A 222,200-nucleotide genomic window follows, 5' to 3' on the forward strand; every position below is an offset into this window, starting at 1 on the left:
TCGGACGGCGTTAAGACAAAGCAGGCGGCGGGTTTGGCCATGTGGGTTATTAATCAGTGGCTTTGGAGTCGCGCCAGTATATCGATATGTTGTTAAATAAACGAACTACCCGCTCGGGACACTAGCCGGCGCGGTGCAAGCCCTGTTCAAGCCGTCGAGGGTGCCGAGCTGGCATTCGTCGTTGTTGTATGCCTGCCGTCCACGCTCGATATCCAGCGCGAAGTCATGGTCCTGATGCGGGGTCAGGGCCAGGCGGGCGCCGATGTTCTGGTTGCGACCGTCGACGGGCGAGGGACCGCGCTTGCTGACATCAATGCCATTGCCGTAACTCAGATCCGACTCCTGGCGATCGAACAGGCTGCCGCGAACCTGCAGGCCGAGCAGACCGTCGATCAGCGGACCACTGGCGTAGACACTGGTGTTGCGGGTGTCGCCGAAGTCGCGATCTTGCTGATAGGTGTAATCCTGTGTCACCGAGCCGGTCCACTCCTTGCCGACCTTGCGGGTGATGATGTTGATTACCCCGCCCATGGCGTCGGAGCCGTAGAGCGTCGACATCGGGCCACGGATCACTTCGATGCGCTCGATGGCCGACAGCGGCGGCATGAAGCTGGTGGAGGTTTCGTTGAAGCCGTTTGGCGTGACATTGCCTGCGGCGTTCTGTCGACGGCCGTCGATGAGGATCAGGGTGTACTGGCTGGGCATGCCGCGAATGCTGATGTTGAGCCCGCCGGTCTTGCCGGTGCCCTGGCCGATATCGATGCCTTCCACGTCGCCCAGTGCCTGCGCCAGGTTGTTGTAGCGCTTCTGCTGCAGGTCTTCACGGCTGATGACGCTGATGCTGGCCGGTGCTTCGGTGATCTTCTGTTCGAAGCCGGAGGCGCTGACGACCGTGTCGTTGAGCGTGACAGGCGCGTTCTGGGCGAGAGCCGTCCAGCTGCAGCCGATCATGGCGCAGAACAGGGCGGTACGTGCGAAGGGGATAGACATGCGGGCTCCTTGTAGCCGTCTCGTTGGCGCTCGCATGATAATCATTCGTAAACGAGAATTTAGAATTTACTGCATTAGTTTCTCATCTGGGTCGTCAAATCGGTTGCCAGCCCTTGCACAGCGCGGGCTGGGTATTTGTAAGCGAATATTTAGAAGTGGTCCGAACGGTCAGTTTCGGTCACGGCATCTGAACTTCGATGACGCCGTCGGCGTTGATCGTGACCTGGCGAGTGCCCGCTTCGATTTCGGGGATGGGTGCCGATTCCATCATGTCCATCTTCATCGCGCTGCTGCGCATGACAGGTTGAAATCCGCCGCCGTTGAGGTTGAGGCTCACCAGCTTGTAACCGCTGCCGCCGAGCGCCTCGGTCGCGAGTTGGGCGCGCGCCTGGAACGCGGCGACCGCCTCCTTGAGCAGGGCATCCTCGTTCTGCTTGCGGATCGGGTCGGAGACACTGAAGTGCATGCTGCTCATCTTCAGGCTCTTCATCAGCTCGGCGGTCAGCTTCGACAGGCTGGCAAAGTTGCCGCTCTCCAGGCGCAGTTCGGCATGCTCCCGCCAACCGGAGATCTGCTGGCCCTTGTCGTCATAGACTGGATAGCTGTTGCGGCTGCCCTGGCTGACGATCACATCCTTGCTCTGCCGAGCGGTCTGCAGCGCCTGGTTCAGCGCGCGGGTGGTCTCTGCCGCGAGCTGGGCGGGATCGTTGTGTTGTGCTTCGCTGTAGAGCGTGACGTGCATGCGGTCATGGGCCACTTCGCTGCTGACCTCGGCGCGCAGGGCGACCTGGTTGTAGCGTGGTTCCTCGGCCATGGCGGGCAGGCTGACGAGGCTGGTGATCAGCGCCATGAGGGCTGCGCTGCGGAAGAGAGTTGGCTGCATAACGGATCCTTGGCATGTGCACCGGCCGGTGCGATAGCGCAAGACTCTACCTGCGCCGGTGAATGTATGCAGCTGTCCGTGCGTCGAGTTGCCGCATTTCGGTTTGGCCGCCAGACGGCTTGGTTATACTCCGCCGAATTCTTGGAGACTCCATGTACACATCCGTCCCGCTGCTATCTGCCAGCCGGCAGAACCTTCGGCTTCTGACCCTTATTCGCATCGTGGTGCTGGCTGCACAGTCCGGCGCCGTGGGCGTGGCTTACGCGACGCAGATGCTGACGCTGCCTTGGCTGGCGCTGGGCATCACGCTGGCCGTGTCGGCGGTGCTCTGTCTGGGTACGGCACTGCGTTTGCGCGGCCCGTGGCCCGTCACCGAGCTGGAATACGCCGTGCATCTGGGCTGCGACCTGATGATCCACAGCGCGCTGCTGTACTACTCCGGCGGCTCGACCAATCCGTTCGTGTCCTACTACCTGGTGCCGCTGACCATCGCTGCGGCAACCCTGCCGTGGCTTTATTCCATCGTGCTTTCCGGTCTGGCGCTGCTGGGTTACACGCTGATGCTGGTCTGGTACGACCCGCTCACCCTGCCACCCTTCGAGCGGGCGACGCTGCAGGTTTACGGCATGTGGCTGAGTTTCGCGCTGGCGGCCGCGCTGATCACTTTCTTCGTCGCGCGCATGGCCGAACAGCTGCGCCGACAGGAACAGCAGCAGGCCCAGCGCCGCGAGGAGAGCATGCGTGACCAGCAACTGCTCGCCGTGGCCACCCAGGCCGCTGGCGCCGCTCATGAACTGGGCACGCCGCTGGCAACCATGAGCGTGCTGCTCAAGGAGTTGCGCCAGGAATACAAGGACCCGCAGCTGAGCGAGGATCTCGGCCTGCTGCAGTCGCAAGTCCAGCTCTGCAAGGAGAGCCTGCGTCAGCTGGTCCGCGCCGCCGAGGCAGACCGGCGCCAGGCGGTCGTCGAGCAGACCGCACGCGAATGGGTCGACTCGGTCCTGCAGCGCTGGCACCTGATGCGTCCAGAGGCAACATTCCGCTTCCAGTGCGTCGGCCTTGGCAGTGCGCCGAAGCTGATGCCGCCGGCTGACCTCAGCCAGTCGCTGCTCAATCTGTTGAACAACGCCACCGATGCCAGTCCCGAGGATCTGGAAATACGCCTGGACTGGGATCCGCAGTGGATCAAGCTGACCATCCGTGACCACGGCGCCGGTGTTCCGCTGGCCATCGCCGAGCAGATCGGCAGACCCTTCATCACGACCAAGGGCAAGGGTTTCGGCCTTGGTCTGTTTCTCAGTCAGGCCAGCGTCACCCGCGCCGGCGGCACGGTGAAGCTCTACAATCACGAAGAAGGTGGCACACTGACCGAACTGCGCCTACCGCATGGTTCGGTACGCGCCTGATCCTGATCGTGACCAATGCGAGGAATGCACAGATGACCGACGAGTTGCAGCAAGAGGGTGAAGAACAACCTCACCTGCTGTTGGTGGATGACGATCCGACGTTCACCCGGGTGATGGCGCGCGCCATGAGTCGCCGGGGCCTGCAGGTCAGCATTGCTGGTTCTGCTGAGGAGGGCCTGGCCCTGGCCAAGCAGGATATTCCTGACTACGCAGTGCTCGACCTTAAGATGGAAGGCGATTCGGGCCTGGTGCTGCTGCCCAAGTTGCTCGAGCTGGACCCCGAAATGCGGGTGTTGATCCTGACCGGTTACTCGAGCATCGCCACAGCGGTGGAAGCGATCAAGCGCGGCGCCTGCAATTACCTGTGCAAGCCTGCCGATGCCGACGACGTGCTCGCGGCATTGTTGTCGCAGCATGCCGATCTCGACAGCCTGGTGCCGGAAAATCCCATGTCGGTCGATCGCCTGCAGTGGGAGCATATCCAGCGGGTGCTCAGTGAGCACGACGGCAACATCTCCGCTACCGCCCGTGCCCTGGGCATGCATCGACGGACCTTGCAGCGCAAGCTACAGAAACGTCCGGTGCGACGCTAACCGGCGTCATCGTCTCGCGGGGGCGGCGTTGTCATCACACGACGCCCGAGCCCTCGCGTAACGCATGCTTTATGCTTGCGAGCTTTGTAGTTGCAGGCGTCTTCCATGCTCCCCCTCGTACTGCAAACCCTGAGCGTCACTGCGCCGGTGTTTGCCATGTTGTTTCTCGGTGTCGCGCTCAAGCGCCTCGGCTGGATCGACGCTGCGTTCGTGTATACGGCTTCGGCGCTGGTGTTCAGGGGCACCATGCCGACGCTGCTGTTCATCTCCATCATCAAGGCCGATCTGACAGCGGCGCTGCAGCCGGCACTGCTGCTCTATTTCGTGCTTGCCACAATTGCGACATTCATCGTGGCCTGGGTCTGGGCCTTGTGGCGTTGCCCAGCATCCGATCGCGGCGTATACGTGCAGGGCGCTTTTCGTGGCAACAACGGCATCGTCGGTCTGGCGCTGGCCAGCAGCCTCTACGGTGACTACGGCCTGTCGGTTGGCGGTGTGCTCGCCGGGGTGGTGATTCTGGTCTACAACAGCCTCTCGGCGATGGTGCTCGCCATCTACAGCCCGGATGGACAGGTCGGCCCGAAGGAAATTTTGCTTAGCATCCTGCGTAATCCACTGATCATTGGTGTGGTCGCGGCCGTTCCCTTCGCCTATTGGCAGATTGACTTGCCGGGCTGGCTGATGACCTCGGGCCAGTACTTTGCGCAGATGACCTTGCCACTGGCGCTCATCTGCATCGGCGCCACGCTGTCATTGGATGCGTTGCGCAAGAGCAGCGGCAGTGCGCTCAGTTCGAGCCTGATGAAGATGGTCTGGCTGCCTGCCCTCGCGACCCTGGGTGCTTGGGCCTACGGCTTTCGCGATGCGGAGCTGGGTATCCTGTTTCTCTACTTTGCCAGCCCAACGGCGGCGGCGAGTTTCGTCATGGCGCGCGCGGTCAATTCCAATCACCAGCTGGCCGCGACCATCATTGTCATCACGACGCTGATGGCAGCGCTGAGCATCAACGCCGGGCTGTTTCTGCTGGGCTGGCTGGGCTGGATCTAGTCGAGACCTTGGCTGCGATTCGCCGCGCCGTTCGTCGCCAATGCGGCTCTCAGCTTAAGAATCGCGTCGCGATGGTCGTAATCGGTCATCAGGCCTCAGAAAAAAAAGTGCATTTGCGTCAAATTGCCCTGGACGTTCAACGGCTTGCCTGGCGAGGCAGCCGCTCCGTGTTCTAGGGAATCTCTCATGGCATTTTTCACACCTTCGAGCCGCTCGCTGACGCGTGACGACATACGCGTGGTGAACCTGCGGCGCCTTGCGGTTCCGGGTTTTGCGCTGTTGCTGGTGCTGAGTCTGGGAAGCTTTGCCGGCGGTGTCTGGCTTGGCAGCGATCTGCGCAAGCCGCACCTGGCCACGCATCAGAGTGATGTACCCGTCGAGGATGAGGACCGCTTTGCCATCGCCCGGGTCGGCGAGGTGGTCGGCCGGTTGAAAACTCTCGAATCCGATCTGCTCGCCCTGCAGCAGATGATGGATCAACAGCGTGTTCTGCATGGCCAGCTGTCGGCGCTGGACCCGACGCTGTTGCCCGTGCTGGTGCCGGCACGCACGGACGGCGCAGGGCAGGGCGGCGCGCTGTTGCCGCCTCGGGGTTGTTCGGGGGAGCTGCTGGTCGATGCCGAGCGGCTGAGCCTTGCCGACCTGCAGCACAGCGAGACCTCTGCGCGCTGCATGCGGGTGACGCTGGACGGGCTGATGCAACAAGTGGCCGAGCGCAACGCGGCGCTCATGGCGATTCCGTCACGGCGACCGGTAGGCGAGGCACGGCTGGGCTCGGCATTCGGCAATCGCGTCGACCCCTTCCGCAAGAAACTGGCGTTCCATTCCGGGGTGGACTTCGCGTTGCGCAGCGGCTCCGACGTGGTCGCTGCGGCGGGAGGCCGGGTGCGCTTCGCCGGCTACCGAGGTGCCTACGGCAAACTGGTGGAGATCGACCATGGCAATCGCCTGGTCACGCGCTATGCCCACCTGTCGCGACTGGATGTTCGTCAGGGTGAGGTCGTCACGCCGGCACAGCGTATCGGTGCGGTGGGTTCGACAGGCCGATCCACTGGTCCTCATCTGCATTTCGAGGTGTTGCACAAGGGGCGCTTCGTCGACCCGCAGCGGTTCCTGGCCCTGGGTGATCTGGAGCGTGACAGCGATGGCCTGGCTGAGGACTAAACGCCCTTCCACGCGCGAGTTGCTACGCGCCGAGCACCGACTGCAAGCCGCGCGCAGCGCGCGCAGCGGACGTTGGCTGATCTTTGGACTGCTCTGTGTGATCGGCGCGCTGCTGTACCTGCGCAACCACGAGCAGGTGGCTCATGCACGGCAGGTCGAGGCGCTGACGCAGGACAGCCAGGCACTCAGGGCCGCGCTTGGGCAGAGCCGGTTGAAGCGCCAGGAAATCCGGGCCACCGAAGAGCAATTGCTAAGGCGTATAGCCACTCTCTCAGCGCAGGTCGAGCGGCTGCAGACCGATTTGGCCTTCTTCCGTCAGCAGAAGACGGCCCGTTAACTTTTTTTGGAGTAGATGATGTTTAACAAGAAGAAGCCGGTACCTCGCGTCACCATCGATCAGTTTTCCAGCCTGATCTCCGGCAACCTGTCCCTGATCGGGGATGTGACCTTCGAGGAAGGATTGAAGGTTAGCGGTGAAGTGCGCGGCGATGTCTGCCACAAGCCGGGCACGCACAGCCTGTTGGCGCTGAGTGCCGAGGGAAGAATCGAGGGCAACGTGAGCAGTTACGATGCGTTGATCGACGGCACCATCGTCGGCGATCTGGTGGTCGAGCATCTGCTCGAACTACATTCCAACGCGCGCGTGCGCGGGAACATCCGCTATCGCCAGTTGAGCATGGAGAACGGCGCGGTGGTCGACGGGACCCTCAACCGCATGGGTGACGAAGAGGAGAGTGCCCAGGTGTTCGAGTTGCCGCGGCCTCAGGTGCGTGAGGGCTGAGTGAAGGCGGGCCAGCCAGGCCCGCCGGTGGTTTGTCCTGTTGTCAGCGCTGGGTTTTCCAGGCGCGGCCGGCGATGACCAGCAGCGTGATCGCGGTCAGCGGCAGTGCATAGCCCAGCATGGCGTCGCCAAAGGTTTCCGCGAACGGGCGGCCGGTACTGGTCAGCACCAGGTACAGGGTGTAAGCCACGTAATAGGCGACGAACAGGGCGCCTTCCCAGCGCTTGATGCAGTAGCCGGCGAAGAAGATCGGCAGGCAGGCTACCGCTACCGCGATCATCACCGGGAAATCAAAGGCTAGCGCGTTCGAAGACACGCCGATCGCCTGCGGCGACACCAGCGAGGCCAGGCCGAGTACGCAGAGCAGATTGAAGATGTTGCTGCCAACGATGTTGCCGACGGCGATATCGCGCTCGCCGCGAAAGGCCGCCATGATCGAGGTGGCCAGTTCTGGCAGTGAGGTGCCGATGGCGATCACGGTCAGGCCAATGACCAACTCCGATAGGCCGAGCGCCCGGGCCAGGGCCACGGCGCCCTCGACGAGGAAATTGGAGCCCACCACCAGCAACACCAGGCCTGCGATCACCAGGCCAGCGTTGATCAGCCCAGCATGCGGCTTGGCCGGCTCATCCAGCCCGAACTCCTTGGCAAACTCGTCGTCGACTTCCGCAGCTTTTTCGCGGCGACTGCTTATGATCAGGAACAGCGTGTAGACCACTACCGCGGTGAACAGCAGTGCACCGTCGATACGGCTGAGTTCTCCGTCCCACGCCAGGCCGAAGGTCACCAGGCTGGCGCCGATCATGATCGGCACGTCCAGACGGATCAGTTGACGCGATACCACCAGTGGTGCGACCAGTGCGGTCATGCCGAGAATCAGCAGTACGTTGGCGATGTTGCTGCCCACGACGTTACCGATCGCGATGTCACCGCTGCCATTGAGTGCGGCCTGCACGCTGACGGCCGTCTCCGGCGCGCTGGTGCCGAAGGCGACCACGGTGAGGCCAATGACCAGTGGGGAGATGCCGAACTGGGCGGCGAGTTTGGCTGCACCTCGCACCAGGACCTCCGCGCCGGCAACGAGCAGCACCAGGCCGGCTATGAGGTAGACAAAGGTCATCAGGGTCACGATGGGGCGCTCCGCAAAAAATCCAGAAAGTGGGTGTTTCAGCGCTGGTGTTGCCAGGCGCGCAGGAAGATCACCAAAAGCGTGACGGCCGTCAAGGGGAACGCGAACCAGAGCATCGCGTCGCGCAGCAGCTCGATGGCACCCAGGCCGGTGGCGAACATCACCAGATACAGGGTGTAGGCCAGGTAATAGGCGAAAAACATCAGCCCTTCCCAGCGCCGGATGCAATACCCGGAAAAGAAAATCGGCAGGCAGGCGACGAACACGGCCAGCATTACCGGGAAGTCGAAGGACTGCGCATTGGGGGAAATGGACAGGCCTTCCGCGGCCACCGCGGCGCCGGCGCCGAGTACCAGCAGCAGGTTGAAGATGCAGCTGCCCACCACATTGCCGACAGCAATGTCGCGCTCCCCCTTGATGACCGCCAGCACCGAGGTCGCCAGCTCCGGCATCGAGGTGCCGACCGCAACCACCGTCAGGCCGATGACCAGCTCGGAAAGACCGAGCGCGCGCGCAAGGCCAACGGCACCTTCGATCAGCAGATTCGAGCCTCCCACCAGCAGCCCCAGGCCGAGCAGGATCAGCAGCAGCTGGAGCACCCAGGCATAAGGCTTGTCGCCAGCGTCCGGGCCGAACTCGGTGTCGAATTCATCGACGCCTGGTCCCGGCTTGTCCCGCTTGCTGGCGAGGACCAGAAACAGCGTGTAACCAATCAGGGCAACGAGCAGCAGGATACCGTCCAGTCGGCTGATGCTGCCGTTCCAGGCCAGTCCATAGCAGAGCAGGCCGGCGCCGATCATCACTGGCACATCGAGGCGGATCAGTTGCCGGGATACCACCAGCGGTGCGATCAGTGCGGAAATGCCGAGAATCAGCAGGATGTTCGCGATGTTGCTGCCGATCACGTTGCCTACTGCGATGTCACCGCTGCCATTAAGCGACGCCTGCACGCTGACGGCTGTTTCCGGGGCGCTGGTGCCGAAGGCCACCACCGTCAATCCGATGATCAGGGGCGGAATGCCGAAGCGGCTGGCCAGTTTGGCCGCGCCGCGTACCAGCGCTTCGGCACCGACGACGAGCAGTACCAGGCCGCTGATGAGGTAGCCAAAGGTAATCAGCGACATGCGGGCGCTCCCTTGGCTGGGGTAGCGCAGTCTGTGCTCTGTGACATCACTGCAGGTGCCTGTTCCTTCATGGGAGGGTTTCGATACGCACGCGGATCACGCCGGTCTTGAGCATGTCCAGTTGTGCCGCCGCGGCGCGGGAAAGGTCGATGATGCGGCCGCGGCTAAATGGTCCGCGGTCGTTGATACGTACCACCACCTGCTTGCCGTTCTGCTCGTTGGTGACCCGCACCCGCGTGCCGAAAGGCAGGCTGCGATGAGCGGCCACCAGCGCGTTCTGATCATGGGTTTCGCCGTTGGCGGTGCGCTGGCCGTGATGCATCCGCGCGTAATAGGAGGCCTTGCCGCTCTGGCTGAAGCGCTCTTGCGTGGTCGGTGGTGCCTTGGCGGGTTGAGCCGGCTGGCGATCTGCGCAGCCGCTGACCAGCAAGGCCAGCAACAATAGGGCGGTGAAGCGTGTCAGGCGCATGAACAATCCTTCCGTTGGGTCGATCGCTGAGTCGGCGATGGCCCGCGGCAGGTGTCATGACGTTGTGGCGATGCCGGGAGCGGTGATGCAGCGATGTCCGCGGTTGCAGCAGGGGCAACCGCGGAGGGCCATCGCTCAGCTTAGCCTTCGAGTTTTTTCTTCAGCAGTTGGTTCACCTGGCCAGGGTTGGCCTTGCCCTTGGAAGCCTTCATCGCCTGGCCGACGAAGAAGCCGAACATCTTGCCACGCTTGGCTTCGTCGCTGGCGCGGTACTGTTCGACCTGCTCGGCATTCGCTGCCAGCACTTCGTCCAGCATCGACTCGATGGCGCCGGAATCAGTGACCTGCTTGAGGCCCTTCTTCTCGATGATCTCGTCAGCCGAACCTTCGCCGGCCGCCATCGCCTCGAAGACCATCTTGGCGATCTTGCCGCTGATGGTGTTGTCCTTGATGCGCAGGATCATGCCGCCCAGCTGCTCGGCGCTAACCGGTGACTGCTCGATCTCCAGGGCTTCCTTGTTGAGCAGGCTGGACAGCTCGCCCATCACCCAGTTGGCGGCCAGCTTGGCGTCGCCGCAGGTGCTGTTGACCTGTTCGAAGTAGTTGGCCAGTTCGCGGCTGGCAGAGAGTACGCTGGCGTCGTAGGCGGACAGGCCGAACTCGCGCTCGAAGCGCTCGCGCTTCTGCACCGGCAGTTCCGGCAGGCTGGCGCGGACTTCGTCGAGGAAGCTCTGCTCGATCACCACCGGTAGCAGGTCGGGGCAGGGGAAGTAGCGGTAGTCGTTGGCTTCTTCCTTGCTGCGCATGGAGCGCGTCTCGTCCTTGTTCGGGTCGTACAGGCGGGTTTCCTGCACCACCTTGCCGCCGTCCTCGATCAGCTCGATCTGCCGCTGCACTTCGTGGTTGATGGCTTTTTCGATAAAGCGGAACGAGTTGACGTTCTTGATTTCGGCGCGGGTGCCGAACTCGGCCTGGCCCTTGGGACGTACCGAAACGTTGCAGTCGCAGCGCAGCGAACCTTCGGCCATGTTGCCGTCGCAGATGCCCAGGTAGCGCACCAGGGCGTGGATCGCCTTGACATAGGCCACGGCTTCCTTGGCCGAGCGGATGTCCGGCTCGGAGACGATTTCCAGCAGCGGCGTGCCGGCGCGGTTCAGGTCGATGCCGCTCATGCCGTGGAAGTCTTCGTGCAGGCTCTTGCCGGCGTCCTCTTCCAGGTGCGCGCGGGTGATGCCGATGCGCTTGGTCGTGCCGTCTTCCAGGGTGATGTCGAGGAAGCCCTTGCCGACGATGGGATGGTCCATCTGGCTGGTCTGGTAGCCCTTGGGCAGGTCGGGGTAGAAGTAGTTCTTGCGCGCGAAGACGTTCTTCGGCGCGATCTCGGCATCGATCGCCAGGCCGAACTTGCAGGCCATGCGCACGGCTTCGGCATTGAGCACCGGCAGGGTGCCGGGCATGCCGAGGTCGACCAGGCTGGCCTGGGTGTTGGGCTCGGCGCCGAAGGTGGTGGCGCTGCCGGAAAAGATCTTCGACTGGGTCGCGAGCTGTGCGTGGATCTCCAGCCCGATCACGGTTTCCCATTGCATCTTCAATCTCCTCAGAATCCGGCCGGGGCGCGCATGTGCCAATCGGTGACTTGTTGATACTGGTGCGCCACATTGAGCAGGCGCGCTTCCTGGAAGTACGGCGCCAGCAGTTGCACACCTACCGGCAAGCCATCAATGAAGCCGGCCGGCATCGACAGGCCCGGAATGCCCGCCAGGTTGGCGGTGATGGTGTAGATGTCTTCCAGATAGGCCGAAACCGGATCGGCGTTCTTCTCGCCCAGCTTCCAGGCCAGGTTCGGCGTGGTCGGGCCGAGGATCACGTCGACCTGCTCGAAGGCAGCGACGAAGTCCTGCTTGATCAGACGGCGGATTTTCTGCGCCTTGAGGTAGTAAGCATCGTAGTAACCGGCGGACAGCGCGTAGGTGCCGACCATGATGCGCCGCTTGACCTCGTCGCCGAAGCCTTCGGCGCGCGAGCGCTTGTAGAGGTCGGTGAGGTCGACCGGGTTTTCGCAGCGATAGCCGAAGCGTACGCCATCGAAACGCGAGAGGTTGGAAGAGGCCTCGGCTGGCGCGATCACGTAGTAGGAAGGAATCGCATGCTGCATGTTCGGCAGGCTGATTTCCTTGACCGTGGCGCCGAGCTTCTTCAGTTCCTCGACGGATGCCATGACGGCGTCAGCGATCTTCGGATCGAGGCCGGCGCCGAAGTACTCCTTCGGCAGGCCGATGCGCAGACCGGCGAGCGGCTGGCTCAGCGCGGCGAGGTAATCGTCCAGCGGCTGGTCGACGCTGGTGGAGTCCTTGGCGTCGAAACCGGCCATTGCCGACAGCAGCAGCGCGCAGTCTTCGGCCGTGCGTGCCATCGGGCCGCCCTGATCGAGACTCGATGCGTAGGCGACCATGCCCCAGCGCGATACCCGGCCGTAGGTCGGCTTGAGGCCGGTGAGGTTGGTCAGCGCAGCCGGCTGGCGGATCGAACCGCCGGTGTCGGTGCCGGTCGCGGCAGGCAACAGTCGTGCGGCGATGGCCGCGGCGGAACCGCCGGAGGAGCCGCCGGGTACCCGGGTCAGGTCCCAGGGGTTCTTCACCGCGCCGTAATAGCTCGACTCGTTGGCAGAGCCCATGGCGAATTCGTCCATGTTCAGCTTGCCGAGGGTAACCGTGCCGGCAGCTGCGAGCCGTTCCACCACGGTGGCATCGTAGGGCGCATTGAAGTTGTCGAGAATCTTCGAGCCGCAGCTGGTGCGGATGCCCTGGGTGCAGAACAGGTCCTTGTGGCCGATCGGTGCGCCGAGCAGGGCGCCGTTCTCGCCGGCGGCGCGACGCGCGTCGGCGGCCTTGGCCTGTGCGAGGGCAAGCTCGTCGGTCACGCTGATAAACGCGTTGAGCTGCGGGTCGAGCTGCTCGATGCGGGCCAGCAGGGTGCGCGTCAGTTCCTCGGCGGAGAAGTGCTTCTCGGCGAGGTTGCGGGCGATCTCGGCAAGCGTCAGGTTGTGCATGTCGGAATCCTTCATCATCACTCGATCACTCGCGGAACCAGATAGAGGCCTTCTTCCACGGCGGGTGCGATGGCCTGGTAGGCATCACGCTGGTTGCTCTCGGTGACTGCATCGGCACGCAGGCGCTGGGTGGTTTCCAGCGGGTGGGCCAGCGGCTCGATACCAGTGGTGTCGACCGCCTGCATGCGGTCGATCAGGCCGAGGATATTGTTGAGGGTCTCGGTGGTGCGGGGCAGGTCGGCTTCAGACAGGCCCAGGCGGGCCAGATGAGCGATCTTCTCCACCTCGGTGCGTTCAAGCGCCATCGGGTATCTCCAGCGGAAAGCGAATCGGGACTGCACCTTCCGTCGACTGGACGGGGTGCATGGCAGCACGGGACGAGCCGCGGCAATGGGCTTTCTGGCCCGGAAAAGCCGTCAATCTTACATGCCCGAGGCGGTTATCGGTAGCGTGGACGCGGTGCGCGGCCTTAGGATGAGTGGCGACCACCGTCATGCGACCTGGCACGCAATGCCTCATTTCTGGCGCCACGCGGGCGGACTCTCGCCTTGCCCTAACTTCGCACCATTGTTAGAGTTTGCGGCACTTTTTTCCCCACGCGTTTGCCCCAGGGCCCTTTTCCCATGTTCAAGAAACTGCGTGGCATGTTTTCCAGTGATCTGTCGATCGACCTGGGCACTGCCAATACCCTTATTTATGTGCGCGATCGCGGCATTGTTCTCGACGAACCCTCTGTAGTCGCCATTCGTAGCCACGGCAACCAGAAGAGCGTTGTCGCCGTCGGCACCGAGGCCAAGCGCATGCTGGGCCGTACCCCGGGCAACATCAACGCGATCCGTCCGATGAAGGACGGTGTGATCGCCGACTTCAGCGTCTGCGAGAAGATGCTGCAGTACTTCATCAACAAGGTGCACGAGAACAGCTTCCTGCAGCCCAGCCCGCGCGTGCTGATCTGCGTGCCCTGCAAGTCGACCCAGGTCGAGCGTCGTGCCATTCGTGAGTCCGCACTCGGCGCCGGTGCTCGCGAAGTGTTCCTGATCGAGGAACCGATGGCCGCTGCGATCGGTGCCGGTCTGCCGGTGGACGAGGCCCGCGGCTCCATGGTCGTGGACATCGGTGGAGGTACCACCGAGATCGCGCTGATCTCCCTCAACGGCGTGGTCTACGCCGAATCCGTGCGAGTCGGCGGTGATCGTTTCGACGAATCCATCGTGACCTACGTGCGTCGCAACTACGGCAGCCTGATCGGCGAATCCACTGCCGAGCGCATCAAGCAGGAAATCGGTACCGCCTTCCCGGGCGGCGAGGTCCGCGAAGTGGACGTCCGTGGCCGCAACCTGGCCGAAGGCGTGCCGCGCAGCTTCACCCTGAATTCCAACGAAGTGCTCGAAGCCCTGCAGGAATCGCTGGCGACCATCGTTCAAGCGGTCAAGAGCGCGCTGGAGCAATCTCCGCCGGAGCTGGCCTCCGACATCGCCGAGCGCGGCTTGGTACTGACTGGCGGCGGCGCGCTGCTGCGTGATCTGGACAAGCTGCTCGCCCAGGAGACCGGTCTGCCGGTGATCGTCGCCGAGGAGCCGCTGACCTGCGTCGCCCGTGGCGGTGGTCGCGCGCTGGAGATGATGGATCGTCACGCCATGGACCTGCTGTCCACGGAGTGAGCCTGCGCCGCTGTGCTCATGACAAGCCGAAAGATCCGGTCGCACCGGCTTTCGGCTTGTCGCGTTTAGTCTCAAGCTTTTACTCGTGAGGTAGTTGCAATCAAGCCGCTATTTGCCAAGGGACCTTTGCTCGGTGTGCGCCTGCTGGTGTTCGTCGTGCTTTGTGTCGTGCTGATGGTGGTGGATGCACGCTTCGACGCGCTGAAGACGGTACGCAGCCAGATGGGGCTGGTACTGACGCCGTTCTACTGGGTCGCCGACATGCCGGTGCGGATCTGGAGAGGTGCGACCGAGCAGATCGCCAGTAGCAGCAGCCTGATGGCCGAGAACGAGAAGCTCAAGGCCGAGGCGCTGCTGATGCAGCGGCGCCTGCAGAAGCTGGCGATGCTCACCGAGCAGAACGTGCGCCTGCGCGAGTTGCTCAACTCGGCGGCGCTGGTGGATGACAAGGTCATCGTCGCCGAGCTGATCGGGCTCGACCCGAACCCGTTCACCCATCGCATCCTGATCGACAAGGGCGAGAAGGACGGCGTCTTCATGGGGCAGCCGGTGCTCGATGCCAGTGGCCTGATGGGGCAGGTCGTCGAGGTGCTGCCGTATGCCGCGCGCGTGCTGCTGCTGACCGATGTCACCCATAGCATTCCGGTGCAGGTCAACCGCAACGGACTGCGTGCGATCGCCGTGGGCACCGGCAATCCCGACTATCTCGAGCTGCGCCATGTGGCCGAAACGGCTGATGTCAAAGCAGGAGATTTGCTGGTCAGTTCCGGGCTCGGTCAGCGATTCCCTAGCGGCTATCCGGTGGCGCAGGTGACCGAGGTGGTGCACGGCTCCGGCCAGCCGTTCGCCATCGTACGTGCGGTGCCGACCGCCATGCTCAATCGCAGCCGCTATCTGATGCTGGTCTTCAGCGATTCGCGGACGCCGGAAGAGCGGGCCGCCGACGCTGCCGAGGCCCAGGCCGATGCCGATCAGAAAGCCGCTGCCGAAGGCGCGCAGGCAGCCGCACCTGCACCCGCTGCTGAGGCGGGGGCTGAAACGAGCGATTCCGAGCAGGCGCCCGCCGCTTCGTCGTCGACAACGGTATCGGAGGAGGCGCAATGATCAGCGGGCGGCCAAATAATGGATGGGTCATCTGGTTCAGCCTGACGATCGCGCTGCTGCTCAGCGTCGCGCCCATGCCCGGCAGCGCGGAGATCGCACGGCCGCTATGGCTGGGGTTGGTCATCGCCTTCTGGTCGTTGGTTCTGCCGCATCGCGGTGGGCTGGGCGCCGCGTTCTGTTTCGGGCTCGCGCAGGACGTGCTGGCCGGCACGCTGTTCGGCCAGAGCGCCTTGCCGCTGATCCTGATCGCTTTTCTGGTGCTGAGCCTGCAACAACGCCTGCGCATGTTTCCGCTATGGCAGCAGAGCATGGTGCTGCTGGTTGTGCTCGGCCTCGCCCAGTTGGTGCAGCTCTGGCTGAACACGCTGACCGGTAATCGGCCGCCGACGCTGTTGTTCCTCGTGCCTGTGCCGGTCAGCGCATTGCTCTGGCCTTGGGTTTATGTCGCGTTGCAGGGGCTGCGTCAGCGATTTGCGGTGTATTGATCAACGCCGGTCAATTTCTTCGCCGTACTCTGAGCTGAAAGATCAGACGTTTTATATGGGTTTGTGCCGCCGGGCACGGCTTACGCCTTGCTGCTCCAAAGCAATTCTGAAATCATGCTGCCGCTATGGCGTTCCGCCATTACTGGTTTCTGCTTCAGAAGACGATAAGCACAACAGCACGGGCGATGAGTATGGAAGCTGGCAGTTCGATTTTTTCCAGGCCGCAAGGCTCTCGTGGCGCCCGTGCGGTGCTGGCTGCCGGCGCGGTAGGGTCGCTGCTGATGACGCTGGTCATGAGCACTGGTTACTCTCAGGCCGATAGCGCCCCGCAGGCCCCTCAGTTGGCCAAGCTGTCGGCCCCAGATACGCTCTCCACCGTTGCCGCTTCCTCTGAGTCCGCTGCCGATTCGCCTCGCGCCGAGCAGCTGGCCGGCAAGATTGCAGAGCTCGACGCCATCCTCCTTGAAAAGCAGAAGCTTGAAGATGCGCTGCGGGCCGAGAAGAGCGAGCTCGCTGCCGTGCAATTGCAGCTGGCCAACAGCAAGAAGCTGATTCGCCTGGAGGTCGACGACTTCCTCGGTCAGAGCGCCGAGCGCAAGCGTCTCGATGAGCTGCTGGACGAGCACAAACGTAGTGCCGAGGCCGAGAAAGCCATTGGCGAACGCGTCGAAGCTCTGGAGAAGGATCTCGGCAGCCAGCACCTGAAGTTCTCGCTTGCCGCGCGTGACGTCGATCGTCTCAAGACCCAGCTGGCGGCCGAGGTTCGCGAGCGCAACAGCAAGAAGATTCAGGCCATTGCCCGCAAGCTGGACAAGACCATTCGCTTCGAGCAGTCGGTTTCGTTCCGCTGTTCCGCCAGCAAGAGCCTCGCGGCCTGCCTGGCCGAGCACCGCAACGATGGTCAGATGTCGCAATGGGTGCTGGAAAACTACCAGCGTGTGCTGGCCGAGGATATCCGCGAGCAGGTTGCCGATGTCGAACTGGATACCGCCTGGTACCGCTACCGCACACGTACCGACTTCGCCCAGGCAAGCATGAGCCTGGACGGCACCGTCAATGCGCAGATGAACGTCGAGGCGACCATCACGGCGAAGAAGATGATGCCGTGCGCGATTCTCGATGTGCCCTACGAGCAATGCGACAGCAAGACCCACTCGCTGATCGTACGCAGCAACAAGTACGACGATCGGGTCCGCATCAACGACCAGGAGCATGGCGCCACGCCGGTTTCGCTGGTGCTTGACAGCGGTGTCTATGACATTCAGGTCACCTCCGGTGGCATTACCCAGAAGCGCACGCTGTCGCTCAAGGGTGATCAGGTGGTCAACTTCAAGTTCTGATCCATGCCCGGCGTAGTCCTTACGCCGGTCCTCTGCGCCTTCCTCGACGTACCCCGGATATGCGACGCTGTCGCTTTACCGTCTGAGGAACTGCCATGGGCGCTCTGTTTCTTGCCTCGGCATCACCCCGCCGCCGCGAATTGCTCGCGCAGATCGGCGTGCCGTTTTCTCTCGTCGGCGTGTCCGTCGATGAAACGCCCTCGCCAACCGAGTCGCCCGAGGCGTATGTCGAGCGCGTTGCGCGCGACAAGGCGCTCGCCGGGCTCGTCAGTCTGGGGGATCGCGACGGCTGCGTGCTGGGTGCCGACACCAGCGTGGTGCTCGATCAGCATATTCTCGGCAAGCCTGCCGACCGTGCCGACGGGCTCGCCATGCTGGCGGCGTTATCCGGGCGTACGCACCGGGTCATGACCGCCGTCGCGCTGGCCAGTCGAAGTGCCTGCGAGGTGCGTGTGGTCATCAGCGAGGTGACCTTCCGTACCATCTACGAAGCCGAAGCCGAACGCTATTGGGATAGCGCAGAGCCGGCGGACAAGGCGGGCGGTTACGCCATCCAGGGCTGGGGCGCGGTGTTCGTCAGCCAGTTGCACGGCAGCTATTCGGCGGTGGTTGGCCTGCCGTTATGTGAAACGGCGCAGCTGATCGACGCCTTCGGACTTCCACGTTGGACCAAAGGCTCAAGCTAGAGCCCGTGGCTTCGGCGCGCAGGCCGGTTAGAATCGACTCAACCACCAGCTAGCGCTGCACATCAAGCCACCGCCGAGAACAACAATGAGCGAAGAAATCCTGATGAACATCACCCCCATGGAGTCGCGGGTGGCGGTGGTGGAGAACGGTGTCCTGCAGGAGGTGCATGTCGAGCGCACCCAGCGCCGCGGCATCGTCGGCAACATCTACAAAGGCAAGGTGGTGCGCGTCCTGCCGGGGATGCAGGCGGCGTTCGTCGACATAGGGCTGGATCGCGCCGCGTTCATCCACGCTTCCGAGATTTCCGCCCGCGAGGGAAATGCGGTCGAGCCGATCAACGCCCTGGTTCACGAAGGCCAGAGTCTGGTGGTGCAGGTCACCAAGGACCCCATTGGCACCAAGGGCGCGCGCCTGACCACACAGCTGTCGATCCCATCGCGCTACCTGGTGTACATGCCGCGCACCAGCCATGTCGGCATTTCCCTGCGTATCGAAGATGAAGCCGAGCGCGAGCGGCTCAAGCAGGTCGTTGCCCAATGCGTTGAGGCAGAGGGCATCCAGGAAGCCGGTGGCTTCATCCTGCGTACCGCGGCTGAAGGGGCCGGCAGCGACGAGATACTCATGGATATCCGCTATCTGCGCCGTCTGTGGGAGCAGATCGCCAGTCAGATCAAGACCGTCGAAGCGCCCACGGTAATCTACGAAGACCTCTCTCTGGCCATGCGGACCCTGCGTGATCTGGTCAATCCGCGGATCGAGAAGATCCGTATCGATTCGCGGGAGAATTTCCAGAAGGTCACCCAGTTCGTCGGCGAGCTGATGCCCGAGCTGGGCGACCGCCTCGAACACTATCCGGGCGAGCGGCCGATCTTCGATCTCTATGGCGTCGAGGACGAGATCCAGAAGGCGCTGGAGCGCAAGGTCATGCTCAAGTCCGGCGGTTACCTGATCATCGATCCGGCCGAGGCGATGACCACCATCGACGTCAACACCGGTGCATTCGTCGGTCATCGCACGCTGGAAGAAACCATTTTCAAGACCAATCTCGAGTCGGCCACTGCCATTGCCCGCCAGCTCAGGCTGCGCAATCTGGGCGGCATCATCATCATCGACTTCATCGACATGGAGGACGAGGAGCATCGTCGCCAGGTCCTGCGCACGCTGGAGAAGCAGCTCGAGCGCGATCACGCCAAGACCAACATCATCGGCATCACCGAACTCGGCCTGGTGCAGATGACCCGCAAGCGCACCCGCGAAAGCCTCGAACAGGTGCTGTGCGAACCCTGCATGTGCTGTCAGGGGCGCGGCAAGCTGAAGACGCCGGAGACCGTCTGCTACGAGATATTCCGCGAGATCCTGCGTGAGGCGCGGGCCTACCAGGCGGAAGGCTATCGGGTGCTGGCCAATCAGAAGGTGATCGATCGTCTGCTCGACGAGGAGTCGGGCAATGTCGCCGACCTGGAGGCCTTTATCGGTCGCTCGATCAAGTTCCAGGTGGAAAGCATGTACTCCCAGGAACAGTACGACGTGGTGTTGCTCTGAACAATGGTAGACCCGGCCGCAAGGGCCAGGATGACCGGAGCGCATCCAGATGAACCGCCTCGCTGCCTTCCTCGTGACACTGTCGCGCCAGCTGTTCTGGGTAATCGCGTTCGGGCTGATTCTGGCCGCGCTCTACGTGAGCCTGGGGCGGCAGCTGGTGCCTGTAATCGCCGAGTACCGGGCCGAGGTGCAGGAGAAGGCGCAGGCGGCGCTGGGCATGCCAATCGCGCTGGGCAGGCTCGAAGGCCGCTGGGAGGGCTTCGCTCCCCGTTTGCTGGCGCATGATGTACTGCTCGGCGAGGGTGACAGCGCGATGCGCCTGGACCGTATTGCCATCGTCCCAGACCTGGCGGCCAGCCTCTGGGCGCGAGCGTGGCGGCTGAGCCGGTTGGAGTTTAGCGGCGTGCAGCTGTCTGTCGCTGAAGATGCCGAGGGCAAGTGGCGAGTGGAGGGCTTGCCGGCCCGTACCGAGCAGAAACCGCCCGAACCGCAGAAGATTCTCGAGTCGTTGCAGCGGGTGCGTGGGCTGGCGGTGCGCAACAGCCAGATCACGCTGGAGCCATTCGGAGAACCGCCGCTGACCCTGAGCTACACCGATCTGGGCCTGCTCGTCGACGGTGTGCGGCTCCGCTTGGACGGGCGCAGCATCCTGCCGGATGGCCAGCCCCTGGCCTTGAGCATTGAGGGGCGGGTGCAGCCGCAGCGCTGGCAGCACGCCGAGGCGCAGGTTTATCTCAGCCTGCCACAAAGCGACTGGGCCGCCTGGTTGCCGCGCCGACTGACTGCCGACTGGCATCTGCAGACGTTGAAGATGGGAGGTGAGCTGTGGGCAACCTGGCGCGAAAAGGCGCTGGAGCGTGCTGTTCTACGGATTAACGCGCCGCAACTGATCACGTCCTTTGCCGATCGTGAGCCTGTTCAGCTCGAGGACCTTGGGGGTGAGGCTTATATCGATCGCAACGAGCAGGGCTACCGGCTACTGCTGGACCGGCTGGCGTTCGATCTCGAAGGCGAGCGCTGGGGCGATGCGCGAATCCAGGTTCAGCAGGATCAGACTCAGCAGCATTGGCAGCTGCAGGCTGATCGGTTGGGTATCGCGCCGATCGCCACACTCGTCCGTGCACTGGCGCCGCTACCACCGGCCGCAGCCGAGACGCTGACGGCGCTGCAGCCCAATGGAACATTGCGCAACCTGCAGCTCGACTACCGCCCCCAGATGGAGTCGCCGCAGCGGCTGCAATTCGCTGCCAATCTGGACCGTATCAGTTTCGCCGCACACAACTGGATACCTGCGGTGGGCAACGCGAGTGGCAGCATTCGCGGTGATATGGGCGGCGGAGAACTGCGCCTGGACAGCGACGACTTCAGCCTGCAACTTGCGCCGCTGTACCCCGAGCCCTGGCGCTACCGACACGCCGGCGGGCGTCTGACCTGGACGCTGGACGAGCAGGCCTTCACGCTGGCTGCGCCCTATCTGCGTATCGACGGCGAGGAAGGCAAGATCGCCGGTGACTTCCTGATCCGCCTGGCCAGGGATCCCGCGGCAGAGGATTACATGGACCTGCGGGTTGGCTTGAGCGAAGGCGACGCGCGCTTTACCGAAAAGTACTTGCCGGCACGCTCACCGGCGTTAAGCCCGGCGCTGGTCAGCTGGCTCAAGGAAGCGATTCGCAGCGGTACGGTCGAGCAAGGTTATTTCCAGTACCAGGGCGCATTGAGCAAGGGAGCTTCCGACAGCGCGCGCAGCCTGAGCCTGTACTTCAAGGTGCGCGATGCCGAGCTGGCGTTTCAGCCCGGCTGGCCCGTGCTGCAGCAGGGCCGTGGCGAGGTGCTGATCGAAGACAGCGGGGTTCGCGTCCGGCTCGCGGAAGGGCGGATTCTCGACAGTCACGTGCGTGATGTGACAGCGGACATTCCTCGCCTCGGCGACGGCAACGTGCCGCAGTTGGCCGTGAAGGGGCAGGTCGCCAGCAGCCTGGCGGACGCCTTGAAGCTGCTTCAGGAGGCACCGATCGGAACCGGTGAGATCTTCGCTGGCTGGCAGGGGCAGGGTGCGCTCAGCGGCGCGCTCGATCTGCAGATCCCGCTGGGCAAGGGCACGCCGCGGGTCATCGTGGATTTCGCCAGCGACGATGCGAAACTGAAGATTCCCGAGCCGGAGCTTGCCTTCGAGCAACTCAGTGGCAGTTTCCGCTACGACACCGCGCGAGGCTTGAGTGCAGAGGCCATCCAGGCGCGTCTGTTCGGCGCTCCGGTCAAGGGCAAGGCGGTAGCGACAGGAGCGCCTGGCAAGCCTGCCTCTCGCGTGGAGGCACAGGGCGCCGTGGGGTTGAAGCGTCTGGCTGAGTGGCTCGCTATCGGGCAGCCGCTGCCCGCCAGCGGTGAGTTGCCCTATCAGTTGCGACTGGATCTGGCAGGTGAGGACAGTCAGTTGCAGATCGACTCTTCGCTACAGGGGCTGCGCATCGATCTGCCAGCGCCGTTCGGCAAGCCTGCACGCCAGCGCCGTGACACCTCGTTGCGGATGTCCCTGCAAGGGGCCGAGCGTCGCTACGGTGTCCGGCACGGGTCACTCGCCGCGCTGACGTTCGCTGCGCCGCCGGGTTCTTGGGCGCACGGCCGCGGCGAGCTGCGTCTCGGGCCTGGGGCGGCCAACCTTCCGGCCAGTGCCGGGCTTTATGTCAGGGGGCGCCTGCCGCAGCTCGACTTGAAAGCCTGGCAGGCGGTGCTCGAACAGCACGGCAAGGCACAAGCGCAGCAGACGACCGGCTCGCTGCTGCGCCGGGCGCAGGTCGATATCGATCGTTTCGAAGGTTTTGGCACCCGGATCGACAATCTTGGGCTGGACCTGCGGCGAATGAGGGAAGCCTGGGACCTTGGCCTTCGCAGTTCGATCATCAGCGGCTCGGTTCGCCTGCCAGATGCCGAGGGCGGCATCATCGTTGCCGATCTCCAGCGCCTGCGTCTGCCGGCTGCCGCGCAATCCAACGAGGCGGTCAAGGAACGACCCGATCCGCTGGCTGATGTCGACCCGCAAAGCCTGCCGGCAATGGATGTCGCGATCGAACGGGTTTCCCTGGGCGACGATGTGCTCGGCGCCTGGGCGTTGAAGCTGCGCCCGGTCAGCGGCGGGGCCGAGTTCCGCGATATCGCTCTCGACCTCAAGGGCCTGAAGATTACCGGGAACGGCGGCTGGGGCAGTGCGCAGACCTGGTACAAGGGCCGCCTCGAAGGGCGCAATCTCGCTGACGTATTGCTCGCGTGGGGCTTTGCGCCTTCGGTGACCAGTGACAGTTTTCGCCTGGATGTGGATGGGCAGTGGCCTGGTTCGCCGGCTTGGTTCGCCATGGCGCGCTATTCCGGCAGCATGCGACCTCGGCTGCGCAAGGGGCAGTTTGTCGAGATCGACGGCAGCGCCCAGGCGCTGCGCGTGTTCGGCGTGCTCAACTTCAATTCGATAGGGCGCCGCCTGCGGCTGGACTTCTCCGATCTGTTCAGCAAGGGGCTCAGTTACGACCGGCTGGATGGGCGGTTGCTGGCCAAGGAGGGTGTGTTCAATACCCGCGAGCCCATCACTGTCAGCGGTCCGTCGACCAACCTCGAGCTGGATGGCAGGCTGGATATGGCGCGTGACGAGATCGACGCCAAGTTGCTGGTTACCTTGCCGATCAGCAACAACCTGCCGCTGGCGGCGCTGATTGTCGGCGCACCGGCGATCGGCGGGGCGCTGTTCGTGGTGGACAAGCTGCTCGGCGACCGCGTGGCGCGTTTCGCCAGCGTACAGTACGACGTCAAGGGGCCTTGGCAGGCGCCTAAGATCAGCTTCGACAAACCATTCGAAAAGCCCAACTGATCCGCATCGAGCCGGGTCTTTCAGCATCGGGGATAGCATGTCCTTAGCCGTGATTCAGATGGCCAGCCAGGCGGATGTAACGCTCAATCTGGCCCGCGCGCGCGAGCTGCTCGAGCAGGCGGCCGAAGCGGGCGCGCGGCTGGCGGTGCTACCGGAGAACTTCGCCGCAATGGGCCGCAGCGATCTGCCGCAACTGGGTCGCGCCGAAGCCGCTGGCGACGGGTCGATCCTGCCCTGGTTGAAACAGGTCGCCCGTGACCTCAGGTTGTGGATCGTAGCCGGCACCTTGCCGTTACCGCCCGACGACGACCCGCAGGGCAAGCCGAATGCCTGCTCTCTGCTGTTCGATGATCAGGGGCAGCGGGTGGCGCGCTACGACAAGCTGCATCTGTTCGATGCGGAGGTCGCTGACAACCGTGGTCACTACCGTGAATCGGACGACTATGCGGCGGGGCAACGGCTGGTGATCGCCGACACACCGGTTGGACGCTTGGGGCTGAGCGTGTGTTATGACCTGCGTTTCGCCGAGCTGTATGGTGCGCTGAGGGCGGCAGGTGCCGAGTTGATCAGCGTGCCGTCGGCGTTCACCACGGTGACCGGTGAAGCGCACTGGGCGACGTTGATTCGTGCCCGTGCCATCGAGACTCAGTGCTATATCCTGGCTGCCGCACAGGGTGGAGAGCATCCTGGTGGTCGCCTCACCCATGGGCATTCGTCTATCGTGGACCCATGGGGCCGTCTGCTGTGCGAGCAGGCGACTGGCGAGGCGGCTTTGGTTGCCGCTCGGGATGCGTCCGAACAGGCTGCCATCCGCCAGCGAATGCCGCTGCAGCGCCACCGCCGATTTTCCGTACCGTGCCTGGCCACGGACCGTTTGGAGTGAATATGAGTGAACTGCTGTTACCTGTCACCGAGCGACTGCTGACACCTGGCGGCCTGGGTATCGATGACCTGCCAGGCTTGCTCGGTGAACTCGCCGGGCCCGGCGTGGATGCGGCGGACCTGTACTTTCAGGATCAGGTTTCCGAGTCCTGGGTGCTCGAGGATGGCATCGTCAAGGAGGGCGGCTTCCATCTGGAGCAGGGCGTCGGCGTGCGCGCACTGTCCGGCGAGAAAACCGGTTTCGCCTACAGCAACGCGATCACTGCCGATGCATTGCGTCAGGCGGCTCAGGCTGCACGCTCCATCGCGCGCAGCGGCCAGCAAGGCCAGGTCAAGGTGCTGTCCAGGGCGGCATTCGCGCCGTTGTACGCGCAGGACAATCCGCTCGACGGGCTCGGCCGTGCCGAGAAGGTCGAGCTGCTCAAGCGCATCGACGTCGCGACCAGGGCGCTGGACCCTCGCATCAAGCAGGTGACTGTAAGCCTGGCGGGCGTCTGGGAGCATATCCTGGTGGCCGGAATGGACGGTGGTATGGCGGCCGACATCCGCCCTCTGGTGCGTTTCAACGTCAGCGTGATCGTCGAGCAGAACGGCCGCCGCGAGCGCGGTGGCCAGGGTGGCGGCGGGCGTACCGGCTACCAGTACTTCCTCAGCGAGGATCGCGCCATGGGCTACGCCCGCGAGGCACTGCGTCAGGCGCTGGTCAACCTCGAAGCGGTGCCGGCACCGGCCGGTTCCTTGCCGGTTGTGCTTGGGCCTGGCTGGTCCGGCGTGCTGTTGCACGAGGCCGTCGGCCATGGCCTGGAGGGTGATTTCAATCGCAAGGGCAGCTCGGCCTACAGTGGCCGGATCGGGCAGAAGGTGGCGTCGAGCCTGTGCACCATCGTCGATGACGGTACCCTGGCGGATCGCCGAGGTTCGCTCAGCGTCGATGACGAAGGCACGCCGACCCAATGCACCACGCTGATCGAGAACGGCATTCTCAAGGGTTATATCCAGGACAAGTTAAACGCCCGCCTTATGGGCGTCGCGCCGACCGGTAACGGCCGCCGCGAGTCATACGCGCATCTACCGATGCCGCGCATGACCAACACCTACATGCTGGCCGGCGAAAGCGATCCGCAAGAAATCATTTGCTCAGTGAAGAAGGGCATCTACTGCGCCAGCCTCGGCGGCGGTCAGGTCGACATCACCAGCGGCAAGTTCGTCTTCTCCACCAGTGAGGCCTATCTGATCGAGGACGGCAAGATCACCGCGCCGGTGAAGGGCGCGACGCTTATAGGCAATGGCCCCGAGGTGATGAACCGGGTATCGATGGTCGGTAACGACCTGGCGCTCGACAGTGGTGTCGGCACCTGTGGCAAGGATGGGCAGTCGGTGCCGGTGGGCGTCGGCCAGCCGACCCTGAAGATCGACGAGATAACCGTAGGCGGAACGGGTGCGTGAAGCCGCGGCGAGTGCCAGCCGCGAGCTTCAAGGGTAGAGGTTGAGGTGCGGGTTGAGATTGCCGTCAGCGCAAGCCGCGTTTGGCTTCGTCCAGTTCGCGGATGTACTTGAATATCTTGCGGCTGGCGGCCGGCGGCTTGTCGCGCGCCGCCTCGTGCTGGGCGTGGCGGATCAGCCCGCGCAGATGCTGGCGATCGGTCTCGGGGTACTCGGATACGAACGCTTCCAGGGTGGCGTCGTCACCGCCGATCAGACGGTCGCGCCAGCGCTCCAGCGCATGGAAGCGCTCGTTGTATTGGCGCGTCGAGGCGTCCAGTTGATCGACCAGCGCGAGAATGGCATCGACATCCTGGTCGCGCATCAGCTTACCGATGTACTGGATGTGCCGTTTGCGCGCGATATGCGCCTTGTGTTTCGGCGCGTCGGCCAGCGCCTTCTGCAACGCGTCGCTCAGCGGCAGGCGAGCGATGAGGTCGGGCTTGAGGGTAGTTAGCCGCTCGCCTAGCTCCTGCAGGGCAAGCAGCTCGCGTTTGACCTGGGACTTGCTTTTTTCGTCGAAATCGTCGGCGTCGGAGTGTTCAGACATGGGGATGGTCCACTAGGAAATGCCGCCATGATAACAGCAGCCCTGGCAGCAGGCTTCAGAGGAGCGGCGCCAGGTTGCAACTTGATTCGATTGCAGTGGTTTGGGAGTGCTTATGAGTGAAGTAGAGGGCATCGGCCCGCACGCGCTGCCCGGTTTGCGCGAGAAGGTCGAGCGCATCATCGAGGAAGCGCGTCGGCAGGGCGCCAGCGCCAGCGAGGTTTCGGTCTCCATGGAGCAGGGGCTGTCGACCACAGTGCGTCAGCGCGAGGTGGAGACGGTCGAGTTCAATCGCGACCAGGGCTTCGGCATCACGCTCTATGTCGGCCAGAGCAAAGGCACTGCGAGCACCACCGGCAGTGGTGACGACGCCATCCGTGAAACCGTAGCCGCCGCGCTGGCCATCGCCAGGCATGCCTCGGAGGACGAATTTGCTGGCCTCGCTGACGCTACGCTGATGGCTCGCGAGCTTCCCGATCTCGATCTTTACCATCCGTGGGCGGTCACCCCCGAACAAGCCATCGAGCAGGCGCTCAGTTGTGAAGACGCCGCGTTCGCCTTCGATCAGCGTATCCGCAACGCAGACGGCACTACGCTAAATACCCATCAGGGCTGCCGCGCCTATGGCAACAGCAACGGCTTCATCGGGGGCTATTGCAGCAGCCGTCACAGCCTGAGTTGCGTGATGATCGCCGAGAGCGAAGGGCAGATGCAGCGTGACTATTTCTACGACGTCAATCGCATCGGCGAGGCGCTGCTCGACCCGCAGACCATCGGCCGGCGCGCAGCCGAGCGTGCCGTGCGACGTCTGGGCGCGCGCCCGGTTCCTACCTGCGAAGTGCCGGTACTTTTCGCCCCCGAGCTGGCGACCGGTCTGTTTGGCCACTTCATTGCAGCGATTTCCGGCGGAAATCTCTACCGCAAGGCGTCCTATCTCGAGGATGCCCTGGGGCAGACGCTGTTTCCCGAGTGGCTGAGCCTCGATGAGCGTCCGCACATTCCCCGTGCCCTCGGTAGTGCCAGCTACGATGGCGATGGCCTGGCAACCTATGCCAAGCCGTTCGTGGAAAACGGTCGCTTGCTCTCCTATGTGCTTTCGACCTATTCCGGACGCAAGCTCGGTATGCCCAGTACGGCCAACGCCGGGGGTGTGCACAACCTGTTCGTCAGCCATGGGGAAGAGGATCAGGCGGCGTTGATCCGGCGCATGGGCCGAGGCCTGCTGGTGACGGAGCTGATGGGACAGGGCCTGAATCTGGTGACCGGCGACTATTCTCGTGGCGCCGGCGGCTACTGGGTCGAGAATGGCGAGATCCAGTTCCCGGTACAGGAAGTAACGATTGCCGGAAATCTGCGCGACATGTTCCGCCAGATCGTGGCGGTCGGTTGCGATGTGGAAACGCGCGGCAACGTGCGGACCGGCTCGGTGCTGGTCGAGCGAATGATGGTCGCTGGCAAGTAAGGTAGGCGCGGCGCGGTCGGCAACGATTCGCGCCGCTGTGGCAAGGTGTCTACTCGCCTTCTTCGAAATAGTCGTCGATCAGCGCGGTCAGCGCGTTCAGTGCGTCCTCTTCCTGTTCACCTTCGGTGTCCAGGTGCACGGTGGTGCCTTTGCTGGCGGCGAGCATCATGACCGCCATGATGCTCTTTCCGTCGACCAGCGTGGCCGGACAGCGGCCAACGCGAATCTTGCAGGGGTAGCGATTGGCAACGGCGACGAACTTGGCGGCAGCGCGCGCGTGCAGGCCGAGTTTGTTGATGATGGTGACTTCGCGGGCGGGCATGGTGCAGGTATTCCTAGGCGAGGTCCCGATGACGGACCTGCAGGTTCTTCAGCGGTTCTCTCAACGCCTGGCCTAGCCGTTCGGCCAGGTAGACCGAGCGATGATGGCCGCCGGTGCAGCCGATGGCGATGGTGACATATGCGCGGTTGCTGGCTGCAAAGCGCGGCAGCCATTTGCTCAGATAGCCGTGGATATCCTGGAACATTTCTTCCACGTCGGCCTGGGCGCTGAGGTAGTCGATCACCGGCTGGTCTAGCCCGGAAAAGTCGCGAAGCTCGGCTTTCCAGTAAGGGTTGGGCAGGCAACGTACGTCGAACACGAGATCGGCATCGACCGGCATCCCGCGCTTGAAACCGAATGACTCGACCAGAAAAGCAGTGCCCGGCTCAGGCTTGTTGAGCAAGCGCAACTTGAGCACGTCGCGCAGCTGATAGAGATTGAGATGGGTGGTGTCGATCTTCAGGTCGGCGTGATCGATGATCGCTGCGAGCAGCAACTCCTCATCATGGATCGCTTCGGCCAGAGAGCGATTTTCGTTGGTCAGTGGATGGCGGCGGCGGGTTTCCGAGAAGCGCTTGAGCAGGGTCTCATCGTCGGCATCCAGATAGAGCACATCGCACTGGATGTGCCTGGCGCGGACTTCTTCGAGTAGCTCGGGGAAGCGCTTGAGCTGGCTGGGCAGGTTGCGCGCGTCGATCGACACGGCGACCTGCGGATGCAGCAGCTCAGTGTGCAGTAGGGCTCGCTCGGCAAGCTCAGGCAACAGTCCGGCAGGCAGGTTGTCGATGCAATAGAAACCGTTGTCCTCGAGCACATTCAGTGCAGTGCTCTTGCCCGAACCCGAGCGTCCACTGACGATGATCAGCCGCATCTATGCCCCGTTCTGCACGTCGACCACTACTTGGTAGAGGCTTTCGTTGCTCGGCGCCTGGCGCAGTCGTTGGCGTACGTCTTCGCGGTCGAGCATGCTGGCGATCTGGCGCAGCAGTTCGAGATGCTCGTCGGTGGCGGCCTCCGGTACCAGCAGGACGAACAGCAGGTCCACCGGCGCGCCGTCGATGGCGTCGAAATCCACTGGCGTCTGCAGGCGCAGAACGGCGCTCAGCGGCGCATTGCAGCCAACCATGCGGCAGTGCGGGATGGCGATGCCGTTGCCGAAGCCGGTCGAGCCGAGCTTCTCGCGCGCGATCAGGCTTTCGAAGATAGTTTGGGAATCGAGATCGATAAGGTCCTGGGCGATCACCTTGGCGATCTGTTCCAGGACGCGCTTCTTGCTACCGCCCGGGACGTTCACCAAGGAACGCCCGGGGGTGAGGATGTTTTCGAGTCGGATCATATTGGAGTCAGCGGGTGACAGCGCCCTGTGTGTGGTCGAGCTGCTTCTCCTTGTGCTTGATCAACTGGCGATCGAGCTTGTCGACCAACAGGTCGACGGCAGCGTACATGTCTTCGTGATCGGCGATGGCCACGACTTCGCGGCCTGCGACGTGCAAGGTTGCTTCGGCTTTCTGCTTGAGTTTCTCGACCTGGAGGATCACCTGAACGCTGATGATGCGGTCGAAGTGGCGAGCAAGCCGATCGAATTTCTCCTCGATGTAGTCACGCAGGGCATCGGTTACTTCCAGATGAACACCGCTGATGTTGACTTGCATACTGCTATCTCCTTTGCCTTGTACGAAGAGCAGGTTGGTAGGCCTGCCGCCGGGACAGTTCGACCAGGGGCCGATCACAGTAGACGTTTGCGCTCGCTGGATGGTGCGATACCGAGCGACTCGCGGTACTTCGCAACTGTGCGGCGGGCCACCTGGATGCCCTGCGCTTCCAGTAAACCAGCGATCTTGCTGTCGCTCAACGGCTTTTTCTGGTTTTCCGCGGCGACCAGTTTCTTGATGATCGCGCGGATCGCGGTGGACGAACATTCGCCGCCTTCCGCCGTGCTGACGTGGCTGGAGAAGAAGTATTTGAGTTCGTAGATGCCGCGTGGCGTGTGCATGTATTTCTGCGTGGTCACGCGGGAGATGGTCGACTCATGCATGCCCACCGCCTCGGCGATGTCGTGCAGTACCAGAGGCTTCATCGCCTCGTCACCATGCTCGAGGAAGGCGCGCTGGTGTTCGACGATCTGAGTCGCCACCTTCATCAGGGTCTCGTTGCGGCTGAGCAGGCTCTTGATGAACCAGCGCGCTTCCTGCAGCTGGTTGCGCATGAAGGTGTTGTCCGCGCTGGAGTCGGCGCGTTTGACGAAACCGGCGTATTGCGCGTTGACGCGAAGGCGCGGCATGGCTTCCTGATTCAGCTCGACCAGCCAGCGATCATTGTGCTTGCGCACGATCACGTCGGGCACCACGTATTCCGGTTCGCTCGCCTCGATCTGCGACCCCGGGCGCGGGTTCAGGCTCTGGGTCAGTTCGATGACCTGGCGCAGATCGTCTTCCTTGATCTTCATTCGCCGCATCAGCAGGCTGTAATCCCGGCTGCCGAGGATATCCAGATAGTCGCTGACCAGACGCTTCGCTTCGCTCAGCCATGGTGTGCGGTCGGGCAGTTGGCGCAGCTGCAACAGCAGGCACTCACGCAGATCACGTGCGCCGATGCCGGCCGGTTCGAATTGCTGGATACGACGCAGAACGACCTCGACCTCGTCGAGTTCGATTTCCAGCTCGGGATCGAACGAGTCGACGATTTCCTGCAGCGTCTCTTCGAGATAACCCTGTTCATTGATGCAGTCGATGAGGGTGGTCGCGATCAGCCGGTCGGTGTCGCTCATTGGCGCGAGGTTGAGCTGCCACAGCAGATGGCTCTGCAGGCTTATGCCGCTCGATGTCCGGCTGGTGAAATCCCACTCGTCGTCATCGTTGCTGGGCAGGCTGCTGGCGCTGGTCTGGTAGATGTCTTCCCATGCGGTGTCGACCGGAAGCTCGCTGGGAATCCGCTCGCCCCAGTCGCCGTCGCTGTCGTCCAGGCTGTCACTGCTATGAGAGGGCTCCTCGTAGGTGCTTTCCTGGCTGCTGCTCTTCTCGGTGACGGTGTCGCCTGGCCGTTCAGCGGCCTCGGCCATAGGGTCGGAGCTGTCGAAGTCGTCTCCGTCTTCTTCGCGCTCGAGCATGGGATTGGAGTCCAGCGCCTCCTGGATCTCCTGTTGCAGATCGAGGGTGGATAGCTGGAGGAGCCTTATGGCCTGTTGCAGCTGCGGTGTCATCGTCAGCTGCTGGCCCATCTTCAGGACTAGCGATGGTTTCATGGCAGAGGACTTCGAACCTTTTATGCCGGCGCAACCGCGCCCATTCCGACATGCCGTGCGCGGGGCGCCGGCAGAAAGCAAATTATATGCCTGCCGATGAAGCCTTTGCCTAGAGCCGATTTGCCGAGCCGAGCAAAAAATCCGCCTTACAGGCGGAATTCGTGGCCCAGATAGACTTCCTTGACCAGCTGATTGCTCAGGATGGTCTGCGCATCGCCCTCGGCGATCAGTTGCCCGTCGTTGACGATGTAGGCCGTCTCGCAGATATCCAGGGTCTCGCGGACGTTGTGATCGGTGATCAGCACGCCGATGCCCTTGGCCTTGAGGTGATGGATGATCTGCTTGATATCGCCCACCGAAATCGGGTCCACACCGGCAAAGGGTTCATCAAGCAGGATGAACTTCGGTGCGGTGGCCAGTGCGCGGGCAATCTCCACGCGGCGTCTTTCACCACCAGAGAGGCTCATGCCGAGGCTGTCGCGGATATGGTTTAAATGGAATTCCTGCAGTAGGCCTTCCAACGCCTGCTGACGGCCGTTGCGGTCCAGATCCTTGCGGGTCTCGAGAATGGCCATGATGTTGTCGGCGACCGAGAGCTTGCGAAAGATCGAGGCCTCCTGTGGCAGGTAGCCAATGCCGGCCCGCGCGCGGCCGTGCATCGGCAGGTGGGTGACGTCGTCCTGATCGATCAGCACGCGGCCCTGGTCGGCATTCACCAGGCCGACGATCATGTAAAAGCAGGTGGTCTTGCCTGCGCCGTTGGGGCCGAGCAGGCCGACGATCTGCCCGCTTTCAATGGACAGGCTGACATCGCGCACGACCTGCCGGCTCTTGTAGCTCTTGGCCAGATGCTGGGCTTTGAGAACGGCCATTACTCGGGCTGCTCCGCAGCCTGACCGTTCTTGCGCGGCTGGATCACCATGTCCACGCGCGGGCGCGGCGTGGTGACATCGGCATTGGTGGCGCGACCGGCGTTGACGATCTGCCGACGGGTGTCATAGACGATCTTCTCGCCTTCGAAGGTGTTGCCTTCCTGAACGACCTTGGCCTGATCGATGAGCACGATCCGCTCGTTGGCGGCGAAATACTGGATGGTCAGGCCGTAGGCTTTGACGATCTCCTTGTCCACCGCAGGCTTCTGCTCGTAGTAGGCCGGCTTGCCGATGGAGGTGAATACTTCGACGTCGCCGTTGTCATCCTGGGTAATGGTCACCGTGTCGCCGGTGATCTTCATCGTGCCCTGGGTGATGACCACGTCGCCGCGGTAGACCGCCACGCCCTGTCGGTCGTCCAGTTCGGCGGTGTCGGCTTGAACGCGGATTGGCTGTTCACGATCCTCGGGAAGCGCCCAGGCGCTGGCGCCAAGCCAGAATGCGCTCAAACCGAGCAGGAGGGGGAGAGTCTTAACGCAGCTCATGCTGGCCTCTTACGTTGGACAGCAGGATCATCCTGCCGTCATCCATGTACGCTTTCATGCCGGTTGCCGTGGTCACGCCATTGGCGGCCTCGATTCTAACGGCTTGGTTTGTCTCGGCATAATCCTTCTCCGGCCACACCGTCAGGCGGCTGGTGGTGAGGATCGTCGGGCGCCCCTTGGCGTCGGTGCGCTCGACCTTGACCTGATCGATCAGCAGCACCTCGTCGCCTTCGGCCGATACTTCGCCGCGCTCACTACGCACGTGCCACGGCAGTTCGGTGCCGCGATAGGACAGCAGATCCGGTTTGGTCAGCAGGCTGATGTCGCTCGCCTTGATGTGCTCGAGCTTGTCTGCAGTCAGTTCGTAGTTGCGCTTGCCGTCGGGCTGATATTGCACCGTGCGGGAATTGATCACATAGAAGTCGACATCAGGCGTTGCGCCACTGGCGACGGACGGCTCCTGCATGAAGCTTTCCGGCCGGATGTTCCAGTAGCCGACCGCCACCAGCAGGGCGGCGATCAGCGTCAGCAGGACAGCGAAGCGCATTTTGCGAAGCATGCAGACCCCTACAGATATGCGTTTTGCGCGGCGGCCAGGGTGCCCTGCGCGCGCATGATCAGTTCGCAGAACTCGCGTGCCGCACCCTCGCCACCGCGGGCCAGGGTAACGCCATGGGCATGTTCACGAACGAAGGTGTCGGCGCTGGCCACGGCCATGCCGAGGCCTACGCGGCGTATCACCGGCAGATCAGGCAGGTCGTCACCGAGATAGGCTACTTCAGAGTAGCTCAGGCCAAGTTCGGTCAGCAGTTCGTCGAGCACGACCAGCTTGTCCTCGCGCCCCTGATAAAGGTGCTGGATGCCGAGGTTCTGTGCTCGACGCTCTACCACGGGCGTCTTGCGCCCGCTGATGATCGCGGTGCGCACGCCGGAGTTGATCAGCATCTTGATGCCGTGGCCGTCCAGTGTGTTGAACGTCTTGAACTCGCTGCCGTCGGTCAGGAAATAAAGGCGGCCATCGGTGAGCACACCGTCGACGTCGAAGATCGCCAGGCGAATGTCGCGGGCGCGTTGCAGCAGGTGTTCGTGCATTACATCACCCCCGCGCGCAGGAGGTCGTGCATGTTCAGCGCGCCAATCGGCAACTCCTGGTCATCGACGACTACCAGCGAACTGATCTTGTGGTCTTCCATGATCTTCAGAGCCTCGGCGGCGAGCATCTCGGCATGGGCGGTCTTGCCGTGCACGGTCATGATCTCGTCGATGCGCGTCTGGCGAACGTCGACTCCCTTGTCCAGCGCACGGCGCAGGTCGCCGTCGGTGAAGATGCCGGCGAGTCGTCCGTCCGCTTCGACGATGACGGTCATGCCCAGGCCCTTTTGCGTCATTTCCAGCAGGGCGTCGCGCAGCGATGTGCCGCGCGGAACCCTCGGCAGGCGCTCGCCGGTATGCATGACGTGCTCGACTTTCAACAGCAGCCGGCGGCCCAGCGCGCCGCCCGGGTGAGAGAAGGCGAAATCTTCAGCAGTGAACCCACGAGCCTCGAGCAGCGCGATAGCCAGGGCATCGCCGAGCACCAGGCTGGCAGTGGTGGAGGAGGTCGGCGCGAGATTCAGCGGGCAGGCTTCGATGGCGACGCTGGCGTCCAGATTCACCGCAGCGGCCTTGGCCAGCACCGAATTCGGGTTGCCGGTCATGCTGATCAGGGTGATGCCGAGCCGCTTGATCAGCGGTAACAGGGTGACGATCTCGCTGGTGGTGCCGGAGTTGGAGAGGGCGAGGACCACGTCGTCCTGAGTGATCATGCCCATGTCGCCATGGCTGGCCTCGGCGGGGTGCACGAAGAAGGCGGCGGTGCCGGTGCTGGCCAATGTGGCGGCGATCTTGCGGCCGACGTGCCCGGACTTGCCCATGCCAACCACGACCACTCGGCCCTTGCAGCCAAGGATCAGCTCGCAAGCCTGCACGAAATCGGCATCGATACGTGCGTTCAACTGCTCAACCGCTTCTATTTCCAGGCGGATGGTGCGTTGCGCGGTTTCGATCAATTGGCTGCTCTGGCTCATGGCTGGCGAGGTCGTCCGATTAAAAGGCGGCGATTATAGCGAGAATCCGTTGCGGGCTCATGGAAAATGTCGGCACATCACTGTGGGCCGGCACAATCAATTTGATCAGCCTGAGCTGAACCGAAGCTGAACGGGGCGTCGCTCGTCATCTGCCGAAACGCTCATCGGTTGGGCGGCCTCTGGCGCGATGCTATAGTGCGCCGCCGAAAACGGTCAGGGCAGAAAGTATCCCAGCGTCATCGGGAGCCGTCTGTTTCTCAGACTGCATGCAAGGAGACCAGATGAGCGCCTGCAATGACTTCGCCGTCGAGCTGAAGGGAGTGACCTTCAAGCGAGGCGAGCGCAGTATTTTCAACGATGTCGATATCGCCATACCGCGAGGGAAGGTTACGGCCATCATGGGGCCGTCCGGTTGTGGCAAGACGACGCTGCTGCGCCTGATCGCTGCGCAGCTGATGCCGTCGCGTGGTGAAGTCTGGGTGGCGGGCAACAATCTGCCGAGCCTCTCGCGCAGCGAGCTGTTCGACATGCGCAAGCAGATGGGTGTGCTGTTCCAGAGCGGGGCACTGTTCACCGATCTCGACGTGTTCGAGAACGTTGCGTTTCCGCTGCGGGTGCATACCAAGCTCCCAGACGAGATGATCCGCGACATCGTGCTGATGAAGCTCGAAGCGGTAGGGCTACGTGGCGCCATCGAGCTGATGCCCGACGAGCTGTCCGGTGGTATGAAGCGGCGTGTCGCGCTGGCGCGGGCGATTGCTCTGGATCCGCAGATTCTGATGTATGACGAACCCTTTGCCGGACAGGATCCGATAGCGATGGGCGTCCTCGTGCGGCTGATTCGTCTGCTCAACGACGCGCTGGGCATCACCAGTATTGTCGTCTCGCACGATCTGGCCGAAACCGCGTCCATTGCCGACTACATCTACGTGGTTGGCGATGCCCAGGTGCTTGGCCAGGGCACGCCGGCGGAGCTGATGGAGTCGAACAATCCGCGCATCAGGCAATTCATGACGGGCGCAGCCGACGGGCCGGTGCCATTCCATTTTCCTGCGCCGGCCTATGCCGACGATCTACTGAGAGGCACCGATGCGTAAGCGTTCGTTGTTGGATCGGATTGCCCTGCTCGGTCGCGCCGGACTGGATGTGCTGGCAGCCCTGGGGCGCTCGACGATATTTCTCGTGCATGCGCTGTTCGGGCGAAGCGGGCTGCGTAACGGTTTTTCGCTGCTGGTCAAGCAGCTCTATTCGGTTGGTGTGCTGTCACTGGCCATTGTAGTTGTCTCCGGCATCTTCATCGGCATGGTGCTGGCGCTGCAGGGCTACAACATTCTCAGCAGCTACGGCTCCGAGCAGGCGGTTGGGCAGATGGTCGCACTGACCCTGTTGCGCGAGCTCGGTCCGGTGGTTACTGCGCTGCTGTTCGCCGGGCGTGCCGGCTCGGCTCTGGCGGCCGAGATCGGCAACATGAAGTCGACCGAGCAGCTCTCGAGCCTGGAAATGATCGGAGTCGATCCGCTCAAGTACATCATCGCGCCGCGCCTCTGGGCCGGTTTCATCTCGCTGCCGCTGCTGACGCTGATCTTCAACGTGGTCGGTATCTGGGGCGGAGCGATGGTGGCGGTGGAGTGGCTCGGTGTCTACGAAGGCTCGTTTTGGGCCAACATGCAGAACAGTGTCGACTTCAGTTCCGATGTGCTCAACGGCGTTATCAAGAGCGTCGTCTTTGCGCTGGTAGTGACCTGGATCGCCGTGTTCCAGGGCTACGATTGCGACCCGACCTCCGAAGGTATCAGCCGTGCCACCACCCGGACTGTGGTTTACGCCTCGCTGGCGGTGCTCGGCCTCGATTTCATTTTGACCGCGTTGATGTTTGGAGATTTCTGATGCGTATCCGCACACTGGAAATGGGTGTCGGGCTGTTCCTGCTTGCCGGGCTGCTGGCCTTGCTACTGCTGTCACTGCGTGTCAGCGGGCTGAGCGTTACTGATGCCGACACTTACAAGCTGTATGCCTATTTCGACAATATTGCCGGATTGACTGTCCGATCCAAGGTGACCATGGCTGGCGTGACCATCGGCAAGGTCACCGCGATCGACCTGGATCGTGACAGCTACACCGGACGAGTCACGCTGGAAATCCAGCAGGATGTCGACATCCTGCCGGCCGACTCGACGGCTTCGATCCTTACCGCAGGGCTGCTGGGTGAGAAGTACATCGGCATCAGCGTCGGCGGTGAGGAGGAGTTGCTCGCCGATGGCGACACCATTCAGGACACCCAGTCCTCGCTGGTGCTCGAGGATCTGATCGGCAAATTCCTGCTCAACTCGGTTAACAAAGATTGAAGGAGATGCACATGATGACTGCCTTGCGCCGCGGCCTGCTGATTCTGTTGGCCGTTCTGCCCATGTTCTCCCACGCTGCGCTGACAGCCCACCAGGTCATTCAGCAGACCACTGATGAGTTGCTGGCCGATCTGAAGGCCAACAAGGAGCAGTACCGCAACGATCCGGCGGCTTTCTATGACTCGCTGAACGAGATTCTCGGCCCGGTCGTCGATGCCGAAGGCATCTCGCGCAGCATCATGACCGTCAAATATTCGCGCAACGCCTCGCCTGAGCAGATGACGCGCTTTCAGGAGAATTTCAAGCGCAGCCTGATGCAGTTCTATGGCAACGCCCTGCTGGAATACAACAACCAGCAGATCCGCGTGCTGCCGTCGAGCGGCAAGTCGGATGACAAGCGCACCAGCGTCGGCATGGAGGTGGTAGGGCGCCAGGGCGAGATCTATCCGGTGTCCTACACCATGGTCAACGCCGGCGAGTGGCGGGTGCGCAATGTGATCATCAATGGCATTAACATTGGCAAGCTGTTCCGCGATCAGTTCGCCGATTCCATGCAGCGTAACGGCGGCGATCTGGACAAGACCATCGATGGTTGGGCCGAGGTAGTGGCGCGAACCAAGGACACCGAGGCCGGTCAGCAGGCCGCAGGCGATGAGTGAGGCGCGTATCGAGCGTGGTGCCGAAGGCGAACTGCGCATGATCGGCGTGCTCGACTATAGCAGCGGGCCCGCGCTGCGCGAGGCCGGGCGAGCGCTGATCGCGGACAGCCGCTCGGCACTGATGCTGGATTGCTCGGCGATCGAGCGGTCCAGCAGTGTCGGGCTTTCTCTTCTGCTGGCGTTCATGCGCGATGCCAAGGCCGCCGGCGTCGAACTGCGCGTCACTGCGTTACCTGACGATATGGAAAAGATTGCCAAGGTGTCCGGCTTGCTGGATATCCTGCCGCTGGAAGCATCCCGGGTCTGAAAGGAATAGCCGTATGAAACTGCGCTGGGCGGAAGAGCTGCGCGATAGCGTGCATGAGCTGGCCGAATCGCTGGGCAATCTGCTGGTCGAGACGTTCCACTACCTGGCGCTGTTTGCGATCGGCGCGGTGACGGCCTGGGCGGCGGTCATGGCCTTTCTTGGCATGGTCGAGAAGGGCCATATCACGGTCGATGACATCCTGCTGCTGTTCATCTACCTGGAGCTGGGTGCGATGGTCGGGATCTATTTCAAGACCAACCACATGCCGGTGCGATTCCTGATCTACGTGGCGATTACCGCGCTGACCCGCCTGTTGATCTCCGATGTTTCCCACCACCATCGTCCTGACATGGGCGTGGTCTACGTATCCGGTGCGATCCTGCTTCTGGCGTTGGCGATTCTGGTGGTGCGCTTCGCCTCCTCACGCTTTCCCGCCGTGCAAAGCGATAGCGCTCGGTCACGCCATTCGCGTAGCCGTGACCAGGGCGCCGAGACGCTCGATTGAGACATCTCCGTTGGTTCGGCGAGGTTCGGGGTTCGCAGCCTTCGGGCTTTTTTGTATGATGAGCGGCCCGTGCGCGTCCTGCGCCGATCGAGGTTGAACATGCAGGCCCAAGAAGTGAAGAATTTCCTGGAAGAGAAGATTCCAGGTGCCCAGGTAGAAGTGGAAGGCGAAGGCTGCAACTTCCAGCTCAACGTGATCAGTGACGAGCTGGCCGGTCTGAGCCCGGTCAAACGCCAGCAGCAGATCTACGCCCACCTCAACCCCTGGATCGCCGACGGCAGCATTCACGCCGTCACCATGAAGTTCTTCAGTCGCGTCGACTGGGCCGGGCGCGCCTGATCGCTGGCGGCCAGCACCTCCACTCATTCCAGGCAGAGCGCGTCGAATTGACTGCGCCGCCCCCTTCGGCAGTGCTTACAGCCTGCGGCTTACGGGAATACTCATGGACAAACTGATCATTACCGGCGGTATTCGCCTTGATGGCGAGATTCGCATTTCCGGTGCGAAGAACTCCGCCCTGCCGATTCTGGCCGCCACTTTGCTGGCCGACACCCCTGTCACGGTATGCAACCTGCCGCACCTGCACGACATCACCACGATGATCGAGCTGTTCGGTCGCATGGGCGTGCAGCCGGTCATTGACGAGAAGCTCAGTGTCGAAGTGGACGCCAGCAGCATCAAGACGCTGGTTGCGCCCTATGAGCTGGTGAAGACCATGCGCGCCTCGATTCTGGTGCTCGGCCCGATGGTCGCGCGTTTTGGTGAGGCCGAAGTTGCCTTGCCCGGCGGTTGCGCCATTGGCTCGCGGCCGGTCGATCTGCACATCCGTGGTCTCGAAGCCATGGGCGCGCACATTGACGTCGAAGGTGGCTACATCAAGGCCAAGGCGCCTGCCGGTGGATTGCGTGGTGCGCATTTCTTCTTCGATACGGTAAGTGTGACCGGTACCGAAAACATCATGATGGCCGCCGCGCTGGCCAACGGCCGCAGCGTGCTGGAAAACGCCGCGCGTGAGCCCGAGGTGGTTGACCTGGCCAACTTCCTCAACTCCATGGGTGCTAAGGTTTCCGGTGCCGGCACCGACACCATCACCATCGATGGGGTCAAACGTCTTGGTGGTGGTCGTTACAGCGTGATGCCCGACCGTATTGAAACCGGGACCTATCTGGTCGCGGCGGCTGCCACTGGTGGCCGTGTTCGCTTGAAGGATACCGACGCAACGCTGCTCGAAGCTGTGCTGCACAAGCTGGTTGAGGCTGGCGCGCATATCGACACCGGTAGCGACTGGATCGAGTTGGACATGAAGGGCAAGCGGCCAAAGGCAGTCAACGTGCGGACTGCGCCATACCCCGCGTTTCCGACCGACATGCAGGCGCAGTTCATTGCGCTGAACGCCATTGCCGAAGGCACCGGCACGGTGATCGAGACCGTTTTCGAGAATCGCTTCATGCACGTCTACGAGATGAACCGCATGGGCTCGCAGATTCTGGTCGAAGGCAATACCGCCATTGTCACCGGCGTCGAGCGTCTCAAAGGTGCGCCGGTCATGGCGACCGATCTGCGCGCGTCGGCAAGCCTGGTCATCGCCGGCCTGGTTGCCGAGGGCGATACGCTGATCGATCGCATCTACCACATTGATCGTGGCTACGAGTGCATCGAAGAGAAGCTGCAGCTGCTGGGCGCGAAGATTCGCCGCGTGCCGGGCTAGGTTTTCGCGAGACGGATGGCTAGCGGGCCCTGGACTATCAAGGGCCCACCCGAGGTTCCAAAGGAAATGTGCTCCATGCTTACCATCGCCCTGTCCAAAGGCCGCATCCTCGACGATACCCTGCCGCTGCTCGCCGCAGCCGGCATCGTGCCCACCGAGAACCCGGACAAGAGCCGCAAGCTGATCATCCCGACCACTCAGGATGATGTGCGTCTGCTGATCGTCCGCGCTACCGACGTGCCCACCTACGTCGAGCATGGTGCGGCCGATCTCGGCGTCGCCGGCAAGGATGTGCTGATGGAGTACGGCGGCCAGGGGCTGTACGAGCCACTCGATCTGCGCATCGCCAACTGCAAGTTGATGACCGCCGGCAAGGTCGGTGCGCCGGAGCCCAAGGGCCGTCTGCGCGTGGCGACCAAGTTCGTCAATGTCGCCAAGCGCTACTACGCCGAGCAGGGCCGCCAGGTCGACATCATCAAGCTGTACGGCTCGATGGAGCTGGCGCCGCTGGTGGGGCTGGCGGATAAGATCATCGACGTCGTCGACACCGGCAACACCCTGCGTGCCAATGGCCTGGAACCCCAGGAATTGATCGCACACATCAGTTCGCGGCTGGTGGTGAACAAGGCTTCGATGAAGATGCAGCACGCGCGCATCCAAGCGCTGATCGATACCCTGCATACGGCGGTTCAGCAGCATCAGCATTGATGCGTTTCGCGGTCGCCACCGCGCCTGCCTATCCGTGCCATAGCTGAAATTCTCAGGTGCCCGCACGGTGGGCTTGATATTCTAGCGGCGCCTGAGAGCCCGGCCTGCGCTTCGTGCCATTGCAATGAAGCCGGCCGCTTCCGATGCCTAGCCAACCATGAGGCCCGCTATGACCGCTCCCTCCGCCATTCGCCGACTCAACGCTGCCGATGCCGATTTCGCACGTCATCTGGATCATCTGTTGAGCTGGGAAAGCGTTTCCGACGATGGCGTAAACGAGCGAGTGCTGGAGATCATCAAGGCTGTGCGCGAGCGCGGCGATGCGGCGCTGGTCGAGCTGACCCAGCGCTTCGATGGACTACAGGTCGCCTCCATGGCTGATCTGATCCTCCCACGCGCACGTCTGGAGCAGGCCCTCGAGCGGATTACCCCGGCACAGCGCGAGGCCCTCGAAATTGCTGCCGAGCGGGTGCGCAGCTATCACGAGCGGCAGAAACAGGACTCATGGACCTATACCGAAGCCGACGGCACGGTGCTGGGGCAGAAAGTCACCCCGCTGGACCGCGCCGGCCTCTACGTGCCCGGCGGCAAGGCATCCTATCCATCGTCGGTGCTGATGAACGCCATTCCGGCCAAGGTTGCTGGTGTGCCGGAAGTGGTCATGGTCGTGCCTACCCCGCGTGGCGAGCTCAATGAGTTGGTGCTCGCGGCGGCCTGCATTGCCGGCGTCGATCGGGTCTTCACCATCGGTGGCGCTCAGGCAGTCGCGGCGCTGGCCTACGGCACCGAGAGCGTGCCTCCAGTGGACAAGATCGTCGGCCCCGGAAACATCTATGTGGCTACCGCCAAACGCCATGTGTTCGGCAAGGTCGGCATCGACATGATCGCCGGCCCGTCGGAAATCCTGGTGGTCTGCGACGGCCAGACCGACCCCGACTGGATCGCCATGGACCTGTTCTCCCAGGCCGAGCATGACGAGGATGCCCAGTCGATTCTGGTCAGCCCGGATGCCGCCTTCCTTGATCGCGTCGCCGAAAGCATCGCCCGTCTGCTGCCGACGCTGGAGCGTGCGGATATCGCCCGTACCTCCATCGAAGGCCGTGGTGCGCTGATTCAGGTGGCCGACATGCAGCAGGCGATCGATGTCGCCAACCGCATCGCGCCTGAGCACCTGGAGCTTTCGGTCGCCGAGCCGGAGCAATGGCTGCCGCAGATTCGGCATGCCGGCGCGATCTTCATGGGGCGTTACACCGCCGAGGCGCTGGGCGATTACTGCGCTGGCCCGAACCACGTGCTGCCGACCTCGGGCACGGCGCGCTTCTCCTCGCCGCTGGGTGTGTATGACTTCCAGAAGCGCTCGTCGATCATCAATTGCTCGGCCGAAGGTGCCTCGACGTTGGGCAAGGTGGCGTCGGTGCTGGCTCGAGGCGAATCGCTGACGGCGCATGCGCGCAGCGCCGAGTACCGCATCAAGAGCTGACGCTGGGCGGCCGGCACGGACTGGCTCATGCCCGTTCGCCGTCGCCACTCGGCAAGGCGTTTTGAACTATCGCCTCACGACCAACCGATCAATTTCGAGGAGAGAAGGGCAGATGAGCAAATTCTGGAGCCCCTTCGTCAAGGACCTGGTTCCCTATGTGCCGGGTGAGCAGCCCAAGCTGAGCAAGCTGGTCAAGCTCAACACCAACGAGAACCCCTATGGCCCATCGCCACGTGCGATCGCCGCGATGCAGGCCGAGCTCAACGACGGTCTGCGGCTGTATCCGGACCCGAACGGCGAGCGGCTGAAGCACGCCGTGGCCGAATATTACGGCGTGTGCCCAGCTCAGGTCTTCGTCGGCAATGGCTCGGACGAAGTGCTAGCCCATGCCTTTCATGGTTTGTTCCAGCATGACCGCCCGCTGCTGTTCCCTGATATCAGCTACAGCTTCTACCCGGTGTATTGTGGGCTGTATGGCATCGCCTACGAAACCGTCGCGCTCGATGAACAGTTCCAGATCGATGTGGCCGATTACAACCGGCCGAACGGCGGCATCATCTTCCCCAACCCGAATGCGCCGACTGGCTGCCTGCTTCCACTTCAGGCGATCGAGCAGCTATTGCAGGCGAACACTGAATCCGTGGTGCTGGTCGATGAGGCCTATGTGGATTTCGGCGGTGAGTCTGCCATCGCATTGGTGGACCGTTATCCGAATCTGCTGGTGACGCAGACGCTGTCCAAGTCGCGTTCGCTGGCCGGTCTTCGTGTGGGGCTGGCGGTCGGCCATCCGGATCTGATCGAGGCGCTGGAGCGGATCAAGAACAGCTTCAATTCCTACCCGCTGGACCGTATCGCCATCGCCGGCGCCGCGGCGGCGTTCGAGGATCGCGCCCATTTCCAGCAGACCTGTCAGCAGGTCATCGACAGTCGCGAGGCGGTAGTCACGGCGATGCAAAGGCTGGGGTTCGAGGTTCTGCCATCGGCGGCGAACTTCATTTTCGCACGTCATCCGCAGCGCGATGCGGCCGAGGTGGCCGCGAGCCTGCGCGAGCAGGGCGTGATCGTGCGGCACTTCAAGCAGCCACGTATCGAGCAGTTCTTGCGTATCACCATCGGTACGCCGGAGCAGAATCACGCGCTGTTGGCTGCGCTCGGCTGACGCTGAGTCTGGTTTGGGCAGGCTTACTGCCTGCCCTTGCCGACCAGGTGGTGGAGGGGGCGCAGCATGTTGCTGCATTTCCCTCGTTTGGCAGGAGCGTCATCGCTATTTCGGCGCCGCGTTCACCGGTGGGCGCATGCCAACTTCGGCGGTAAGGGTCAGTGGCTTGCCATTGCGCAGGATGTCGATGTCGATGTTCTCGCCTGGGCGCGCGCGGGCGACCTGATTCATCGAGCTGCGTCCGTCGGCCGACTGCACCCCGTCGATGCTCAGGATCAGGTCGCCTGGCTGAAGCCCGGCACGTGCCGCCGGGCCGTCGCGGTAGACACCCGCCACCACGATTCCCGGTCGTCCTTCCTGACCGAAGGACTCCGCGAGCTCTTGGGTCAGCGACTGCACCTCCACGCCCAGCCAGCCACGGATCACCTGGCCGTGCTCGATGATCGACTTCATCACTTCCAGTGCCAGCTTCACCGGTATCGCGAAGCCGATGCCCTGCGAACCGCCGGATTCGGAAATGATGGCGGTATTGATGCCGATCAGGTTGCCGCCGGCATCCACCAGCGCGCCGCCCGAGTTGCCTCGGTTGATCGCCGCATCGGTCTGGATGAAATCCTCGTAGGTGTTCAGGCCCAGCTGATTGCGGCCGGTGGCGCTGATGATGCCCATGGTGACGGTCTGGCCGACGCCGAAGGGGTTGCCGATCGCCAGGGTGACGTCGCCGACGCGTATGCGATCGGAATGGCCGAGCGTGATGGCCGGCAGGTCTGCCAGGTCGATCTTCAGCACGGCAAGGTCGGTCTCCGGATCGCTGCCAATCACCCGGGCCAGCGTTTCCCGGCCATCCTTGAGGGCCACGACGATCTGCTCGGCGTTGGCGGTCACATGGTTGTTGGTGAGCAAGTAGCCTTCGGAACTCATGATTACCGCAGAACCGAGGCTCGACTCCATGCGCCGTTGCCTCGGCAGGTTGTCACTGAAGAAGCGTTGAAACAGTGGGTCCTTGGACAGCGGTTGCTGCTCGGTCTTCTCGATGACCTTGGTGGTGTAGAGGTTGGCAACTGCTGGCGCAGCGGCCGCCACCGCGTTGGCGTACGAATAAGGGCCCTGCTGCGGTGCGCTGGCAACCAGCGGTGCCTGCTGTAGACCGATGTCGTGCTCCTTTATACCCACCAGCTGCGGGTAACGCTGGATGATCAGCAGTGCTACGAGCAGGCCGACCAGCAACGGCCAGCCGAGAAAACGTAGGGCATTGAACATCGCGCAGAGGTCCGGACAGAGTTGCGGGCGCGGGGAGCGCCCCTTAAGGTGGCGGCATTATACGAAGCTCCAACTGAAATGCAGCTTCATGTGTGCATGATTTGCCGTGAGGGTTCGACTAGAAATCTATCGAGCCATATCGCATTTACCAAGAGGTTGCCATGACTGTTGCGCTCATCGCTCTGGTTCAGGAAGCAGATCGATATCTGGATGCCGCGAGGATTGCCGATTACTGCCCCAATGGTCTGCAGGTCGAAGGGCGTCCTCAGGTGGCGCGGATCGTCAGCGGTGTGACGGCCAGCCAGGCATTACTGGATGCGGCAGTCGAGGCGGGCGCCGATGTGGTCCTGGTCCACCATGGGTATTTCTGGAAAAACGAAGATGCCCGCGTCGTCGGCATGAAGCAGCGCCGCCTGAAAACCTTGCTGAGCAACGATATCAGCCTGCTGGCGTACCACCTGCCACTCGATGTCCACCCCGAGGTCGGCAACAACGCCCGATTGGGCGTACTGCTCGGTCTTCGCTCCGACGGTCCGCTGGAGCCGGGCAATCCGCGCTCGGTGGGGCTGGTGGGCTCCCTTGAGAAACCGCTGGCGCCGGCTGAGTTCATGCGTCGGATCCATGACGTGCTTGGTCGGGAGCCGCTGATGGTCGCCGGCGACCGCCCGATTCGGCGTGTCGCCTGGTGTACCGGTGGTGCCCAAGGCTATATCGATCAGGCTGTGGCGGCCGGAGTAGACGCCTATATCACCGGTGAAATCTCCGAACCCACGGCACATATCGCACGTGAAAATGGCCTGAGCTTCTTCGCTGCCGGCCATCACGCGACAGAGCGCTATGGGGTCCGTGCGCTGGGTGAGTACCTGGCAAGCCGCTTCGGCATCGAGCACCAATTCATTGATTGCCCAAACCCCGCGTAAAGCTTGCTCTACGGGCGCAGTGAGTCGTGGAGCCCCCATTTCACGGTCCCGTGGCACGGCGGAGAGTCGATATAAATCTATAGCTTTTAGGTCTAAAAGGCGGCCTGATTAGAATTGAAGGTCGTGTTAGAGTTGCGCCCATTCCACGGCCGGCCGGCCGTCCATCTGCCAAATCGTGAGTAGCCATGGTCGACAAACTGACGCATCTGAAACAGCTGGAGGCGGAAAGCATCCATATCATTCGTGAGGTCGCTGCAGAGTTCGGCAACCCGGTGATGCTGTATTCCATCGGCAAAGATTCGGCCGTAATGCTGCACCTGGCGCGCAAGGCCTTCTTCCCTGGCAAGCTGCCGTTCCCGGTGCTGCATGTCGACACCCGCTGGAAGTTCCAGGAGATGTACAGCTTCCGCACCAAGATGGTCGAGGAGATGGGCCTTGAGCTGATCACCCATATCAACCCCGACGGTGTGGCGCAGGACATGAATCCCTTCACGTATGGCAGTGCCAAGCACACCGACGTCATGAAGACCGAAGGCCTCAAGCAGGCGCTGGACAAGTACGGCTTCGACGCTGCCTTCGGTGGTGCCCGTCGCGACGAGGAAAAATCCCGCGCCAAGGAGCGTGTCTACTCCTTCCGTGACAGCAAGCACCGCTGGGATCCGAAGAACCAGCGCCCCGAGCTTTGGAATCTCTACAACGGCAAGGTCAAGAAGGGCGAGTCGATCCGCGTGTTCCCGCTCTCCAACTGGACTGAGTTGGACATCTGGCAATACATCTACCTCGAGCAGATCCCGATCGTGCCGCTGTACTTCGCTGCCGAGCGGGAAGTCATCGAGAAGAACGGCACGCTGATCATGATCGACGATGAGCGGATTCTCGAGCACCTCACCGATGAGGAAAAAGGGCGCATCGAAAAACGCATGGTCCGCTTCCGCACCCTCGGCTGCTACCCGCTCACCGGTGCGGTCGAGTCGACCGCGACCAGCCTGCCGGAAATCATCCAGGAGATGCTCCTGACCCGCACTTCCGAGCGCCAGGGGCGCGTCATCGACCATGACGCCACCGGCTCGATGGAAGAAAAGAAACGCCAGGGTTATTTCTAAGGAAACGCATCATGAGTCATCAATCCGAACTGATCAGCGAGGACATCCTCGCCTACCTGGCGCAACACGAGCGCAAGGAACTCCTGCGTTTCCTGACCTGCGGCAACGTCGATGACGGCAAGAGCACCCTGATCGGCCGCCTGCTGCACGATTCGAAGATGATCTACGAGGACCATCTCGAAGCGATCACCCGCGACTCCAAGAAGGTCGGTACCACTGGCGAAGACGTCGATCTGGCGCTGCTGGTCGATGGGCTGCAGGCCGAGCGCGAGCAGGGCATCACCATCGACGTTGCCTACCGTTATTTCAGTACCGCCAAGCGCAAGTTCATCATTGCCGATACCCCCGGCCATGAGCAGTACACGCGCAACATGGCCACCGGCGCGTCCACCTGCGACCTCGCGATCATCCTGGTAGATGCCCGCTACGGGGTGCAGACCCAGACCAAGCGCCACAGCTTCATCACCTCGTTGCTGGGCATCAAGCATATCGTCGTCGCCATCAACAAGATGGACCTGATGAACTTCGATCAGGACGTGTTCGAGAAGATCAAAGCCGACTACCTGGCATTTGCCGATCGCATCGAACTCAAGCCGTCGTCTCTGCACTTCGTGCCGATGTCGGCGCTGAAGGGCGACAACGTGGTCAATCGCAGCGAACGTGCGCCTTGGTATGAGGGGCAGTCGCTGATGGAGATTCTCGAAGGCGTCGAGATCGCCGGCGACCGTAACTTCGATGACCTGCGCTTCCCGGTGCAGTACGTCAACCGCCCGAATCTGAACTTCCGTGGCTTCGCCGGCACCCTGGCCAGCGGTATCGTGCGCAAGGGTGACGAAATTGCTGTGCTACCGTCCGGCAAGACCAGCCGGGTGAAGTCTATCGTCACCTTCGATGGCGAGCTCGAGCAGGCGACGCCGGGTGAAGCCGTCACCCTGACGCTGGAAGACGAAATCGATGTCTCGCGCGGCGACATGCTGGTACATGCGGACAGTCGCCCACGTATCGCCGACAGCTTCGAGGCCATGCTGGTGTGGATGGGCGAAGAGCCGATGCTGCCGGGCAAAAAGTACGACATCAAGCGTGCCACCAGCTACGTGCCGGGCTCGATTGCCAGCATCGCCCACAAGATTGATGTGAACACCTTGGAGCAGGGTGCCGCGAGCAGCCTGCAGCTCAACGAGATCGGCAAGGTCAAAATCAGCCTGGATGCGCCTATCGCGCTCGATGGTTACGCGCAGAACCGTACGACCGGCGCTTTCATCGTCATTGATCGTCTCACCAATGGCACCGTCGGCGCCGGCATGATCATCGCCGAACCGGTTGCCCATGGATCGGGCGGTCATCACGGTGCGCTGGCCCACGTGTCTACCGAAGAACGCGCCACTCGCTTCGGCCAACAACCGGCGACCGTGCTGTTTACCGGCCTTTCCGGCGCCGGCAAGAGCACCCTGGCTTATGCGGTGGAGCGCAAGCTGTTCGATATGGGCCGCGCAGTTTACGTGCTCGATGGCCAGAACCTGCGCCACGACCTGAACAAAGGCCTACCGCAGGACCGCGCCGGCCGTACCGAGAACTGGCGCCGTGCGGCTCATGTGGCGCGCCAGTTCAACGAGGCGGGGCTGATCACCCTCGCAGCCTTTGTCGCTCCTGATGCCGAAGGCCGCGAGCAGGCCAAGGCGCTGATCGGCAGCGATCGCGTCGTGACCGTCTACGTCCAGGCGTCGCCACGGACCTGCCAGCAGCGCGACCCGCAGGGTTTATACGTAGCCGGTGGCGATAATATCCCAGGCGAGTCCTTCCCCTATGACGTGCCGGGCAATGCCGATCTGGTAATCGATACCGAATCGCTGACGGTGGAAGAGGGCGCAAAGCAGGTCATAGACATGCTGCGCAAGCGTGGAGTTCTTTGACAGCTGCATCAAATTAGCTAGACGGAATCTACGACCGCTGGCCCTCGATGATAAGTCGAGGGTTAGATAATGGTACCCAGTGTCTTTTCTTGCGCAGGCTTTCTTCGCCAGCGTCGAATGGGTCGCTCGATCAGGTGATGGCTGAAAACCGCGAACACGAACGCTATGCTGGTTCCAGCCAATAGGACTAACCACCACGGTTGCTGTAGCTTCAGATACTCCATGACAGGGTAGTGAAACAGATATAGGCCGTAGGAAAGCTGGCCGACATACACAAGGGGAGGGCTGGTGAGAGTTTTGCTCAGTAATCCCTGCGGGCGGCAGTGCAGCCAAAGCAGGATGTATAGCACCGTTATCTCGACCAGCGGCAGGCCAAAGCTTAGCCTCCCTTTGTCATCGGTTGGGTACAGCACGACCGCTAGCAATACCAGCCAGGCCAGCATCAGCCAGTGCCGTCGCAATAGGTGCGCCGGTACCGGCAGGCCACTGCCGATCCACATACCCAGGCAGGCGCCGAGTAACAGCCCACTGATGCGCATGTCGAAACGGTAATAAGCCTCGCCGCTACTCACATCCCAAAACTGCAAAGCCGCCATTCGCCACAGTCCCGCCAGCAGAACGCTTGTGAGCAGCACTGTCAGCGCAATACGCAGATTTTTCAGAGCCAGCAGACCAAGCAAGGCCAGCGGCCAGAGCAGGTAGAATCGCTCTTCGATGGCCAGTGACCAGGCATGGAGCATCTTTAACGGTCCCATACCAAACACCAGTGCGAGGTCGGCCTGGTAGATCAGCACCACAACCCAGTCGCGGACATGAAAGTAGTAGTCCGGCCACAGCAATGGAGCCAATAGCGCATAGAGCAGGAGTAACAGAAGTAATGGTGGCGTAAGGCGCAGCAAGCGCTGACGATAGAAGCGCCGCAGATCGAGAGAACCTTCAGCCTGATGTTCCGCAAGCAGGATGCGGGTGATCAGGTAGCCGCTGAGTACGAAGAATACATCCACCCCGACATTGGCTCCCGGCAAGCCCGGCATGCGGCCATGAAACAGCAGCACCAGCAGGATGGCGATAGCGCGAAGGCCGTCGAGTGCGGGTGAATAGGGCATGCGACCGCTCCTGATTCAGACGGTGCTGACAATATTGTCGAACAGCTCCTCCAGGGAGTTCTGTGGATGAGCGTTGAGCAGAGTGCCGCCAGCGTCGGTAATGGCGGCCAGCGCTGCCGGCACCTGGGTGCGTTCGCAGATGCCCTTCCATATCATGCCAGCATCCTCGGTAAAGCCTGGCAGCGCCTTGGTGCCGTAGTAGCGCACCACCAGGGTATTCTGGCTGGCCAGCATATCGGCAATGCTCTGCTGGGCACGGATGCGGCCCTTGTGGATCATCACGAAACGGTCGGCCAGACGCTCCACGTCGTGGAGGATATGGGTGGAAAAAAACAACGTGCCGCCGACCTGTCGATATTCCTGCATCAGGTCTGCGACCTGGCGACGACCCACCGGATCGAGCCCTGACATTGGTTCATCCAGCACGAGCAATTTCGGTTCGATTGCGAAAGCATGGGCCAGTGCAGTGCGCTGGGTCATGCCCTTGGACAGGTTGCGAATACGCTTGTCTGCCGCATAGGCGATCCCCAGGCGTTCCAGCCAGTGCTCTGTACGCCGATGGTTTTCCTGACCCTTGATGCCGTGCAAGCGCAGGCCGCCGCTCACCACTTCGCGCGGCGTCAACTGGTCGTAGAGATAGGGGTTTTCCGGGACATAGCCAACACCCTGGCGTGAAAGCGGATCATCCGCAGCACGCCCCATCAGCAGTGCCTGACCGGCATCTGCGCGCAGCGCGCCGAACAGAATCTTGATACTGGTGCTCTTGCCAGCGCCGTTCTGCCCGATAAAGCCTACCGACTGGCCGCTTTCAACGAAAAAGCTCACAGCGTCCAGGGCCTTGATGGCCTTGCCCTTAGTCTTGAATGACTTGTGCAGGTCTTGCACTTCGATCGGTTTCATTGCGAGTCCTGTTGCTTCACATGGTCGGCCAGCCGCGGCTGGCCCCCGTCGGACAATAGATAACCCAGCTTTAGCGGATCTTCAGGCAGGGCTCTAAGCCCGGCATGGCCGACCAGATCAATCAGCTGTGATGGCGCACGGTTGTGCTGCTGCCGATATTCGTGGGCTGCTGCGCGCAGCGCCTGCAAGCCTTGCAGTCGCACGATGCGCGCGGCGAGCAGGGCGCGGAAGTTCTCGTCCGCACTCTGATCTTGCATGGCGATCAGAATGTCCAGTGCAGTCTCGGGGTCGTCGCCGCGCTCGTACCACTTGGCCGCCATGTCGCGCAGGGCTGGCGCATTGATTGGGTGACGTTGGGCTGCGACTTCGGCCCAGTGTCCGGCCCTGTTCATATCGCCTTCAAAGTACATGGCATTGAAGGCGTAATAGAACGCCGGCCACATATCCCACTCCCGGCTCTGCGCCGCTTTGAGCAGTACATCCTGCGCCGCCGGCACCTGCCCGTTCCAAGGCAGGATGGCCGCGCCGACGTAATAGTTGTCTTCATGGCGAGGATTGAAGAAGGCCGCATCGCCCTGCAACTGCCCCTGGATGCGATAGGTCTCCTGTTCAGTAACGGAGGCGGCCACCATCAGGCTGCGAAACACGTTGAGGTTGGCTGCCAGGAAGGGGTCGCCTGCAGAATAGGTCAGCTGCACCGGGATCGGCAAACGCACCCGCAACACCTCTGCGCGAGCTTCCGGGCGGGCATGGTCGCGCAACAGCAAGCCGGTGCCGGCAAAGCCCGCCCAGGCGAGCAGCATGATCACCAGGGCAATCAGTGTTCTCATGTGAAATTGCGCCGCTGGAAAATCACGATGGCCAGCGCCGTCAAGGTAGCGATATAGGCCAGGGCATTGAGTGCAGCCAGTGCCATGGCCAGTGGCTCGGGAGGCAGGTCGTAGAGCGACAGTACGCGCCAGTCCAGACGGGACAGGTCGGGCAGCCAGACGTAGGAATGCTCCAGCAGCGGGCTGAAGATTTGCTCATGGAACGGGTCGGAACGTTCACCGCGCAGGTAATCGATGGTCGGTCCCATGCCCCTTGCGGCAAGGGCGAAGGCCAGCCCGAGCAGGAAGGGCAGAAAGGGGGTGGTCGAGAGGGTTGCCAGCAGCAGTGCGAAGGCCGCGACCACCAGCAGGTCCAGCCACATGCCCAGCAGTACCAGCCAATAGCTCCAGTCAAGCGCTGGTGGGCGCATCTGTGCGTAGCTGGAGCCAAAGAAATATAGAAGCAACCAGAAAGCTACACCGATGAATAATAGACTCATTCCGCCCAGCGTAGCGACGGCGAAAAAGCGCGACAATAGAAACTGCCAGCGAGCTATAGGGTAAGCCAGTACGAAGTATACAGACTTGCGTTCAATATCACGGACCACCAAGTCCTGCATCCAGACTAGCACCATTGCCAGCAGGGTTATACGCATGCCGCTAAAAGCTACGTCTAGGGTCACCGTCAGTTGCTGGCGTCCGGAAAAGTTCCCAGCCAGAAAGGCCATGCCCAGCAACGTCAAGGTGGTCAGTAGAAGGACGCGGAAGCCCAGGCCGCGCAAGCCCATGCGTACACCGAGTCGTGCCAGTTCAAGCATATCTTTCTCCACAAACAAGCAAGCCCCCTGGCGGGAGGGGGCTTGCTTTGCAACACTGAAAGCAATCAGAACGGGCGGTTACAGCCGTTTGCTTTGGTCAGATCGGTGCTGCCTACAACTACGAACTTTGCTGCCAGGTTTTCGTCAGTGCCTTTGATGGCTGGTTTCCCACATTGAGAAACGCTACCGCCAACCGAGGAGCCAGTAAATACAACATAGCCCTTGTTAGAGCCAGCTACTACGCCCATGCGGTTATTTGTCGCATCGTCAATCAATCCGGCAACAACGTTGGCTGAGAGAGTACCCTCGAAGTCATTTTTTATAAAACCAGCGCGGCCAGGAATAGCTGTAAAAGCAAACTGGCGTGCCAAGTTGATTTGCTCTGCGACATCACCGACCTTAGTGTAGCCATTTAAGATGGTTATCGGGGTTGGGCCTGTTGTGCCGGTAGCGTGGGCTCCGACAGAAATGAGGGAGGCGGAAAGGAGTGTTGCAGCAATAATCTTTTTCATCGCATAAATTCCTTTTAGCTTAGTTGGAGTTGGCGATGCCGCCGGTCATGATATTGCGCGCATCGGACTGAGCCGACTTGTCATACCCCTTAGCCTGGTAATCCTGAAACTGCGGAATGGCAACGGCAGCTAGGATGCCGATGATCGCGACTACGATCATCAGTTCGATCAGCGTGAAACCCTTTTGCTTCTTGATGGACTTCATTGACAAAGCTCCTTGTGTTGGAAAGGTCGTTGGACCTGAGGGGGATATAAGCGGATTCCATGCCAACTCACTGTGAGTGGAGTGATAAACGTATGTGGGGAATCGATTTATAGCCCTTTTCTGTGACCTTATGCTGGTTTTTGCAGGTTGTCGACCGCGTGGAGCGCTTGCCGTGACGGGCTGTAATGCGAAGCGGGCGGCTGTTTTAGATAAACGAATCAGTCATGAAGGATCTTTTTTTGTCCTCATGTGACAAAAAAGGTCATCTAGGAAGTGCGGGTTTGGCACGCCGAGTTAACTGCGATATAAGGCGGCGATATTTCCTTTTTTGGTTTCTGTTCATGAACGATAATGCGCCCCTCGGTGGTTTGGCTCGCCAGCTTGTTGCGGCTGGGCAGCTTGAGGAAAACATTGCTTACCAGGCTCAGCAGCAGGCCTTGCGCAACCAAGTGCCGCTGGTGACCTGGCTGGTGCAGAACAAGCTGGTAAAGGCGTGCGCGTTGGTCAGCATCGCTGGCGAGCAATTCGGCTTGCCATTCTTCGACCTCTCCACTCTGGATAAAGAAACTCAGCCTAAGGAGTTGGTGAGCGAAAAGCTGGTGCGTCAGCATCGCGCGCTTCCTCTTCAGCGTCGCGGTAATCGGCTTTACGTGGCGGTGTCTGACCCGACTAATCATCAGGCTATAAGTGATATTCAGTTTAACACTGGCCTATCTGTCGAGGCGGTGCTCGTCGAGGACGGCAAGTTAAGCGAGGCTATAGAGAAATACTATGAGTCCTCTACTTCCTCTTTGGATGGCATGAGTGATTCCGATCTTGACGATCTAGTTGTCGGGAGTAGTCCTGATGGCGATGAGAGCGCAGCTGATCACAATGACGCCGATGATGCACCCGTCGTTCGCTTCGTAAATAAAATGCTGCTTGATGCGATTAGAGGCGGCTCTTCCGACTTGCACTTCGAGCCATATGAAAAAAGCTACCGCGTTCGGTTTCGTACCGACGGCATGCTGCATGAGGTCGCCAGACCACCAGTGCAGTTGGTCAGCAGAATCTCGGCGCGTCTGAAAGTGATGGCCAGTCTCGATATCGCCGAGCGGCGAAAGCCCCAAGATGGGCGAATCAAGATGAAAGTGTCCAAAACGAAGTCCATCGATTTCCGCGTCAACACGCTACCCACGCTCTGGGGTGAGAAGATTGTGATGCGGATTTTGGACTCTGCCAGCGCGAAAATGGGTATTGACGCCCTAGGCTACGAAGAAGATCAGAAAGAACTCTATCTGACGGCGTTGAAGCAACCGCAGGGTATGATACTGGTTACTGGGCCTACGGGTTCGGGTAAGACCGTTTCGTTGTATACCGGTCTTAATATTCTGAATACCGTTGATGTAAATATTTCTACGGCAGAAGATCCTGTGGAGATAAATCTGGAGGGAATCAACCAAGTCAACGTGAATCCCAGGCAGGGGATGGACTTCGCCCAAGCTCTGCGCGCGTTCTTGCGGCAGGATCCAGATGTCATCATGGTGGGGGAAATCCGGGATTTGGAAACTGCTGAAATTGCCATCAAGGCGGCTCAGACTGGTCACATGGTGATGTCCACATTGCACACCAATAGTGCTGCGGAGACGCTGACGCGACTTCGCAATATGGGCGTGCCCGCCTTCAATATCGCTACTTCTGTGAACTTGATCATTGCCCAGCGGCTGGCTCGCAAGCTATGTCCATCTTGTAGGTCCGAGGTGGAGGTGCCGCGTGATGTGCTGTTGAGGGAAGGGTTTCCTGAGGCAGGGATCGGAACGTTCAAGATATACGCTCCGGTTGGATGCGATAGCTGTAAGGCTGGCTACAAGGGTCGTGTCGGTATTTATGAAGTAGTTAAAATCACACCGGCCCTGCAACGGCTTATCATGGAGGAAGGAAATTCCATCGATATCGCCTTGCAGGCGCGCAGAGATGGCTTTAACGACCTGCGTACTTCGGGGCTGGTCAAGGTCATGAATGGCGTTACCAGCCTGGAAGAAGTCAACCGCGTGACCAAGGATTAAACATGGCGGAAAAAGCGTTCAAAACCAGCGTGTTCATCTGGGAAGGCACTGACCGAAAAGGTGGGAAGGTCAAGGGGGAGCTGTCGGGCCAAAGCCCGTCTCTGATTCGAGCGCAACTCCGTAAGCAAGGAATTACTCCTGGTAAGGTTCGCAAAAAATCCATCCCGCTTTTTGGCGGTGGCAAAAAGATCACGCCTATGGATATTGCCTTGTTCACCCGGCAAATGGCGACGATGATGAAGGCTGGTGTACCGCTGTTGCAGTCGTTCGACATCATCGGCGAAGGCTTCGAAAACCAGAATATGCGCAAATTGGTTGATGAAATTAAGCAGGAAGTGGCGGCTGGCAATAGCTACGCTGCTTCCTTGCGCAAAAAGCCGCGTTATTTCGATGATCTATATTGCAACTTGGTAGATTCTGGGGAGCAATCTGGATCGTTGGAGACTTTGTTGGATCGAATAGCAACCTATAAGGAAAAGACCGAAGCGTTGAAGGCCAAGATCAAAAAGGCGATGACTTATCCTATCGCAGTGATCCTTGTGGCTATTATTGTTTCTGCAATTTTGTTGATAAAGGTGGTTCCGCAGTTTGAAAGCGTTTTTCATGGGTTTGGCGCAGAGTTGCCTGCGTTTACTATGATGGTGGTCGGGCTGTCTCGTTGGCTGCAAGAGTGGTGGTATGTGACGTTTGCGGCAATGTTTGCTATTGCGTTCTTGTTTAAACATGTCCATCAACATTCCGAAAGGCTCCGGGATAGCTTGGATCGAGCGCTTCTTAAAATGCCTATTGTAGGAGGCATTCTTTATAAATCAGCATTGGCTAGATATGCGCGCACGCTCTCGACAACATTTGCTGCAGGCGTGCCTTTAGTGGATGCCCTCGGTTCGGTCGCCGGGGCGGCGGGCAATGTTGTGTTTCGTAATGCGGTCATGAAGATCCGCGACGAGGTGTCTTCAGGTGTGCAGTTGAATTTCTCAATGCGCGGCACTGGAGTATTCCCAGCGATGGCTGTCCAGATGGCTGCTATCGGTGAGGAGTCTGGAGCGCTAGATGAAATGCTAGATAAGCTTGCAAGCTTCTACGAGGCGGAAGTCGACAATATGGTCGACAACCTTACAACGCTAATGGAGCCTCTGATCATGGCCGTGCTCGGTGTGCTGGTAGGTGGTTTGATTATTGCTATGTACTTGCCCATCTTCCAGCTAGGCGGAGTTATCGGGTAATCGTTATGTCTACATTCTTGGCCAGCCACGTGCTGGCCTTTGTTTTGTCCGCTGCTTTGCTGGGCTTGTTGATCGGCAGCTTCCTCAACGTCGTGATTTATCGCCTGCCGATCATGATGCAGCGTGAGTGGCGCGCGCAGGCGCTTGAGTATCTCGAGTGCCCGCCGGAGGCGATCAGTGGGCGCTTCAATCTGCTGCTGCCAAGCTCGCGGTGCCCGCGCTGCGACCATCAGATTCGCTCTTGGGAGAATATTCCCTTGGTCAGCTGGCTGGCCTTGCGTGGCAAGTGCTCGTCCTGCCGGGCGCCGATCAGTAGTCGCTACCCCCTTGTGGAGTTGGCGTGCGGCCTGCTTTCTGGCTATGTCGCTTGGCATTTCGGTTTCACCTGGCAGGCTGGAGCAATGCTGTTGCTGACCTGGGGATTGGTGGCGATGAGCATGATCGATATCGATCATCAGTTGCTGCCCGATTCGCTGGTTCTGCCGTTGTTGTGGCTTGGTCTCATCCTGAACAGCTTCGGCTTGTTCGTATCGCTTGAAAGTGCACTGTGGGGAGCGGTAGCGGGATATCTGAGCCTGTGGTCGGTTTATTGGCTGTTCAAGCTGGTCACCGGCAAAGAAGGTATGGGCTATGGCGATTTCAAACTGCTTGCGATGTTAGGAGCTTGGGGTGGCTGGCAGGTGTTACCACTTACCATCCTACTGTCGTCGGTGGTTGGGGCTGTTCTTGGCACAATCCTGTTGCGGGTGCAGCGCGCCGAGAGCAGCACGCCCATCCCTTTCGGTCCCTACTTGGCGATCGCCGGCTGGATCGCGTTGCTTTGGGGTGACTGGATTACCGAGAGCTATCTCCAGTTCGCGCGCTTCTAAGTCGGACACTATTGCTGAGTCGAAAGCCGTTCCGCCGACTTGTACTCTTAACGAAAGACGTTCTGGGCTTGCGCTTCGCAGGCTGAGTAGTTACTACTGCGCGTCCTGTTTTTAGTCTGGGTGTGGTTGCAATGAAACCCTGGATTCTCGGGTTGACTGGCGGCATTGGTAGTGGCAAGACCGCGGTGCTGGATCGCTTCGCCAGTCTGGGCGTACATGTCGTCGATGCCGATCAGGCGGCGCGCTGGGTGGTCGAGCCGGGGCGGCCAGCGTTGCTGCAGATTGCCGAGCGCTTCGGCTCAGGCATCTTGCTCACGGACGGCTCTCTGGATCGAAAAGGGCTGCGTGAGCGTATATTCGATAACCCGGCCGACAGGCAGTGGTTGGAACAGCTGCTGCATCCTCTGATTCGAGCTGAGATCGCCAGGCATCTCGCCTTGGCTGAGTCGCCTTACGCCATCATGGCTTCTCCGCTCCTGATCGAGTCAGGGCAGTACCGTCAGGTCAATCGTGTGCTGGTTGTGGACGTCCCTGTGTCACTCCAGGTTGCGCGCACGATGGCACGTGATCAAGTCAGTGAGGAGCAGGTGCGGGCGATTCTCAAGGCGCAGGCCAGTCGTGAAGCGCGCCTGCAACATGCCGATGATGTGCTGGTAAATGATCGAGATCTGTCGTGGCTAGGGTCGGAGGTCGAGCGATTGCACCGCTTTTATTTGACGTTACGAGGAGGGCAGGTATGACCGCTGCGATAGTTGAGTGTCCGACGTGTAGAGCGCCGGTAGAGTGGGGGCCACAAAGCCCAAGCCGGCCGTTCTGTTCCGATCGTTGCAAGCTTATCGATCTTGGTGCCTGGGCGTCGGAAGCGCACGCGATTCCAGGCGATGAGCTCGAGGATGATCTGTTCTCCGGTGACATGCCTCCGCGCGAGCACTAGCGCTTTGACGCTACTTGTCTTCTTTCCATGGCGCCTGCAGATAGCGGCTTTGATTGAAACTTTCCATCCAGTCCGGGTAGAAAACCACCAGGGCAGTAATGGCTGTGCCGTTGATGAAGGCTTCGGGGAACATGACCAGCCATAGGTAGCCGGCAAAATCCGCCAGCCAAGGCGGCATCGGGTAGCGACCATCTAGTAGCAGTACGCCGAGCGATGCCAGGATGCACGCCAATGCTGCGAGCGCCGCTGGAAAGAATCCAGCGAAGAAAATAAAGACGAACAGATTGCGGGGTTGGGCGCGTTCGACGAGCCGCGCGCATACAACCGTGACCAGCACTGGGATCAAGACCAGCAGGATGCCGTTCATGCCCAGGGCTGCAACTTGTTGATGGCCTGTCAGTGTCAGGCCGACCTGGGCGATGAGGGCGGCGATGATTGCCAGTGGCCAGTCCAACAACAAGGTGACGGCTGTCAGCCCAATGAAGTGGAATGAAAGGCCCGAATCGAAGTCCCTTCGCACCAGCCAGAGCAGAAAGATCGAAAGCATTGCGCCGAACAGCAAGTGCTGACGGCGAGTATCACTGAAGAGCTCGACCCAGGGAGCTCGCCAGGCCGCCCATAACAGCGCGATCACATAGATTATCCAGCCTGCCAGCAGGCTGGATGGAGCAAGCAGGTGGGCGGCGATCATACTAGTGATTCCTTTGTACCCGTTGTTGCCGGCGCGCAGCCGTCGGTGCTTCTCGAAGGGGCTTAGGGGGCTGGATTCGGCTGTTCTGTGTGGATCGCTTCAATTGCGGCTAGCACTTCACTTGAGAGCGTAATTTCGGCGCTACGGATATTCGACTCAAGTTGCTCTAGTGATGTCGCGCCGATGATATTGCTGGTGACGAAGGGTCGCGCTGTGACATAGGCAAGCGCCATCTGTGCTGGATCCAGCCCATGCTCGCGAGCCAGTTTAATGTACCGAGAGCATGCGGCTTTGGCCTGGGGGTTGTTATAACGTGCGAAGCGTTCAAAGAGCGTGAGGCGCGCGCTGGCAGGGCGAGCACCGTTTTCGTATTTGCCGCTGAGCATGCCGAATGCCAGTGGCGAGTACGCGAGTAAGCCGCATTGTTCACGGATGCTGATTTCCGCCAGGCCAACCTCGAAACTGCGATTGAGCAGGTTATAAGGGTTCTGTATCGAAACCGAACGCGGCAAGCCGCGAGCTTCGGCTAATTGCAGGTATTTCATCGCGCCCCAAGGCGTTTCGTTGGACAGTCCGATGTGGCGGATTCTGCCCGCTTTGACTTCGGCATCGAGCGCTTCGAGAGTTTCTTCCAGTGGAGTGAAGTCGCCTTCTTGATGTCGGTAGCCCAGCTGCCCGAAAAAGTTGGTGCTGCGTTCCGGCCAATGCAGCTGGTACAGGTCGATCCAGTCGGTTTGCAGACGCCGAAGGCTGTTATCGAGCGCGGTGCGGATCTGTTCGCGATTGAATTTGGGTTGACCGCCGCGAATGTGTGTAATGCCGTTTCCGGGTCCCGCGATCTTCGTGGCTATGATCCAGTCGGCTCTGTCGCCCCGGCTCTGGAAGTAATTTCCTATGTATTGCTCAGTGGTTGCGTAGGTTTCCGGGCGCGGCGGCACCGGATACATCTCGGCCGTATCTATGAAGTTGATGCCGGCAGTCTTCGCGCGGTCGATCTGGGCGAATGCCTGGGCCTGGTCGTTCTGTTCTCCCCATGTCATGGTGCCGAGGCACAGTGAACTGACTTTCAGATTTGTGCGGCCGAGTGAGCGATATTCCATGCAATACCTCGCGTGATCTGAGACTGAGTGCCGAAGAGCTTAACGAAGACGGGACGGCTTGTGCTCATGAGAGTGTTCGACGTATCCGAAGTGCCCTGGATGTCACGCTGGCAGATATCTGGAGTGAGGCTCGCTATTTGGTGGGCTGTGCCTGCTTGAGGGTGGGTGTAGCGGAATTCGATAACTATAAATGTCGGTTGCTATTTTGCTGGTAATCAGGATAATTCCGCAGCCTGTCGCCGGGGATGCCTAGCCTGTCGACGCAACCTAAAGGTAGGAGATGCCTAGCCTACCGAACCACTGCCGTGGCGGACGCGCTGACCCGAGCCCCCGATAGCGTCTGTTTCCGGCTGTCCTGGCCTTGCCAGGGCGAGCACCATTCAGTAAGATTCGCCGTCTTATTTTCAGGGCGGCCCCTGAGGCTATAACGAATGAAGACATTTACTGCTAAACCGGAAACCGTCAAGCGCGACTGGTTCGTCGTCGACGCTGCCGGCCAGACCCTGGGTCGTCTGGCAACCGAAATCGCTAGCCGCCTGCGTGGCAAGCACAAGCCGGAATACACCCCTCACGTGGATACTGGCGATTACATCGTCGTGATCAACGCTGAGCAAGTGCGTGTGACTGGTGCCAAGACTACAGACAAGGTGTACTACTCTCACTCCGGTTTCCCGGGTGGCATCAAGTCGATCAGCTTCGAGAAGCTGATCGCCAAGGCGCCCGAGCGTGTGATCGAGACCGCGGTCAAAGGCATGCTGCCGAAGAACCCGCTGGGTCGCGACATGTATCGTAAGCTGAAGGTGTACAAGGGTGCCAGCCACCCGCACACCGCTCAGCAGCCCCAAGAACTGAAGATTTAACGGAATAGTTCATTATGTCGGCGACTCAAAATTACGGCACTGGCCGTCGCAAGACTGCAACCGCGCGCGTCTTTCTGCGCCCGGGCACTGGCAAGATCTCCATCAACAACCGTGAGCTGGATAACTTCTTCGGTCGCGAAACTGCCCGCATGGTCGTTCGTCAGCCGCTGGAGCTGACTGAGACTGTCGAGAAGTTCGACATCTACGTCACCGTTCTCGGTGGTGGTGTCAGTGGTCAAGCCGGTGCCATTCGTCACGGTATCACTCGTGCTCTGATCTCGTATGACGAAACCCTGCGCAGTCCGCTGCGTAAGGCTGGCTTCGTCACTCGCGACGCTCGTGAAGTGGAGCGTAAGAAGGTCGGTCTGCGCAAAGCGCGCAAGCGTCCGCAGTACTCCAAGCGCTAATCGCGCTTTCAAAAGAAACGCCCAGTTTCGTTCGGAGCTGGGCGTTTTTTTTTGGGTGCGTTTTTATATGGCGGTGCGACAGTGTGTCGCGCGCTGGAAAGCCTGAAGGCCGGGCATTTGGACTTATGTGACAGGCTATTACCTTGTCAGAGGAAGGCCTTTTCTTTACCATTTGGCGAATTTTTCGCGGCCCAATTTTACGTGGTACATGCCTGCGTCAAGCAGGCCATAAGAAGCTGATGGGAGACGACTGAATGAGCAATGACGGCGTGAATGCAGGCCGGCGTCGCTTCCTTGTGGCCGCCACTTCGGTGGTGGGCGCTGCAGGAGCGGTGGGTGCTGCGGTCCCGTTTGTGGGATCGTGGTTCCCGAGTGCCAAGGCCAAGGCTGCCGGTGCGCCGGTAAGGGTAAATATCGGCAAGATCGAGCCGGGACAGCAGATGGTCGCCGAGTGGCGCGGTCAGCCGGTATTTATCGTGCGTCGGACCGACGAGGTCCTCGGAAATCTGGAGAAGGTTGCCGGCCAGGTAGCCGATCCCGAGTCCAAGGCTTCCGAGCAGCCTGCTTATGTCGATCCGAAGAACCGGTCGATCAAGCCCGAGTTGCTCGTGGTGGTCGGTCTGTGTACTCACCTCGGCTGTGCGCCGTCCTTCCGTCCTGAGGTGGCTGCGGCCGATCTCGGTGCCGATTGGCTTGGTGGGTATTTCTGTCCTTGCCATGGTTCCAAATACGATATGGCCGGTCGCGTCTATAAGTCGCAGCCAGCTCCCTTGAACCTGCCGGTGCCCCCGCACTCGTACGAGACCGATAATGTAATCATCATCGGTGTGGACCAGGAGAACGCCTGATGAGCAAGTTCATGGAATGGGTCGACGCCCGCTTCCCCGCGACCAAGATGTGGGAAGACCATCTTTCGAAGTACTACGCCCCCAAGAACTTCAATGTCCTGTATTTCTTCGGTTCGCTGGCGCTGCTCGTACTGGTCAATCAGATTCTTACCGGTATCTGGCTGACCATGAGCTTCGAGCCTTCGGCTGAGGGCGCGTTCGCCTCCGTCGAATACATCATGCGCGACGTTGAGTACGGCTGGATCATCCGTTACCTGCACTCCACGGGCGCGTCTGCGTTCTTCGTGGTGGTCTATCTGCATATGTTTCGTGGGATCCTGTACGGCTCCTATCAGAAGCCGCGCGAGCTGGTGTGGATCTTCGGCATGATGATCTATCTGGCGCTCATGGCTGAGGCCTTCATGGGCTATCTGCTGCCTTGGGGGCAGATGTCCTACTGGGGTGCCCAGGTAATCATCTCGCTGTTTGGTGCCATTCCGGTCATCGGTGGTGACCTGACCCAGTGGATTCGCGGTGACTACCTCATCTCAGGCATCACGCTGAACCGCTTCTTCGCGCTGCACGTGATCGCGCTGCCAATCGTCATTCTTGGCCTGGTCGTTCTGCACATCCTGGCGCTGCACGAGGTTGGCTCGAACAACCCGATGGGTGTCGATATCAAGAAGACCAAGGATGAGAATGGCGTGCCGCTCGATGGCATCCCGTTCCACCCTTACTACACCGTTAAAGACATTGTCGGTGTCGTAGTATTCCTCTTCGTCTTCTGTGCGGTCGTGTTCTTCTTCCCTGAGATGGGCGGCTATTTCCTTGAGAAGCCGAACTTCGAAGTGGCGAACGCGTTCAAGACTCCGGCACACATTGCTCCAGTCTGGTACTTCACTCCGTTCTACGCGATTCTGCGCGCGGTGCCGGATAAGCTGCTTGGCGTTATTGCCATGGGGGCGGCGATCGCAGTGCTCTTCGTGTTGCCCTGGCTGGATCGAAGCCCGGTCAAATCCATGAAGTACAAGGGTTGGATGAGCAAAGTAACGCTGTTGGCGTTCTGTGTATCCTTCATCATTCTCGGCGTGCTTGGCGTACTTGCACCGACTCCAGAGCGCACTCTGCTCGCGCGGATATGTACTGCTATCTACTTCGGCTACTTCATCCTGATGCCGTTCTATACCAAGCTCGAGAAGACCAAAGTGGTTCCGCAAAGGGTGGCTGGCTGATGAAAAAGCAATTTGCTGCATTGATTCTTGCAATCCTGCCGGTCTTTGCCTCCGCTGCAGGGACCGAGGTGCACTTGGATAAGGTCGATATCGACCTGACTGACAAAGCGGCCATGCAGGACGGTCTGAAGACTTTCGCCAACTACTGCATGGGTTGTCATAGCGCGCAGTACCAGCGTTATGAGCGTGTTGCCACTGACCTCGGTATTCCCGAAGAGGTCATGATGGACAACGTCGTCTTTGCTGATGCCAAGTTTGGCGATCACATGAAGATCGGCATGAAGCCTGATGACGCCAAGGTCTGGTTCGGTGCTGCTCCGCCGGACCTGACCCTGGTTGCTCGCGTTCGCGGCAACGACTGGCTGTACACCTACATGCGCAGTTTCTACGAAGATCCGGCCCGCCCTTATGGCGTCAACAATACGGTCTTCCCGAACGTCGGTATGCCGCACGTCTTGGCTCCGCTTCAGGGGCGTCGCGTCATGGGCTGCAAGCAGGTGCAGGTGGTCGAAGACGGTCGCAAGCAGTTTGATCCTCTGACCGGCACGCCGATCACTAAAGAGGCATGCGATCAGATGGTCATCGAGCCTGGTACCGGCACGCTCTCCGAGGCCGAGTATGACGAGAAGATCAAGAACCTGGTGACCTTCCTTGCCTATTCGGCAAACCCGGTCAAGCTGGAGAGTCAGCGCATCGGTACCTATGTGCTGCTGTTCCTGGCGGTGTTCTTCGTGTTCGCTTACCTGCTCAAGCGTGAGTACTGGAAAGACGTTCACTAAGCTGCACGTTCCAACTGCTGTACCCTGCGCGCGCCCTCTGGGCGCGCGTGTTTTTTCTGCTTCAAGATAAAAGAGTGAGGAAGGACCTATGGCTGCAACCAATCGGTTGGGCTGCTACTCCGATCCCGCCGACCACTATTCCCATCGCGTTCGTCTCGTGCTCGCAGAGAAAGGCGTCAGTGTGGACATACTTGACGTCGAGGCGGGGCAGTGTCCGGTCAAGCTGGCCGAGGTGAACCCGTATGCCAGTGTTCCGACGCTGGTGGATCGCGATCTGGCACTGTATGAGTCGAGTGTGATTCTGGAGTACTTGGAAGAGCGTTACCCCCATCCCCCCTTATTGCCGGTGTATCCGGTTGCGCGGGCGAATACTCGCCTGCTGGTTCATCGCATTCAGCGAGATTGGTGTTCGCTGGCCGACCGTATCCTTGACCAGCGTACCGCTGAGCCGGAGCGCGCGCAGGCGCGCAAAGAGCTTCGTGAAAGCTTGACCGGCGTGTCGCCGATATTCGCGGAAAAGCCGTATTTCATGAGTGACGAGATCAGTCTCGTCGACTGCTGCCTGTTGCCTATCCTCTGGCGTTTGCCCAGACTCGGTATCGAGTTGCCTCGAGCTGCCAAGCCGTTGCTTGACTATATGGAGCGCAGTTTCGCTCGCGAGGCCTTTCAGGCCAGTCTTTCCGCCGTCGAGCGCAACATGCGCTGAGAGAGGGTTCCCATGAATTCAAGTCGCCCCTATCTAGTCAGGGCGCTCTACGAGTGGATCGTGGACAATGATTGCACGCCGCACTTGCTGGTCAACGTCGATTATCCCGGCGTGCAGGTCCCTGCCGGGTTCGCCAGTGACGGGCAGATCGTGCTGAACGTTGCGCCAAGCGCCATACGCCACCTGCACATGGATAATGAGGCGATCAGCTTCGAGGGGCGTTTCGGTGGCGTTGCTCACTCGTTGAACGTACCGTCCGCTGCTGTGATGGCCATCTATGCCAGGGAAAATGGGCAGGGCATGGTGTTCGAGATCGAGCCGACGCCGCCGGACGACGATGCGCCAAGCGAGAGCGGTGGTGACGACGCGCCGCGGCCGGGCGGACGTCCGAGTTTGAAGGTGGTCAAGTAGGCGAGCGCGGCGCCCGGGCCTATCGGGCGCCAAAGTCGGTCAGTCGATGTATTCGAACAGTTTGACGATACGCTGCACGCCACTGACGCTCTGAACGAGGTTGGTTGCGCGGTTGCCTTCCTGGCGGGTAACCAGGCCCAGCAGATAGACAATGCCGTTTTCGGTGATCACCTTGATCCGCGAGCCCGGCACGCTGTTATCTGCGAGCATCTGGGTCTTGATCTTGGTGGTCAGCCAAGAGTCGTTGCTGCGTGCCAGTGCAGAGGAGGGCTGCAGGATCTGCAGTTCATTGTGGACGCGCTTGACGCGCTGCACGCTGCCTGCAGCTCGTTCGGCCGTTTCCTTGAGTTCTGCGCGCGGAGTCTGTCCGGCCAGCAGTACGACGCCGTTGTAGCTCGCTACGACTATGTGCGAGCCCTGATCAAGGTCGGGGTGGGCCTTGGCGATATTGACCGCAGCCTTTGTCTCGATCAGCGAGTCGTCGATCTTGCTGCCGATGGTGCGGGTGCCGCGGTTATCGGCAATTGGATCGTCGCGGGTTGCGGTCAGTACCGAACTACAGCCGCTGACGGCCAGACACAGGCCTAGGGCGATAACAGGCAGGCGGGGCACGTTCATTCCTCACTTCCGAACAATTGGTTGTCGATCAGGTCGCACAAGCAGTGGATAGCCAGCAGGTGCACCTCCTGGATGCGGGCGGTTACCTTGGCTGGTACGCGGATTTCGACGTCTTCTGGCAGCAGCAGAGACGCCATGCCGCCGCCGTCCCGTCCAGTCAGTGCCACTACCAGCATCTCCCGGTCATGAGCTGCCTGGATGGCCTGGATCACGTTGGCGGAATTGCCGCTTGTAGAGATCGCAAGCAATACGTCGCCTGGCTGACCCAGGGCGCGGATCTGCTTGGAGAATACTTCGTTGTAGCTGTAATCGTTGGCGATCGAGGTGATCGTCGAGCTGTCGGTGGTCAGAGCGATGGCGGGAAGGCTCGGCCGCTCACGCTCAAAGCGGTTGAGCAGTTCGGAGGAGAAATGCTGCGCGTCGCCGGCGGAGCCGCCGTTGCCACAGGTAAGAATCTTGCCTTCGCTAAGAAGGGCATTGACCATCGCCTGGCCGGCCTGCTCGATGCTCGGGGCTAGGATTTCCATGGCCTGCTGCTTGGTTTCGATGCTGGCCTGGAACAGTTGGCGGATTCGGGTTTGCATGTCCATTGTGTTCGACCTTAAAGGTTGCAAGCGCCTCCGGCTATCGCGCCGGTATGCGCTTGCGGTTCGCTAGGGCTGGGCGGCATCGTGCAGCAGTCGCTGCGTAATGAATCGTTCAGCTATCAAATGCGTTGCGGATCCAGTTCAGATTCTCGGTCTGCCCGGCTGATGTGATCGCAACGACGTCGAAGCGACAAGGGCTCCGGGCCCATCGGCTTTCCTTCTGCAGGAAGAGCTGGGCAGCCTTGATCAGCTTCTGCTGCTTGCGCGCATCGATGCTTTCAAGGGCGCCACCCCAGGCGGCGTAGCGCCTGTAGCGGACCTCGACGAATACTACTGTATCGCCGTCGAGCATGACCAGATCAAGCTCGCCGCTGCGACAGGACCAGTTGCGCGTCAGCAGGCGCAGGCCCTGATCGCACAGGTGACGCAACGCGAGTGCTTCGGCAGAGCGTCCGCTGCTCTGGCTGTCGCTCATTACTGCATGTTGTCCAGGCGCTGGATCTCGCCGTCGCGGAACTCGGCCCATGGAAGCTGACGCTCGATGCGCTGCTGCGGGTTCAGGCTGAGCGTGCCGGAGAGGCCGTCGAGTTGAGTATCCGGAAGTGCCAGCAGTTGATTCAGCCGCGGCGCGAGAAGGTAGGCGTCCGCACCCATTGCGTACAGTCGACCCAAACTGCCGCCCGCCTGCGGCCATTTCTGCTCGACTTCCTGGCGCAATGGAAGTTGGTCGTTCAATAGCCAAGGGGTTTCTGCGAAACGAATGCCTTCGAGGTCGAGGTATTGGGTGCGATCGTGGCTGGCCGCATGCAGGTGAGAGGTGGCGTATACCGGAAGGTCGCCCGCATATTGGAAGATCAGGGTGGGTCGGACTTGCTGGGCCTGCTGCGGAGTGGCTGCCAGGAACAGGAAGTCGACGTCCTGCCGGCGAGTGGGCTGGTTGCTCGTCGAGGCGTCAGTGATGCTGCTGACCCGTCCGCCACGACTCTCGCTATTGCGCAGTTGCAGCAGATCGGCGATCTGGTTGGCGAGTTGCACGGGCTCGGCCAATGGCTCGGCTGCAACCAGTGTTCCGCCGGCTTCTTCCCAGCTCTGGCGGAAGGCATCCAGAATCCGCCCGCCCCAGTCTCCGCGAGGAGCCAGTGCGATGGCGCGGCGATGGCCGTCCGCCCATGCGCGGCGGGCGACCTCGCGGGCTTCGTCCTCGGCAGCCAGGCCGAACTGGAACAGCTGGGGCGGGGTGCTCTGGCCGGCGTCACTGTAGTTCAGGGCGAGTGTCGTGATCGGCAGCTGATCCCTCTCGGCCAGTTGGCGCACCAGATCCTTTTCCAGCGGGCCCACGACCAGCTGTACGCCGGCAGCCTGGGCCTGTCTGTAGAACTCGTCGATGGAGGTCATGCGGGTGCTGTCATAAAGCTCGATGCGCAGCGCCTGGCCGGATTGCTGCGCGTGCAGGTGTGCCGCAAGGAAGCCGTCACGCAGGGCGCGAGCGACGCTTGCCAGCTGGCCGTCCATGGGGAGCAGCAGTGCGATGTTGTTCAGGGGCTGATCGGCCAGCTCACGAAGTTTCTGTAGTGGCTCAGGGAGCTGTTCTGCGGCAGGGTGCTGGGGGTTTTGTGCAATCCAGTCGTCAATGGCGCGCTGTTGCTGGGCAACGGTGCCGGCGCGTTTCAGTGACAGCGCCAGCGACTGCCAGCCGGCGAGATCGTCATCTGCCGCGCCTTGCAGTTGCTGCTCGGGAAGTGCGGATATGAGTTTCCAGATGGCTTCGTGGTTGGTTCTGGCTTGCTCGCCACTCAGGAGTGGAGCAGTGAAAACCCGTTCGCGCGCAGCAGCGAGGGGCTTGCCGGTCGCCTCCAGCGCTTCCGCCCGCGCCAGCTGGCTACGAACCTGCTGCGCCACTGGTAGCTCGCCCAGGCGTTCGAACGCAGGGTGCTGCAGAGCTTGCTCGGCTTGTTCAGGTTTGCCATCGGCTAGTGCGATTTCGGCCTGCAGTGTCAATGCGAAGATCTGCTGCGCTGGTTTCAGTGTATCCAGCTGAACCTTTTCCAGAATGCTGCGAGCCTGGGCATGGTTGCCCTGTTGGATGCTCTGGTCGGCGGCGGCCAGGCGCAGCTGCACGGCTTGTTCGGGGTCGCTTTGGTCGGCTTTCTCCAGCAGTTGCTGGGTGGAAGCCTGTGGTGTGCGAGGCAGTTCGCCCAATGTCGAAGAGGGAGAGCTGGCGCAAGCTGCGAGCATGATTGCGACGCACAGGAGTAGAAGGGGGCGTAAGCAAGCCATTGTTTGATCGTTCCTGAAAGCACTGGCGAGTGTTGGCGGATTGTACCCAAGCGCTGAAGTGGCGGCGATGTTGCGGCGGTGAATCGGGCTACAATGCGCATTTCCGTGACAGAGGTAAGCCCTTGTGACTGCCAGCGGTGGTGCGAATTCCGGAATGGGGACGCTTTATGTCGTCGCAACGCCGATCGGCAATCTGGAGGACATCAGTGCCCGAGCGCTGCGGGTGCTGCGAGAGGTGTCGCTGATAGCCGCGGAGGATACCCGTCACTCGTCTCGGTTGCTCGCGCACTTCGGTATTCAGACGCCGCTGGCAGCTTGCCACGAGCATAACGAGCGTGAAGAGGGGGGGCGATTCATCGGGCGGTTGCAAGGTGGAGAGGATGTCGCGCTGATCTCCGATGCGGGTACGCCGTTGATTTCCGATCCGGGATATCACCTGGTGCGCCAGGCGCGTGCTGCTGGGGTTGCAGTGGTGCCGGTGCCGGGTGCTTGTGCGCTGATCGCCGCACTGTCGGCGGCTGGGTTGCCCTCGGATCGATTCATCTTCGAAGGCTTTCTGCCTGCCAAGGCAGCTGCACGATGTGCACGGCTCGAAGCACTGAAAGAAGAGCCGCGTACGCTGATCTTCTACGAAGCTCCGCACCGCATACTGGAATCGCTTGGTGACTTTCGAGATGTGTTCGGTGGCGATCGAATTGCCGTGCTCGGCCGAGAGCTGACCAAGACGTTCGAAACGCTGAAAGGGCTGCCGCTGAGCGAGTTGCACGCGTGGGTCGAGGCCGACAGCAATCAGCAGCGCGGCGAGTGCGTGGTGCTTGTAGAGGGTTGGCATGCTCCGCTAGACGAGAGCGCGGTGAGCGCAGAGGCGCTCCGGGTGCTCGATCTGCTGTTGGCAGAAATGCCGCTCAAGCGGGCGGCCGCAATCGCAGCCGATATTACCAGTGTGCGCAAGAATCTGTTGTACCAGGCGGCGCTGGAACGCAAATAGGAGGTGGGCCTGGGCCTCGTGCCGCCTGGTGAGCTTGCAGGCAGAGCGTTGCGGCGATACTCTGGCGCCTGGAGAGTCGATCGGACAGTCGCTGTCTCTTTTTGTTCCGCAAAAAGGGAGGGAGGAAAGTCCGGGCTCCATAGGGCGAAGTGCCAGGTAACGCCTGGGAGGCGCGAGCCTACGGAAAGTGCCACAGAAAATAACCGCCTAAGCACTTCGGTGCCGGTAAGGGTGAAAAGGTGCGGTAAGAGCGCACCGCGCGGCTGGCAACAGTCCGTGGCTAGGTAAACCCCACTTGGAGCAAGACCAAATAGGGATCCATCGGCGTGGCCCGCGCTGGATCCGGGTAGGTTGCTAGAGGCAGTCAGCGATGGCTGTCGTAGAGGAATGGCTGTCCTCGACAGAACCCGGCTTACAGATCGACTCTCCTCTTTTCTTCCTTAGCAATACCCCATTTTTAATTCCGAAACATTCTTGCTCTTAACAAAGTACTTTAACTTTGTTGAGCAACTCGCTGTTGTCTCTGAAGATGCTTCCAGTCCTCTTCGCATTCTCCGCTCGAATTACCTCTCAACGTCGCTAAATTGCCGCTCCGTAAGGCTTTTTCCCGTCTGGCTCGCCTTGACGGTGGGGCGGCTGCGTTTCTATAGTGCGCACAAGTGGTAGGAAGTGGCAGAAAGTGGGTAAATATGGGCATGGATAGCTAATTCAGGGGAAGCGCAGCCGTGTTTCGCGGAGCTAACGCCATCAGTCTCGACGCCAAAGGCCGGCTAGCCATGCCCAGCCGGTATCGCGACGAGCTGAATTCCCGTGGCGATGGCCAGCTGATCATCACGATCGACGCCGTGGACCGTTGTTTGTGCATTTACCCCTTGCCCGAGTGGGAGCTGATCGAAGCCAAGCTCCGCGAATTGCCCTCCTTGCGTGAAGAGGCCCGTCGCCTGCAACGCCTGCTGATTGGTAATGCTGTCGATCTGGAGATGGATGGCAGTGGGCGCGTCGTGGTGCCACCGCGTCTTCGTGAGTACGCCCGGCTGGACAAGCGCGCGATGTTGGTAGGGCAACTGAACAAGTTTCAACTATGGAACGAGGACGACTGGAACGCGGTTTCTGACGCGGACCTGGCGGCCATCAAGCAACCCGGCGGTCTGCCGGAAGAACTACGTGACCTAATCCTGTGAACCAGATCAGCAGCTTGCGACATATCACCGTGTTGCTCGACGAAGCCGTCGCGGCGCTGAACGTGCGCCCGGACGGACGCTATCTGGATGGCACCTTTGGGCGGGGTGGTCACAGCCGGCTACTGCTTCAGCAGCTTGGGCCTGATGGCCTATTGCTAGGATTCGACAAGGATCCGTTAGCCATCGCTACGGGGCAAGCACTGGCGGCCGAGGACGGCCGCTTTGTCGTTGTGCAGAGAAGTTTTGCCGAACTTGGCGAAGAGGTGGCGCAGCGCGGCTGGAGCGGAACCGTCAGTGGCGTTTTGCTGGATCTGGGCGTTTCGTCACCGCAGCTGGACGACCCCGAGCGCGGCTTCAGTTTTCTTAACGACGGTCCTCTGGACATGCGCATGGATCCTAGCCGAGGCGTCAGTGCGGCCGATTGGATAGCGCACGCCGACGAAGATGAGATCGCCCGGGTGTTCAAGGATTATGGCGAAGAGCGCTTCGCCAAGCGCATGGCTCGTGCGGTGGTGCAGCGCCGCGAAGCGGCGCCTTTCGAGCGTACCGCCGACCTCGCCAAGGTCCTGACTGAGGCCAACCCCGCTTGGGAGAAGGGCAAGAATCCGGCGACTCGTGCGTTTCAGGGACTGCGCATCTACATCAACAATGAGCTTGGCGACCTGGAGCATGGCCTTGATGCAGCCCTGGAGGCACTGGAAGTGGGCGGCCGGCTGGTGGTCATCAGCTTTCATTCGCTGGAAGACCGCATCGTCAAGCAGTTCATGCGCCGCCACGCCAAGGGCGAGGCGGACAAGCTGCCACGCGACCTGCCCATCATTCCGAAGGCATTCGAGCCGCGCCTCAAGCTGCTCGGCAAGCCGCAGTACGCTTCCGATGCCGAGGTCAAGGGCAACCCGCGTTCGCGCAGTGCGGTAATGCGCGTGGCGGAGAAGCTGCGGTGACCAAGGTAATGCGCTCCATGCCCAGCGGCAGCCTGTTGATGCTGGTGCTCTTCGTCAGTGTCCTGCTGTCGGCGATCGCAGTTGCCTACTCGGCGCATTGGAATCGTCAGTTGCTCAACGAGCTCTACGGTGAGCTTAGCGTGCGTGACAAGGCCCAGGCCGAGTGGGGGCGGTTGATCCTCGAACAGAGCACCTGGACTGCGCACAGCCGCATCGAGACGTTGGCGACCGAGCAATTGCACATGCACATCCCCGAAGCGGCAGACGTCAGGCTGGTGAAGCCATGACCCTTCAAGGTGCGCTGTATCCGTGGCGGTTTCGTATCGTGCTCACGCTGCTGGCGCTGCTGGTCGGTGCGATTGTCTGGCGTATCGTCGATCTGCAGGTGATGGATCAGGGCTTCCTCAAGGGGCAGGGGGATGCGCGCAGCGTTCGGCATATCCCGATTCCTGCGCATCGTGGTCTGATCACCGATCGCAACGGTGAACCGCTCGCGGTGAGCACGCCGGTTACCACGTTGTGGGGCAATCCCAAAGAGCTGCAGACAGCAAAATCGCGTTGGCCGGACTTGGCCAAGGCGCTGGGTCAGGATGCTGCCACGCTGAGCGAGCGTCTCAGGTCGCAGGCGTCGCGCGAGTTCATCTATCTGGTGCGCGGACTTACCCCGGAGCAGGGGCAGGAAGTCCTCGACCTGAAGATCCCCGGCGTTTATGCGCAAGAAGAATTCCGTCGGTTCTATCCGGCTGGCGAAGTGGCTGCCCATGTGGTCGGCTTCACCGATATCGATGATCGTGGCCGTGAGGGCATGGAACTCGCGTATGACGAGTGGCTGGCTGGTGTGCCAGGCAAGCGTCAGGTGCTCAAGGATCGTCGCGGGCGGTTGATCAAGGACGTTCAGGTCGTAAAGAACGCTAAGGCCGGCAAGGCGATGGCATTGTCGATCGATCTGCGCCTGCAGTACCTCGCGCACAGCGAGCTGCGCAACGTCGTGCAGGAGTACGGTGCCAAAGCCGCCAGCCTGGTGATGGTCGACGTCAAGACCGGCGAGATCCTCGCCATGGCCAACCAGCCTACCTATAACCCGAACAATCGGCGCAATCTGCAGCCCGCTGCAATGCGCAATCGCGCCATGATCGACGTCTTCGAGCCCGGTTCCACCGTCAAACCTTTCAGCATCGCGGCGGCACTGGGTACCGGCAAATATCAGCCGGATTCGGTCGTCAATACCTTGCCCGGATGGATGCGTATCGGCCGCTACACGATTCGTGATGTCTCCCGTGGTGGCATGCTGACGCTGACCGGGATTCTGATGAAGTCGAGCAACGTCGGCATCAGCAAGATCGCCCTGGATATCGGCGCCGAGCCGGTATACGCGGTGATGCAAAAGGCCGGTTTCGGCCAGGATACCGGGCTGGGTTTCCCCGGCGAGCGCGTCGGCAATCTGCCCAATCATCGCAAGTGGCGAGACGCTGAGACGGCTTCGCTTGCCTACGGCTATGGCCTGTCGGTGACTGCCGTTCAGTTGGCGCATGCGTATGCCGTGCTGGGTAACCAGGGCAGCAATGTGCCGCTCTCTCTGTTGCGTCTGGATCGCACCCAGGACGGCGTGCAGGTCATTGACAAAGAGATTTCCGGCATTGTTCTGCAGATGCTGCGTGCGGTCGTGGAAGACGAGGGTGGCGGCGGCGCTCGTGCCAAGGTGCCGGGCTATCACGTAGGCGGCAAGAGCGGTACCGCGAAGAAGATTTCCGGCACCGGCGGCTACACCAAAGATGCCTATCGCTCGTTCTTCGCCGGGGTTGCGCCGCTTTCCAATCCGCGCATCGCTGCGGTGATCGTCGTGGACGAGCCGAGCAAAGGACAGTACTACGGCGGACTGGTCGCGGCACCGGTGTTTGGCAAGGTCATGGCGCGCGCCCTGCGGCTGATGAACGTCGCGCCGGACAATCTGCCGCCGCCTGCCGAGCTGCAGACCGCCGAAGCGGCAAAGGGCAAGGGAGGGCGTATCTGATGCCGATGCCATTGAATCACCTGCTGCCTCAGGCCGGCAGCGACGTGCTGATCCGTGAGCTGACACTCGACAGTCGCAAAGTTCGCGGCGGAGACCTGTTCCTCGCTGTACCGGGTCTGCAGTTCGATGGTCGCGATCACATACAGGATGCCGTCGTCCGTGGCGCGGCCGCGGTCGCTTATGAGGCAGAAGGCCTCGACCAGTCACTGACCGGCAACGCAGTCATGGTTCCGGTGCTGCATCTGGCAGAACAGCTGTCGGCGATTGCCGGCCGCTTCTACGGCGAGCCCAGCCGCAGCCTGCGTGTGGTCGGTGTGACCGGAACCAACGGCAAGACCAGTGTCAGCCAGCTGATTGCCCAGGCGCTCGATCGGCTCGGCGAGCCCTGCGGAATCATCGGCACGCTTGGCACCGGATTCCACGGACAGCTGGAACTGGGACGCCACACCACGCCGGACGCCATCGGCGTGCAGGCGACACTGGCGAACCTCAAACAAGAGGGTGCTCGCGCGGTAGCGATGGAAGTGTCCTCGCATGGTCTCGATCAGGGGCGCGTCGCGGCCCTGGATTTCGATGTCGCCGTGTTCACCAATCTGTCGCGTGACCACCTCGATTACCACGGCAGCATGGATGCTTACGGTGCTGCCAAGGCGCGCCTGTTCGAGGTGCCCGGGCTGAGCTGTCGGGTAATCAACCTCGACGATGCCTTTGGCCGCGTGCTGGCCGGCGAGGAGCGCGAGTCGCGCCTGATCACTTACAGCCTGGAAGACCCTACGGCCTACCTGTTCTGCGCTGAAGCGCGTCTCGACGACGACGGCATTCATGCTCGGCTGATCACGCCGCAGGGCGAGCGCTCGTTGCGCAGTCCGCTGCTCGGGCGTTTCAACGTCAGCAATGTATTGGCCGCCGTCGGCGCTCTGCTTGGCATGGACTATCCGCTGGACGAAATTCTGGCCGTGCTGCCTGAACTGCAAGGCCCCGCCGGCCGCATGCAGCGGCTGGGTGGCGGCGACCATCCGCTGATCGTGGTCGACTACGCACATACCCCCGATGCGCTGGAGAAAGTCCTCACCGCGCTGCGTCCACACGCGCGCGGCAGGCTGCTTTGTCTGTTCGGTTGCGGCGGTGATCGTGATACCGGCAAGCGCCCGCTGATGGCTGAAGTCGCGGAGCGGCTGGCCGACGGCGTCGTGGTCACTGATGACAATCCGCGCAATGAGGCGCCGGAACAGATTCTCGAGGGTATCCGTTCGGGGTTCAGCAATCCTGCGGCGGTCACTTTCAGTCATGGCCGCGCGCAGGCAATCGCCAGTCTGATCGCTGCCGCGCGAGCGGAAGATGTGGTCGTGCTGGCCGGCAAAGGTCACGAGGACTATCAGGAGGTTCGCGGCGAACGCTTGCCGTTCTCCGATCTCGAGGAAGCCTGCAGGGCGCTGTCCGTCTGGGAGAAGGCCGATGCTTGAGTCGATGCGCCTGAGCGAATTGCAGCTACCGCTGTCTGGCCGCCTGGTCGGAGCGAGTGCCAGCTTCACTGCCGTCAGCACAGACAGCCGGGCCATCGAACCTGGCCAGCTGTTCATCGCGCTGACCGGGCCACGCTTCGATGGTCATGCCTATCTGGCGGACGTCGCCGCCAAAGGCGCCGTTGCAGCACTGGTCGAGCGTGAAGTTGCAGATGCAGGCCTGCCGCAGCTGGTCGTTGCCGATACCCGGTTGGCGCTTGGGCAGCTCGGTGCGCTCAATCGCGCCGCATTCAACGGTCCGGTCGCAGCGATCACCGGCTCCAGCGGCAAGACCAGCGTGAAGGAAATGCTCGCCAGCATTCTACGCAGCGCCCATGGCCAGGACGCCGTACTGGCCACTCGCGGCAACCTCAACAATGACTTGGGTGCGCCACTGACGCTGTTGGAGTTGAGCACCAGTCATCGCAGCGCCGTCATCGAACTCGGCGCTTCGCGGCCCGGCGATATTGCCTACACCGTCGATCTGGTGCGCCCGGATGTCAGCGTAATTACCAATGCGGGCACCGCCCACGTCGGCGAGTTCGGTGGCCCGGACAGGATCGTCGAGGCCAAGGGCGAGATTCTCGATGGCCTGAACGCATCCGGCACCGCGGTGCTCAACCGTGACGACAAGGCCTATTCGATCTGGGCCGAGCGCGCTGCGGGCAAACGCATCGTATCGTTCGGCCTGGACGACCCCCTCGTGGATTTCTCCGCCGGGTCGATCGCCTACGACCAGCGTGGCTGCCCGAATTTCGTGCTGACTGGCCCGCTGGGCAATCTTCGCACCCAGCTCAATCTGCTGGGCCGGCATAACGTGGCCAACGCCTTGGCGGCAGCCGCGGCAGCCTATGCGCTGGGTATCGAGGCCGAGGCCGTGGTGGAGGGGCTGGAAAGCCTGCAACCGGTCGAAGGCCGAGCCGTGGCGCAAATGCTGGCCAACGGCGTGCGCCTGATCGACGACAGCTACAACGCCAATCCGGCATCGATCTGCGCCGCCATCGACGTGCTGGCCAGCTTTGCCGGTCGCACCATCCTTGTACTTGGCGATATGGGCGAGCTGGGCGAGTGGGCCGAGCAGGGCCATCGCGACGTCGGCGCCTATGCCGCTGGCAAGATCGACACGCTTTATGCCGTCGGGCCTCTGATGGCCCATGCAATTCAGGCATTCGGTCCAGGCGCTCGGCACTTCGCCGACCAGGCCAGTCTTATCGACAGCCTGCGAGCCGAACAGGGCAGCGGTACCACCATTCTGATCAAGGGCTCGCGCAGCGCGGCGATGGACAAAGTCGTCGATGTGCTTGCTGGGCCATCCATGGAGAAACACTGATGCTGCTGCTGCTCGCCGAGTATCTGCAACAGTTCCACAAAGGCTTCGCGGTCTTTCAGTACCTGTCGCTGCGTGGAATTCTCGGCGTCCTCACCGCGCTGGTGCTGTCGCTGTGGATGGGCCCTTGGCTGATCCGTACGTTGCAGATGCGCCAGATTGGCCAGTCCGTGCGTACCGACGGTCCGCAGTCGCACCTGTCCAAATCCGGCACGCCGACCATGGGTGGTGCGCTGATCCTCAGCGCCATCAGCATCAGCACCTTGCTCTGGGCCGATCTGTCCAATCGCTACGTCTGGGTGGTGCTTGCGGTGACCTTGCTGTTCGGCGCGATCGGCTGGGTCGATGACTATCGCAAGGTGATCGAGAAGAACTCCCGTGGCTTGCCGAGCCGTTGGAAGTATTTCTGGCAATCGGTCTTTGGCCTCGGCGCCGCGGTCTTCCTTTATATGACTGCGCAGACACCGGTCGAAACCACGCTTATTCTGCCGCTCCTGAAGCACATCGAGATTCCACTCGGGATTGGTTTTGTCGTGTTGAGCTACTTCGTCATCGTCGGCTCGAGCAACGCGGTCAACCTGACCGACGGCCTCGACGGCCTGGCGATCATGCCAACGGTCATGGTCGGCGGCGGTCTGGGCATCTTCTGCTACCTCTCCGGTAACGTGAATTTTGCCGAGTACCTGCTCATTCCTTACGTGCCGGGTGCGGGCGAGCTGATCGTCTTCTGCGGCGCGCTGATCGGTGCCGGCCTCGGCTTTCTCTGGTTCAACACCTATCCGGCTCAGGTCTTCATGGGCGATGTCGGCGCGCTGGCGCTCGGCGCGGCGCTGGGCACCATCGCCGTGATCGTTCGCCAGGAAGTGGTGCTGTTCATCATGGGCGGCGTGTTCGTGATGGAAACCCTCTCGGTGATGATCCAGGTGGCGAGCTTCAAGCTGACTGGCAAGCGCGTGTTTCGCATGGCGCCGATCCATCACCATTTCGAACTCAAGGGCTGGCCCGAACCCCGGGTGATCGTGCGCTTCTGGATCATCACTGTGATCCTGGTGCTCGTCGGCCTTGCCACCCTGAAACTGAGGTAATCAAGAGTGCTCATCGCTTCCGACCAGTTCCGCATCGTTGTCGGCCTCGGCAAGAGCGGCATGTCCCTGGTTCGCCATCTGGCGCGCCGGGGGCTGCCGTTTGCCGTCGCTGATACCCGTGTGAACCCGCCGGAGTTGGCGACGCTCAAGGCCGAGTATCCAGACGTGCAAGTGCGCTATGGCGAGCTGGACGTCGAGTTTCTCTGCACCGCCAGCGAGCTGCTGGTAAGCCCGGGTCTGGCGATCAGTACGCCGGCGCTGCAGGAAGCGGCGGCGCGTGGGGTCAAGCTGTCCGGTGATATCGAGCTGTTCGCCCGCGAAGCCAAGGCGCCGATCATTGCGATCACCGGCTCCAACGCCAAGAGCACCGTGACCACGCTGGTCGGCGAGATGGCCGTGGCGGCAGGGCGCACCGTGGCGGTTGGTGGCAACCTGGGCACGCCGGCGCTCGATCTGCTGGCAGACGACGTCGAGCTTTATGTGCTGGAGCTGTCCAGCTTTCAGCTGGAGACCACCGAGCAGCTCAATGCCGAAGTGGCGACCTGCCTGAACATCAGCGAAGACCATATGGACCGCTACAGCGGCCTGCCAGCCTATCATCAGGCCAAACACCGAATTTTCCGCGGCGCGCGTCAGGTGGTGGTCAATCGCGATGACCGGCTCAGCCGTCCGCTGGTCGCGGATGACCTGCCGACCTGGACCTTTGGCCTCGGCAAGCCGGACTTCAAGGGCTTTGGGCTGTTCGAGGAAAAAGGCGAGAAGTACCTGGCGTTCCAGTTCGATGCGCTGATGCCGGTTCGCGAGCTGAAGATGCGTGGTGCGCACAATCAGTCCAATGCTCTGGCAGCGCTGGCGCTGGGGCACGCGGTGGGTCTGCCGTTCGAGCCGATGCTGGAGACGTTGCGCCAGTTCGCCGGTTTGCCGCATCGCTGCCAGTGGGTTGGCCAGCGTGGCGACGTCAGCTATTACGACGATTCCAAGGCCACCAATGTCGGTGCCGCGCTGGCTGCGATCGAAGGACTGGGTGCGGATATCGACGGCAAGCTGGTCCTGATCGCCGGTGGCGATGGCAAGGGCGCAGACTTCTCCGCGCTGCGCGCGCCGATTGCACGCTATTGCCGTGCCGTGGTGCTGCTCGGTCGTGATGCGCAACGTCTTGCGGACGCGCTGGCCGATGCCACCACCCTGGTTCATGTCGCAACACTGGGCGAAGCGGTGCAGCGCGCCGCCGAGTGTGCCGAAGCGGGCGATGCGGTATTGCTGTCGCCGGCCTGTGCCAGCCTGGACATGTTCAAGAATTTCGAAGAGCGCGGTCGCCTGTTCGCCGCTGCGGTGGAGGCGCTCGACTGATGCTCGCCTTCCTGCGCCATGCTCCTTCGCCCTTGTTCGGCCGCCGCGGTCTGGATCTTGACTTCCCCATGCTCGCCGGCTGTCTGGCTTTGCTTGGCCTGGGTCTCGTGATGATCACTTCGGCATCGTCCGAAGTCGCGGCGGTCAATGCCGGCAATCCGCTGTATCACATGAGTCGCCATCTGGTTTATGTGGCGCTGGGCCTCGGCGCGGGAATTGCAATGCTGCTGGTACCGCTGTCGGTCTGGCAACGTCTGGACTGGATGCTGCTGCTGGCGGCGTTCGGCCTGCTGATCCTGGTCCTGCTGCCGGGAATCGGCCGGGAAGTGAACGGTTCGATGCGCTGGATCGGTTTCGGCGCCTTCAACGTGCAGCCGTCCGAGCTGGCGAAAGTCTTCGTGGTGATCTACCTGGCCGGCTATCTGGTGCGCCGGCAAGAGGAAGTTCGCGAAAGCATGTGGGGCTTTGCCAAACCCTTCCTGGTCCTGCTGCCCATGGCGTTCCTGCTGCTGCTGGAGCCCGATTTCGGTGCGACCGTGGTCATGATGGGCGCCGCAGTGGCGATGTTGTTCCTCGGTGGTGTTGGCATGATCCGCTTCAGTCTGCTGGTGATCGCCGCGGTGGGTGCCGTGGTGGTGTTGGTGCAGACCCAGGAATACCGTCTGCAGCGCCTGATCACTTTCACCGACCCCTGGGCCGATCAGTACGGCGCCGGCTACCAGCTGACCCAGGCGCTGATCGCCTTCGGCCGCGGGGAGTGGTTCGGCGTCGGCCTGGGTAATAGCGTGCAAAAGCAGTTCTACCTGCCCGAAGCGCATACCGACTTCGTATTCTCCGTACTGGCCGAAGAGCTAGGCATGGTCGGCGCACTGGCGACCATCGCGCTGTTCGCCTTCGTCGGCGTTCGCGCACTGTATATCGGTCTGTGGGCAGAGAAGGCCCGGCAGTTCTTCGCGGCGTATGTGGCCTGGGGGATGGCGTTCCTCTGGCTGGGACAGTTCCTGATCAACGTGGGAGTAAACGTAGGTCTGCTGCCAACCAAGGGCCTGACGTTGCCGTTCCTCAGTTATGGCGGTAGCTCGCTGGTGGTGACCTGCGCAAGCATGGCGCTGCTGCTGCGCATCGAATGGGAAAGCCGCACCGTGCTGGGCAGCGAGGACACCGAGTTCGACGAGGCCGATTTCGCCGAGCCGCCGGCCAAGGAGGTCGCCCATGGCCGCTAATGTACTGATCATGGCCGGCGGCACCGGTGGCCACGTTTTCCCGGCGCTCGCCTGTGCTCGTGAGTTCCAGGCCCGCGGCTACTCCGTGCACTGGCTCGGCACGCCGCGCGGCATCGAGAACGAACTGGTACCCGCCGCTGGCCTGCCGCTGCATCTGATCCAGGTCAGCGGATTGCGCGGCAAGGGCATCGTTTCGCTGATCAAGGCACCGCTGCAGTTGATTCGCTCGCTGTTCCAGGCGCGTCGCATCGTGCGCGAGCTGCAACCGGTCTGCGTGCTGGGGATGGGCGGCTACGTTACCGGTCCGGGCGGACTGGCTGCCAAGCTGGCCGGGGTACCTCTGGTGATTCACGAACAGAACGCCGTCGCTGGGACCGCCAATCGTAGCCTCGCGCCGCTTTCCAGCCGCGTCTGCGAAGCCTTCCCGGAAACCTTCAAGGCCAGCGTCAAGCGTCGCACCACCGGCAATCCGGTGCGTGAGGAGCTGTTCCTCGAGACGCCCCGCGATGCCCTTGCGCATCGTCGCCCGCGCCTCCTGGTACTAGGCGGCAGTCTCGGTGCCGAACCGCTGAACAAACTGCTGCCCGCCGCGCTCGCCCAGGTACCGGCGGATGTGCGGCCGCAGGTGTTTCATCAGGCCGGCAAGCAGCACGCCGATATCACCACGCAGCGTTATGCCGAGGTCGGCGTCGAGGCGGAAGTCGCGCCCTTCATCAAGGACATGGCGCGGGCCTACGCCTGGGCCGATCTGGTCATCTGTCGTGCCGGAGCGCTCACCGTTTGCGAGCTGGCCGCCGCTGGGTTGCCATCCTTTCTGGTGCCGCTGCCCCATGCGATCGACGACCACCAGACACGCAATGCCGAATATCTGGCGAAGGAGGGCGCTGCCGTCCTTCTGCCGCAAGCCAAGACTGATGCGGCCGTGCTTGCCGCTCAGCTGAGCGAGGTAATGATGCAGCCGGAAAAACTCAAGGCCATGGGCGCCATCGCGCGCCGTCTGGCCCGGCCCGACGCCACCCGCAGCGTGGTCGATATCTGTCTGGAGGTGGCCCGTGGCTAAATCTCCCGCCGCGGTAAAAGCCGAAGTCCGCCGTATGCGGCGCATTCGTCGCATTCACTTCGTCGGTATCGGCGGGGTCGGCATGTGCGGCATCGCCGAGGTGCTGCTCAATCTCGGCTACGAGGTGTCGGGCTCGGACCTCAAGGAATCCGCCAGTACCGATCGGCTGCAGAGCTTCGGTGCGCAGATTTTCATCGGTCATCAGGCCGGCAATGTTGCCGGCGCCGACGTGCTGGTGGTGTCCAGCGCGGTCAATTCGGCCAACCCGGAAGTCGCCCTGGCGCTCGAACAGCGTATTCCAGTGGTTCCACGTGCCGAGATGCTTGCCGAGCTGATGCGCTACCGGCACGGTATTGCTGTCGCCGGCACCCATGGCAAGACCACTACTACCAGTCTGCTGGCTTCGGTTTTTGCCGCCGGCGGGCTCGATCCGACTTTCGTCATCGGTGGCCGACTCACTGCGGCCGGTACCAACGCGCAGCTCGGCAGCAGCCGTTATCTGATCGCCGAGGCCGACGAAAGCGATGCCAGCTTCCTGCACCTGCAGCCGATGGTCGCGGTGGTCACCAATATCGATGCCGACCACATGAGCACCTATGGCGGCGACTTCGGCAAGCTGAAGAAAACCTTCGTCGAGTTCCTGCACAACTTGCCGTTCTACGGCCTGGCAGTGCTCTGCGTCGACGACCCGTTCGTTCGCGAGATCATTCCGCAGATCGGCCGGCCGATCACGACCTACGGTTTCAGCGAAGACGCCGACGTGCGCGCCACCAATGTCCGTCAGGAAGGCATGCGTACCTTCTTCACGGTGCTGCGCGATGGCTGTGAGCCGCTGGATGTGTCAGTGAACATGCCGGGCAACCACAACGTGCTGAACGCCCTGGCCACCATCGCCATTGCTACCGATGAAGGTATCGACGACGAAGCCATCGTCCAGGGCCTCGCGGAGTTCGCAGGCGTCGGCCGCCGCTTTCAGGTCTATGGCGATCTACCGGTCGACTACGGCAGCGTGATGCTGGTCGACGACTACGGCCATCACCCGCGCGAAGTCGCCGCAGTGATCAAGGCAGTCCGCGGTGGCTGGCCGGAGCGGCGCCTGGTCATGGTCTATCAGCCCCATCGCTACAGCCGCACCCGCGACCTCTACGACGACTTCGTGCAGGTGCTCGGCGAATCCAACGTGTTGCTGCTGATGGAAGTCTATCCGGCCGGCGAAGAGCCGATACCCGGCGCCGACAGCCGCCAGTTGTGCCACAGCATCCGCCAGCGCGGCCAGCTGGACCCGATCTACGTCGAGCGTGGCGTCGACCTCGCTCCCTTGGTCAAGCCGCTGCTGCGTGCCGGCGACATTCTGCTTTGCCAAGGAGCCGGTGACATCGGTGGCCTGGCGCCGCAACTGCTCAAGAGTCCGCTGTTCGGTGGCGATGGCGCCGCGAGGAAATCCAAATGACGACCCTGCATTCGACTCGCGACCCCAAGGCGTTTGGTCGGGTCGCCGTGCTCTTCGGTGGCAAGAGTGCCGAACGCGAAGTGTCCCTGAAATCCGGCGCGGCGGTACTCGCCGCGTTGCAGGAGGCCGGTGTGGATGCGTTCGGCATCGATGCCGGCGATGACCTGCTGCAACGCCTGAGCAACGAGCGCATCGATCGTGCCTTCATCGTCCTGCATGGTCGTGGTGGCGAAGACGGCAGCATGCAGGGACTATTGGAATGCGCCGGTATCCCCTACACCGGCAGCGGCATTCTGGCTTCGGCCCTGGCCATGGACAAACTGCGCACCAAGCAGGTGTGGCAGAGCCTTGGCTTGCCGACGCCGCAGCATGCCGTGCTGGCTACGGAGGCCGATTGCAAGGCTGCAGCGGAAACCCTGGGTTTTCCGCTGATCGTCAAACCGGCCCACGAAGGCTCTAGCATCGGCATGGCCAAGGTCGGCGGGCTCACCGAGCTGATCGAAGCCTGGCGTGCCGCCAGCAGCTACGACTCGCAAGTACTCGTCGAGCAGTGGATACAAGGCCCGGAATTCACCGTGGCGGTGCTGCACGGCCAGGTACTGCCACCGATTGGCCTGGGCACGCCGCACACCTTCTACGACTACGACGCCAAGTACCTGGCTTCCGATACCCAGTACCGCATTCCCTGTGGCCTCGACGCGGTGCGCGAACAGGAACTGAAGACGCTGTCGGCACGTGCCTGCGAAGCGGTGGGTATCCGCGGCTGGGCCCGGGTTGACGTGATGCAGGACGGTAACGGCGATTTCTGGCTGCTTGAAGTGAACACCGTGCCGGGAATGACCGATCACAGCCTGGTGCCCATGGCGGCGCGTGCTGCCGGTCTGGATTTCCAGCAACTGGTCCTGAGCATTCTCGATGACAGCCTCGAGGCGGGGAGCTAGCCATGATCGCCACGCTGCGCCATTCGCAACCCGGAAGCGGCCGCGCCTCGCGCAAGCCCGCGCAACGGGGTGCGAGCCGCCTGGTGCAACCGCAGCCGCTGTCGCAGCGCCTGCCGAAGCCGAGCCTCGTCGGGCTGAAGCGTTTCGTCTGGCCGGTGCTACTGATCGGGTTGGCGGTCGGGCTTTACGAGCTGGGCGAGCGGCTGCTGCCCTATGCCGATCGGCCGATCGCCAAGGTCAGTGTGCAGGGCGAACTGGGCTATGTGAGTCGCGAGGCGGTCCAGCAGCGCATAGCGCCTTTCGTCGAGCAGAGCTTCTTCAAGGTTGATCTGAACGGCATGCGCCACCAACTGGAACAGATGCCGTGGATCGCCCATGTCGAAGTCCGCCGCGTCTGGCCGGACCAGGTGATGGTGCGGCTGGATGAGCAATTGCCGATTGCCCGCTGGGGGGGCGAAGCATTGCTTAACAATAAAGGGCAGGCTTTCTCGCCGGATGACCTGACCCGATATGAACACTTGCCACATTTATATGGTCCGAAGCGGGCCCAACAGCGTGTCATGCAGCAATACCAGATGCTCAGCCAGATGCTGCGCCCGCTGGGATTCTCCATTTCCCGTCTGGAGCTGCGCGAGCGTGGAAGCTGGTTCCTGACCACCAACCAGGGCGTCGAGTTGCTGCTGGGGCGGGACCAGGTTGTAGAAAAAATGCGTCGCTTCACCGCCATCTATCAAAAGGCGCTGGAGCAGGAAAGCGAGAAGATCGCACGGATCGATCTGCGCTATGCGAACGGCCTGGCCGTCGCCTGGCATGAGCCGGTCCCGACTGTGACGGATACGACCGTCGCTGCGAAGAATTGAGGAATGAAACACATGTCGAGCGTGCAAAGCGGCAAGATGATCGTCGGCCTGGACATCGGCACCTCCAAGGTGGTGGCGCTGGTAGGTGAGGTGACCGCCGATGGTGAGCTGGAAATCGTGGGAATCGGTACCCATCCTTCGCGCGGGTTGAAGAAGGGCGTGGTGGTCAATATCGAATCCACCGTGCAGTCGGTTCAGCGCGCTATCGAAGAAGCTCAGCTGATGGCTGGCTGCCGTATCCACTCGGCCTTCGTTGGCCTGGCGGGCAACCATATCCGCAGCCTGAACTCCCATGGCATCGTCGCAATCCGCGACCGTGAGGTCAGCTCCGCGGATCTGGAGCGAGTCCTCGACGCCGCGCAGGCGGTGGCGATTCCGGCGGACCAGCGCGTGTTGCACACGCTGCCGCAGGATTACGTGATCGACAACCAGGAAGGTGTGCGCGAACCGCTGGGCATGTCCGGCGTGCGCCTTGAGGCCAAGGTCCATGTGGTCACCTGCGCGGTGAATGCGGCGCAGAATGTCGAGAAGTGCGTGCGTCGCTGCGGCCTGGAAGTGGATGACATCATCCTGGAGCAACTGGCCTCTGCACACGCGGTACTGACCGACGATGAAAAGGAGCTGGGCGTCTGCCTGGTGGACATCGGCGGCGGCACCACCGACATCTGCATTTTCACCGAAGGCGCGATTCGTCATACCGCGGTCATCCCGATCGCCGGCGATCAGGTCACCAACGACATCGCCATGGCATTGCGCACGCCGACCCAGTATGCCGAAGAGATCAAGATTCGTTATGCTTGCGCGTTGGCCAAGCTGGCCGGTGCAGGCGAGACCATCAAGGTTCCCAGCGTCGGCGATCGCCCACCGCGCGAACTCTCGCGGCAGGCTCTGGCAGAGGTGGTCGAGCCGCGCTATGACGAGCTGTTCACCCTGATCCAGGCCGAGCTGCGTCGTAGCGGATACGAGGATCTGATCCCGGCCGGGATCGTTCTCACAGGCGGTACAGCGAAGATGGAAGGAGCCGTCGACCTGGCCGAGGAAATCTTTCACATGCCGGTGCGCCTGGGCGTGCCGCACAGCGTCAAGGGACTGAGCGACGTAGTACGCAACCCCATCTATTCAACGGGCGTGGGCCTGTTGCTGTACGGACTGCAAAAGCAGGCCGACGGCATTCCCGTGTCTGGCATCGGCAGTTTCGCCGACGAACCAAAGACGTCTGTTCTGGACCGGCTCAAGGGCTGGATCCAGGGCAATTTTTAAGCAGTGCGCTGTAACAACCAAAACTAGAAAGCTGGAAGGAGAGAGGGAAATGTTCGAACTCGTAGATCATACCCCGCAAAGTGCAGTCATCAAGGTCATCGGTGTCGGTGGCGGTGGCGGCAATGCCGTGAACCACATGGTTCGCAATAACGTCGAAGGCGTCGAATTCATCTGCGCCAACACTGACGCCCAGGCGCTGAAGAAAGTTGAAGCACGCACCGTGCTGCAGCTCGGCTCGGCCATCACCAAAGGTCTGGGTGCCGGTACCAATCCGGACATCGGTCGCCAGGCGGCGATGGAAGATCGTGAGCGCATCGCCGAAGTACTGGAAGGTGCGGACATGGTGTTCATCACCACCGGCATGGGCGGCGGCACCGGTACCGGCGCTGCGCCGATCATCGCTTCGGTAGCCAAGGAAATGGGCATCCTTACCGTCGCCGTGGTCACCCGTCCGTTCCCCTTCGAGGGCCGTCGTCGCATGCAGGTGGCCGACGAAGGTATCCGTGCGCTGTCCGATTGCGTCGATTCGCTGATCACTATCCCCAACGAGAAGTTGCTGACCATCCTCGGCAAGGACGCCAGCCTGCTGGCCGCTTTCGCCAAGGCTGATGACGTACTGGCCGGTGCGGTCCGTGGCATCTCCGACATCATGCAGCGTCCGGGCCTGATGAACGTCGACTTCGCCGACGTCAAGACCGTTATGGGCGAGATGGGTATGGCGATGATGGGCACCGGTTGCGCCACCGGCCCGAACCGTGCTCGCGAAGCCACCGAGGCTGCCATTCGCAACCCGCTGCTGGAAGACGTCAACCTGCAAGGCGCACGTGGCATTCTGGTCAACATCACTGCTGGTCTGGACCTTTCGCTCGGCGAGTACGCTGCCGTGGGCGAAATCATCGAGGCCTTCGCGTCCGATGAGGCCACCGTCAAGGTTGGTGCCGTGATCGATCCGGATATGGCCGACGAGCTGCATGTCACCGTGGTCGCTACCGGGCTCGGTCCGCGCAATGAAAAGCCGGTCAAGGTCGTCGACAACACCGTGCAGACCTCTGTCGCCGCTTCCGCCGCTCCGGCACCGCGTCAGCATGAGCAGGCCGCGGTCAATTATCGTGACCTCGAGCGCCCGACCGTGATGCGTAATCAGGCGCATGCAGCTGCCACCGCAGCCAAGCTGAATCCGCAGGAAGATCTGGATTATCTGGACATTCCCGCGTTTCTGCGTCGTCAGGCCGATTGATTGGGTTTATCAGGAGTATCGTTGTGATTGGTGTTCAGCAAAGTTGGCTTCTGCTATTATCGCCGCCAATTTGTTGAAAACTATTCGCAACTAGCGCTAAAGCGAAGCAAAAGGCCATGATCAGACAACGCACCCTGAAGAACATCATTCGCGCCACCGGCGTCGGCTTGCATTCGGGAGAGAAGGTTTATCTCACCCTGAAACCGGCACCGGTGGATACCGGAATCGTGTTCTGTCGCACCGACCTCAACCCGCCTGTGGAAATTCCTGCGCGGGCCGAGAACGTTGGCGAAACCACCATGTCCACGACATTGGTCAACGGTGACGTCAAGGTCGACACAGTGGAGCATTTGCTGTCGGCAATGGCTGGCCTGGGGATCGACAACGCCTACGTCGAACTCTCAGCGTCGGAAGTGCCGATCATGGATGGTAGCGCTGGACCTTTCGTATTCCTGATTCAATCCGCCGGCCTGCAGGAGCAGGACGCCCACAAGAAGTTCATCCGCATCAAGCGTGAAGTGACAGTCGAGGAAGGTGACAAGCGCGCTACTTTCCTGCCTTTCGACGGCTTCAAGGTGAGTTTCGAGATTGATTTCGACCATCCGGTTTTCAAGGGCCGTACCCAGACTGCCAGTGTGGATTTCTCGAGCACTTCCTTCGTCAAGGAAGTCAGCCGTGCACGTACCTTCGGGTTCATGCGCGACATCGAGTTCCTGCGCTCGCACAACCTGGCGCTTGGTGGCAGCGTTGAGAACGCAATCGTGGTGGACGAAACCAGTGTGCTCAACGAAGACGGCCTGCGTTACGAGGACGAATTCGTGAAGCACAAGATTCTCGATGCCATTGGTGATCTGTACTTGCTGGGCACCAGTCTGATCGGCGAATTCCGCGGCTATAAATCCGGCCACGCGTTGAACAACCGTTTGCTACGCACCCTGATGGAACAAAAGGATGCGTGGGAACTGGTGACCTTCGATGACCCGCAGACCGCACCGATCTCCTACATGCGTCCGGTGGCAGCCGGCTAAGCTGTACCTCTCTTCCTAAAATTTAAGGCCACCCTAGGGTGGCCTTTTTTTATGTTTCGCTGAAAAGCTGACGGGAATGGCGTGCCGCCTGCTTCAGCGAGGCGCCGGCAGGTCCTGGGCTAGTTCATGCCGTCCAGCAGGCCAGCCAGATCATCGGCGTGCTCTTCTTCCTGAGCGAGGATGTCCTCGAAGATGCGGCGGGTGGTCGGATCCTTGTCACCGATGTACTGCACGATCTCGCGGTAGCTGTCGATGGCGATGCGTTCGGCCACCAGGTTCTCGAAAACCATGTCGCGCAGGCCGTTGCCTTCGGCGTACTGCGCGTGGGCGCGCTCCGTCAGGCCGTCGGGGTTGAAGTCCGGCGCGCCACCCAGTTGGACGATGCGCTCGGCCAGCCGATCTGCGTGCTCCTGCTCCTCATTAGCGTGCTCGAGGAACTCGTCCGCGGCGGCGCTGGATTTCAGCCCTGTGGCCATGTAGTAGTGGCGCTTGTAGCGCAGATAGCAAACCAGTTCGGTCGCCAGCGCTTCGTTCAGCAGATTGATCACGACTTCTCGATCGGCCGAGTAACTCTCGGTGACGGCGCCATTCTCGACATGTTGACGAGCCCGCTCGCGCAGGCTCTGTTTATCGCTCAATTGTACGTAGCTCATCGCCATCTCCTGGTCTGGTTCACCGCGGACGCGGTGATTCACGGTTCCCAGTTTGAGAACAGGATGCTGGCGAAAAGTTTAGCGGTGGGGCTCGTCCGGCGGTGAGGGCGCCGGCTCAGGCTCACCCGGCTCATCAATCGGCACAGGATCGCCTGGGTCCTCGCGCTTGGGATTGCCCTCTTTCGGAGCGGTTTGGTCAATCATCGGCATGCCCTCAGTCCTCAGCTCAGCGCCCGTAGCAGTTCGTTCTTGCGCATCTTCGAGCGGCCACGAATGTCCCGCTCGCGGGCCTTTTCCATGAGCTGGTCGCGGGTCATGTCGGCAAGCGCCGTGCTGGTCGATGTCGAGCTTCGTGCCGAACCCTTGTTTGGTGATTTGCCCTGGCGGGCATCGGCTGCGCGGTGGGCCGAGTCCTTGCGCTCAGCCCGCTTGGCGGTCTCGCCCTTGCTCCTGCCCGAGCCCCCTTTGCGTTCTCCGCCGCCGGATTGCTTGTTGACCGTCGCCCATGCGCGCGCTTCGGCCTCGTCCTCGGGGACGCCACGCTTCTCGTAGCCTTCCTCAATGTGTTCGGCCTTGCGTTGCTGCTTGTCGGTGTACTTGGTTTTTTCTCCACGAGGCATGCTGGTCTCCTTCAAGGGGAGCGTTGAATGCACAGGCCCGAAGCGTGCTCGCGCCTGTGCCCGGCTGTCAGCGATGCAGTTTGCGCTGGTTTTCCTCAAGCTGATCGCAGGTCAGGAAGCCCTGGCCGTCCACGCGGCCGGAGCCATCGAAACTGACGTAATAAGGTTGCTGATGGCCATCGCGATTGAGGATGTAATCGTGGCAGACGCCTGGCACTACAGTGCGAGCTGCGGCCTTCGAGGGCTCCCCACCGATGGCCAGTACCTGCTCCTGAGACATGCCGGTCTCCACATCGCGTACCAGTGGCTCGTCACGGAAGGTGATGCGGTCTACCGGGTTCTGCACATTGCCGGAACAGCCGGCGAGCAGCACGACAGGGGCGAAGATGTAGATGGCGCGCTTGATCATGGGAGTGCCTCGTTGCGTATGGACGTTACCTTTATGGCCATACGGCGTCCGGCAAGGTTCAACGGATCAGCGGGCGACGGTATCAACGGTCATCAGGGGTGACGCGCCAGACCACGTTGCCGACATCGTCGGCCACCAGCACGGCCCCGGTCTTGTCCACGGCGACGCCTACCGGGCGACCCATTGCCTCTCCTGCCTCGTTGACGAAGCCGGTCAGCACATCCTCTGCCTGCCCAGCCGGCATGCCGTCGCGGAAGGGGATGAAAACCACCTTATAGCCACTGCGCGGCTTGCGGTTCCAGGAGCCGTGCTGACCAACGAACGCGCCGTGGCGGTAGTGCTGCGGCAGCAGCGTGCCTTCGTAGAAGGCCAGGCCGAGCGAGGCAGTATGCGCGCCCAGTGCATAGTCCGGGACAATGGCACGCTGGACCAGATCCGGCCGCAGGGGTTGCACGCGCTCATCGATGTGCTGGCCGAAGTAGCTGTAGGGCCACCCGTAGAATCCGCCGTCCTGTACCGACGTCATGTAGTCCGGCACCAGATCGCTGCCGATCTCGTCGCGCTCGTTGACGGTGGTCCATAGCGCTCCGCTGTCCGGTTGCCAGGCAAGGCCATTGGGGTTGCGCAGGCCTGAAGCGAACAGACGCATGCTCCTGGCTTGCGGATCCACCTCGAGAATCGCTGCGCGGTTCTCTTCGGCCTCCATGCCGTTCTCGGCCACATTGCTGTTGGAGCCGCTGGTGACATAGAGGCGGCTGCCGTCCTGGCTGGCAATGACGTTCTTGGTCCAGTGGTGATTGATCGGCCCAGCGGGTAGGTCCACGACCTTCTCGCCGTTCGCAGTGATACGGGTGGTGCCGGGCGTATAGGGAAAGCGCAGCAGCGCGTCCGTGTTGGCGACGTAGAAGTGGTTGCCTACCAACGCCATACCGAACGGGGAGTTGAGGTTTTCCAGAAACACCGTGCGCTGTTCCGCCACGCCATCGCCGTCACGATCGCGCAGCAGGGTGATGCGGTTGGCGCTGGGGCCTCCGGAGCCAGCGCGGGCCATGATCTTGCTGGCAATCCAGCCGCGCAGTCCCTGGCTCTGTTGCTTCGGCGGTGCGTCCGATTCCGCCACGAGCACATCGCCATTGGGCAGCACATGGAGCCAGCGGGGATGGCCCAGGTCACGGGCGAACGCCGCCACGCGCAGACCGGCCGCCGGCTGCGGCTTGCCATCTTGCGGCCAGCCTTTGGCGGGGGCGATGTGCACCGTGGGCAGGACTGTCTTGTTCGGCTCGGGCAGCGCCGGTGTCGGGCCGTATCCGGATTCCACCGGAAGCTTGGCCGTTTCGCTGCAACCTGCCAGAGCAGCCAGAACGGCGCCGGTCAGAAGAATACGGAAGTTGGACATGGCGAAATCCTTGGGCAGTGGAGTGGCGTTCGTTAGCGCGGCTGGTCCGGGTGGCGACGCTTGCGCGCGGCACGCAGGGCAGTATGCCGCTCCAGCCGTGGCATCAAAGCAAAGATCGCCAGCGCCAACAGCGTGCTCATTACGGCCGTTGCTTCATGCCCGAGGCCGACGGCGACACCGATCGCGGCCGTAAGCCAGATGCCCGCGGCGGTGGTCAGGCCCTTGACGTCTTCCGCGGAGTCGCCCTTGAGGATAGTCCCGGCTCCGAGAAAGCCAATACCGGTAACCAGGCCCTGAATCACCCGGGAAATGTCCTCGAGGCTCATGCCCGCCTGCACCGGCACCAGTACGAACAACGCTGCCCCAAGCGCAACCAGCATATGGGTGCGCAAGCCGGCGGCCTTGCGTCGGCGCTCGCGTTCATAGCCGAGCAGGCCGCCGAGAATCGACGCGATCAGCAGACGGCTACTGACGCGGGTCGCGTCCTCCAGGTCGGTGATGTCGGAGAACTCCGACGCGATGGTGTAGGAGATGCTCGCCCACCACTCCATGTCCTTCTCCAAGCCAGGCTGGTTCTGATTTGGATACGCGAGGCGGCGGGGGGTTCGCTAATCGGTGACCTGGAAACGCAGCATGCCGATCATCTGGCCTGCTTCGGTAACGACACGTACTCGCCAGCGGCCCGATGATTTTTCCGGGAAGTTGCGCTTGTGGGTCCAGGCGCGATAACCGGCTTCGCGGCCGCCGCTGATCTCAAGCGCGATACGGTCGACGCGCCGGCCGTTGTGGGTCCACTCGTGGAAGATGCGCTCCTTCAGGCCGCGCGGTGCGTTGATGGCGGTATAGGCGTAGAGGCCATTTGCGTGCAGTTCTGCGCTGGTGATTTCGCGCAGCCCCTTACCGGGTTTGCGTTGCCGATCATCGAGGCTCATGGTCACGGCGACATCGGTCAGCCACAGGGTTGCCGGGGGCACCCAGGTCCGTCCCAGCCAACCTGCGGCACCCAGCGCCACCGCCAGCAACAGGATGCCGGGCCACGTGCGCCAGTTCGAGCGGGGAAACAGTCCGCTGAGGCTCGGCAGGGCCAGCACTACTGCGACGCCCAGCGCCAGCTGATAACTCTGCGGGGTGGACAGATGAAGGATGATCGGCAACGCGGTCAGCAGGACGGCGAACAGCGTCAGCGCGTGAAACCCCAGGTAGACCCAGCGCCGCGGTGCCAGCCATTTGTAGTACAGCGGATCGATCAGCGAAACGAGCGCGGCGGCGCCAAGCAGGCCGGTGAACAGGGCTTGTCCGCTGTTCCAGGTGGTGGTGATGGCAAAGAACGGAATGATGAAAAACAGGCTTTCCTGATGCACCATCTGGGTGGCATAGCGCAGCAGCGGTCTTGGCACCTGCCAGCCGAACCAGCTCTGCAGGCTGCGCCGCAGGCTCGATTCCAGTACCAGCCAGAGCCAGCTCACCAGCATTACCAGGGCGATCACCTTGGCCAGGCCGGCGTGGCGTTCCACCAGAACGAAACTCGCCACCCCGGAAACGAATCCGAACAGCGCAACCGTACCGGGATAGCGCCGAATCAGGCGGCTGGCCAGGTCGAACAGGCGTGATAACAGCGGCTTGAGTTGCATGGTGGTTCGGGTCCGAATACGGCGTGCTTATCAGAAGTATCGAGCACAGGCGGGCTGGTGCAAGCGCGCGGTCGAGACCCTTCGCTTGTCGAGGGCGGATGGTACAGCGGGCGCGCCCCGCTGGTGTGGCAAGGCGCCCCTGTTTGGCGTATTTCGCAGGACGATCAGTCGCTCTCTTCGATCACCTGCTGTACCGCCTCGGGCTGCTCTGGCATCGCCGATGAGTGGTGACTGGTGATCAGCCACTGTCCGGCGTCGGCGAACCACTTGTAGGTAAAGGTATAACGCGCCGGCACCGTCTTGCCGTCGCCCAGCTTGAAGCTGTAGAGCCCTGTATCGAGCGCGCTGTTGCAGTCGATCATGATCATTCGCGAGACAATTTCGCCCTTCGGTTTCAGCGCCAGAAAGTGCTCGAAGTAGTCGAGCTTGGCTTCCGCCGTCTGCCGCGGCGTGTTGGACACTGTAGGCAGCAGCATCGAGTCAGGTGCGTAGTTTTCCACCACGCGTTTCGGATCGCCTGATTGCACATCGTCGTTCCAGCGATCGAAAAGCGCGGCGACCTGCGCTTCGTTGGTGCCATGACAGGTCGGGTCGTCCGCCAGCGCAGCCAGCGGGGCGAGGGAAAGGAGCAGGGGGAGGGCGTATTTCATAGTGTCACTCGTAGCCGGTGGTCGATTGCGGATGTCTCCGCAGCGGTACTGCACAGCATGGATACGTCATGCAGACTTGTGACCGTCCGCTGCTGCGCTCATTCCCGCCAGCGGTCGATCAGGGCTGCAGCGCCGACTCGATGGCTTCCCGGACATCGCTATAGGAGCGCGCTGCATTCGCCGGCAGGCGGACCTGCGGCAACCCGATGGTCTCGCACAGTCGATCCATGAATTCCTCATCGGTGTCAGGGTCGTGCAGATTGATGACGCAGACCGGCTTCAGATCGGCCCTGTCGCACAGCACGAAATCGAAGCGCGCGGTCGCGATGCGGTTGGTGGCGCGGTACCAGTACGCCCGTCGGGCGATGACAGTGACTTCCACAACGTCGGCGACGCTTACCTTGAGGAAGATCAGATAGCGCTCGCCGACCGTGCGTTGCAGCATTTCCAGCAGCTCGCGTTCCGCTGGCGAGAACAGGGGCGCCTTGAGGCGATAGGGATATTGCTGCGCGGGATGGTTGAGCTGCCGGTTCTTGACGAAGAAGACCAGCACGAAGATGACGAACGCCACCAGTGTCAGGGCCAGCCAGCTCATGGACGTCTCTCCTGATGCAGCAATTGAAGCATTGTTGATGAACCCATGGTGTGAGCCTAGGAATTAGACGAGCGATGCTTTTGTTGAGTCCAGCGCGTTCGATTCGTTCGGCTACCTTATCCACTACAGCTGTGGGCCGAGTTGTGGATAACCATTTAGCTGCTTGCTACAGCCCTAGCGGCACTAGCGATCGAGCCTATTGATCGAAAATTGTACGTTCGCAGGTTCAAGGCTTCTAAAGCGTCGTATTGCCCGCACATCCGTACACCAATATGTCGAAGCGAGCGCTTATCCACTTTTGCTGTGGATGTGCATGTGGATAACATGGGGAGGCAGAGCTGCGGCCCGCTTGATGCGTGGGCTACAGCTCGGAGAGTGAAATTTGATCAGCTGGATTCAGCCAGATCACAGCGGCGAATTTTTGGCCCAGCGACTATGAGTAGGCGGTTGCCAGGCATCCAGCAACTCTACGAGCGCCTGCGACTCGTCACTACGTTGCAACATCTCGCGGTGCTGGGAGCGGACGAATCCCTCTTCGACGAGGTGATCGAGGAAATGACTGAGCTTGCTGTAGAAGTGGTTGAAGTCCAGCAACCCGAGCGGTTTGGGGTGATAGCCAAGCTGACCCCAGGTCCAGACCTCGAAAAGCTCCTCCAGCGTACCCAGCCCGCCAGGTAAAGCGATGAATGCATCCGCGAGCTCTGCCATCCGCGCCTTGCGGGCGTGCATGCCGTCGACTACTTCCAGCCGAGTGAGGCCGGTGTGGCCGACCTCGGCATCTTTCAGGCTCTGCGGAATGATGCCGATCACCTCGCCGCCGGCAGCCATGGTGGCGTCTGCCACGACCCCCATCAGGCCGACGGCGCCGCCGCCGTAGATCAGCCGGATGCCGTTGGCCGCGAGGGTGCGGCCGAGATCCTGGGCTGCTTGTTCATAGATGGGGTTCGAACCACGGCTGGCGCCGCAGAAAACGCAAATGGAACGCAAGGTCATCGTTTACTCCGCTCATGGGGCTGGCGGAAGGGTACGCCGCAAGGGGCGAGCGGCCAAGCGTGCTGGGCGATGTCAGCGGCCGTTCAATGCACCTCCACTGGCGCACGCGTAATTGGCAAACAGGCTCTCGAGCAGATGGCGACTGGACATGGACGATCTCCTCCGTTGGTTGATGCGCTGATGCTAAGAACAGGGCGCTCCCGGCGCTCTTAGATTCTCGACATTGCCGTGATAGCACTTGCGCTATTTGCCGCTTCATTTATCCCCGATAGTTGTGTGCGGTTCTGTGGATAACCTTGGGAAGGTCTGCTCCAGGCGAAGCGGCGCGGGACTTCCAGCAGTATGTGCGTTTTTTGCTCAGTCCCGCTTGATGCGACCACAGGCCGCATAACAGAAGGCCTCGCACGTTCATAGGCAATGTGTGCGGTGCCGTTTCATGATGGTAGTGATCGCATCAGTTATCCTCGATGGCTGTGGATAACGCTGTGAGTTGTTTGGGCAGATACGCCGCCGGGCCAGTGATGGCACGGCTGTCGGCGGTATGAATAAAAAAACGTCCAGAACATTGGCGTCGGAGCAGCCCATCCTCGACTCTTATGCACTGGCATTCATTTCCGGGCGGTTGGTTGTCGGGTCCCGGCGCCTGATCGACACTCGGCGCTCCTGAATTCATCCAAGACCGCTGAGGGAGTACGCATGACTGATGCCATCCGCTTCGAAGACAAGGTAGTGATCGTGACCGGAGCCGGCGGCGGGCTCGGGCGGGCGCACGCGCTGCTGTTCGCCCGCCACGGTGCGAAGGTCGTGGTTAACGATCTGGGCGGCAGCACTCAGGGCGATGGAGCCAACAGCTCCGCCGCCGACCGAGTGGTGGAGGAAATTCGCCAGGCGGGCGGTACCGCTGTCGCCAATCATGATTCAGTAACCGATGGCGATCGCATCGTGCAACAGGCCCTCGATTCCTTCGGCCGCATCGATGTGGTGGTGAACAATGCCGGCATCCTGCGCGACAAGACCTTCCACAAGATGGAAGACCCCGACTGGGATCTGGTCTATCGGGTGCATGTCGAGGGCGCCTACAAGGTCACCCGTGCCGCCTGGCCGCACATGCGCGAACAGAACTACGGGAGGGTGATCTTCACCGCTTCGACCTCCGGCATCTATGGCAACTTCGGGCAGTCGAACTATGGCATGGCCAAGCTCGGTCTGTACGGCCTGACCCGCACGCTGGCGCTGGAAGGGCGCAAGAACAACGTGCTGGTCAACGCCATCGCGCCCACCGGCGGCACGCGGATGACCGAGGGGCTGATACCGCCGCAGGTGTTCGAGCAGCTCAAACCCGAACTAGTGAGTCCGTTGGTGGTGTATCTGGCTAGCGAGCAGTGCCAGGAAACCTCAGGCCTGTTCGAAGTGGGCGGCGGCTGGATGGGCAAGGTGCGCTGGGAGCGCAGTCTCGGCGTCGGTTTCGATCCGAAGGCCGGTTTCGATGCCGAGGATGTCGCCGCGCAGTGGCAGCAGATCTGTAATTTCGAGAACGCGGCGCACCCGGCTGACAACATGGAAGCGTTGAAGGAGATGATGGCCAACCTGCAAAAATACGCAGGCTGACCTATGGCTTGCGCTGCCGGGCAATCCGGGAGCGCATTCAGACGGGGGCCTCGCCCGGCTCCGGGCGCAACAGGCGTAGTGCTTTCTCGCGGGCTTGACTCAGGTTGCGCACATACAGCAGATGCCCCTGCAGGCGGTGAATGCCGGCGCGGCGCAATTTCAGGCGGACTCGCGCATTGCTGCCGCTCAGGATCAGCGTTACCCCCAGTCGGCGGTAATCCACCAGCACGTTTTCCAGCGATGCCAGCGCGGTCATGTCCAGCATCGGCACTGCGCTGATGTCGACGATCACCACCTTGACCTCGGGATTGAAGCGCCGCAGGGCTCCCAGCGCCTTTTCCGCCGCGCCGAAGAACAGCGGCCCACGGATCGCGTAGGTCGCCACGTGCTCGGGCATGTCCTGGAGGATGCGCCGTTGCTCGCGCGAGAGAGCGGTAGTGTCGGTCAGCTCGCTCATGCGCTTTATGAACAGCCCGGCTGCCAGCAGCAGCCCGACCCCGACGGCCAGCACCATGTCGAACAGCACGGTGAGTGTCAGGCAGGTCAGCAGCACCAGCACATCGCTGCGCGGTGCGATGCGCAATACGTGCATCACGTGCGGCGCTTCGCTCATGTTCCAGGCCACCATCACCAGCAACGCCGCCAGTGCCGCCATGGGCAGGTAACTGAACAGCGGCGCCAGCCAGAGCACTGCGACCAGCACCACACCCGCATGAATCATTGCTGCCAGCGGCGAGAACGCCCCGGCCCGGACATTCGTGGCGCTGCGGGCGATCGCTGCGGTCGCGGTGATGCCGCCGAACAGCGGGGCGACCAGATTGCCCAGCCCCTGGCCGATCAGCTCGCCGTTGGGCTCGTGGTTGCTGCCGGTCATGCCGTCGGCGACCACGGCGCAAAGCAGCGACTCGATGGCGCCGAGCATGGCGATGGCAAACGCCGGCGCGAGCAATTCGCGGAACAGCTCGTAACTCAGCTGCAGCGGCTGGCCATCCGGACCGGGTAGCAGCCAGGGCCAGGCGAAATCTGGGAGAAACGGTGGAATACCCGGATGGGTGATGCCGTCCAAGGTGTAGCTGAACCGCTCGCCAAGGGTCGCCACGGACAATCCGGACGATTCCAGCAGCAAACCTGCCAGCGCACCGACGGTCAGTGCCACCAGGTGCCCGGGTACTTTCGGTACCCAGCGCGGCCAGATGATCAGCACCGCGAGACAGATCGCCGCTACCAGCGCGTCGCCGAGCCGGGCGCCCGGCAGCGAGCGCAGCAGCAGGCTGACCTGCTCGACGTAGTGCTGTGGCTGTTCGGTCAGCGTCAGGCCGAACAGGTCCTTGATCTGCAGGGTGGCGATGACGATGCCGATGCCCGCGGTGAATCCGAGGGTGACAGGGTAGGGGATGAATGCGATCAGGCGTCCAGCGCGCAGCAGGCCCAGTGCGATCAGGATCAGACCGGCGAGCATGGTGCACAGCAGCAGGCCGCCAAGGCCGAACTGCTGGGTGATCGGCAACAGGATCACCACGAAAGCCGCTGTCGGCCCGGAGACATTGAAGCGCGATCCCCCGGTCAGCGCGATCAGTGGCGCGGCGATCAATACGGTGTAGAGACCGTGCTGTGGCGCCACGCCAACGGCGATCGCCAGGGCCATGGCCAGCGGGATGGCGATGATGCCGACCGTCAGGCCGGCGCTGATATCGCCGCGCAGTGCGCGGGCACCGTAGCCCAGACGCAGGACCTGGTGCCAGGCGGCAAACAGTGGGGGAAGCTTCATGCCTGGGACGCTCCTTGTAGGCGAAGGCGCCATTATAAGCGCGGGCAGCTCTTGTTCTTTGTGCTGAAAGATCGCCCGGTATACCGAGGCGGCGATGTACGACCTTGGTCGCAAGCCGGCCTGGCGCGTTGAGTGCGTCGCCTGCGAGGAGTAAACTGCCGCCCCCGTGAGACCCCGTGGACCGGAGGCGGCATGCGTAAAGACAAGAAGCAGGTGATTGGCGACGAGATCGCGGATGAGTCGATCAAGCTGTTTCTTCAGCCTGAACCGGCTGACGATACCCCCCCTTCGCTGCACAAGCTGATCAAGGCCTATCGCGGCCTGCGCATTGATGATTTCGAGCGCTTTCTCGGCTTCTTCGTGGCCGCCGGCTACGACCTCGATGCCCGGGATAGCAAAGGGCAGAGCTTTATCGATCTGGTCGCCAACCAGCGTCAGGCCAGGCCCTATATCGAACTGATCGAGGCCATGCGCGGCTGAACTGAGGGCCGCCGTTTCGTATCGAACGTATCGGCACAGTCCGCTGCCAGCGGCGAAGGCTGCGGCTGGCTTCGGCAACATGATTCGCAATCGTTTTCCTCGCAGCGTCCACCGTCGAGCACTGGGCCAGGCCCGCTCCGGATGGATCGCAGCGAGAGGAAGGAGGCCAAAAGCCGCCCTTCCGACAGCTGGCAGGCAGCCTCTGGCTTCCTGTTCTCGGGCACATGTTCCCGAGCAGCGGTCCAGGCACATGCTCCGTTCCTGACCGTCTGGCTGGTGGGTTTTACGGGGCCGCGTACTGCGGTCTCGACAGTTTAATGCTGTGATTCTGGAGAACGCGTTGATGACGCAACACGATAGCGAAGCAGTGGATATGGTGCTGGTGGGAGCCGGCATCATGAGTGCGACCCTCGCGGTACTGCTCAAGGAACTCGATCCCAATATCAAGCTGGAAATCGTCGAACTGCAGGAATCCGGAGCCATCGAAAGCTCCAATCCGTGGAACAATGCCGGTACCGGTCACGCCGGGCTCTGCGAGCTGAACTACACGCCCGACAGCAAAGATGGCGCGATCGACATCAAGAAGGCCGTGCTGATCAACACCCAGTTCGAGGTCTCCAAGCAGTTCTGGGCCTACCTCGCTGACCGTGAAGGTTTCGGTTCCCCGCGTGATTTCATCAATGCTGTTCCGCATCTGAGCTTCGTGCGCGGCAGCAAGAACATCGACTATCTCAAGCGTCGCTTCGATGCGCTGAAGACCCATCACGCCTTCGCTGACATGGAGTACAGCGAGGATCGCGCGACTCTGGCCGAGTGGATGCCGCTGATGATGCCGGGCCGCGCCGCCGACGAGCCCATCGCTGCAACTCGCGCCATGAACGGTACCGACGTCAATTTCGGTGCGGTGACCAGCCAGCTTCTCGGCTATCTGTCGCGTAGCGCTGGCGTCAAGGTGTCCTACAACCAGAAGGTCACCGGTCTCGACCGTACGGCCAGCGGCTGGAAAGTCGACATCAAGAACACTCGCACCGGCGAATCGCGCCAGGTGCAATCCGGCTTCGTCTTCCTCGGCGCCGGTGGCGCTGCGCTGCCGCTGCTGCAGATGTCCGGTATCGACGAAGGCAAGGGCTTCGGCGGCTTCCCGGTCAGCGGTCAGTGGCTGCGCTGCGACAACCCGGAAATCGTCAAGCAGCACCAGGCCAAGGTCTACAGCCTGGCAGCAGTCGGCGCGCCGCCGATGTCCGTACCGCACCTGGACACCCGTGTCGTCGACGGCAAGAAGTCCCTGCTGTTCGGGCCCTACGCCGGCTTCACCACCAAGTTCCTCAAGCGCGGTTCGTTCATGGACCTGCCGCTGTCGATTCGGCCGAGCAACATCGGCCCGATGATGGCCGTGGCACGCGACAACATGGACCTGACCCGCTACCTGATCAAGGAAGTGATGCAGTCCATGGAGGACCGCCTGGAAACCCTGCGTGGTTTCTATCCCGAGGCCAAGGCCGAGGACTGGCGTCTGGAGATCGCCGGCCAGCGCGTGCAGATCATCAAGAAGGACCCGAAGAAGGGCGGCATCCTGCAGTTCGGCACCGAACTGGTCGCGGCGAAAGACGGCACCATCGCCGCGCTGCTCGGCGCTTCGCCGGGCGCTTCGGTGACCGTTTCGATCATGCTCGACCTGCTCGAGCGCTGCTTCCCCGAGCAGTACCGTTCGCAGGCCTGGTCCAGCAAGCTGCAGGAAATGTTCCCGGCTCGCGAAACCACGCTGCAGAACGACGCAGCAGCCTACCGCGAAATCAGCGAAATGGCCGACAAGCGCCTGGGCCTGGAGTACTGACCAGCAGGCCAGTCCCGGCTCGAACGAAAAGCCCCGTACGAACCTACGGGGCTTTTTTGTGCCCTGAACAAAGCGCCTGTTCCGCTCAGGCCGCGCGTTCGCAGTCGGTGGGAAGATGCCGGCCAATCCAGCTCAGGCGCTTCCTCGACCTCCACCCAGTTCGCGCCATCGGGCCGGCCGGCACTGCTCAGCAGCATGCGGCAGCGACCCTGTTCGTCGAGCAGGGCGAAATGACGGGGCTTGCGGCGGCGCAGCAGCGAAAGGATCTGGCGCATGGTTTTCACTCCTGGCGAAGAGATGACCCCTTATCGCAGGGCTCTGTGACAGCCGCGTGAAATGAACGGCGCAGCACTGCCATCGGTCTGAATCGCATCACTGTCGGCGCGTCGTACCGCTGGGTATACTGCGCCGCACTCGTCGCCCCCTAACCTGGAGAAAACAGCATGCTGCAACGCCTGTTGTTCGGTTTTGTCACCGTTCTTGGAATGAGTCTCGTAGGCTGTGCCCACAGCCCCCAGCAGCTCGATCCGAACCCCAAACTCAATGGCACCATCAATCCTGTCGGCCAGGGCCAGCCGGTCGTCGTGCGCGTGGTCGATGCGCGCCCCTCGCCGACCCTTGGCACCCGCGGCGGCCTTTACCCGGAAACCAGCGCGGTGATCGTGCCAAGTGCCAAGGTCATACCCAAGCTGCAGGCTCAGACCGAAGCGGCGGTGCGCCTGCTCGGCTTCACCCCGTCGCCCAACGCCTACAACGCGCCGCAGCTGACCCTGACCCTCGCGGAGCTGAAGTACCAGTCGCCGAAAGAAGGCCTGTACGTGACCGAGGCCAATATTGGCGCGACGCTGAAGATCGAAGTGCAGAACGCCGGTAAACGCTACAACGGCCGCTATGGTGCCTCGCTGAACCAGCGTTTCGGCATGGCGCCGAACGAGCAGACCAACACCAAGCTGGTCACCGATGTGTTGAGCGATGCGCTGACCCGCGTCTTCCGCGACGACAACATCGGTCGTCTGCTGGCCGAGTAAGTCGCCAGCGATACGCACGACTCGCCGGTCCTGCCGATCCGAAACCCTGCCATGGCCCAGCCTGGCAGGGTTTCTTCGTTTTCACGGGGCGGAAAACGAAAACGCCCCGCGATCAGCGGGGCGTCGAGTGCAGCCAGTCGAATCAGCGAACGCCGGAGTTGCGCAGGGCAGCCGGGGTGTACTGGTTGGAGTTGGCCTTGTAGTTGTAGGTGTAGGGGTTCTTCTCTTCGTTCTTCATGCCCATGACCAGGTAGCGGCCAGAGATGAGGTCGTACAGGGTCTCCATCGAGTACAGCGGGACCTGCACGTTGTAGAAGTACAGACTGTGCGCCTCGGCGACGCGCCACAGCTGGTTGCGGCCGTCGTAATGGTCGATCACCGCAGCTTGCCAGGTGTCTTCGTCGATGAAGAAGTGGCGCTTGGCATAGATGTGGCGCTCGCCCGACTTCAGCGTGGCTTCCACTTCCCATACGCGGTGCAGCTCGTAGCGGGTCAGATCCTGATTGATATGGCCGGCCTTGACGATGTCTTCGTACTTCAGCTCGGGCGAATCCAGGCGGTAGGAGTTGTAGGGGATGTACACCTCTTTCTTGCCGATCAGCTTCCAGTCGTAGCGGTCCGGCGCACCGTTGAACATGTCCAGGTTGTCGGATGTGCGCAGGCCGTCGGCTGCAGTGCCCGGGCCGTCATAGGCGACCTGCGGGGCGCGGCGTACACGGCGCTGGCCGGCGTTGTAGATCCACGCCATGCGCGGTTCCTTCACCTGGTCGAGGGTTTCGTGTACCAGCAGCACGTTGCCGGCCAGGCGGGACGGCTCGGTTACCTGCTGCTTGAAGTAGAACAGCACGTTGCCATGCTTATCGGGGTTGTAGTCGGTCAGGGTGTCGGTGTAGACCACCTCGTCGACGAACTTCACCAGGCTGAAGCTGCCGTTCACCTGTGGCGTGGCCTGGGCGATCACTCGCCGCGCCGAGCCGCCGCGGTAGCGGGTGATGTGGTTCCAGGCGACTTCCAGGCCGTCCTTGGGAATCGGGAAGGCGACGGCCTTCTCGAAGTCCTCCAGGCCGTTGCCGCCGCGGACCATGTTGGTCTGCGTGGCATTGCGCGCGGCGGCGTCATAGACATGCTGCGGCATGGCTGCGCTGCGGCGTGTCTCGTAGACCGGCAGGCGGTAGCTGTCCGGATAGCGCTTGAGCATGGCGATCTGCCCAGGTGTCAGGTTGTCCTTGTACTGCTCGTAGTTCTGCGCCGTGATGGTGAACTTGGGCTTGTCGCTGGCGTAAGGATCGCTGACGAAACCGTCTGGTGTCACCGTCGCAGCGTCCTGAGCCAAGCCGCCGGTCCAGGCTGGAATGGTACCTGCAGCGTTGCCGGACTTCTCCGCGCCGATCGGCGTCAGTTCGTTGCCGAGGCGGGCAGCCTCGGTTTCGGACACCGCAGCCATGACGTTACTGGCCAGCAGTGAAAGCGTGAGCGCTCCGGTTGTGAACATTGTTATTTTCATTATCTCGTCCTGTCATTTCTGAATAGCTGATTCCCCGTGGCGCTCGCTGCTGCTGCGCCATGTGATTCGGCCTGAAGAGCTGTGCCTGCAGCGCCTGGGTTGCGGGTAACCGCTCGATGGAAAGGGATGCTTGTCCATTGACCGTTATCGCATTTGGCTGCCGCCCCCGCACAGGCTCTATTTCGCCGTTTCGAGGTATGCCGAGGGTGACGGCGCACCCGGCCTTTAGTCAAGGCCGACCGGTGAAGAGCGCGTCATAAGCTGGCCTGATAATGGTGCAGGACTGACATCGCTCCGTCGAGGAATTCGGAATCCTGGCGGGCGTCTGGATACACTACGCGGCTGCCTGGGCGACTTCGAAGAGAGGAAAATCTGGATGGTGTTACATGCGCAGTCGGGGCTGGTGATCGCCCCAGCATTGCTTCTCAACGGGCTGGCGCTGCTGTGCGCGCTGTGCGGCAGCTGGTTGCTACTGGCGACGCATTGGCGAGAGACACGCGCCCTGCGGCGGCCGCTGGTCGCTTCCTCACTGGAAACTGCGTCGACGAGCGATGGCGCGACTCAGCGTGTCAATCAGCTGTTCAACAGGGTAGGCGGGGCTGGACTGCTGCTCGGCCTGGGGCTGTCGATGGCCTCACGGCTGCTCTGAACGTGTTTTCGATTCGCTGAAGGGCCCGCGGATCAGGTACTGCGGGCCTTTCGGGTTCAGGGTTCCAGACCGGCGTTGAGCCGGTACTGATTGCGCACCGGCATGGCGTACTGCTGAATCAGATAGGGCTGCTGCACGCTCGGGCAGGCGGCCAGACGCTTGCTCCATTCGGCTTCGGCGCGCTCCACTTCCTCGCGACTGAACAGCTCGGCGGCGCTGGGCACCTGGATATCCGGATCACGGTCGTCCCAGAGGCGGTACGCGAGGTAGTGCACCGGGAATAGCCGATAGCTGCCGAGAATCTGCCGATCCAGCGCCAGGGCCATCTGCTTGGAATCTTCGGGCGCGCGCTCCATGGGCGTGCCGAAGGCGATGTGCACGCGTCCCTTGTAGCCGGTGATACCCAGGGCAATGCTCGCGTCGTCCTCGCCCGGTGCCTTGGTATAGGTGCCGGTGGTGGCGCGGATGTATAGCTCGCGGGCCTTGGCCTGGTCGCATGGGTCGTATTCATAGCTGATCGCCACCGGCACCGGGCGCAGTGCCGCCAGTGCGTCCGCGAACGCCTCGTCCTTGCGGCTCATGTGCAGCATCTTGAGGATCGCCGAATCGGTGCGGTCGTCCCCATCCTTCGCGCGCCCTTCGGCCTGGGCTATCCACACCGACTCGCCATCGTTGCGGATCGAATGGTTGATGTACGCCGACAGCACCTGGTAAGCCGCCAGCTTCTCGCGCCGCCCACTGATGGAGCGGCGCACGATGAAGCTCTTGTTCAGACGCATCAGATCGCTGACGAAGGGGCGCTGCAGCAGGTTGTCGCCGATGGCGATGCGCGGAGTGCGGATGCCGGCCTGATAGACCGCATAGTTGACGAACGCCGGGTCCATGACGATGTCGCGGTGGTTGGCCAGGAACAGATAGGCTCGTCCCTGCTGGAGCTGCTCCAGGCCGGAAAAGGTCACGCCGTCGGTAGCGCGCTCGATCGTGCGGTCGATGTAGGCTTCGATCTTGTGCTGCAGTGCGTCTACCGTGCGGATACTGGCGAACTGCTTGCGCAACCTCCGCGAAATGACTGGCTTGATCAGCCAGCCCATGCTGTCGGCCAGCCGCGGGAAACGGAAGTGCGCCAGAATGTCGAGAAACTCGCGATCGGCGAACAGGCGCGCCATGACCAGCGGTACTTCGGCGTCGGCGTAGGGTCGGATGGCTTCGAATTCGTCCATCATGCTCTCTGTAAAGGAAACGAGGAACGGGCCTGCAACGGATGGGCAGGCAATTTGCGGAACGGACCGGAGCCGGCTGGCTCATACTCATCGAGTAAACGGCCGTTTCGCCTCATGCCTGTGAAATCCTGCTTGCGGCCCAGGGTGCCCAATTGCGGGACACACCGAGTCGGTCTTCTAAAGGTTCGAATCAGCGACCTTTAAAGACGGCGATTATAGCGACAAGTCACGCGGAGGACCGATGCTGGAAACACAGCTCTTTCATTGCCCTTATTGCGGCGAGCCGGTCGAGGCCGTCCTCGATCTCAGCGCGGGCGATCAGCAGTACATCGAGGACTGCGCCGTGTGCTGCCGGCCGATCGTCTTCGATCTGCGTACGGACGGTGAACAGTGGCAGCTGGAAACCCGCGGGGAGGACGAATGATGCGGCGTATCTACGAGCCGCGCGATCTGCTGGAGGCGGAGATGCTCAGCGGCATGTTGATTGCCGAGGGCATCGAGGCATTCCTGGCGGGTAGTCATCTGATCGGCGCCATGGGCGAGCTGCCGGCGGCCGGGCTGCTCGGACTGATGGTTGCGGATGCGGATGCCGAGCGGGCACGTCAGCTGATCGCTGCGTACAATGGCGCCGAGCCGTTGCCGGGCGATGAACCGGAGAGTTACCCCGGCGAACTGATCTGCTGACGAGTCTTTTTATGTGCGGTCGCTACGCCCTTTTCCGCTGGAGCCAGGACTTCGCTGCCTTGCCCGGCTTCCCCTCTGATCAGCAACCGCACTGGAGCCTCGCGCCTGGCGCTTCGGTGCTGCTGTTGCGCAAGGTCGATGCGCAGTTGCAGCTCAGCCGCGTGCGCTGGGGGCTGACCCCGGCCTGGCTTACTGATCTGACGCGCACCCCTGCCCAGGCCCGGGCAGAAACCATCAGCGAACAGCCTATGTTCCGCGAGGCGTTTCGCCTGCGCCGCGGGTTGCTGCCGGCCAACGGCTTCTACGAGTGGCGTGGCGCGGCGCGCAAGCGCCCGTACTGGATGACCAGCGAAGGCTCGCTCGGCTATTTCGCCGCACTCTGGGAAGCCTATCCGGTACAGGGTCATACGTATCTGAGCGCCGCCGTGGTGACGCTGCCCGCGGCTACGCTGCGTCGGCCACTGATGCTTGATGAAGCCGGGCAGGCCGCCTGGCTCGATCCCGAAACGCCGCTCGAGACATTGCAGGCGCTGCTGGCCCAGCCTCAGCCGGCCTTGCGTGAGCGCCCACTGGCAACCGTGGTGAATGACCCGCGTATCGACGGGCCGGAGTGCCTCACGCCGGCGTGAACCGGCGCGGCTGCGTCGTCGTCACACCCTGAACTGGTTGATCAGGCGACGCTGCTGTTCGGCCAGGCGCGTCAACCCGGCACTGGCCTGGCTGGCTTCCTCGGCGCCACCGGCAACTTCCTGCGCGACCTGACCGATGTTGGTGACGTTGCGGTTGATGTCTTCGGCCACCGCGCTCTGCTCCTCGGCGGCACTGGCGATCTGGTTGTTCATGTCGTTGATCAGTGAGACCGCCTGGGTGATCGCCTGCAGCGCCTCGGCGGCGGCATCCGCCTGCTCGACGCTGCGCTGGGTGCGGCTCTGACTCTGCTCCATCACCTGCACCACATCCCGCGTGCCGTTCTGCAGCTGCTGGATCATCTGCTGGATCTCACCGGTCGCCTGCTGCGTCTTCTGCGCCAGGTTGCGGACCTCGTCGGCCACGACGGCGAAGCCGCGTCCCTGCTCGCCGGCGCGGGCCGCCTCGATTGCTGCATTGAGGGCGAGCAGGTTGGTTTGTTCGGCAATGCTGCGAATGGTCACCAGGATGGCGTCGATGTTCTCGCTGTCGCGGGCCAGGGTCTGCACCACCTCCACCGCGCGGCCGATCTCGTCGGCCAGTTCGGTGATGGTCGAGCCGGTGTCCTGCACGATGTGCCGGCCCTGATTGGCCGCGCGATCGGCATTGTTGGCGGCTTCGGCGGCCTGGGTCGCGTTGCGCGCCACGTCCTGGGCGGTGGCGGTCATTTCGTGCACGGCAGTGGCCACCAGCTCGATTTCCGCCAGCTGGGTCTGCACGCCCTTGTCGGTGCGGATGGCGATGTCGGCGGTGTGCTCGGAGGCATCACTGACCTTCTGCACCGAGCTGACGACCTCGCCGATCATGCCCTGCAGGCGCGCGAGGAAGGCGTTGAAGCCGGCGGCGATCTGGCCTAGCTCGTTGCGACTGTCGATGTTCAGGCGCTGGGTCAGGTCGCCTTCACCCTGGCCGATGTTGTCCAGCATGACCACCATTTCGCGCAGCGGGCGGGTGATGCGGCGGCTGATCAGCCAGATCGCCAGCAGACCGGCAAGGCCGATCAGCACACCGATGACCAGCATGGTAGCAAGGCTGCTGCGGCTTTCGTCGGCGAGGGCGACCATCAACTGGTCCAGCTCCTTCGTCACCTCGGCGGTCGGCAGCTCCAGCATCAGCACCCAGCGGGCCTCGGTGCCGGCAAAGGAAAACGGCAGGAACAGCGCGACGCGGCCACGGGCCTGATCGATTCGATAGTGGGTCTGACCGGCCGGCAACTGCTTGACCAGTGCCTGCTCCTCGGCATCGAGTATCTGTGCGGCGGGCTTGCCGATAAGGGTGGTGTCGCGGCTGTAGGCGGCAAGGCGGCCGTTGTTGGAGATCAGCGCGATCTGGCCGACGCCACCGTAGAGCTGGGTGTTGGCGTCGCTCAGCAGCTGTTGGATGAAGTCGACGCTGATGTCCGCGCCGACGATACCGTGGAACTTGCCCTCGATTATGATCGGCGCATTGAACGACGACAGCAGCGACGTCTTGCCATTCATCTCGTAGGGTGCTGGATCGCCTACGCAGGGCTTGAGCTGCTCGCGCGGGCAGAGGTAGTACTCGCCGGCGCGCACGCCGGTTTCCAGCAGGCGGGTATCCTCGATGTCGGTGAGCTTGTCGACCACCATCTGGCCGCTGGCGTCGCGGTAGATCCAGCTGGCGAAGCGGCCGTCGACCATGCCCGGGGCGTCGCCGCGGTACATGACGTCGTTGACGTCCACGCCGTTGGGCTCCCAGGCGATGTAGGTGCTGGTCAGATTGGGGTTCTCGAGCAGGGTCTGTCGCGCCAGATTGATCAGTTCTTCGCGCGTCAGGTTGGCCATCGGCATCCCTTCGTCATCACTGAGGCCGGTCAGGGTGTGTACTCGAGCGAGGCCGGTGGCGATCTGCAGGGGGGCCTGGAGTTGTGCCTGGATGCGGCTGACCTGGGTCTGGGCGAGGGCGGTGACGCGCTGCTCGACCATGCCGTCGATCAGCGAACGGGTCCGCTCCTCGACCAGCGCCTGGCTGCGCATTCCGGAAACCATCGCATACAGCAGAAGTGCGGCGATCACGGCCAGGGTGCAGGCGCCGGCCAATGCGGCGAAGGCGGTCTGGATGGATCTGAACATGTGCGGAACTCCAATTGCGCAGCGGATAAGGAGGCTATCGGCAGGTTTTGCGACAACTGCAGCGGTACGTTCGGTTGCCTGACAGGTGGGTCCGCGATAGGGTCTGTTCCCGTTTCGTACGCGGCCGCGCCGCCCGGCCCTGCGGGTTGCGCGGCCGCGTACGAAACGGGAACAGACCCTAGGATACGGCGCAGGTTTTCCGGAGAGACTCGATGTTCAAGCCGCACAGATTGTCGCTGTTGGTCGCCGCTGCCGTGCTGGCGGGCTGTCAGGCCGTCAACACCACCAGCGGCGGCGCCGTAGGCGTCGACCGCAAGCAGTACATGTTCAGCATGCTGTCGACCGAGCAGGTCAACCAGATGTACGCCCAGTCTTATCAAGAGACGCTCAGTGCGGCGTCAAGCAAGGGTGTGCTGGAGAAAAACAGCGCAATCACCAAGCGGGTCAACGGTATTGCCCAGCGGCTGATCGCCAAGGTCGGAGTATTCCGTCCCGATGCCACGCAATGGGACTGGCAGGTCAACGTCATCGACAGCCCGGAGCTTAACGCCAACTGCGGCCCGGGCGGCAAGATCATCTTCTACACCGGCCTGATCGAGAAGCTGAAGCTCACCGACGACGAGATCGCGGCCGTGATGGGCCACGAGATCGCCCACGCATTGCGCGAGCACGGTCGCGAAGCCATGTCCAAGGCCTATGGCGTGCAGATGGCGACGCAGCTGGGGTCGGCCATGGGCGTCGGTACCGGCGGCCTGCAACTGGCGAACATGGGTGTGGAATATCTGATGACGCTGCCCAACAGCCGCGGCAACGAGAACGAAGCGGATCTGATCGGCCTGGAGCTCGCGGCGCGCGCGGGCTACAACCCGAATGCGGCGATCACGCTGTGGGAGAAGATGGCTTCGGCCGGTGGTTCGGCACCGCCCGAGTTCATGAGCACGCACCCGTCGTCCACCACCCGCACCGCGGCGTTGAAGACGAATATTCCGAAAGTGATGCCGCTCTACGAACAGGCCCGCAGCGGCCGTTGAGCGATGACCTGTCGCCGGCCGTTCAGGCCGGCGACAGCAGCGTCGAAAGGGGTGTCTCGATACCCAGTTGCTGATGCACGCCTTCGAGGTCGATGAGCGTGTGGATTTCCTCGATATCGCCAGCCGGGTTCAGCGTCCAGACGCTCATCACGGCAATGGCGAGAATCTTGTCGGCGACCGAGTACCCGAACAGCGGCGTCGCCAGCGTTCCCATCACAGTGCTTGAGGTGACCACCTTGTGGCCCTCGCAGATGCACTCATCCACCACCACTTCCAGATCCGGCATGGCTGTACGCACATTGCGCACGAGCTCGGCGAAACCTGCGCTGTTCAGCGGCTGTTCGATGAATGAACCCTTGTAGGCGAAATACTTGCTCTGCATCTGTTCGGAAAGGGCCAGCCGGCCCTTGTTCCAGCTCAGATCGATATGGTTGCAGACTCGTTTCTTGCGTCCATCCGCTGACATGCAGCCTGATCTCCTCGGGGCGCTGATGTGCGCTGCGGTAGCGCACTCTATCAGCTCCCCGGTGGCGCAGATTTGCGCTGGGTATCAGCCTGAGACAATCGTGCTCATGGACAGCGCCTGATAGCCGGCGTACAGCGCGAGTGCGGCAAAGCCGGCCGCGGCGACCCGGCGGATCAGCGTCAACGGCAGGCGGTCGGCGGCGAAGTGGCTGATCAGCACCACCGGAACGTTGGCCAGCAGCATGCCGACCGTGGTGCCGAGGATGACCAGGATGAATTCCGGATACTGTGCGGCGAGCATCACCGTCGCGACCTGGGTCTTGTCGCCCATCTCGGCAATGAAGAAGGCGATCGTTGTCGCGACGAAGGGGCCGTAGGCGCGGCCCAGCTTGGCATCGTCGTCATCCAGTTTGTCCGGCACCAGCGTCCACAGCGCTACCGCGGCGAAGCTTGCCGCCAGTATCCAGCTCAGCGCCACCGGCGAAAGCAGGCTCGATACCCAGCTGCCGACCGCGCCGGCGGCGGCATGGTTGGCCAGTGTGGCGACGACGATGCCCCAGATTATCGGCCACGGTCGTCGATAACGCGCCGCCAGCAGCAGCGCGAGCAACTGCGTCTTGTCGCCGATTTCGGCGAGCGCAACGATCAGGGTGGGGACGAAAAACGATTCCAAGCGGCATTCCTTTAGGGCGGGTCGACAGATTCACCATGACATGCGCAGCCTGCCCGCCCGGGTCAGGTGTACATGTCATGGGTCTTGTCAAACCTGGCCTGGCGTATCGTTACGCGCTGGCCGGTCGCATGCGCCATGGTCTGCGGACCAAGTATGTTGACGCATGCCGGACGAGCAGGGCGCTCGTCGGAGACTACTCCCCCAAGGACGGCGGCGAGTTTGCCGCAACCGGCCGGTCGGTGCAACCGCCGGTCGCGGGCGTCAGGGGTGCACGGCGCGGTAGATACGGAAGCCGTCGCGCTCTGCAAGCGTGTGACAGGGGCCAAGATGCTGCTCGACCAGGGGGGGATACCTGAGGAACGCGTTGGCTACCAGGCGCAGCTCGCCACCGCTGACCAGGTGCTCGGCGGCGCGCTCGATCAGCGCCTCGCTGGCCCGGTAGCTGGTGTGCACGCCCTGGTGGAACGGCGGGTTACTGACGATCGCCGCCAGGTGTCGTGGCGCGGCGTCGATGCCATCCCCGGCAATCACTTCAGCTTCGAGTCCGTTCGCGGCGAGCGTCCTGCGGCTGCTCTCGATGGCGAAGGCGTCCACATCCAGCAGCAGCAGATTGCTTTGCGGATAGCGACGCTTGAGCGTGGCGCCGAGAATGCCGGCCCCACAGCCGAAGTCGAGCACATGCCCACTTGGAAGGCCATCGAGATGCTCGAGCAGCAGGGCGCTGCCGACATCCAGGCGACCATGGCTGAACACGCCGGGCAGGCTGATGACCTGCAACGGGCCGTCCGCCAGCTCAAGGGTGAAATGGTGCGCCAGGGCGTCCAGTTCGGGAGCAGCAGGTACCTGCTCGACCATTACCTGCCAGAGCTGGCAGTGGCGGGCGCTGTCGAGCTTGCGCGCGCGGCCGAACCCGGCCAGTTGCCTGGCGGCGCGCTCGACGCCGGCACGTTTCTCGCCGACCAGATACAGCGGCCGTCCGTTGAGGCGCGCCGCCAGCGTTTGCAGCAGATAGTCGGTGAGCTCGCGGGATTTCGGCAGGAACAGTACGGCGGCGTCGAACTCGCCCGGTACCGGTGCGACGCCAAAGCTGCAACGCCCACCGAAGCGCCGGTCCAGCAATTGCTGCTCGCCCGCATGCCAGCTCCAGCCAACCGCGGCGGGGAGCTGACCCAGCAGGTCGTCGGCGGGCGGCCCGGCCAGCAGCAGCCGGCCTTGAAACAGCTCGGCCTGACGCAGCAGCACTTCGCTTCGAGGGTCCATTGGCGTCTCCCGGAAAAAGTCGGGGAGCTTAGGGGCTATCGGCGTTTTCTCGCAAGCCGGGACGCCCAGCCCCTGGGCCGGTGCTCAGTTCACCTGCCGAATCGGCGCGCCGGCAAAGAACGCCGTTGCATTCTCGGCGAGCTGCCCGACGATGCGCTGGCGCGCCTCGCGGCTGCCCCAAGCGCTGTGTGGGGTGATGATCAGGCGTGGCAGGCTCGGGTCCAGCAGCGGGTTGTCGTCGCTCGGCGGCTCGCTGGTCAGAACGTCGGTGGCGGCACCACCCAAGTGACCGCGGCGCAGGGCATCGGCCAATGCCTGTTCATCGACCAAACCACCACGGGCGGCGTTGATCAGGAACGCGCTCGGCTTCATCAGTTGCAGCTCGCGCGCACCGATCAGATTGCGCGTCTGCTCCGTCAGCGGGCAGTGCAGCGTCAATGCGTCCACCTGCGGCAGCAGTTCGTCCAGATCCAGGCGTTCCGGGCGCTTCGGCCGCCCCGGCAGGTTGCCGACCAGCACGCGCATGCCGAACGCCTCGGCCAGTCGCGACACCGCGCTGCCGAGCTCTCCGTGGCCGAGCAGGCCGAGGGTCTTGCCTTCCAGCTCGACGATGGGGAAGTCCAGCAGGCAGAACTGACCGCTTTCCTGCCAGCGGCCGCGGGCGACGGTCGCCTGGTAGTCGGGCAGGCGCGTGGCCAGTGCCAGCAGCAACATCAGGGTGTGCTGGGCCACGGTTGGGGTGCCGTAGGCCTGGCAGTTGCAGACCACGATGCCGCGCTCGCCAGCGGCCTGCAGGTCGATGTTGTTGACTCCGGTGGCAGAGACCAGGATCAGCTTGAGATCGGGGCAGGCCGCCAGGGTGTCTGCACTCAGCGCGACCTTGTTGACGATGGCCACCTGCGCGCCGCGCAGACGCTCGACAATCTGATCCGCTGTGCTTTGCTCATGACACACGAGTTCGCTGAACGCGTCCTGCAGCGGGGTCAGATCGAGGTCGCCTTGTTCGAGTGGGGAAAGATCGAGGAAAACGGCGCGACTGGACATCAACTGTACCTTTCGAAGAAGCCGGGGCTGATCGACAATGAAGCCCGGCATTGCGTGGAGACTGGATTGTGTACTGGATGGAATTTATGACCGTGGCGCTGGTGCATCTGCTCGCGGTGGCCAGCCCGGGACCGGATTTCGCGGTGGTGGTCCGCGAAAGCGTGACCCAGGGACGCCGTGTCGGAAGCTGGACGGCGCTGGGCGTCGGCTGCGGGATATTCGTCCACGTCGCCTATTCCCTGCTCGGCATCGGCCTGATCGTCTCGCAGTCGATTGTGCTGTTCAACCTCTTCAAGTGGCTGGCTGCAGGCTATCTGCTCTATCTCGGCTGGCGCGCGCTGCGTGCACGACCCATGAGCCTGGATACGGCAGACGAGGTCGACACCACGTCGGATCGCTCACCCTGGCAGGCGTTCGTCGTCGGCTTCGTCACCAATGGCCTGAATCCCAAGGCCACGCTGTTCTTCCTCTCGCTATTCACGGTCGTGATCAGCGCCGATACGCCACTGTGGGTGCAGGCCGGTTACGGCGTCTACCTCGCCGGTGCCACTGCGCTGTGGTTTCTGCTGGTGGCCTGGCTGTTCAGCCGAGGCCGCGTGCGTGCTGGGTTTGCGCGAATGGGCCACTGGTTCGACAGGCTGACCGGCGCCGTGCTGATCGGCCTTGGTGTACGCCTGGCGGTAAGCGAGATCGGTTAACACGCTGAAACGAGGTGCGCGGAAAATAATCCTTTGGACTGATTTTGCCTGGGGGCGGACGCTCTAGAGTGCTGTTTACAACTCCAACAAGAACAGGATGCCCCTCATGCTGCAGACCCGTGTCATCAAGCCCGCGGCGAACGCTTACCAGTACCCTCTGCTGATCAAGCGCCTGCTGTTGTCCGGCGTGCGCTACGAGCGCACCCGCGAGATCGTCTACCGTGACCAGCTGCGTTACGACTACCGCACCCTGAATCAACGTGTCGCGCGGTTGGCCAACGTGCTGACTGCAGCCGGCGTTAAGGCAGGTGACACCGTGGCGGTGATGGACTGGGACAGCCACCGCTATCTGGAATGCATGTTCGCCATTCCTATGATTGGCGCCGTGGTGCATACCATCAACGTGCGGCTCTCGCCGGACCAGATCCTTTACACCATGAATCACGCCGATGACCGCTTCGTGCTGGTCAACAGCGAGTTCGTGCCGCTGTACCAGGCGATTGCCGGGCAGCTGACCACCGTGCAGAAGACGCTGCTGCTCACCGATGGCGACGTGCACGACGCCGGCCTGCCGGATTGCGTCGGCGAGTACGAAAGCCTGCTGGCCGCCGCCGAGCCGAGCTACGACTTTCCCGATTTCGACGAGGACTCGGTCGCCACGACCTTCTACACCACCGGCACCACCGGAAACCCCAAGGGCGTCTACTTCACCCATCGCCAGCTGGTGCTGCACACCCTGGCTGCGGCAGTGACGGTCGGCTGCCGGGAGAATCCTCGGCTGATGGGCTCGGACGACGTCTACATGCCGATCACGCCGATGTTCCATGTGCATGCCTGGGGTTTGCCCTACGTCGCCACCATGCTCGGCCTCAAGCAGGTCTATCCCGGGCGTTACGATCCCGAGTACCTGATCGACCTGTGGCGCCGTGAGCAGGTGACTTTCTCCCATTGCGTGCCGACCATCGTGCAGATGCTGCTCAACGCCAAGGCGGCGCAGGGCACCGATTTCAAGGGCTGGAAGATCACCATTGGCGGCAGTGCGCTGACCCGCGGCCTGTATGACCAGGCCAAGGCCCGTGGCATGAACCTGATCGCTGCCTACGGCATGTCCGAGACCTGCCCGCTGATTTCCGGCGCGCACATCAACGACGAGCTGCTCGAGGCGGACGAAGACACCCGCAGTACCTTCCACCTCAAGGCCGGCGTCCCGGTGGTGCTGGTCGATGCGGCGATTCAGGCGGCGGACGGCAGCTTCCTGCCGGCGGATGGAAGCTCCCAGGGCGAACTGGTACTGCGTGCGCCCTGGCTTACCCAGGGCTATTACAACGAGCCGGAGAAGAGCGAAGAGCTGTGGGCTGACGGCTGGCTGCACACTGGCGACGTCGCGGTGATCGACGAGATGGCCAATATCGAGATCCGCGACCGCATCAAGGATGTGATCAAGACCGGTGGTGAATGGCTGTCCTCCCTCACCCTTGAAGGGCTGATCAGCCGTCATGAGGCGGTGCGCGATGTCGCCGTGGTTGGTGTGCCGGACGAGCGCTGGGGTGAGCGACCCTTTGCCCTGGTGGTGCTGGGCGAAGGCTGCGAACTGAGCGCTGCCGACTTGCAGACCTTCCTTGAGCCGGCAGTGGCCGAGGGGCACATCAACAAGTGGGCGATCCCACAGCAGATCGCGGTGGTCAGCGAGATTCCAAAGACCAGCGTCGGCAAGCTGGACAAGAAGCGCATCCGCAGCGAAATCGCGCGTTGGCAGAAAGAGGGGAGCGCCGAGCAGACCTCGCTCAGCTGAAGCGAGGTCACGTATCGGTTCAACGCTCGGTAGGGTCCGTCCACGGATTTGCCGGGCGCCCTGATACCGGGTGATCACCGTCGTGATCGGCCTGAACCATCGCGGCGGGCATTCATCGATGTCGATCCGGGCAGTTGCCTGAAGCCTGCCCACTCGGCAAGCTTCCCTCCCTGCGCGCCCGCGTAGCGAGAGATTGCCAAGCACCCGAGGACGTCATGGCTGCCACCCAACCGATGCTGATTCGCGAAACCTTCCCCGTCGGCCCTTTGCAGTGCAACTGCACGATCATTGGCGATCCTGTCAGCAAGAAAGCCATCGTGGTCGATCCGGGTGGCGATCCTGAACTGATCATGGCGCGACTCGACGCCCATGGCCTGAAGGTGGTGAGCATCATCCATACCCATGCGCACCTGGACCACTTCCTCGCATCCGGCTCGATGAAGGAGAAGACCGGCGCCACGCTCCATCTGCACAAGGCCGATCAGGTGCTCTGGGACAACCTGGAGATGCAGTGCCGCATGTTCGGCGTGCCTTACCGTCCGGTGCCAGCGCCCGATCAGTGGCTGAGCGACGATGAGGAGCTGGCCTGTGGCTGTGGCGTGGCATTGCACACGCCGGGGCATACGCCGGGATCCATGAGCTTCTGGTTCGCCGACGCCAAATTGCTGATCGCGGGCGACACCCTGTTTCGCCGCGGCATCGGGCGCACCGATCTGTGGGGTGGTGACTACGCCACCATCCAGCGCTCCATCAAGCAGCGGCTCTACTCGCTGGATGAAGACGCGACCGTGGTTACCGGCCACGGCCCGGATACGCGGCTGGGGGACGAAATGCGCGAGAATCCTTTCGTCCGGGCCTGACCCGGGGTGCCGTTGGCCGGGTTCTGCTGCACGGTTCCTATCCCAGGCGGTGACCGATGGTACTCTAGCGCCGCATTCAGGGCCGCGCTCGCAAGGGCTGGGGACTGCCCTGGTAACCGACGAGAGAAGGAAGTAACTATGAAAATGCTGAACATGACCGCCCTCGCAGCGAGCGTCGCTCTGCTGGTGGGATGCACCACCAATCCCTACACTGGCGAGCAGCAAGCCGGCAAGGCCGGCGTTTACGGTGGTATCGGCGCCGTCAGTGGCGCCGTCATCGGTGCGGCGACCTCGAGCAAGAAGGATCGCACCAAGGGCGCGTTGATCGGTGCAGCGGTCGGTGGTGCGGCTGCCGGTGGCTATGGCTACTACGTCGACACCCAGGAGGCAAAGCTGCGCCAGACGCTGCAGGGTACCGGTGTTCAGGTTCAGCGCAATGGTGACAACCTGACGCTGATCATGCCCGGCAACATCACCTTCGCCAGCAACTCGGCGGATATCTCCAGCAGCTTCTACCCGACCCTGAATTCCCTGGTGCAGGTGTTCAAGGAGTTCAACAAGAACGGCGTCGATATCGTCGGCCACACCGACAGCACCGGCTCCCTGCAGCTGAACCAGGACCTGTCCAACCGCCGCGCCCAGAGTGTTGCTTCCTACCTGGTCGGCAATGGTGTGGCCGCTTCGCGGATTTCTTCCTACGGTGCCGGCCCCAGCCAGCCGATCGCCAGCAACGATACAGCTGCCGGTCGCGCGCAGAACCGCCGCGTCGAGATCAACCTGCGTCCGTTGTAAGCATTCATAGGCCGCGAGGCTGCAACGGCCTCGCGGACGTCGAAATTCAGACGCCATAATTCCGTTTATCGCTGCTTCCATTGAACCTCTCTGCGCTATTCGTATCTGACATTCGATAGCACGCCAGTTGTGGCACAGAGGAGGTCGAATGGATGATCGTACCGCTCTCCATTCCCGCAGGTCCTGGTTGCCATTATTGGTCGCTCTGGCCCTGATGGCGGGCCTGGGTGGATGGATCGGCTGGCAGTGGCATGTCCAGGAACAGCGCAGCAAGGTCGAGCAGGAGCAGCGCTTCACCTTCGCTGTGGATGACATCGAACACACGCTACGCGAGCGGATGCGCGCCTACGAGATGGTCTTGCGCGGGCTTGCTGGCGTCGTTGCCGGCAGCGACGAGGTCCGCATCGATGACTGGGCGCGGGCCGTGGACCAGCTGCAGCTGCAGGACTTCTATCCGGGCATCCAGGCTGTCGCGCTGGCGCGGCATGCGACGCCGGAAACCCTCACCACCCTGATCGACCAGATCCGCGCCTCCGGCCGCGAGCGCTTTCGCATGTATCCGCCGGGCGACCGCGAAGAGTACGTGGTGACCGACTACATCCATCCGACCGACTGGCGCAATCGGCGGGTGCTCGGCTTCGATCTGTTCAGTGAGGCGACCCGCCGCGAGGCGATCATCAGTACGCGCAACAGTGGGAATCCGGTGCTCACGGGGCCGTTGCGCCTCAAGCAGGAAACCGAGCAGAACGTACAGGTGGGTGTTCTGTTGTTCTTTCCGATCTATGCGGCGACGGCGCCGGTTACCACCGAGGAGGAGCGTCAGCGCGCCTTTGTCGGCACCCTGCACGGCGCCTTCCGTCTGACCGACCTGATGGAAGGCATCCTCGGCTCGCGCAGCCGAATGCTGCAACTGCAGCTGTTCGATGCCGCCAATCCGGAGTCGCCACTGCTCACCGGACGTGCGCCGGTCAGCGCCGACGCCAAGTTCCAGCGCATTCGGAATATTTACATGTACGGCCGCAGCTGGCAGCTGCAGGTGGCCAGCACGCCGGAATACGAGGCGGTGCTGCGTGACAACAATCGGGCCTTCAGCCTCGCCGCGGCGCTTATGGCGGCGGCATTGTTCTCGTTGCTGGTGGGCGGCTATTTGTATCTGCGCGAACGTGCGCTGCGCAACAGTCAGGTATTGAGCCTGCAATTGCAGGAGCGCGAGGCGCGCTTCCGTCAGCTGATCGAACAATTGCCGGTGGCGACCCTGCTATGCAACGCCGGTGGGCGCATCGAACTGGCCAACCAGAGCGCCGGGCAGCTGTTCGGCAGCTCGACGGAGCTGCTGGCCGGCGAGCGTGTGAGTCGTTACGTGCCCGGCGTGCTCGGCGAGCAGGTGCTCGGGCAACTGCGCGAAACCAGTCAGCTCGAACTGCAGGCGCAGCGCGAGGACGGCAAGGCGATCCCGGTTGCCGTCAGCCTGACCAGCTTCAGACATGACGATGTCTTGTATTACGTCCTGAATCTGCTCGATCTGCAGGCGCGCAAGCGCGACGAGGAGCGCTTCCGTAATGTCGTCGAGGCCTCGCCCAATGCCTTCGTGCTGGTGGATACCCGCGGCGACATCGTCATGGTCAATCGCCAGACCGAGCTGCTGTTCGGCTATGAGCGCCAGGAGCTGGTCGGGCAGCCCGTGGAACTGCTGTTGCCCGAAGCCTTGCGCGAAGCGCATCGCGGTCTGCGCCAGGGTTATGCCGAGAATCCGGAACCACGTCGCATGGGCGGCAACCGCGAGCTGTTCGGCCGCCACCGCGACGGCAGCGCGTTGCCTGTGGAAATCGGCCTGTCGCCCTTGCGCAGTGGCGACGAGCAGCTGGTGCAGGCTGTGATCATCGATATCAGTCACCGCAAGGCGGCCGAGCGTCGCTTGCGCGAGCAGGCCGACCAGCTGGCAGTAGCCAATCGCTACAAATCCGAGTTTCTCGCCAATATGTCCCACGAGCTGCGCACGCCGCTCAACAGCATTCTCATCCTCAGCGATCAGCTGCGTCAGAACGGCTCGGGCAACCTCAACGACAAGCAGGTCCGGCATGCCGACATCATTCATCGCGCCGGTCATGAGCTTCTGCAGTTGATCAACGATGTGCTGGATCTCGCCAAGATCGAGTCCGGCCATATGCAACTCAAGCTGGAGCCGCTGAACCTGCGTGAGTTGCTGACCGAACTGGAAACCTCGCTGACGCCGATGGCCGAGCAGAAGGGCTTGGCGCTGAAGGTGGTGGTCGACGCCGACGTACCGCCTGCGCTGAATTCCGACCGGGCCCGGCTGCAGCAGATTCTGCGCAACCTGTTGACCAACGCCTTGAAGTTCACCGAGCAGGGGCAGGTGGAGTTGCTGGCGAGCTACCCGCCGGAGGACGCTGACGGACAAATCCTGCAGCTGCAGGTACGTGACAGTGGCATCGGCATCGCCGAGGACCAGCAGGAGCGGATCTTCCAGGCGTTCCAGCAGATCGATGGTTCGATCAGCCGTCACTACGGTGGCACCGGTCTGGGCCTGGCGATCACTCGCCAGTTGGTGGAGGTGCTCGGGGGGCACGTCACGGTTGATAGCGAACTCGGCAACGGCGCCACCTTCACTGTGCGATTGCCGGTGGAGTCGACGTCCGGCGCATCAGCGCAGGCGCTGTTGCCGCGCCAACCGCAGCGCCGTGGGCGTGGTCCGGGGCTGTTGATCATCGAGGACGATGCCGATTTCGCATCGGTAGTGGCGGAGGTCGGGCAGAGCCACGGCTTTACCAGTCTGATCTGCAGCACCGGTCAGCAGGGGCTGGAAGCCCTGCGGCGCGAGCACTTTGCCGCAGTGATCCTTGACATTCTGCTGCCGGACATCAGTGGTTGGCAGGTGCACCGGGAATTGCGTGGCGACGAGCGTCATCAGGGCATGCCGGTGCTGATCATTTCCTGCGTGCCGCAGCCTCACGACTGGCATGACGATGGTTCGCGCTATCTGGTCAAGCCGGTAGCGCAGGCCGAACTCGAGCGCATCTTCATCGAACTGGCGCGCCACGAACAGAATTCGCTGCGCCTGCTGCTGGTGGAGACCGATCCTCGTCGCCGCGAACTGATCCGTGTGTACTTCGAGCGGCTCGGCTATAGCGTCACGCTGGCAGGGGGCGCCGAAGCGGCCCGGCTGGCGTATGCCGAACAGAATTTCACTGTGGTGGTGGTCGAGCAGGAACTGGCAGACGGCAGCGGGCTGGATCTGCTGGATGCGCTGGAGCGCCTGCGTTCGCTTCGCGGCGTCACGGTGTTGGTGAACAGTCGTGAAAAGCTGTCGGATACAGACCTGCAACACTTGCGCCGTTATTCGGCTTCAGCACTGTCCAAGGAGGATGATGTGAAACGTATGGGAGAACTGGTTCGCCGAGGGCCAACGGTGTCGTCGCCAAGCGCCGCGGCTTCGCTGCAGGTGGCGGCGTCGGGCCGGCGCGTGCTGCTGGTGGATGAGGATGTACGGCTGATCTATTCGCTGACCGCCCAGCTCGATGAGCTCGGGCTGCTGGTGGTCCCGGCCACAAGTGCCGACGAAGCGGTCGAGCGTTTCGATGAGGATGCCTTCGATCTGGTACTGCTGGACATGAGCCAGCCTGGGGCGGAAGGTCCTGATTTGGCGCAGCGGCTTAAGCAGGCGCATGACTGTCAGGCCCCCATCGTTGCGCTGGTGACAACGACCGGTGGGGGTGAGCGCGAGCGTTGCATGGCGGCTGGTGCCGACGACGTTCTGCTCAAACCCGTCGAGGCCACGGCGCTGGCGGCGCTGTTGCTGCAATGGCTGGGTCTGGAGAGCGGTGCGGCCGAGGCTGAAGAGGAGTAAGCAAGTCGTGCGTGTTGAACATGCCTGTGGTGATGCGTTGATCGAACGATATGACACCTGGTGCGCGAATTCCCCGTGGGACGCTTGTTGTCGGCAGTTTGGCAACGGATTGCTCGGAGGTTGGCGATGACGCAGACGCAGCTCAAGGCCAAGCCACGCAGCCGTACGCTGCTGGTGGTGGACGACCGGGAAGCGAATCTGGTGGCCATGGAAGCGTTGCTGGGCGATGGTGACTGGCAGGTGCACACGGTCAACTCCGGCGAGGCTGCGCTGCGGGCCCTGCTGGAGCTGGACGTCGAGCTGGTGTTGCTGGACGTGCAGATGCCCGGCATGGATGGCTTCGAGGTCGCCCGGCTGATGCGTGGCAGCCCGCATACCCGCTACACGCCGATCATCTTCGTTTCGGCCATCGCGCATACCCGCGACTCCGTGCTGCGCGGTTACGCCACCGGCGCGGTGGACTTCATCCTCAAGCCGTTCGATCCACAGGTGCTCAAGCACAAGATCAACACCTTGCTGGCCCACGAACACAACCGCCGTGATCTGCAACTGCTCACACAGCAACTGGACAGCGCCCGTGCATTCAATGCCTCGGTCCTGAGCAACGCGGCCGAGGGCATTCTGGTGGTCGCCGAGGACGGCTATATCAGCTTCGCCAATCCGGCGATCGCCGGCATGCTGCACACGCGTGTCGAGGACCTGCAGGGCACGCCGCTGCTCTCGCATCTGGCGGCGCCGGAGATGCCGGCCAACTGGCAGGAGTCGGACTTCTACCGTTACTGGCGCAGCGGCTCGACCTATCGTCTGCACGAGGCGCAGCTGCACACCGCCACCGGTACGCCGTTGCCCGTCGCGTTGTCCAGCTCGCCGCTGCCGCGCCAGCAGCGCTCCATGGTGGTCATCGCGTTGGACATGTCGGTGGTGCGCAACCTTCACGTTCAGCTGGAGACCCAGGCGGTCACCGACTCGCTGACCGGGCTGCTGAACCGGCGTGGCTTCCATCAGGCGCTGGAATCGTCGCTGGCGCGGGTCGATCGCAACGGCAAGCGCATGGCCATCCTTTATATCGATCTGGACGGCTTCAAGCGCATCAACGATTCGCTCGGCCACGATGCCGGCGACGAAATTCTGTGCAAGGTGGCGCGCCTGCTGGAGACCTGCATGCGTCCTTACGACATCATCGCGCGCATGGGCGGCGACGAGTTCACGGCGCTGCTGGATTCCCTCGATCACCCGGAGGATGCCGCACGGGTAGCGGAGAAGCTGATCGAGCTGATCTCGGTACGGCACAGGATCGACGGTACCGAGGTGACCCTTGGTGCCAGTATCGGCATCGCTCACTTTCCCGACTGCGGGGTCAGCGTCGATCAGCTGCTGCGCTCGGCAGACATGGCGATGTACGAGGCCAAGCGTGCCGGTCGCCGCCAATACCGATTCTTCTCCAGCGACATGAACGAACGCGCGCATGCGCGGCTGATGATGGAGGAAAACCTGCGCAGCGCCACCGAGCGCAACGACTTCGAGCTGCTGTACCAACCGCAGATCATGCTGGCGACCGGTAAGCTGAGGGGGTTCGAGGGGTTATTGCGCTGGCCCCAGGGTGATGCAGAGGAAAACCAGCCGGGCAACTTCATCCCATTGCTGGAAGAAACCCGGTTGATCGAGCGGGTCGGCGACTGGGTGCTGCGCGAAGGCATGAATCAGTACTGTCAGTGGCTGCCGTCATTCGGCAGCGATCTGATTCTCAGCCTGAACGTCAGCCCGGTGCAGTTCAGCCGGGCTGGGCTGTTCGATTCGCTTCGCCGTCTGCTGGATGAATATCAGCTCCACCCTGCGCAACTGGAGCTGGAGGTCACCGAAGGCACGCTGATGCAGGATCTCGAGCAGAGCTGCGAGAAACTACGGCAATTGCGCAAGCTCGGCGTGCGCGTGGCCATCGACGATTTCGGTACCGGTTATTCGTCGCTGGCTTATCTGCGGCACTTCGAGCTGGATACACTGAAGATCGACCGACTTTTCATCGCCAACATGCTGGATTCCCCCCGCGATGCAGCGGTGGTCAGCACCATCATCGATCTGGGCCGCAACCTCAACCTGGAAGTGGTGGCCGAGGGCGTGGAAACCCGGGCGCAGCTTGACTGGCTGGTGGAGAACGGCTGCGACGTCATGCAGGGCTTTCTCGTCTCACCGGCATTGAGCGCCGAGCAGGCGCGGGCCTTTCCCACTCAGGTCGCCTGGGACGCGCTCTGAGCGAGCTGGTCAGGGCTGCACCGGAAACTGCTGGTGCAGTTGCTCCAGTTGCCGATCCTTTTCACTCCAGAGCCCGTTGACCCACTGCTGGAATGCCAGCCGATACGACTCGTCCTGGTCGTAGTTGCGGCGGAGGAATTCGGCGGGTATCGGCTGTGCCTGGAGGCGCACGATTACCTGATGGATATTGCCGGCGAGCAGGTCCCAGAAACTCGGGCGACCGTCCGGGTAATGGATGGTGATGTTGATCAGCGCCGTCAGTTGCTCGCCCATGGCGTCGATGACGAAGGCAATGCCGCCAGCCCTTGGCTTGAGCAGATAGCGATAGGGTGCGGCTTGTTCGGTGTGCTTGTCCTCGGTGAAGCGTGTGCCTTCGAGGAAGTTGAACACCGACACCGGATTGGTCCGATAGCGCTCGCAGGCTTTGCGTGTGGTCGCCAGGTCCTCGCCACGCTTCTCCGGGTACTTGGCCAGATACTCCTTGCTGAAGCGCTTCATGAAGGGAAACTCCAGCGCCCACCAGCACAGGCCGATCACCGGGACCCAGATCAGCTCCTGCTTGAGAAAGAACTTGAGGAACGGCATGCGCCGGTTGAGCTGGTATTGCAGCACGAGGATGTCCGCCCAGCTCTGGTGGTTGCTGGTGACCAGGTAGGAGTGATGCATGTCAACCTGATCCAGACCCTGCACGTCCCAGCGGATCGGGCGAACCAGATCCATCCAGAAGCTGTTCATCGCGATCCATGACTCGGCGATCCAGTGCATGCCGAAGCGCAGGCTGCGTTGTATCGCAGGGATTGGAAACAGCAGCTTGAGCAGCGAGAGCGCAAACAGCGGCCAGCACCAGAACAGGGTATTGAGCGCAAGCAGCAGGGCGGCGAGCGTGCCGCGGAGTGGAGCGGGGAGAAAGCTCAGCATGAAGTTCTTGTCGATACGGCTGATTCGAGGCGCCAAGAGTAGCGATTACGCGCTGAACTGCAACTATCGAGAGGGGTGAAGCACTGGCGCCGCCTGCCGGAGGGCGAGGCGGCGCCAGTCAGAAGCGGCCGTCAGGCCTTCTGGTTGGCAGCCTGCAGAGCGGTCAGGGCGATGGTGAAGACGATGTCATCCACCAGGGCGCCGCGGGACAGGTCATTGACCGGCTTGGCCAGGCCTTGCAGCATCGGGCCGACGCTGAGGCAGTTGGCGTTGCGCTGAACCGCTTTGTAGGTGGTGTTGCCGGTGTTCAGGTCGGGGAAGATGAACACCGTGGCTTGGCCGGCGACCTTGCTGTTAGGGGCCTTCTGCTTGCCGACGCTGAGCACGGAGGCGGCGTCGTACTGCAGCGGGCCGTCGATCGGCAGCTCGGGCGCACGACCCTGGGCGATGCGGGTGGCTTCAGCGACCTTCTCGACTTCTGCACCGCTGCCGGAGCTGCCGGTCGAGTAGCTGATCATCGCGACGCGCGGGTTGACGCCCAGGCCCACGGCGGACTCGGCGCTCTGCAGGGCGATCTCCGCCAGTTCGGTGGCGCTCGGGTTCGGGTTGACCGCGCAATCGCCGTAGACCAGAACCTGATCCGGCAGCAGCATGAAGAACACCGAGGACACCAGGCTGTAGCCCGGTGCGGTCTTGATCAGCTGCAGGGCAGGGCGGATGGTGTTGGCGGTGGTGTGCACGGCGCCGGAAACCAGGCCGTCCACTTCGTCCAGCGCCAGCATCATGGTGCCGAGGACCACGGTGTCCTTCAGCTGCTCGCGGGCGTCGTCCGGGGTCAGGCCCTTGGCCTTGCGCATTTCGCACATCGGCTCGACGTAGCGGTTGGCGATGTTGTCCGGATCGAGAATCTCCAGGCTGGCGGGCAGGGTGATGCCTTGCTCGCGAGCGACCTGCTGGACTTCTTCCGGCTTGGCCAGCAGCACGCAGCGGGCGATGCCACGCTCCTGGCAGATGGCGGCGGCGCGGATGGTGCGTGGCTCGTTACCTTCGGGCAGCACGATGCGCTTGTTGGCATCCTGCGCGCGCTTGACCAGCTGGTAGCGGAAGGCTGCCGGCGACATGCGCAGCTCGCCGCGCGGCACGCTGTAGCGGGTGTGCAGAAACTCGGGGTGCAGGTGCTTGGCGATGAACTCGGTAACGCGGGTGGCGCGCTCGATATCGTCCGCCGGGGTTTCCTTGTTCAGGCCGAACAGGTTGTTGGCCGTATCGTAGGAGTTGCTCTCGACGGTCATCACCGGCAGGCCGCCATCCAGGGCGGCCTTGCACAGCTCGAGGATGCGCGGGTCCGGCTCGAAGTCGCTGCACAGCAGCAGGCCGGCAAGCTTCTCGCCGTTGAGCGAGGCCAGGCTGGCGGCGAGGATGATGTCGTCGCGGTCGCCCGGGGTCACCACGAGCACGCCGGAGCGCAGCAGTTGCACGGTGTTGGGCACGGCGCGGGCGCAGAGAACGATCTTGTTCACGCGGCGCTGGTCGGCCTCGCCTGCGTTGAGCACCTGGGCGCCGAGCAGTTCGGCGATGTCACGGGTGCGCAGGGCGTTGAGTTCCTCGGAGAACGGGATGGCGCCGAGCAGTTGGAAGTCGGCGCTGCCCAGCAGCGGCAGGTGCTGCTTGAGGCTGTCGATGAAGGCCGGCAGACCTTCCTCGGTCTTGACCTTGTTGAGGATCACGCCGAGCACTTTCGGATCCTTGGCGCCGCCGTACAGCTGGGCCTGGATCTCGATGCGTTCGGCCAGGCGCTTGAGGCTGTCGCTGCCCTGGGCCGCGATGAGGATGACCTCGGCGTCCAGGCTCTTGGCCAGCTGGGTGTTGATGCGCTGGGTGTAGTTGGACTCGCGGGTCGGCACCATGCCTTCGACGATGACCACGTCCTTGCCGACAGCAACCTGCTGGAAGCGGCTGACCACGTCTTCGAGCAGCAGGTCGATCTCGCCATCGGCGAGCTGGCGCTCTACCTGCTCCAGCGGCAGCGGTTCGGGCGAGGTCAGATTAAGGGTGCGCTCGACCAGGATGCAGGAGCGCTCACGGCCCTGATCGACCGGAAAGGGCTGGGCGATCGGCTTGAAGAAACCGACCTTCAGCCCGGCGTTTTCCAGGGCGCGAATCAGGCCGAGGCTGATGGAATTGAGGCCGCCGCCGAAACCGGTAGGGGCTAGAAAGATTGTGTGCATGGCATCTCCTTGAGGGCAGGGTGCTCGGGGTAACGGTGCTGGGCGCCGGCAAGGCTAGGGCAGTTGCCACGGGACGGAAACTGCCGGATTGCCGCGGCGCTGATGTGCAAAGACCCGACCGCCAGGGGCTGTCGGGTCTCGGAATCGCTACATGGCTACTGCGCTCAGGCGTCCAGCAGGGCCAGCGTATCGAGGGCAATCTGGCGCTCCTCGTTGGTCGGGACGACCATGACGCGCGGGCTGCCTTCAGCCTGGATTTCGCCGGCAACGCCGCGGGTGCAGCGGGCGTTGGCTTCGGCGTCGAGCTTGAAGCCGAACAGCTTGAGGTGTTCCAGTGTCCGCTCGCGCACTGCCGAGGAGTTCTCGCCGATACCACCGGTGAACACCAGGCCGTCCAGCTGCGGCAGGGCGCAGGACATGGCGGCCAGCGACTTGGCCAGGCGGTAGCAGAATACCTCGAAGGCCAGCACCGCGCCTGGATGACCGGCGTTGCGGGCATCGGCCAGGGTGCGCATGTCGTTGGACAGACCGGAGAGGCCCTTCAGGCCGCTTTCTTTGTTGAGCATGTTGTCGATCTTGGCCAGGTCCCAGCCCAGCGTCTTGCTCAGGAAGTTGTGCAGGCTCGGATCGACGTCACCGCTGCGGGTGCCCATCACCAGGCCTTCGAGCGGCGTCAGGCCCATGCTGGTGTCGCGGCTTTCACCGTTGACTACCGCGCAGGTGGAGCAGCCGTTGCCCAGGTGAGCGACCAGCCAGCTGCTGTTCTCGACCGGTACGCCGGCCAGTTCGGCGGCGCGCTTGCTGACGTAGCGGTGGCTGGTGCCATGGAAGCCGTAGCGGCGTACACCATGATCCTTGTACAGCACATCCGGCACGGCATAGCGGTAAGCATGCTCGGGCATGGTCTGGTGGAAAGCGGTGTCGAACACGCCAACCTGCGGCAGCTCGGGGAACAGATTGATGGCGGCGTGAATGCCGCTCAAGTTGGCCGGGTTGTGCAGCGGCGCCAGCTGAATGTTGGCTTCGATGCCGGCCAGGGTTTCATCGGTGAGCAGCGAGGAGGCAAAGAACTTTTCGCCGCCGTGCACTACGCGGTGGCCGATGCCATCCAGATGTCCGCCAGCGGCGTCTTCCACGCGCGGCAGGATCTGGGCCAGAGCAGCCTGATGATCGGCATTCGGCACCTTGACGCTTTCCTTGCCGGCTGCGCTCTCGAAGTGGATGACGGCTTCCGGGCTGCCGATGCATTCGGCCAGGCCTTGTAGCGGGAAGGTCGCTTGCGCTTCGTTGACCAGGGCGAACTTGATCGACGAGCTGCCACAGTTAATCACCAGGATGTTACGAGCCGACATCGGTGCTCCTTGGTTCTCTAATGTTATTGATATGGGTGCCAAAGATACTTTCCGCCGATTCTTGCACATCGGCCATGAAAGCGATGCCATCCAAAGGTTGTAGTCCCATGTTCAATGGCACTACACGCGGGGCGAGGGCGACGAACGGCATTGGCCCGTTCATCCAAGGTCGGTTCGCAATCGGCGCGGTGGATGGTTAAACTTCGACATCCATTCTCTAAAGCAAAGGTTCTGCCCCATGCTGATTGCCGCTAACAAGGCTGTCTCCATCGACTACACACTCACCAACGACGCCGGTGAGGTGATCGACAGCTCGGCCGGCGGCGCGCCGCTGGTCTACCTGCACGGCGCAGGCAACATCATTCCGGGCCTGGAGAAGGCCCTCGAGGGCAAGCAGGGCGGTGACCAGATCCAGGTCGCCATCGAGCCGCAGGACGCTTACGGCGAGTACAGCGCGGAGCTGGTCGCTACCCTCAATCGCGCCATGTTCGAAGGCGTCGACGAGCTGGAAGTGGGCATGCAGTTCCACGCTTCCGGTCCGGACGGCGGCATGCAGATCGTCACCATTCGTGACGTGGAAGGCGACGACGTGATCGTCGACGGCAACCACCCGCTGGCCGGCCAGCGCCTGAACTTCGACGTCAAGGTCGTCAGCGTGCGTGACGCCAGCGAAGAAGAAGTTGCCCACGGCCACGTCCACGGCGAAGGTGGCCACCACCACTGATCCGGGTCGCCGCATAGGCGTCCGCAGGCACGGCGGCAGGAACCGCTGTCGTGCGGATCGAAAAGAAGAGCGCTCCGGTCGTTGCCGGGGCGTTTTTTCGTTAGGAGAGATGAGATGAGCGCATTCCACCAATTGGTGTTGCCAGGCCTGGGCAGCGAGGAGCTGCCGTTGGCGCAGTTCGGCGATCGGATCACGCTGGTGGTCAACGTCGCTTCGCAGTGCGGGCTGACCCCGCAGTACGCCGGCCTGGAGCGGCTGCAGCAGCAATACGCTGCCCGCGGCTTCAGCGTGCTGGGCGTGCCATGCAATCAGTTCGCTGCGCAGGAGCCGGGCAGCGATGAGGAAATCCGCTCGTTCTGCACACTCAACTATGGTGTGAGCTTTCCTCTGAGCGGCAAGCTCGAGGTGAACGGTCCGCAGCGCCATCCGCTGTATCGTTTGCTGGCTGGCGAAGGTGCCGATTTTCCGGGGGACATCACCTGGAACTTCGAGAAGTTCCTGGTGGGCAAGGACGGCCGTGTGCTGGCCCGTTTCTCACCGCGCACCACGCCCGACGACCCCGCCCTGATCCAGGCGATCGAAACAGCCCTGGCCTGATCTGCAGTTCTGCGACCGTACGCGCGGTCGCGTTCTCTTTCTTGAGTACTGAATATACCGGCCATGCTTGCCGTGGTTGCCGCTGAATAAGTGTCATGGATGATGCTGTGCCGGCGAGACGACCGGTCATATTCTCGCTGCATGACCAATCCAGCACGCAACGACAAGCGCGACCTGATCCTGTCCAAGGGTGCCCGGGTGATGACCCGCTGCGGCTATCACGGCACCGGTGTCCAGGAAATCGTCCAGGCGGCCGGTATTCCCAAGGGGTCGTTCTATCACTACTTCGCCAGCAAGGAAGACTTCGCCCTGCAGGCGCTGGACTATATCTATGCGCCCCGGCTGGAGCGCTATCAGGCGGCGCTGAGCAACTCAGCAGTCTCGCCCCGGCAGCGCATCCTCGACTACTACGCCGATCTCGTTGCGCACTTCGCCCGCCAGGAAAAGCCCGAATATCACTGCTTCATCGGCAGCCTCAGCTTCGAGATGGCCGAGCTGTGCCCGGCCATCGCCAAACGGCTCAGCGCGATACTGACGCAATCGGTCGAGTTGCTTACGGCCTGCCTCGAACAGACGCGTGACGCTGGAGAGATCGCGGCCGATTGCGATTGCGCAGTGCAGGCGGAATTCATAAGCAACGCCTGGGAAGGTGCGCTGCTGCGCATGAAAGTGAGCGGCAGCGTTGCGCCTTTGCAGATGTTTTTCCAGCAGCTCGAACGCCTGTTGGCGCCGGCTGCAATAACTTCGCCGGGGCATGAGCGCCCGGCTGCCTTGACCAATGCCACAGGAGTCGATCGATGACCGCCAGCGTACAAGCCTTGTTTCAGCCCTTTGAGTTGGGTGCTCTCCGTTTGCCGACCCGTGTGGTCATGGCGCCGATGACCCGTTCGTTCTCGCCTAACGGCGTACCCACTGCCGATGTGGTCGAGTACTACCGCCGTCGTGCTGCCTCCGGGGTCGGGCTGATCATCACCGAGGGCACCACGGTCGGCCACGCCGCGGCAAACGGTTATCCCCATGTGCCGCGTTTCTACGGTGAAGATGCGCTGGCTGGCTGGAAGGCTGTGGTCGATGCGGTGCACACCGCTGGTGGCAAGATCGTCCCGCAGCTCTGGCACGTCGGTAACGTGCGCCGCAAGGGCACCGAGCCGGAGCCGGAGGTCGTCGGTTACGGTCCGATGGAGAAGCAGAAGGACGGTCAGGTCGTCGTTCATGGCATGACCAAGCAGGACATCCAGGATGTGATCGAAGCATTCGCTCAGGCTGCCCGCGATGCTCAGGCGATCGGCATGGACGGCGTGGAAATCCACGGTGCCCACGGCTACCTCATTGACCAGTTCTTCTGGGAAGGCAGCAATCAGCGCACCGATGAGTACGGCGGCAGCCTGGCCAACCGCTCGCGCTTCGCCATCGAGCTGGTGCAGGCCGTACGTGCAGCGGTCGGCCCCGGTTTCCCGATCATCTTCCGCTTCTCGCAGTGGAAGCAGCAGGACTACACGGCGCGCCTGGTGCAGTCGCCCGAAGAGCTTGGCGAGTTCCTGGCACCGTTGTCGGCGGCCGGCGTGGACATCTTCCATTGCTCGACGCGCCGTTTCTGGGAACCGGAGTTCGAAGGCTCCGATCTCAACCTGGCCGGTTGGACCCGCCAACTGACCGGCAAGCCGACCATCACCGTCGGCAGTGTCGGCTTGGATGGCGAATTCCTGCAGTTCATGGTCAAGACCGACAAGGTGGCGCAGCCGGCCAACATCGAGGGATTGCTGGAGCGTCTGAACAAGCAGGAGTTCGATCTGGTGGCGGTGGGGCGTGCGCTGATCTGCGATCCGGATTGGGCGGTTAAGGTGCGTGAAGGGCGGATGGAAGAGATTCTGCCGTTCAGTCGTGAGGCGTTGAAGACGCTGGCGTGAGTGAGGGCGGCAGCCAGGGTGATAGGGTGATCTGGCTGCCGGTTTCCCCTTACCCGGCAGCATCCGATCTCGCCAGGTCTTCGCGCTGAGCTGTCAGCATGTGACGTGGTGCGGACGGAGAGACTCGAACTCTCACACCTTGCGGCGCTAGAACCGTGACCGCCGAGCGCGACACCTGGCGTCTACGCTGGTCGGTCCAGCTGCCGATTTGGCCCGCCTTCCCTTACCCAGAACAGCGTCGCTCCCGCCACGGCCGCCGGCATGATCAGCAGGTTCAGGACCGGCACCAGCAACGCCGCATAAGTCACCGCACCAAAGCTCAGGCTCTGCCAGCGTCGCTGGCGCAACCAGCCCATCATGTCCGCCCAGCTCAGCTTGTTGTTGTCCGCCGGGTAGTCGATGTATTGCACTGCCATCATCCACACGCCGAACAGCAGCCATAAAGGCGCAGCAACAAGGTTCAGCACGGGGATGAATGAAAGCACTAGCAACGCCAGCGCGCGCGGTGCGAAATAGCCCAGCTTGCGCAGCTCGCGGCCAATCGTGCGGGGCAGCATGGCCAGCAGCTCGGCCCAGCTGAAAGGCGGCGCTGCGTCTTCGCCGCGCACCACTACCTCGACCTTTTCCGCCAGAAAGCCGTTGAACGGTGCGGCGATGATGTTGGCCAGCATGGTGAAGCTGAAGAACACCATCAGTACCACCAGCACGACGAACAGCGGCCAGAGGATGTATTCGAGAAAGGCGAGCCAGGTCGGCAGGTTGGGCATGAAGGTGTCGACCCAGCCGCTGAACTGGCCGACCGCGAACCAGATCAGGCCGAAGAACAGCAGCACGTTCACCGTCAGCGGCAGGATCACGAACAGACGCAGCCCTGGGCTGAGCACCAGGCGCAGGCCTTCGCGCAGGTATTGCGGGCCGGAGAGGGCGGATACGGGCATTGGCGTCTCCTGAAAAAGGGCAGGGTTTCGTCGAGAGGGGCGTAGCGCAGCGGGATAGTCGATGACTATGTATGCAGAACCTGAATTATCCACGGCCTCGGCGGATAGCTAAGGTGGCGCTCAACGGTTTTCGGGTCATCCGCTCCTTCAGCCTTCCCCAAGTGCTTGGGATGACCCTTTTTATTCCCATTGAGCCGGCATAGCCGGCTCAAATCCGTCGAATGGATGCGCGTTACTTGCGCTTGAGCGGTTGGGTGTCGAAACGCACGCCCGGCAGGCCGGTTTCCATGAGCGTGCGGATGTTGCGGTGGTCGCTGCCGTTCGGGTTGGCCAAAACCGCCTGATAGTGCTCGCCGAACGCAAGCAGCGCTTCTTCCGTCGTGAAGTCTTCAAGCAATGCGAGGCCCAGCGTCTTGCAGGAACCTACGTTCTCGCCGGCAGCGTTCTCCAGTGTGCCGTTGACGAAGCGGCTTGGCTGGTAGTCGTAAGCGCCCTCGATGAAGGCAAGCGTTTCGCTGAATGCGTGGTTGCGATTGCGCAGGCTGGCGCGGAAGTCCTTCAGGTCGTTCATTCTTTCTGGGCCTTGTCGAAAGCGGCCTGCTGCTCGGCAGACGCTTCCTTCTGATAGCGTTTTTTCCACTCGCTGTACGGCATTCCGTACACCTCTTCGCGGGCCTGGTCGATGCTGAGTTCGACGTCCAGATCGTCTGCGGCGGCCTTGTACCATTTCGACAGACAGTTGCGACAGAAACCGGCGAGGTTCATCAGGTCAATGTTCTGTGCATCGGGACGGGTGCGCAGGTGCTGGACCAGGCGGCGGAAGGCGGCGGCTTCCAGTTCGGTGCGTTCTTGATCGTTCATCTCGTGGGTCTCGGCGTTGGCTGAGGTCGGCCGGATCATAACCTTGCGTCAGTGAGCCGGCCAGCCTTGCGCAGGGTCAATCCCGATGCGCAGCAAGGGTGATCGATACGGACTCGGCGAAGCGCAGCGCGTGGGGTTTGTCGACTTCCACTTCGGCGTAGCGCACCTGCGGGTAGCGCATGACCAGGTCGAGAATTTCCTGGGTCAGCCGCTCGAGCAGGGCGAAGCGGTTGTCTTCGACGTGCTGGATGATTGCCTTGGTGATGGTGCGGTAGTTCAGCGCCTGTTCGATGTCGTTCTCGCGCACCGCCTCCGCAGCGGGGTAGAGCATCGTCAGGTTGATCAGCACGTCCTGGCGATTGATGATTTCCTCTTCCTTGATGCCGATGTAGGTGCGCAGCCGCAGGTCCTTGACGCGGATGCGGGCCATCGCGGGTTCCAGTCGGGGCATGGGGACTCCTTGCAGTCTTCAGATCAGATGGCGGCCGCCGTTCACGGTCAGTGTGGTGCCGGTGACATAAGGGTTGTCGAACAGGTAGCGTAGGCTCTGGTAGATCACCTCGGCACCGGGTTCGATGCCCAGCGCGGATTTGGCCAGCGCCTTGCGGCGATATTCGGAGTCGTCGTCCGGGTTGAACTGGATCAGCGCCGGGGCGATGCCATTGACCTTGATCGCCGGCGCCAGGCTGGCGGCGAAAGATAGTGTCAGGTTGTCCAGGCCCGCTTTGCTCGCAGCATAGGCGATGTGCTTCTTGCTGCCCTTGCGGGTCACGTCGTCGCCGATGTGCACGATGTCCGCCGGCCCGCCGTGGCGCAGCAGTTCGGCGCAGTGCAGGTTGATCAGGTAGGGCGCGAGCATATGCACCTGGAACAGCTGGCGGAACGCCTCGGCTTCCTGCCCGGGGGTATCCGGGCGCCATTCGGAGGCGTTGTGCACGATGGCCCGCAGGCAGTCGGTCTGCTGCTTGAGAGCGCCGATAAAGGTGGTGATGCCGGTTTCATCGCTGAAGTCCGCCTGCAGCGCCTGTGCGCCAAGGGCGCGAAGCCGGTCGATGCTGTCGCGTTCGCGGCGGTAGGTAAGGATGACCGGGAAGCCGTCTTCCAGCAGTCGCTCGGCACAATGCAGCCCGATCCGCTGGCTGGCTCCGGTGATGAGAATCGGGGCCTGATGCATGAAAATCCACTGCCTGTAATGGGCGGACCGCCCACAGGTTGAGGCGGTCGCTACAGGCGTGGCAGCTTACACCAGATCGGCCGGCAGCTCTGGCTGCAAATCTGGGTGCAGGCGCTGATGCTGGCGATAGAGGAAGGAGCGGATCCGCTCGGCGTCCTTTTCCTGGGTGAATTCGACTTCGTAGGCGGCCCGCCCGCCGGTCAGCTCGCGAACGCGATGGGCATCGATTTCCAGCGGGCCGTCGTCGGGCAGCGCCAGGCGCAGGTGGAAGTGCTTGGGTGGCTTGCGGTGTCCGCCGGCATCCACCAGCAGGCCGTGCGGAGACAGCTCGTGCACGCTGAGCGAACTTTCACCACCATCGTTTTCCAGCAGAGGCAGCGGCTGGTCCAGGTGCAGGCGCCAGGCACGCGTGGTTGGCCCGCGCTCGTAGATCACCGGAGGTGCCAGCTGCAGGTCGAGGCTGTGTAGTTCGTCTTCCCTGAGCTGCAGCGGGAAGGACATGCGGAAATCCTCGAATTCCGCCTGCAGCGACAGGTTGGCGCGAGCGGCCAGCTGCAGCAGCAATTCGTTGGATTGCGCGCCGCCGTCGATCCGAAAGCCTGTCGTGCGCTCAGCGCTGGTGCTGCCGTTGCGCTGCATCAACTTGCGGATGAAGGTCAGTTCGTCTTTGCTGAGAATCGTCTCTTCCGCCATGCGGATACCCTCGGAGGGACAGTGCCCTCCACGTTTGGCGTCGCGGGGTGGGGCCGCTACACGCCTGCAACCGGTATGGTCGCGGTGGGGCAATCGGCCCTATGACAAATGGGCTCGACAGTGGTTCCGCAGACTGCACATTTTTTGGATGGACGGCTTCGTCCTGAGCAGGGTGTGCCGACCAGACTTGGCGATTGCGGCATAATGCGCAGCTTTGATTGCCTCGGAGCGCACATGAAAGTCGCCATTCTTTCCGGGAGCGTCTACGGCACCGCCGAAGATGTCGCCCGTCACGCCGAACGCCAGCTGAAAGCCGCCGGTTTCGAAACCTGGCACGATCCCCGCGCCCAGCTGCCACAGATTCTCGATTTCGCCCCCGAAGCGCTGCTGGTCGTGACCTCAACCACCGGCATGGGTGAGCTGCCGGACAGCTTCATTCCGTTGTACTCGACCATCCGCGATCAGTTTCCCGCGTGGAGTGGCCTGCCCGGTGGCGTCATCGCCCTCGGTGACGCCAGCTACGGCGACACCTTCTGTGGTGGCGGCGAGCTGATTCGTGAGCTCTATGCCGAGCTCGGCGTGCGGGAAGTCGTAGAGATGCTGCGCCTCGACGCCAGCGAGACGGTGACGCCGGAAAGCGACGCCGAACCGTGGCTGGAAACCTTCGTGGCGGCCTTGCGTGCCTGAGTGGCTCGCCGGGTCAGCGGCCTGGCTGCAAGGGCAACTGCCGGGCCAATAGCGGCTGGCTAGAATCCAGGGCATCTTCACGACAATAACAAGAGGTGCCCTCGATGACTGCGCTGCACGCTTTGCCTTCTTTGGAAACCCAAGTGAGCCCCGCCGAATGGCAGGCGCGGGTCGATCTGGCGGCCTGTTACCGACTGGTCGCGCTGCATGGCTGGGATGACCTGATCTTCACGCACATCTCGGCCAAGATTCCCGAAACCGATCACTTTCTGATCAACCCATACGGGCTGATGTTTCACGAAATCACCGCGTCCAGCCTGGTGAAAGTCGATCTGGCCGGCAACAAAGTGACGGACAGCCCGTACGAGATCAATCCCGCTGGGTACACCATTCACAGCGCCGTGCATGAGGTTCGCCACGACGTCGCCTGCGTCATGCACACTCATACCGCCGCCGGGGTGGCGGTCTCGGCCCAGCGTCAGGGCGTGCTACCGATCAGCCAGCAGTCACTGTTCGTGCTAGCCAGCCTTTCGACGCATGGCTATGAGGGTGTGGCGCTGAATCACGACGAGAAAGCGCGTCTGCAGGCCGATCTTGGCGAAACCGCTTTTATGCTGCTGCACAACCACGGTCTGCTGACCTGCGGTAGCAGCATCGCCGATACCTTTCTGATGATGTTCATCTTCCAGCGCGCCTGTGAAATCCAGGTCATGGCGCAGACCGGTGGCAGCGAGCTGATCGCCATTCCGGAGCAGATTCTGGCCGGTGCGAAGGCCATGGCAGCGGGCGTGACCCGCACTCGCTCGGGCATGGGCGGTGCGCTGGCATGGCCCGGTCTGTTGCGCAAGCTGGATGCGCAAAGCCCGGGCTATGCGCAGTAATACGGGGCGTTCGCGCTACATCGCCGCCTTGGCGAACTGCTGCAGCTGCGGATAGAAGTGGCGGAAGTCCTCGAGCAGCGGGTCGTATAGCTGTTCCAGTTCTTCCAGGCCGCCGGCCAGGCCACCCGGCCGGCTCAGGCGACGGCCCATGTTCGCCAGCACCCTGCCCAATACGTCGAATTCACGGTAACTGCCGAGCCAGTCGTGTGCCGCCATATGCGGTGCGATCACGGCGAGCTTGCCAGGCAGCGCGGGCTCATCGGCCAGCGCTCGGTAGGCGCGCCGGGTGAACTGGTCCAGCGGCTCGCCGGAGTAGTCCGCCCAGTTCGCAGCCAGGCAATGATCGAAGAACAGGTCCAGCAGGATTCCGGCGTAGCGGCGACGCTCGCTGGGAAAGCGCGCTTTGGCCTGCAGCACCAGCGGATGACTGTCGGTGAAGGCATCGATCTGCCGATGCAGACGGATGCCTGCTTCGATCTGGGCCGGCAGGCGGCCCTGCAGCGGACCTTTGACGAAGTCCCCGTAAAGACTGCCGAGCATGTCAGCGGGGCCGGAGCCGCCAAGATGAAGATGAGCGAGATAGTTCATGGGCGAAGCTTAGCGCAGCCTCGACAGGAGGTCGCTATGCGGCCTCGCGCGCGGCCTCCTGCGCCGCCCCAAACAGTGCCCGTTCGATGGCCCGCTGTGCTTGCTCGGCAAGAGCCCTGCGACTGAGTGAGGCAACGGGTATCGGCGCCAACAGATGGATTTCTACCTCTGCCAGGTCGCTGGCCAACAGCCTGCGCAGGTGCGCGGGCAGTTCGTCGTCGCCGATGAAGGGGGCCAAGGTGTCGGGCTTGCCGTTGCGCAGATAGCGGATAGCCACGGGTTGAACGGCACAGCCGGCCTCTATCGCGCAGGCGAACAGCCGGGGGTGGAAGGTGCGCACGTTGCTGCCGTCGGTCGAGGTGCCCTCAGGGAAAATCAGCAGGTGGCGGCCCTGGGTGAGGTGGTTGGCCAGCTGCTGATTGATCTGCGCGGCATCGCCGGCGCCGCGGCGGATGAACAGCGTGCCAGCCTGGCGTGCCAGCCAGCCCAGCACGGGCCAGCGTGCGACTTCGGCCTTGGCCAGGAACGACAGCGGCCGCAGCATTCCCAGCAGCGGGATATCGCACCAGGAAACATGGTTGGCGACCCACAGCATCGGCTGAGCTGGTAGCTGACCGATGATGCGTACGCGATAGGGCAGCGCGGCGGCCAGGCGAACCATGAACCAGCGGGTCAGCTGTTGCCTGCGTTGCAGCGATGTGCGTAGCGCGAAGCGCTCGCCGAAACCCAGTGCGGCCGCCAACAGCAACCCCAGCAGAATCACCGCGGCGACCCGCAGCAGGCGCCAGTACAGGCGCAACCGCGGCATCTATACCGCCGCCTTGAAGTGGCGAGCGTAGCGCGGGCACAGCTCCTCGCGCTTGAGCAGGATGAATATGTCGGCAACCTGAAAATCCGGGTCCCAGCAGGGTTCTCCACAGATCTTCGCGCCGAGGCGCATATAGGCCTTGAGCAGCGGCGGCAGCTGGGCAGTGACGTTGTCCGGGAGTTCCAGTTCGGGAAGTGGTGTTCGCGGCTCGGCGTGCAGCAGTTCAGTGCTCAGGTGGCTGTCGCGCAGTCGTTGCATGATCGCTCGGGCCTGGATGCCACCGTCGCGCATCGGGATGCTCGCGCACCCCATAAGGTAGCGATAGCCACCCTGGTTGAGCACCTCGGCAAGCTCGCTCCACAGCACCGCAATGGTCGCACCATTGCGATAAGCCGGCGCCACGCAGGTACGGCCGATCTCCAGCACCGGTTCGTTGATGTCCGCCAGGCCATGCAGGGCAAATTCTCCCTCGCTGTAGAAGCGCCCGAGCTGCTTGGCGGTGAGGTGGTCGAGCAGACGTGTGGTGGCGACCAGCTCTCCACTTGCCAGATCACGTACACCGATATGCCGGCAGTGAATGTCGAAGTCATCCATGTCCAGCCCGAACTCGGCGCCATTGAGCTGGGCATCGAACTCGCTGCTGAACACCCGATAACGCAGGGCCTGGGCTTCGCGGAGGGCCCGTTCGCCTTCCAGGCGTTCGGCTCGAAGTTGACGCGTGCTGCGTGGGTCGACGATGGCATTCATGCTCTGTCTCCTTGTCCGCCGGGGTAGTGGCGGGTTGGCGATGCAACGCGAGCGTCTGGTTGTTATCGTTGGGCTCGCTGGTTTGGCGTGATCAGGCTAGGAGCAGGGCGTGTCGCCACTGTGACGTTCGGATGATGGTTGGATGACGGCGCGAGCCAGTGGCCGTAATTGCAGAACCTTTGGAGATGAAGATGCCCTGGAAACGATTGATCGGGCCGCTGCAGCCAGTGGCCGCGACCTCCGGGCTGCGCGACTGGTATCGGTCCGTGTGCGACGTTGCTCCGAGTACGGACTCCTTCAGTCAGGCGGTCTACGGCGGCCGACTGGCGACCTCCCCGGGGTTGGCGTTTCTCGCGGGATACCAGGCTGCCCTACGGGCGCTCTGGCCGGATGCGCCGCCCGGGCTTGGCGCGCTGTGTACGACCGAGCGGCGCAAATTGCGGCCGGCCGATATGACGAGCCGTTGCGAGAACGGTCAGCTCACTGGCAGCAAGGATTTCGTGACGGCGGGGGACGCGGCGCAATGGCTGCTCGTTTCGGCCCGGGAGGAGGGGGCCGGTGAGTCACCGCGCCTCGGCCTGTTCGTCGTCGAGCCGTCCGGTGCCGGCGTGTCATTGGTGACCGGGCCGGATCTGCCGATCGTGCCGGATATCGCGCATGGCAGATTGAGCGTTGAGCAGGCTGCTGGGAAACGCTTGCCTGGTGACGGCTGGAGCGAGTACGTCAAACCGTTCCGCAGCCACGAGGATCTACATGTGCTGGCGGCGCTGACTGCCTGGCTCTACGGTGTGGCGCTGCTTGAGCGGTGGCCGCGCGCGCTGGCACTGCGTCTGCTCGGCGTTCTTGCGGCTGCGGCAGAGGTTGCGCGGCGGCCAGCCCATGAGCCTGCCACTCATCTGCTGCTGGCCGCGTTGCTCGAGCAGTTCGCTGCGCTGCAACCTGAGGTGGACAGGGCGCTGGCGGATTCGCAGGGGCCCCGGGGCGCATTGTGGCGGCGTGATCGCGCAGTGCTGGGCTTGGCGCGCGATGCCCAGGCGCGCCGTCTGGAACAGGCGCTTGCCGCGCTCGGGCTCGAATCTTCAGTAGGCAGTTGAAGGCAGGGCGCGCGCCGGCGAACAGCTGGGAACTCTGCCCAGGCGAGTCGGGCCTATAGAGGATCGTATTTCACGGCGGCACTTCCGCTGCGGCGGTCTGACCTGCTGCCTTGCCTTGCTCGAACGCCTGGGTAAGCTAGCCAACTGCTCGTTCAGCACCGCCAGTGCAGAGGGGCGGTATCGAGGCCGCAGCCCTTGGATGCCGTCCGGAAAAAGGGATTTCATGTCATTTCGTTGCTCATCCGCTTCGTCGCTGTGCCTGACGTCATCTGGCTCTACGCGGGGTGCCGCCCTGTGATGCTCGCTGGAGCGGTGTTCCCCTGGCGCAGCGACAATCAGTTCCGCCTGCTGATAGACGGGCCGGGGTTCTTCCCGCCCATGCTCGATGCCATCGAGCGCGCCGAGCGCCGGGTCGATCTCGAACTCTATCTGGTGGAGGACGGCGCTTGTCTCGACCGCCTGCTGGAGCCGCTGCTGCGTGCGGCGGCACGCGGCGTTCGGGTGCGTTGCCTGTTCGATGGTTTCGGCTGCCTGAAGATGAGCCAGGTCAATCGTGATCGAATGACCGCCGCTGGCGTCGAGCTGCGTCTCTATAACCCGCTTTCGCTCCGCCTGAGGCTGCGCAACCTGCATCGTGACCACCGCAAGCTGCTGCTGGTCGACGGCTGCATCGGTTATGTCGGCGGCACCGGTGTCACCGACGAATTCTGGCGTCCTGATGAGCCCGACGTGCATTGGCATGAGGTGATGGTCGAGATGACCGGCCCGCTGCTGCAGGACTGGCAGGACCTGTTCGACACCCAGTGGGTGCATTGCCTGAAGCGGCGTATCTGGCAGCTGCCCCTGCCCAGTGGTGCGCCGCGCATTCCAGTGCTGCCCAGTGGCTCGGGGCTAGGGCGCGTCGCCTATGCGGCGGCGCGTCAGCACCGCGACATACTGCACAGCCTGTTGCGCAACCTGCGGCGCGCGCAGACGCGCATCTGGCTGGCGACGCCGTATTTCCTGCCTACCGGCAAGGTGCGCCGGGCGCTGATCCGGGCGGCGCGTCGCGGGGTGGACGTGCGCCTGCTGCTGACCAGTCGCAATACCGATCACCCGCCGGTGCGCTACGCCGGGCAGCGTTTCTATCCACGGCTGCTGCGTGCCGGCGTGCGAATCCATGAATATCAGCCACACTTTTCCCACCTGAAAATGGTGCTGGTTGACGACTGGGTCAGCGTCGGCTCTTGCAACTTCGATCACTGGAACCTGCGCTGGAATCTGGAAGCCAATCTTGAGGCCATCGACGCTGCGTTGAGTGCCCAGGTGCAGGCATGCTTCGAGCGCGATTTTCAGGACAGTATCGAAATCGACATTAAAAGCTGGTACGCCAGACCGCTGCACCTGCGCCTCTACCAGCGCATGTGGGGCTGGCTGGACCGGCTGCTGGTAAACATCTTCAACCGCGGTGGCTGAAGCCGCCGCGTCACGGAGCAATGCTCCAAACCCGCGCGAAGAGGACGATCCAATGGCGGCGAAGAACATTTTGATGCTGGTGGGTGATTACGCCGAAGACTACGAAACCATGGTGCCTTTCCAGGCCCTGCAGATGGTTGGCCATCGCGTGCATGCCGTGTGCCCGGACAAGAAGGCCGGCGACAGCGTGCGCACCGCGATTCACGATTTCGAGGGCGACCAGACCTATAGCGAGAAGCCGGGGCACAACTTTGCGCTGAACTTCGACTTCGCCGACGTGCGGGCCGAAGACTACGATGCCCTGGTCATTCCCGGTGGCCGGGCGCCGGAATATCTGCGCCTGAACGAGCAGGTGCTGGCGCTGGTGCGTGCGTTCGATGAGGCCAAGAAGCCAATCGCCGCCGTTTGTCACGGCGCCCAGCTGCTGGCCGCCGCGGGCGTGCTCAAGGGGCGTGCCTGCAGTGCCTATCCCGCCTGTGCACCCGAGGTGAAGCTGGCCGGTGGCGAGTACGTGGACATTGCCGTGGATCAGGCGCATACCGATGGCAACCTGGTCAGCGCTCCGGCATGGCCCGCCCATCCGGCGTGGCTGGCGGCATTCCTCGAGGTGCTCGGAACCCGCATCAGCCTGTAAGATGCAGACCGTCACCCAAGCCCGCCCCGCAGACCGCGCGGCGGGTTTTTTCATCCGTGAGGCTATGCCCTCGTGTTCGTGAGTGCCCCATGACTCAAGCAAAAGACCCCCTTCATGGCGTGACGCTGGAGGCCATCTTGGTCCAGCTGCATGCTCGCTTCGGCTGGGACGGCCTTGCCGAGCGCGTCGATGTCCGCTGCTTCAGCAATGAGCCGAGCATCAAGTCCAGCCTGAAATTCCTGCGCAAGACGCCCTGGGCCAGGGCGAAAGTCGAAGCGCTGTACATCGCAGAACAGAACGCCGGTCGCTAGTCCGCTCACGAGCGGCACTACCTGCCGATGCCGTTCGGCAAATACTTTCCGTCCCCTCTCAAGTTCGCTTTGCGCCGCCCGACTCTTGTAACAGATTGATTCGTCGTGACCGATGAGTCGCATTTTTCAGCAAATCGCTGGCAGGGAGTTCGGGCGATGAGAAACAACGGACCGGTAAGCAACACCGAACGGACCTTTCCGGCGCATCAGCGGCTGATTTCGGCGACGGATAACCAGGGCAAAATCCTTTATTGCAATGACGAATTCGTCGCCATCAGTGGCTACTCACGAGCCGAGCTGATCGGCAGTGACCACAACCTGGTCCGCCACCCGGACATGCCACCCGCCGTGTTCGAGGTGATGTGGCGCTACCTGAAGGCCGGCAAAAGCTGGATGGGGGTGGTCAAGAACCGCTGCAAGAACGGCGATTTCTACTGGGTCAGCGCCTACGTCACGCCTGTTTTCGACGATGGCAAGCTGACCGGCTTCGAGTCGGTGCGAGTCAAGCCGACAGCCGAGCAGGTCGCCCAGGCGTCGGCACTGTACGAGCGTCTGCGTACCGGCCGACCGGCGGTTTCGTTGAGCCGGCGCGCGCAGGGCTGGACGCGTGCGCTGGCGATGCCGATGGGCGCAGCGGTGCTGGCAGCCGGTGGAATCTTCTGGCTGCCGCCGGCAGTGAAAGCGCTCGTCGTGCTCGGTCTGTTCTTCGTGCTGGGGCTCAGCTGTCACTTCGCTGCGGAACGCCAGTTGATGCGCATCCTGCAGCGCGTACCCGAAGCCTTCACCGATCCGGTGGTCGCCCTGACTTATACCCAGCAGCATGGCAATGCGGCGCGGCTGGAGATGGCCCTGGTCAGTGAAGACGCGCGGTTGCGTACGGCGTTGACGCGTCTGTCCGATCTGGCCGTGCAGGTCGCCGGTGCGTCGGCAGAAACCTATTCGTTGGCCAGCCAGACCGAAAGCGAGCTGCGTCAGCAGCGCGGCGAGACGGACATGACGGCCACCGCGGTGACGCAGATGACCGCATCGATCAGTGAGGTCGCCGGGCACGTCCAGCACACGGCAGAGGAGGCGAGGACGGCGAACGCGCTGGCAGACGACGGTGACCGGGTCGCAGCGAGTTCCCGCGAGGCGATGGAAATGCTGTCGGCGACCGTCACCAACATCGGCAACGTAGTCAACGAGCTGGCTGGCGAAACCCAGCAGATCGTATCCGCCGCCGGCATGATCCAGAGCATCGCCGACCAGACCAACCTGCTGGCGCTGAATGCTGCCATCGAGGCCGCACGTGCTGGCGAGCAGGGCAGGGGCTTTGCCGTGGTCGCCGACGAGGTGCGTGCGTTGGCGAGCAAGACGCGGGAGTCGACGCAGCAGATCCAGGCCATCATCCAGTCGCTCACCAGCAAGGCGGGTGAGGCCGTGACAATCGCACAGGTGGGTGACAAGGAGGCGGCCCAGGGGTTGGCTCAGGTCGTCGAGGCGCAGCAGGCATTGCAGGGCATTCGCGATGCGGTCGGCCGCATTGCCGGGATGAGCCAGCAGATGGCTGCCGCTGCCGAAGAGCAGGCGCATGTGGCCGAAGACATTGCTCGTCAGGTCACCCGTATTGCCGTCACGACCGACAGCAATGTCAGCAAGGCGGACCTGACCATGCAGCGCGGGCGCGACCTGGAATGTGCAGCGCACGGGCTGCGGGCACTGGTCGAACGCTTCAACCGCTGATTGCCGGGCAATAAAAAGCCCGGCATCGAGCTGGGCTTTCTATTGGCGTGTCGCTTATTGCACCTCGACCGCCAGGCTGTCGGCAATCTTCTGCTGCCAGATCGCCGGGCCGGTGATGTGCACCGACTCGCCGTTGGTGTCGACGGCGACGGTGACCGGCATGTCCTTCACTTCGAACTCGTAGATCGCTTCCATGCCCAGCTCGGCGAAGGCCAGCACCTTGGACTTCTTGATCGCCTGGGCGACCAGATAAGCCGCACCGCCAACCGCCATCAGGTAGACCGCCTTGTTGTCCTTGATCGCTTCGATGGCAATGGGGCCGCGCTCGGACTTGCCGATCATGCCCAGCAGGCCGGTGCTTTCCAGGATCTGACGGGTGAACTTGTCCATGCGCGTCGCGGTGGTCGGGCCAGCCGGGCCAACCACTTCGTCACCGACCGGATCGACCGGGCCGACGTAGTAGATGAAACGGCCCTTGAGGTCGACCGGCAGCTCTTCGCCCTTGTTCAGCATGTCGACCATGCGCTTGTGCGCGGCGTCGCGGCCGGTAAGCATCTTGCCGTTGAGCAGGACGGTCTCGCCCGGCTTCCAGCTCTGCACTTCTTCCGGCGTGATGGTGTCGAGGTTGACGCGGCGCGCGCTCGGGCCGGCTTCCCAGACGATCTCGGGGTAGGCATCCAGCGGCGGCGGGGTCAGTTCGGCAGGGCCGGAACCGTCGAGCACGAAGTGTGCGTGGCGGGTGGCGGCGCAGTTGGGGATCATGCACACCGGCAGCGAGGCGGCGTGGGTCGGGTAATCCATGATCTTCACGTCGAGCACGGTGGTCAGGCCGCCGAGGCCCTGGGCGCCGATGCCCAGCTGGTTGACCTTCTCGAACAGCTCAAGACGCAGCTCTTCGATGCGGTTCTGCGGGCCACGGGCCTTCAGCTCATGGATGTCGATGGATTCCATCAGGACTTCCTTGGCCATCACCGCGGCTTTCTCGGCGGTGCCGCCGATGCCGATGCCGAGCATACCCGGCGGGCACCAGCCAGCGCCCATGGTCGGCACGGTCTTCAGTACCCAGTCGACGATCGAGTCGGAGGGGTTGAGCATGGCCATCTTCGACTTGTTCTCGGAACCGCCGCCCTTGGCTGCGACGTCCACTTCCACCTTGTCGCCGGGAACGATGGAGTAGTGGATGACGGCCGGCGTATTGTCCTTGGTATTTTTGCGGGAACCTGCCGGGTCGGCCAGGATCGAAGCACGCAGGACGTTTTCCGGCAGGTTGTAGGCGCGGCGCACACCCTCATTGATCATGTCGTCCAGGCTCATGGTCGCGCCGTCCCAGCGCACGTCCATGCCGACGCGGATGAACACGGTGACGATACCGGTGTCCTGACAGATCGGGCGATGACCGGTGGCGCACATGCGCGAGTTGATCAGGATCTGCGCCATGGAATCGCGGGCAGCCGGGGATTCTTCACGCAGGTAGGCTTCATGCATCGCCTGGATGAAATCCACGGGGTGGTAGTAAGAAATGAACTGCAAAGCGTCAGCGACGCTTTGAATCAGGTCGTCTTGCTTGATCACGGTCATGCAGCGCGTCCTCATACGGGGCGATAAGAGGCGCGTCGGGGGTGGCAGTCGACGCGCCGCGAAAAAATGCGGCGCAGTATAACGCGTCAGGCTGCGCGGTACACGGATGGACCAGGAGCGATGGGAATGCTGGCTAGGATTTTGTTTTCGGTAAGCGTAGAGTGCGGCAAATTGCCACGGCGGGAAGGATCCCTATGAGTGCGATGCGTGACGAGACTGATATGCGTGCATTGCAGCAGTTGGTTACGCGGCGATTCGCACTGGCCTCCGTGACCTACGGTCTGGGCCTGGTGCTGACCTGGGTGGCGGTGGCGGGGGGCTTCTACCAGGCCTCGGTGGCCAGCGCCGTGGCGCAGTCGGCATTGATTGTGGTCAGCCAGTTGCTGTTTTTCTGGCTGTTTCATCGCGGTATCAACCTGCGTTCCAAGGACCCCAGCCTGACTGAACCGCAGGTGCTGGTGGGGCTGCTGTGGCTGACCTCTTTTCTCTTCAACCTCGGCAGTGCACGCGGTTCGCTACTGGTGCTCTATCTGCTGGTGCTGATGTTTGCCGTCTTCCTGCCGCCGAAGGTGTTCATTCGCTACGCCGCACTGGCTTTCGTCAGCTTCGTCAGCATGGCTGCGCTGGATTACTATCTGCAGCGGCCGATCAAGACCGATGTGTTCCTGCTGCAGGCCAGCGTGCTGCTGGTGACGCTGATCTGGATGTGTCTGTTCGCCGGCCACGTGTATCGCTTGCGCCAGCGCATGCGCCAGCGGAGTTTCGCGTTGCAGGCACATCAGGACACCCTCCGCGGAATGATGCGTCAACTGGAGGATCTGGCTTCCACCGACGAGTTGACGGGCCTATACAACCGGCGGCGCTTCCTACGTATCGCCGAGGGCGACCTGAACCGCTTGCGCAAGGGGCATCAATCGGGGCTGGCGCTCATCGATCTGGACCACTTCAAACGCATCAACGATATCCACGGCCATGCCACCGGAGACCGCGTGCTGCAGGCCTTTGCCAGCGTGGCGCGGTCCTGTCTGCGTGATGATGACGTGCTGGCCCGTTATGGCGGCGAGGAGTTCGTGCTACTGCTGCCCAATACCGACGCCGAGCAGTTCACCGCGTGCTGTGAGCGCCTGCGGGAGGCTTTCGCCAACGCCGAGCCGGAAGACGCCAATATCGAAGCCGGACATCTCAGCCTGTCGATCGGCCTTACCCTGCTGAACGCCGGAGATGATCTGGATGCAGCGCTACAGCGTGCCGACGAAGCGCTTTATCGAGCCAAGCGCGGTGGTCGCAATCGTTGCGAACCCGCCTGGGTCACCGCCGATGCCTGAGTTGCATTGCGCCGGCAAGCGCTGGTCGGTCGCGCCCGCTACCAACCTGCTTGATGCCCTGATCGCTGCCGGCTTGCCCGTACCCTACAGTTGCCGCGCCGGCAGCTGTCACGCCTGCCTGGTGCGCTGTGTCGACGGAGCACCGCGCGATCTGCAACCCGACCTGCTGCGGCCCGAGCAGCATGCGGCCGGCTGGCGACTGGCCTGTCAGTGCCGTGTCGAGGAGGATTTCGGTGTAGAAGTCTTCGATCCCCGCCGCGACGGACTGCCCGCTCAGGTGCAAAGCGCCGAGTGGCTGAGCGGCAGCGTGCTGCGCCTGCGTCTGCTGCCGGAGCGGCCGCTGCGCTATCGAGCAGGTCAGCACCTGTTGCTGTGGACCGGTGCCGGCATCGCTAGGCCGTATTCGCTGGCCAGCCTTCCCGGCGACGATTCCTGGCTGGAGTTTCATCTCGATTGCTCCAGGCCGGGGGCGTTCTGCGATGCCGCGCGGCAGATGCGCGCGGGCGACACGCTGCGGCTGGGCGACCTGCACGGTGGTGCATTGCATTACGAGCCGGAGTGGTCCGAGCGCTCTTTATTGCTGCTGGCTTCGGGAACCGGGTTGGCCCCTTTGTTCAGCCTGTTGCGCGAGAGCCTGCGCCAGGGCCATGCCGGGACGATCAGGCTGGTGCACTTTTGCCGTGACGAGCACTACCTGCGCGGGCCGTTGCAGGAGTTGGCGGACAGGCACGAGAACCTGGAGCTGCAATGGGTCGATGCGCAACAGCGTGACAGCATGCTTTCGACGCTACGACCAACGTCGCGGCGGGACATCGCGCTGCTCTGCGGCGGTTCGGCGTTCGTCGACGCCTGCGCCAGGCGCCTGTTTCTCGCGGGCCTGCCGCGTGGACAGATATTCAGCGACGCTTTCGTCAGCGCGACTCAGGCGCGGTAGTTGGCTCCCCGTTCGATCTCGCAGACAGCACGAGGCCGGCTAAAGAGCCGGCCTCGTGTGATTCCCTGCCAGCCTTACTGATCGCCGACGCGCAGGATCTTCATCGTGTTGGTACCGCCTGTGCTGTCGTGGTAGCTGTCGCCTTTGGTCAGGATCACCCAGTCGCCGGGCTGCACGATGTTGCGCTTGAGCAGCTCCTCGACTGCCATCTGGCTGACCTTTTCTGCAGGTAGCGCAGCCGGATCGAACGGGATGGTCTGCACGCCGCGGAACAGCGCGACCCGTGCCTGGGTTTCGCGGTGCGGCGAGAAAGCGAAGATCGGCACCGAAGACCGGATGCGCGACATGATCAGCGGTGTATAGCCGCTTTCGGTCAGGGCGATGATGGCCTTGACCCCCGGGAAGTGGTTGGCGGTGTACATCGCAGCCAGCGCGGCACTCTCGTCGCAGCGCTCGAACTGCTGGCCGAGGCGGTGTCCGGACTTGGTGCTGGTCGGGTGCTTCTCCGCGCCGCAGCACACACGGGCCATGGCCTTGATCGCTTCGATCGGGTATTCGCCGGCGGCGCTTTCGGCCGAGAGCATCACCGCATCGGTGTAGTCCAGCACGGCGTTGGCTACATCGGATACCTCGGCGCGGGTCGGCATCGGGCTGTGGATCATCGACTCCATCATCTGCGTCGCGGTGATTACCACCTTGTTGTGGCGACGTGCGTGCAGAATGATCTTCTTCTGGATGCCGACCAGCTCGGCATCGCCAACTTCCACCCCGAGGTCGCCGCGCGCCACCATCACGCCGTCGCTGGCGCGGATCAGGCCGTCCAGTGCCTCATCGTCGGCGACCGCTTCGGCCCGCTCGATCTTGGCGATCAGCCAGGCGTCGGAGCCGGCTTCGTCGCGCAGGCGGCGAGCCAGGTCCATGTCAGCGGCATCACGCGGGAAGGAGACTGCCAGGTAGTCCAGCTCGAGATCCGCGGCCAGCTTGATGTCGGCCTTGTCCTTGTTGGTCAGCGCCGGCGCCGTCAGGCCGCCGCCACGGCGGTTGATGCCCTTGTTGTCCGACAGCGGGCCACCGATCAGCACGGTGCAGTGCAGTTCGTCCGCGGTGGCGTTGTCGACGCGCATCACCACTCGGCCGTCGTCGAGCAGAAGCTCATCGCCGATGCCGCAATCCTTGACCAGGTCCGGGTAATCGATGCCGACCACTTCCTGATTGCCGGCGTCGCGCGGATGGGTCACGGAGAAGCGGAACTGGTCTCCTTCCTTCAGCTCAATGCGCTTGTCGGTGAACTTGGCAATGCGGATCTTCGGTCCCTGCAGGTCTCCGAGCAGCGCGACGAAGCGGCCGTGGCGCGCGGCGATTTCACGCACCAGCTCAGCCCGGGCACGATGCTCGTCGGGGCTGCCGTGGGAGAAATTCAGGCGGGCTACATCCAGCCCGGCGACGATCATCTTTTCCAACACCTCCGGCGAGCTGCTTGCTGGGCCCAGGGTGGCGACGATCTTGGTGCGACGCGGAATCATTCAATTGCTCCTTTTTCTGGCTGGCCCCGAGGCTACTATGCTCGCCGGTTGTAGTCATCGCTCGGCGACCACTACTCTTTGCGTCCGGCTGACGGGCTGTCTGCAGCTTTTTCCAGCTCGGTCGATACAGGGGCATACGGAGGAACCCATGCGCACCCTGATCATCGTTTTCCTGAGTCTTCTGACCGTCGGCTGCAGCAGTCGCCATGCTTTCGATCGCCACCTGGATGCGGCTTACCAGTACTACGAGGCCGACAACTGCGAGCGGGTGATGCAATCACTGTCGCAGGCAGAACGCCGCAGCAAGCCGCGCAGCCAGGTCCAGCCGGAGATTTCACTGTTGCGCGGCCAGTGTCTGGAGCGCCAGGGTCTGTTCGTCGACGCTGGCGAAACCTATCGTTTCATCGTCGAGCGATACCCTGCCAGCGAGTACGCCTATCGCGCTCGTGCGCGCCTGGAGACGCTGAGGCAGCTGGGCCACTATCATGCCGAGGCACCGCCGGTGGTTCAGCCGGCCAAACGTTGATTTCATAAAAGCCATGTGAGGGATCATGCGAGCTTTGCTGATGACCGCCATGCTGCTGCCTGCACTGGCAGATGCGCAGATCTATCGCTGGACCGATGCCAACGGACAGGTTCACTTCGGTCAGCGCCCGGCAGCCGGAGCCGAGCAGGTCGAGGTTCGGCCCCAGGTCGTCGAACGCGACGACCAGACCCGTGAGCGTGAGGCGCGCAGCGAACGATTCTTCGATGCGCGGCGGCAGGAGCAGCAGGCAGCGAGGGAGCAGGCCAGCAAGGCGCGGGCTGCACGAGAGGAGGAATGCCAGGGCTTGCGCAGCCAGTTGTCGCGACTGCAGCTTGGCGGACGTTTTTTTCGTAACGATGCAGCGGGAGAGCGCGTCTACTACAGTGAAAGTGAAGTAGAGGCGGCTCGACAGCGCCTGGCGATGCGTATCAGCCAGGAATGCAGTTGAGCCGACAGGACTCGAATTGCAGGGTTAAGGCTGAAGGCTCCGACGACATGAACATGGCGAACCAGCGTCGTATCCAGCGGCATCAGTTGCCGTACTACCTCAACGTATTCAATCGGTTCACCGAGAAGCCGCTGGGCTTCATCGGCAACCTGTCCGAGGGCGGGCTGATGCTGATCAGCCCCTATCCGATGATGCTTGGTGTTCGCTTCGAGATGCGCCTGAAGATTCCGGGCCAGAGCGGTCAACTGCGGCAAGTGGATTTCAGTGCGTTCAGTCTGTGGTCAAGCGAGGATGTGACGCCGGGCAGCTACGATACCGGCTTTTCCCTGATCGAGCCGCCCGGGGATATCCGCGAGATGATCGCTGCCCTGCATCACTACTTCAGTTTCCAGCCGATGTTGCACATTCCTCTGGCGCATCATGCCAGCCCGGCATCGGATCGATTCACTGACAAGGACTGCTGCCACGGTCTGTGAGCCGCGCTCACAGCGTCCCGGTTTTCTTCCACGCCAGATAACGCCCGATAAGTGCCGGCCCCAGATCGCAAGGCTGGACGTCGAGTACCGGCATGCCATGGGCGGCCAGGCGCTTGTGCAGCGCCTGGCGGGCGTTCAGGTAGTCCTGGGCGCCGCAGTAGTCGAGCGCGTCGTCCAGGCTCTGCACCGGCCGCAGGCGCAGCTGGTCCAGTACTTCTTCGCGCAGGCTCACCAACAACACCCGATGTTTGCGTGAGAGCCGCTTCAGCGCCCCGTGCAGCTCGGCATCGTCCTCATCGCGCAGGTTGCTCAGAACGATAACCAGTGCCTGGCGCTGTTGCCGGGCCAGCAACCGATCGACCGCTGCGCCGTAGTCTGCGGGCTGCTGGGTGGGCTGCAGGTCGTAAAGACCGTTCAGTAACACGTGAAGTTGCTGTTGGCCCTTGGCCGGCGTGACGTGACGCGGCTGTTCGCTGGCGAAGGTGCAGGCGCCCACGGCATCGCCCTGGCGCAACGCGGCATAGGCCAGCAGCAGGGCAGCGTTGAGGGCATGGTCGAAGTGCGTGAGTTCGGCGTCCTGGCTGCGCATACGCCGACCGCAGTCGAGCATCAGCACGATCTGCTGGTCGCGCTCGTCCTGATATTCGCGGGCAATCGGCATGCGTGCCCGCGCCGTGGCTTTCCAGTCGATCTGCCGCAGGGTGTCGCCCTCGCGGAACTCGCGTAGCTGGTGAAATTCCAGCCCCAGCCCGCGGCGCGGTTGCTGGCGGACGCCGAGGCGATTCAACCAGACGTCGATCGCCTGCAGGCTGGCTCCGTGCAACCGAGCGAAGTCGGGATACACCCGGGTTTCGTCGACAAGCTCAAGCTGGCGTCTGCTGCGCCAGAGGCCCAACGGGCTGGCCAGGCGAAGATCGCAGTGCTGGAAGACGAACTGGCCGCGGCGGGTCGGGCGCAGAAGGTAGTCGAGTTGGCAATGTTCGGCGGGCTGCAGGCGCATGCGTTGCGGCAGCTGTTCGAAGCTCATGCCCTCAGGCACGTGGTCGAACAGCTCCAGCTCGATAGCGCGGGAATGTGCGTTGCGCACCAGCAGTTGCACGTTGCTCCAGTGGCCCAGTGGCAGATTTCCCGACAGGCTGCGTTGCAGCGCAGGCGACGGCAGTCGCCTCAGGGCAAAGGCGTCGAGCGATGTCACCGTACCCAGCGCCAGCAACAGGCCCCACCAGGCGGACTGCCAGTGCCCGGCTTCGACGCCGAACGCGGCGAGAACGCCAAGAGGAATGGCCACGAGCACCAGCGCGGCCAGCGCAACGAGCAGGCGACGGGATGGCGTCATGCGCGTGGCGCCGCGACCTGATCGAGTAGCTGCTGCAGCACCTGGTCCACCGACAGTCCTTCGATGTCCAGCTCTGCCGACAGGCGCACCCGGTGACGCAGTACCGCCAGCGCGCAACCCTTGATGTCATCAGGCGTGACGAACTCGCCGCCGCGCAGCAGCGCTCTGGCGCGACCACCACGAACCAGCGCGATCGATGCGCGGGGGCCGGCACCCAGCGCCAGCCCCGGCCAGCTGCGAGTGGTGCGGGCAAGGCGCACGGCATAGTCCAGTACCTGATCGTCCAGCGGCAGTTCGCTGGCAATCTTCTGCAGGGCCAGCACATCCCGGGCCTGTACCAGCTGGCGCAGGGCGCTGACGTCGAGCATGTCGGCGCGTGCCGAGCGGGTGACCTGGCGTACCAGCTCCAGCTCTTCGTTCGCCTGCGGGTAGTCCATGCGCAACATCAGCATGAAGCGGTCGAGCTCGGCTTCCGGCAGTGGGTAGGTGCCTTCCTGTTCGATCGGGTTCTGCGTGGCCATGACCAGAAAAGGTTGCTGAACCGCCAGGGCCTTGCCTTCCAGGGTGACCTGGCGTTCCTGCATAACTTCGAGCAGCGCGGCCTGAGTCTTGGCTGGCGCACGGTTGATTTCATCGGCCAGTAGAAGGTTGGTGAACACCGGCCCCTTGCGCAGCTTGAACTGCTCGCTCTGCATGTCGTAGACGGCATGGCCGGTGACGTCGCTGGGCATCAGGTCGGGGGTGAACTGGATGCGCGAGAACTCGCCGCCGAAGCAGCGCGCCAGCGCCCGTACCAGCAGTGTCTTGCCCAGCCCCGGCACGCCTTCGATGAGCACGTGGCCGCCGGCGATCAACGCGGTCAGAACGCCATCGATGACGTCGTCCTGGCCGATCACCGCCTTGTGCAGCTCGTCGCGCAGCGCCTGGGCGAGCTGGCTGGCTCGCAGGCGCTGGCTCACCGGGTTGGAGGCCGGAGCAGGGTTGCCGGAATCTGGGATATGTTCGCTCATAGCGCGTTCCTGAGGGTTTGCAGGTGGGCGACCTGTCGGGTGAATTCGGTAGCCGACAGACGTTGCTGCGGCAGTGGGCGCATGGCCAGCTCGATGCTGGCGATCGGCAGGCTGGAGAGACGGGCGAGCAGTGGCAGCTGGGCATTCGGCGGAAGCTGTTCGAAGCCCGGATGACGTTGCCCCGCTCGGCGCTGGATGTCCTGTTGCAGCGGCTGCAGCAGACTGTGCTGGCGACCATGGCGCAGCAGGAACTCCGCCGACCCACGCAGGTGTTCCTGCAGCTGGCGACGCGCCGGGTTGAGCGGAGCCTGCAGTGGGCCGAAGCGTTGGCCGGCATGCCAGAGCGCGAACGCCACAAGTAGGCCCAGCACGGTGAGAAGTTCGGGGAAATGGCGGCGCAGCTGTGCGAGCAAGCCGTCGTGTTCGCTGCGGTGCACCAGAGTCACCGCGCTGTCTTGAGTCAGATACCAGAGCAGCCAGGCATGGTCGTACTGATCGATGTTGCGGTTCTGCCAGATCCAGCTATCGGTCAGGGCGGTGATCAGCCCGTCACCGTGCTGCAGTTGCAGCATGTGCGTGGCGCCTGCGCTGTTGGCCCAGGCGTGGGCGCGATTGTCCGCATCATAGAGGTGAAAGTCGGTATCGAAGGCCAGATAGGCCGGCGCACTTTCATTCTCCAGATACAGCTTGGTCAGCTGCGGATGCTGTTCGGCGGTGGATGACTGCGGTGTCTGCGCATCATCGTCCAGATCGTCAGCTGCGTACTGCTGCAGATTGAGCCGGTCGAACAGCAGGTCGCCGCTTTTGCCGGTCTCTTCATCCCACAGTCGCTCTGCAACCACGACCAGATGGCCGCCGGCGTTGGCCCAGTCCAGCAGACGCTCGGTCTGCCGTGGGGTCAGGTTGCCGCGGTCACCTAGCAGGAGCAGCGTCTGGCCAGAGGTGGGCAGGGTCTCAAGTCCGGCGATGCCTTCCTGATGCACGACCTGCAGGCCGAGGTCGCGCAGGAACAGTTCGGCGGCCAGGTAGGTGTTGCTGCGCGCCTCTGGGGTCGGGCCGTGCTCGACGACGTCTTCATAGGATTGCAGCTTGCCGGCCAACCAGATGACCAGCAGACCGATCAGCAGGACCGCGGCCGCGGCGAGCAGGCGAGGGCGGAGTCGGTTCATGGCCTCGACTCCTCGGCAAACAGCGCGCGCCAGCCGGCACACAGTTCGTCGCGGACCACGTCTTCGCCGTTCCGGTGCCCGTAGGCCTGGTGCTGCCAATGTTGCGTAAGTTGCTCGGCAAAGCGCGACAGCGGTTCGCGCTGAAGCTGTCGCACGCGCGCCAGCACCTCGCCCTCGGTATGGGCGGCCCTCAACGGCAGCTGGAAATCATGCAGCAGGCGGCTGAGCAAACCGCGATAGAGAAGTGCCAGAGACGCGCGCGGATCCTGCTGCCAGAGTCGTTCGGCCTCGCTGGCAACGTCGTTTGGCAGGCTTTCGGGCGCGACGTCGAGGCCGAACAGCTGCGCGGGTGCAGGTTGGCGGCGCCTGGCCGGCAGCTGTATGCGGCTGCCGAAAGTCTGCAGCCAGTCGCGGTAGCGCCACAGCAGAAGCGCGACCAGCAAGGCCAGGGCGGTCCAGAGTAGGACTTCGAGTGCCTGCGCCAGACTTTCCAGGCTTTCCCACAGCGAGCCACCCTGCAGCAGGCGCTCGAGCAGGCGTGCCAGAGCACCGGGCTCCTGCGGGCTGTCTTGCGCACCAAAGCGCCAACGGGTGACCGTCTCCCGGTGCTGAAAGGGGGGTTGGTCGAGCAGCGCGTCGATTCGTTCGCGGGCCGTCTCGCTGGTCAGTGGCTGATTCAGCAGACGCTCGCTTTCCGGGCCCTGTTGCGCTGTGTCGGCCGTTGGCGCCGCTGCCCAGGCATCGTGCGCTGTCGGCCAGAACAACAGGCCACAGGCAAGCAGCACCGCTGGTGCAGCGCTGAGCAGGCGCTGGCGCAGTCGACGGAAGGCCAGCTCTATGTCCCACGCCTCCAGATGAGTGCGTCGATTGAGATAGAGGCTGAAGCCACAGGCGACATAGATAGGCTCCCAGACGATGAGCACCATCGCATAGAGCAGATTGGACAAGTGTTCCAGCCAGAGCCATTCGGCGCTCAGCCCGAGCAGATCCTCCCAGTTCCAGCGCTGTACCAGCTGCGCCGGCAGCAGGAAATACAGCACGCCGAGCAGGCCGAGCCAGAGCGCTCCTTCCAGATGCACGCCGACCACGGTCAGCCAGCTGGGCGCGCGGCCGCTGCGCAGACTGAGCGTGAGCAGGCGTTGCTTGCGTGCCTTGCCGTCGAGCCCCTCGAGCTGCTGCACTGGCAGATCGAAGCTGCGCGTCGTGCTCAGGCGACGCCAGGTGAGACTGGCCAACAGCTGTGGCCGCAGCAGGCCGGGGAAGGCCCGCAGGCTCTCTCGAAAGTCTGGTGTTTCACCGAACAGTGCTTTGGACAGGATATGCAGCGGCAAGCGCTCGTACAGGGGTTTGAGCCACCAGAACAGCAGCAGCGCCAGACTTGGGTGCTGCCACAGCAGCAGACTGATCAGGCCGAAAAGCGGCAGCGTCACGGCCGCCCAGGTCGTCATCAGCAGCTTCGCGTGGCGCCTGGCGAGCAGGGTGCCGAGGTCCAGCGCCTCCCATGGACTGCGCGGGCGGATCGAGACGCTGGCATCACTCAGCTGCATGCTGCGCCCTCCCGGCAAACGCGAAGTAAGCGGCCACGATCAGCCAGAGCAGCGCGCCGACGATGTACTTGATCATGGGCGAGGTCAGGGTCATGGATGACCAGTAGGCCTCGACAAAGGCAGCGATCAGCAAGAACAGGGTGGCCCCGCAGACCAGCTGGATGCCTCGCTTGGCAGCCTGACGCAGCGCCTCTGCGCGGGTCAGGCGCCCCGGCGCCACCAGCGCTACGCCGAGCTGCAGCCCCGCGGCGCCGGCAAGGGTGATGGCGGTCAGCTCGAACGCGCCATGGCCGATGACGAACGACCAGAACGGCTGGTGGTAGCCGATGGCGCTCAGGTGGCCCGCGACGGCGCCGATCGTCAGGCCATTGAACAGCAGGAAGAACAGCGTACCCAGTCCGAACAGCAGCCCGCTGGCGAACGTCTGGAATGCGATGCCGATATTGTTCATCACGTAATAGCCGAACATCAGCCAGTCGTCGCCCGAGCCCCGTTCGGCGAAGCGACCCAGGCGGCTGGCGTCCGGGTCGTACATCTGTTCCATCTGTGTGACCTGGTCCGGCGGCAGGATGCTGAACACCAGCTCCGGGAAGGCGAAGACCAAAGCGGCCATGCCGAGCAGGCTGCCGTAGAAGAGCAGGCTTGCTGCCAGTACGTAACGCCACTGCTCACGGACCGCGCGGGCGAAGCCACCGGTGATGAACCCGAGCAGTCGCCCCAGCAATGGACTGCGGTGCCGATAGAACTGCTGATGGCCGCGCAGGGCGAGCTGGCGCAACTGATCGATCAGCTGGCTGCTGTAGCCGCGGGATTCGGCCAGCGCCAGGTGTTGGCAGAGCCGGCGGTAGGCGGCGGGGAAGTCGCTGGCCTGTCTGAGACTTGGCTTGCCACGCTCCAGCGCGTCCAGCTGGCTGGTGAAGTCATGCCAGTCGGCGTGATGCTGGCGTTCGAAGGCGGCCTGCTTCATGGCGAGCCTACCAGTGAGCGGGCGATGCCATGGATCTTTGCCTCGGCGTTCTCACCGGTAACCGCCAGCGGTTCGGCAAGGATCGAAGCCAGCTCCAGACGCCGCTCGGCAGAAAGACTGGCGCGACGCTCGGAGAAGGCAATAAGAGCGCGTTGCTCATCGAGACTTAACGCAAAAGGCGGTTTGGCAGCTTCCACCTCCGGCAGCGTCGGGCGCGCTTGTGGTCTTTCCCGGTAGACCACCAGGGTCCCTGCGGCGAGATCGCCGAGACGCTTGAAGGCAGGGTGGCCCAGGCAGCTCAGTGCGCCGAGAAAATAGCCGAACGGCAGCATATCGACGAAGCGCAGCAGGTTGCGCGTCAGCGAGGAGGTCCAGCCGACCGGCGTGCCATCGTCATGCACTACTCGCAGACCCAGCCAGTACTTGCCAGGCGTACGTCCCTGGTTCAGTACTTCGAAGAGCACCATGTACCACCATTGCACGAGGAACAGCAGCAGCGTCCCAAGACCGATACCAAAATTGCCCAGCATCCCCAGGATGATGAAGAGGGCTAGCAGGATGGCGGCACGGATCGCCAGGTCGATGGCAAAGGCCAGCGCGCGCGGTACGAGCCCGGCCGGACGCAGGAGTAGATCGATGCCTTCGGGCGTCTCCACGCGATGGCTATTGTCGAGCAGTGATGGTCGGTCGAGAGCTGAAGGCAAGGGTAAAGTCGTCTGAGGCAGGCAAAGGTCGATGCTATGCGGCAAGTGCCGCTGCGGCAATGCGCCTGAGTCGTCTGAGCGGAGGGCAAGCCGGAGGGGTGTGATTATGGCGAAGTGCCTGCTCCTTTGCAGGATGTCGTTCGCATACCCAATGCTGCGTGGGCAGATCGGTTGACGCACGCGGCGATGTGCCGCCCTGGCTGATAGACTGCCGCGCTGATCGAGAAGGACTCTCCCGTGAATTCAAGCATCTTCTGGTACGACTTCGAAACCACAGGAATCTCGCCCAGCCGCGACCGTCCGTTGCAGGTGGCGGGTATCCGCACCAACGAGGCGCTCGAGGAAGTCGGCGAGCCGCTGAACATCTATTGCCGTCCCTCCGACGACATCCTTCCGCATCCGGCGGCCTGCCTGGTCACTGGGATCACCCCCGCGACCCTCGAACAGAAGGGCTTGTGCGAGGCCGAATTCATTCATCGTCTGCATCAACAGCTGTCGTTGCCTGGCACCTGCGGCGCCGGTTACAACAGCCTGCGGTTCGACGACGAGGTGACGCGCTACAGCCTGTACCGCAACTTCTACGATCCCTATGCCCGTGAATGGCAGGGCGGTAACAGCCGCTGGGATCTGATCGATCTGGTACGCACGGCTTATGCCCTGCGCCCGGAAGGCCTGGTCTGGCCTGAAGAGGAGGGGCGGGTGACGCTCAAACTCGAACGACTGAGCGTGGCCAACGGGCTGGAACATCTGAATGCGCACGACGCGCTATCCGATGTGCGCGCGACCATTGCCCTGGCCAGACTCGTTCGCGATCGGCAGCCGCGGCTGTACGACTATCTCTACAACCTGCGCCGCAAGCAGGCGGTGCTTGAGCAGATCCGGTTGCTGGAACCCATGGTGCACGTGTCCGGCCGCTTCTCCGCTGCACGGCATTTTCTCTCGGTGGTCCTGCCGCTGGGCTGGCACCCGCGCAATCGCAATGCGCTGATCGTCTGCGATCTGCAGGCCGGACCGGAGCCGCTCTTGCAGGAAACGGCTGAAACGCTACGTCAGCGCCTGTATACCCGACGTGACCAGCTCGCCGATGGCGAGTTGCCGGTGCCCTTGAAGCTGGTGCACGTCAACAAGTGTCCCGTGGTGGCGTCGCTCAAGGTTTTGCGCACGCAAGACATCCAGCGCCTTGGTCTGGATATGCCGATCTGCCATGAGCGTGCAGCGATGCTTCGAGAGCAGCGGCAGATCTGGAGCACCAAGCTCGAAGACATCTATCGCGAAGACCGCTTCGCTGGCACTGATGATCCGGAGCAGCAGCTGTATGGCGGTTTTCTCGGGGACCGCGACCGGCGGCTGTGCGACCAGGTCCGTAGCCTGTCACCTGCGGAGCTGGCGAAACAGCCATTCCGATTCGATGATGCGCGCCTCGACGAGCTGTTGTTTCGTTACCGCGCGCGTAACTTTCCTGAAGCGTTATCCGTCGACGAGCAAGCGCAATGGCGTCAGTTCTGCCAACAGCGGCTGAGTGATGGGGCATGTGGCGCGCCCAACACCCTCGTGCAGTTCGAGTCGGATATCGAGCAATTCATGATCGGCGCCACGCCGGCACAACGGCAACTGTTGCAGCAATGGCGCGAGTACGGTCAGGGGTTGCGTGAGCGTTACCGCTTGAGCAATTAACTCTTGGGGAGGGCGTATGTTTGTGCGCCACGCCTGAATCGAGCGGGGAAGGAAGAGTGCAGCACAAATAAAAACGCCGTTTCCCGACATCAATGATTAATGTCGAGAAACGGCGTTCGTTATAAACCGTAGCCGCTTAGCCGAGAAGGGTGGCCCAGCTTTCCACGGTGTCGGAGCCCCACTGGGCTTTCCATTCTTTCAGGGTCTTGTGATTGCCGCCTTTGGTTTCAATCACTTCACCGCTGTGTGGGTTTTTATATTGCTTCACGCGGCGGGCGCGCTTGCTGGTCGCGGGAGCTTTTGCAGCGCGAGGGCTCTTGCTGTTGCGAGAGGCTTCCGGATCGAGCAGGGCAATGATGTCGCGTAGGGACTTCTGGTATTCACCCATGAGTTCGCGCAGCTTGCCTTCGAATTCCAGTTCCTTTTTCAGCTTGTCGTCTTCGGATAGCGACTTCAGGCGCTCTTGAAGTTCCTTGATGGCTTCTTCAGTAGCGCGATACTCATTGATAAGTGACATATGACTTCCTTGGGATAGGTTTGAACGCAAGTGGCAGCAATCATAGTCCTGCGTAATCCGCAAGTAAATATAGCCTTGTAAAAAAGCCGCACTACTATTTGAAAGGATATGTGACGCAGGCTAAGGGCTGCTATTGCAGCCGTGCGCAGGCTTAAATCAAGCGGAAAGCCTGTTTTATCGGACAAGTTTTTTCGATTGGTTTTTATGTTTTGCATAACAAGCCGATGACTGCGAGCCGCGCCGTTTGCGTCATCGCGCATAGTTTGCGCCGCGCCTCGATCTTAATGGCGATGGCTGTGCTTTTGTCTGCTGGGCTAGAATGCCGCATTTCCCATTGAGTCGGAGTAACCGTTGATGCGCACTTTCAGGCTGGTCATTGCCTGTCCCGATGGCGTTGGCATTGTTGCCAAGGTCAGTAACTTTCTTGCCACTTACAACGGCTGGATCACTGAAGCCAACCATCATTCGGATCACCAGAGCGGTTGGTTTTTCATGCGTCACGAGATTCGCGCGGACTCACTGCCTTTCGATCTGGACGGTTTCCGTCAGGCGTTCGCTCCGATCGCTCGTGAGTTTTCAATGGAGTGGCGAGTCACCGACTCCGAGAAACGCAAACGCGTGGTGCTGATGGCCAGTCGCGAATCCCACTGCCTGGCCGATCTGCTGCACCGTTGGCACAGCGGCGAGCTGGACTGCGACATTCCTTGCGTGATTTCCAACCATGACGACCTGCGCAGCATGGTCGAATGGCATGGTATTCCCTACATTCACGTGCCGGTCGACCCCGCCAATAAGCAGGAGGCGTTCGCCGAAGTCACCCGCCTGGTCCGCGAGCAGCGCGCCGATGTGATTGTGCTCGCGCGGTACATGCAGATATTGCCGTCCGAGCTGTGCGACGAGTTCGCCCAGCGCGTGATCAACATCCATCACAGCTTTCTGCCGTCCTTCGTCGGCGCCAAGCCCTATCACCAGGCCTCGCTGCGCGGCGTGAAGCTGATCGGCGCCACCTGTCACTATGTCACCGAGGAGCTCGACGCCGGCCCGATCATCGAGCAGGACGTGGTGCGCGTTAGCCATCGCGACAGCATCGAGGACATGGTCCGGCTCGGCAAGGACGTAGAGAAAATGGTGCTTTCTCGCGGCCTGCGCTATCACTTGGAGGACCGTGTGCTGGTACACAGCAACAAGACGATGGTGTTCAACTGACATCCGGGAGCATCTGTGACCGATCCCCTCGACCGTGCCGCGGCCAAGGCGCCGCCCGTCATCGGCAGTGGTTGTACACAGCGATACGATCCTGAGGCGCTGTCGCCCGAGCAGGGCGCCGAGTTCGCCGATGCCGCAGCGCTATGGGCCGAGCTTCAGGCTGAGCAGGGCAATGCAGGTCGGCAATCGAGTGCATCGACGGCCGACGAGAGCGCCCCATCCGGAGCGCGCGAGCACGACAAGGAGGCGGGTTGATGAAGGCTGCAATCGATCGTCTGGTACTCGGCGCTGATGCGACGGGTGAACCGAACAGCCAGTCCCTGCGCCTGGCCAATCGGCACGGGTTGATTGCCGGAGCCACCGGCACCGGCAAGACAGTGACCTTGCAACGTCTGGCCGAGCAGTTCAGCGATGCCGGAGTTGCCGTGTTCGCTGCCGACATCAAGGGCGATCTCTGCGGCCTGGGTGCTGCCGGTGCACCGCAGGGCAAGATCGCCGAGCGGATCGCCAGCATGCCCTGGTTGAACCATCAGCCGCAGGCGTACCCGGTAACCCTGTGGGACGTGCATGGACGTAGCGGCCATCCGCTGCGTACTACGTTGAGCGAGATGGGGCCGCTGCTGCTGGGAAGCCTGCTGCAGCTCACCGACAGCCAGCAGGCCGCTTTGTACGCGGCGTTCAAGGTGGCAGACCGCGAAGGCCTGCTGCTACTCGATCTGAAGGACCTCAAGGCGCTGTTGGCGCACCTCAAGGCTGAGCCGGAGTTGCTTGGCGAGGACAGTGCATTGTTCACCGGTGCATCGTCACAGGCCCTGCTGCGACGCCTGGCAACGCTCGAACAGCAGGGCGCCGAGGCGCTGTTCGGTGAGCCAGCCCTGCAACTCGAGGATCTGTTGCACCCCGCGGCGGACGGCCGAGGTCCCATCCATCTGCTCGATGCCAGCGTACTGGTGCATGAGGCGCCCAAGGTTTATGCGACCTTCCTGCTATGGCTGCTTGCCGAACTGTTCGAGCAGCTTCCGGAGCGGGGCGATGCCGACAAGCCTTTGCTGGTCCTGTTCTTCGATGAGGCGCACCTGCTGTTTCGCGATACGCCCAAGGCGTTGCAGGACCGGCTGGTGCAGGTGGTGCGGCTGATTCGTTCGAAAGGTGTTGGCGTCTATTTCGTCACTCAGTCCCCAGCCGATCTGCCTGACCAGGTACTGGCGCAGCTGGGGCTGCGAATCCAGCATGGTTTGCGGGCATACACCGTCAAGGAGCAGAAAGCACTGCGCTCGGTGGCTGACGGATTTCGTGCGAACCCGGACTTTGCGACGCTGGATGTGCTGACCCAGTTGGGCATCGGCGAGGCCCTGGTCGGTGGGCTCGAGGCGAAAGGCACGCCGGCGATGGTGCAGCGAGTCTCGATCGCGCCGCCACAGTCGCGAGTGGGGCCGCTGAGTGAAGCTGAGCGCATGCAGCTTATCGCGAGGTCCAGCTTGCGTGGCCGTTATGACAAGCCCGTCGACCGTGAGTCGGCCTACGAAATACTGAGTGCTCGGGCCATGCAGGCAGTCGAGGAGGCTGAGCGTCCGGTCGAGAAGCCTGCACGAGGCAAGAGCAGTGCAGGCAGCGATCTGAGGGATCTGGCCGGACGAGTCGTCAAAAGTGCGTTGAGCCAGGCTGCCAGTCAGTTGGGGCGTCAGTTGGCCAGAGGGTTGCTCGGCTCGTTACTCGGCGGTAAGCGCTGACTTATTGGCGCTCTTCAGTTCACTACTGCTGTTTGTATTGGCTGCGCTAGTTGACTTCCTTACCTGCACGGAGGTCAGGATCAGGCTTGCCCAGTTGCCGCGCTTTCACAATCGGCATGTTTTTCCTGTTCGAGCTTCTGCAGTTCCCGCTGAAACACTTGATCAAGCACAGTGGGTTTCTTGCGCCACGGCTTGCGCTCGGGTTCGCGTTCAGCCGCGTAAGTCGTAATTTCACCACCATAGACATTGGTAAAGCGCTGCGCCTGGCGCTCAAGTTCGGCGCGCAGTTCGTCTTTCGTCACGTAAGGATCCTGTTTTTCTAGTTTGAATTAAGACGCCTCTGAAAATGTATGACGCGTCTTTGGTTGTAACCGAAGTTTTCAGTTGCAACAGAGTCGAGCTTATGTACGTGAGACTGGAGGTCAACTGAAAAGGTTTAAGCAATTACCTGGCAGTCGGCAGATTCGAGCAGTAGTTCAAAAAACCAGGTTATGTGCGGCATTGATACTACGTTTGCGGCAAGGCGCTACACGGATTTTCGCAAGTATGCGCTCTCAGGTACGCACAGAGCCAGAAGTCGAGCACAGAAAAACCCGCCGAAGCGGGCTTTCCTCTCGTTACTTGGCGAACATCAACGGGCAACTTTGGCTTCGTTGCTCTGTTCGGCGCGGCCGTAAACGTCATCGAAGCGCTCGATGTCGTCTTCACCCAGATAGCTGCCGGATTGGACTTCGATGATCTCCAGCGGAATTTTCCCGGGGTTGGCCAGGCGATGCACTGAAGTGATCGGGATATAAGTCGACTGATTCTCGGTGAGCAGGAAAGTCTTGTCGTTGCAGGTGACCTGAGCGGTACCGGAAACAACGATCCAATGCTCGGCACGATGGTGGTGCATCTGCAGGGAGAGGCTGGCCCCTGGGTTCACGCAGATACGCTTGACCTGGAAGCGGCCACCCATGTCCACCGAGTCATACCAGCCCCAAGGGCGGTACACGGCGCAGTGGTTCTTGGTTTCGCTGCGGTCCTGAGCGTCGAGCTTGCTGACCAGCTTCTTGACGTCCTGCACCTTGTCCTTGTGGGCAACCATCATGGCGTCCTTGGTCTCCACCACCACGATGTTTTCCAGGCCGAGCACGGTGACCAGTTTGCCGTTGCCGTGTACCAGGCAGTTGCGCGAGTCTTCGGCGATCACGTCGCCCTTGAGGACGTTGCCGTTCTCGTCCTTCTCGTGCACATCCCAGATCGAAGACCAGGAGCCGACATCGCTCCAGCCAGCCGACATGGGCACTACGCAAGCCAGTTGAGTCTTTTCCATCACTGCATAGTCGATGGAATTGTCCGGGCAGCAGGCAAAGGTGGCGGGATCGATCAGCACTTCTTCGCCGTTCTTCACGCTGCGCTCCAGGGCGAGCGAGCAGGTATCGTAGATGTCCGGATCGTGCTTCTTCAGTTCTTCCAAGAACACGCTGGCGCGGAACAGGAACATGCCGCTGTTCCAGAAATAGTCACCTGACCCCAGATAGCTCTGGGCGCGAGCCTCGTCTGGCTTCTCGACGAACTGCGCTACGCGCTTGATGCCATCGGGCAAGCCATGATTGGCGTCTTGGCTGGCCTTGATATAACCGAAGCCGGTTTCAGGACGGGTCGGCGGAACACCGAAAAGGACCATCTCGCCGTTTTCCGCGGCATTGGTCGCCAGTGCCAGGGAGCGCTGGAAGGCCTTCTGGTCTTCGATGACGTGGTCGGCCGGCAGGACCAGCAGCAGCTCGTCGCGTCCCTCTTCAACCAGCTTCATCGCCGCGATCCCAATGGCCGGTGCGGTGTTACGACCGAAAGGCTCGAGCAGAAGGCCTTGAACGCCGAGTTTGCGCGCGGCCAGCTGCTCCTTGACGATGAAACGGTGGTCCTTGTTGCAGACCAGCAGCGGTTGCTGCATGCCATCGAACGCCAGGCGTTCGACGGTCTGCTGGAACAACGTCTGCTCGCCGGTCAGGGCAAGAAACTGCTTGGGGAACGACTTGCGGGAAAGGGGCCACAGTCGGGAGCCGCTACCGCCTGAAAGAATAACCGGGATCATATTGCTTCTCCTGAATCGTTTCGAAGGTCGTTCTACTTGTCCGGTGACGCCGGCCTCTTGGCCGCGCCTGGGTTGTTGCTGTTCTTTGTCGGAGGAATCGCCAGTTGGCTGGACGATATCCACTCTGTCCCAAGGCATGCCTCGAGATTGAAATCTGCTGTCTGGTTAATCGCCTGGATGTCGCACCGTGACCGTTCAGGCCGCATTTGTATCGGGCGAGATGTCGATCATGGTCATCTGCACCGGGCGCTCGTGGTCGGCGTTTGGCGCGCTACTGAGGAGCGCCATCGTCGCGCGCGGTGTGTGGCACCTGCCGGTCGAACGGGAGTGATGCGCTTGCATGGCCGTAACCCTCTGTTCGTGCCTTGCTCGGCGTTTGCCGTGTCAGATGCCGCGTAGGCTCTGCTCGACGCCGCGGCTGTGGGCTGGATAATCAGCCGTATCGCCGTCTGAAGTTGCGCTACCGCCAAGATCGACTGACGATCTCGAACGGAGCGATCTGCGAAATTGATGACCCAATGCACGTTCATGTGCGACTTCCCTTTCCACCTGGAATTGTCGGTACGCGCTTATGATTGCGAGCCACGCTGGATAGTTCCCGCCTCGGCAACCGTTGATCGGCCAGTTTTTGCGAACGGATTCAAGGTGCGCTCACCGGCCCGGCGGAATGCGGAGGGTTGATCGGGCGGTGTTGGTAGAGGGTGTGGGGCGTGCTGGGCGGACCCGCTAATGGGGGCGGTGAGGGCGGCGGCAGCGCCCTTGCAGGGCCCTCCGCCGGCATTGAGTTGTTACTGGTCGGCGGCGTCGCGCAGGAATACCAAGCGGTCGCTGGTCGAATCATCCCCGCTGTAGCGGTAGCCCTGGTAGTCGAATTCCGGCAGCTGATCAGGGTTGCCGATGCGTTCCTTGATCACCCAGCGGGCCATCAGGCCTCGTGCCTTTTTCGCATAGAACGAGATGATTTTGTACTGGCCGTTCTTCATGTCCTTGAAGTCGACGTTGATGACCCGTGCGTTCAGCGCCTTGCGTTTGACCGCGCTGAAGTACTCGTTCGAGGCCAGATTCAGCAGGACATCGTCACCCTGCTCGGCGAGCGCCTCGTTCAGCCAGCCGCCGATGCGCTCGCCCCAGAACGCGTACAGATCCTTGCCTCGCGGATTGGCCAGTTTGGTGCCCATTTCCAGCCGATACGGCTGCATCAGGTCCAGCGGCCGTAACAGGCCGTAGAGCCCCGACAGCATGCGCAGATGTTCCTGTGCGAACAGCAGGTCGCTCTCGGTGAAATCCTCGACGCTCAGTCCGGTGTAGACATCGCCCTTGAAGGCGAGCAGGGCCTGCTTGGCATTCGCCGGCGTGAAGTCAGCCGACCAGCTCCCGTAGCGCGCGACATTCAGGGCGGCCAGCTTGTCGGAAAGGTGCATGAGTTCGCTGATCTGCGCTGGCGAGTAATCGCGCAACAGGTCGATCAGCAGTTGCGAGTGCTCCAGGTACTGAGGCTGAGTGAAGCGTTCGGTTATCGGGGGTGTTTCATAGTCGAGCGTCTTGGCGGGGGAAATCACCATCAGCATGTACGGGTCTCCTGTCTGATGGCGCGATTGTAGGGGTACGAGCGGAGCGGCTCCAGCTATGGCGGCCATAGGCAACGGTTGACCTTCCCCGCGTGGCAAGGCACAAGCTGGAAGGCGTCAATCAAGGAGTTCGTATGTCTGGCTGCAATCATGCGCAATGGCAACCACCTCACGACTACCGTCCGCTGGAGCGCAACTCCGAGCGTCAGGCCTGGGCGGTGGTCATTCTGACCGGCTTGACCATGTTGGTGGAGATCATTGCCGGTTACTGGTTCAACTCCATGGCGTTGCTGGCGGACGGCTGGCATATGGCCTCGCACATGGTAGCCATCGGCCTGGCGGCGTTGGCGTATCTGCTGGCTCGGCGCTACGCGGCGGACCAGCGTTTTGCGTTCGGAACCTGGAAAATCGAGGTCCTGGCCGGTTTCACCAGCGCCTTGCTGCTGGTCGTCGTGGCGCTGTTCATGATCGGCGAATCGCTGTCGCGGCTCTGGTCGCCGGTCGCGATCGGTTTCGATGCAGCGTTGATGGTCGCCGTGATCGGCTTGCTGGTGAATCTGCTGTCCGCCTGGTTGCTGCGGGATCAGCATGACCACGGTAACGGTCACGACGAGCACGGGCATGACCATTCGCATGAGCATGAACACGCTTCGGGTGGCAAGGACCTGAATCGGCACGCCGCCTTCATCCATGTGCTGACCGATGCGCTGACGTCGGTGGCTGCCATCATCGCGCTGCTGGGCGGCAAGTTCTTCGGCTGGAGCTGGCTGGACCCGGTGATGGGTATCGTCGGCGCGCTGGTGATCCTTGTATGGGCGCGCGGCCTGTTGCGCGATACCGCCAAGGCGCTGCTCGATCGGGAGATGGATGATCCGCTGGTCCACAGGGTTCGGGAAGCGCTGCAGGAGGTGCCGGATACCGAGGTCACCGATCTGCATCTGTGGCGGGTAGGGCGGTCGCAATACAGCTGCATCCTGAGCCTGGTGACGCATCAGGCGCACACCGCCGACCACTACAAGGCTGCGTTGCAGGGCTTTCCGCAGCTGGTGCACATCACCGTGGAAGTGAATCGCTGCGACGAAAGCGCGCACCTTGATCATCGACAATAGCGCGGCTGAAATACGCGCGCCAAGGCCGTTTGGTCGATTCGTGAAAAAAAGTCGAGTTCAACGGAAAAGTCTTTTGTCTGTCATAACTTTTACGGTATTACCGAATTCAGACCGCCGAACCCTGCGACACAGGTGGCGGCTCCTGGGCAGCCCCGAATCCACCGGCTACCCTCGTCCGCTCACCTGAATCGCATGGCGGTTACTGTGCAGCGAAGCGCTTTTGGCTCTTCGTTTCTGGCCCCAGAAGAAGGTGATCGGTATGGATGACTACGGCAGACCTCGCGCGACCCAGCCCACGCTCTACGTCCTCGACACGAATGTACTGATCCACGATCCCAACGCTTTGCTGAACTTCCAGGAACATCAGGTCGCCATCCCGATGACCGTGCTGGAGGAACTCGACCAACTCAAGGCCGGCAAGCACAGCGTCGCAGCCGAGTGTCGTCAGGCAATCCGCTTGATCGATAAGCTGCTCGGTGACGCCACGCCGGAAGAGGTCGAGCTCGGCGTGCCGATCCAGCGCGGCAAGAGCGGGCCTTCCGGCAGTCTTTCGATCCTCATGAGCAAGCGTGGCGAGTCCAACGCGTTGCCGGAGGATCTGAACGACAACAAGATCATCAATCAGGTGGTCGAGCTGAGCCGACAGCGTCCCGGCTTGCCTGTGGTGCTGGTGACCAAGGACATCAACATGCGCCTGAAGGCGCGTGCCTGTGGCGTAGCGGCGGAGGATTATCATACCGATCAGCTGGTCGATGACGTCGGCCAGCTTTCCCCCGGCTATCACAGCGTCAGCGGCTCGTTCTGGGATCGCGTGAGCAAGGTCGAGACCCATCAGGGGCATGGGCGCACCTGGCACCGCTGACCGACAACCTTCCCGCGGTACACATCAACGAGTTCATCATCGACGAACAGGGCTTTGTCGGCTGGATCAAGGGCATCAAGGCCGATGAGCTGCTGCTGCTCGACCTGCATCAGGAGCCGCTGCTGCATCAGGAGGCCTGGGGCCTGCGCCCGCGGGACATTCATCAGGCATTGGCGCTGTTCGCCTTGCTCGACCCGGATATCCATCTGGTCAACCTGTCCGGCGCCGCCGGTTCGGGCAAGACCATTCTCGCGCTGGCTGCGGCCATCGAGCAGACCGTGGTTAGCAAGCGCTACCGGCGCATCATTGCCACCCGCAGCGTGCAGGGGCTGGACGAGGACATCGGCTTTCTGCCCGGCACCGAGGCCGAGAAGATGGAGCCGTGGCTGGGTGCAATCACCGATAACCTCGAAGCGCTGCACATGGAGGACGAGAACACCCACGGCAGCATCGACTACATCCTGCAAAAGGTGCCGCTGCAGTTTAAATCGCTGAACTACATCCGCGGGCGCAGCTTCCAGCAGAGCCTGATCCTGATCGACGAGTGCCAGAACCTCACGCCGCACCAGATGAAGACCATCATCACCCGCGCGGGCAACGGCTCGAAGGTGGTCTGTCTGGGCAATCTGGCGCAGATCGACACGCCGTATCTGTCGGCGACCAGTTCGGGGCTTACCTACCTGACCGAGCGCTTCAAGGATTTCTCCCACGGCGTGCACATCACCTTGCAGGGTGTACCGCGTTCGGTGCTGGCCGAATACGCCGAAGCGCACATGTAGCGGAGGCGCGTGCGGCGATGCCCGGTAGTACCTCTTACGGGGGCGGGTTCATCGCCGGCGGCTGCGGTAGACTCGTGATTTTCCGATCAGGAGCGCCGAATGCTCACCCATCTCGATTCCCAAGGCCGGGCCAGCATGGTCGACGTCACCGACAAGGCCGTGACCGCGCGTGAAGCCGTGGCCGAGGCCCGCGTGCGCATGCTGCCGCAGACCCTGCAGATGATCCAGCAGGGCGGTCATCCCAAGGGCGATGTCTTCGCCGTGGCGCGCATCGCCGGCATCCAGGCGGCAAAGAAGACCTACGAACTGATTCCGCTGTGTCATCCGCTGCTGCTCACCAGCATCAAGGTCGAGCTGCAGGCGGATGGTGAAGACTGCGTACTGATTCGCGCTGCCTGCAAGCTGGCCGGGCAGACAGGTGTCGAGATGGAAGCGTTGACCGCTGCCAGCGTCGCTGCGCTGACCATCTACGACATGTGCAAGGCCGTGGATCGCGGCATGGTCATCGAAGGCGTGCGCCTGCTGGAAAAACTCGGCGGCAAGAGCGGTCACTGGCAGGTGCCGGCATGATTACCGTCCAGTTCTTTGCCCGTTATCGCGAAACCCTCGGCACTGATGGCGAGCGCCTGCAGTGGGATGCTTCGCTCGCCAACGTGGATGACGTGCGCCAGCAGCTGCTTGCGCGGGGCGGTGTCTGGGAGGTGCTTGCCGAGCAGAACCTGATGTGTGCCCGTAATCAGGAACTCTGTGGTCTCGATGAGCCGATCACCGATGACGATGAAGTCGCTTTCTTTCCCACCGTGACCGGAGGCTGAGCATGGCGGTTCGTGTACAGACGGCAGCGTTCGATCCGGGGGCCGAACTCAATGCGCTGCATGCGGCCAACCTGGGGATTGGCGCGGTCGCCGGGTTCGTCGGTTACGTAAGGGATTTCAATGATGGGCAGGATGTCGCCGGAATGTTCCTCGAACATGCGCCGGGGATGACCGAAAAGGCGCTGGAGAAAATCATTATCGAGGCGGAGCAGCGCTGGCCATTATTGCGGCTCGACGTGCTGCATCGCGTCGGGCCCCTGGAGCCAGGTGAGCCGATCGTCTTCGTCGGCGCGGCGAGCGCCCATCGCGACGCTGCCTTCGACGCCTGTCGCTTCGTGATGGACTACCTGAAGACGCGGGCGCCGTTCTGGAAGAAGGAAACCACGCCGTCCGGGCCACGCTGGGTGGAGGGCCGCGCGAGTGATCAGGTCGCGGCTGAGCGTTGGAGCGAGAACGGCTGAGCCGTCAATAGAAGGTGATGTACATCTTGAAGGCCAGCGTCGAGAACATGGTGAGCACGCCCAGGCCAAGAAGGCCCACGCCCCAGTCCCGGTCCCGGTAGTTGAAACCTACGCAGAGCAGGATGAAGCCGGTGACGATTAGCGACAGTAGCCAGTGCATGCTGTCCATCGATGTCTCCTCGAGTTCCGATCTAGCTACCACTCTAGCCGCTTGACCTCTGTTGAGGCCTGATTCAGGTCATTGATGGAGGAGGTGATTGACGGTCGCAGGGGCGCGGCGAATGCCGCGCCCAATAGGCTCAGCGCGAGTGAGGGACCGGGGCGAGCAGTTCCGCCGGCGGCATCTCGCACTGAATCTTGCGGCCAATCAGCGCTTCGATCGGCGGCAGGGCGAAGGAGTCGTCCTCGCCGGCGAAGCTGATCGACGTGCCGCTGGTGCCGGCACGGCCGGTGCGGCCGATGCGGTGCACGTAGTCATCCGGATCTTCCGGCAGCGTAAAGTTGATTACGTGGCTGATGCCGTCGACATGGATGCCTCGACCGGCGACATCGGTCGCCACCAGTACACGAATCTTGCCCTCGCGGAAACCTTCCAGCGTGCGGATGCGCTTGTGCTGCGGCACGTCGCCGGACATCTGCGCGGCGCTGATGCCGTCCCGGGTCAGGCGTTCCTCGATGCGCCGCACTTCATCCTTGCGGTTGGCGAAGACCATCACCCGCGTCCAGTCATTCTGGGTGATCAGGTTGTACAGCAGCTTGTACTTGTCGCTGCCAGCCACGGCGAATACGTGTTGCTCGACGGTGTCGCTGGCAACGTTTTCCGGCTCGATCTCGACCACGGCGGGGTTGGTCGTCCACTGCTGCGCCAGGTTCATCACGTCATCGGTGAACGTGGCTGAGAACAGCAGGGTCTGGCGTTCGCTCTTGGGCGGCGTCTGCCGGATGATCTGGCGGACCTGCGGAATGAAGCCCATGTCGAGCATGCGATCGGCTTCATCCAGCACCATCACCTCGACCATGTCCAGATGCACCTCGCCGCGCTGGTTGAAATCCAGCAGGCGCCCGGGCGTGGCAACCAGGATGTCGCAGAATTTCGATTCAAGCAGCTTGAGCTGCTTGTCGAAGTCCATGCCGCCGACGAAGCTCATCACGTTCAGGTTGGTATATTTGGTCAGGTCCAGCGCGTCATTGGCGATCTGCACCACCAGTTCACGGGTCGGCGCGATGATCAGTGCGCGCGGTTCGCCCATATAGCGGTCCCGCGGCGGCGGAGTGTCGAGCAGCTGTGTGATGGTGGAGATGAGAAACGCAGCCGTCTTGCCGGTGCCGGTCTGGGCGCGGCCAATGGCGTCTCTGCCGGCGAGGGTATAGCCCAGCACCTGGGCCTGGATCGGCGTGCAGTAGGGAAAACCCAGGTCATGAATTGCGTGCATCAGCTCGGGTGCGAGCTTGAAGTCGTGGAAGCGGGTCTTGCCTTCGGTCGCTTCGACCTCGAAGTCCTCCAGCTTCCACGCCGGAGCGGCGGGTTTTGGCGGCTTGCTGCTGCGTTGACGGCGCGGCTTTTCGGCGGCGCGCTCAGCGGGCTGCGGCTTGGGTTGAGTCTCAGGCGTCGTTGCTTGCTGCGGGGCGCTGTATTGGCCCTCGTGGTCGGCGGCGAGCACGTCATCGGCTGCGCTGGCCCGTACATCCGGGGCCTTGCCAAAGATTTTCTTGAGTGCTTTGAGCACGGTCTTCTCGTCATTTATTAGGAAAGTGTCGCGCGCCAGTGTAATGCAAGACGCATGCATGGCGAAGCCTCGCGCACGGGAAGGCTTGGCTTCCAGCGGGCGCACTCGCGCCTGACGTACTGTTGTGTGATACCGCGCGGGCCTGGTCAGGGCCTTGGGGCATGGCTGTGTCTGATGCCAGGTTCAAGCGTGGCAGGATGCCGACCGCGCTTGAGCCTGCCAGGTGGCGGACGGTCAAGCGCACCGCTCATCCTTCCTTTGATGAATAGGCAACCGGAGCTGGTGCTCAGGAGGCGGCATTTTCGCCAAGCAAAGGTGCGAGCCAGTTGCCGATGTCGCGGATTTCCTCCGGGAGCACCTCGTGGCTCATCGGGTACTCGCGCCAGCTGACGTTGACGCCGGCGTCGTGCAGGCACTGATAGGCGGCACGGCCCATCGCAGGCGGCACTACATCATCGCGGCTGCCATGCAGGCATAGCGCCGGATAGCGCCGGACATCATCGGAAAGCTCGAGGCGCTCGGCAAATGTCGGGGCATAGGTGGACAGTGCGATGACGCCGCCCAGCGGGCCTTGCCAGCGCAGAAATGCCGTATGCAGCACCACCGCGCCGCCTTGGGAGAAGCCGGCGAGAAAGATGCGTGCCGGATCGATGCCCGCGTCACGCTGTGCTTCGATCAGGCCGATGACCTGTTGCGCTGATGCCTCGAGTTGCTCGCGATCGATCGCGCGGGCTGGGCTCATGGCCAGGATGTCGTACCAGCTGGGCATGCTCCAGCCGCCGTTGATGGTTACCGGACGCGTCGGTGCCTGCGGCAGAACGAAGCGAGTGCTATGAAGCTTCTGCTGCAGCGCTTCGGCTACAGGTAGGAAGTCATAGCGATCAGCGCCCAGGCCATGCAGCCAGATGATGCAGGCATCGGCAATGCCATTGGGTTCGAGGATCAACGGTTCGCTCATAGATCGGCTCCAGTTGGGGGCAAGTTGCCTCGTCTTGGGGCATTACGTGCCACCGGCGAGGGAGTGGCGCGAGGTTACCCGCTCGCGCACTTCGATAGAACCCGCAACCTGGTGTATCCAGCTCATTGCCGGATGAGCTGGTACGCGCCTTGCTAAGTTCAGTTCGACTCAGAAGGGAACGGCTCGCATGAGCGAGTCGAGGTAATGGCACAAAGAACATTGCCGATCATCCACGGACGACTAGACTCAGGTCAGGCTGCGCCGCTTCGCTGCTGCCGGTTACGCATCGAGGGGCAACAGGCCCGAACCCGAGAATAAGAAAGCAAACTGGAGGTTTCGATGATTAGGGTGAAATCCACACTGGCTGCGCTGGGTGCAGCGTCACTGCTGGGAGTCAGCGGGCTGGCGCAAGCGGGGGCGACCCTCGATGCAGTGCAGAAGAAAGGATTCGTGCAGTGCGGCATCAGTGATGGCCTTCCGGGCTTTTCCTACGCCGATGCAAAGGGGCAATACTTGGGGATCGACGTGGATGTCTGTCGCGCGGTGGCCGCGGCCGTGTTCGGTGACGCCAGTAAGGTCAAGTACAGTCCGTTGACCGCCAAGGAGCGCTTCACCGCGCTGCAATCCGGCGAAGTGGATATGCTGTCGCGCAACACCACCTGGACCAGCTCGCGTGATGCGGCGATGGGCCTGAATTTCACCGGCGTGACCTATTACGACGGTCAAGGCTTCCTGGTGAACAAGGAGCTGGGTGTCAAAAGTGCCAAGGAGCTCGATGGCGCGACTGTCTGCATTCAGGCAGGCACGACTACCGAACTCAATCTCTCCGATTATTTCCGCGCCAACAACCTGAAGTACACCCCCATCACCTACGACACCTCGGACGAAAGCGCCAAGTCACTGGAGTCGGGCCGCTGCGACGTGCTCACTTCCGACCAGTCGCAGCTCTACGCTCAGCGCATCAAGCTGGCAAAGCCTGATGACTACGTAGTGCTACCCGAAGTGATATCCAAGGAGCCCCTCGGCCCGGCGGTCCGCCAAGGCGATGAGGAATGGTTCGATATCGTGCGTTGGACCTTGTTCGCCATGCTCAACGCCGAGGAATTGGGCATCACTTCGGCAAACGTCGTAGAAAAGGCCAAGAGCACCAAGAACCCTGACGTCGCCCGCCTGCTGGGTGTGGAGGGGGAATATGGCAAGGATCTGAAGCTGCCGAAGGACTGGGCGGTGCAGATCGTCAAGCAGGTCGGTAACTATGGCGAGATCTTCGATCGAAACGTCGGCGCCGGCAGCGAGCTGAAGATCGAACGTGGCCTCAATGCCCTGTGGAACAACGGCGGCGTGCAGTACGCCCCGCCGGTACGTTGACCAAGCGGGGCCGGCTACACCGGCCCCGTTTTCCAAAGGGAGAAGTGCCGCCGGCGCGCACAACGCGCCGGCGGTGCGGTATGAGGACATTCGATGCGAACCATCGACAATCCTAGGCCGGCTGGCGGGTCGCTATTGACCGACCCTCGGGCACGCGCCTGGCTGTTTCAGATTCTGGCTGTAATCACCGTCGTAGCATTCGGCTGGTACCTTTTTCACAATACCCAGACCAACCTTGCCCATCGCGGCATTACCTCCGGCTTCGGTTTCCTTGAGAACGCCGCCGGCTTCGGCATATCCCAGCACCTGATCGACTACAGCGAGAGCGACACTTACGGTCGCGTCTTCTGGGTCGGGCTGCTCAATACGCTGTTGGTCAGCGTCATCGGGATATTTCTCGCAACGGTGATGGGGTTCATCCTCGGCGTGGGACGCCTCTCGAGCAACTGGCTGATCCGTCAATTGGCGACGCTCTACATCGAGATATTCCGCAATATCCCGCCGTTGCTGCTAATCTTCTTCGTCTACTTCGCTGTGATCAGCCCGTTGCCTGGGCCGCGCAACAGCCTGAGCCTATGGGATGCGGTGTTCGTCAACAACCGTGGCGTGCAGATGCCGGCACCCAGCGCCGCCGATGGCTTCTGGTCATTCTGGCTGGCGTTGCTCGTGGCGCTGGTCGCGGTAGTCCTGCTCAACCGCTGGGCTCGGGCGCGTCGGCATGCCACCGGGCAGATTTTTCCGGTGTTCTGGACCAGCCTTGGGTTGTTTCTGGCGATCCCGTGGCTGGTGACCTTCATTGCAGGCGTACCTTTCACCTGGGAAGTGCCGGAGTTGCAGCGCTTCAACATTCGCGGTGGTTGGGTGGTGATCCCGGAGCTGGTTTCGATCGTGGTGGCGTTGTCGGTGTATACCGCGGCGTTCATCGGCGAAACCGTGCGTTCAGGCATTCAGTCGGTCAGCCATGGCCAGACCGAAGCCGCCGCTTCGCTTGGGTTGCGCCCAGGCCAGGTATTGCGGCTGGTGATCGTGCCGCAAGCGTTGCGGGTGATCGTGCCGCCGCTGACCAGCCAATACCTGAACCTGGCAAAGAACTCGTCGCTCGCTGCTGCTATCGGTTATCCAGACATGGTGTCGCTATTCGCCGGCACGGTGCTCAATCAGACCGGGCAGGCCATCGAAACCATGGCCATCACCATGAGTGTCTATCTGGCCATCAGCATCAGCATCTCGCTGCTTATGAACTGGTACAACAAGCGCATTGCGCTGATCGAGCGGTGAGCGCATGACCATCCATACCTTCAAGCCCGACCTGCCGCCACCGACGATCAGCATCGGTGCGCTCGGCTGGCTACGGGCCAATCTGTTTTCCAGCTGGATCAATACCCTGCTGACGCTGGTAGGGCTATACCTGCTCTGGCTGATTGTGCCGCCGGTACTCGAATGGGCCATCTTCAAGGCCGACTGGACCGGTGAAACCCGCGCCGACTGCAGCCGCGAAGGCGCCTGCTGGGTGTTCATTCAGACCCGGTTCGGCCAGTTCATGTACGGCTTCTATCCGACGGAGCTGCGCTGGCGAGTCGATGCGGCAGCCTGGCTGGCGATCATCGGTGCGGCGCCGCTGTTCCTGCGGCAGATGCCACACAAGTTGCGCTACGGGCTGGGCTATCTGCTGGTTTACCCGCTGCTAGCCTACTGGCTGCTGCATGGTGGCTTTCTCGGCCTGCAGACGGTGCCTACCAGTCAGTGGGGCGGGCTCATGCTGACCGTAGTGATCGCTGCCGTGGGCATTGCCGGTGCTTTGCCGCTGGGCATTCTGCTGGCATTGGGGCGGCGCTCGGACATGCCGGCTATTCGCGTGCTCTGCGTGACCTTCATCGAGTTCTGGCGCGGCGTGCCGTTGATCACCGTGCTGTTCATGTCCTCGGTGATGCTGCCGCTGTTCCTGCCCGAAGGCATGAGCCTCGACAAGCTGCTGCGGGCAATGCTGATGGTGGTGTTCTTCGAGGCCGCCTACATCGCCGAGGTAGTACGTGGCGGTCTGCAGGCGATCCCCAAGGGGCAGTACGAGGCGGCGGCGGCCATGGGCCTGGGCTACTGGCGCAGCACGCTGCTGGTGATCCTGCCGCAGGCGCTGAAGCTGGTGATCCCAGGCATCGTCAACACCTTCATTGCCCTGTTCAAGGACACCAGCCTGGTGATCATCATCGGCCTGTTCGACTTCCTCAACAGCATCAAGCGCGCCACCGCGGACCCGGCCTGGCTAGGCATGTCCACCGAGGGCTACGTGTTCGCTGCGCTGGTGTACTGGATGTTCTGTTTCGGCATGTCCCGCTATTCGATGCGCCTGGAGCGCAAGCTGGACACCGGCCACAAGCATTAGGAGTGATATATGAGTGATTCAAACGCGCAGGCCGAGCACAGCAGCGAACCGGTCATCCGCATGCAGGGCGTGCACAAATGGTTCGGCCAGTTCCATGTACTCAAGGACATCAACCTCTCCGTGCGCCAGGGCGAGCGTATCGTGCTGTGCGGGCCTTCCGGCTCCGGCAAGTCGACCACCATTCGCTGCCTCAATCGCCTGGAGGAACACCAGCAGGGGCGCATCGTCATCAACGGCGTGGAGCTGACCAGCGACCTCAAGCAGATCGAGGCAATCCGCAGCGAAGTCGGCATGGTGTTCCAGCACTTCAACCTGTTCCCGCACCTGACCGTGTTGCAGAACTGCACCCTGGCGCCGATGTGGGTGCGCAAGCTGCCGCGACGGCAGGCCGAGGAAATCGCCATGCATTATCTGGAGCGCGTGCGCATCCCGGAGCAGGCCAACAAGTTTCCCGGCCAGCTCTCCGGCGGTCAGCAGCAGCGCGTGGCGATCGCCCGTGCGCTGTGCATGAAGCCGAAGATCATGCTGTTCGATGAGCCGACTTCGGCCCTCGACCCGGAAATGGTGAAGGAGGTGCTCGACACCATGGTCAGCCTCGCCGAAAGCGGCATGACCATGCTCTGCGTGACCCATGAGATGGGCTTCGCCCGCACCGTGGCGGATAGGGTGATCTTCATGGACAAGGGCGAGATCGTCGAACAGGCCGAGCCAGAGGTGTTCTTCACAAACCCGGTCAACGACAGGACCAAGCTGTTCCTAAGCCAGATACTGCACTGATCCAAGCCGGGCCTGGCGTGCCGTCGGAGCACGCGGCGCCTGGCTGTGTTCAGCCTTAGCCTCGGCCGCCGTCATGGGCTAGAATACGCGCCCCGACTGCTCCCCCCTCCGAGGCTGTTCCGACGATGTTGATCCTGCGCGGCGCTCCCGCTCTTTCCGCCTTCCGTCATGGCAAGCTCCTGGCACAACTGACCGATAAGGTCCCCGCCGTCGGCGGGCTGTATGCCGAGTTCGCCCATTTCGCCGAGGTTTCCGGCACGCTCGGCGCGGATGAGCAGAACGTACTGACCCGCCTGCTGAAGTACGGCCCCAGTGTGCCGGTGCAGGAACCTGCCGGGCGGCTGTTCCTCGTGGTGCCTCGCTTCGGCACCATTTCGCCGTGGTCGAGCAAGGCCAGCGATATCGCCCACAACTGCGGGCTGGAGAAGGTCCAGCGGCTGGAGCGGGGCATCGCCTATTACGTGCAGGGCGAGTTTTCCGATAGCGAGGCACAGCTGATTGCCGCAGCGCTTCACGATCGCATGACACAAATGGTGCTCGATCGTTTCGACGCAGCCGCCAACCTGTTCAGCCATGCCGAGCCCAAGCCGCTGACTGCCGTGGACATCCTCGGTGGCGGTCGCGCCGCGCTGGAAAAGGCCAACACCGACCTGGGCCTGGCCCTGGCCGAAGACGAGATCGATTATCTGGTCAGTGCCTTCCAGGGCCTCAAGCGCAACCCGCACGACATCGAACTGATGATGTTCGCGCAGGCCAACTCCGAGCACTGCCGCCACAAGATCTTCAACGCCAGCTGGGACATCGACGGCGAGAGCCAGGACAAGTCGCTGTTCGGCATGATCAAGAACACCTACCAGATGCACAGCGAGAACGTGCTGTCCGCATACAAGGACAACGCGTCGGTCATCGTCGGCCACACCGCAGGGCGTTTCTTCCCCAATCCTGAAACCCGCCAGTACGGCGCGGTGCAGGAGCCGGTGCACATTCTGATGAAGGTGGAAACCCACAACCACCCGACCGCGATCTCGCCGTTCTCGGGTGCTTCCACCGGTTCCGGCGGCGAGATTCGCGACGAGGGCGCCACCGGCCGCGGCGCCAAGCCAAAGGCGGGTCTGACGGGTTTCACCGTCTCCAACCTGAACATCCCCGGCTTCGAGCAGCCGTGGGAACAGGCCTACGGCAAGCCGGAACGCATCGTCACGCCGCTGGACATCATGATTGAAGGCCCTCTGGGCGGCGCCGCGTTCAACAACGAGTTCGGCCGCCCGGCGCTGACCGGTTACTTCCGTACCTTCGAGCAGTCGATCAACACGCCGCGCGGCGACGAGGTGCGTGGTTATCACAAGCCGATCATGCTCGCTGGCGGCATGGGCAATATCCGTGAAGATCACGTGCAGAAGGCTGAGATCACCGTTGGCGCCAAGCTGATCGTGCTCGGCGGGCCGGCCATGCTGATCGGCCTGGGCGGCGGCGCCGCCTCCTCGGTCGCGACCGGTGCCAGCTCGGCCGATCTTGATTTCGCCTCGGTACAGCGCGAGAACCCGGAAATGGAACGCCGCTGCCAGGAGGTCATCGACCGCTGCTGGCAGCTGGGCGACCAGAACCCCATCGCCTTCATCCATGACGTCGGTGCCGGTGGCATTTCCAATGCCTTCCCGGAGCTGGTCAACGACGGTGGCCGCGGTGGCCGCTTCGAACTTCGCAACGTGCCTAACGACGAGCCGGGCATGGCCCCGCACGAGATCTGGAGCAACGAGTCCCAGGAGCGTTACGTGCTGGCCGTCAGTGCCGCCGATTTCGAGCGTTTCCAGGCTATCTGCGAACGTGAGCGCTGCCCGTTCGCGGTTGTCGGCGAGGCGACCGAAGAGCCACAACTGACTGTCACCGACAGCCATTTCGGCAACACCCCGGTGGACATGCCGCTCGAAGTGCTGCTCGGCAAGCCGCCGCGCATGCACCGCAGCGCCAGCCGCGAAGCGGAATTGGGCGATGACTTCGATGCGGCTACTGTCGATCTGAATGAGGCGGTCACCCGGGTGCTGCGCCACCCAGCGGTCGCCAGCAAGAGCTTCCTGATCACCATCGGCGACCGCAGCATCACCGGCCAGGTAGCGCGCGATCAGATGGTCGGTCCGTGGCAGGTGCCGGTCGCCGACTGCGCCGTCACGGCTACCAGCTACGACGTTTACACCGGCGAGGCCATGGCGATGGGCGAGCGTACGCCGCTGGCGCTGCTGGATGCCCCGGCGTCGGGCCGCATGGCCATCGGCGAAACGCTGACCAACCTGGCAGCGGCACGCATCGAGAAGATCTCCGACATCAAGTTGTCCGCCAACTGGATGGCCGCCGCCGGCCACCCCGGCGAAGACGCGCGGCTGTACGACACCGTGCGAGCCGTCGGCATGGAGCTGTGCCCGCAGCTGGGCCTGACCATTCCGGTGGGCAAGGACTCGATGTCAATGAAGACCCATTGGTCGGAGGAGGGCGCCGAGAAAAGCGTGACCTCGCCGATGTCGCTGATCGTTTCCGGCTTCGCCCCGGTCACTGATATCCGCCAGACCCTGACCCCGCAGCTGCGCCTGGACAAGGGCGCAACGGACCTGATCCTGATCGATCTGGGACGCGGCCAGAACCGCATGGGCGCTTCGATTCTTGCGCAGGTGTATGGTCAGCTTGGTCGCCAGGCGCCCGACGTCGATGATGCCGAAGACCTGCAGGCGTTCTTCGCTGTGGTCCAGGGACTGAACGCCGATGGTCTGCTACTGGCCTACCACGACCGTTCCGACGGTGGTCTGCTGACCGCTGTGCTGGAAATGGCGTTTGCCGGTCACTGTGGCCTGAGTCTGAATCTCGATGGCCTGCTGGAGAGTGCCGCAGATGTCGCACCGATGCTCTTCAACGAGGAGCTTGGTGCGGTGATTCAGGTGCGTCAGGACGACACCGAGATCGTGCTGGCACAGTTCAGCGCAGCCGGTCTGGGTGACTGTGTCGCGGTCATCGGTCAGCCGGTCAACAATGGCCATGTGTCGATCAAGCACGGCGAGAACGAAGTCTTCGCCGGTGAGCGCCGTCTGCTGCATCGGCAGTGGGCGGAAACCAGTTACCAGATCCAGCGTCTGCGCGATAACGCCGAGTGCGCCGATCAGGAGTTCGACGCGCTGCTCGAAGAGGACAACCTGGGTCTCAGTGCCAAGCTCAGCTTCGACGTGAACGAGGACATCGCGGCGCCCTACATCAAGCGTGGCGTTCGTCCACAGATTGCGGTGCTGCGCGAGCAGGGCGTCAATGGCCAGGTGGAGATGGCGGCGGCGTTCGACCGCGCCGGTTTCGCCGCGGTCGACGTGCACATGAGCGATATTCTTTCCGGGCGTGTCAGCCTTGAGGAGTTCAAGGGCCTGGTGGCCTGCGGTGGCTTCTCCTACGGCGACGTGCTCGGCGCCGGTGAAGGCTGGGCCAAGTCGATCCTGTTCAATGCGCGTGCACGGGATGGCTTCCAGGCCTTCTTCGAGCGCAAGGACAGCTTCGCTCTCGGCGTGTGCAATGGTTGCCAGATGATGAGCAACCTGCACGAGCTGATCCCGGGCACCGAGAACTGGCCGCACTTCGTGCGTAACCGCTCGGAGCAGTTTGAAGCGCGGGTGGCGATGGTTCAGATTCAGGATTCGCCATCGATCTTCCTGCAGGGCATGGCCGGCTCCCGTCTGCCGATCGCCATCGCCCACGGCGAAGGCCATGCGGAGTTCGAGAGCGAAGAGGCCATGCTGCAGGCAGATCTTTCCGGCACCGTGGCGCTGCGCTTCGTGGATAACCACGGCAAGGTCACCGAGCGTTACCCGGCCAACCCGAACGGCTCGCCGCGCGGTATCACCGGTCTCAGCAGTCGCGATGGTCGCGTGACCATCATGATGCCGCACCCCGAGCGGGTGTTCCGCGCCGTGACCAACTCCTGGCGCCCTGACGAGTGGCAGGAAGACGGCGGCTGGATGCGCATGTTCCGCAATGCGCGGGTCTGGGTCGACTGACCGACCGGGTCAATCTGGCCATTCCCGAGGAGCCCGTCGATAGCATATCGGCGGGCTTTTTCATTTGTGACAAAGGTCTATGAACCGGTAGCGCAAAGCGTCGTCTGAGCTATGACGCGACGCACTATTCGGTGCCCCACGGATGGCAGAATGCCAGTTCGCTCGGCCGGTGGAGGTCGGGCTCATCTGCACGGAGAGGTCGATGTACAAGCTGTGCTTCTATGTTCCAGACAGTCATCTGGAAGCGGTCAAGAAAGCAGTGTTCGCCGCCGGCGCTGGCCGCATAGGCGCATATGACAGTTGCTGCTGGCAGGTGCTGGGGCAAGGGCAATACCGCCCGTTGGAGGGTAGCCAGCCTTTTATCGGGCAAGCCGGGCAGGTGCAGCACGTTCCCGAGTGGAAGGTCGAATTGGTTGTGGCGGACGAGTTGATTCACGACAGCGTGAAGGCAATGAAGAAGGCCCATCCCTATGAAACGCCTGCGTTCGACGTCTGGCGTTTGTCCGACATGCAGTTCTAGCCAGCCGTACTGGGTGCGTGCTTAGCTGTAGTGGCGCCCCGACATCCGTTACGGGCGAATCTCGATCAGCGTGCCATCCTTCACCAGCGCCCAGATCTCGCGCATGTCGCTGTTGCTCAGCGCGATGCAGCCCTCGGTCCAGTCCAGGGTGTGAAAGAACCACTCCGGATACTCCTCATCCAGTGGCGTGCCGTGCAGCATGATCATGCTTCCAGGCGCTACGCCTTCCTGCTGTGCGCGGGCCAGGTCACGCGCGTTGGGGTAGGAGATGTGCATCGACAGGTTGTATTTGTCGCTGGTCTTGCGCCAGTCGATCCAGTAGAAGCCTTCCGGCGTGCGCTTGTCGCCTTCGCGCAACTTTGCGCCGTCGGGTTGTTTGCCCAGCGAAACGCGATAGCTCTTGAGTGTCTGGCCAGCGCTGACCAGATGGAGTTTGCGTTCCGACTTGATTACCAGCACTTTGTCGATGGGTGAACCGCCCAGGCTGGGCGTCGCATTGGCGTGGGAGAACGCGGTAAAGGTGAGGCAGAGCAGGGCGAGCAGCCAGCGCATCGAGGCTTTCCTTCGAACTTCATCAGACCTGTATGTGCCAGCCGGTCCGGCAGACACTTCAGTCTGCGCGGGCGTGGCCCTGCTGGCGGTTGCGATAGCTTGTCACGGCCTCGTTGCGCACCGGGAAGGTCTGCTGCACCCGGTCGGCGAAGAAGCATTCTAGGGTACGGCCGATGGTCGGAAAAGCCAGCTCGGACCAAGGGATGTCTTGCTGATGAAAGAGCTTCACTTCCAGGCTTTCGTCTCCGGCACAGAAGTCCAGATCGACGAGCTCGGCGCGGAAGAACATGTAGACCTGATTGATATGTGGCAGGTCGAACAGGGTATACAGCTGCAGGTCACGCACTCTGGCGCAGGCCTCTTCGAGTGTTTCGCGCTCTGCGGCCTGCTGCATGGTTTCGCCGTTCTCCATGAAGCCGGCCGGCAGGGTCCAATAGCCCCGGCGCGGTTCGATCGCACGCCGACATAGCAGCACGCGATCATCCCAGACGGGTACGCAGCCGGCGACGATCCTCGGGTTCTGATAGTGCACCGTTTGGCAGCTGTCGCAGACGAAGCGCGGCCGGTTGTCGCCGTCCGGTACTCGGACCAGCACCGGATCGCCGCACTGGTTGCAGTATTTCATGGGTGCCTTCCTGATTGCTCCGGGAAATATTGGGCCGTTCACACGGATTCGGCAAGGCAGCCTCTGCGCCATTCGGGGTGGCTCTGACCCGCCTGGTTCGCAGTTGTAACATTGATATCGCATCGAGGCGTTGGAGCTTCTCGTTTGGCGCTCTCCGGGCCTTGGGCGGCTCCGCCTTTCATGCCATGATGCCGATCAAAGACGAAACGAGAAAATACATGCTGGACACAATACTCCACCGGGTGCGCGCTCATTCCCCGCATCTTCTGGAGCCGGAAGGCCGCCTGCCCGAGGCGGCCGTGTTGATGCCAATCACCCGCAGCGAGTCGCCGGAGCTGGTGCTGACGCTCCGCGCCGCCGGTCTTTCCACCCATGGTGGAGAAGTGGCGTTTCCCGGCGGTCGACGCGATCCGGAAGACCGCGATCTGCTGCACACCGCGCTGCGTGAGGCCGAGGAAGAGGTAGGCCTGGCGCCAGGCATGGTCGAGGTCGTCGGCCCGCTCAGCAGCCTGGTGTCGGTGCATGGCATCCACGTCACGCCTTACGTCGGTCTGGTTCCGGACTATGTCGAGTACCGCGCCAACGATGCCGAAATCGCCTCCGTGTTTTCTGTGCCGCTGGAATTCTTCTGCGAGGATCCGCGCGAGGTCACGCACCGCATCGATTACCAGGGACAGAGCTGGTACATCCCGTCCTACCGCTATGGCGAATACCAGATTTGGGGGCTGACCGCGATCATGATCGTCGAGCTGGTCAATGTCATATACGACGCCGGCATCGAAATGCGCCGCGCGCCTGCCGCATTCATCGATCTGTCCGGGCGGCGCGAGCCCTGAGCTGCACCGTCGCAGGGTCGAGCGGCATTCCGGTGGCCTGAGTACAACTGACAAGAAGAGGTGTGTCGTGAAATACCGTCTGGGAGAGTCGCGGGTCGAAGCGCATCCGCAAAGCTGGGTAGCCCCTAATGCCACGCTGGTCGGCAAGATCAGGCTGGATGCTGGTGCAAGCGTCTGGTTTGGCGCCGTTCTGCGTGGTGACAACGAGTTGATCCACATCGGTGAGAACAGCAACGTGCAAGACGGCAGCGTGATGCACACCGATATGGGGTATCCGTTGACCCTGGGTACCGGCGTCACGGTTGGCCACAACGCCATGTTGCACGGTTGCACGGTCGGTGATTACAGCCTGATCGGCATCAATGCGGTGGTGCTCAACGGCGCGAAGATCGGCAAGCACTGCATCATTGGCGCCAACACCCTGATTGCCGAGGGCAAGGAAATTCCCGATGGCTCACTGGTGGTCGGCTCGCCAGGCAAAGTGGTGCGTGAGCTGAGCGATGAGCAGAAGAAGATGCTCGAAGCCAGCGCCGCTCACTACGTGCATAACGCTCAGCGGTACGCGCGTGAGCTGGAGCGCGATGAGTGAACACGCAGGAAAAGCCGGTCGCCTCGCCCTGCGTCAGTCTCTGCGCTCTGGATGAGGATGACCTGTGCGTCGGTTGCCAGCGAAGCGCGGATGAGATCCGGCGCTGGGGGTTGATGAGCAACGAGGAGCGGCGCGAGGTGCTTCAACGCTGCAGCGAGCGACTTCGCCTCAGTGGCCAGCTGATGTAGGCGCGTGCCGGGTTCGTTTGTATTTCCAGAGTCGCGAGGATTCCATGCCAAGAATAGGTACACCATTGTCTTCCAGCGCTACGCGCGTCCTGCTCTGTGGCTGCGGCGAGCTTGGCAAGGAGCTGGTTATTGAGCTGCAGCGGCTTGGCGTGGAAGTCATAGCGGTCGACCGCTACGCCAATGCACCAGCCATGCAGGTTGCGCACCGCAGCCACGTGGTCGACATGCTCGACGGTGCTGCGCTGCGAGCGTTGATCGAGCAGGAGCGACCGCATTACATCGTGCCGGAGATCGAGGCCATCGCCACCGCTACCCTGGTCGAGCTGGAGGGCGAAGGCTACACCGTGATACCCACGGCCCGGGCCGCGCAGCTGACGATGAATCGCGAAGGCATTCGCCGACTGGCCGCAGAGGAGCTGGGCTTGCCGACTTCACCCTATCGCTTCGCGGATTCGCTGGAGGAGTGTCGCTCGGCGGCGATGACGCTGGGCTTTCCCTGTCTGGTCAAGCCGGTGATGAGCTCGTCCGGCAAGGGGCAGTCGGTGCTGCGCAGCGAAGCCGATATCAATGCCGCCTGGGGTTATGCGCAGGCCGGCGGTCGTGCAGGTCGCGGCCGGGTCATCGTCGAGGGCTTCATCGACTTTGATTATGAAATCACCTTGCTGACGGTGCGCCATGCGGGTGGCACGAGTTTCTGTGAGCCGGTCGGCCACCGCCAGGAGAAGGGCGACTATCAAGAGTCATGGCAGCCGCAGCCGATGGCGCCGGCGGCGATGGCCGAGGCGAAGCGCATTGCACTGGCGGTCACCGAGGCGCTTGGTGGGCGGGGCATCTTTGGCGTCGAGTTGTTCGTCAAAGGCGATCAGGTCTGGTTCTGCGAAATCTCCCCGCGTCCTCACGATACCGGCCTTGTGACACTGGTTTCGCAGGACCTTTCCGAGTTCGCGCTGCATGCGCGGGCCATTCTCGGCCTGCCGATTCCGAGCATCCGCCAGATGGGCTCGGCGGCTTCAGCGGTGATTCTGGTAGAAGGTGAATCCACCGAAGTGAGCTTCGGCAATCTCGCTGCTGCGCTTGCAGAACCGGATACCGCGCTGCGTCTGTTCGGCAAGCCCGGTGTAAGCGGCCAACGGCGCATGGGGGTCGCGCTGGCGCGGGACGTATCCATCGATGCGGCGAGAGAAAAGGCGTTGCGTGCAGCTGCCGCGGTGAAAGTGGAGCTGTGAGGCTGGCGGGCCGGCTTGCTGCCGCCCCGATTACTCGGGTTGCTGCTCGTCCGAGGATGTGTCGTCGATGGTCCAGGCGCGTACGCTTTTCACGCGGTTATCGGCCGCTTGCAGGATTTCCAGCCGGTAGTTGCCGATCTGCAAGCAGATGCCGCTATCCGGCATGTGCTCAAGGGCCTCGGTGATGAGGCCGTTGAGCGTCTTGGGGCCGTCGCAAGGCAACTTCCACCCGAGGGCCCGGTTTACCTCGCGAATGTAGGCGGCGCCATCGATCACCAGCGTGCCGTCGTCCTGCGGGTGAATATCCGGGCTGCGCAGTACGTCCTGATTGCTGAACTCGCCGACGATCTCTTCGAGGATGTCCTCAAGCGTGACGATGCCGCGGACGTCGCCGTATTCGTCGACCACGATGCCGATCCGTCGCTTCTGCTTCTGGAAGTTCAGCAGCTGGGTGGAAAGCGGAGTATTTTCCGGTACGAAATAGGGTTCGTTACAGGCTTCGAGCAGGCTTTCCTTGGTTAGCTGGTCATGACTGAGCAGGCGGGCAATCTGTCGCATATGGACGATGCCTTCGATCTGGTTGATGTCGTTGCGAAACACCGGCAGGCGAGTATGTGGCGTGGTGCGCAGCTGACCGATGATCGATTCCAGATCGTCATCGAGATCGATCCCGGTAACCTCGTTGCGCGGGATCATGATGTCGTCGACAGTGACCCGCTCCAGGTCGAGAATGCCGAGCAACATGCTCTGGCGATTCAGCGGCAGGTCGGTGCCGGATTCGCGTACGACGCTGCGTAGCTCCTCGGTGGACAGGCTGTCGTTGCCCTTGTTGGACAGGTCGACGCCAAGCAACTTGAGCAGTCCGTTGCTTACCCAGCCGAGCATGGCAACCAGAGGATAAAGCACCTTCTGCAGCAGCTTCAGCGGTAGGCTGACCGGGTAGGCGACAATCTCCGGGCGTAGTGCGGCCAGGGTTTTCGGCGTGATTTCGCCGAAGATCAGCAAGATGATGGTCAGGCCGATGGTGGCAATCGCGATCCCAGCTTCGCCCCATAGCTGCATCGCGAGCACGGTAGCGATGGATGAGGCCAGGATGTTGACGAAGTTGTTGCCAACCAGAATGGTGCCCAGCAGGCGGTCAGGATGGGCCAGCAGTTCGCTGGCGCGCTGCGCGCCTCGATGCCCTTCCTTGGCCTGATGCCTGAGGCGGTAGCGGTTGAGGCTGAGCATGCCGGTTTCGGAACTGGAGAAGAACGCCGAGCACAGCAGCAGAAAGACCAGCAGTCCGACCAGAAAGCCGGGGTGTAGATTTTCCACGGGTTAGCCTGTTTGCGTCAGATGTGCAGGATGAATTCGCGGACGAGCTTGCTGCCGAAATACGCCAGCATCAGCAGGCAGAAACCGACCAGTGTCCAGCGGATGGCCTTGTAGCCGCGCCAGCCAAGCTGGTGGCGCCCCCACAGCAGCAGGCCGAAGACGATCCAGGCAACCACCGAAAGGAGTGTCTTGTGGACCAGGTGCTGCGCAAAAAGGTCATCAAGAAACAGCCAGCCGGAAAGCAGTGAGGCGGACAGAAGCAGCCAACCTGCCCAGAGAAAGCCGAACAACAGGCTTTCCATCGTCTGCAGAGGCGGGAAGTTGCGGATCAGGCCCGAGGGATGCTTGTGCTTGAGGTGATGATCCTGCAGCAGCAGCAACAAGGCCTGGAAGACCGCAATGGTCAGCATGCCGTAGGCCAGGATCGACAGCAGGATATGCGCGAGTATGCCCGGCTCCTCGGCAATCGCAGGTGCAGTGCCGGATGGGGCGAACTGGGCGAAGAGTACCGTCAGGCAGCCCAGTGGAAAGAGCAGCAGCAGCAGGTTTTCCACTGGCATCCGATGCAGCGCCAGTAGTATCAGCAGGATGACAGCGGCGGCAATCAGGCTTGAGGCGGTGAAGAAGTCCAAGTGCAGGCCGCTTGGTGATATCAGCTGGATGAAAAGGCTGATCCCATGGGCAAGCAGAGCGAGCAGTCCGACTGTCAGCAGCAGACGTCTGTCCGGCACGGCGCGTTGTGCCAGACGCAAACTTTGATAACCCGTGGCGCCGGCATACAGAGCCGCGGCGGCAAGGCTGGGTAGCAGAGGGTGCATAAGTTCCGGTAACGGGCTCGAAAGGTCGTGAGTGTGGCACAAAGACCCGAGGCGCAAAAGCGGTGGCCGGGTTACGGATCGTCACGGCGTGCGATGCGCCGCATGCTGCGCCATCCATCCCTGGCTTCGGGTCGCGCGGCGGCTGGCGCGGTCAGGTAAATACGAAAAGCCGTGCAGTCGGGGTACCGGCCTGACGCCCGCACCTTCTATAATCTCGCCCTTCAGCACCCCAGCGTGGAATGGCTCATGTTCGAAAACCTAACCGACCGCCTCTCACAAACGCTTCGCCACGTCACCGGCAAGGCGAAGCTGACCGAGGACAACATCAAGGACACGCTGCGTGAAGTGCGGATGGCGCTGCTTGAGGCCGACGTCGCACTGCCGGTGGTCAAGGAGTTCGTCAATCGGGTCAAGGAGCGCGCTGTTGGCACCGAGGTCTCGAAGAGCCTGACTCCGGGTCAGGCGTTCGTGAAGATCGTTCGCGCAGAGCTGGAAGAGTTGATGGGCGCGGCCAACGAGGACCTGGTGCTTCAGGTCACTCCGCCGGCCGTGGTGCTGATGGCCGGCCTGCAGGGGGCGGGTAAGACCACCACCGTGGGGAAGCTGGCGCGCTTCCTCAAGGAGCGCAAGAAGAAGAGCGTGCTGGTGGTTTCGGCTGACGTCTATCGTCCGGCTGCGATCAAGCAGCTCGAAACCCTGGCTGGCGAAGTGGGTGTGACCTTCTTCCCTTCCGATATCAGCCAGAAGCCGGTGGAGATCGCCCAGGCGGCCATCCGTGAAGCCAAGCTCAATTTCATTGATGTGGTGCTGGTGGATACTGCCGGTCGTCTGGCCGTAGATGCCGAGATGATGGCCGAGATCCAGGCTGTACACGCCGCGATCAATCCTGCCGAAACGCTGTTCGTGGTCGATGCCATGACGGGCCAGGACGCGGCAAATACCGCCAAGGCGTTCGGCGAAGCACTGCCGCTGACCGGTGTGGTGTTGACCAAGGTGGATGGCGATGCGCGTGGTGGTGCCGCGCTTTCGGTGCGGCACGTGACCGGGAAGCCGATCAAGTTCCTCGGCATGGGCGAGAAGAGTGACGCCCTTGAACCTTTCCATCCGGATCGTATTGCCTCGCGCATCCTCGGCATGGGCGATGTGCTCAGCCTTATCGAGCAGGCCGAGCAGACCCTTGATCGCGAGAAGGCCGAGAAGCTCACCAAGAAGCTCAAGAAGGGCAAAGGGTTCGATCTCGAGGACTTCCGCGATCAGCTGCAGCAGATGAAGAACATGGGCGGCCTCGGTGGCTTGATGGACAAGCTGCCATCCATAGGTGGCGTCAACCTGTCGCAGATGGGGCATGCTCAGGGCGCAGCGGAGAAGCAGTTCATGCAGATGGAGGCGATCATCAACTCGATGACGCCTGCCGAGCGACGCAATCCTGACATCATCAGTGGATCGCGCAAGCGCCGTATCGCCATGGGGTCAGGTACTCAGGTGCAGGATATCGGCCGGCTGATCAAGCAGCACAAGCAGATGCAGAAGATGATGAAAAAGGTCACCGGCAAGGGTGGCATGACCAAGATGATGCGCGGCATGGGCGGCATGTTCCCAGGCGGCGGTATGCCGAAGTTCTAGAAAGTGTCTTGTCGCGGCGCTGAGTCGCGACGTAATGCGGTCTGCAGCCTGATGCCGGGTATCGCCTAGCTCCGGCTGAGACCTTTAGTAAAAGAGTTTGCAAAATCCCCGGCATTCCTTAAAATGTGCGGCCTTTCGGGCCTAGGCCCATTTTAAGTGTGTGCCTTAAGTAAGTTAGCACCGACTACAGGAACGATGTTCACATGGTAACTATTCGTCTCGCCCGTGGCGGCTCCAAGAAGCGCCCTTTCTACCACCTGACCGTGACCAACAGCCGCAACCCGCGTGATGGTCGCTTCGTCGAGCGCATCGGTTTCTTCAACCCGATCGCCACTGGTGCGGAAGTGAAGCTTTCTGTAAACCAGGAGCGCGCTACTTACTGGCTGAGCCAGGGCGCACAGCCGTCTGAGCGCGTTGCTCAGCTGCTGAAGGAAGCTGCCAAGGCCGCTGCCTGAATCTCATGAACGCAACGTCTGCTCCGGTCGATGACCTGGTTGTCATCGGCAAGATCGTTTCGGTGCATGGCGTGCGCGGTGACGTAAAGGTCTACTCCTTTACTGATCCGATCGACAACCTGCTGAACTATCGACGCTGGACGCTGAGGCGAGGCGACGAGGTGAAGCAGGTCGAGTTGGTCAAGGGGCGCCTCCAGGGAAAGATCCTGGTGGCAACGCTGAGTGGGTTGGATGATCGCGAAGTTGCGCGTACCTACGCCGATTTCGAGATATGCATCCCGCGTAGCGAACTGCCCGCCTTGGACGACGGTGAGTACTACTGGTATCAGCTTCAGGGCTTGAAGGTCATCAATCAGGCTGAGCAGTTGCTTGGTCAGATCGATCACCTGCTTGAAACCGGAGCCAACGACGTGATGGTCGTGAAGCCTTGTGCTGAAAGCCTGGACGATCGCGAACGTCTGTTGCCTTACACCGATCAATGCGTGTTGAAGATCGATCTGGTAGCGGGCGAGATGCAGGTCGATTGGGACGCGGATTTCTGAACGGCATGTCCGCTTTGCGCGTCGAGGTCATCAGCCTTTTCCCGGATATGTTCGCAGCGATATGTGACTACGGGATTACCAGTCGTGCCGTGAAGCAGGGGTTGTTGCAGGTGAGCTGCTGGAACCCCAGAAGCTACACCGAAGACCGCCACCAAACAGTGGACGACCGCCCATTCGGCGGTGGCCCCGGCATGGTGATGAAGATCAAGCCGCTCGAGCTTGCCTTGGCTGACGCCAAACAGGCTGCGGGTGAGACGGCGAAGGTGATCTACCTCTCGCCGCAGGGGCGCCAGCTGAAACAGGCTGATGTCCGCGAGATGGCAAAAGAGGATGCGCTTATCCTGATTGCCGGTCGCTACGAAGGTATTGATGAGCGCTTCATCGAAGCGCATGTCGATGAGGAATGGTCGATTGGTGATTACGTGTTGTCCGGTGGCGAGTTGCCGGCAATGGTGCTGATCGACGCCGTGACGAGGCTGCTTCCGGGTGCCCTGGGTCATGCTGGTTCCGCCGAGGAGGATTCGTTCACCGACGGCCTGCTCGACTGTCCGCACTACACGCGTCCTGAGGTGTATGCGGGTAAATGTGTTCCTGATGTGCTGCTCAGCGGCAACCACGAACACATCCGACGCTGGCGCTTGCAGCAGTCCCTTGGAAGGACCTGGGAGCGCCGCGCCGATCTTCTGGATAGCCGCTCGCTTTCTGGAGAAGAACAGAAGCTGCTGGCGGAATACATCCGCCAGCGGGACGATAGTTAACGTATCGATGGCAACCCACAGGGTTGACCTTAGGAGCACAGCATGACCAACAAGATCATTCAGCAGCTCGAAGCCGAGCAGATGAACAAAGAAATCCCGCCGTTCGCACCGGGCGACACCGTTATCGTTCAGGTGAAGGTGAAGGAAGGCGAGCGTCAGCGTCTGCAGGCCTTCGAAGGCGTCGTGATTGGCAAGCGCAACCGCGGTCTGAACAGTGCTTTCACCGTTCGCAAGATCTCCAACGGTGTAGGCGTCGAGCGTACTTTCCAGAGCTACAGCCCGATGGTCGACAGCATCAGCGTCAAGCGTCGCGGTGACGTGCGCAAGGCCAAGCTGTACTACCTCCGCGCGCTGTCCGGCAAGGCCGCTCGCATCAAGGAAAAGCTGGTCTAAGACCGCGGTTCCGCAAAAAAGCAGCCCTCGGGCTGCTTTTTTCGTTTCTAGGGCCTGCTGATCCCGGCGGAGCGAGACTGGTGCCTGCGATTGGGGCGGCGATCGGATGAAGAGATTCCGATTCGTTTGCGCTCTGGCCGCGTCGGGACGCCTGTGGAAAACTGTTGCACCCCTTCTGATTGAAGCTGTCATGCCTGCACTCGACGACCCCATCATCGACCGTTACCTCGATGCGCTCTGGCTGGAAAAAGGGCTGGCGGACAATAGCCGCGAGGCCTACCGCAGCGACCTCGCATTGTTCAACGGCTGGCTGGAGGAGCGAGGCGTTCGACTTGCCACCGCCGGGCGCGAGATCATTCTCGATCACCTCGCATGGCGTCTGAACAATGGTTACAAGGCGCGCTCCACGGCGCGCTTTCTGTCAGGCTTACGGGGCTTTTATCGCTACCTGTTACGCGAGGGCGAGATCGCCGGCGATCCGACGTTGCGCGTGGATCTGCCACTGCTTGGACGTCCCTTGCCGAAAGCACTGTCCGAAGCCGATGTAGAGGCATTGCTGACGGCGCCAGATATTGGAGAGCCGTTAGGTCTGCGTGATCGCGCCATGCTCGAGGTGCTTTATGCCTGCGGGTTGCGGGTTACCGAGTTGATCAGCCTGACGCTCGAGCAGGTCAGCATGCGCCAGGGCGTCGTGCGAACGTTCGGCAAAGGCAATAAAGAGCGTCTTGTGCCGCTTGGCGATGAAGCTTTGCACTGGCTGGAGCGTTATCAGCGCGATGGTCGTGAACTCTTGCTCTCGGGCAAGGCCAGTGATGTACTGTTTCCCAGTCAGCGCGGTGGCCAGATGACACGCCAGACCTTCTGGCACCGGATCAAGCTGTACGCGAAGGTCGCTGGTGTCGCCGCATCGATTTCACCGCATACCTTGCGCCACGCTTTCGCCACGCACTTGCTCAACCATGGCGCGGATCTGCGCACCGTCCAGATGTTGCTTGGTCACAGCGACCTGTCGACCACTCAGATCTACACCCACATTGCGCGAGCGCGGTTGCAGGAGTTGCATGCGGCGCACCATCCACGCGGCTAGGGCAGAGCGCCGGCGCTGGTAGGCCGTGGTCTCGGCGGCGGCCCAGAGAAGCAGCTAGCAGTTTGTACGGCATGGCTATGATAGGCTTTGCGCCTTTCCCCGATTGTCGCTGCCAGGAGTTTCCATGGGCGTGATTCGTATGTTCGCTGCCGCCGTTGCAGGTCTGGCCAGCGTTGTTGTAATGGCCGCCGATCCGGATCAGGCGATTCGCCAGTCTTTGCAGAAGATCCAGCCGGACATGCCCATCGAGGCTATTGCCGAGAGCCCGATGCCCGGGGTTTATCAGGTTCAGCTGGAGGGCGGGCGGCAGCTGTATGCCAGCGCTGATGGGCAGTTCGTCATCCAGGGCTATCTCTACCAGTTCAAGGATGGTCAGGCCGTCAACCTGACCGAGCAGGCTCAAAGCAAGTCGGTGGCCAAGCAGATCAACTCGATCCCGGCCAGCGAGATGGTGGTGTTCGCGCCCAAGGAACCCAAGACCCATATCACCGTATTTACCGATACTGACTGTGGCTACTGCCAGAAGCTGCACAGCGAGGTTTCGCAGTTGAACCGCCTCGGCGTTGAGGTTCGCTATGTCGCGTTTCCTCGGCAGGGCATGGGTAGCCATGGGGCCAATACCCTGACCAGCGTGTGGTGCGCCAAGGATCGCCAGGACGCCATGAACAAGGCCAAGGCGCGTGAAGATCTGCCCACAGCCAGCTGCGAGACGCCTATCGAAAAGCAGTATCAGCTTGGCCAGATGATCGGCGTACAGGGCACGCCTGCCATCATTCTCGCCAACGGTCAGATGATTCCCGGCTATCAGCCGGCGGCCCAATTAGCAGAAGTTGCGCTCGCTGCCGAGTAATACGTTGAGGCCATTGGTCCGATTCATTCGGGCTGATTGCCGATAGTGGAACTGGCTGGCCTGATGCGTTCAAAACCCTAAGGGTCTGAATGAGGAGGGTCGTGATGAAGCTCGAAGGTTCCTGTCACTGTCAGGCTGTGCGGTTCAGCCTTGAATCCGCGCAGCCGTATCCTTTCATGCGCTGCTACTGCTCGATCTGTCGCAAGACAGCGGGTGGCGGCGGCTACGCGATCAATCTTGGTGGTGACTATCGAAGCCTGCAGGTCGAGGGGAGGGAGCATCTTGGCGTCTACCAGGCGCGTATCACCGATGCCGAGACTGGCGAGGTAAAGATCAGTGATGGTCGCCGCCACTTCTGTCGACACTGCGCCAGTGCGTTGTGGTTGTGGGATCCGAACTGGCCCGAGCTGGTGCATCCCTTCGCATCGGCGATCGACACCGATCTGCCCGTCCCGCCGGAGCACACGCATCTGATGCTCGACTCCAAGGCCAGTTGGGTAGAGCCGCAAGTACAGGGGCATGATCGCTGTTTTGCCGAATACCCGGATGAGTCGCTCGCGCAATGGCATCAGCGGTTGGAGCTTGACGATGGGGGCGCGCCCGCCGCAAGGCGAGGCTGATTGACTAAAAGCTGCTCCCTTCGTAATGTGCGACTCTTTTGTCGACCGGCAGGTCCGGTCGTCTCGCTGTGAATGGGGAGTTCAGCTTGAAACCGGTGAAAGTTGGCATCTGTGGGCTGGGAACCGTCGGTGGCGGTACCTTCAATGTGCTCAAACGCAACGCCGAGGAGATTGCCCGCCGTGCCGGGCGCGGAATCGAGGTTGCGCAGATTGCCACCCGGCACCCGAATCCCAAGTGCGATACCGGTACGACAGCCATCACGGCGGACATCTTCGATGTCGTGAACAACCCCGAAATCGACATCGTCGTCGAGCTGATCGGCGGTTATACCCTGGCCAAGGAACTCGTCCTCAAGGCCATCGAGAACGGCAAGCATGTGGTCACCGCCAACAAGGCGCTGATCGCCGTGCATGGCAACGAAATCTTCGCCAAGGCCTGCGAGAAGGGCGTAATCGTCGCCTTCGAAGCCTCGGTCGCGGGTGGTATTCCGGTCATCAAGGCGATTCGTGAAGGCTTGGCCGGTAACCGCATCAACTGGCTGGCGGGAATCATCAACGGCACCGGCAACTTCATCCTCACCGAGATGCGTGAAAAGGGGCGCACCTTCGAGGACGTTCTCAAGGAAGCCCAGGAGCTCGGCTACGCCGAGGCCGACCCGACCTTCGACGTCGAGGGCATCGATGCCGCGCACAAGCTGACGATTCTAGCGTCCATCGCTTTCGGGATCCCGCTGCAGTTCGACAAGGCTTACACCGAGGGCATCGCGCGCCTGACCACGGCTGATGTGAATTACGCCGAAGCGCTGGGCTATCGCATCAAGCACCTGGGCGTCGCCCGCCGCACCGATGCTGGCATCGAACTGCGCGTTCATCCGACACTGATTCCGGCCGACCGCCTGATCGCCAACGTCAATGGCGTGATGAATGCGGTCATGGTCAATGGCGATGCCGTCGGCAGCACGCTCTACTACGGCGCTGGTGCAGGCATGGAGCCGACCGCTTCGGCAGTCGTGGCCGACCTCGTGGATGTGACCCGGGCTCTAACCACCGATCCGAACAATCGCGTGCCGCATCTGGCGTTCCAGCCCGAGTCGCTGTCCGATCATCCAATTCTGCCGATCAGTGCCTGCGAGAGCGCCTACTACCTGCGCATCCAGGCCAAGGACCATCCGGGCGTGCTGGCTCAGGTGGCAACCATTCTCTCCGAGCGTGGCATCAACATCGAGTCGATCATGCAGAAGGAGGCCGAAGTCCAGGACGGTCTGGTTCCTGTGATTCTGGTGACCCATCGAGTGGTCGAGCAGCGTATCGACGATGCTATCGCTGCGTTGGAAGCCCTCGATGATGTGGCGGACAAGGTCGTGCGCATTCGCGTCGAACAGCTCAACTAACCAAGCCGCAGGCCGCAGCTGCAGGCACGGAACTGCCTGATACCTGCAGCGCCAGCCTGCCGCTCGAACCGAAGGTTTGAACAAATGCGCTACATCAGCACTCGCGGCCAGGCGCCGGCCCTGAACTTCGAAGACGTCCTGCTGGCCGGCCTGGCCAGCGATGGCGGCCTGTACGTGCCGGAGAACCTGCCGCGGTTCACCGTGGAAGAAATTGCCTCCTGGGCCGGCCTGCCGTATCACGAGCTGGCCTTTCGGGTCATGCGCCCGTTCGTTGCCGGCAGCATTCCGGACGCCGACTTCAAGCGAATCCTCGAAGAAACCTATGGCGTCTTCGCCCATAGCGCCATCGCCCCGCTGCGTCAGCTGAACGGCAACGAGTGGGTGCTGGAGCTGTTTCACGGCCCAACCCTGGCGTTCAAGGATTTCGCCTTGCAGCTGCTCGGTCGTCTGCTCGATCACGTGCTGGCCAAGCGTGGCGAGCGCGTGGTGATCATGGGCGCCACCTCCGGTGATACCGGTTCGGCGGCCATCGAAGGCTGCAAGGCCTGCGACAACGTCGACATCTTCATCATGCACCCGCACAACCGCGTATCCGAGGTGCAGCGCCGGCAGATGACCACCATCCTCGGCGACAACATTCACAACATCGCCATCGAAGGCAACTTCGACGACTGCCAGGAGATGGTCAAGGCCAGCTTTGCCGACCAGGGTTTCCTCAAGGGCACCCGTCTGGTGGCAGTCAACTCGATCAACTGGGCGCGGATCATGGCCCAGATCGTCTACTACTTCCACGCTGCGCTGCAGCTCGGCGGTCCGGCGCGCTCCGTGGCGTTCTCAGTGCCGACCGGCAATTTCGGCGACATCTTTGCCGGCTATCTGGCGCGCAACATGGGCCTGCCGATCAACCAGCTGATCGTTGCCACCAACCGCAACGACATCCTGCATCGCTTCATGTCCGGCAACCGCTACGACAAGGACACCCTGCACGCGTCGCTGTCGCCGTCGATGGACATCATGGTGTCGTCGAACTTCGAGCGTCTGCTGTTCGACCTGCATGGTCGCAATGGCAAGGCCGTGGCCGAATTGCTGGATGGTTTCCGTGCCAGCGGCAAGCTGTCGGTGGAAGAGGAACGCTGGGCCGAAGCGCGCAAGCTGTTCGATTCGCTGGCCGTGGATGACGAGCAGACCTGCGCCACCATCGCTCAGGTCTTCAAGGAAACCGGCGAGGTGCTCGATCCGCATACGGCTATCGGTGTGCATGCCGCACGCGAATGCCGTCGCAGCCTGAGCATCCCGATGGTGACACTGGGCACCGCGCACCCGGTGAAATTCCCGGATGCGGTGGAGATGGCGGGTATTGGCCAGGCACTTGCCCTGCCGGCGCATCTGGCTGATCTGTTCGAACGCAGCGAGCGTTGCACGGTGCTGCCGAACGAACTGAAGGCCGTTCAGGCCTTCGTTGGCCAGCACGGCAACCGGGGCAAGCCGCTGTAACGCTGCGGTAATACAAAAAAGGCCAGTCGCATGACTGGCCTTTTTTCGTTTAAAGCGTCGATCTCGACTGCTGGCATTGCAAAGCGGGCCTTCGCCCCGATGCGCCGTATCCCGGACGTTACTCGTCGAACTCTTCCCAACCGCCCATTTCCCGCCAACGATTGACGATGCCGCAGAACAGCTCGGCGGTCTTCTCGGTGTCGTACCGGGCTGAGTGCGCCTCGCGGCCGTCGAAGTCGATCCCGGCGGCCTGGCAGGCCTTGGCCAGCACAGTCTGGCCGTAGGCAAGGCCAGCGAGGGTGGCGGTGTCGAAGCTGGAGAAGGGGTGGAACGGGTTGCGCTTGATCTCGCAACGAGCGATCGCTGCGTTGAGAAAGCCCAGGTCGAAGCTGCTGTTATGACCGACCAGAATCGCGCGCTTGCAGCCGGCGGATTTCACCGCTTTGCGCACGCTGCGAAAGATATCGGTCAGGGCCTGCGATTCGGGCACGGCCATGCGCAGCGGATGGTCGAGTTTGATGCCGGTGAACTCCAGCGCGGCTGCCTCGATGTTGGCGCCAGCGAAAGGCTCCACGCGGTAGAACAAGGTGTCCTGCGGGTACAGCAGGCCTTGCTCGTCCATGCCGATGGTCACGGCCGCAATTTCCAGCAGCGCATCCGTTGCGCTGTTGAAGCCGCCGCACTCGACATCGATCACCACTGGCAGGAAACCACGGAAACGCCGCGCCATCGGCGAGCGGGGTTTGCCCGGCAGGTGCTCTTCGAGCTCGTCTTCGAAGTGTTCTTCGCTCATGCGTTCGTCTCCAGACGCCAGTGCAGTCGTTCCCCGGCACGCAGCGGCACGACGACCTGCTCACCGAATGGCAGATTGGCCGGCACGTTCCACTCCTCGCGCACCAGGGTGATCTGCGTGGTGTTGCGCGGCAGACCGTAGAAATCCGGACCGAAGTGACTGGCAAAGGGTTCCAGTTTGTCCAGCGCCTGCCGCTGCTCGAAGGCTTCGGCGTACAGCTCGATGGCCGCATGCGCGGTATAGCACCCAGCACAACCGCAGGCAGCTTCCTTGGCGTGCTGTGCGTGGGGGGCCGAGTCGGTGCCGAGGAAGAACTTCGGGCTGCCGCTGGTGGCGGCATCCAGCAGGGCTTCCTGGTGAACGTTGCGCTTGAGCACTGGCAGGCAGAACAAATGCGGACGAATGCCGCCGACCAGCATGTGGTTGCGGTTGTACAGCAGATGGTGCGCGGTGATGGTGGCGCCGACGTTGGTGCCTGCCGCCTGGACGAACTGCACGGCGTCACGGGTGGTGATGTGCTCGAACACCACTTTCAGGGTTGGGAAGCGCGCGGTGACGCGACTCAACTGCTCGTCGATGAAGTGTTTCTCACGATCGAAGATATCGATCTCGCTGCGCGTGACCTCGCCGTGGACCAGCAAAGGCAGGCCGACCTCCGCCATGGTTTCCAGCACGCCGAAGATGTTGTCGATGGCGGTCACGCCGGAAGCGGAGTTGGTGGTCGCGCCTGCCGGATATAGCTTGGCGGCATGCACGAAGCCGCTGTCCTTGGCCTGGCGGATATCGTCAGAACTGGTGCTGTCGGTGAGATAGAGCACCATCAATGGCGCGAAATCACTGCCGGTCGGCCGAGCCGCCAGGATGCGCTGGCGATAGGCTTCGGCCTCGTCGGCATTGCGTACCGGTGGCACCAGGTTCGGCATGATGATGGCGCGGGCGAACTGGCGAGCAGCATCCGCGACGGTGTGAGGCAGGGCGGCGCCGTCGCGCAGGTGGATGTGCCAGTCGTCGGGGCGCAGCAGGGTGAGTCGGTCGGACATGCAGGGGTTTCCAGGCGGGTGAAACGTGCGCGAATGCTACCGGAAAAGCCCGGAGACGGCATCTTGCCTTCGTCTGCCAGGCTTGGGCACTGACCGTGACACGCTCAAGTTTGCCGGTCGGGCACCGATACCTAGAAGGAATACGCATCCTCTCGGAGTTCATCGTGCGCCTGCGCCCCCTCGTACTGTTGTGCCTGCTCGCTTCACCGGCCAACGCCCTGACATTCCAGACGCGGCTGGAACGGGTGCAATGGCAGGTGGAGGGCGATCAGTTCGAGTGCCGACTGACCCAGCCTATCGCCGGTTTCGGCAGCGGCGAGTTCGTCAGGCGTGCCGGCGAACAGGCGGTCTTTCGTCTGCACTCGCCGGAGCGCTGGCTTGGCGCCGGCTCGGCGACACTGCTCGCTGCAGCGGCGCCTTGGCAACCGTCGCGCAGTGATATCAATCTCGGCGTGGTCACCGTGAGTGGTGGCGATATTCCGTTCAACAGCACCCAGCTACAGGCCGGGCGCCTGCTCAGCGGCTTGCTCGAAGGGCGTAGCCCGGTGGTTCGGCATCGCACCATGCACGGCGGCGATACCCTGGAGATTCGCCTGTTGCCGGCGCGCTTCGGCAAGGCTTACGAGGACTACCGCGCCTGTACGGCCAAGCTGCTGCCAGTCAATTTCGATCAGGTGCGCCAGTCGCAGATCGGTTTCCCGAGCAGCGATGTGGTGCTGGACGCTCAGGGGCGCGCCAGGCTCGATGTCGTTCTGCAGTACATGCGCGCCGATCCCAGTGTGAATCGCATCGAACTGGATGGCCACTCGGACAACAGCGGCAATCGCCTGCTCAATCGGGATCTGTCGCGCCGTCGCGCACTGGCGGTTCAGGAGTATCTGGTCGCCAACGGCATAGCGCTGGAGCAGATCACCCTGCGCTTCCATGGCGAGCGCTATCCGCTGGTGGCCAACAGCAGCGAGGCCAATCGCGCGAAGAATCGGCGTGTCACCTTGCGCCTGGTGCGAGAAGCGGCGCCTCCTGCCCCCTCGGCTCCCGCCGCCCCGTCGTCTTGATTGCCGCCGCAGCGGCGCGCCCCTGTAAAAGCCAGCCCATGACCGGTAGAATCGCAGGCTTTCCGTACAACCCGTGGAGCTGATGGCATGGCGGACGTTAAGAAGGTAGTTCTGGCCTATTCCGGTGGCCTGGACACCTCGGTGATTCTGAAGTGGCTGCAAGACACCTATAACTGTGAAGTGGTGACCTTCACCGCCGACCTCGGCCAGGGCGAAGAAGTCGAGCCAGCGCGCACCAAGGCGCAGGCTCTGGGCGTCAAGGAAATCTACATCGATGACCTGCGCGAAGAGTTCGTGCGCGACTTCGTCTTCCCCATGTTCCGTGCCAACACCGTTTACGAAGGCGAGTACCTGCTGGGTACCTCCATCGCCCGTCCGCTGATCGCCAAGCGCCTGATCGAGATCGCCAACGAGACTGGTGCCGATGCCATCTCCCACGGTGCCACCGGCAAGGGTAACGACCAGGTGCGCTTCGAGCTGGGCGCCTATGCGCTGAAGCCGGGTGTCAAGGTGATCGCTCCCTGGCGCGAGTGGGATCTGCTGTCGCGCGAGAAGCTGATGGACTACGCCGAGAAGCATGCCATCCCGATCGAGCGCCACGGCAAGAAGAAGTCGCCTTACTCCATGGATGCCAACCTGCTGCACATCTCCTACGAGGGCGGTGTGCTGGAAGACACCTGGACCGAGCACGAAGAAGACATGTGGCGCTGGACCAAGTCGCCGGAAGCGGCGCCGGACACCCCCACCTACATCGAGCTGACCTACCGCAAGGGCGACATCGTCGCCATCGATGGCAAGGACATGACTCCAGCTCAGGTCCTGGCCGAGCTGAACCGCATCGGCGGCGAGAACGGCATCGGCCGCCTCGACATCGTCGAGAACCGCTATGTCGGCATGAAGTCCCGCGGCTGCTATGAGACGCCCGGCGGCACCATCATGCTCAAGGCCCACCGCGCCATCGAGTCGATCACCCTCGACCGCGAGGTCGCGCACCTGAAAGACGAGCTGATGCCCAAGTACGCCAGCCTGATCTACAACGGCTACTGGTGGAGTCCCGAGCGCAGCATGCTGCAGCAGATGATCGACGCTTCCCAGGTCAACGTGAACGGCGTCGTGCGCCTGAAGCTGTACAAGGGCAACGTCATCGTCGTCGGCCGCAAGTCCGACGATTCGCTGTTCGACGCCAACATTGCGACCTTCGAAGAGGATGGCGGCGCCTACAACCAGGCGGACGCCGGGGGCTTCATCAAGCTCAACGCCCTGCGCATGCGCATCGCTGCCGGCAAGGGCCGCACCCAGTTCTGATAAGCTGGCGCGCCTGAGCCAACCGACCCCGGCCATGTGCCGGGGTTGTACTTTCTGCACTGCCACAAGCGCTGCCGAACGAGGAGACCTGAATCATGAGACTGCTGCATACCATGCTGCGTGTCGGCGATATGGAAAAGTCCATCGCCTTCTATACCGAAGTGCTGGGCATGACCCTGCTGCGCCGCAAAGACTATCCGGACGGCAAATTCACGCTCGCCTTCGTCGGTTACGGCGACGAGGCGCACAACAGCGTCATCGAGCTGACCCACAACTGGGGTGTCGAGACCTACGAGCTGGGTAATGGCTACGGCCACATCGCCCTGGAAGTGGAAGATGTCTACAAGGCCTGCGAGGACATCCGTGCCCGTGGCGGCAAGATCACCCGGGAGCCGGGGCCGATGATGCACGGTTCGAGCATTCTGGCCTTCGTTGAAGACCCGGATGGCTACAAGATAGAACTGTTATCGCCGAAGCGCGCTGACTGATCGGTAGATATGAAAAAGCCCCTTTCGGGGCTTTTTCTTTTATAGATCGAAGTCGAAGTCGTTCAACTGTTTCTGCAGGCGGCGTTCCTCCAGCAGGTTGTCGATGATTCGGCGCTTGGTCAGATTGGTCTTGGCGACCTCGACGGGAGCTTCGCTGCTCTCATCGTCATCTTCGGCGATGAAATCGTCTTCGATCTGAATGTCTTCTTTCTCGGCCACTTGTTCACTCCAAGGCTACGGGGCGCTCTTGGCGCACCTTATAGCCGCAAATCGGGAGCCGGTAAAAAAGTTTTTTTCAATCGCGATGCAAGCTTTTCGCTAGCGCACTCAATCGTCCGAAGTCTTGTGCCTGTATTCGCAGAGATCCTCGATCCGACAGCTGCCGCATAGTGGTTTGCGCGCCTTGCAGACATAGCGTCCGTGCAGGATCAGCCAGTGGTGTGCGTCGAGCAGATAATCCTTCGGTACGAAACGAACCAGCTTGCGTTCGACCTCCAGAACGTTCTTGCCTGGGGCGATGCCGGTGCGGTTGCTGACCCGGAAGATGTGCGTGTCCACCGCCATGGTGAATTGGCGGAATGCCGTGTTCAGTACCACGTTGGCGGTCTTGCGGCCCACCCCGGGGAGGGCTTCCAGATCCTCGCGATTGTCCGGCACCTGGCCGCCATGCTTCTCGATCAGGATGCGACAGGTCTCGATGACGTTCTTCGCCTTGCTCGGATACAGGCCGATGGTGCGGATGTACTCGCACAGGCCGTCGTAGCCGAGGGCGTAGATCGCCTCCGGGGTGTTGGCCACGGGGTAGAGCCTGGCAGTGGCCTTGTTCACGCCGACATCGGTGGCCTGGGCCGAGAGGATCACGGCGATCAGCAGCTCGAAGGGCGTGCTGTAGGCCAGCTCGGTCTTCGGCTCGGGGTTGTCTTCATGCAAGCGCCGGAAGATTTCCCGACGTTTTTCGGCATTCATCGGAACGGGCTCACTCGATCACACCGGTTACGCGTACGCGGCGGCTGGTGGCCGGTGCAGCGGGCTGGGTGGCGCGGGCACGTTCGGCAAGCTGCTGGTCGATCCGGTTCTTCAGCGCAATCAGCAGGCCGAGCACGATGAAGGCACCAGGCGGCAGAATCGCCAACAGGAAGCCCTTGTAGTCGCTGAACAGAGTGATCTGCCAGTCAGCGGCGATCGGGCTGAACAGCAGGTGCATGTTGGCGAACAGCGCACCGGTGCCGAACAGTTCGCGCAGGCCGCCGAGCACCACCAGAACCAGACAGAAGCCGATGCCCATGACCAGACCGTCGAAGCCTGCGATCAGTGGATTGTGTTTGGCGGCGAACCCGTCGGCGCGTCCAAGGATGACGCAGTTGGTGGTGATCAGCGGGATGAAGATGCCGAGGATCTGGTACAGCTCGTAGGTGAAGGCCTGCATCAGTAGCTCAATGCAGGTGGTCAGCGCGGCGATGATCATCACGAATGCCGGCAGACGCACCGCGGTGTTGACCACGCCGCGCACCAGCGATACGCCGATGTTCGAACAGGTCAGCACCAGCATCGTCGCCAGGCCGAGTCCGAGTGCGTTGACCGCCGAGTTGCTGACGCCGAGCAGCGGACAGAGCCCGAGCAGCTGGACCAGCGCCGGGTTGTTCTTCCACAGTCCGTTGACGGTCAGTTCGCGATAGCTGGGTGCGCTCATGGCTGATCCCCTTGCGGCTCGGCTTCAGGCTCGTTGGTTTGCAGCTCGTCGCGGGTGGCGGCACTTCCGGCGCGTGAGTGGACGGTGGCTCCGGCGGGCTCGGTGCGGTTTTCCAAGGCGTCGCCGACGGCCCCGGTCGTCTCGCCGCCGGTTGCCAGCAGCTCGGCCTTGTGCGCATCGAAGTACTGCAAGGCGTGGTGCACGGCGCCGACCACGGCGCGGGGGGTGATGGTGGCGCCGGCGAACTGGTCGAACTCGCCGCGATCCTTCTTCACTGCCCAGCCTTCGGCCTCGGGGCTGCTCAGCGACTTGCCTTCGAAACTGCGAATCCAAGGACTTTTCGCCAGTTCGATCTTGTCGCCCAGTCCTGGCGTTTCACGATGACCGATGACGCGGACACCGGCGACCCGGCCGTCGGCGTGGATGCCCACCAGCAGGTGAATCGCGCCGCTGTAGCCATCCGGCGCGATGGCCTGGAGGATCACGGCGCTTGGCCGGCCATCCTTGATGGCGACATAGGCGGGCAGAGGGCTCTTGTTGCCGAGCAAGCGGTCCTGGATCGGCACGCTGTCGTCGAGCAGGTGATTGTCATAACTGCCTGCGGGCAGAATTTCACCCAGTGCGCGAACCTGTGCGGCGCGTTCGGCGGCCTGGATGCGTTCGGCGGTTCCCTGCTGAAGCAGCGTCACCGCGCCTACGGTGACAATTGCGAACAAGCCCAGCACCGCGGCGTTCTTCAGCATGGAACGGCTGATTTCCGGAAGCATCATGTCATTCGCCCAGCTTGAAGCCGCGCTCGGCCTTGCGGTGGCCGTAGGTGCGCGGGCGGGTGTAGTAATCGATAGTGGGTGCCGCCAGGTTCATCAGCAATACGCCGAAGGCCACGCCATCCGGATAGCCGCCCCAGGCGCGGATGACGTAGACCAGAATGCCGACGCCAACACCGAAGATGAGACGCCCGAGCGGGCTGGTGGCGCTGCTGACCGGATCGGTGACGATGAAGAACGCGCCGAGCATGGTGGCGCCGCTGAGCAGATGGAACAGCGGCGAGCCGTTGCTATCGGAGCCCGAGCCATTCCAGAACACCAGACTCATCACCACCAGCGCGGCGAGCATGCCCACTGGCGCATGCCAGCTGAACAGCCTTTTGTGCAGCAGGAACAGGCCGCCGGCCAGGAAAGCCAGGTTCACCACCTCCGAACCGATACCGCCAAAGTGGCCGAACGCCGGATTGCTCCACAGCTCGTCGATGGTCAGGCTTTTGTTCACCTTCAGTACGTCGAGGGCCGTGGCCTGGGTCCAGCCATCGGGCAGCGAGGCGATCCCGAGGATGTGCTGCAGGCCGGCACCCAGCCCGACGCTGTGCGGCACAGGCCAGGTTGTCATTTCGACCGGGAAGGAAATCAGCACCACCACGTAGCCGATCATCGCCGGGTTGAAGGGGTTCTGGCCGAGGCCGCCATACAGCTGTTTGCCGAAGACCACCGCGCAACCAGTGGCAATCAGTGTCAGCCACCAGGGTGAGTAGGGCGGCAGCGCGAGGGCCAGCAACACAGCGGTAACCAGCACGCTGCCATCGCGGAGAAAGAAGCCTACCGGACGCTGGCGCAGCTTCAGAATCGCTGCTTCGAAACCAAGAGCGGCCGCGCAGGCCCAGGCCATGTTGATCAACGTACCGGCGCCGTAAAGCCAGGTCAGCACGATCACGCCGGGCAGGGTAGCCGCGAGCACCAGCAGCATGACGCGCTGGGTACGGCTGGGGCCCTTGGCATGGGGCGAAGTGATGCGGGGCAGGGCCATTGGCTCTCCGGTTCTAGCGCGTTGACTGGGTGCAGGCAGGGGAGCCTACGCCTTGTGTCCGTTCTATGTGTTGGTGTTTCACCCAGGCGACGAAGGTTGCTGCCGTCTCGAGCCGTGGGTTCATGAGTCCTGATATTCCGCCATCTGGCGTTCCGCCTCGCTCAACCGTGCGCGGGCAGCGTCTATTGCAGCGGACTCTGCGTTCTCGTCGCGCTCAAGCTTGCGCAGATCGGCTCGGGCAAAGGCGAGCTCGGTCTTGAGCGCTCGCTGGCGATCATCGACTCCCGGCTTGCTGGTCCGTACCAGCTCGGGCGCGGGTTTATGCGAAGCATCCTCGGCAGCGTGCAGCGCTTGCTCCGCTGCGCTCAGCGCATCACGCAGACGGCTGAGCTCCGGTTCTTCGGCGCCGGCTTTCTCGGCTTTCTTGAGTTCGGCGCGCTTCATCGCCAGTTCGATCTTGGCTTTCTTCAGCGCATCGTCAGCGGCTGGCTTCGCATCCGGTGTTGGCGCCGAATTCTGCGCGGCACTGAGGTCCTGCTCTGCTTCATGCAGCTGCTGGCGCAGGCGGGCGAGTTCGGCTTGCCGGTCGTCGTCCGGCGTTTCGACCTTCTCCAACTTGCGGATCTGCGCCTTGAGCATCGCAGCTTCGATCTTGGCTTTTTTCAGTGCTTCGTCATCGGCCGGCTTGGTGGTGGGAGCGGGCGCTGCACTCTGCGCGGCGGTCAGCGCCTGTTCGGCGTCGTGCAGCTGCTGGCGCAGGCGGGCGAGTTCGGCTTGTTGGTCGTCGTCCGGTGCTTCGATCTTCTCCAGCTTGCGAATCTGCGCCTTGAGCATCGCAGCTTCGATCTTGGCTTTTTTCAGTGCTTCGTCATCGGCCGGCTTGGTGGTGGGAGCGGGCGCTGCACTCTGCGCGGCGGTCAGCGCCTGTTCGGCGTCGTGCAGCTGCTGGCGCAGGCGGGCGAGTTCGGCTTGTTGGTCGTCGTCCGGTGCTTCGATCTTCTCCAGCTTGCGAATCTGCGCCTTGAGCATCGCAGCTTCGATCTTGGCTTTTTTCAGTGCTTCGTCATCGGCCGGCTTGGTGGTGGGAGCGGGCGCTGCACTCTGCGCGGCGGTCAGCGCCTGTTCGGCGTCGTGCAGCTGCTGGCGCAGGCGGGCGAGTTCGGCTTGCTGATCGTCATCGGGTGCTTCGATCTTCTCCAGCTTGCGAATCTGTGCCTTGAGCATGGCGGCTTCGATCTTGGCTTTTTTCGCAACGGCATCGTCTGGCCCTGGCGCAGTGGCGGGCGGAGCGGAGTCCGCCTGCATGGCGGCATCCAACGCACGCTGCGCGGCCTCGGCGGCGTTGCGCAGATCGGCAACCTGGGCTTCCAGCTCGGCAGTGGCATGGGTGGCCAGCTGCTTCTCGGCTTTCTTCAGGGCGACCTGGGCCATGCTGGCCTCGATCTTAAGTTTCTTCTGCGTTTCGGAAAGGCTGGTCTTCTGTGCCGGGGCCGCCGTCTCGGCTGTGGTCGCGGTCGGGCTGCTCTCGCTTTGCGCCGCCTTGGCGCGTGCAGCACGTTCGGCACGGGCCTTGCGCTCGGCTTCCTTCTGTTCTTCGGCGCGCCGTAGACGTTCCTGGCGAAGCTCGAAGCGCTGTTTGGAGTGCTCGGCCTTCTGCTGCTTCTGCTCCAGCTCGCGGATCTCACCCTTGGCAGCGCGGTAATACTGCACCAGGGGGATGTTGGAGGGGCAGACGTAGGCGCAGGCGCCGCACTCGATGCAGTCGAACAGGTTATGGGACTTGAGCTGCTCATGCTCCTGGCCGAGGGCAAAGAAATGCAGCTGCTGCGGTAGCAGGCTGACCGGGCAGGCCTCTGCGCACTCTCCGCAACGGATGCACGGCAGAGCGGGCGGCGGTGGCGGCAGCTCTTCCAGCGTGCTCGCCAGCAGGCAGTTGGTGGTCTTGACCACCGGCACCTCAAGGGATGGCAGGCTGAAGCCCATCATCGGGCCGCCCATGATCAGACGGTTGAGCCTGTGCTGATCGAGACCGGCGAAGGCCAGCAGTTCATCCACGGGGGTGCCGATCAGCACCTCGACGTTCATCGGCCGCGCCAGCGCCTCGCCGGTCAGGGTGGTGATGCGCGAGATCAACGGCTTGCCGAGGAGCACGGCGTCGTGGATGGCGACGCAGGTTCCAACGTTCTGGCAGAGCATGCCGATATCCGCCGGCAAGCCGCCACTCGGCACCTCTTCTCCGGTGAGAATCTGGATCAGCTGCTTTTCGCCGCCGGATGGATACTTGGTCGGGAAGACCTTCAACGTGAAGGGGCGCTCGCCGATGGCAGCCCGCACTGCGGCGATCGCTTCGGGCTTGTTGTCCTCGATGCCGATCAGTACCTCTTGCGGCTGAATCAGTTGCGCGAGTATCTCGATCCCCGCGACCAGCTCGGCCGCCTTTTCACGCATCAGCAGGTCATCGGCGGTGATGTAGGGCTCGCACTCGGTGCCATTGATGATCAGCGTTCGGATCGTCTGGGTCGGCGGGGGGCTGAGCTTCACGGCGGTGGGGAAGCCCGCGCCGCCGAGGCCGCTGATGCCGGCCTGGCGAATCAGCTCGAGCAGGGCAGGGCGCTCGAGCTCACGGTAATCCGGCTGCGGATGCAGGTCGATCCATTTGTCTTCGCCATCGCTGTCGATGACGATCGCGTTGGCGAGCATGCCTGATACGTGCGGGTAGGGCTGCGGGCCGATGAAGCTGACCACTCCCGAGGTAGGAGCATGCAGCGGCGCGCTGACAAACCCGCTGGCGACAGCGATCTGCTGACCTTTGAGTACCTGTTCGCCAAGAGTGACGCAGGGCTCGGCCGGCGCTCCGAGGTGCTGCGTCAGTGGCAGGACCAGGCGCTTGGGCAGCGGGGTCGGCTGGATCGGGGTGCGGTTGGACAGATCCTTGTGTTCCGGTGGATGAATGCCGCCGTGGATGTCCCAGATCTTCAGTGCGGTCATGCGGCCTGCTCCCGATCAGTTGCGATCAGCTGGCCGGGCGCCAGCGGCCGGTTCCATTTCCAGCTCTGCAGGTTGCTGCCGACTTCGATCATGTCGATGCAGTCCACCGGGCAGGGTTCGACACACAGGTCGCAGCCGGTGCACTCGGAAATGATCACGGTGTGCATCTGCCGCGCGGCACCGACGATGGCGTCAACCGGGCAGGCCTGGATGCACTTGGTGCAGCCGATGCACTCGGCTTCACGGATGTAGGCGACCATCTGCGGCTTTTCGCCACCCTCGGCATCCAGCGGCTCCGCCTCGACATCGAGCAGATCGGCCAGGGCCTGGATGGTCGCTTCGCCGCCCGGTGGGCACTTGTTGATCTTGTCGCCGCCGGCAATGGCTTCGGCGTAGGGTTTGCAGCCCGGATAACCGCACTGACCACATTGGGTCTGGGGTAGCAGGGCATTGATCTGCTCGGCGATCGGATCGCCTTCGACACGAAAGCGCACAGCGGCGAAACCGAGGATGGCGCCGCCGAGCAGGCACAGGGCGAGCAGGGCGAGGATCGCGATGACGACTGCGCTCATAGCTTGATCAGCCCGGTGAAGCCCATGAATGCCAGCGACATCAGGCCGGCGGTGACCATGCCGATCGCCGCGCCCTGGAACGACTTCGGCACGTCGGCAATGGCGATGCGCTCGCGCATGGCGGCGAACAGTACGAGCACCAGGGAAAAGCCCAGCCCTGCGGCGAAGCCGTTGACGGTGGCGGTAAGAAAGGTGAATTCGGCCTTGTTGGCATTGAGCAGCGCCACGCCGAGCACGATGCAGTTGGTGGTGATCAGCGGCAGAAAGATGCCGAGTACGCGGTACAGCAGCGGACTGGTCTTGTTCACCACCATCTCGGTGAACTGAACGGTCACCGCGATCACCAGAATGAAACTGATGGTGCGTAGAAACTCGAGGTCCAGCGGCTTGAGCACATACTGCTGGACGAGGTAGCTGCACATGGCAGCAAGCGTCAGCACGAAGGTGGTGGCCAGCGACAGGCCGATGGCGGTCTCGATCTTCTTCGAGACGCCCATGAACGGGCACAGACCGAGGAACTGCACCAGCACGAAATTGTTGACCAGGATGGCGCTAACCATGATCAGGGCGAGTTCGGTCATCTAGGGTCTATTCCCGTTCCGTCCGCTCTGCGAGAGCCGTGGGGCTAAAGGGCCGCTATTATCGGGAAGCAGCGGCAGCCATACAAGGTGCGGCGGCCCGTCGCGGTCCTCGCGCGACGCATGACGTCGTGTCAGAGCTGCCGGTTGTCCGCTGTTTCTGCAGCTGTCTCACGGTTGTGGTCTGATGAATCGAAGCCTGTGACGCCATCGGAGGTGGTTTCCATGAGCATTCGTTCTTCACTGCTTATTCTGCTCTGTTTCGGCCTGGGCATGAGCCTGCAGGCCCATGCGGAGCGGCGAGACGGCGTCTGGGGCTTCCAGGCGGAGAGTCCGCGCTACTACAACCCGGGGCCGCGACACTATGACCGGGACTATCGTCAGCATAACCGTCCGCATCAATACGACCCGCGAAGCCCTTATTCCCACTATCCGCAGTACCCGCGCAACCTGCCGCCGCGTTATCAGAGTCAGCTTCCGCCGCAATACTACGACCGCCATCGCGGCTTCGAACGACGTGGCTACTGGCGTCAGGAACATCGCCAGCAGCGTCCGCCGTTGATCAGGGATGGGCGCGATCATCGGCTACGGCCGCATTACGATAGGGGCGGCCGCCAGCACTACTATCGGTGATGAGAGGGCATTCAGGCCAGGCCGGTCAGTGGATGATCCCCTTCCCAGGTCGGCTCGAAGTGCGCCTCGACCACCGCTGGCGGAACGTGGAGGGCGTCCGGCCAATGCCAGCCTGGCCTATTGTCCTTGTCGATCAGGCGGGCACGGACGCCTTCGGCGAACTCTGGGTGGCGACAGCAATTCAGGCTTAGTGCGTACTCCATCTGCAATGCCTGGCCCAGCGACAGCTTCCGGCCTTTCTCCTGCTGTCGCCAGGCGAGATGGGCGCTCAGTGGGCATCCGTCGCGCAGGCCGCGTGCGGCCTGCGCGATTACCTCGTCAGAATCATCCTGCAACGCGGCCAAGGCCTGCCATGCATGCGCGAGCTCAGCCACGTCCAGCAGTTCATCGATCCGTTCTCGTCGTGGCAGCAACCTGGGTGCGGGCAGCTGTGCAGTGGCGTGCCTGGACAAAGCCCGCAACAGACTGTGCAGCTGGCTGTGCGCCTGGTCCTGCCAGTTGATCTGGACCAGTCCCTCGATGAGTTCGGGCTGTTGCTCGTCCATCAGGCAGCGGTCGGCAAGACCGATGTCCAGTGCATCGCGGGCATTCACCCGCGTGCCGGTGAGGCCCAGAAACAGACCCAGCTTGCCAGCCAGGCGAGGAAGGAACCAGCTCGCGCCGACATCCGTATGCAGGCCGATGGCGACTTCCGGCATCGCCAGCCAACTATCCGGTGTAACGATGCGGATCGTCGCGCTCTGCAGGAGCCCCATACCGCCGCCCATCACGTAGCCATGGCCCCAGCAGATCAGCGGCTTCGGGTAATGGTGCAGCAGGTGGACGAGGCGGTACTCGTCGGCAAAGAAACGCTCGGCCAAGGCCGGCACCGTTCCGGGCTCGCCTCGGCAGGCCTCTGCAAGGCGGCGTACGTCGCCACCGGCGCAGAACGCCTTGGCACCGTTCCCGCGTAACAGCACGCAGGCGACTGCCGGCTCGTTGGCCCAGCGGCCAAGCTGGTCAAGCAGTGCGTCGATCATCGGCAGGCTCAGGGCGTTGAGTTGCTGCGCGGCGTCCAGGGTGACAATGGCTATTCGCATGCCATGCAGGGCGGGGCGTTCTTCGAAGGTGACGTGCATGTAATCCTCGGCGCCGGATTGGTGGGCAGGTCCTGTAAGGCTGCGTTTGGTACGGCGGTCATCGGTTGCGCCAGCGAGGGTCGCGCTTCTCGAGGAACGCATTGACACCCTCCAGGGTGTCGTCGGCCTCGAACAGCTCGACGAAGGCCTCGCGCTCGGCGGCGGCAAGCGTATTGGGCACCCGTTTACGGGCCGCGTTGATCAACGGCTTGATGGCACGCACCGCAACAGGGCTTTGCCGAGCGACCCGGGATGCGAGCATCAATGCGTGGCCACGCGACTGGCCGGGCTCGACCACCTGTTCCACCAGTCCGATGCGCAGCGCAGTTTCTGCCGTGATGCGCTCGCCACAGAGGATCATGCGTTTGGCCCAGCCTTCGCCCACCAGCCAGGCCAGTGCCTGGGTGCCGCCCGCACAGGGCAGCAGGCCCACCGATGCCTCCGGCAAGCCCATTTGCGCCTGCTGCTCGGCGATGCGCAGGTCGCAGGCCAGTGCGCATTCCAGGCCCCCGCCAAGGGCGAATCCGTTGATTGCAGCGATGGAGACACCGCGGAAATCGCGCAGCGCCTCAAAGGCTTCGCCAAAGCGGCGGGCCATTTCCCGGGCTCGGTTGCGATCGCCATCAGCGAAGAGTTTCAGGTCCGCACCCGCGCTGAAGAACTTCTCGCCCTGACCGCAGATCACCAGTGCGTAGATTTCGTCATCGTGGTTCAGATGGTCGATGATCTGCTTGAGCCCGATGAGCGACTCGCGGTCCCAGGTGTTGGCAGGCGGATGGTTGATCGTGATGAGGGCGGTGTGACCATGCTTTTCCACGGTCAGCTTGTGGGTCAGGTCGAAGACACCGGCTTGGTAGGGCTCTACTGCAGTGCTCATGGTTGAAATCCTCGTGCGTTTCAGGGCTCCGCTGACGAGCGACCGGTAACGTCGCTCCTCTTGAGAGTCCTTCAATGCAGCGAGGTTGCAGCGTTCCGGTCGGTCAGACGACCCGATGGAGCGCCTGGGTACTGTCCCAGGTGCTCCATCGTTCTGTCACTGTAGCCTAGCCGGCTGCCCGCCCGCGCGACGCTCTTCCTGCCATTCGGCCAGCGACGGCGCAGCCTGCTCGCCGGATAAACGGTGGACGATCTCGAAATAGTCCTGCTTGAAGCGATCCTTGAGCACTTCTTCGCGTGGCTTTACCTGAATGGCGTAGACGGTCTGCACGTTCTGGTGGTCGAACTCGCGCCACTGCTGCTGATCCTTGAGCAGGCTGTAGCTGTGGTTTTCCAGGGCCGCGATGACTTGCTCACTGCCGATGCTCTTGGCGCGAGTGGCGGCATCTGCCCACTGATAGACGATGCTGTAGGCCGAGGCCGCGGAGCTTGATGGGTGCGTCTGGTAACGCTCACCGAAGTCGCGCACGAATGCCTTGCCGCGTTCGGAACCTTCGAGCTCGGGTACGCGCCAGGTCCAGGGCTCGGTGCCGAGCACGCCGCGCATGATGTCCGGGCCGGCGAGTTCGACCATGGACTGCGTCAGGTTGGGAACCGCAATCTGCATCTTCTTGTTCAAGTCGAGTTCGTCGGCGATACGCATGGCTCGCACCATGTCTTCGCCAAACAGGACCAATACCAGGACCTCGGCACCGCTGTTGGCTGCCTTTTCCAGCGCCGCGCGGTAGTCGGACAGGCGCGCGCCGGGGAAGGCCGTCTTGACCCCCTGGTGCTTGTTCTGGTCGACGGTGCCGGTCGCCTGGCGCAGCGAGCTCTCGCTGGTGTGGCCCCAGGTATAGTCGGAGGTGATGTAGAAGTAGGTCTTGCCGGGCATTTTGTCGTTCAGATACTGCCCCAGCACCCGCGCGCTCATCCATGCGTTATTGCACTCGCGGAACATGTAACGGTGGCCATCCTTGCCAGTTGTGTCGTTGGAGTAGGTCAGGGTGCCGAAGTAGAGCAGCCCCCGCTCCTTGGCGCGCTTGCTCGCGGCAATGGCCACCGCGCTGGATACGCCGCCGAACAGCATGGCGACGCCTTCATCCGCCATCTTGTCGACGTTGGCAACGGCCTTTTCGGGGCGGGATGCGGTATTGCGGCTAATCAGGCGTAGCGGGCGGCCCAGAACACCGCCCGCCTCGTTGATCTCGTCGATTGCCAACAAGGCTCCGCGCATTTGTGCAAGGCCTTCTTCCTTGTAGCTGCCGGTACGGGGGTAATTGAGGCCGAGCGTGATGGGGTCAGCAGCCTGAGCCGTAAGACAGAACCCCAGCCCTAGCGCCAGAAGGGTGATCCGGTTCATAGCATGTTCCTTGTTATAGCTTTTGTTATTGGTTTATTGGCAGTTAGCTTTTTTACCCTGCCGCCGGTGCGTGCGTCACTCTTTATGTGCGGCTCGAAGGCGCCGCCGGCGTCAGTACGTGAGCCAGGTGCGATTATGACTAAAGGAGGGAGGGTGGATCTTGCGGTGACGCCGTGATTTCGCCGGTTTGCGGTTGACAACCATGATGGCGTTTTTTAGGGTTCGGCGGCTACGCCATCCGGAAACAGCTCATGACTCAAGACGATCGCATCAGGCTGGAGGCTGGCTGGAAAGAAGCGCTGCGCGAGGAGTTCGACAAGCCATACATGCTTGAGCTTGGCGCTTTCCTTCGGCGAGAGAAGGCTGCGGGCAAGGTGATATTTCCGCCGGGGCCGATGATCTTCAACGCGCTCAATTCCACGCCGCTCGATCAGGTCAAGGTAGTGATCCTTGGGCAGGACCCCTACCACGGTGCCGGTCAGGCCCATGGACTTTGCTTTTCGGTACAGCCGGGCGTGGCACCACCGCCGTCACTGCAGAACATCTTCAAGGAACTCAAGCGCGACTTGAATCTTGATATCCCTCGGCATGGCTATCTGCAGCACTGGGCAGAACAGGGCGTGCTATTGCTCAATACTTCGCTCACCGTGGAACAGGGTGTCGCCGGTTCGCATGCCAAAGCGGGGTGGCAGCTATTCACCGATCGAATCATTGAGGTGGTCAGCGAGCGGCGTCCGCACCTGGTATTCATGCTTTGGGGCGCCCATGCGCAATCCAAATCGAAACTGATAGACGCCACGCGGCATCTGATGCTGAAGTCGGTGCATCCTTCGCCTCTCTCGGCGCACCGCGGATTCATCGGTAACGGTCACTTCAGTCGCGCCAACCAGTTTCTCAGGCAGCAGGGGATGCAGGTGATCGACTGGCAGCTTCCGGCTGAGGTTTAGCCCGACACCCAGGCGGTATCGGGCTAGGCTTTGGTCAATCTTTGGCGCCGTGCTTGGCCTGAAGATCCTTGGCCTGCTTGAGATGCTCTTCCAGCTTCGGCAACGCTTTTTGAGCGAACTGCTTCAGGTCGGCGTTCTCGCCACCCTCCACGTAGTCCTGATACATCTCGATGGTCTGCTCGTGAGCGACGACCTGATTGTTGGCGTAGGCTTCGTCGAAATTCTCGCCATCACGCAGCTTCAGGATCATGGCTTTGGCCTTGTCCATCAGCGTGGCCTCGTCGGACATTTCCAGGTCTTTGGCCTGAGCCAGTTGCGCAAGCTCCTGATTGGCCTTGGTGTGGTCGTCGATCATCATCTGGGCGAATTGCTTCACATCTTCCGAAGTACCCTTGTCCAGGGCCATCTTCGCCGTTTCGATTTCTGCAATACCTTTGGCCGAAGCCTCGTCGACGAAGTTTTCGCCTTCGGCGGCAAGCGCCAGGTTAGCCGCTACTCCGAACAGCAAGGCGAATGCGCCCGAGAAAATTGTTTTGGTTGCTCTGGTCATTGCGTTCTCCTTTCTTCACCTGACTTGTGTTGGCCGGGAGGCAGACACAAGGCGCGATGCGGCGAGATTGCCGTCCCTTTTTGTGACTAGGTGCCATAGGGACGGTTCCTCGCTTTCGGGCGAACGGTGTTCGGTGCTTACTGAAGCATGCTCATGGCTGCGTCCATGGCGGCAGACAGGTCCTCGTCCTCCTGCATCAGTTCGCTCGGATCGAGCCCCAGCTTGGCGAAGGCGGGAACCTCGCTCCAGTCCAGCTGCGCGTAAGGGTGCTGGGTGCCCATATAGCTCTGCAGGGTGGCGACTTGCACCACGTCTACATAATCGACTGCGGCCGAATTGCGCTGGAAATCGGTGTACTGACCAGCCACAGACACGATTGCCTCCGGGAAATCCCAGGTGCGCAGGATTTTCTCACCCACCATCGGGTGAATCTTGTCGATGACGTGATTGAGGCTGAACGAGTCCGATAGCAGGGCGCTGTGCTCTTCTGCGTAGGTCAGGATCGGCAATATGCCGATCTGATGGACCAGTCCGGCCAGGGTCGCCTGGTCAGGCATCAGTCGTGTGTAGTGACGGCAGAGCACATGACTGATGGCGGCGACCTCGGTGCTCTTGTTCCAGACCTCGCGCATCTTGCGATCGACGACATCGGTGGTCGCCTGGAACATCTGCTCCATCGCCAGACCTGTGGCCAGGTTGCAGGTGTAATTGATGCCGAGACGGCTGACCGCCATCTGCAGATCGTCGATCTCGCGACTGGTACGCAGCAGCGGGCTGTTGACCACCTTGATGATGCGTGCGGCGAGGGCTGCGTCGGCGCCTATCACCTTGCTCAGTGCCGGAATGCTGATGTCCGGGTCCTCGGCCGCCTCGCGGACGCGCAATGCCACCTCCGGCAGGGTAGGCAGAACCAATTCATCGTTCTCGATCGCGAGCGTCAGATCGCGCTGGACTTTCTCGGCAAGGGTGCTCATGTCATTCCTTTATGTGTCGGTCAGTGTCGCTAGGGCGCTTCAGGTCAGGGTGCTTTGCCCGTGGTCCATGGTGCGCCTCGCAGGTATTTGCTTTCTGGCTCCGGTTCGCACTAGCGCTGAATTTCCAGGTCCGCATTCAGGCTGTAGGGAAGCTCGAGCAGGCTCATCGGCAATCCGTCCGGGGAGCCCAGATACAGGCGGCCGTCAGCGGCGGCGTCCTCCTGCAGTACGGCCAGCAGCTCGATTCGGTCGGTGTCACTGGCGGCTAGCACGACCTCACCGACGCTGGAGCCATGCACCGGCGAGAAAATCTCAACGCCCGGAGCGGGCAGCTCGTCCTGTCTGCCTTCGATCAACAGCCGCTGCAGGCGGCGCTTGAGTTTGCCCAGATACTGCATGCGCGCGACGATTTCCTGGCCGGTATAGCAGCCCTTTTTGAAACTCACGCCGCCCAGCGCCTGCAAATTGATCATCTGCGGGATGAACAGCTCGCGAGTGCTGCCGAATACCTGGCCGATGCCGGCGCGAACCTGGTCCAGCAGCCAGCGATTGACCGGCGCTTCCTGAAGCTGCGCGGCCAGGCGCGTGCGAACCTGCTCGGCGTCGGCGCCTGGGGTCCAGAGCTCAACGCGGCCATCCTGCAGACGGATCGCGATCATGCCGTGGCTCCGCACCACACTGTCGGCGGTCAGCGGAAGATCCAGGCCCAGGCTGACCAGCGAGCCGTCTCCGCCCGCAAGACCGAATCGGCACCAGTCGGCGCTCTCGTCGTTCAGGCGGGACTTGGAAAATACGGCGTACTTGTTCAGATCGGCTTGTTGCAGTTGCAGCAGCTCACTGGCCATCGCCAGCAGGTAACCGTCGCCATCCAGCACGATGCGGAAACTCGACTGCATGCGCCCCTTGGGCGTGCAGCGTGCGCCCAGACTGGATGTCTCGGCGGTGAGGTAGCTGAGGTTGCAGGTCAGCTGACCCTGGAGGAACTTGCTGGCATCCGGGCCGCGTACGGCAAGGACGCCTTCATGCGACAGAACGCAAAAATAAGCAGTGTCGGTCATGATTGGTCGTCGTCAGAATCCGGGTGGGCATCATAGCAGCCCGACGGAAACGGTTGCGTGATGACGGGTTTGCAGCTCGACGAAAAAAGCGACTGATGAGTTCGGTGCAGCCGCTATAATGCGCGCCTTCTCAAAAGGAGCCGATGTATGGCTGAGCAATCCGAACTCAATCGTCTGTTTTGGCAAAGCCGTCGCGGCATGTTGGAGCTGGATGTGTTGCTGGTGCCTTTCGTCAAGGAGGTCTATCCAGGTCTCGATGAGGAAGATCAGCACCGCTATCGCAAGCTGCTGAGTTGCGAGGATCAGGACATGTTCGGCTGGTTCATGCAGCGCGGCGAGCCCGAGGATGAGGACCTGCGGCGCATGGTTCGCATGATCCTCGATCGTGTCCAGCCTAAGTAATCAATCATTCGAGTGTCGCTGGCAGCCGTCCAGCTGGTTGTTGACACTCTATCTCGGGGTTCAGGCGCTCGGCCTGGCCGCCATCGTGCTGTCGGCTGCGCCGCTATGGTTGCAGCTGATAGCGCTTCTGTTTTGTCTGACCCACGCGCTGTGGGTGTTGCCGCGCGGGATTCTACTGTCCAGTCGGGATGCCTGGTCTGGCCTGCGCCACGATGCTGCGGGCTGGCACCTGTGGAGCGAGCGGCAAGGATGGCAGGCAGTTCAGTTGCTGCCTGACAGCCTGGCGCTGCCACTGATAGTCGTGCTGCGTTTTCGCGTGCCGGGCCGGCGGTTAGCTGGCAGCATCTGCGTGCCCCGCGACGCACTACCGCGAGAGCAGCATCGTCGACTGCGGGTGCGGCTCAAGTTCAGTCGACGTAGGTGGGCGGCGCCAGAATAGTGTCGACCGCTTGCGGCAGCAGCTCCGGGTAGTCGAGGGTGTAGTGCAGTCCTCGGCTCTCCTTGCGCAGCATAGCCGAGCGAATCATCAGGTCTGCAACCAGCGCCAGATTGCGTAGTTCGAGCAAGTCACGACTGACCTTGTAGTTGCTGTAGAACTCGTCGATCTCGCTCAGCAGCAGGCGCACTCGGTGCTGCGCGCGCATCAGCCGTTTGTTGGTGCGGACGATGCCGACGTAGTCCCACATGAAACGCCGCAGCTCGTCCCAGTTGTGCGCGATGATCACGTCTTCGTCGGAGTCGGTCACCTGGCTGGCGTCCCATGCAGGTAACGTTGCTGCGTTGGTGACTTGGGGCAGTTCGCGCAGGATGTCCTGAGCGGCCGCCCGTCCGTAGACGAAGCATTCGAGCAGCGAGTTGCTGGCCATGCGGTTCGCGCCGTGCAGGCCTGTGAAACTGGTCTCGCCGATGGCGTAGAGGCCGGGGATGTCGGTGCGTCCAGCCTGATCCACGACTACGCCGCCGCAGGTGTAGTGCGCTGCGGGTACCACCGGAATCGGCTGGCTGGTGATGTCGATGCCGTATTCCAGGCAGCGCTCGTAGACGGTGGGGAAGTGGCTTTTGATGAACTCGGCAGGCTTGTGGCTGATATCGAGGTAGACGCAGTCGATGCCTAGTCGCTTCATTTCGTGGTCGATTGCGCGTGCGACGATATCGCGCGGGGCGAGTTCTTCCCTGGCATCGAAACGCGGCATGAAACGCTCGCCGTTAGGCAGCTTGAGCAAGGCACCTTCCCCGCGCAGGGCTTCGGTCACCAGAAAGCTCTTCGCTTGCGGGTGATAGAGGCAGGTAGGGTGGAACTGGTTGAATTCCAAATTGCCGACGCGGCAGCCCGCTCGCCAGGCCATGGCAATGCCGTCGCCGCACGCGCTGTCCGGGTTGCTGGTGTACAGGTAAACCTTGGCCGCGCCGCCGGTAGCCAGTACGACGAATCGCGACTGGAAGGTTTCGACCTCGCCAGTGCTGCGATTGAGTACATAGGCGCCCAGGCAGCGTCTGCCCGGCAGCCCGAGTTTGTGTTCGGTGATCAGGTCGACTGCAACGCGCTGCTGTAGAAGCTCGATATTGCTCTGCTTTCTGGCCTGGCCAAGCAGCGTGTTGAAAATGGCTGCGCCAGTGGCGTCGGCTGCGTGAATGATGCGCCGATGGCTATGGCCGCCCTCGCGAGTCAGGTGAAATTCGAAACTGCCGTCTTCGCGATCCGGGGCATTGTCCCGCGTGAAGGGCACCCCTTGCTCGATCAGCCACTGGATGGCCTCGTTGCTGTGCTCGACCGTGAAACGGACGGCGTCTTCGCGGCACAGGCCTCCTCCGGCGATGAGGGTGTCGGCGACATGTGACTCTACGGTGTCGGTCGTATCCAGTACTGCGGCGACGCCACCTTGGGCCCAGTAGGTGGAGCCGTTGGAGAGATCGCCCTTGCTGAGAACGGCGATGCGAAGATCGGTCGGCAGGTTGAGTGCCAAGGTCAAGCCGGCGGCACCGCTGCCGATGACCAGCACGTCGTATCGTAGAACCTGGTTCATGTCCAATTCCGGCGGGAAAAACGAGCCCTAGTATATAGACGGGATGTAGCGCCAAAATAGGCGACTGTGTGTTTGTCTTCTAACGAAGGGAACTTTTCCTTCGCGGGGTGGCTCAATAGGCAGTTATGAATGCAAACCAGCTGGCCATCGTGAATGGGCGGTGCGAGTTTGCTATGGACACCAGGACGGCGTCGTCAGCAATGGCGCAACGCTGTGGTGCAATCGCCGTCAGGTATTGCAGGATAGCTTGCTAGGAGGGGGGAGAACTTTTGCGTAAAGCCCGGGTCTATTCTGGCAGGTCGGTTCGCTGGTGTGAGCGACGCTACTCCGCTACCGAGGAGGAGCGTTCATGTTGACTCAGGAGCAGGACCAGCAGCTGGTTGAACGAGTGCAGCGTGGTGACAAGCGGGCGTTTGATCTGCTGGTAATGAAATACCAGCACAAGATCCTTGGGTTGATCGTGCGGTTCGTGCATGACTCTCATGAAGCTCAGGATGTTGCCCAAGAGGCTTTTATCAAAGCCTACCGCGCACTCGCCAATTTTCGCGGTGACAGCGCTTTCTACACCTGGCTGTACCGCATCGCCATCAACACGGCGAAGAATCATCTGGTGGCGCGCGGCAGACGCCCGCCAGATAGTGATGTGAGTTCCGAGGACGCCGAGTTCTATGAGGGCGATCATGCTCTCAAGGACATCGAGTCACCGGAACGCTCGCTGCTCAGGGATGAGATTGAAGATACCGTTCATCGAACCATTCAACTTTTGCCAGAAGATTTGCGTACGGCTCTAACACTGCGTGAATTTGATGGTCTTAGTTATGAAGACATTGCGAGCGTCATGCAGTGTCCGGTGGGCACAGTGCGTTCCCGGATCTTCCGGGCACGTGAAGCCATAGATAAAGCATTGCAACCCTTGTTGCATGAATCCTGAGACAGCGGCGACAGCCAAGAGAGGAACCGCCATGAGTCGTGAAGCCCTGCATGAATCGCTGTCCGCGGTGATGGATAACGAAGCGGACGAGTTGGAATTACGTCGCATGCTCGCAGGCGACAACCCGGAGCTACGTGCTACCTGGTCGCGTTATCAACTTGCCCGTGCCGCCATGCACAAGGAGTTGATCGAGCCGCGCCTGGATATCGCTTCTGCGGTATCGGCTGCGTTGGCTGATGAGGCCGCGCCGGTCAAGGCGCAACGTAACGGATGGAAAGGCCTCGGCCGGCTGGCAGTGGCTGCTTCGGTTACAGTCGCTGTTCTGGCCGGTGTACGTCTGTACAATCAGAATGAGGTTGCTGGTCCGCAGCTAGCGCAGCAGGCTCCGCAGCCAAGTATTTCGGTTCCGCAGACCAGTCAAGGGCCGGCGGTTCTGGCTGGTTACAGTGAGCAAACTGAAGCGCCTGTACAGGCAGCGGCAGATGGCGCTCCGGTAGAGCGCTGGCACGAAGAGCGTCTGCCTTCATATGTTCGCCAGCATGCCCAGCAAGCTGCCTTTGGTAATGGATCGGAGAGCGCGCTGCCTTACGCTCGCGCGGCCAGCATGGAAGAACGTTAGGGAGAAACATGCGCGTATTACCGCTGTATGTGGTGATGGGGGGCTGGCTATCGATGCCGGCCCTTGCTGCTGATGCCGGGTCCTGGATGGAGCGACTTGCGGCGGCAGAGCAGAAACAGAGTTATACCGGTACGTTCGTCTACGAACGCAATGGCAGCTTTTCCAGTCATGCCGTTTGGCAGCAGGTCGAAGAAGGTCAAGTGCAGGAGCGATTGCTTCAGCTTGACGGAGCTCCGGCTGAAGTTCTGCTGGTAAATGGTCAGATGCAATGCGCTACCGATGACCTCGCGGCGCAAGTGCGTGAAGCGCAAGCTTGGCACGGGCAGCGTCTCGATCCGAAAGCACTCTCCGAGTGGTACGAATTCCGTGAGATCGGAGATTCAAGAGTTGCTGGTCGCCCTGCCGTGGCGCTGGCTGTCGTGCCGAAGGACCAGCACCGTTACGGCTTCGAACTGCATCTCGACCAAGATACCGCATTGCCCCTCAAGTCGCTGATGCTGAACGAGAAAGGGCAGCTGCTCGAGCGTTTCCAATTCACCCAGTTCACGGCTGGCAGTGTATCTGCCGAGCAACTGAAGCCCGGCGCTGATTGCAATCCAGTGACCGTGAACCGGCGCGAGGCGAATCCAACATCACCCTGGCGCTCCGACTGGTTGCCTTCCGGCTTCACGCTTCTGGATGCCAACGAACGACCTAGTCCCGCCTCTTCCGAAACTGTTTCCTGGTTGTCCTACGGTGATGGCTTGGCGAAGTTTTCCGTGTTTCTGGAGCCGCTGCGCGGTGCCTTGGTTGAGGACGCGCGAAGCCAGATGGGGCCTACCGTCGCGGTCTCTAAGCGCATCAGTACTGCGGATGGCGATGTCATGGTGACCGTGGTGGGCGAGATTCCACTTGGTACGGCTGAGCGGGTTGCCCTGTCCATGCGAGCCAGTTCGGAACAGGCACAACGATGATCGAAGAGCCTGGGCGGGTAGTCGCGCTGGATGTCGGCGCTGTATGGGTCGAGACTCGGCGCAAAACTACCTGCTCTGGCTGTTCCGCGAAGAGTGGCTGTGGACAAGGCTTGATGGATACCCTCGGTGTTCGCGAACAGCGCGGCCTCATCAGGGCGCTCTGCGATCTCCACCTGCAAGTCGGTGACGGTGTCGTTGTGGGCATCCGCGAGGACGTGTTGCTGCGCGGTGCCGTCCTTGTCT

226 protein-coding genes, 1 tRNA gene, 1 other RNA gene, 3 pseudogenes and 1 riboswitch (1 of these 232 running past the window's edge) are annotated in these 222,200 nt (G+C 62.2%); of the genes and pseudogenes, 132 read left to right on the top strand and 99 right to left on the bottom strand.

All coding sequences use genetic code 11. The features are described 5' to 3' along the window. Window positions 1–120: 120 nt before the first annotated feature. Window positions 121–990, bottom strand: a pseudogene (locus CW305_RS16460) (TonB-dependent receptor plug domain-containing protein); the annotation flags it as partial. Window positions 991–1,168: 178 nt separating this feature from the next. After that, window positions 1,169–1,873: an SIMPL domain-containing protein gene (locus tag CW305_RS16465; protein WP_003302233.1), complete on the bottom strand. Its 705-nt coding sequence runs from the start codon at window positions 1,871–1,873 to the stop codon at window positions 1,169–1,171. 152 nt (window positions 1,874–2,025) lie between these two features. Between CW305_RS16465 and CW305_RS16470 the strand changes: the two genes are divergently transcribed. The 6 genes from CW305_RS16470 to CW305_RS16495 all read left to right on the top strand — a co-directional run bounded on the left by CW305_RS16470 (window position 2,026) and on the right by CW305_RS16495 (window position 6,864). Next, window positions 2,026–3,279 (top strand): ATP-binding protein, encoded by a 1,254-nt coding sequence (locus tag CW305_RS16470; RefSeq protein WP_003302234.1) that lies wholly within the window; start codon window positions 2,026–2,028, stop codon window positions 3,277–3,279. 32 nt (window positions 3,280–3,311) lie between these two features. Further along, window positions 3,312–3,872, top strand: a complete 561-nt coding sequence (locus tag CW305_RS16475; protein WP_014821408.1) for a response regulator transcription factor — start codon at window positions 3,312–3,314, stop codon at window positions 3,870–3,872. A 105-nt stretch (window positions 3,873–3,977) separates the two neighbouring features. Further along, entirely contained in the window at window positions 3,978–4,919 is a 942-nt protein-coding gene (locus CW305_RS16480; RefSeq protein ID WP_023445931.1) for an AEC family transporter, read from the top strand. Between the two features lie 186 nt (window positions 4,920–5,105). Continuing rightward, window positions 5,106–6,083 carry a M23 family metallopeptidase gene (locus CW305_RS16485; protein WP_104098433.1) on the top strand — a complete coding sequence of 326 codons (978 nt, stop codon included), beginning with the start codon at window positions 5,106–5,108 and terminating at the stop codon, window positions 6,081–6,083. Then, window positions 6,064–6,420, top strand: coding sequence for a hypothetical protein (locus tag CW305_RS16490; protein ID WP_104098434.1), 357 nt, complete (start codon window positions 6,064–6,066; stop codon window positions 6,418–6,420). Before CW305_RS16485 ends, CW305_RS16490 begins: the two co-directional genes overlap by 20 nt. 18 nt (window positions 6,421–6,438) lie before the next feature. Then, window positions 6,439–6,864, top strand: coding sequence for a bactofilin family protein (locus tag CW305_RS16495; RefSeq protein WP_042922816.1), 426 nt, complete (start codon window positions 6,439–6,441; stop codon window positions 6,862–6,864). A gap of 43 nt (window positions 6,865–6,907) precedes the next feature. On the opposite strand, the gene CW305_RS16500 is transcribed toward CW305_RS16495, so the two are convergent. From CW305_RS16500 to gatC, 6 genes are all read right to left on the bottom strand, one after another. Next, entirely contained in the window at window positions 6,908–7,993 is a 1,086-nt protein-coding gene (locus CW305_RS16500; protein WP_014821403.1) for a calcium/sodium antiporter, read from the bottom strand. 38 nt (window positions 7,994–8,031) lie between these two features. Beyond that, window positions 8,032–9,117, bottom strand: a complete 1,086-nt coding sequence (locus CW305_RS16505) for a calcium/sodium antiporter (protein WP_014821402.1) — start codon at window positions 9,115–9,117, stop codon at window positions 8,032–8,034. 67 nt (window positions 9,118–9,184) lie between these two features. Further along, a complete protein-coding gene (locus CW305_RS16510) occupies window positions 9,185–9,586 on the bottom strand; it encodes a septal ring lytic transglycosylase RlpA family protein (protein WP_104098435.1) in 402 nt (133 codons plus the stop codon). Window positions 9,587–9,726: 140 nt separating this feature from the next. Next, window positions 9,727–11,172, bottom strand: a complete 1,446-nt coding sequence (gene gatB / locus CW305_RS16515) for an Asp-tRNA(Asn)/Glu-tRNA(Gln) amidotransferase subunit GatB (RefSeq protein ID WP_104098436.1) — start codon at window positions 11,170–11,172, stop codon at window positions 9,727–9,729. Window positions 11,173–11,183: 11 nt separating this feature from the next. Further along, window positions 11,184–12,635, bottom strand: a complete 1,452-nt coding sequence (gene gatA, locus CW305_RS16520) for an Asp-tRNA(Asn)/Glu-tRNA(Gln) amidotransferase subunit GatA (RefSeq protein ID WP_104098660.1) — start codon at window positions 12,633–12,635, stop codon at window positions 11,184–11,186. A 17-nt stretch (window positions 12,636–12,652) separates the two neighbouring features. Continuing rightward, window positions 12,653–12,940, bottom strand: a complete 288-nt coding sequence (gatC, locus tag CW305_RS16525) for an Asp-tRNA(Asn)/Glu-tRNA(Gln) amidotransferase subunit GatC (protein WP_014821398.1) — start codon at window positions 12,938–12,940, stop codon at window positions 12,653–12,655. A 318-nt stretch (window positions 12,941–13,258) separates the two neighbouring features. On the opposite strand from gatC, the gene mreB reads away from it, so the two are divergent. The 9 genes from mreB (at window position 13,259) to tldD (ending at window position 25,635) form a co-directional block, all read left to right on the top strand. Next, window positions 13,259–14,296: a rod shape-determining protein MreB gene (mreB, locus tag CW305_RS16530; RefSeq protein WP_003302863.1), complete on the top strand. Its 1,038-nt coding sequence runs from the start codon at window positions 13,259–13,261 to the stop codon at window positions 14,294–14,296. A gap of 126 nt (window positions 14,297–14,422) precedes the next feature. After that, window positions 14,423–15,400: a rod shape-determining protein MreC gene (gene mreC, locus CW305_RS16535; RefSeq protein WP_219819268.1), complete on the top strand. Its 978-nt coding sequence runs from the start codon at window positions 14,423–14,425 to the stop codon at window positions 15,398–15,400. Beyond that, window positions 15,397–15,885 carry a rod shape-determining protein MreD gene (mreD, locus tag CW305_RS16540; protein WP_014821395.1) on the top strand — a complete coding sequence of 163 codons (489 nt, stop codon included), beginning with the start codon at window positions 15,397–15,399 and terminating at the stop codon, window positions 15,883–15,885. The genes mreC and mreD overlap by 4 nt, the downstream gene beginning before the upstream one ends. 191 nt (window positions 15,886–16,076) lie before the next feature. After that, window positions 16,077–17,225, top strand: a complete 1,149-nt coding sequence (locus tag CW305_RS16545; protein WP_044313742.1) for a PEGA domain-containing protein — start codon at window positions 16,077–16,079, stop codon at window positions 17,223–17,225. A 95-nt stretch (window positions 17,226–17,320) separates the two neighbouring features. Then, window positions 17,321–17,911, top strand: coding sequence for a Maf family protein (locus CW305_RS16550; protein ID WP_104098438.1), 591 nt, complete (start codon window positions 17,321–17,323; stop codon window positions 17,909–17,911). Window positions 17,912–17,996: 85 nt separating this feature from the next. Further along, entirely contained in the window at window positions 17,997–19,454 is a 1,458-nt protein-coding gene (gene rng, locus CW305_RS16555; protein WP_104098439.1) for a ribonuclease G, read from the top strand. A 49-nt stretch (window positions 19,455–19,503) separates the two neighbouring features. Continuing rightward, entirely contained in the window at window positions 19,504–23,307 is a 3,804-nt protein-coding gene (locus CW305_RS16560) for a YhdP family protein (protein ID WP_104098440.1), read from the top strand. Between the two features lie 37 nt (window positions 23,308–23,344). Beyond that, window positions 23,345–24,190, top strand: coding sequence for a carbon-nitrogen hydrolase family protein (locus CW305_RS16565; RefSeq protein WP_044315502.1), 846 nt, complete (start codon window positions 23,345–23,347; stop codon window positions 24,188–24,190). Between the two features lie 2 nt (window positions 24,191–24,192). After that, window positions 24,193–25,635 (top strand): metalloprotease TldD, encoded by a 1,443-nt coding sequence (gene tldD / locus CW305_RS16570; RefSeq protein ID WP_104098441.1) that lies wholly within the window; start codon window positions 24,193–24,195, stop codon window positions 25,633–25,635. 64 nt (window positions 25,636–25,699) lie between these two features. On the opposite strand, the gene yjgA is transcribed toward tldD, so the two are convergent. Next, window positions 25,700–26,221, bottom strand: a complete 522-nt coding sequence (gene yjgA, locus CW305_RS16575; RefSeq protein WP_014821389.1) for a ribosome biogenesis factor YjgA — start codon at window positions 26,219–26,221, stop codon at window positions 25,700–25,702. Between the two features lie 112 nt (window positions 26,222–26,333). Between yjgA and pmbA the strand changes: the two genes are divergently transcribed. Continuing rightward, entirely contained in the window at window positions 26,334–27,680 is a 1,347-nt protein-coding gene (pmbA, locus tag CW305_RS16580; RefSeq protein WP_023445918.1) for a metalloprotease PmbA, read from the top strand. A gap of 49 nt (window positions 27,681–27,729) precedes the next feature. Here the strand turns inward: pmbA and CW305_RS16585 are convergent, their stop codons facing one another. From CW305_RS16585 to CW305_RS16630, 10 genes are all read right to left on the bottom strand, one after another. After that, entirely contained in the window at window positions 27,730–28,002 is a 273-nt protein-coding gene (locus tag CW305_RS16585) for an HPr family phosphocarrier protein (protein WP_014821387.1), read from the bottom strand. A gap of 13 nt (window positions 28,003–28,015) precedes the next feature. Further along, window positions 28,016–28,873: an RNase adapter RapZ gene (gene rapZ, locus CW305_RS16590; RefSeq protein ID WP_014821386.1), complete on the bottom strand. Its 858-nt coding sequence runs from the start codon at window positions 28,871–28,873 to the stop codon at window positions 28,016–28,018. Then, on the bottom strand, window positions 28,874–29,338 hold the full coding sequence (gene ptsN, locus CW305_RS16595) for a PTS IIA-like nitrogen regulatory protein PtsN (protein ID WP_014821385.1): 465 nt from the start codon (window positions 29,336–29,338) through the stop codon (window positions 28,874–28,876). Between the two features lie 7 nt (window positions 29,339–29,345). Continuing rightward, window positions 29,346–29,654 (bottom strand): ribosome hibernation-promoting factor, HPF/YfiA family, encoded by a 309-nt coding sequence (gene hpf / locus CW305_RS16600; protein WP_003302844.1) that lies wholly within the window; start codon window positions 29,652–29,654, stop codon window positions 29,346–29,348. A 74-nt stretch (window positions 29,655–29,728) separates the two neighbouring features. Then, the gene (locus tag CW305_RS16605; protein WP_104098442.1) at window positions 29,729–31,243 is read right to left on the bottom strand and encodes an RNA polymerase factor sigma-54; all 1,515 of its coding nucleotides are present in this window, start codon (window positions 31,241–31,243) and stop codon (window positions 29,729–29,731) included. A 146-nt stretch (window positions 31,244–31,389) separates the two neighbouring features. Beyond that, window positions 31,390–32,115, bottom strand: coding sequence for an LPS export ABC transporter ATP-binding protein (gene lptB, locus CW305_RS16610; protein WP_104098443.1), 726 nt, complete (start codon window positions 32,113–32,115; stop codon window positions 31,390–31,392). Further along, on the bottom strand, window positions 32,115–32,660 hold the full coding sequence (lptA, locus tag CW305_RS16615) for a lipopolysaccharide transport periplasmic protein LptA (protein WP_003302840.1): 546 nt from the start codon (window positions 32,658–32,660) through the stop codon (window positions 32,115–32,117). Before lptA ends, lptB begins: the two co-directional genes overlap by 1 nt. Next, window positions 32,647–33,219 carry an LPS export ABC transporter periplasmic protein LptC gene (lptC, locus tag CW305_RS16620; RefSeq protein ID WP_104098444.1) on the bottom strand — a complete coding sequence of 191 codons (573 nt, stop codon included), beginning with the start codon at window positions 33,217–33,219 and terminating at the stop codon, window positions 32,647–32,649. Before lptC ends, lptA begins: the two co-directional genes overlap by 14 nt. Window positions 33,220–33,227: 8 nt before the next feature. After that, a complete protein-coding gene (locus tag CW305_RS16625) occupies window positions 33,228–33,752 on the bottom strand; it encodes a KdsC family phosphatase (protein ID WP_045666720.1) in 525 nt (174 codons plus the stop codon). Next, window positions 33,752–34,726 carry a KpsF/GutQ family sugar-phosphate isomerase gene (locus CW305_RS16630; protein ID WP_023445913.1) on the bottom strand — a complete coding sequence of 325 codons (975 nt, stop codon included), beginning with the start codon at window positions 34,724–34,726 and terminating at the stop codon, window positions 33,752–33,754. Before CW305_RS16630 ends, CW305_RS16625 begins: the two co-directional genes overlap by 1 nt. Before the next feature lie 281 nt (window positions 34,727–35,007). On the opposite strand from CW305_RS16630, the gene CW305_RS16635 reads away from it, so the two are divergent. From CW305_RS16635 to hisC, 11 genes are all read left to right on the top strand, one after another. Next, window positions 35,008–35,823, top strand: a complete 816-nt coding sequence (locus tag CW305_RS16635) for an ATP-binding cassette domain-containing protein (protein WP_014821380.1) — start codon at window positions 35,008–35,010, stop codon at window positions 35,821–35,823. Continuing rightward, window positions 35,816–36,613 carry a lipid asymmetry maintenance ABC transporter permease subunit MlaE gene (mlaE, locus tag CW305_RS16640; RefSeq protein WP_003302833.1) on the top strand — a complete coding sequence of 266 codons (798 nt, stop codon included), beginning with the start codon at window positions 35,816–35,818 and terminating at the stop codon, window positions 36,611–36,613. Before CW305_RS16635 ends, mlaE begins: the two co-directional genes overlap by 8 nt. Then, window positions 36,613–37,071 (top strand): outer membrane lipid asymmetry maintenance protein MlaD, encoded by a 459-nt coding sequence (mlaD, locus tag CW305_RS16645; protein ID WP_014821378.1) that lies wholly within the window; start codon window positions 36,613–36,615, stop codon window positions 37,069–37,071. The genes mlaE and mlaD overlap by 1 nt, the downstream gene beginning before the upstream one ends. Before the next feature lie 11 nt (window positions 37,072–37,082). Further along, entirely contained in the window at window positions 37,083–37,730 is a 648-nt protein-coding gene (locus tag CW305_RS16650; protein WP_104098445.1) for an MlaC/ttg2D family ABC transporter substrate-binding protein, read from the top strand. After that, window positions 37,723–38,037, top strand: coding sequence for an STAS domain-containing protein (locus CW305_RS16655; RefSeq protein WP_041014835.1), 315 nt, complete (start codon window positions 37,723–37,725; stop codon window positions 38,035–38,037). The genes CW305_RS16650 and CW305_RS16655 overlap by 8 nt, the downstream gene beginning before the upstream one ends. A 13-nt stretch (window positions 38,038–38,050) precedes the next feature. Beyond that, window positions 38,051–38,542 (top strand): phosphate-starvation-inducible protein PsiE, encoded by a 492-nt coding sequence (locus CW305_RS16660; protein ID WP_041014834.1) that lies wholly within the window; start codon window positions 38,051–38,053, stop codon window positions 38,540–38,542. A gap of 99 nt (window positions 38,543–38,641) precedes the next feature. After that, on the top strand, window positions 38,642–38,881 hold the full coding sequence (locus tag CW305_RS16665) for a BolA family protein (protein ID WP_003302826.1): 240 nt from the start codon (window positions 38,642–38,644) through the stop codon (window positions 38,879–38,881). A gap of 103 nt (window positions 38,882–38,984) precedes the next feature. Then, window positions 38,985–40,250, top strand: coding sequence for a UDP-N-acetylglucosamine 1-carboxyvinyltransferase (gene murA / locus CW305_RS16670; protein ID WP_023445909.1), 1,266 nt, complete (start codon window positions 38,985–38,987; stop codon window positions 40,248–40,250). 75 nt (window positions 40,251–40,325) lie between these two features. Beyond that, window positions 40,326–40,958, top strand: a complete 633-nt coding sequence (gene hisG, locus CW305_RS16675) for an ATP phosphoribosyltransferase (RefSeq protein WP_003302822.1) — start codon at window positions 40,326–40,328, stop codon at window positions 40,956–40,958. A gap of 169 nt (window positions 40,959–41,127) precedes the next feature. Continuing rightward, window positions 41,128–42,438 carry a histidinol dehydrogenase gene (hisD, locus tag CW305_RS16680; protein ID WP_104098446.1) on the top strand — a complete coding sequence of 437 codons (1,311 nt, stop codon included), beginning with the start codon at window positions 41,128–41,130 and terminating at the stop codon, window positions 42,436–42,438. Between the two features lie 112 nt (window positions 42,439–42,550). After that, window positions 42,551–43,597 (top strand): histidinol-phosphate transaminase, encoded by a 1,047-nt coding sequence (gene hisC, locus CW305_RS16685; RefSeq protein ID WP_090519248.1) that lies wholly within the window; start codon window positions 42,551–42,553, stop codon window positions 43,595–43,597. Between the two features lie 105 nt (window positions 43,598–43,702). On the opposite strand, the gene algW is transcribed toward hisC, so the two are convergent. Further along, window positions 43,703–44,857, bottom strand: coding sequence for a Do family serine endopeptidase AlgW (gene algW / locus CW305_RS16690; RefSeq protein WP_045666651.1), 1,155 nt, complete (start codon window positions 44,855–44,857; stop codon window positions 43,703–43,705). A 161-nt stretch (window positions 44,858–45,018) separates the two neighbouring features. Here algW and CW305_RS16695 point away from each other — a divergent pair, with 161 nt between their 5' ends. The 3 genes from CW305_RS16695 (at window position 45,019) to cysN (ending at window position 48,790) form a co-directional block, all read left to right on the top strand. Continuing rightward, on the top strand, window positions 45,019–45,777 hold the full coding sequence (locus CW305_RS16695; protein WP_104098447.1) for a Nif3-like dinuclear metal center hexameric protein: 759 nt from the start codon (window positions 45,019–45,021) through the stop codon (window positions 45,775–45,777). A 185-nt stretch (window positions 45,778–45,962) separates the two neighbouring features. Then, a complete protein-coding gene (gene cysD, locus CW305_RS16700) occupies window positions 45,963–46,880 on the top strand; it encodes a sulfate adenylyltransferase subunit CysD (RefSeq protein WP_023445904.1) in 918 nt (305 codons plus the stop codon). A gap of 11 nt (window positions 46,881–46,891) precedes the next feature. Next, window positions 46,892–48,790, top strand: coding sequence for a sulfate adenylyltransferase subunit CysN (gene cysN / locus CW305_RS16705; protein ID WP_104098448.1), 1,899 nt, complete (start codon window positions 46,892–46,894; stop codon window positions 48,788–48,790). 62 nt (window positions 48,791–48,852) lie between these two features. On the opposite strand, the gene CW305_RS16710 is transcribed toward cysN, so the two are convergent. From CW305_RS16710 to CW305_RS23915, 6 genes are all read right to left on the bottom strand, one after another. Next, window positions 48,853–49,896, bottom strand: coding sequence for an acyltransferase family protein (locus CW305_RS16710; RefSeq protein WP_104098449.1), 1,044 nt, complete (start codon window positions 49,894–49,896; stop codon window positions 48,853–48,855). A gap of 15 nt (window positions 49,897–49,911) precedes the next feature. Beyond that, window positions 49,912–50,796, bottom strand: a complete 885-nt coding sequence (locus CW305_RS16715) for an ABC transporter ATP-binding protein (RefSeq protein WP_104098450.1) — start codon at window positions 50,794–50,796, stop codon at window positions 49,912–49,914. Next, a complete protein-coding gene (locus CW305_RS16720; protein WP_104098451.1) occupies window positions 50,793–51,626 on the bottom strand; it encodes a hypothetical protein in 834 nt (277 codons plus the stop codon). Before CW305_RS16720 ends, CW305_RS16715 begins: the two co-directional genes overlap by 4 nt. Beyond that, window positions 51,623–52,423 (bottom strand): hypothetical protein, encoded by an 801-nt coding sequence (locus CW305_RS16725; protein ID WP_104098452.1) that lies wholly within the window; start codon window positions 52,421–52,423, stop codon window positions 51,623–51,625. The genes CW305_RS16720 and CW305_RS16725 overlap by 4 nt, the downstream gene beginning before the upstream one ends. A 65-nt stretch (window positions 52,424–52,488) precedes the next feature. Next, window positions 52,489–52,935, bottom strand: coding sequence for a hypothetical protein (locus CW305_RS16730; protein ID WP_104098453.1), 447 nt, complete (start codon window positions 52,933–52,935; stop codon window positions 52,489–52,491). A 19-nt stretch (window positions 52,936–52,954) separates the two neighbouring features. Beyond that, window positions 52,955–53,140 carry a type IV pilin protein gene (locus CW305_RS23915; RefSeq protein WP_104098454.1) on the bottom strand — a complete coding sequence of 62 codons (186 nt, stop codon included), beginning with the start codon at window positions 53,138–53,140 and terminating at the stop codon, window positions 52,955–52,957. A gap of 341 nt (window positions 53,141–53,481) precedes the next feature. Between CW305_RS23915 and pilB the strand changes: the two genes are divergently transcribed. From pilB to yacG, 5 genes are all read left to right on the top strand, one after another. Next, on the top strand, window positions 53,482–55,185 hold the full coding sequence (pilB, locus tag CW305_RS16740; RefSeq protein WP_104098661.1) for a type IV-A pilus assembly ATPase PilB: 1,704 nt from the start codon (window positions 53,482–53,484) through the stop codon (window positions 55,183–55,185). 2 nt (window positions 55,186–55,187) lie between these two features. Beyond that, complete coding sequence (locus CW305_RS16745) at window positions 55,188–56,408, top strand: type II secretion system F family protein (RefSeq protein ID WP_104098455.1); 1,221 nt, start codon at window positions 55,188–55,190, stop codon at window positions 56,406–56,408. 5 nt (window positions 56,409–56,413) lie between these two features. Further along, window positions 56,414–57,277 (top strand): prepilin peptidase, encoded by an 864-nt coding sequence (locus tag CW305_RS16750; RefSeq protein ID WP_425444918.1) that lies wholly within the window; start codon window positions 56,414–56,416, stop codon window positions 57,275–57,277. A 131-nt stretch (window positions 57,278–57,408) separates the two neighbouring features. Then, window positions 57,409–58,017 (top strand): dephospho-CoA kinase, encoded by a 609-nt coding sequence (gene coaE, locus CW305_RS16755; RefSeq protein WP_104098457.1) that lies wholly within the window; start codon window positions 57,409–57,411, stop codon window positions 58,015–58,017. Further along, the gene (gene yacG / locus CW305_RS16760; protein WP_014821358.1) at window positions 58,014–58,211 is read left to right on the top strand and encodes a DNA gyrase inhibitor YacG; all 198 of its coding nucleotides are present in this window, start codon (window positions 58,014–58,016) and stop codon (window positions 58,209–58,211) included. The genes coaE and yacG overlap by 4 nt, the downstream gene beginning before the upstream one ends. A 10-nt stretch (window positions 58,212–58,221) precedes the next feature. On the opposite strand, the gene CW305_RS16765 is transcribed toward yacG, so the two are convergent. Together CW305_RS16765 and CW305_RS16770 are read right to left on the bottom strand one after the other, a co-directional pair. Then, the gene (locus tag CW305_RS16765) at window positions 58,222–58,902 is read right to left on the bottom strand and encodes an energy-coupling factor ABC transporter permease (RefSeq protein ID WP_014821357.1); all 681 of its coding nucleotides are present in this window, start codon (window positions 58,900–58,902) and stop codon (window positions 58,222–58,224) included. Between the two features lie 62 nt (window positions 58,903–58,964). Further along, window positions 58,965–60,002 carry an NADP(H)-dependent aldo-keto reductase gene (locus tag CW305_RS16770; protein WP_003302799.1) on the bottom strand — a complete coding sequence of 346 codons (1,038 nt, stop codon included), beginning with the start codon at window positions 60,000–60,002 and terminating at the stop codon, window positions 58,965–58,967. A gap of 431 nt (window positions 60,003–60,433) precedes the next feature. Between CW305_RS16770 and rplM the strand changes: the two genes are divergently transcribed. The 7 genes from rplM (at window position 60,434) to CW305_RS16805 (ending at window position 65,224) form a co-directional block, all read left to right on the top strand. Next, window positions 60,434–60,862 (top strand): 50S ribosomal protein L13, encoded by a 429-nt coding sequence (gene rplM / locus CW305_RS16775; protein WP_014821355.1) that lies wholly within the window; start codon window positions 60,434–60,436, stop codon window positions 60,860–60,862. Between the two features lie 14 nt (window positions 60,863–60,876). Next, window positions 60,877–61,269: a 30S ribosomal protein S9 gene (gene rpsI / locus CW305_RS16780; protein ID WP_003302797.1), complete on the top strand. Its 393-nt coding sequence runs from the start codon at window positions 60,877–60,879 to the stop codon at window positions 61,267–61,269. Between the two features lie 254 nt (window positions 61,270–61,523). Beyond that, on the top strand, window positions 61,524–62,117 hold the full coding sequence (gene petA / locus CW305_RS16785; RefSeq protein WP_003302796.1) for a ubiquinol-cytochrome c reductase iron-sulfur subunit: 594 nt from the start codon (window positions 61,524–61,526) through the stop codon (window positions 62,115–62,117). After that, window positions 62,117–63,328, top strand: coding sequence for a cytochrome b (locus tag CW305_RS16790; protein ID WP_003302794.1), 1,212 nt, complete (start codon window positions 62,117–62,119; stop codon window positions 63,326–63,328). The genes petA and CW305_RS16790 overlap by 1 nt, the downstream gene beginning before the upstream one ends. Further along, window positions 63,328–64,107 (top strand): cytochrome c1, encoded by a 780-nt coding sequence (locus CW305_RS16795; protein ID WP_014821353.1) that lies wholly within the window; start codon window positions 63,328–63,330, stop codon window positions 64,105–64,107. Before CW305_RS16790 ends, CW305_RS16795 begins: the two co-directional genes overlap by 1 nt. 88 nt (window positions 64,108–64,195) lie before the next feature. Then, window positions 64,196–64,813, top strand: a complete 618-nt coding sequence (locus CW305_RS16800) for a glutathione S-transferase N-terminal domain-containing protein (protein WP_104098458.1) — start codon at window positions 64,196–64,198, stop codon at window positions 64,811–64,813. 12 nt (window positions 64,814–64,825) lie between these two features. Further along, on the top strand, window positions 64,826–65,224 hold the full coding sequence (locus CW305_RS16805) for a ClpXP protease specificity-enhancing factor (protein WP_003302790.1): 399 nt from the start codon (window positions 64,826–64,828) through the stop codon (window positions 65,222–65,224). A gap of 39 nt (window positions 65,225–65,263) precedes the next feature. On the opposite strand, the gene CW305_RS16810 is transcribed toward CW305_RS16805, so the two are convergent. The 4 genes from CW305_RS16810 to CW305_RS16825 all read right to left on the bottom strand — a co-directional run bounded on the left by CW305_RS16810 (window position 65,264) and on the right by CW305_RS16825 (window position 68,706). Next, a complete protein-coding gene (locus CW305_RS16810; RefSeq protein ID WP_014821351.1) occupies window positions 65,264–65,842 on the bottom strand; it encodes a BON domain-containing protein in 579 nt (192 codons plus the stop codon). Continuing rightward, window positions 65,839–66,432, bottom strand: a complete 594-nt coding sequence (locus CW305_RS16815) for a phosphoheptose isomerase (RefSeq protein WP_102831995.1) — start codon at window positions 66,430–66,432, stop codon at window positions 65,839–65,841. Before CW305_RS16815 ends, CW305_RS16810 begins: the two co-directional genes overlap by 4 nt. 109 nt (window positions 66,433–66,541) lie before the next feature. Further along, complete coding sequence (locus CW305_RS16820) at window positions 66,542–66,904, bottom strand: YraN family protein (protein WP_014821349.1); 363 nt, start codon at window positions 66,902–66,904, stop codon at window positions 66,542–66,544. Beyond that, window positions 66,904–68,706 carry a penicillin-binding protein activator gene (locus CW305_RS16825; RefSeq protein ID WP_031297484.1) on the bottom strand — a complete coding sequence of 601 codons (1,803 nt, stop codon included), beginning with the start codon at window positions 68,704–68,706 and terminating at the stop codon, window positions 66,904–66,906. The genes CW305_RS16820 and CW305_RS16825 overlap by 1 nt, the downstream gene beginning before the upstream one ends. A 124-nt stretch (window positions 68,707–68,830) precedes the next feature. Here CW305_RS16825 and rsmI point away from each other — a divergent pair, with 124 nt between their 5' ends. The 18 genes from rsmI (at window position 68,831) to lpxC (ending at window position 88,153) form a co-directional block, all read left to right on the top strand. Continuing rightward, a complete protein-coding gene (rsmI, locus tag CW305_RS16830) occupies window positions 68,831–69,694 on the top strand; it encodes a 16S rRNA (cytidine(1402)-2'-O)-methyltransferase (protein ID WP_031297482.1) in 864 nt (287 codons plus the stop codon). A gap of 72 nt (window positions 69,695–69,766) precedes the next feature. Continuing rightward, window positions 69,767–70,125: RNase P RNA component class A (rnpB, locus tag CW305_RS16835), an RNA gene on the top strand. A 294-nt stretch (window positions 70,126–70,419) separates the two neighbouring features. After that, window positions 70,420–70,875: a division/cell wall cluster transcriptional repressor MraZ gene (gene mraZ / locus CW305_RS16840; protein ID WP_003302783.1), complete on the top strand. Its 456-nt coding sequence runs from the start codon at window positions 70,420–70,422 to the stop codon at window positions 70,873–70,875. Beyond that, window positions 70,872–71,819 carry a 16S rRNA (cytosine(1402)-N(4))-methyltransferase RsmH gene (gene rsmH, locus CW305_RS16845; protein WP_023444854.1) on the top strand — a complete coding sequence of 316 codons (948 nt, stop codon included), beginning with the start codon at window positions 70,872–70,874 and terminating at the stop codon, window positions 71,817–71,819. The genes mraZ and rsmH overlap by 4 nt, the downstream gene beginning before the upstream one ends. An 8-nt stretch (window positions 71,820–71,827) precedes the next feature. Continuing rightward, the gene (gene ftsL, locus CW305_RS16850; RefSeq protein ID WP_218857949.1) at window positions 71,828–72,106 is read left to right on the top strand and encodes a cell division protein FtsL; all 279 of its coding nucleotides are present in this window, start codon (window positions 71,828–71,830) and stop codon (window positions 72,104–72,106) included. Next, the gene (locus tag CW305_RS16855; RefSeq protein WP_104098459.1) at window positions 72,103–73,830 is read left to right on the top strand and encodes a peptidoglycan D,D-transpeptidase FtsI family protein; all 1,728 of its coding nucleotides are present in this window, start codon (window positions 72,103–72,105) and stop codon (window positions 73,828–73,830) included. The genes ftsL and CW305_RS16855 overlap by 4 nt, the downstream gene beginning before the upstream one ends. Further along, window positions 73,830–75,293, top strand: a complete 1,464-nt coding sequence (locus tag CW305_RS16860; RefSeq protein ID WP_104098460.1) for a UDP-N-acetylmuramoyl-L-alanyl-D-glutamate--2,6-diaminopimelate ligase — start codon at window positions 73,830–73,832, stop codon at window positions 75,291–75,293. Before CW305_RS16855 ends, CW305_RS16860 begins: the two co-directional genes overlap by 1 nt. Beyond that, window positions 75,286–76,662, top strand: a complete 1,377-nt coding sequence (locus tag CW305_RS16865; RefSeq protein WP_104098461.1) for a UDP-N-acetylmuramoyl-tripeptide--D-alanyl-D-alanine ligase — start codon at window positions 75,286–75,288, stop codon at window positions 76,660–76,662. Before CW305_RS16860 ends, CW305_RS16865 begins: the two co-directional genes overlap by 8 nt. Beyond that, window positions 76,662–77,744 (top strand): phospho-N-acetylmuramoyl-pentapeptide-transferase, encoded by a 1,083-nt coding sequence (gene mraY, locus CW305_RS16870; RefSeq protein ID WP_023444292.1) that lies wholly within the window; start codon window positions 76,662–76,664, stop codon window positions 77,742–77,744. The genes CW305_RS16865 and mraY overlap by 1 nt, the downstream gene beginning before the upstream one ends. Window positions 77,745–77,750: 6 nt before the next feature. Then, entirely contained in the window at window positions 77,751–79,094 is a 1,344-nt protein-coding gene (gene murD / locus CW305_RS16875) for a UDP-N-acetylmuramoyl-L-alanine--D-glutamate ligase (protein WP_104098462.1), read from the top strand. Then, window positions 79,094–80,317, top strand: coding sequence for a putative lipid II flippase FtsW (ftsW, locus tag CW305_RS16880; RefSeq protein WP_014821339.1), 1,224 nt, complete (start codon window positions 79,094–79,096; stop codon window positions 80,315–80,317). The genes murD and ftsW overlap by 1 nt, the downstream gene beginning before the upstream one ends. Further along, on the top strand, window positions 80,307–81,377 hold the full coding sequence (murG, locus tag CW305_RS16885; protein WP_104098463.1) for an undecaprenyldiphospho-muramoylpentapeptide beta-N-acetylglucosaminyltransferase: 1,071 nt from the start codon (window positions 80,307–80,309) through the stop codon (window positions 81,375–81,377). The genes ftsW and murG overlap by 11 nt, the downstream gene beginning before the upstream one ends. Further along, window positions 81,370–82,827 carry a UDP-N-acetylmuramate--L-alanine ligase gene (murC, locus tag CW305_RS16890; protein WP_104098464.1) on the top strand — a complete coding sequence of 486 codons (1,458 nt, stop codon included), beginning with the start codon at window positions 81,370–81,372 and terminating at the stop codon, window positions 82,825–82,827. Before murG ends, murC begins: the two co-directional genes overlap by 8 nt. Further along, entirely contained in the window at window positions 82,824–83,768 is a 945-nt protein-coding gene (locus tag CW305_RS16895; protein WP_014821336.1) for a D-alanine--D-alanine ligase, read from the top strand. Before murC ends, CW305_RS16895 begins: the two co-directional genes overlap by 4 nt. 2 nt (window positions 83,769–83,770) lie before the next feature. After that, window positions 83,771–84,628, top strand: coding sequence for a cell division protein FtsQ/DivIB (locus CW305_RS16900; RefSeq protein ID WP_104098465.1), 858 nt, complete (start codon window positions 83,771–83,773; stop codon window positions 84,626–84,628). 12 nt (window positions 84,629–84,640) lie between these two features. Then, entirely contained in the window at window positions 84,641–85,888 is a 1,248-nt protein-coding gene (ftsA, locus tag CW305_RS16905) for a cell division protein FtsA (protein WP_104098466.1), read from the top strand. A 49-nt stretch (window positions 85,889–85,937) separates the two neighbouring features. Then, window positions 85,938–87,125, top strand: coding sequence for a cell division protein FtsZ (gene ftsZ, locus CW305_RS16910; RefSeq protein WP_014821333.1), 1,188 nt, complete (start codon window positions 85,938–85,940; stop codon window positions 87,123–87,125). 116 nt (window positions 87,126–87,241) lie between these two features. After that, on the top strand, window positions 87,242–88,153 hold the full coding sequence (gene lpxC, locus CW305_RS16915; RefSeq protein WP_003302766.1) for a UDP-3-O-acyl-N-acetylglucosamine deacetylase: 912 nt from the start codon (window positions 87,242–87,244) through the stop codon (window positions 88,151–88,153). A 119-nt stretch (window positions 88,154–88,272) separates the two neighbouring features. Here lpxC and CW305_RS16920 read toward each other — a convergent pair whose 3' ends face one another. The 9 genes from CW305_RS16920 to CW305_RS16960 form a co-directional block, all read right to left on the bottom strand. Continuing rightward, the gene (locus CW305_RS16920) at window positions 88,273–88,806 is read right to left on the bottom strand and encodes a ferritin-like domain-containing protein (protein ID WP_014821332.1); all 534 of its coding nucleotides are present in this window, start codon (window positions 88,804–88,806) and stop codon (window positions 88,273–88,275) included. Between the two features lie 221 nt (window positions 88,807–89,027). After that, window positions 89,028–89,426, bottom strand: coding sequence for a Rho termination factor N-terminal domain-containing protein (locus tag CW305_RS16925; protein ID WP_041014811.1), 399 nt, complete (start codon window positions 89,424–89,426; stop codon window positions 89,028–89,030). Window positions 89,427–89,493: 67 nt separating this feature from the next. Beyond that, window positions 89,494–89,835: an osmotically-inducible lipoprotein OsmE gene (gene osmE, locus CW305_RS16930; RefSeq protein ID WP_041014810.1), complete on the bottom strand. Its 342-nt coding sequence runs from the start codon at window positions 89,833–89,835 to the stop codon at window positions 89,494–89,496. Window positions 89,836–89,917: 82 nt separating this feature from the next. Then, window positions 89,918–91,231 carry a PQQ-dependent sugar dehydrogenase gene (locus tag CW305_RS16935; protein WP_041014809.1) on the bottom strand — a complete coding sequence of 438 codons (1,314 nt, stop codon included), beginning with the start codon at window positions 91,229–91,231 and terminating at the stop codon, window positions 89,918–89,920. A gap of 32 nt (window positions 91,232–91,263) precedes the next feature. After that, the gene (locus CW305_RS16940) at window positions 91,264–91,782 is read right to left on the bottom strand and encodes an MgtC/SapB family protein (RefSeq protein ID WP_014821328.1); all 519 of its coding nucleotides are present in this window, start codon (window positions 91,780–91,782) and stop codon (window positions 91,264–91,266) included. Window positions 91,783–91,839: 57 nt separating this feature from the next. Further along, window positions 91,840–92,862 (bottom strand): DUF5924 family protein, encoded by a 1,023-nt coding sequence (locus CW305_RS16945; protein WP_104098467.1) that lies wholly within the window; start codon window positions 92,860–92,862, stop codon window positions 91,840–91,842. Window positions 92,863–93,026: 164 nt separating this feature from the next. Further along, window positions 93,027–93,512: an SgcJ/EcaC family oxidoreductase gene (locus tag CW305_RS16950; protein WP_046617982.1), complete on the bottom strand. Its 486-nt coding sequence runs from the start codon at window positions 93,510–93,512 to the stop codon at window positions 93,027–93,029. Between the two features lie 118 nt (window positions 93,513–93,630). Continuing rightward, the gene (locus CW305_RS16955; RefSeq protein WP_104098468.1) at window positions 93,631–94,107 is read right to left on the bottom strand and encodes a DUF2726 domain-containing protein; all 477 of its coding nucleotides are present in this window, start codon (window positions 94,105–94,107) and stop codon (window positions 93,631–93,633) included. Between the two features lie 405 nt (window positions 94,108–94,512). Continuing rightward, window positions 94,513–95,100 (bottom strand): cytokinin riboside 5'-monophosphate phosphoribohydrolase, encoded by a 588-nt coding sequence (locus CW305_RS16960; RefSeq protein ID WP_104098469.1) that lies wholly within the window; start codon window positions 95,098–95,100, stop codon window positions 94,513–94,515. A gap of 696 nt (window positions 95,101–95,796) precedes the next feature. On the opposite strand from CW305_RS16960, the gene CW305_RS16965 reads away from it, so the two are divergent. After that, window positions 95,797–96,708 carry an SDR family oxidoreductase gene (locus tag CW305_RS16965; RefSeq protein WP_104098470.1) on the top strand — a complete coding sequence of 304 codons (912 nt, stop codon included), beginning with the start codon at window positions 95,797–95,799 and terminating at the stop codon, window positions 96,706–96,708. Window positions 96,709–96,745: 37 nt separating this feature from the next. On the opposite strand, the gene dauA is transcribed toward CW305_RS16965, so the two are convergent. Beyond that, window positions 96,746–98,476: a C4-dicarboxylic acid transporter DauA gene (gene dauA / locus CW305_RS16970; protein WP_023446556.1), complete on the bottom strand. Its 1,731-nt coding sequence runs from the start codon at window positions 98,474–98,476 to the stop codon at window positions 96,746–96,748. Window positions 98,477–98,668: 192 nt separating this feature from the next. On the opposite strand from dauA, the gene CW305_RS16975 reads away from it, so the two are divergent. Both CW305_RS16975 and mqo read left to right on the top strand, forming a co-directional pair. Further along, window positions 98,669–98,956, top strand: coding sequence for a PA4642 family protein (locus tag CW305_RS16975; RefSeq protein WP_003302753.1), 288 nt, complete (start codon window positions 98,669–98,671; stop codon window positions 98,954–98,956). 322 nt (window positions 98,957–99,278) lie between these two features. Continuing rightward, on the top strand, window positions 99,279–100,790 hold the full coding sequence (gene mqo / locus CW305_RS16980; protein ID WP_080950556.1) for a malate dehydrogenase (quinone): 1,512 nt from the start codon (window positions 99,279–99,281) through the stop codon (window positions 100,788–100,790). 85 nt (window positions 100,791–100,875) lie between these two features. Here the strand turns inward: mqo and CW305_RS23785 are convergent. Further along, a pseudogene (locus CW305_RS23785) lies at window positions 100,876–101,065 on the bottom strand (hypothetical protein). Between the two features lie 168 nt (window positions 101,066–101,233). Here CW305_RS23785 and CW305_RS16990 point away from each other — a divergent pair. Then, a complete protein-coding gene (locus CW305_RS16990) occupies window positions 101,234–101,818 on the top strand; it encodes a YajG family lipoprotein (protein WP_014821319.1) in 585 nt (194 codons plus the stop codon). Window positions 101,819–101,960: 142 nt separating this feature from the next. Here CW305_RS16990 and CW305_RS16995 read toward each other — a convergent pair whose 3' ends face one another. Continuing rightward, window positions 101,961–103,310, bottom strand: coding sequence for a DUF1329 domain-containing protein (locus CW305_RS16995; RefSeq protein WP_104098471.1), 1,350 nt, complete (start codon window positions 103,308–103,310; stop codon window positions 101,961–101,963). A gap of 388 nt (window positions 103,311–103,698) precedes the next feature. Between CW305_RS16995 and CW305_RS17000 the strand changes: the two genes are divergently transcribed. Beyond that, a complete protein-coding gene (locus CW305_RS17000) occupies window positions 103,699–103,971 on the top strand; it encodes a hypothetical protein (RefSeq protein WP_104098472.1) in 273 nt (90 codons plus the stop codon). A 56-nt stretch (window positions 103,972–104,027) separates the two neighbouring features. Here CW305_RS17000 and CW305_RS17005 read toward each other — a convergent pair whose 3' ends face one another. Then, entirely contained in the window at window positions 104,028–105,194 is a 1,167-nt protein-coding gene (locus tag CW305_RS17005) for a 1-acyl-sn-glycerol-3-phosphate acyltransferase (protein WP_014821316.1), read from the bottom strand. 238 nt (window positions 105,195–105,432) lie between these two features. Between CW305_RS17005 and CW305_RS17010 the strand changes: the two genes are divergently transcribed. The 3 genes from CW305_RS17010 to CW305_RS17020 are packed head-to-tail and all read left to right on the top strand — an operon-like array spanning window position 105,433 to window position 106,504. Next, entirely contained in the window at window positions 105,433–105,615 is a 183-nt protein-coding gene (locus tag CW305_RS17010) for a CPXCG motif-containing cysteine-rich protein (protein ID WP_003302744.1), read from the top strand. Beyond that, window positions 105,615–105,875, top strand: a complete 261-nt coding sequence (locus CW305_RS17015) for a putative signal transducing protein (RefSeq protein WP_014821315.1) — start codon at window positions 105,615–105,617, stop codon at window positions 105,873–105,875. The genes CW305_RS17010 and CW305_RS17015 overlap by 1 nt, the downstream gene beginning before the upstream one ends. 11 nt (window positions 105,876–105,886) lie before the next feature. Continuing rightward, window positions 105,887–106,504 (top strand): SOS response-associated peptidase, encoded by a 618-nt coding sequence (locus CW305_RS17020; protein WP_023444175.1) that lies wholly within the window; start codon window positions 105,887–105,889, stop codon window positions 106,502–106,504. Window positions 106,505–106,525: 21 nt separating this feature from the next. Here the strand turns inward: CW305_RS17020 and CW305_RS17025 are convergent, their stop codons facing one another. After that, window positions 106,526–108,655 (bottom strand): methyl-accepting chemotaxis protein, encoded by a 2,130-nt coding sequence (locus tag CW305_RS17025; RefSeq protein WP_104098473.1) that lies wholly within the window; start codon window positions 108,653–108,655, stop codon window positions 106,526–106,528. Window positions 108,656–108,867: 212 nt separating this feature from the next. On the opposite strand from CW305_RS17025, the gene CW305_RS17030 reads away from it, so the two are divergent. Beyond that, on the top strand, window positions 108,868–109,686 hold the full coding sequence (locus tag CW305_RS17030) for a M48 family metallopeptidase (RefSeq protein WP_104098474.1): 819 nt from the start codon (window positions 108,868–108,870) through the stop codon (window positions 109,684–109,686). A gap of 22 nt (window positions 109,687–109,708) precedes the next feature. On the opposite strand, the gene CW305_RS17035 is transcribed toward CW305_RS17030, so the two are convergent. From CW305_RS17035 to CW305_RS17050, 4 genes are all read right to left on the bottom strand, one after another. Beyond that, entirely contained in the window at window positions 109,709–110,152 is a 444-nt protein-coding gene (locus CW305_RS17035; protein WP_104098475.1) for an ester cyclase, read from the bottom strand. A gap of 84 nt (window positions 110,153–110,236) precedes the next feature. Beyond that, window positions 110,237–110,824 (bottom strand): TMEM165/GDT1 family protein, encoded by a 588-nt coding sequence (locus CW305_RS17040; RefSeq protein WP_014821310.1) that lies wholly within the window; start codon window positions 110,822–110,824, stop codon window positions 110,237–110,239. Window positions 110,825–110,914: 90 nt separating this feature from the next. Then, a riboswitch (yybP-ykoY riboswitch) is annotated at window positions 110,915–111,031 on the bottom strand. A 54-nt stretch (window positions 111,032–111,085) separates the two neighbouring features. Next, the gene (locus CW305_RS17045; protein ID WP_104098476.1) at window positions 111,086–112,084 is read right to left on the bottom strand and encodes a methyltransferase; all 999 of its coding nucleotides are present in this window, start codon (window positions 112,082–112,084) and stop codon (window positions 111,086–111,088) included. An 84-nt stretch (window positions 112,085–112,168) separates the two neighbouring features. After that, window positions 112,169–113,128: a 2-hydroxyacid dehydrogenase gene (locus tag CW305_RS17050; protein WP_104098477.1), complete on the bottom strand. Its 960-nt coding sequence runs from the start codon at window positions 113,126–113,128 to the stop codon at window positions 112,169–112,171. A gap of 68 nt (window positions 113,129–113,196) precedes the next feature. Here CW305_RS17050 and CW305_RS17055 point away from each other — a divergent pair, with 68 nt between their 5' ends. The 6 genes from CW305_RS17055 to CW305_RS17080 all read left to right on the top strand — a co-directional run bounded on the left by CW305_RS17055 (window position 113,197) and on the right by CW305_RS17080 (window position 123,385). After that, a complete protein-coding gene (locus CW305_RS17055) occupies window positions 113,197–113,826 on the top strand; it encodes a LysE family translocator (protein ID WP_031297223.1) in 630 nt (209 codons plus the stop codon). A 106-nt stretch (window positions 113,827–113,932) separates the two neighbouring features. Further along, window positions 113,933–115,618, top strand: coding sequence for a fatty acid--CoA ligase (locus CW305_RS17060; RefSeq protein ID WP_104098478.1), 1,686 nt, complete (start codon window positions 113,933–113,935; stop codon window positions 115,616–115,618). Between the two features lie 215 nt (window positions 115,619–115,833). Continuing rightward, complete coding sequence (locus CW305_RS17065) at window positions 115,834–116,478, top strand: MBL fold metallo-hydrolase (protein WP_104098479.1); 645 nt, start codon at window positions 115,834–115,836, stop codon at window positions 116,476–116,478. A 138-nt stretch (window positions 116,479–116,616) separates the two neighbouring features. Then, window positions 116,617–117,270 carry a YiaD family glycine zipper/OmpA-like lipoprotein gene (locus CW305_RS17070; protein ID WP_003302724.1) on the top strand — a complete coding sequence of 218 codons (654 nt, stop codon included), beginning with the start codon at window positions 116,617–116,619 and terminating at the stop codon, window positions 117,268–117,270. A 148-nt stretch (window positions 117,271–117,418) separates the two neighbouring features. Then, on the top strand, window positions 117,419–121,135 hold the full coding sequence (locus CW305_RS17075; RefSeq protein WP_104098480.1) for a CHASE domain-containing protein: 3,717 nt from the start codon (window positions 117,419–117,421) through the stop codon (window positions 121,133–121,135). 126 nt (window positions 121,136–121,261) lie between these two features. Then, window positions 121,262–123,385, top strand: a complete 2,124-nt coding sequence (locus CW305_RS17080) for a putative bifunctional diguanylate cyclase/phosphodiesterase (RefSeq protein WP_101274379.1) — start codon at window positions 121,262–121,264, stop codon at window positions 123,383–123,385. A gap of 9 nt (window positions 123,386–123,394) precedes the next feature. On the opposite strand, the gene CW305_RS17085 is transcribed toward CW305_RS17080, so the two are convergent. The 3 genes from CW305_RS17085 to CW305_RS17095 all read right to left on the bottom strand — a co-directional run bounded on the left by CW305_RS17085 (window position 123,395) and on the right by CW305_RS17095 (window position 127,883). Beyond that, window positions 123,395–124,303: an acyltransferase gene (locus CW305_RS17085; RefSeq protein ID WP_104098481.1), complete on the bottom strand. Its 909-nt coding sequence runs from the start codon at window positions 124,301–124,303 to the stop codon at window positions 123,395–123,397. A gap of 131 nt (window positions 124,304–124,434) precedes the next feature. Continuing rightward, a complete protein-coding gene (gene pta, locus CW305_RS17090) occupies window positions 124,435–126,531 on the bottom strand; it encodes a phosphate acetyltransferase (RefSeq protein ID WP_104098482.1) in 2,097 nt (698 codons plus the stop codon). A gap of 164 nt (window positions 126,532–126,695) precedes the next feature. Then, entirely contained in the window at window positions 126,696–127,883 is a 1,188-nt protein-coding gene (locus tag CW305_RS17095; protein ID WP_014821300.1) for an acetate kinase, read from the bottom strand. Window positions 127,884–128,121: 238 nt separating this feature from the next. Between CW305_RS17095 and CW305_RS17100 the strand changes: the two genes are divergently transcribed. From CW305_RS17100 to CW305_RS17115, 4 genes are all read left to right on the top strand, one after another. Then, the gene (locus CW305_RS17100) at window positions 128,122–128,607 is read left to right on the top strand and encodes an FKBP-type peptidyl-prolyl cis-trans isomerase (protein ID WP_014821299.1); all 486 of its coding nucleotides are present in this window, start codon (window positions 128,122–128,124) and stop codon (window positions 128,605–128,607) included. Between the two features lie 114 nt (window positions 128,608–128,721). Continuing rightward, complete coding sequence (locus CW305_RS17105; RefSeq protein ID WP_003302715.1) at window positions 128,722–129,204, top strand: glutathione peroxidase; 483 nt, start codon at window positions 128,722–128,724, stop codon at window positions 129,202–129,204. 141 nt (window positions 129,205–129,345) lie between these two features. Then, a complete protein-coding gene (locus CW305_RS17110; RefSeq protein ID WP_104098483.1) occupies window positions 129,346–130,005 on the top strand; it encodes a TetR/AcrR family transcriptional regulator in 660 nt (219 codons plus the stop codon). Further along, the gene (locus tag CW305_RS17115) at window positions 130,002–131,111 is read left to right on the top strand and encodes an NADH:flavin oxidoreductase (protein ID WP_014821297.1); all 1,110 of its coding nucleotides are present in this window, start codon (window positions 130,002–130,004) and stop codon (window positions 131,109–131,111) included. Before CW305_RS17110 ends, CW305_RS17115 begins: the two co-directional genes overlap by 4 nt. A 106-nt stretch (window positions 131,112–131,217) precedes the next feature. Here the strand turns inward: CW305_RS17115 and CW305_RS23505 are convergent. The 7 genes from CW305_RS23505 to CW305_RS17145 all read right to left on the bottom strand — a co-directional run bounded on the left by CW305_RS23505 (window position 131,218) and on the right by CW305_RS17145 (window position 134,777). Next, a tRNA-OTHER gene (locus CW305_RS23505) sits at window positions 131,218–131,328 on the bottom strand. Further along, window positions 131,294–132,049 (bottom strand): sulfate transporter CysZ, encoded by a 756-nt coding sequence (gene cysZ, locus CW305_RS17120; RefSeq protein ID WP_023444190.1) that lies wholly within the window; start codon window positions 132,047–132,049, stop codon window positions 131,294–131,296. Before cysZ ends, CW305_RS23505 begins: the two co-directional genes overlap by 35 nt. 232 nt (window positions 132,050–132,281) lie before the next feature. After that, on the bottom strand, window positions 132,282–132,620 hold the full coding sequence (locus CW305_RS17125; RefSeq protein WP_104098484.1) for a HopJ type III effector protein: 339 nt from the start codon (window positions 132,618–132,620) through the stop codon (window positions 132,282–132,284). Further along, window positions 132,617–132,910 carry a DUF1244 domain-containing protein gene (locus CW305_RS17130; protein WP_041015004.1) on the bottom strand — a complete coding sequence of 98 codons (294 nt, stop codon included), beginning with the start codon at window positions 132,908–132,910 and terminating at the stop codon, window positions 132,617–132,619. The genes CW305_RS17125 and CW305_RS17130 overlap by 4 nt, the downstream gene beginning before the upstream one ends. A 76-nt stretch (window positions 132,911–132,986) precedes the next feature. Beyond that, window positions 132,987–133,361, bottom strand: a complete 375-nt coding sequence (gene folX / locus CW305_RS17135; RefSeq protein ID WP_104098485.1) for a dihydroneopterin triphosphate 2'-epimerase — start codon at window positions 133,359–133,361, stop codon at window positions 132,987–132,989. A gap of 18 nt (window positions 133,362–133,379) precedes the next feature. Then, the gene (folM, locus tag CW305_RS17140; protein WP_104098486.1) at window positions 133,380–134,084 is read right to left on the bottom strand and encodes a dihydromonapterin reductase; all 705 of its coding nucleotides are present in this window, start codon (window positions 134,082–134,084) and stop codon (window positions 133,380–133,382) included. A 66-nt stretch (window positions 134,085–134,150) separates the two neighbouring features. Then, window positions 134,151–134,777, bottom strand: coding sequence for a PilZ domain-containing protein (locus tag CW305_RS17145; protein ID WP_023446833.1), 627 nt, complete (start codon window positions 134,775–134,777; stop codon window positions 134,151–134,153). A gap of 234 nt (window positions 134,778–135,011) precedes the next feature. Between CW305_RS17145 and CW305_RS17150 the strand changes: the two genes are divergently transcribed. Continuing rightward, the gene (locus CW305_RS17150; RefSeq protein WP_104098487.1) at window positions 135,012–135,464 is read left to right on the top strand and encodes a flavodoxin; all 453 of its coding nucleotides are present in this window, start codon (window positions 135,012–135,014) and stop codon (window positions 135,462–135,464) included. Between the two features lie 104 nt (window positions 135,465–135,568). After that, entirely contained in the window at window positions 135,569–136,345 is a 777-nt protein-coding gene (locus tag CW305_RS17155) for a class II aldolase/adducin family protein (RefSeq protein WP_014821291.1), read from the top strand. A gap of 15 nt (window positions 136,346–136,360) precedes the next feature. On the opposite strand, the gene CW305_RS17160 is transcribed toward CW305_RS17155, so the two are convergent. The 3 genes from CW305_RS17160 to olsB are packed head-to-tail and all read right to left on the bottom strand — an operon-like array spanning window position 136,361 to window position 138,488. Further along, on the bottom strand, window positions 136,361–136,933 hold the full coding sequence (locus CW305_RS17160) for an acyl carrier protein phosphodiesterase (RefSeq protein WP_104098488.1): 573 nt from the start codon (window positions 136,931–136,933) through the stop codon (window positions 136,361–136,363). A gap of 34 nt (window positions 136,934–136,967) precedes the next feature. Then, a complete protein-coding gene (locus tag CW305_RS17165; RefSeq protein ID WP_041014782.1) occupies window positions 136,968–137,741 on the bottom strand; it encodes a lysophospholipid acyltransferase family protein in 774 nt (257 codons plus the stop codon). After that, complete coding sequence (gene olsB, locus CW305_RS17170; RefSeq protein WP_041014781.1) at window positions 137,742–138,488, bottom strand: L-ornithine N(alpha)-acyltransferase; 747 nt, start codon at window positions 138,486–138,488, stop codon at window positions 137,742–137,744. Window positions 138,489–138,673: 185 nt separating this feature from the next. Between olsB and CW305_RS17175 the strand changes: the two genes are divergently transcribed. From CW305_RS17175 to CW305_RS17195, 5 genes are all read left to right on the top strand, one after another. Further along, a complete protein-coding gene (locus CW305_RS17175) occupies window positions 138,674–139,582 on the top strand; it encodes an acyl-CoA dehydrogenase middle domain-containing protein (RefSeq protein WP_104098489.1) in 909 nt (302 codons plus the stop codon). A gap of 297 nt (window positions 139,583–139,879) precedes the next feature. Then, window positions 139,880–141,037, top strand: coding sequence for a phospholipase D-like domain-containing protein (locus tag CW305_RS17180; RefSeq protein WP_031298358.1), 1,158 nt, complete (start codon window positions 139,880–139,882; stop codon window positions 141,035–141,037). Between the two features lie 52 nt (window positions 141,038–141,089). Further along, window positions 141,090–141,671: a DJ-1/PfpI family protein gene (locus tag CW305_RS17185; protein WP_046618038.1), complete on the top strand. Its 582-nt coding sequence runs from the start codon at window positions 141,090–141,092 to the stop codon at window positions 141,669–141,671. An 89-nt stretch (window positions 141,672–141,760) separates the two neighbouring features. Beyond that, window positions 141,761–141,982, top strand: coding sequence for a VF530 family protein (locus CW305_RS17190; protein WP_044315537.1), 222 nt, complete (start codon window positions 141,761–141,763; stop codon window positions 141,980–141,982). 156 nt (window positions 141,983–142,138) lie between these two features. Next, a complete protein-coding gene (locus CW305_RS17195) occupies window positions 142,139–143,704 on the top strand; it encodes a methyl-accepting chemotaxis protein (RefSeq protein WP_104098490.1) in 1,566 nt (521 codons plus the stop codon). A gap of 54 nt (window positions 143,705–143,758) precedes the next feature. Here the strand turns inward: CW305_RS17195 and CW305_RS17200 are convergent, their stop codons facing one another. Then, on the bottom strand, window positions 143,759–145,282 hold the full coding sequence (locus CW305_RS17200) for a fumarate hydratase (protein ID WP_044315535.1): 1,524 nt from the start codon (window positions 145,280–145,282) through the stop codon (window positions 143,759–143,761). A 194-nt stretch (window positions 145,283–145,476) separates the two neighbouring features. On the opposite strand from CW305_RS17200, the gene CW305_RS17205 reads away from it, so the two are divergent. Together CW305_RS17205 and CW305_RS17210 are read left to right on the top strand one after the other, a co-directional pair. Then, window positions 145,477–146,607 (top strand): GGDEF domain-containing protein, encoded by a 1,131-nt coding sequence (locus CW305_RS17205; protein ID WP_104098491.1) that lies wholly within the window; start codon window positions 145,477–145,479, stop codon window positions 146,605–146,607. Beyond that, window positions 146,600–147,541 carry an iron-sulfur-binding ferredoxin reductase gene (locus CW305_RS17210; RefSeq protein ID WP_104098492.1) on the top strand — a complete coding sequence of 314 codons (942 nt, stop codon included), beginning with the start codon at window positions 146,600–146,602 and terminating at the stop codon, window positions 147,539–147,541. The genes CW305_RS17205 and CW305_RS17210 overlap by 8 nt, the downstream gene beginning before the upstream one ends. A gap of 74 nt (window positions 147,542–147,615) precedes the next feature. Here CW305_RS17210 and pyk read toward each other — a convergent pair whose 3' ends face one another. Beyond that, a complete protein-coding gene (gene pyk / locus CW305_RS17215) occupies window positions 147,616–149,064 on the bottom strand; it encodes a pyruvate kinase (protein WP_101274362.1) in 1,449 nt (482 codons plus the stop codon). 148 nt (window positions 149,065–149,212) lie between these two features. On the opposite strand from pyk, the gene CW305_RS17220 reads away from it, so the two are divergent. The 3 genes from CW305_RS17220 to CW305_RS17230 are packed head-to-tail and all read left to right on the top strand — an operon-like array spanning window position 149,213 to window position 150,514. Continuing rightward, window positions 149,213–149,590 (top strand): tetratricopeptide repeat protein, encoded by a 378-nt coding sequence (locus CW305_RS17220; protein WP_023446819.1) that lies wholly within the window; start codon window positions 149,213–149,215, stop codon window positions 149,588–149,590. Between the two features lie 25 nt (window positions 149,591–149,615). Further along, entirely contained in the window at window positions 149,616–150,038 is a 423-nt protein-coding gene (locus CW305_RS17225; protein WP_104098493.1) for a DUF4124 domain-containing protein, read from the top strand. Between the two features lie 47 nt (window positions 150,039–150,085). Then, the gene (locus CW305_RS17230) at window positions 150,086–150,514 is read left to right on the top strand and encodes a PilZ domain-containing protein (protein ID WP_104098494.1); all 429 of its coding nucleotides are present in this window, start codon (window positions 150,086–150,088) and stop codon (window positions 150,512–150,514) included. Window positions 150,515–150,521: 7 nt separating this feature from the next. Here the strand turns inward: CW305_RS17230 and CW305_RS17235 are convergent, their stop codons facing one another. The 6 genes from CW305_RS17235 to CW305_RS17260 are packed head-to-tail and all read right to left on the bottom strand — an operon-like array spanning window position 150,522 to window position 157,247. Further along, window positions 150,522–151,850: a DUF58 domain-containing protein gene (locus tag CW305_RS17235; protein WP_104098495.1), complete on the bottom strand. Its 1,329-nt coding sequence runs from the start codon at window positions 151,848–151,850 to the stop codon at window positions 150,522–150,524. Next, on the bottom strand, window positions 151,847–152,860 hold the full coding sequence (locus tag CW305_RS17240; protein WP_104098496.1) for an AAA family ATPase: 1,014 nt from the start codon (window positions 152,858–152,860) through the stop codon (window positions 151,847–151,849). Before CW305_RS17240 ends, CW305_RS17235 begins: the two co-directional genes overlap by 4 nt. Continuing rightward, a complete protein-coding gene (locus CW305_RS17245; RefSeq protein WP_014821273.1) occupies window positions 152,857–154,029 on the bottom strand; it encodes a DUF4350 domain-containing protein in 1,173 nt (390 codons plus the stop codon). Before CW305_RS17245 ends, CW305_RS17240 begins: the two co-directional genes overlap by 4 nt. Next, window positions 154,026–155,576, bottom strand: a complete 1,551-nt coding sequence (locus CW305_RS17250) for a DUF4129 domain-containing protein (protein ID WP_104098497.1) — start codon at window positions 155,574–155,576, stop codon at window positions 154,026–154,028. The genes CW305_RS17245 and CW305_RS17250 overlap by 4 nt, the downstream gene beginning before the upstream one ends. Next, the gene (locus CW305_RS17255) at window positions 155,563–156,543 is read right to left on the bottom strand and encodes a stage II sporulation protein M (protein WP_104098498.1); all 981 of its coding nucleotides are present in this window, start codon (window positions 156,541–156,543) and stop codon (window positions 155,563–155,565) included. The genes CW305_RS17250 and CW305_RS17255 overlap by 14 nt, the downstream gene beginning before the upstream one ends. Further along, window positions 156,540–157,247: an RDD family protein gene (locus CW305_RS17260; RefSeq protein ID WP_104098499.1), complete on the bottom strand. Its 708-nt coding sequence runs from the start codon at window positions 157,245–157,247 to the stop codon at window positions 156,540–156,542. The genes CW305_RS17255 and CW305_RS17260 overlap by 4 nt, the downstream gene beginning before the upstream one ends. Window positions 157,248–157,484: 237 nt before the next feature. On the opposite strand from CW305_RS17260, the gene sbcB reads away from it, so the two are divergent. After that, window positions 157,485–158,921, top strand: a complete 1,437-nt coding sequence (gene sbcB, locus CW305_RS17265; RefSeq protein WP_104098500.1) for an exodeoxyribonuclease I — start codon at window positions 157,485–157,487, stop codon at window positions 158,919–158,921. Between the two features lie 136 nt (window positions 158,922–159,057). Here the strand turns inward: sbcB and mvaT are convergent, their stop codons facing one another. Further along, entirely contained in the window at window positions 159,058–159,438 is a 381-nt protein-coding gene (gene mvaT, locus CW305_RS17270) for a histone-like nucleoid-structuring protein MvaT (RefSeq protein WP_003303488.1), read from the bottom strand. Between the two features lie 354 nt (window positions 159,439–159,792). Here mvaT and purU point away from each other — a divergent pair, with 354 nt between their 5' ends. Genes purU through CW305_RS17285 form a run of 3 tightly spaced genes read left to right on the top strand, consistent with a single transcriptional unit; the run spans window position 159,793 to window position 162,374 of the window. After that, on the top strand, window positions 159,793–160,644 hold the full coding sequence (gene purU / locus CW305_RS17275) for a formyltetrahydrofolate deformylase (protein ID WP_014821268.1): 852 nt from the start codon (window positions 159,793–159,795) through the stop codon (window positions 160,642–160,644). A 15-nt stretch (window positions 160,645–160,659) separates the two neighbouring features. After that, window positions 160,660–160,899 carry a hypothetical protein gene (locus tag CW305_RS17280; RefSeq protein ID WP_102831946.1) on the top strand — a complete coding sequence of 80 codons (240 nt, stop codon included), beginning with the start codon at window positions 160,660–160,662 and terminating at the stop codon, window positions 160,897–160,899. Then, window positions 160,899–162,374 (top strand): helicase HerA-like domain-containing protein, encoded by a 1,476-nt coding sequence (locus CW305_RS17285; RefSeq protein ID WP_104098501.1) that lies wholly within the window; start codon window positions 160,899–160,901, stop codon window positions 162,372–162,374. Before CW305_RS17280 ends, CW305_RS17285 begins: the two co-directional genes overlap by 1 nt. An 80-nt stretch (window positions 162,375–162,454) precedes the next feature. Here the strand turns inward: CW305_RS17285 and CW305_RS17290 are convergent, their stop codons facing one another. Both CW305_RS17290 and CW305_RS17295 read right to left on the bottom strand, forming a co-directional pair. Next, window positions 162,455–162,676, bottom strand: coding sequence for a hypothetical protein (locus CW305_RS17290; RefSeq protein WP_014821265.1), 222 nt, complete (start codon window positions 162,674–162,676; stop codon window positions 162,455–162,457). 329 nt (window positions 162,677–163,005) lie between these two features. Next, window positions 163,006–164,451 carry a mannose-1-phosphate guanylyltransferase/mannose-6-phosphate isomerase gene (locus CW305_RS17295; protein ID WP_104098502.1) on the bottom strand — a complete coding sequence of 482 codons (1,446 nt, stop codon included), beginning with the start codon at window positions 164,449–164,451 and terminating at the stop codon, window positions 163,006–163,008. A gap of 187 nt (window positions 164,452–164,638) precedes the next feature. Here CW305_RS17295 and CW305_RS23510 point away from each other — a divergent pair, with 187 nt between their 5' ends. Then, entirely contained in the window at window positions 164,639–164,782 is a 144-nt protein-coding gene (locus CW305_RS23510) for a hypothetical protein (RefSeq protein ID WP_181063902.1), read from the top strand. Between the two features lie 457 nt (window positions 164,783–165,239). On the opposite strand, the gene yaaA is transcribed toward CW305_RS23510, so the two are convergent. Beyond that, window positions 165,240–166,019, bottom strand: a complete 780-nt coding sequence (gene yaaA / locus CW305_RS17300; protein WP_104098503.1) for a peroxide stress protein YaaA — start codon at window positions 166,017–166,019, stop codon at window positions 165,240–165,242. 134 nt (window positions 166,020–166,153) lie between these two features. On the opposite strand from yaaA, the gene dmeF reads away from it, so the two are divergent. The 5 genes and pseudogenes from dmeF to moaE all read left to right on the top strand — a co-directional run bounded on the left by dmeF (window position 166,154) and on the right by moaE (window position 170,045). Next, the gene (gene dmeF / locus CW305_RS17305) at window positions 166,154–167,128 is read left to right on the top strand and encodes a CDF family Co(II)/Ni(II) efflux transporter DmeF (RefSeq protein ID WP_104098504.1); all 975 of its coding nucleotides are present in this window, start codon (window positions 166,154–166,156) and stop codon (window positions 167,126–167,128) included. Window positions 167,129–167,387: 259 nt separating this feature from the next. Then, window positions 167,388–168,769 (top strand): annotated as a pseudogene (locus tag CW305_RS17310) (PhoH family protein). Between the two features lie 99 nt (window positions 168,770–168,868). Then, complete coding sequence (gene moaC / locus CW305_RS17315) at window positions 168,869–169,339, top strand: cyclic pyranopterin monophosphate synthase MoaC (protein WP_014821260.1); 471 nt, start codon at window positions 168,869–168,871, stop codon at window positions 169,337–169,339. Then, window positions 169,336–169,584, top strand: coding sequence for a MoaD/ThiS family protein (locus CW305_RS17320; RefSeq protein ID WP_014821259.1), 249 nt, complete (start codon window positions 169,336–169,338; stop codon window positions 169,582–169,584). Before moaC ends, CW305_RS17320 begins: the two co-directional genes overlap by 4 nt. Window positions 169,585–169,586: 2 nt before the next feature. Beyond that, window positions 169,587–170,045 carry a molybdopterin synthase catalytic subunit MoaE gene (gene moaE, locus CW305_RS17325; protein WP_090519179.1) on the top strand — a complete coding sequence of 153 codons (459 nt, stop codon included), beginning with the start codon at window positions 169,587–169,589 and terminating at the stop codon, window positions 170,043–170,045. Window positions 170,046–170,049: 4 nt separating this feature from the next. On the opposite strand, the gene CW305_RS23515 is transcribed toward moaE, so the two are convergent. From CW305_RS23515 to CW305_RS17335, 3 genes are all read right to left on the bottom strand, one after another. Next, window positions 170,050–170,214 (bottom strand): hypothetical protein, encoded by a 165-nt coding sequence (locus tag CW305_RS23515; protein ID WP_162836514.1) that lies wholly within the window; start codon window positions 170,212–170,214, stop codon window positions 170,050–170,052. 130 nt (window positions 170,215–170,344) lie between these two features. Next, window positions 170,345–171,772, bottom strand: a complete 1,428-nt coding sequence (gene rhlB / locus CW305_RS17330) for an ATP-dependent RNA helicase RhlB (RefSeq protein WP_104098505.1) — start codon at window positions 171,770–171,772, stop codon at window positions 170,345–170,347. A gap of 286 nt (window positions 171,773–172,058) precedes the next feature. After that, window positions 172,059–172,730, bottom strand: coding sequence for an alpha/beta hydrolase (locus CW305_RS17335; protein ID WP_104098506.1), 672 nt, complete (start codon window positions 172,728–172,730; stop codon window positions 172,059–172,061). Window positions 172,731–173,069: 339 nt separating this feature from the next. Here CW305_RS17335 and CW305_RS17340 point away from each other — a divergent pair, with 339 nt between their 5' ends. From CW305_RS17340 to CW305_RS17365, 6 genes are all read left to right on the top strand, one after another. Further along, window positions 173,070–174,098, top strand: a complete 1,029-nt coding sequence (locus CW305_RS17340; protein WP_104098507.1) for an amino acid ABC transporter substrate-binding protein — start codon at window positions 173,070–173,072, stop codon at window positions 174,096–174,098. Between the two features lie 93 nt (window positions 174,099–174,191). Further along, on the top strand, window positions 174,192–175,376 hold the full coding sequence (locus tag CW305_RS17345; RefSeq protein ID WP_104098508.1) for an amino acid ABC transporter permease: 1,185 nt from the start codon (window positions 174,192–174,194) through the stop codon (window positions 175,374–175,376). 4 nt (window positions 175,377–175,380) lie between these two features. Beyond that, window positions 175,381–176,478, top strand: coding sequence for an amino acid ABC transporter permease (locus tag CW305_RS17350; protein WP_014821252.1), 1,098 nt, complete (start codon window positions 175,381–175,383; stop codon window positions 176,476–176,478). 9 nt (window positions 176,479–176,487) lie between these two features. Further along, entirely contained in the window at window positions 176,488–177,255 is a 768-nt protein-coding gene (locus CW305_RS17355; protein ID WP_023446796.1) for an amino acid ABC transporter ATP-binding protein, read from the top strand. 125 nt (window positions 177,256–177,380) lie between these two features. Beyond that, on the top strand, window positions 177,381–181,277 hold the full coding sequence (gene purL, locus CW305_RS17360) for a phosphoribosylformylglycinamidine synthase (protein WP_023446795.1): 3,897 nt from the start codon (window positions 177,381–177,383) through the stop codon (window positions 181,275–181,277). 202 nt (window positions 181,278–181,479) lie between these two features. After that, window positions 181,480–181,797 (top strand): YqfO family protein, encoded by a 318-nt coding sequence (locus tag CW305_RS17365; RefSeq protein WP_023444756.1) that lies wholly within the window; start codon window positions 181,480–181,482, stop codon window positions 181,795–181,797. Between the two features lie 48 nt (window positions 181,798–181,845). Here CW305_RS17365 and CW305_RS17370 read toward each other — a convergent pair whose 3' ends face one another. Both CW305_RS17370 and CW305_RS17375 read right to left on the bottom strand, forming a co-directional pair. After that, complete coding sequence (locus CW305_RS17370; protein WP_014821249.1) at window positions 181,846–182,349, bottom strand: L,D-transpeptidase family protein; 504 nt, start codon at window positions 182,347–182,349, stop codon at window positions 181,846–181,848. 58 nt (window positions 182,350–182,407) lie between these two features. Next, window positions 182,408–182,974, bottom strand: coding sequence for an NUDIX hydrolase (locus CW305_RS17375; RefSeq protein WP_014821248.1), 567 nt, complete (start codon window positions 182,972–182,974; stop codon window positions 182,408–182,410). Window positions 182,975–183,192: 218 nt separating this feature from the next. Here CW305_RS17375 and CW305_RS17380 point away from each other — a divergent pair, with 218 nt between their 5' ends. From CW305_RS17380 to purT, 4 genes are all read left to right on the top strand, one after another. After that, entirely contained in the window at window positions 183,193–183,810 is a 618-nt protein-coding gene (locus CW305_RS17380; protein ID WP_014821247.1) for a CoA pyrophosphatase, read from the top strand. Window positions 183,811–183,877: 67 nt separating this feature from the next. After that, window positions 183,878–184,399 carry a gamma carbonic anhydrase family protein gene (locus tag CW305_RS17385; RefSeq protein ID WP_104098509.1) on the top strand — a complete coding sequence of 174 codons (522 nt, stop codon included), beginning with the start codon at window positions 183,878–183,880 and terminating at the stop codon, window positions 184,397–184,399. Beyond that, complete coding sequence (locus CW305_RS17390) at window positions 184,396–184,587, top strand: DUF1289 domain-containing protein (protein WP_023444754.1); 192 nt, start codon at window positions 184,396–184,398, stop codon at window positions 184,585–184,587. Before CW305_RS17385 ends, CW305_RS17390 begins: the two co-directional genes overlap by 4 nt. Before the next feature lie 44 nt (window positions 184,588–184,631). Beyond that, window positions 184,632–185,813 (top strand): formate-dependent phosphoribosylglycinamide formyltransferase, encoded by a 1,182-nt coding sequence (purT, locus tag CW305_RS17395; protein WP_046620926.1) that lies wholly within the window; start codon window positions 184,632–184,634, stop codon window positions 185,811–185,813. A gap of 30 nt (window positions 185,814–185,843) precedes the next feature. Here the strand turns inward: purT and CW305_RS17400 are convergent, their stop codons facing one another. Then, complete coding sequence (locus CW305_RS17400; protein ID WP_014821243.1) at window positions 185,844–187,130, bottom strand: HlyC/CorC family transporter; 1,287 nt, start codon at window positions 187,128–187,130, stop codon at window positions 185,844–185,846. A 17-nt stretch (window positions 187,131–187,147) separates the two neighbouring features. Next, window positions 187,148–187,948, bottom strand: a complete 801-nt coding sequence (locus CW305_RS17405; RefSeq protein ID WP_023444752.1) for a cytochrome C assembly family protein — start codon at window positions 187,946–187,948, stop codon at window positions 187,148–187,150. 246 nt (window positions 187,949–188,194) lie between these two features. On the opposite strand from CW305_RS17405, the gene ffh reads away from it, so the two are divergent. From ffh to thrC, 10 genes are all read left to right on the top strand, one after another. Beyond that, window positions 188,195–189,571, top strand: a complete 1,377-nt coding sequence (gene ffh / locus CW305_RS17410; RefSeq protein ID WP_104098510.1) for a signal recognition particle protein — start codon at window positions 188,195–188,197, stop codon at window positions 189,569–189,571. A 203-nt stretch (window positions 189,572–189,774) separates the two neighbouring features. Beyond that, window positions 189,775–190,026, top strand: a complete 252-nt coding sequence (gene rpsP, locus CW305_RS17415) for a 30S ribosomal protein S16 (protein WP_003293628.1) — start codon at window positions 189,775–189,777, stop codon at window positions 190,024–190,026. Between the two features lie 5 nt (window positions 190,027–190,031). Next, window positions 190,032–190,568: a ribosome maturation factor RimM gene (gene rimM, locus CW305_RS17420; protein ID WP_023444750.1), complete on the top strand. Its 537-nt coding sequence runs from the start codon at window positions 190,032–190,034 to the stop codon at window positions 190,566–190,568. Window positions 190,569–190,573: 5 nt separating this feature from the next. Continuing rightward, window positions 190,574–191,326, top strand: a complete 753-nt coding sequence (trmD, locus tag CW305_RS17425; RefSeq protein ID WP_104098511.1) for a tRNA (guanosine(37)-N1)-methyltransferase TrmD — start codon at window positions 190,574–190,576, stop codon at window positions 191,324–191,326. 42 nt (window positions 191,327–191,368) lie between these two features. Next, a complete protein-coding gene (gene rplS, locus CW305_RS17430; protein WP_003303444.1) occupies window positions 191,369–191,719 on the top strand; it encodes a 50S ribosomal protein L19 in 351 nt (116 codons plus the stop codon). Window positions 191,720–191,909: 190 nt separating this feature from the next. Next, the gene (xerD, locus tag CW305_RS17435) at window positions 191,910–192,806 is read left to right on the top strand and encodes a site-specific tyrosine recombinase XerD (RefSeq protein ID WP_104098512.1); all 897 of its coding nucleotides are present in this window, start codon (window positions 191,910–191,912) and stop codon (window positions 192,804–192,806) included. 124 nt (window positions 192,807–192,930) lie between these two features. After that, window positions 192,931–193,656: a thioredoxin fold domain-containing protein gene (locus tag CW305_RS17440; protein WP_041014746.1), complete on the top strand. Its 726-nt coding sequence runs from the start codon at window positions 192,931–192,933 to the stop codon at window positions 193,654–193,656. Between the two features lie 104 nt (window positions 193,657–193,760). Continuing rightward, window positions 193,761–194,276 carry a GFA family protein gene (locus CW305_RS17445; protein ID WP_104098513.1) on the top strand — a complete coding sequence of 172 codons (516 nt, stop codon included), beginning with the start codon at window positions 193,761–193,763 and terminating at the stop codon, window positions 194,274–194,276. An 86-nt stretch (window positions 194,277–194,362) separates the two neighbouring features. Then, complete coding sequence (locus CW305_RS17450) at window positions 194,363–195,667, top strand: homoserine dehydrogenase (RefSeq protein WP_104098514.1); 1,305 nt, start codon at window positions 194,363–194,365, stop codon at window positions 195,665–195,667. An 84-nt stretch (window positions 195,668–195,751) separates the two neighbouring features. Next, window positions 195,752–197,161 (top strand): threonine synthase, encoded by a 1,410-nt coding sequence (thrC, locus tag CW305_RS17455; RefSeq protein ID WP_104098515.1) that lies wholly within the window; start codon window positions 195,752–195,754, stop codon window positions 197,159–197,161. Window positions 197,162–197,279: 118 nt separating this feature from the next. Here thrC and rnt read toward each other — a convergent pair whose 3' ends face one another. Both rnt and pyrC read right to left on the bottom strand, forming a co-directional pair. Continuing rightward, window positions 197,280–197,954, bottom strand: a complete 675-nt coding sequence (gene rnt / locus CW305_RS17460; protein WP_023444744.1) for a ribonuclease T — start codon at window positions 197,952–197,954, stop codon at window positions 197,280–197,282. Further along, on the bottom strand, window positions 197,951–198,994 hold the full coding sequence (pyrC, locus tag CW305_RS17465; protein WP_104098516.1) for a dihydroorotase: 1,044 nt from the start codon (window positions 198,992–198,994) through the stop codon (window positions 197,951–197,953). The genes rnt and pyrC overlap by 4 nt, the downstream gene beginning before the upstream one ends. A 164-nt stretch (window positions 198,995–199,158) precedes the next feature. On the opposite strand from pyrC, the gene CW305_RS17470 reads away from it, so the two are divergent. The 3 genes from CW305_RS17470 (at window position 199,159) to gloA (ending at window position 201,842) form a co-directional block, all read left to right on the top strand. Continuing rightward, window positions 199,159–200,049 carry a flagellar protein MotY gene (locus CW305_RS17470; RefSeq protein WP_104098517.1) on the top strand — a complete coding sequence of 297 codons (891 nt, stop codon included), beginning with the start codon at window positions 199,159–199,161 and terminating at the stop codon, window positions 200,047–200,049. Between the two features lie 87 nt (window positions 200,050–200,136). Next, window positions 200,137–201,354, top strand: a complete 1,218-nt coding sequence (locus CW305_RS17475) for an argininosuccinate synthase (RefSeq protein ID WP_041014740.1) — start codon at window positions 200,137–200,139, stop codon at window positions 201,352–201,354. 95 nt (window positions 201,355–201,449) lie between these two features. Then, window positions 201,450–201,842 (top strand): lactoylglutathione lyase, encoded by a 393-nt coding sequence (gene gloA, locus CW305_RS17480; RefSeq protein ID WP_003282968.1) that lies wholly within the window; start codon window positions 201,450–201,452, stop codon window positions 201,840–201,842. A 39-nt stretch (window positions 201,843–201,881) separates the two neighbouring features. On the opposite strand, the gene CW305_RS17485 is transcribed toward gloA, so the two are convergent. The 8 genes from CW305_RS17485 to rsxA form a co-directional block, all read right to left on the bottom strand. Continuing rightward, entirely contained in the window at window positions 201,882–202,061 is a 180-nt protein-coding gene (locus CW305_RS17485) for a PA3496 family putative envelope integrity protein (RefSeq protein ID WP_003282969.1), read from the bottom strand. Between the two features lie 108 nt (window positions 202,062–202,169). After that, a complete protein-coding gene (gene nth / locus CW305_RS17490; RefSeq protein ID WP_023444740.1) occupies window positions 202,170–202,808 on the bottom strand; it encodes an endonuclease III in 639 nt (212 codons plus the stop codon). A gap of 10 nt (window positions 202,809–202,818) precedes the next feature. Then, window positions 202,819–203,532: an electron transport complex subunit E gene (locus CW305_RS17495; RefSeq protein ID WP_104098518.1), complete on the bottom strand. Its 714-nt coding sequence runs from the start codon at window positions 203,530–203,532 to the stop codon at window positions 202,819–202,821. Beyond that, window positions 203,529–204,302, bottom strand: a complete 774-nt coding sequence (gene rsxG, locus CW305_RS17500) for an electron transport complex subunit RsxG (RefSeq protein WP_104098519.1) — start codon at window positions 204,300–204,302, stop codon at window positions 203,529–203,531. The genes CW305_RS17495 and rsxG overlap by 4 nt, the downstream gene beginning before the upstream one ends. 1 nt (window position 204,303) lies before the next feature. Continuing rightward, window positions 204,304–205,332, bottom strand: coding sequence for an RnfABCDGE type electron transport complex subunit D (locus tag CW305_RS17505; RefSeq protein WP_042926734.1), 1,029 nt, complete (start codon window positions 205,330–205,332; stop codon window positions 204,304–204,306). A 120-nt stretch (window positions 205,333–205,452) separates the two neighbouring features. Further along, window positions 205,453–208,320, bottom strand: coding sequence for an electron transport complex subunit RsxC (rsxC, locus tag CW305_RS17510; protein WP_104098520.1), 2,868 nt, complete (start codon window positions 208,318–208,320; stop codon window positions 205,453–205,455). Next, a complete protein-coding gene (rsxB, locus tag CW305_RS17515; RefSeq protein ID WP_003302265.1) occupies window positions 208,317–208,892 on the bottom strand; it encodes an electron transport complex subunit RsxB in 576 nt (191 codons plus the stop codon). Before rsxB ends, rsxC begins: the two co-directional genes overlap by 4 nt. Beyond that, window positions 208,889–209,473: an electron transport complex subunit RsxA gene (gene rsxA, locus CW305_RS17520; protein ID WP_003282096.1), complete on the bottom strand. Its 585-nt coding sequence runs from the start codon at window positions 209,471–209,473 to the stop codon at window positions 208,889–208,891. Before rsxA ends, rsxB begins: the two co-directional genes overlap by 4 nt. A 222-nt stretch (window positions 209,474–209,695) precedes the next feature. Between rsxA and CW305_RS17525 the strand changes: the two genes are divergently transcribed. Beyond that, complete coding sequence (locus tag CW305_RS17525; RefSeq protein ID WP_023443972.1) at window positions 209,696–210,103, top strand: hypothetical protein; 408 nt, start codon at window positions 209,696–209,698, stop codon at window positions 210,101–210,103. An 11-nt stretch (window positions 210,104–210,114) separates the two neighbouring features. On the opposite strand, the gene CW305_RS17530 is transcribed toward CW305_RS17525, so the two are convergent. The 3 genes from CW305_RS17530 to CW305_RS17540 form a co-directional block, all read right to left on the bottom strand. After that, on the bottom strand, window positions 210,115–211,221 hold the full coding sequence (locus CW305_RS17530; protein ID WP_104098521.1) for an enoyl-CoA hydratase/isomerase family protein: 1,107 nt from the start codon (window positions 211,219–211,221) through the stop codon (window positions 210,115–210,117). A gap of 58 nt (window positions 211,222–211,279) precedes the next feature. Next, window positions 211,280–212,098: an enoyl-CoA hydratase gene (locus tag CW305_RS17535; protein ID WP_104098522.1), complete on the bottom strand. Its 819-nt coding sequence runs from the start codon at window positions 212,096–212,098 to the stop codon at window positions 211,280–211,282. 156 nt (window positions 212,099–212,254) lie between these two features. Then, complete coding sequence (locus tag CW305_RS17540; RefSeq protein WP_023443969.1) at window positions 212,255–213,499, bottom strand: ABC transporter substrate-binding protein; 1,245 nt, start codon at window positions 213,497–213,499, stop codon at window positions 212,255–212,257. Window positions 213,500–213,750: 251 nt separating this feature from the next. Here CW305_RS17540 and ung point away from each other — a divergent pair, with 251 nt between their 5' ends. Further along, window positions 213,751–214,446, top strand: coding sequence for a uracil-DNA glycosylase (ung, locus tag CW305_RS17545; RefSeq protein ID WP_014819511.1), 696 nt, complete (start codon window positions 213,751–213,753; stop codon window positions 214,444–214,446). A 34-nt stretch (window positions 214,447–214,480) separates the two neighbouring features. Here the strand turns inward: ung and CW305_RS17550 are convergent, their stop codons facing one another. The 3 genes from CW305_RS17550 to ygfZ form a co-directional block, all read right to left on the bottom strand. Beyond that, on the bottom strand, window positions 214,481–214,996 hold the full coding sequence (locus tag CW305_RS17550; RefSeq protein ID WP_104098523.1) for a DUF4142 domain-containing protein: 516 nt from the start codon (window positions 214,994–214,996) through the stop codon (window positions 214,481–214,483). Window positions 214,997–215,133: 137 nt separating this feature from the next. Next, on the bottom strand, window positions 215,134–215,970 hold the full coding sequence (locus tag CW305_RS17555) for an HDOD domain-containing protein (protein ID WP_014819513.1): 837 nt from the start codon (window positions 215,968–215,970) through the stop codon (window positions 215,134–215,136). Window positions 215,971–216,080: 110 nt separating this feature from the next. Beyond that, the gene (gene ygfZ, locus CW305_RS17560) at window positions 216,081–217,028 is read right to left on the bottom strand and encodes a CAF17-like 4Fe-4S cluster assembly/insertion protein YgfZ (protein WP_023443965.1); all 948 of its coding nucleotides are present in this window, start codon (window positions 217,026–217,028) and stop codon (window positions 216,081–216,083) included. A gap of 147 nt (window positions 217,029–217,175) precedes the next feature. Between ygfZ and CW305_RS17565 the strand changes: the two genes are divergently transcribed. Beyond that, complete coding sequence (locus tag CW305_RS17565) at window positions 217,176–217,430, top strand: FAD assembly factor SdhE (RefSeq protein WP_014819515.1); 255 nt, start codon at window positions 217,176–217,178, stop codon at window positions 217,428–217,430. Continuing rightward, window positions 217,414–217,869, top strand: coding sequence for a protein YgfX (locus tag CW305_RS23790; RefSeq protein WP_080902107.1), 456 nt, complete (start codon window positions 217,414–217,416; stop codon window positions 217,867–217,869). Before CW305_RS17565 ends, CW305_RS23790 begins: the two co-directional genes overlap by 17 nt. On the opposite strand, the gene nadB is transcribed toward CW305_RS23790, so the two are convergent. After that, on the bottom strand, window positions 217,838–219,454 hold the full coding sequence (nadB, locus tag CW305_RS17575) for an L-aspartate oxidase (RefSeq protein ID WP_042926723.1): 1,617 nt from the start codon (window positions 219,452–219,454) through the stop codon (window positions 217,838–217,840). The genes CW305_RS23790 and nadB overlap by 32 nt on opposite strands. A gap of 349 nt (window positions 219,455–219,803) precedes the next feature. Here nadB and rpoE point away from each other — a divergent pair, with 349 nt between their 5' ends. The 4 genes in view from rpoE to CW305_RS17595 are tightly spaced (at most 31 nt apart) and all read left to right on the top strand, a layout consistent with a single transcriptional unit that may run on beyond the window. After that, window positions 219,804–220,385, top strand: a complete 582-nt coding sequence (gene rpoE, locus CW305_RS17580; RefSeq protein WP_003282114.1) for an RNA polymerase sigma factor RpoE/AlgU — start codon at window positions 219,804–219,806, stop codon at window positions 220,383–220,385. Between the two features lie 31 nt (window positions 220,386–220,416). Beyond that, window positions 220,417–221,004, top strand: coding sequence for a sigma-E factor negative regulatory protein (locus CW305_RS17585; RefSeq protein WP_104098524.1), 588 nt, complete (start codon window positions 220,417–220,419; stop codon window positions 221,002–221,004). A gap of 8 nt (window positions 221,005–221,012) precedes the next feature. Beyond that, window positions 221,013–221,957 carry a MucB/RseB C-terminal domain-containing protein gene (locus tag CW305_RS17590; RefSeq protein WP_045665402.1) on the top strand — a complete coding sequence of 315 codons (945 nt, stop codon included), beginning with the start codon at window positions 221,013–221,015 and terminating at the stop codon, window positions 221,955–221,957. After that, window positions 221,954–222,200: the 5' portion of a SoxR reducing system RseC family protein gene (locus tag CW305_RS17595; protein WP_014819519.1), read on the top strand. 206 nt of this gene lie beyond the right edge of the window; only the first 247 of its 453 coding nucleotides appear in the window; its start codon is at window positions 221,954–221,956; its stop codon lies off the right edge, out of view. Before CW305_RS17590 ends, CW305_RS17595 begins: the two co-directional genes overlap by 4 nt.

The organism is Stutzerimonas kunmingensis, from assembly GCF_002929225.1.
Lineage (GTDB): Bacteria > Pseudomonadota > Gammaproteobacteria > Pseudomonadales > Pseudomonadaceae > Stutzerimonas.

Excerpts from the sequence above, each read along its gene's own strand:
- CW305_RS17075 (WP_104098480.1), top strand. The coding sequence starts at position 117,419 with ATGGATGATCGTACCGCTCTCCATTCCCGCAGGTCCTGGTTGCCATTA.
- CW305_RS17190 (WP_044315537.1), top strand. The coding sequence starts at position 141,761 with ATGACTCAAGCAAAAGACCCCCTTCATGGCGTGACGCTGGAGGCCATC.
- ftsW (WP_014821339.1), top strand. The coding sequence starts at position 79,094 with ATGCTCGCCTTCCTGCGCCATGCTCCTTCGCCCTTGTTCGGCCGCCGC.
- CW305_RS16790 (WP_003302794.1), top strand. The coding sequence starts at position 62,117 with ATGAGCAAGTTCATGGAATGGGTCGACGCCCGCTTCCCCGCGACCAAG.
- gatC (WP_014821398.1), bottom strand. The coding sequence starts at position 12,940 with ATGGCGCTTGAACGCACCGAGGTGGAGAAGATCGCTCATCTGGCCCGC.
- CW305_RS17195 (WP_104098490.1), top strand. The coding sequence starts at position 142,139 with ATGAGAAACAACGGACCGGTAAGCAACACCGAACGGACCTTTCCGGCG.
- CW305_RS16510 (WP_104098435.1), bottom strand. The coding sequence starts at position 9,586 with ATGCGCCTGACACGCTTCACCGCCCTATTGTTGCTGGCCTTGCTGGTC.
- pta (WP_104098482.1), bottom strand. The coding sequence starts at position 126,531 with ATGCACACAATCTTTCTAGCCCCTACCGGTTTCGGCGGCGGCCTCAAT.
- CW305_RS16855 (WP_104098459.1), top strand. The coding sequence starts at position 72,103 with ATGACCCTTCAAGGTGCGCTGTATCCGTGGCGGTTTCGTATCGTGCTC.
- CW305_RS16495 (WP_042922816.1), top strand. The coding sequence starts at position 6,439 with ATGTTTAACAAGAAGAAGCCGGTACCTCGCGTCACCATCGATCAGTTT.
- algW (WP_045666651.1), bottom strand. The coding sequence starts at position 44,857 with ATGTTCAATGCCCTACGTTTTCTCGGCTGGCCGTTGCTGGTCGGCCTG.
- CW305_RS17590 (WP_045665402.1), top strand. The coding sequence starts at position 221,013 with ATGCGCGTATTACCGCTGTATGTGGTGATGGGGGGCTGGCTATCGATG.
- pmbA (WP_023445918.1), top strand. The coding sequence starts at position 26,334 with ATGAGTGAAGTAGAGGGCATCGGCCCGCACGCGCTGCCCGGTTTGCGC.
- CW305_RS16635 (WP_014821380.1), top strand. The coding sequence starts at position 35,008 with ATGAGCGCCTGCAATGACTTCGCCGTCGAGCTGAAGGGAGTGACCTTC.
- CW305_RS17125 (WP_104098484.1), bottom strand. The coding sequence starts at position 132,620 with ATGAACGACCTGAAGGACTTCCGCGCCAGCCTGCGCAATCGCAACCAC.
- CW305_RS17285 (WP_104098501.1), top strand. The coding sequence starts at position 160,899 with ATGAAGGCTGCAATCGATCGTCTGGTACTCGGCGCTGATGCGACGGGT.
- CW305_RS17350 (WP_014821252.1), top strand. The coding sequence starts at position 175,381 with ATGACCATCCATACCTTCAAGCCCGACCTGCCGCCACCGACGATCAGC.
- rplS (WP_003303444.1), top strand. The coding sequence starts at position 191,369 with ATGACCAACAAGATCATTCAGCAGCTCGAAGCCGAGCAGATGAACAAA.
- CW305_RS17495 (WP_104098518.1), bottom strand. The coding sequence starts at position 203,532 with ATGAGCGCACCCAGCTATCGCGAACTGACCGTCAACGGACTGTGGAAG.
- CW305_RS17210 (WP_104098492.1), top strand. The coding sequence starts at position 146,600 with ATGCCTGAGTTGCATTGCGCCGGCAAGCGCTGGTCGGTCGCGCCCGCT.
- pilB (WP_104098661.1), top strand. The coding sequence starts at position 53,482 with ATGAACGATAATGCGCCCCTCGGTGGTTTGGCTCGCCAGCTTGTTGCG.
- rplM (WP_014821355.1), top strand. The coding sequence starts at position 60,434 with ATGAAGACATTTACTGCTAAACCGGAAACCGTCAAGCGCGACTGGTTC.
- mreD (WP_014821395.1), top strand. The coding sequence starts at position 15,397 with ATGATCAGCGGGCGGCCAAATAATGGATGGGTCATCTGGTTCAGCCTG.
- CW305_RS17160 (WP_104098488.1), bottom strand. The coding sequence starts at position 136,933 with ATGAACTATCTCGCTCATCTTCATCTTGGCGGCTCCGGCCCCGCTGAC.
- cysN (WP_104098448.1), top strand. The coding sequence starts at position 46,892 with ATGAGTCATCAATCCGAACTGATCAGCGAGGACATCCTCGCCTACCTG.
- lptA (WP_003302840.1), bottom strand. The coding sequence starts at position 32,660 with ATGAGCTGCGTTAAGACTCTCCCCCTCCTGCTCGGTTTGAGCGCATTC.
- CW305_RS17505 (WP_042926734.1), bottom strand. The coding sequence starts at position 205,332 with ATGGCCCTGCCCCGCATCACTTCGCCCCATGCCAAGGGCCCCAGCCGT.
- CW305_RS17095 (WP_014821300.1), bottom strand. The coding sequence starts at position 127,883 with ATGTCGGCTCGTAACATCCTGGTGATTAACTGTGGCAGCTCGTCGATC.
- CW305_RS16650 (WP_104098445.1), top strand. The coding sequence starts at position 37,083 with ATGATGACTGCCTTGCGCCGCGGCCTGCTGATTCTGTTGGCCGTTCTG.
- olsB (WP_041014781.1), bottom strand. The coding sequence starts at position 138,488 with ATGAATGCCATCGTCGACCCACGCAGCACGCGTCAACTTCGAGCCGAA.
- purL (WP_023446795.1), top strand. The coding sequence starts at position 177,381 with ATGTTGATCCTGCGCGGCGCTCCCGCTCTTTCCGCCTTCCGTCATGGC.
- CW305_RS17255 (WP_104098498.1), bottom strand. The coding sequence starts at position 156,543 with ATGAAGCAGGCCGCCTTCGAACGCCAGCATCACGCCGACTGGCATGAC.
- rsxB (WP_003302265.1), bottom strand. The coding sequence starts at position 208,892 with ATGAGCGCAGTCGTCATCGCGATCCTCGCCCTGCTCGCCCTGTGCCTG.
- lptC (WP_104098444.1), bottom strand. The coding sequence starts at position 33,219 with ATGCTTCGCAAAATGCGCTTCGCTGTCCTGCTGACGCTGATCGCCGCC.
- CW305_RS17005 (WP_014821316.1), bottom strand. The coding sequence starts at position 105,194 with ATGATGGACGAATTCGAAGCCATCCGACCCTACGCCGACGCCGAAGTA.
- CW305_RS17025 (WP_104098473.1), bottom strand. The coding sequence starts at position 108,655 with ATGTTCAGATCCATCCAGACCGCCTTCGCCGCATTGGCCGGCGCCTGC.
- hisG (WP_003302822.1), top strand. The coding sequence starts at position 40,326 with ATGCTTACCATCGCCCTGTCCAAAGGCCGCATCCTCGACGATACCCTG.
- tldD (WP_104098441.1), top strand. The coding sequence starts at position 24,193 with ATGAGTGAACTGCTGTTACCTGTCACCGAGCGACTGCTGACACCTGGC.
- CW305_RS17115 (WP_014821297.1), top strand. The coding sequence starts at position 130,002 with ATGACCGCCAGCGTACAAGCCTTGTTTCAGCCCTTTGAGTTGGGTGCT.
- CW305_RS17150 (WP_104098487.1), top strand. The coding sequence starts at position 135,012 with ATGAAAGTCGCCATTCTTTCCGGGAGCGTCTACGGCACCGCCGAAGAT.
- CW305_RS17145 (WP_023446833.1), bottom strand. The coding sequence starts at position 134,777 with ATGGCGGAAGAGACGATTCTCAGCAAAGACGAACTGACCTTCATCCGC.
- CW305_RS16745 (WP_104098455.1), top strand. The coding sequence starts at position 55,188 with ATGGCGGAAAAAGCGTTCAAAACCAGCGTGTTCATCTGGGAAGGCACT.
- ffh (WP_104098510.1), top strand. The coding sequence starts at position 188,195 with ATGTTCGAAAACCTAACCGACCGCCTCTCACAAACGCTTCGCCACGTC.
- murG (WP_104098463.1), top strand. The coding sequence starts at position 80,307 with ATGGCCGCTAATGTACTGATCATGGCCGGCGGCACCGGTGGCCACGTT.
- CW305_RS16480 (WP_023445931.1), top strand. The coding sequence starts at position 3,978 with ATGCTCCCCCTCGTACTGCAAACCCTGAGCGTCACTGCGCCGGTGTTT.
- CW305_RS16955 (WP_104098468.1), bottom strand. The coding sequence starts at position 94,107 with ATGAGCTGGCTGGCCCTGACACTGGTGGCGTTCGTCATCTTCGTGCTG.
- CW305_RS17475 (WP_041014740.1), top strand. The coding sequence starts at position 200,137 with ATGGCGGACGTTAAGAAGGTAGTTCTGGCCTATTCCGGTGGCCTGGAC.
- CW305_RS16895 (WP_014821336.1), top strand. The coding sequence starts at position 82,824 with ATGACGACCCTGCATTCGACTCGCGACCCCAAGGCGTTTGGTCGGGTC.
- yacG (WP_014821358.1), top strand. The coding sequence starts at position 58,014 with ATGACCGCTGCGATAGTTGAGTGTCCGACGTGTAGAGCGCCGGTAGAG.
- CW305_RS16765 (WP_014821357.1), bottom strand. The coding sequence starts at position 58,902 with ATGATCGCCGCCCACCTGCTTGCTCCATCCAGCCTGCTGGCAGGCTGG.
- ygfZ (WP_023443965.1), bottom strand. The coding sequence starts at position 217,028 with ATGACCGACACTGCTTATTTTTGCGTTCTGTCGCATGAAGGCGTCCTT.
- CW305_RS16605 (WP_104098442.1), bottom strand. The coding sequence starts at position 31,243 with ATGAAACCATCGCTAGTCCTGAAGATGGGCCAGCAGCTGACGATGACA.
- CW305_RS17370 (WP_014821249.1), bottom strand. The coding sequence starts at position 182,349 with ATGCGCTGGCTGCTCGCCCTGCTCTGCCTCACCTTTACCGCGTTCTCC.
- CW305_RS16960 (WP_104098469.1), bottom strand. The coding sequence starts at position 95,100 with ATGACCTTGCGTTCCATTTGCGTTTTCTGCGGCGCCAGCCGTGGTTCG.
- ung (WP_014819511.1), top strand. The coding sequence starts at position 213,751 with ATGACTCAAGACGATCGCATCAGGCTGGAGGCTGGCTGGAAAGAAGCG.
- CW305_RS16935 (WP_041014809.1), bottom strand. The coding sequence starts at position 91,231 with ATGTCCAACTTCCGTATTCTTCTGACCGGCGCCGTTCTGGCTGCTCTG.
- rsxA (WP_003282096.1), bottom strand. The coding sequence starts at position 209,473 with ATGACCGAACTCGCCCTGATCATGGTTAGCGCCATCCTGGTCAACAAT.
- ftsA (WP_104098466.1), top strand. The coding sequence starts at position 84,641 with ATGTCGAGCGTGCAAAGCGGCAAGATGATCGTCGGCCTGGACATCGGC.
- gatB (WP_104098436.1), bottom strand. The coding sequence starts at position 11,172 with ATGCAATGGGAAACCGTGATCGGGCTGGAGATCCACGCACAGCTCGCG.
- CW305_RS17200 (WP_044315535.1), bottom strand. The coding sequence starts at position 145,282 with ATGACCGTGATCAAGCAAGACGACCTGATTCAAAGCGTCGCTGACGCT.
- CW305_RS17110 (WP_104098483.1), top strand. The coding sequence starts at position 129,346 with ATGACCAATCCAGCACGCAACGACAAGCGCGACCTGATCCTGTCCAAG.
- rsxG (WP_104098519.1), bottom strand. The coding sequence starts at position 204,302 with ATGATGCTTCCGGAAATCAGCCGTTCCATGCTGAAGAACGCCGCGGTG.
- rimM (WP_023444750.1), top strand. The coding sequence starts at position 190,032 with ATGAACGCAACGTCTGCTCCGGTCGATGACCTGGTTGTCATCGGCAAG.
- CW305_RS17060 (WP_104098478.1), top strand. The coding sequence starts at position 113,933 with ATGCTGCAGACCCGTGTCATCAAGCCCGCGGCGAACGCTTACCAGTAC.
- CW305_RS17165 (WP_041014782.1), bottom strand. The coding sequence starts at position 137,741 with ATGCCGCGGTTGCGCCTGTACTGGCGCCTGCTGCGGGTCGCCGCGGTG.
- CW305_RS17205 (WP_104098491.1), top strand. The coding sequence starts at position 145,477 with ATGAGTGCGATGCGTGACGAGACTGATATGCGTGCATTGCAGCAGTTG.
- mraY (WP_023444292.1), top strand. The coding sequence starts at position 76,662 with ATGCTGCTGCTGCTCGCCGAGTATCTGCAACAGTTCCACAAAGGCTTC.
- CW305_RS23915 (WP_104098454.1), bottom strand. The coding sequence starts at position 53,140 with ATGAAGTCCATCAAGAAGCAAAAGGGTTTCACGCTGATCGAACTGATG.
- CW305_RS16550 (WP_104098438.1), top strand. The coding sequence starts at position 17,321 with ATGGGCGCTCTGTTTCTTGCCTCGGCATCACCCCGCCGCCGCGAATTG.
- CW305_RS16725 (WP_104098452.1), bottom strand. The coding sequence starts at position 52,423 with ATGCTTGAACTGGCACGACTCGGTGTACGCATGGGCTTGCGCGGCCTG.
- mreB (WP_003302863.1), top strand. The coding sequence starts at position 13,259 with ATGTTCAAGAAACTGCGTGGCATGTTTTCCAGTGATCTGTCGATCGAC.
- CW305_RS16800 (WP_104098458.1), top strand. The coding sequence starts at position 64,196 with ATGGCTGCAACCAATCGGTTGGGCTGCTACTCCGATCCCGCCGACCAC.
- CW305_RS17440 (WP_041014746.1), top strand. The coding sequence starts at position 192,931 with ATGGGCGTGATTCGTATGTTCGCTGCCGCCGTTGCAGGTCTGGCCAGC.
- moaC (WP_014821260.1), top strand. The coding sequence starts at position 168,869 with ATGCTCACCCATCTCGATTCCCAAGGCCGGGCCAGCATGGTCGACGTC.
- CW305_RS17340 (WP_104098507.1), top strand. The coding sequence starts at position 173,070 with ATGATTAGGGTGAAATCCACACTGGCTGCGCTGGGTGCAGCGTCACTG.
- CW305_RS16920 (WP_014821332.1), bottom strand. The coding sequence starts at position 88,806 with ATGAGCTACGTACAATTGAGCGATAAACAGAGCCTGCGCGAGCGGGCT.
- CW305_RS17015 (WP_014821315.1), top strand. The coding sequence starts at position 105,615 with ATGCGGCGTATCTACGAGCCGCGCGATCTGCTGGAGGCGGAGATGCTC.
- CW305_RS16695 (WP_104098447.1), top strand. The coding sequence starts at position 45,019 with ATGACTGTTGCGCTCATCGCTCTGGTTCAGGAAGCAGATCGATATCTG.
- purU (WP_014821268.1), top strand. The coding sequence starts at position 159,793 with ATGCGCACTTTCAGGCTGGTCATTGCCTGTCCCGATGGCGTTGGCATT.
- CW305_RS17345 (WP_104098508.1), top strand. The coding sequence starts at position 174,192 with ATGCGAACCATCGACAATCCTAGGCCGGCTGGCGGGTCGCTATTGACC.
- CW305_RS17085 (WP_104098481.1), bottom strand. The coding sequence starts at position 124,303 with ATGCTGAGCTTTCTCCCCGCTCCACTCCGCGGCACGCTCGCCGCCCTG.
- CW305_RS16715 (WP_104098450.1), bottom strand. The coding sequence starts at position 50,796 with ATGAAACCGATCGAAGTGCAAGACCTGCACAAGTCATTCAAGACTAAG.
- CW305_RS17405 (WP_023444752.1), bottom strand. The coding sequence starts at position 187,948 with ATGCACCCTCTGCTACCCAGCCTTGCCGCCGCGGCTCTGTATGCCGGC.
- CW305_RS16795 (WP_014821353.1), top strand. The coding sequence starts at position 63,328 with ATGAAAAAGCAATTTGCTGCATTGATTCTTGCAATCCTGCCGGTCTTT.
- CW305_RS16730 (WP_104098453.1), bottom strand. The coding sequence starts at position 52,935 with ATGAAAAAGATTATTGCTGCAACACTCCTTTCCGCCTCCCTCATTTCT.
- CW305_RS16925 (WP_041014811.1), bottom strand. The coding sequence starts at position 89,426 with ATGCCTCGTGGAGAAAAAACCAAGTACACCGACAAGCAGCAACGCAAG.
- CW305_RS16465 (WP_003302233.1), bottom strand. The coding sequence starts at position 1,873 with ATGCAGCCAACTCTCTTCCGCAGCGCAGCCCTCATGGCGCTGATCACC.
- CW305_RS16975 (WP_003302753.1), top strand. The coding sequence starts at position 98,669 with ATGCGTAAAGACAAGAAGCAGGTGATTGGCGACGAGATCGCGGATGAG.
- CW305_RS16565 (WP_044315502.1), top strand. The coding sequence starts at position 23,345 with ATGTCCTTAGCCGTGATTCAGATGGCCAGCCAGGCGGATGTAACGCTC.
- CW305_RS17380 (WP_014821247.1), top strand. The coding sequence starts at position 183,193 with ATGCTGGACACAATACTCCACCGGGTGCGCGCTCATTCCCCGCATCTT.
- CW305_RS17335 (WP_104098506.1), bottom strand. The coding sequence starts at position 172,730 with ATGAGCGAACCGTTGATCCTCGAACCCAATGGCATTGCCGATGCCTGC.
- trmD (WP_104098511.1), top strand. The coding sequence starts at position 190,574 with ATGTCCGCTTTGCGCGTCGAGGTCATCAGCCTTTTCCCGGATATGTTC.
- dmeF (WP_104098504.1), top strand. The coding sequence starts at position 166,154 with ATGTCTGGCTGCAATCATGCGCAATGGCAACCACCTCACGACTACCGT.
- CW305_RS17155 (WP_014821291.1), top strand. The coding sequence starts at position 135,569 with ATGACTGCGCTGCACGCTTTGCCTTCTTTGGAAACCCAAGTGAGCCCC.
- CW305_RS17130 (WP_041015004.1), bottom strand. The coding sequence starts at position 132,910 with ATGAACGATCAAGAACGCACCGAACTGGAAGCCGCCGCCTTCCGCCGC.
- mlaD (WP_014821378.1), top strand. The coding sequence starts at position 36,613 with ATGCGTATCCGCACACTGGAAATGGGTGTCGGGCTGTTCCTGCTTGCC.
- CW305_RS16545 (WP_044313742.1), top strand. The coding sequence starts at position 16,077 with ATGGAAGCTGGCAGTTCGATTTTTTCCAGGCCGCAAGGCTCTCGTGGC.
- CW305_RS16810 (WP_014821351.1), bottom strand. The coding sequence starts at position 65,842 with ATGAACGTGCCCCGCCTGCCTGTTATCGCCCTAGGCCTGTGTCTGGCC.
- CW305_RS16490 (WP_104098434.1), top strand. The coding sequence starts at position 6,064 with ATGGCCTGGCTGAGGACTAAACGCCCTTCCACGCGCGAGTTGCTACGC.
- CW305_RS16505 (WP_014821402.1), bottom strand. The coding sequence starts at position 9,117 with ATGTCGCTGATTACCTTTGGCTACCTCATCAGCGGCCTGGTACTGCTC.
- lptB (WP_104098443.1), bottom strand. The coding sequence starts at position 32,115 with ATGGCCGTTCTCAAAGCCCAGCATCTGGCCAAGAGCTACAAGAGCCGG.
- thrC (WP_104098515.1), top strand. The coding sequence starts at position 195,752 with ATGCGCTACATCAGCACTCGCGGCCAGGCGCCGGCCCTGAACTTCGAA.
- CW305_RS17320 (WP_014821259.1), top strand. The coding sequence starts at position 169,336 with ATGATTACCGTCCAGTTCTTTGCCCGTTATCGCGAAACCCTCGGCACT.
- CW305_RS16665 (WP_003302826.1), top strand. The coding sequence starts at position 38,642 with ATGCAGGCCCAAGAAGTGAAGAATTTCCTGGAAGAGAAGATTCCAGGT.
- gloA (WP_003282968.1), top strand. The coding sequence starts at position 201,450 with ATGAGACTGCTGCATACCATGCTGCGTGTCGGCGATATGGAAAAGTCC.
- pyk (WP_101274362.1), bottom strand. The coding sequence starts at position 149,064 with ATGATTCCGCGTCGCACCAAGATCGTCGCCACCCTGGGCCCAGCAAGC.
- CW305_RS16940 (WP_014821328.1), bottom strand. The coding sequence starts at position 91,782 with ATGGAGTGGTGGGCGAGCATCTCCTACACCATCGCGTCGGAGTTCTCC.
- hpf (WP_003302844.1), bottom strand. The coding sequence starts at position 29,654 with ATGCAAGTCAACATCAGCGGTGTTCATCTGGAAGTAACCGATGCCCTG.
- gatA (WP_104098660.1), bottom strand. The coding sequence starts at position 12,635 with ATGCACAACCTGACGCTTGCCGAGATCGCCCGCAACCTCGCCGAGAAG.
- CW305_RS16990 (WP_014821319.1), top strand. The coding sequence starts at position 101,234 with ATGCTGCAACGCCTGTTGTTCGGTTTTGTCACCGTTCTTGGAATGAGT.
- yaaA (WP_104098503.1), bottom strand. The coding sequence starts at position 166,019 with ATGCTGATGGTGATTTCCCCCGCCAAGACGCTCGACTATGAAACACCC.
- CW305_RS16950 (WP_046617982.1), bottom strand. The coding sequence starts at position 93,512 with ATGAAATACGCCCTCCCCCTGCTCCTTTCCCTCGCCCCGCTGGCTGCG.
- CW305_RS16900 (WP_104098465.1), top strand. The coding sequence starts at position 83,771 with ATGATCGCCACGCTGCGCCATTCGCAACCCGGAAGCGGCCGCGCCTCG.
- CW305_RS17180 (WP_031298358.1), top strand. The coding sequence starts at position 139,880 with ATGCTCGCTGGAGCGGTGTTCCCCTGGCGCAGCGACAATCAGTTCCGC.
- CW305_RS17550 (WP_104098523.1), bottom strand. The coding sequence starts at position 214,996 with ATGACCAGAGCAACCAAAACAATTTTCTCGGGCGCATTCGCCTTGCTG.
- CW305_RS16865 (WP_104098461.1), top strand. The coding sequence starts at position 75,286 with ATGCTTGAGTCGATGCGCCTGAGCGAATTGCAGCTACCGCTGTCTGGC.
- CW305_RS16470 (WP_003302234.1), top strand. The coding sequence starts at position 2,026 with ATGTACACATCCGTCCCGCTGCTATCTGCCAGCCGGCAGAACCTTCGG.
- CW305_RS17525 (WP_023443972.1), top strand. The coding sequence starts at position 209,696 with ATGAGCATTCGTTCTTCACTGCTTATTCTGCTCTGTTTCGGCCTGGGC.
- coaE (WP_104098457.1), top strand. The coding sequence starts at position 57,409 with ATGAAACCCTGGATTCTCGGGTTGACTGGCGGCATTGGTAGTGGCAAG.
- cysZ (WP_023444190.1), bottom strand. The coding sequence starts at position 132,049 with ATGCCCGTATCCGCCCTCTCCGGCCCGCAATACCTGCGCGAAGGCCTG.
- CW305_RS17080 (WP_101274379.1), top strand. The coding sequence starts at position 121,262 with ATGACGCAGACGCAGCTCAAGGCCAAGCCACGCAGCCGTACGCTGCTG.
- CW305_RS17065 (WP_104098479.1), top strand. The coding sequence starts at position 115,834 with ATGGCTGCCACCCAACCGATGCTGATTCGCGAAACCTTCCCCGTCGGC.
- rapZ (WP_014821386.1), bottom strand. The coding sequence starts at position 28,873 with ATGCGGCTGATCATCGTCAGTGGACGCTCGGGTTCGGGCAAGAGCACT.
- murA (WP_023445909.1), top strand. The coding sequence starts at position 38,985 with ATGGACAAACTGATCATTACCGGCGGTATTCGCCTTGATGGCGAGATT.
- CW305_RS16805 (WP_003302790.1), top strand. The coding sequence starts at position 64,826 with ATGAATTCAAGTCGCCCCTATCTAGTCAGGGCGCTCTACGAGTGGATC.
- ptsN (WP_014821385.1), bottom strand. The coding sequence starts at position 29,338 with ATGATCCGACTCGAAAACATCCTCACCCCCGGGCGTTCCTTGGTGAAC.
- purT (WP_046620926.1), top strand. The coding sequence starts at position 184,632 with ATGCCAAGAATAGGTACACCATTGTCTTCCAGCGCTACGCGCGTCCTG.
- xerD (WP_104098512.1), top strand. The coding sequence starts at position 191,910 with ATGCCTGCACTCGACGACCCCATCATCGACCGTTACCTCGATGCGCTC.
- CW305_RS17295 (WP_104098502.1), bottom strand. The coding sequence starts at position 164,451 with ATGATCCCGGTTATTCTTTCAGGCGGTAGCGGCTCCCGACTGTGGCCC.
- yjgA (WP_014821389.1), bottom strand. The coding sequence starts at position 26,221 with ATGTCTGAACACTCCGACGCCGACGATTTCGACGAAAAAAGCAAGTCC.
- CW305_RS16630 (WP_023445913.1), bottom strand. The coding sequence starts at position 34,726 with ATGAGCCAGAGCAGCCAATTGATCGAAACCGCGCAACGCACCATCCGC.
- CW305_RS17070 (WP_003302724.1), top strand. The coding sequence starts at position 116,617 with ATGAAAATGCTGAACATGACCGCCCTCGCAGCGAGCGTCGCTCTGCTG.
- CW305_RS17245 (WP_014821273.1), bottom strand. The coding sequence starts at position 154,029 with ATGAACCGACTCCGCCCTCGCCTGCTCGCCGCGGCCGCGGTCCTGCTG.
- hisC (WP_090519248.1), top strand. The coding sequence starts at position 42,551 with ATGAGCAAATTCTGGAGCCCCTTCGTCAAGGACCTGGTTCCCTATGTG.
- petA (WP_003302796.1), top strand. The coding sequence starts at position 61,524 with ATGAGCAATGACGGCGTGAATGCAGGCCGGCGTCGCTTCCTTGTGGCC.
- CW305_RS17250 (WP_104098497.1), bottom strand. The coding sequence starts at position 155,576 with ATGCAGCTGAGTGATGCCAGCGTCTCGATCCGCCCGCGCAGTCCATGG.
- CW305_RS23515 (WP_162836514.1), bottom strand. The coding sequence starts at position 170,214 with ATGGACAGCATGCACTGGCTACTGTCGCTAATCGTCACCGGCTTCATC.
- CW305_RS16825 (WP_031297484.1), bottom strand. The coding sequence starts at position 68,706 with ATGGCTTGCTTACGCCCCCTTCTACTCCTGTGCGTCGCAATCATGCTC.
- CW305_RS16750 (WP_425444918.1), top strand. The coding sequence starts at position 56,414 with ATGTCTACATTCTTGGCCAGCCACGTGCTGGCCTTTGTTTTGTCCGCT.
- CW305_RS16585 (WP_014821387.1), bottom strand. The coding sequence starts at position 28,002 with ATGCCCGCCCGCGAAGTCACCATCATCAACAAACTCGGCCTGCACGCG.
- CW305_RS17445 (WP_104098513.1), top strand. The coding sequence starts at position 193,761 with ATGAAGCTCGAAGGTTCCTGTCACTGTCAGGCTGTGCGGTTCAGCCTT.
- rnt (WP_023444744.1), bottom strand. The coding sequence starts at position 197,954 with ATGAGCGAAGAACACTTCGAAGACGAGCTCGAAGAGCACCTGCCGGGC.
- CW305_RS16945 (WP_104098467.1), bottom strand. The coding sequence starts at position 92,862 with ATGCAACTCAAGCCGCTGTTATCACGCCTGTTCGACCTGGCCAGCCGC.
- moaE (WP_090519179.1), top strand. The coding sequence starts at position 169,587 with ATGGCGGTTCGTGTACAGACGGCAGCGTTCGATCCGGGGGCCGAACTC.
- cysD (WP_023445904.1), top strand. The coding sequence starts at position 45,963 with ATGGTCGACAAACTGACGCATCTGAAACAGCTGGAGGCGGAAAGCATC.
- CW305_RS17555 (WP_014819513.1), bottom strand. The coding sequence starts at position 215,970 with ATGAGCACCCTTGCCGAGAAAGTCCAGCGCGATCTGACGCTCGCGATC.
- CW305_RS17035 (WP_104098475.1), bottom strand. The coding sequence starts at position 110,152 with ATGTCAGCGGATGGACGCAAGAAACGAGTCTGCAACCATATCGATCTG.
- CW305_RS16660 (WP_041014834.1), top strand. The coding sequence starts at position 38,051 with ATGAAACTGCGCTGGGCGGAAGAGCTGCGCGATAGCGTGCATGAGCTG.
- CW305_RS17105 (WP_003302715.1), top strand. The coding sequence starts at position 128,722 with ATGAGCGCATTCCACCAATTGGTGTTGCCAGGCCTGGGCAGCGAGGAG.
- mlaE (WP_003302833.1), top strand. The coding sequence starts at position 35,816 with ATGCGTAAGCGTTCGTTGTTGGATCGGATTGCCCTGCTCGGTCGCGCC.
- CW305_RS17230 (WP_104098494.1), top strand. The coding sequence starts at position 150,086 with ATGAACATGGCGAACCAGCGTCGTATCCAGCGGCATCAGTTGCCGTAC.
- CW305_RS17045 (WP_104098476.1), bottom strand. The coding sequence starts at position 112,084 with ATGGACCCTCGAAGCGAAGTGCTGCTGCGTCAGGCCGAGCTGTTTCAA.
- CW305_RS16485 (WP_104098433.1), top strand. The coding sequence starts at position 5,106 with ATGGCATTTTTCACACCTTCGAGCCGCTCGCTGACGCGTGACGACATA.
- CW305_RS16710 (WP_104098449.1), bottom strand. The coding sequence starts at position 49,896 with ATGCCCTATTCACCCGCACTCGACGGCCTTCGCGCTATCGCCATCCTG.
- CW305_RS17000 (WP_104098472.1), top strand. The coding sequence starts at position 103,699 with ATGGTGTTACATGCGCAGTCGGGGCTGGTGATCGCCCCAGCATTGCTT.
- rpoE (WP_003282114.1), top strand. The coding sequence starts at position 219,804 with ATGTTGACTCAGGAGCAGGACCAGCAGCTGGTTGAACGAGTGCAGCGT.
- CW305_RS16560 (WP_104098440.1), top strand. The coding sequence starts at position 19,504 with ATGAACCGCCTCGCTGCCTTCCTCGTGACACTGTCGCGCCAGCTGTTC.
- CW305_RS17010 (WP_003302744.1), top strand. The coding sequence starts at position 105,433 with ATGCTGGAAACACAGCTCTTTCATTGCCCTTATTGCGGCGAGCCGGTC.
- folM (WP_104098486.1), bottom strand. The coding sequence starts at position 134,084 with ATGCATCAGGCCCCGATTCTCATCACCGGAGCCAGCCAGCGGATCGGG.
- CW305_RS17235 (WP_104098495.1), bottom strand. The coding sequence starts at position 151,850 with ATGACGCCATCCCGTCGCCTGCTCGTTGCGCTGGCCGCGCTGGTGCTC.
- CW305_RS17185 (WP_046618038.1), top strand. The coding sequence starts at position 141,090 with ATGGCGGCGAAGAACATTTTGATGCTGGTGGGTGATTACGCCGAAGAC.
- CW305_RS17535 (WP_104098522.1), bottom strand. The coding sequence starts at position 212,098 with ATGAGCACTGCAGTAGAGCCCTACCAAGCCGGTGTCTTCGACCTGACC.
- CW305_RS17565 (WP_014819515.1), top strand. The coding sequence starts at position 217,176 with ATGGCTGAGCAATCCGAACTCAATCGTCTGTTTTGGCAAAGCCGTCGC.
- CW305_RS17100 (WP_014821299.1), top strand. The coding sequence starts at position 128,122 with ATGCTGATTGCCGCTAACAAGGCTGTCTCCATCGACTACACACTCACC.
- CW305_RS16815 (WP_102831995.1), bottom strand. The coding sequence starts at position 66,432 with ATGGACATGCAAACCCGAATCCGCCAACTGTTCCAGGCCAGCATCGAA.
- osmE (WP_041014810.1), bottom strand. The coding sequence starts at position 89,835 with ATGATCAAGCGCGCCATCTACATCTTCGCCCCTGTCGTGCTGCTCGCC.
- CW305_RS16770 (WP_003302799.1), bottom strand. The coding sequence starts at position 60,002 with ATGGAATATCGCTCACTCGGCCGCACAAATCTGAAAGTCAGTTCACTG.
- rsxC (WP_104098520.1), bottom strand. The coding sequence starts at position 208,320 with ATGACCGCACTGAAGATCTGGGACATCCACGGCGGCATTCATCCACCG.
- CW305_RS17375 (WP_014821248.1), bottom strand. The coding sequence starts at position 182,974 with ATGAAATACTGCAACCAGTGCGGCGATCCGGTGCTGGTCCGAGTACCG.
- CW305_RS17225 (WP_104098493.1), top strand. The coding sequence starts at position 149,616 with ATGCGAGCTTTGCTGATGACCGCCATGCTGCTGCCTGCACTGGCAGAT.
- hisD (WP_104098446.1), top strand. The coding sequence starts at position 41,128 with ATGACCGCTCCCTCCGCCATTCGCCGACTCAACGCTGCCGATGCCGAT.
- CW305_RS17530 (WP_104098521.1), bottom strand. The coding sequence starts at position 211,221 with ATGCACGTCACCTTCGAAGAACGCCCCGCCCTGCATGGCATGCGAATA.
- lpxC (WP_003302766.1), top strand. The coding sequence starts at position 87,242 with ATGATCAGACAACGCACCCTGAAGAACATCATTCGCGCCACCGGCGTC.
- rng (WP_104098439.1), top strand. The coding sequence starts at position 17,997 with ATGAGCGAAGAAATCCTGATGAACATCACCCCCATGGAGTCGCGGGTG.
- ftsL (WP_218857949.1), top strand. The coding sequence starts at position 71,828 with ATGCGCTCCATGCCCAGCGGCAGCCTGTTGATGCTGGTGCTCTTCGTC.
- nadB (WP_042926723.1), bottom strand. The coding sequence starts at position 219,454 with ATGAACCAGGTTCTACGATACGACGTGCTGGTCATCGGCAGCGGTGCC.
- CW305_RS17175 (WP_104098489.1), top strand. The coding sequence starts at position 138,674 with ATGAAGATGCCCTGGAAACGATTGATCGGGCCGCTGCAGCCAGTGGCC.
- mvaT (WP_003303488.1), bottom strand. The coding sequence starts at position 159,438 with ATGTCACTTATCAATGAGTATCGCGCTACTGAAGAAGCCATCAAGGAA.
- rpsP (WP_003293628.1), top strand. The coding sequence starts at position 189,775 with ATGGTAACTATTCGTCTCGCCCGTGGCGGCTCCAAGAAGCGCCCTTTC.
- CW305_RS17050 (WP_104098477.1), bottom strand. The coding sequence starts at position 113,128 with ATGTCCAGTCGCGCCGTTTTCCTCGATCTTTCCCCACTCGAACAAGGC.
- CW305_RS17540 (WP_023443969.1), bottom strand. The coding sequence starts at position 213,499 with ATGAACCGGATCACCCTTCTGGCGCTAGGGCTGGGGTTCTGTCTTACG.
- CW305_RS17355 (WP_023446796.1), top strand. The coding sequence starts at position 176,488 with ATGAGTGATTCAAACGCGCAGGCCGAGCACAGCAGCGAACCGGTCATC.
- nth (WP_023444740.1), bottom strand. The coding sequence starts at position 202,808 with ATGAATGCCGAAAAACGTCGGGAAATCTTCCGGCGCTTGCATGAAGAC.
- pyrC (WP_104098516.1), bottom strand. The coding sequence starts at position 198,994 with ATGTCCGACCGACTCACCCTGCTGCGCCCCGACGACTGGCACATCCAC.
- CW305_RS16860 (WP_104098460.1), top strand. The coding sequence starts at position 73,830 with ATGCCGATGCCATTGAATCACCTGCTGCCTCAGGCCGGCAGCGACGTG.
- CW305_RS17585 (WP_104098524.1), top strand. The coding sequence starts at position 220,417 with ATGAGTCGTGAAGCCCTGCATGAATCGCTGTCCGCGGTGATGGATAAC.
- CW305_RS16655 (WP_041014835.1), top strand. The coding sequence starts at position 37,723 with ATGAGTGAGGCGCGTATCGAGCGTGGTGCCGAAGGCGAACTGCGCATG.
- CW305_RS17020 (WP_023444175.1), top strand. The coding sequence starts at position 105,887 with ATGTGCGGTCGCTACGCCCTTTTCCGCTGGAGCCAGGACTTCGCTGCC.
- CW305_RS17220 (WP_023446819.1), top strand. The coding sequence starts at position 149,213 with ATGCGCACCCTGATCATCGTTTTCCTGAGTCTTCTGACCGTCGGCTGC.
- CW305_RS17240 (WP_104098496.1), bottom strand. The coding sequence starts at position 152,860 with ATGAGCGAACATATCCCAGATTCCGGCAACCCTGCTCCGGCCTCCAAC.
- rpsI (WP_003302797.1), top strand. The coding sequence starts at position 60,877 with ATGTCGGCGACTCAAAATTACGGCACTGGCCGTCGCAAGACTGCAACC.
- CW305_RS16995 (WP_104098471.1), bottom strand. The coding sequence starts at position 103,310 with ATGTTCACAACCGGAGCGCTCACGCTTTCACTGCTGGCCAGTAACGTC.
- ftsZ (WP_014821333.1), top strand. The coding sequence starts at position 85,938 with ATGTTCGAACTCGTAGATCATACCCCGCAAAGTGCAGTCATCAAGGTC.
- CW305_RS17030 (WP_104098474.1), top strand. The coding sequence starts at position 108,868 with ATGTTCAAGCCGCACAGATTGTCGCTGTTGGTCGCCGCTGCCGTGCTG.
- CW305_RS16965 (WP_104098470.1), top strand. The coding sequence starts at position 95,797 with ATGACTGATGCCATCCGCTTCGAAGACAAGGTAGTGATCGTGACCGGA.
- CW305_RS16720 (WP_104098451.1), bottom strand. The coding sequence starts at position 51,626 with ATGAGAACACTGATTGCCCTGGTGATCATGCTGCTCGCCTGGGCGGGC.
- dauA (WP_023446556.1), bottom strand. The coding sequence starts at position 98,476 with ATGAAGCTTCCCCCACTGTTTGCCGCCTGGCACCAGGTCCTGCGTCTG.
- CW305_RS16475 (WP_014821408.1), top strand. The coding sequence starts at position 3,312 with ATGACCGACGAGTTGCAGCAAGAGGGTGAAGAACAACCTCACCTGCTG.
- CW305_RS17365 (WP_023444756.1), top strand. The coding sequence starts at position 181,480 with ATGTACAAGCTGTGCTTCTATGTTCCAGACAGTCATCTGGAAGCGGTC.
- CW305_RS16820 (WP_014821349.1), bottom strand. The coding sequence starts at position 66,904 with ATGAGCGACAGCCAGAGCAGCGGACGCTCTGCCGAAGCACTCGCGTTG.
- folX (WP_104098485.1), bottom strand. The coding sequence starts at position 133,361 with ATGCCCCGACTGGAACCCGCGATGGCCCGCATCCGCGTCAAGGACCTG.
- CW305_RS16625 (WP_045666720.1), bottom strand. The coding sequence starts at position 33,752 with ATGCACGAACACCTGCTGCAACGCGCCCGCGACATTCGCCTGGCGATC.